This is a genomic window from Nocardioides euryhalodurans (assembly GCF_004564375.1).
GTDB lineage: Bacteria > Actinomycetota > Actinomycetes > Propionibacteriales > Nocardioidaceae > Nocardioides > Nocardioides euryhalodurans.
This window is the reverse complement of the sequence record NZ_CP038267.1, coordinates 932,501-1,159,756: the sequence shown is the minus strand read 5'-3', so window position 1 is coordinate 1,159,756 and position 227,256 is coordinate 932,501. Positions and strand designations below refer to the sequence as shown.

Genomic DNA, 227,256 nt, shown 5'->3' with positions numbered 1-227,256 from the left:
CGGGACCTCGTGGCGGAGAGCCGGTCCAGCCGGGGGGCCAGGTCGACGTCTGCGCCGGCGCCGAGCTCACGGCGGCGTACGCCGGGCTGGGTCCAGCTCTCGCCCTCGGGGTAGGAGCGGCCGGGGGTCACGTTGGCCATCGCGAACGCGGTGTAGGTGCCGGTGAAGGTCACGCCCCGGGGCAGTGCCCTCCGGACGGCGGCGACCGAGCCTGTGCCGGGTCTGGCGGCCGCCTCCCACACCCTGCGGACGTACGCGTTTCCGAAGCGCTGGCCGAGGTACTCGAAGAAGACCCAGTTGCCGTAGCCGGAGGCCTCGCGGTCGAGCGGGACGCCCGGTCGCCACAGCTGCCCGCCGGGGAGGTACTGCCGGTTGTCGTTGACGGCGTCGGCGTACCGCTCCTCGACCCAGGTCGCGGTCGACTCCAGCAGCCAGCGGTGCTCGAGGTGGTCGTAGGCGAACTGGACGGCGTGGAAGAACTCGTGGGCGGCGGTGACGCGCAACGTCCTGACCGGCTTGCGGCCGAACTGGGAGCGCGCGAAGTCGTCGTCGAGCACGCAGTAGCCCGAGGCGGCGCGCGCGCTGCCCAGCCGCGTCCCCTCGGGGGCGCAGTAGCCGTAGAGGCCCTGGCTGCCGAGCTCCTTGAGGTAGACGTCGAGCTTGCGGTTGCCGCCCTTGCGGCCGTCGGGGACGGGGCGCCGGTAGCCGAGCGCGCCGACCTCGGTCCGCCACACGCCCTGCATCACCTTCATGGTGGTGCGGACCCAGCGCCGGCTGGGCGGGGCGTCGCGGGTGGTCGGGACCCAGTGGACGCAGACGTTGGTGGAGCAGGAGCGGTTGGCGCGCGTGGTGTAGCCGTCGCCGTACGGGTCGGCGGCGCGGTCGGTGGGCCTCGCCAGCAGCGCCTCGGCCCGGTCGCGGTCCTCGCCGGTGAGTCGCGGCAGGGCCACCAGGAGGTCGCGCAGCGCGAGCGAGGCATCGGGCGCCGCCGGGGCCGTCACGGTCTGGGCGGCGAGCGGCGGGACCTCGCCGTCCAGCACGGCGGCCGCGGTCTCGAGGGCCTCGTCGGGGGCCTGCTCGGGGAGCGACGCCCCGGCCGGTCCCGGCACCCCACCGGGGGCGGCCGCGGTGGTGCCGACGGTCAGCGCCGTCGTGGCCAGGCCCAGGCAGGCCGCGGCGGCGGCGATCGTACGACGCATGGGGGCTCCTCGTGGTGCGGGTGTGTCGGCGTCAGCCGGTGGTCGAGATCTTCTCGATCAGTGCCGTGGTGGAGACCGCGGGGGTCCGGGGCAGGTAGACGACCTCGCAGACGTCACCGAGCTCGTCGAACTTGCCCTCCCAGTCGTCCCCCATGACGAGCACGTCCGCCCGGTGCTGGAGGACGTAGTCGCGCTTGAGCTCGAGGCTCTCCTCGACGAAGACCTCCGAGACCGGCTTGAGGGCGGCCACGATGGCCAGCCGCTCGGCCTGGCTGAAGATCGGCTCGCGACCCTTCTTCGCCAGGTTCAGCTCGTCGCCGGACACGCCCACCACGAGCCGGTCGCCCAGCGCGGCGGCGCGCTCGATCATGCGGAGGTGTCCGACGTGGAAGACGTCGAAGGTGCCGAAGGTGATCACCGTGCGTGCCATGACCGCACATTCTCACAGCACTGGACGTGTGGTGGAGAATCGGCCGCGATGAGTGCCACCGTCACGATGACCACCCCGAACCCCGCCGCCGACGACGTACGCCGGCGCGGGCTGCGCCGGATGCGCACCCTCGCCGTGGGGCTGCTGCTGTTCGCGGCGGTGGTCTACGCCCTCACCCTGGGCCAGGACGGTTTCCTCGGGTTCGTCAACGCCGGGGCCGAGGCGTCGATGGTCGGCGCGATCGCCGACTGGTTCGCCGTCACCGCGCTGTTCAAGCACCCGCTGGGCATCCCGATCCCGCACACCGCCCTGGTCCCGAAGCGCAAGGACGCGCTCGGCCAGGGCCTCCAGGAGTTCTTCGGCGAGAACTTCCTGCAGGAGTCGATCATCCGCGACCGGGTCGCCGCGGCCACGATCTCGCGGCGGCTGGGGGAGTGGCTCTCGGACCCGGGCAACGCCCGCCGCGTGGTCGACGAGGTCTCCGAGGTGGCCGGGGTGGCGCTCTCCAAGGTGCGCGACGAGCACATCTCCGACCTCGTGGAGTCGGTGCTCGTGCCGCGGTTCCGGGAGGAGCCGATCGCCCCGCTGCTGGGGACCTTCGTGGTCGAGGCGGTGCGCGACGACCTCCACCACGGCGTGGTCGACCTGGCGCTCGAGGAGCTGCACCGCTGGCTGGTCCACAACCCCGACACCTTCACCGAGGTCCTGAGCGAGCGGGCGCCCTGGTGGGCCCCGCCGCGGCTCAACGACGCCGTGACGACCCGGATCCACACCGAGGCGGTGCGCTGGATCGCCGACATCCGCGACGACCCCCGCCACCACGCCCGCGAGGCGCTGGACTCCATGCTCGGCCAGCTCGGCCAGGACCTGCTCTTCGACCCCGACACCCAGGCGCGTGCGGAGGCGATGAAGAACCGGCTGCTCGACCACCCGCAGTTCGCGGCGACCGGCATCTCGCTCTGGAACGCCCTGCGCAAGGCCTTGGTGGGCGCGCTCCGCGATCCGTCGGGGGAGCTGCGGACGCGGGCGGAGGCGGAGCTGGTCGGGTTCGCCGAGCGGCTGGTGGCCGAGGAGGAGCTGCGGCGCCGGTTCGACGGGCTCGCCGCCGATGCGGCCGTCTTCTTCGTGGAGCGCTACGGAGCCGAGCTCACCACCGTCATCACTCACACGATCGAGCGGTGGGACGGCCGGGAGGCGGCCGACCGGATCGAGCTGCACGTCGGACGCGACCTGCAGTTCATCCGGATCAACGGGACGATCGTGGGCGGCCTGGTGGGCGTCCTGATCCATGCAGTGACGGTGGTGGTGTGACGTGACGGTCGACGTACCGATCAGGGACGAGTCGATCCGGCTCGGCCAGTTCCTCAAGCTCGCCAACCTCGTCGAGAGTGGCGCCGAGGCCAAGCCCGTGATCCAGGCCGGCCAGGTGCTGGTCAACGGCGAGGTGGAGACCCGCCGGGGCCGCCAGCTCGTGCTCGGGGACGTGGTCGAGCTGGGCGGCCTCGCAGCGCGGGTGGCCGACGAGTCGGTGGGCGACGACCTGCCCTGGTGAGGGGGTCGTCCCGATAGTGCGTCACAGATCGGTCGTCATTCAGTGCGGACGGGGACCGATCCGTGACGCGCTATCTCGCTCACGCGGCCGACCCGCGCCGGGTCAGCGGACCTCGAGCAGGTCCACCACGAAGATCAGGGTCTCGCCGGGCTTGATGACGCCGCCGGCGCCACGGTCGCCGTAGCCGAGGTGGGGCGGGATGACGAGCTGGCGTCGGCCGCCGACCTTCATGCCCTGCACGCCCTGGTCCCAGCCAGAGATGACCTGGCCGATGCCGACGCGGAACTGCAGCGGGGTGCCGCGGTTGTAGGACGCGTCGAACTCCTCGCCGGTCGAGTGGGCCACCCCGACGTAGTGGACGGACACGGTCGACCCGGACGTCGCCTCGGCGCCGTCACCCTCGGTGATGTCGGTGACGACCAGCTCGGCCGGCGGCTCGGGGTCGAAGAACTCGATCTCAGGCTTCTCCATGCCGACCACGCTAGGCCATCGGCGGGCCCGGTCGGGATCCAGGTTCAGCCCCACCGGGAGATGGTGAACGCCAGCGCGAAGCCCACGGTGGCCAGCAGCCCGGCATAGACGTGGGTGCGCTCGAACGCCTCCGGGATCATCGTGTCGGCGACCATCGCGAGGATCGCGCCGGCGGCCACGGCGTTGATGGCCGCGATCGTCCCCGGTCCGGTGTCGGCCAGCAGCAGGGCGCCGAGCATCGCCGCCAGCCCGCTGGCGAGCGCGATGCCGCCCCAGACGCCGAAGACGTACGCCGCGCTGCGACCGCCCCGCTTCATCCCGGAGGCGCTCGAGAGGCCCTCGGGCAGGTTGGAGATCGCGATGGCGGCGAGCACGGGCACGCCGACGCCGCCGCCCCCGAGCAGCGACATCCCGAGCACCACCGACTCGGGGACGCCGTCGAGCAGGGCGCCGACGGCGATCGCCGCTCCGCTGCCCGGCTGCTCCGCCTCGCGGGCCTGCTGGTCGCCCGAGCGCTTGCGGTGCCGCGCGCCGAGCCGGTCGAGGACCAGGTTCGCGGCGACGTACGTCGTGGCGCCGGCCAGGAACCCGGCGACCGTGGGTGCGAGCCCGCCGGTCTGCTCGGCCTCGTCGACCAGGTCGAAGGCCAGCGCCGAGATCAGCACGCCCGCGCCGAAGGCCATCACCGAGGCGACGGCGAGCCGCGGCAGGTCGACCAGCCACGCGATGGCGGCGCCGACGACGAGGGTGCCGCCGGCCAGCAGGCCCCACAGTCCCGCCTCCAGCCACACCGTCACCGCGGCCGCCCCACCGGTCGACCGCGGGCGGGCTCAGGACTGGTGGACGTAGTGGTCGAGCTGGTCGCGCTCGAACTGCAGCTGGTCGATCCGGTGCTTGACGACGTCGCCGATCGAGACGATGCCGACCAGGCGCCCCTCGTCGACGACGGGGACGTGGCGGATCCGGCGGTCGGTCATGATCTTCATCAGGTCGTCGAGCAGCGTGGTGCGGTCGCAGGTCTCGACGTCCGCCGTCATGATCGCGCCCACGGTGTTGTTGACGACCGTGCCGTCGTGGTGCAGGTGGCGGACCACGTCGCGCTCGCTGACGATTCCGTCGACCGAGGTGCCGTCGGAGCTCACGATGAGCGCTCCCACGTTGTGCTCGGCGAGGAGCGCGAGCAGGTCACGCACCCCCGCGTCAGGCGTGATCGTGACGACGTCCTGGCTCGGCTTTGCTCCGAGCACATCGCCGATGCGCATGGTGACCTCCAGCTCTGTCGGGCCCCGTCGGGGACCCACGCTAGCCCCGGTCAGCCCCCCTGAACAGGTCCGCCACACGGTGAGACGTGGTCACTCCTCGCGTGGTCTGCGGTCCCGCAGCTCGGAGACCGATCCGTGCCCTCGCGGGCGTACGTCGGGGTCCGACTCGTCGTCGGGCAGCGAGCCCAGGAACGCCAGTGCGGCCTCGTGGAGATGGCCGTTGGAGGCCAGCGCGTTGCCCCCGAACGGGCCGTCGGTGCCGTCCAGGGACGAGAACCGGCCGCCGGCCTCGCGGACCACGACGTCGAGCGCAGCCATGTCGTAGAGCTCGAGGTCCGGCTCCGCGGCGAGGTCGACCGCGCCCTCGGCGAGCAGCATGTAGGACCAGAAGTCGCCGTAGGCCCTGGTGCGCCAGCAGCGCCGGGAGAGCGAGAGGAAGTCGTCGAGCCGCCCGCGCTCGTCCCAGCCCGACATCGACGAGTAGGAGAGCGAGGCGTCCTCGAGCCGGCGTACGTCGGAGACCTGGCAGCGGGTCGCCTTGAGCAGCGACCGGCCGGTCCAGGCGCCGTTGCCGACCGAGGCCCACCAGCGGCGCTGCAGCTGCGGTGCCGACACGACGCCGAGCACCGGCTCGTCGTCGATGACGAGCGCGATGAGCGTCGCCCAGACCGGGACGCCGCGGACGAAGTTCTTGGTGCCGTCGATCGGGTCGATCACCCACCGCCGCTGGCTGTGGCCCGAGGAGCCGCCCTCCTCGCCCAGCACCGCGTCCCGGGAGCGCACCCGGGAGAGCGTGCGGCGGATGCTCTCCTCGACCGCCTCGTCGGCGTCCGTGACCGGCGTCAGGTCCGGCTTGCTCATCACGTGGAGGTCGAGCGCCTTGAAGCGTCCGGTGGTGAGCGAGTCGGCGTCGTCGGCGAGCACGTGGGCCAGCCGGAGGTCATCGGTGTAGTCGGGCACGACGCTCACACTATGGGCAGTCGTGCCGCTACCGTCGTACCCATGGAGATCAGCGGGCTGCCGCTCCATCCGCTCGTGGTGCACGCCGCCGTCGTGTTCGGTCCGCTCGGCGCCCTCACGGCGTTGCTCTACGCGGTGCTCTCGCGGTGGCGCGACCGGCTCCGCTGGCCGATGCTGGTGCTGGCCCTGGTCGCCACGGGATCGGTCGTCGCCGCCTACCTGACCGGCAACAGCTTCCTCGAGAGCCGACCCGAGCTCGGCCAGAAGCCGCTGGTGCAGACTCACGAGGAGCGCGCCGAGCTGCTCCTGTGGCTGACGCTGGGGTTCGGCGTGGTCGCGGTCGTCGCAGGTTGGCTCCACGCCCGGGCGGGCGCGCTCGGCACCGTCGTCCGGGTGGTGCTGGGGCTGGGCGCGGCAGCCGTCCTGGTGCAGGTGGTCCGGACCGGTGACGCCGGTGCCCGCGCCGTGTGGGAGGCCGTCCTCGCCCGCGGCTGACGGGATTCGCCGAACCCGGGTCGGCGGGCGTCTGCTGGCGCTACCTTCTTTCGCATGGAGACCGGCGGCGTCGAGTGGCACGTCCTCGCGGCGTACGCCACGGTCGCGCTCGGCGTGCTGGGACCGCTCAGCGCCATCGCGTACGCCGTCCGCGTCGAGCAGCGTGACTGGTGGCGGCGACCGATGATGGTCGGCGCGGTGCTCGCCTTCGGGGCGGTGCTGCTGGCCGAGCTCAGCGGTCACCGCATGGTCGAGGCCGACCCCGGGCTGCTGGCTGATCCCTCGGTCTCGCCGCACCTGGCGTACGCCGACCGGCTGGTCCTGCCGGCGGCCGGCTACTTCGTGGTGGGCGTGCTGACCGGTCTGCTCAACCCGCGCACCGGCGCGCTCCGCGTGGCGCTCCCGCTGCTGCTCACCGGCTTCGCGGTCGTGGTGCTGGTGCTGACGGTGCTCAGCGGCGACGACGGCATGCGGTCGCTCTGGGACCGGGTCAGCGACCAGTTCTAGGCCCGGCCTAGTACGCCGGCTCGCTGCGCGCGGCGAGCAGCCGTCGGAACGACTCCACCCGCACCGGGTCGGCCTGTCCCTCCTCGACCGCGTCGTCGAGCCCGCACTCCGGCTCGTCGGCCCCGTGGGTGCAGCCACGGGGACAGTCCTCGGTCATCTCGTCGAGGTCGGGGAACGCCTCGATCAACGTCTCGGGCTGGACGTGGGCCAGGCCGAAGGAGCGGATGCCGGGGGTGTCGACGATCCAGCCGCCGTCGTCGGGGAGGGCGAGCATCCAGGCGGAGGTGGAGGTGTGCCGACCTCGACCGGTGACGGCGTTGACGTGGCCGATGGCCCGGTCGGCGTCGGGGACGAGCGCGTTGACCAGCGTGGACTTGCCGACCCCGCTGTGGCCGATGAGAACGCTGGTCCGACCCCGCAGCGCGGCCCGCAGCTCGGCCAGGTCGCCGCCCCGCTGCGTCACCAGCCACGGCACGCCGAGGGAGCGGTAGGTGACCAGGAGCGTCTCCGGGTCGGCCAGGTCCGCCTTGGTGAGGCAGAGCAGCGGCCGCATGCCGGCGTCGTACGCCGCCACCAGCGCGCGGTCGATCAGCCGCGGGCGCGGTTCCGGGTCGGCCAGCGCGGTCACGACGACCAGCTGGTCGGCGTTGGCGACGATCACCCGCTCGACGGGGTCGTCGTCGTCGGCCGTGCGGCGCAGCACGGTGGTGCGCTCGGCCACCTCGACGATCCGGGCCAGCGCCCCGTCGGCTCCCGAGGTGTCGCCCACCACCCGCACCCGGTCGCCGACGACCACGCCCTTGCGCCCCAGCGGCCGGGCCTTCATCGCGGTCACGGTGACGCCGTCGACGAGGAGCGTGTAGCGGCCGCGGTCGACGGTCACGACGGTGCCGGCCACGGCGTCGTCGTACGTCGGTCGCTCCTTGGTGCGCGGCCGCGTGCGGCGTCGCGGCCGTTCGTAGTGCTCGTGGTCGTGCTCGGTGTAGCGACCGCTCACAGCAGGCCCGCCCAGAAGCCGGCGAAGTCGGGGAAGGTCTTCGAGGTGGTGGCGACGTCCTCGACCTGCACGCCGTCGACGGCGGCGCCGACGATCACGCCCGCATGGGCCATCCGGTGGTCGGCGTAGGTGCGGAAGACGCCTTGGTGGAGCGGGGCCGGGCGGAAGGACAGGCCGTCGGCGTGCTCGGTGACGTCGGCGCCCAGCCGGGTCAGCTCGGTCGCCAGCGCGGCCAGGCGGTCGGTCTCGTGCCCGCGGATGTGACCGATCCCGCGCAGCTGGGAGGGGGACCCTGCCAGCGCGCAGAGGGCGGCCACGGCAGGCGTCAGCTCTCCCACGTCGTGCAGGTCGAGGTCGACGCCCTGCAGCATGCCCGCGCCGGCGACCCGGAGGCCGTCGTCGGTGAACCCGACCTCGCAGCCCATCGCGGCGAGGATCTCGCGCAGCGCGTCGCCTGCCTGGGTGGTGCTCCGCGGCCAGTCGCGGACCGTGACGCTGCCACCGGTGACGGCCGCCAGGGCGAGGAACGGCGCGGCGTTGGACAGGTCGGGCTCGATGGTGCGGTCGAGGGCACGCACCGGGCCGGGTGCGACCACCCAGCGGTCGGCGTCGGAGTCGTCGACCCCGACACCCTGCTCACGGAGCATGGCGACCGTCATCTCGATGTGGGGGAGCGAGGGAACCGGCTTGCCGTCGTGTCGTAGGTCGACGCCGTGGTCGAACCGCGCCCCCGCCAGCAGCAGCGCGGACACGAACTGCGAGGACGCGGACGCGTCGACCACGACCGTCCCGCCGGTGACCGAGCCGCTCCCGTGGACCGTGAAGGGGAGTCCGTCCCCCTCGACCTCGACGCCGAGCGACCGCAGGGCGGAAAGCACCTCGCCCACCGGGCGGAGCCGCATGTGGGGGTCACCGTCGAAGTCGACGGCACCCGACGCCAGCCCCGCGACGGGGGGCAGGAAGCGCATCACGGTGCCGGCGAGGCCGCAGTCGACGGTGGCCGGAGCCCGGAGCGGGCCGGGCGTCACGGTCCAGTCGCCGCGGTCGGTGTCGAGGTGGCAGCCGAGGGCGCGGAGACCGGCGACCATCAGGCTCGTGTCGCGCGAGACCAGGGGGCGCCGCAGCACCGACGGCCCGTCGGCCAGCGCGGCGAGGACGAGCGCTCGGTTGGTCTGGGACTTGCTTCCGGGCAGCGAGACGACGGCGTCGACCGGGCCGCGGGCGCGCGGAGCCGGCCAGGGGTCGGCGAGCCGGGTGCTGGTCACCCGGAGAGGGTATCGGCCCCGGGCGGGGTGCTCAGGAGACCTGGGCGGCGACGAGCCTGGCCTCGCGACGGGCGGTGCCCGCGAGGTGGCGTGCCTCTCGACGGGCGTCGCGTGCGGCCCGGCGGGCGCGCCAGGCGACCCCCGGCTTGCCCTCGGTGTCGACCGCGGCCAGCATCAGCCCGCCGAGCATCGAGACGTTCTTGAAGAAGTGGATCTTCTGGTTGGTCCGCTGCGCGGGGTCCTCCTCCTCCCAGAACCGGTGCCCGGCGGCGGTGGTGGGCACCAGCGAGGCCGCGAGCACGGTCGCGGAGAGGCGGGGGGCGCGGCCGGTCGCGAGCGTCAGGGCGGCTCCGATCTGGACGGCGGCGTTGATCCGGACCAGCGTCACCGGCTCGGAGGGGATCGGGGCCTGCGGCACGGCGCGCTCGGCGAGGGGGGTGAGCTTCTCGGTGATCGGGGCGGCCTTCTTCGCGTGGGCCTCCGCGTTGCGCAGGGCGCTCACCGCGCCGACCACGAACGTCGAGGCGAGCATCGGCCGGGCGAGCAGTCGCGAGATCGTCATGCCCCTTTCTTACACGATCGGCGCTGACCGACGGCTGCCCGTCCGCCTAGGCTGGCCGCATGTGTGGTCGCTACGCCTCCAGCCGCAAGCCGGAGGACCTCGTCGAGGAGTTCGAGGTCGTCGACAGCCGGATCCGGCAGCCCCTCGAGGCCGACTACAACGTGGCTCCCACCAAGGAGGTCTACGCGGTGATGGAGCGCAAGCCCTCCCGCGACTCCGAGGAGGAGCCGCAGCGCCAGCTCCGCTCGCTGCGGTGGGGCCTGGTCCCGTCCTGGGCCAAGGACCCCTCCATCGGCAACCGGATGATCAACGCCCGGATGGAGACCGTCGCCGAGAAGCCCGCCTTCAGGCGCGCCTTCGCCGCCCGGCGCTGCCTGCTCCCCGCCGACGGCTACTTCGAGTGGTACCCCACGTCGCAGAAGACCAAGGCCGGCAAGCCACGCAAGCAGCCCTTCTTCATCCGCCCCACCGACGGCAGGGTGCTCGCGATGGCCGGCCTCTACGAGATCTGGCGCGACCCCACGCGTGACGAGGAAGACCCCGAGCGCTTCCGCTGGACCTGCACGGTGCTCACCACCCAGGCGGAGGACGCCGTCGGCCACATCCACGACCGGATGCCGCTGATGGTCGAACGGGAGCGCTGGGCCGCCTGGCTCGACCCGTCGTCGGCGACCACGGACGACCTGCTCCCGCTGCTGGTCCCGGCCGCGCCCGGGCGGCTCGAGGCGTTCCCGGTGGCGCCGCTGGTCAGCAACGTCCGCAACAACGGACCCGAGCTGGTGGAGCCGATCCCCCTCGAGGAGGCCCTGGCATGAGCACCGAGTCGCGGGTGCCGACGCCCCACGGGGACGGCCGGTCGACGACCTACCGGGCCCGGCGCCCCATCGCCACGCTGCTGCTCAGCCATGGCGCCGGGGCGGGCGTCGGGAGCCGTGACCTGCAGGCGCTGGCAGCCGCGCTGCCCCGTCAGGGGATCACGGTCGTGCTCTTCGACCAGCCGTGGGTCCTGGCCGGACGCAAGGTCGCGAGCCCGCCCCCCACGCTCGACGACGGGCTGCGGGCGGCCGCGGGCCGGCTGCGGCGTACGACGCCCCTCGTGGTCGGTGGGCGCTCCGCGGGTGCCCGGTCGGCGGCACGCTGTGCGAGCGGCTTGGGGGCGGCCGGCTGCCTGGCGCTGGCGTTCCCGCTGCACCCACCGGGCAGACCGGAGAAGAGCCGTCTCGACGAGCTGCTCGGCGCCGGCGTCCCCACCCTCGTGGTCCAGGGGGAGCGCGACACCTTCGGCCGTCCCGACGAGTTCCCCGACGGCCTCGCGGGGGTGGACATGAGCGTCGTCCCCGGGGGCGACCACGGCTTCGCGGTGCCCAAGCGCGGGCCGGTCAGCCAGGACGAGGCGCTGGGGATCGTCGTCGAGGCGACGCTCGAGTGGATGGTCCGCGAGGTCATCGGGGAATCAGCCGCGGGGTGAGCGTGTTCTCTCCTCGTGCTCGCAACGCTGGAACGCCACACCACGCCGGTAGGCTGGGGGACGATGACTGACCACCCAGCCGACACCGTCGACCCTGCGGTCGAGGAGATCGACGTCGCGACCGAGACCCCGGAGCAGCGCGCAGCGCGCTTCGAGCGGGACGCGATGCCGTTCATCGACCAGCTCTACTCCGCCGCGATGCGGATGACGCGCAACCCCGCTGATGCCGAGGACCTGGTCCAGGAGACGTTCGCCAAGGCGTACTCCTCCTTCCACCAGTTCCGCCCCGGCACCAACCTCAAGGCGTGGCTCTACCGCATCCTCACCAACACCTTCATCAACACCTACCGCAAGAAGCAGCGGCAGCCGCAGCAGTCCATGGCCGAGGACGTCGAGGACTGGCAGCTGGCTCGGGCCGAGTCCCACACCTCCTCCGGGTTGAAGTCCGCCGAGACCGAGGCCCTCGAGCGGCTGCCGGACAGCCAGGTGAAGGACGCCCTGCAGCGGCTGCCGGAGGAGTTCCGGCTCGCCGTCTACCTCGCGGACGTGGAGGGTTTCGCCTACAAGGAGATCGCCGAGATCATGGACACCCCGATCGGCACGGTGATGTCCCGGCTCCACCGGGGACGTCGCCAGCTGCGCGACATGCTGTCGGACTACGTCCGCACCCACGACCTGCTCCCGATCGGTAGTGAGGGGAAGGACTCATGAGCGAGCACCACCACGAGTCCCCCTCCGAGTGCGTCGACTACCTCGAGCGGATCGTCTACTTCCTCGACAACGAGCTCGACGAGGCCGACTGCTCCGCCGTCCAGCTCCACCTCGACGAGTGCGGGCCCTGCCTCGAGAAGTACGACCTGCAACGGACCGTCAAGGCGGTCGTCGCGCGGTCCTGCTCCGAGGCTGCGCCGACCGAGCTCCGACGCCGGGTCATGGTCCAGATCCGCGAGGTCCAGGTGCAGATCACCGAGGGCTGATTGGCCCTGACCGGGGGTGATTTGAGAGACTGCCCCGACCTGACGATCTGGAGGACACCATGGGCAAGACCGGACGCAAGCGCCGCGCTCGCCGCAAGAAGGGCGCGAACCACGGCAAGCGCCCCAACGCCTGAGCGCTGCACCAACGTCGAGATGGGCCTCCGCACCCGTCGAGCTGGGCATCAGTCCCCTCGTCGTGGTGCGGGGGCCCATCTCACGTGGTGCGGGGGCCCACCTCAACGGCGGGCGCGAGCGAGGAAGCGCTCCGCGTCGACGACCACGCGGGTGACCTCGCCGGTGCCGACGACCTTGCCGCCGGCCGGGTGGCGGGCGGCGACGGTGAAGCGGTGGAGCCGCCCGTCGACGTACGCCGAGGTGGCGGTGACCTCCACCTCCGCGCCGACGGGGGACGCCCCGAGGTGCTCCAGCGAGACCCGGGTGCCGACCGACGTCCCGCCCTCGGGGAGCACGGGCTCGATCGCGACGCAGGTGGCGGCCTCGCACCACGCCAGCAGGCGTGGGGTGGCGAGCACCGGCAGCGAGCCGCTGCCGAGCGCCGCGGCCGTGTCGTCGTCGCCCACGGTGAAGGACAGGGTGGCGCTGAGGGCCTCGGTCACGACAGCTCCTTGGTGAAGGCGATCAGGTGGACGCCGGGGACGGGGCTCCAGTCGCGTTCGGGCAGGCGTACGTAGCCCAGCCGCCCGTAGACACGGTGCGCCGCCGCCATCTCGTCCAACGAGGAGAGCAGCATCCGCGTCGCTCCGTGGCTGCGGGCCCGCTCCTCGCAGAGGGCCGCGAGCGCCTCGCCGACGCCCCGACCCCGTGCGTCCGGGTGGACGGCCAGCATCCGGAACTCGCCCTCGTCGGCCGAGGTCGCCAGCTCGCGCCAGGGCGAGCCCGGTGGGCACGAGGTGACGCAGCCCAGCAGCTGCCCGCCGTCGGCGGCGACCCACAGCTCCGCCTCGCGGGCCCGGGAGGCGGTGTCACGCACGTGGACCCGGTAGGGGTCCGTGGGTCCGAGCATGAACTCCTCGTACGCCGCGACCGTGAGCTCGCCGAGGTCGTCGAGCTCCTCGACCTCGGCCCGCCTCAGCTCCATCAGATCCCGAAGGTGTTGCGCGGGTAGGCGGCTTCGACGTCGGTGATGACGTTGACGAGGTAGGGGACGTTCGCGGCGAACGCGCGGTCGATCGCGGGCCCGATTTCGCGGGGGTCGGTCACCGTCTCGCCGGCGCCGCCGAGCGCCTTCACGACCTCGTCGTAGCGGGTGCGCTGGGCCAGGTCGGCGGCCACGTCGTAGCCGTAGAGCATCTGCATCGGCCCCTTCTCCAACCCCCACGCGGAGTTGTTGCCGCAGACCATCACGACCGGCAGGTCGTGGCGGACCAGGGTGTCGACGTCCATGAGCGAGAAGCCGGCGGCGCCGTCGCCGAGCAGCAGCACCACCTGCGAGGAGGGTCGGGCCAGCCGGGCCGCGATGGCGGAGCCGAGCCCGGCGCCGAGGCAGCCGTAGGGGCCGGGGTCGAGCCAGCCGCCGGGGCGCTTCGGCTCGACGAACTTGCCCGCGAAGCTGACGAAGTCGCCACCGTCGCCGATGACGACGGCGTCCTCGGCCAGCCGGGGGACCAGCTCGCCGTAGATCCGCGCCGGGTGGATCGGGTCGGCCTCGGCCCCGAGCAGCGCGGCGTCGCGCTCGACCGCGGCGCGGACCGTGTCCTGGAGGCCGCTGACCCACGAGGACCAGTCGGGACGGCGTACGACCTGCTCGAGCGCCTGCTGCAGGCCCTCGAGGACCGTCGTCAGGTCACCCGAGACCGAGGCTGCGAGGTCGGCGTGGCCGGAGACCTGGCCGGGGGAGTCGGCCACGTGGACCACCTGTGCCGGGCTGGCTCCTTCCTTGCCGCCGAAGACGCCGTAGCCGAGCCGGAAGTCCAGGGGGGTGCCGACCACGACGACCAGGTCGGCGCCACCGAGCGCCTGTCCCCGCGCCTTGGTCACCAGCAGCGGGTGACCACCGGGGACGACGCCGCGTCCCATGCCGTTGGTGATGGCGGGGATGCCGGCGGCCTCGACCAGCCGGAGCGCCGCCTCCTCGGCGCCGTCGGCCCAGACGTCGGTGCCGAGCACCAGCACCGGCCGCGAGGCACGGGCGAGCAGCTCGGCGATCTCGCCGACCGCGTCGGGATCGGGGTCGGCGCCGCGGCCGGGGCCGGCGCCGGGGACGGTGCCGCTGGCGGAGTTGAAGAACTCGTCCATCGGGACGTCGACGAAGACCGGGCCGCGGTGCGAGGACCGCGCCGTGGTGAAGGCGTCGTGCATGCCGTCGAGGACCGCGTCGGCGGTGTGAAGGGTCCGGGCCGACTTCGCGACCGGCGCGATGATCGGTGGCTGGTCGAGCTCCTGCAGGCTGCCGCTGCCCCAGCGGTTCGCGGGGGCACGGCCGCCCACCACGACCATCGGCGACCCGGCGAACTGCGCCTGGGCGATCGCGCTGAGTCCGTTGGTGACCCCCGGTCCGGCGGTCAGGACGGCCAAGCCGGGCACCCGCGTGAGCTTGCCGGTGGCCTCGGCCGCGAAGGCGGCCGTCTGCTCGTGGCGTACGTCGAGGAGCCGCATCGGCGGGTCCGCCTTGACCGCCCCGTCGTACATCGGGAAGACGTGCGCACCCGACAGCGTGAACATCGTCTCGACGCCGTGGGCCCGCGCGACGGCCACCGCCAGCTCGCCGGCGTGGCCCTTCAGCTCGCCCTCGGGGGCCCCGTCCGCGGTGTCGTCGGTCTGCGCGGGCTCGTGCACGTCGGTCATGGAGGCAGGCTACTCAACGGTAGGTGCTGCCGGACAGCACCCTCAGCGCGCGAGCGTGAACGGGTTGGTCGACTTCAGCGCGTCGACCATGACCAGCACCAGGTCGGCCTTGTCGGCCGGGGGTTCGGGTGCGATCGCCAGCTGCAGGTAGAGCGAGCGGAGCAGCTGCTGGGCGTTGTGCGAGGGGTGGTACGGGTCGAGGTCCCCGCGCAGCACGAACGGGTTTCCGCGGGCCGCGAGCCGCGCCACCCACGGCTCGACCACCTTGAGCGGGACCAGGTCGCGGCGCAGCACGGCCAGCACGGCGTGGGCCAGCCGGTCGGGCTCCCCGGAGACGAGGGGGGCGTCGTCGAGCAACACCCGGTCGGCGAGGACGTCGAGCAGCACGGTGAGCTCGGTCGCGCCGAAGTGGCGAGAGGCGGCCAATGACGCCATCGCGTCGGCCCCGTGGGCCACGGCGTGGGCCCAGCCCTTGCCGGGGACGTAGCCCCGCAGGTCGCGCTCGCGGAGCAGCCAGGAGACCACCCGGTCGCCCCAGCGCAGCACCTGGTCGGCCGGCAGCAGGTGCTCGCTGCTGTCACGCTCCACGACCGTGGCCAGCACCAGCACGCTGAAGGCTCTCCGGAACACGGTGTCGGTGCCGGACTCGCCGAGGCCCACGGCCAGGCCGGCCGCCATCCCGTCGCCGAGCCCGACGAGCAGGTCGTCGTAGACGCCACGGTCGATCCAGGTGCCGAGCGCCGGATAGGCCGTCCCGTCGCGCAGCACGGGGTCGGGGGAGCCGAGCATGGTCGTCAGCTCGGCGGTCAGGTCGTCGAGCGGCCGGTCGGTGGGGACCTGCAGGCCCCTCTCGAGGACCTGCTTCCAGTACGACCGGGCCATGGGGCCATCCTGCCAGCCACGGTGACGGTCTCGCTCGACCGGGTGAGGGCACCCTCCTAGGCTCGGCCCATGCCGTCGCTGACCGAGCTCGTCCGGAGCCACACCGATCTCGACGAGGTCGACGTGGCCTGGCTGCAGCTGATCCAGGCCGACTGGCAGGTCATCGCCGACCTCTCCTTCGCCGACCTGGTGCTCTGGTTGCCGGACCGCGACGGCCGCGGCTTCTGGGCGGGCGCCCAGATGCGCCCGACGACCGGCCCCACGGCGTACGTCGACGACGTGGTCGGCGCCTTCGTGCCGACCGGACGTCGGCCGATGATCGACATGGCCTACGACCAGGGCCGGTTGGTGCGCGAGGGGGACCCGGAGTGGCGCGACCACGTGCCGGTCCGGGTCGAGACCATCCCCGTGCGTCGCGGCGGCCGGGTGATCGCGGTGATCGGACGCAACACCAACCTGCTCGGCGTCCGCACGCCGAGCCGGCTGGAGCTGTCCTACCTCCAGACCGCCGCCGACCTGACCCGGATGATCGCCCACGGCTCCTTCCCGGTGCCCGGGCAGCGCAGCGACCACGCCGACTCGCCCCGGGTGGGCGACGGCTTCGTGCGCGTCGACGCCGCCGGCCGGGTGGGCTACGCCAGCCCGAACGCGCTGTCGGTGTTCCGCCGGCTCGGGCTCTCCGGCGACCTCGACGGACTGGTCCTGGCCGACGTCACCCGCGAGCTGGTGGCGCCCCGGCAGCGACCCGACGAGGAGCGGCTCTCGGCGGTGCTCGCCGGTAGCGTCCACGGCGACACCGAGGTGGCCACCGACGAGGTCGCGGTGATCCTGCGCTCCATCCCGCTGCGGCCGGAGGGAGAGCTGATCGGCGCCCTGGTGCTGATGCGCGACGTCACCGACCTGCGGCGACGGGACCGGGAGCTGATCACCAAGGACGCGACGATCCGTGAGATCCACCACCGGGTGAAGAACAACCTGCAGACCGTCGCCGCCCTGCTGCGGATGCAGGCGCGGCGGATCGACTCCGACACCGCCCGGGCCGCCCTCGAGGAGGCCGTACGCCGGGTCGGGTCGATCGCCCTGGTCCACGAGACGCTCAGCACCGCCGACGAGGAGGCGGTCGCCTTCGACGACGTGGCCGACCGGCTGGGACGCATGGTGACCGAGGTGGGGGTCGCCGGCGACCGGGTGCGGGTGGTGCGCAGCGGGAGCTTCGGGATCGTCGGGTCCGAGGCGGCGACCGCGCTGGCGATGGTGCTGACCGAGGTGGTGCAGAACGCCGTCGAGCACGGCTACGGCGACCACGACTCCGCGCGCATGGGCAGGATCGACGTCGCGGCCGGCCGGCTGGTCGGACGGCTGCACGTCACCGTCGACGACGACGGCAGCGGGCTGCCCGAGGACTTCGACCTCGACTCGTCGACCAACCTCGGGCTCTCGATCGTGCGCACGCTGGTGGAGTCCGAGCTCGGCGGTCAGCTCGACATCGGGCCCCGCCCGCACGGGTCGGGGACGCGGGTCGCGATCGACGTACCGCTGGAGTGAGGGGAGCCCCTCAGCCTGGCGGCGCGCTCAGGCGGTCCGCACGCGGGCACGCGCGTTGCGGCGCTTGAGCGCCCGCCGCTCGTCCTCGCTGAGGCCGCCCCAGACACCGTGGTCCTGCCCAGCCTCCAGCGCCCACTGCAGGCACTGTTCGCGCACCTCGCAGCGTCGGCACACCTGCTTGGCCTCCTCGATCTGGAGGATGGCCGGACCGGTGTTGCCGATCGGGAAGAACAGCTCCGGGTCCTCGTCGAGGCATGCGGAACGGTCGCGCCAATCCATGGCTGGGGGTTCCCTCTTTCTGTCGGGGGTGCACCTTCTCGGGCCCGTTGTGGGGGCTCGCCGAGCGGAACGCTTTCACGAGCGATCCCCTAGCGTGTCAAGAGTTCGATCGTGAAACAACCCCTCGACACCGTCGATTCCGTCACAGGTGCCACCGCCTAGGGTTGCCCGCGTGACCAGCGTGCCCCAGAACCCCGCTCCGCTCACCGTCGCCGCTTCCCTGGTGGCCGTCGAGGGTGCGGTCCTCGGGTTGCTCGGGGTGCTGGAGCTGGCCAACCTGAGCTCGGCCCGGCTGACCATGGGCCTCACCACCGCCGTCTTCTTCCTCGCGTACGGCGGTGGCCTGCTGCTCTGCGCGTGGCTGCTCGTCCGCCGCAGCTCGTGGGCGCGCAGCCCGGTCGTCCTCGCCCAGCTGATCCAGCTCGGCCTGGCGTGGAGCTTCCGCGGCGGGTCGACCACCTGGGTGGCCGTCGCGCTGGCGGGTGTGGCGGTCCTCGTGCTCGCCGGGATCTTCCACCCCGCGAGCCTGGCCGCCCTCGCCGACGAGCCGGAGGCCTGATCTGCCCGGTCTAGGCCGGGGGATGCTCGGGCCCGAGGGTCAGCGTGACCGAGAGCCGCCCGTCGGCCACGGTCGCCGTGGCGGCCGCGGTGAGCGTCTCGAGGACCTGCCAGGCGAAGCTCTCGTAGTCGGGCGGTCCGAGGTCGGAGCCGGTCACGGCCACGGTCACGGTGAGGCCATGGCCGGTGAGGAAGAACTCCCCGGTCAGGCTGGTGCCCTCGTCGGCCTCGGGCAGCACGAGCGCGCACGCCTCGCCGACGGCGACCCGCAGGTCCTCGATGCCGTCGAGCGGGAAGTCGAGCCGGGACGCCACGCCGGCGGCGGTGGACCGCAGCACGGAGACGTACGCGCTGTCGGCCGGCAGCCGCAGCTCCACGTCGGCCCGCGGGCCTTCCGTGCCGGTGATCGCCATCCCGATGCCCCTCCCTCGACCGGTCTGGGACAGACACTAGTAGGGCTCGCGCCCGCCGGCCCGCAGCCGCCCCGGACCTGACGCAGGGCGGTGACCGGGTGGTCACCGCCCTGCGGCGTGCCGGGATCTCGAGCCTCGGCCGTGGCCGGCCTCGTACCTCGATCTCCGGCGACGCTTCTGCCCGGCGAAGGCCGGAGCCGCGCGGCTCGGCTGATGGTGCGTGGTGCGGAGCCACGGTCGCGACCTCGCTGCGCTCAGTCGCGCTTCTGACCGACGAAGGCCGGAGCCGCGCGGCTCCGCTGATGGTGCGTGGTGCGGAGCCACGGTCGCGACCTCGCTGCGCTCAGTCGCGCTTCTGACCGACGAAGGCCGGAGCCGCGCGGCTCCGCCGCGCCGGCTCAGGCCTTCTTGGTCTCCCAGAAGATCTCGGCGATCTCGTCGATCTTGGCGAGCAGCTCGTCGGCCTTGGCGGCGTCCATCTCACCCTTGGTGCCGGTGGCGCCGGCCAGCTTGGTGGCCTCGTTGACGAGGGTGTGCAGCTGCGGGTACTTCTCGAAGTGCGGGGGCTTGAAGTAGTCGGTCCACAGCACCCAGAGGTGGTGCTTGACCAGCTCGGAGCGCTGCTCCTTGATCAGCACCGCCCGGGTGCGGAAGTCGGGGTCGTCGTTGTCGGCCACCTTGGCGATGATCGCCTTGACGGACTCCGCCTCGATCCTCGCCTGGGCCGGGTCGTAGACGCCGCAGGGCAGGTCGCAGTGGGCCGAGACCTCGACGGTGGGGGCGAACAGCTTCGCGAACATCCTTGGTCCTGTCCTCTTCTCTCGGGATCGGTCGTCGACTGCGACACTACTCCGCGTGTCTTCACCCCAGAAGGTGACCCGGATCCCGCTCGGGTGGGCCGTCGTCCGCGGCGACTCCATGCGTCCGGCGCTGCGGCCCGGCGACCGCCTCCTCGTGCGGTACGGCGGTCGCGTGCGACCCGGACGCGTGGTGCTCGCCCGCTTCGCCGACGGCACCCTCGCCGTCAAGCGGGCCGACCGGCCGGCGGCGACCCGTACCGGCGACCCAGGCTGGTGGCTGCTCGGCGACAACCCGGCCGGCGTCGACTCACGCCACCGCGGGCCGGTGGCCGAGCCCGACGTGCTCGCGGTGGTGCTCGGCCGGGTGTGGCCGCGGCCGCGGTGGGGCTCGTCACGTTGAGACCGGGGAGCCGGTGGGCGGTCCCTGTGCCATCATCGATCGCCATGGCTGACTCTCTTCCGCACCCGCAGGCAGGCGACCCCGTCTTCGACCTGCACGTAGGCGGCAAGATGGAGACCCGGTCGACGGTGGCGCTCACCGGCCCTGAAGACCTGTCGCTCGCCTACACCCCCGGCGTCGCCCGTGTCTGCGAGGCGATCGCCGAGGACCCGGCCATGAGCCGTCACTACACCTGGGTGCCCAACACCGTGGCGATCGTCACCGACGGCACCGCGGTGCTCGGTCTCGGCGACATCGGCCCGTCGGCCGCGATGCCGGTGATGGAGGGCAAGTCGGTGCTCTTCAAGCAGTTCGGCGGCGTCGACGCCATCCCGCTCTGTCTCGACACGACCGACACCGAGGAGATCATCGAGACGGTCGTCCGGCTGGCCCCGAGCTTCGGCGGCATCAACCTCGAGGACATCTCGGCCCCGCGCTGCTTCGAGATCGAGGACCGCCTCAAGGAGCGGCTCGACATCCCTGTCTTCCACGACGACCAGCACGGCACGGCCGTGGTCGCCCTGGCCGCCCTCACCAACGCGCTGCGGCTGACCGGCCGCGAGGCGGGCTCGACGCGGGTGGTCGTCTCGGGCGCTGGTGCTGCCGGCGTGGCCGTGACGCGGATCCTGCTCGAGGCGGGGGTCACCGACCTCGCCGTCCTCGACCGGCGGGGCGTGCTCCACTCCGGCCGGTCCGACCTCACGCCGGTCAAGCAGGCGCTCGCCCGCGACACCGCCGACCACACCGGCCGCACCGGGACGCTCGCCGACGTGATGTCCGGCGCCGACGTCTACATCGGCGTCAGCGGCGGGACGGTCCCCGAGGAGATCGTCGCCTCGATGGCCGACGACGCCATCGTGTTCGGCCTCGCCAACCCCCACCCCGAGGTCCACCCGGAGGTGGCCCACCGTCACGCCCGGGTGGTGGCGACCGGACGGTCGGACTTCCCGAACCAGATCAACAACGTGCTCGCCTTCCCCGGGATCTTCCGAGGTGCGTTCGACGTCCACGCCACCGCGATCACCGAGGGCATGAAGCTCGCGGCCGCGGAGGCCCTGGCCGCGCTGGTGGGCGGGGACCTGCGCGAGGACCTCGTCATCCCCTCGCCGTTCGACGAGCGGGTCGGTCCGGCCGTGGCCGGGGCGGTCGCGGCGGCGGCACGCGCCGACGGGGTCGCCCGCGCCTGACGCGCGCCGCGAAATCCGTCACGCGGACGTCGATCCGGTGCCACAGTGGCCCGGTGGACCGGCACGTCCTCACCCGCCGTACGACCGACCTCGCCCACGGGATCGCCGAGGGCGCTCCTGTCGTGCCCGACCTGCTCGCCGTGCTCGACCGCTTCGTGGGGGCCGACACCATCACCTTCAGCGAGCTGGACATCGGCGGCCGGGCCCAGGAGGCGCTGGTCGAGACGCACGGCGCCCCGCCACTGTCCTCGGTCGAGGAGGACCGCTGGCGGCGGCTGCTGCCGACCCACCCGTACGCCCGGTGGCTCACCACGGCGCCGCCCGGCAGCTCGCGGCTCACCGACGTGGTCGACCTCTCCGACCTGGAGCGGAGCGAGGTCTACGAGGTCTGCCTCCAGCCGCGCGGGCACCGCTTCCAGGCGGCGCTGCTCTTCCCGTGCCGGACCGTCGACCTCAGGCTGCTCTCGCTGTGGCGTGAGGACCGGGACTTCGAGGACCGCGAGCTCGAGGCGCTCGAGCACGTACGTCGGGTGGTGGACGCCGGGTTCGCCCTCCGTGAGTCGGTCGACGTGCTGCGGCGGTGGTCCGGGGCGGCCGCCGGCCCGTCGCTGACCGCCCGGCAGCGCGAGGTCGCCGCCCTCGTCGCCCAGGGCCTGACCAACGAGCAGGCCGCCCGACGGCTCGGGATCTCCCCACGGACGGTCCGCAAGCACCTCGGTGACCTGTTCGAGGTCGCAGGGGTGCGCAGTCGCGCTGCCCTCGCCTCGTGGTGGCGTCAAGGTGGCCGAAGCGCCACCTAGCGAGCCGCTGACCGGCACCCGAGGATGACGGGGCAGGGTCTGTCGTCGCGGGGCGACCGGGCGGCCGGGGCCGCCGGCCTGACGACCCCTTCTGCCCGACCGGGGGGAGCCGGGCAGAAGGGGCGACCCGGACGGGCGGGGTGGTCGCCGTTCGCTAGCGTGGCCCGCATGTTCGCCGTCTACGCCGACAGCTTCTCCACCGACGACCCGCTGCAGGGCCTGGTGGTCGGGGAACGCCCCGACCCGCAGGTCCCGGACGGCTGGACCACGGTGACCGTGAAGGCCGCCTCGCTGAACCACCACGACGTCTGGTCGCTCAAGGGCGTCGGACTGAAGGAGGAGTCGCTGCCGATGATCCTCGGCTGCGACGCGGCAGGCCTCGACGAGGACGGCAACGAGGTGGTCGTCCACGCCGTCATCAGCGACCCCGCCTGGAGCGGCGACGAGACCATGGACCCCAAGCGGTCCTTGCTCTCCGAGCGCTACCAGGGCACCTTCGCCGACAAGGTCGTCGTCCCCCGCGGCAACGTCGTCCCCAAGCCCGCCTCGCTGTCGTTCGAGGAGGCGGCCTGCCTGCCGACCGCCTGGCTGACGGCCTACCGGATGCTCTTCGTGCAGGGTGGTCTCAAGGCCGGCGACACGGTGCTCGTCCAGGGCGCCGGTGGCGGGGTCGCCACCGCGCTGATCACGCTCGCCCGCGCCGGCGGCCTGCGGGTGCTGGCCACCAGCCGCGACGAGCTCAAGCGCAAGCGGGCGCTCGAGATCGGCGCCCACGAGGTCTTCGAGTCCGGGGCGCGGCTGCCGGTCAAGGTCGACGCGGTCATGGAGACCGTCGGCCGGGCCACCTGGTCCCACTCGATCAGGTCGCTGCGGGTGGGGGGCAAGATCGTCATCTCCGGCACCACGTCCGGCCCGCAGGTGGACGACGCCGGCCTCACGCGCATCTTCTTCCTCCAGCTGCAGGTCATCGGCTCCACGATGGGCACCCGCGGCGAGCTCGCGTCGCTGGTGACGATGCTCGACGCGACCGGCGCCCGGCCGCTGATCGACCGCATCCTGCCGATGGAGGACGCCCGCGAGGGCTTTGCCGCCATGGCCGGTGGTGAGCTCTTCGGCAAGGTCGTGTTCACCCGATGACCCACCTCGTCACGGGCGCCGGCTCGGGGATCGGTGCCGCCCTCACGCGGTTGCTGCACGAGCGGGGGGACGACCTGGTGCTCCTCGCCCGCAGCGATGACCGCGCCGCCGAGCTGGCGGGGGAGTACGCCGGGGCGCGCACCCTGGTCGCCGACCTGGCCGACTCGACGGCGCTCGAGCGGACCCTGGCCGCGGCCGACCTGCCGGAGCGGGTCGACTCGCTCACCCACGCGGCCGGGGTGGTCGACCTGGCCCCGGTCGGCGAGACCCGGCTGGCGGCCTGGCAGGAGCAGCTCGACGTCAACCTCACCGCGCCGATGCTGCTGACCAGGGCGTTGCTGCCGGCGCTGCGGGCGGCTCGCGGCACGGTGGTCTTCGTGAACTCCGGCTCCGGCATCCGGGCCAACCCGACGTGGGCGGGCTACGCGGCGTCGAAGTTCGGCCTGCGTGCGCTCGCCGACGCCCTGCGGCTCGAGGAGCAGGAGCACGGCGTCCGGGTCACCGGGGTGCACCCGGGCCGGGTGGCCACGCCGATGCAGGAGAAGGTCCATGCGACCGAGGGTAAGGAGTACGACCCCGCGGACTGGAGCGACCCCGCCACGGTCGCCGACGCGATCCGCCACGTGCTCGACCTGCCGCGCGACTCCACGATTCCCGAGCTGCTGCTGCGCCCCGCAGGCTAGACCGGGTCCAGCACGAAGACCCGGATCCGGCGACGGTCGCCGATCCGCTGCCGGTAGTGGCGGTAGCCGACGTAGAACCGGGCTGCGAGGTCGAAGATCTCCTCGGCCTCGGCCGCGGTGGCCGGTCGGGCGACCACCTCGCGGGTGGTGCCGCGGTAGCTCACCGTCGCCCGCGGCTCGGCCTCCAGGTTGAGCGCCCACGCGGGCGTGCCCTCCTGGCCGAAGTTCGTCCCGAGCAGCGCCAGCGTGCCGTCGTACGGCGTGGCGATCAGGTGGCTGGTCCGGCGCTGGCCGGACCTGCGGCCGGTGGTGGTCAGGTCGAGCACCGCCAGTCCGGTGAGCAGCCCCGGCGCGCTGTGGCGGCCGTCGCTGAGGCGGCCGACCAGGTCGTCGAGATGACGCAGGCTGCGGGAGAAGACCCAGCCGCCGGCGCGGGTCCCCCCGACCCAGCGACCGAGACGGTGCACCGGGTTGCCGGTGCGGTGGTCGTAGTCGAGGTCCGCGGCGAGTCCCATGGCGTGACCGTAGTGCGAGGTCAGCCGCGTGACTGCCAGTTGAGGGCGCCGATGAGCACCATCCGCAGCTGGGTGCGCGCCCGGGACACGATGCGCGCCTCGGCGTCGGGCCGGGCACTGATGATCTGCTCCGCGGTGGAGACCACCGAGGTGACGATCAGGTTGGCCAGGACGTGCAGGTCCTCCGAGGACCAGGCGTCCGTGCCGGGCAGCCGGGCGAGGTCGGTGGCGAGCTCGCGCTCGAAGAGCTCGATCTGGTGGCGGATCTCCTCGCGGACCACCGGGGGGCCGGCCGCCCGCTCGCGGGCGATGAACCCGAAGTGGGCGCGCTGGGCGTGGACGTGCTCGACCAGCACGTCGAGGGAGCGGTCGATCACCTTGTCGAAGGCCGGGTCGCCGCGGCGTACCTCCCGCATCATCGAGCGGAGCGAGACGAAGGACTCCTCGACCAGGGCCAGCCCGAGGTCGTCGAGGGAGGCGAAGTGGCGGTAGAAGGCGGTCGGCACGATCCCGACCTGGCGCGCCACCTGACGGAGGGAGAGCGCGGCCATCGTCTGCTCGTCGGAGAGCTCGAGCGCCGCGTCCAGGATGGCGCGGCGGGTCCGTTCCTTGCGCTCGCCCCGGGTCGCGGTCACCTCCCCATGCTAACGGTGGACATGTGTGCACAACCACAGTGCCGAGAGGTTGACGTCCGATCAGCAGGTGAGTCAAAGTTTGAGTGAACATGCGTTCACTCAAAGGAGCGCCATGGGACTCGCCGAGACCTTGCTCCGATCCCGCGCCGTGGCGGCGCTCGCCTCGCCGCAGGGCGTGGACCGCTACCTCGAGCAGGTCAACCCGATGTGGGCGGTCCACGAGGTCCGTGCGCGGATCGTCCGCGTGACCCGCGAGGTCGACGTCCCCGGCCACCCGCCGGTCGCCACGATCACCCTCCAGCCCACCAGCACCTGGCAGGGCCACCGGGCGGGCCAGCACGTGCAGCTCGGCGTGGAGATCCACGGCGCCCGGCGGACCACGCGGGTCTTCAGCGTCTCCAGCCCCGACTCCCGTCCCGGCGACCGATTCACGATCACGCTGCGGGCCAACCACGACCTGCCGCCCGGCCGGAGCGTCTCGCGCTTCCTCGTCGAGGAGGCACGACCCGGCCAGCTGGTGCACCTGTCCCAGGCGGAGGGCGGCTTCGTGCTCCCCGACGCGGTGCCCGAGCACGTCCTGATGATCTCCGGCGGCTCCGGCATCACGCCGGTGATGTCGATGCTGCGCAGCCTGCAGCGCCGCACCCACCGCGGCCGGGTCACCTTCGTGCACTACGCCCGGAGTCCCGAGCACCAGATCTTCGCCGAGGAGCTCGACACCATCCGTCGCTCCGGCTACGGCGTCGACGTGCACCTGCTCCACCCCGAGCAGGGCGACCCGGCCCTCACGCCGATGTGGCTGGATCGGCTGGTGCCCGGCTACCGCGAGGTGCCCACCTGGGCCTGCGGGCCGGCGCCGATGGTCGACGCGCTCCGCGCGGCGTACGACGGCTCCACCACGCTGCGGCTCGAGTACTTCAAGCCTCCGCGCACCTCGTCGGGCGACGCGGAGGGCGAGGTCGAGTTCTCACGCTCCGGCGCGGCGGCCGCCAACACCGGTGCCCCGCTGCTGGAGCAGGCCGAGGCGCTCGGGCTCCGCCCGGAGTTCGGCTGCCGGATGGGCATCTGCTTCTCGTGCGTCTCCACCAAGACCGAAGGGACCGTCCGCAACGTCCTCACGGGCGAGTCGTCCTCGCTGCCCGACGAGGACATCCGGATCTGTGTCTCCGCCCCCGTCGGCGACTGCGTCGTCGACCTCTAGGAGGGAATCACCCATGACGACGAACCCCACCACCCTGACCCCCGAGCAGCTCGAGGCCTTCGGCGCGGAGCTCGACGCCATCCGCCAGCGGATCGTCGCCGACCTGGGCGAGGCCGACGCCACGTACATCCGCAAGGTCGTGAAGCGGCAGCGCCAGCTCGAGGTCGCCGGCCGCGCGATGTTCTACCTGCCGCCGCTGTGGCCGCTGGCCGTCGCCTCGCTGTCGCTCTCCAAGATCCTCGACAACATGGAGATCGGCCACAACGTCATGCACGGCCAGTACGACTGGATGGGCGACCCCGGACTGAGCTCCCGGATGTACGAGTGGGACAACGTCTGCCCCAGCGAGCAGTGGAAGTACTCCCACAACTACATCCACCACACGTACACCAACATTCTCGGCAAGGACCGCGACATCGGCTACGGCATCCTCCGGATGGACGAGGACCAGCCGTGGCACCCCTACTACCTCGGCAACCCGCTCTACGCGTTCCTGCTGATGGTCTTCTTCGAGTGGGGTGTCGCGATGCACGACCTCGAGGTCGAGAACATCGTGAAGGGGACCCGCAGGATGGAGGAGAACCGGGCGCTGCACGCCGGGATCATGCGGAAGGTGAAGCGGCAGGCGCTCAAGGACTACCTGCTCTTCCCGGCGCTGACCGGTCCGCTGTTCCCGCTGACCCTCGCCGGCAACGCCACGGCCAACCTGGTGCGCAACGTGTGGGCGTTCAACATCATCTTCTGCGGCCACTTCCCGGCCGGTGTCGCGACCTTCAGCGAGGAGGAGTGCGAGGACGAGTCGCGCGGGCAGTGGTACTACCGCCAGCTGCTGGGCTCGGCCAACATCACCGGCGGCCGGCTCTTCCACGTGCTGACGGGCAACCTGTCGCACCAGATCGAGCACCACCTGTTCCCCGACCTGCCCGCCCGGCGGTACCCGGAGATCGCGCCGGAGATCCGAGACCTGTGCGAGCGCCACGACCTGCCCTACAACACCGGTCGGCTGGGCGGCCAGCTGCTGAGCGTCGCGAAGAAGATCTGCCGGCTCGCCCTGCCCGGCGGCGGGACCGCGTCCCGGCAGCCGGAGCAGGACGGCGACGAGGCCGTGGCCGCGTGATTTCGAGACGCCCGCTGCGTCGGCTCCCCGATCCGGGGAGGATGGCTCCATGAAGGACCGACTCTCGCGCTCGGAGATCCGCAAGGACGCCGTCCAGAGCACCGTCGAGGCAGCGGCCGGCACCGTCGGCCAGGTCACGGGCATCGTCACCGGCGCGGTGCGCGACGTGGCCGGCGCCCTCGGTGGGTTCGCGACCGAGGTGTTCGCGATCCGCGACTCCGTGCGCCGGGCGCGCGAGGAGCACGACCCGGACGACGTCTGAACCGGCTCAGCCGGCGTTCGAGGGGTCGAGCTCCGCGACCAGCGGGATGACGTCCTCGATCGAGTCGAGCACCTTGGTGGCCTGGTAGGGGAAGCTGTCGACCTGGTCGGGACGCGTCGACCCGCTGAGCACGAGGATCGTGCGCAGCCCGGCCTCGAGGCCCGACACGATGTCGGTGTCCATCCGGTCACCGATCATCATCGTGGTCTCCGAGTGCGCCTCGAGCCGGTTGAGCGCCGAGCGCATCATCAGCGAGTTGGGCTTCCCGACGTAGTAGGGGGTGCGCCCGGTCGCCGTCGAGATCAGCGCCGCCACCGACCCGGTCGCCGGCAGTGTGCCGTCGGGGCTGGGTCCGCTCGGGTCGGGGTTGGTCGCGATGAAGCGCGCGCCGCCCTCGATCAGCCGGATCGCCCGCGTGATCGCCTCGAACGAGTAGGTCCGGGTCTCGCCGAGCACGACATAGTCGGGGTCCCGGTCGCTCATCGTGTAGCCGATCTCGTGGAGCGCGGTCGTGAGGCCGGCCTCACCCACGACGTACGCCGAACCGCCCGGGCGCTGGTCGTCGAGGAACTGGGCGGTGGCGAGCGCCGAGGTCCAGATCGCCGACTCCGGCACGTCGATCGAGGCCCGCAGCAGCCGGGCCCGCAGGTCGCGGGGGGTGTAGATCGAGTTGTTGGTGAGCACGAGGAACGGCCGGTCGTGCTTCTTGAGGGTGTCGAGGAAGTCGGCAGCGCCCGGCAGCGGCGTCTCCTCGTGGACGAGGACGCCGTCCATGTCGGTGAACCAGCTCTCCACGGGCCTGGTGTTGGTCATGGCTCCACTGTGGCAGAGCGGCCGGGTGGGTGCCCGGCTACCGTGGTGGGAGCACCTCTTCGAGGGGAGCGCCATGAGCACCGCGTCGTCCCGACCGCCGAGGGTCCCACCCTCGTGGTTCGTCCGCGCTGCCTGGCGGGCGCATCGTGCGCTCCACCGGATCAGTGGCGGCCGCTTCCTGTGGACGCCCGCGAACCGGCGAGGCTGGGGAGCCCTGCACCTGACGACCACGGGCCGGAGGTCGGGGGAGCAGCGGAGCGTCATCCTCGGGTACGTCGAGGACGGCCCCGACCTGGTGGTGCTGGCCATGAACGGCTGGCAGGAGGGGCACCCCGCCTGGTGGCTCAACCTCGAGGCCGGGCCCGAGGCCGTCGTTCGCCTCGACGGCCAGGCCCCGCGCCCGGTGCGGGCGCGGGAGGCGACGGGGGAGGAGCGCCAGAGGCTGTGGGAGCGCTGGCGGGCCGTCGAACCCGACCTGGACGGCTACGCCGCGCTGAGGTCCACCGCGACGCCGGTGGTCGTGCTCGAGCCCCGGGAGTCGTGACGGACGCGGCTGCCCGCGTCAGGAGTCCTCGGCGGCGGCGCGCTCGACCTCGTGCCCGCTCGCGTGCCTCGGCACGGGTGCGCTGGAAGTCGGCGTCGCGGATGCCGTGGTGCACGGCCGTGCGCACCACCCATGAGAAGACGAACATCCTCAGGCCAGCCCGAGGAACCACTCCTCCGCAGCCTCCGGACGCTGCGCCGCGTCCTCGCGGCGATCGACGGGAGCGTGCCCGAGCCGTGCCGTGCGTCGGAGCGCTTCACGGCCCCTTGCCAGGGCGGCTACCGTGAAACGCACACGTCGTCCTGGACCCTGACGGCAATCACACCCGATGGCCCGAAGGCGTTCGATGACAGCGCAGCCCCTGACCCCCGCCGTCCCCGGCGCCCGGCGCCGACCCGCCTCGGCCGCGACGAGCACCTACACCGAGCTCGCCGCGACCATCCGGCAGAGCGGGCTCATGAGACGTCGCTACGCCTACTACTGGACCCGGATGGTCGGGGCGGTCCTCGGGTTCGGCGCCCTCGTGGCCGCGATGGTCCTGGTCGGGAACTCCTGGTGGCAGCTGCTGCTGGCCGCCCTGCTCGGGCTGCTGGTGACCCAGTTCGGGTTCCTGGGCCATGACGCCGCCCACCGGCAGATCTTCGTGAGCGCCGCCTGGAACGACTGGACCGCGCGCATCCTGTCCGGGGTCTTCGCCGGCCTGAGCTACGGCTGGTGGCGCGGGAAGCACAACCGCCACCACGCGACGCCCAACCAGGAGGGCCTCGACCCCGACATCGCCCCCGGGGTCCTCGCCTTCACGCGCGACATCGCCGCCGGCCGCACCGCAGGAGCCCGCGGGTGGTTCCTCCGCCGCCAGGGCTGGCTGTTCTTCCCGCTGCTGACCCTGGAGGGCCTCAACCTGCACTGGGCGGGCCTCGAGCGGCTGTTCCGGGACCGCGAGGTGCGTCACCGTCGGACGGAGGCCACCCTGGTCCTCCTGCGGCTCGGCCTCTACGTCACCGGGCTGCTGCTCCTGCTCCCGCCCGGCAAGGCGGTCGCGTTCCTCGCCGTCCAGATGGCGGTGTTCGGGGTGTGCCTGGGCGGTTCGTTCGCGCCCAACCACAAGGGGATGCCGATCGTGCCGAGGACGATGAAGCTCGACTTCCTGCAGCGCCAGGTCCTGACGTCGCGCAACGTCCGCGGCGGACCGGTCGTCGACGCGTTCATGGGTGGCCTCAACTACCAGGTCGAGCACCACCTCTTCCCGAGCATGCCGCGGCCCAACCTGAAGCGCGCCCGCCCGCTGGTGCGGGCCCACTGCTTCGCCCAGGGCGTGCCCTACCAGGAGGTCGGGCTCTGGACGTCGTACGCCATCGTCGTCGACTACCTCAACAACGTGGGACTGCGCGCGCGGGACCCGTTCGACTGCCCGCTGGCCGGCCAGCTCCGCGGCTGACCGGCTGCGTCAGTCCTCCGGGTCGTCGAGCCGGGCCAGCCAGGTGGCGAGGCGCTCCACGGCGGTCTCGAACTCCGGGTGCAGGTCGGTGAACTCCTGCAGCCGGTCGCCGACCCACGCCAGGGAGACCTCCTCGTCACCCCGGCGTGAGACCAGCTCCTCGATCCCGCGGTCGGTGAAGTACATCGCCGCGCTCAGTAGTCGTCGCCGAGGCCGTCGCTCGCCGGGGCGAACGCCCGGTCGAGCAGCGTCTTCTGCTCCTCGACGTGCCGCTTCACCGTGCCGACCGACGGGGACGACGACGCACCCCGGGTGACGGGCTCGACGTGGCGGCCGATCGCCGGCCACACGTTGAGCGCGTAGTGGGGCCACGGGCCCATGTTGCGCGGCTCGTCCTGCACCCAGCGGATCGCCTTGAGGTTCGGGAAGCTCTTGACGTACTCGTCGATCTCCTCGGTCGGGCGGGGGTAGAGCTGCTCGACCCGGGCGATCGCGAACCTGTCGCCGTGCTCGCGCTTGGCCCGGTCGACCATCAGGTCCCACGTGACGCGACCCGAGCAGAGGAGCAGCGTCTCGACCTTGTCGTGGTCGGCGTCGGCGTCGGTGATCAGCGGGCGGAAGCCACCGGTGGTGAAGTCCGCGGGCTGCGAGGCCGCCTCCTTGCGCTTGAGCATCGACTTCGGCGTGAAGACCACCAGCGGGCGGTGCTCCTCGCCGAGCGAGTGCTGCCGCAGCAGGTGGAAGTAGGACGCCGGGGTCGACGGCTGCGCCACCACGAAGGCGTCCTCGGCGGCCATCGTGAGGAACCGCTCGATCCGCGCCGAGGAGTGGTCGGGACCCTGGCCCTCGTAGCCGTGGGGGAGCAGCATGACGACGCCCGACTGCTGGCCCCACTTGGTCTCGCCGGCGGTGATGAACTCGTCGATGACGATCTGGGCGCCGTTGACGAAGTCGCCGAACTGGGCCTCCCACAGCACCAGCGCGTCGGGACGCGCGACGGAGTAGCCGTACTCGAAACCGAGGGCGGCGTACTCGGAGAGCAGCGAGTCGTAGATCAGGAACTTCGCCTGGTCCTCGGTGAGCGAGCCCAGCGGGGTCCACTCGTCGGCGTTGTGGCGGTCGATGATGGTCGCGAAGCGCTGCACGAACGTGCCGCGGCGCGAGTCCTGGCCGGCGAGCCGGACCGGACGGCCGGCCATCAGCAGCGAGCCGAACGCGATGATCTCGCCGGTGCCCCAGTCGATCGGGCCGTCGGTGATCGCCGCCGCCCGGCGCTGCAGCTGCGGCATCACCTTCGGGTGGACGGTGAAGCCCTCCGGCGGCGTGACGTAGGCGTCCGCGATCCGCTTGAGGACCTCGCTGCCGACCGCGGTGCTCGTGGTGCCGGCCGACTTCTCGGGGTAGTCGGGGACGGTGGTCCACTCGCTCGGCGGCTCGCTGCTCGCCTCGCGGACCTCGGTGAAGACCCGCTCCAGCTGCTGCTGGTAGTCCTTGAGGACCTGCTCGGCCTCCTCGATCGTGATGTCGCCACGACCGATCAGCGACTCGGTGTAGAGCTTGCGGACCGAGCGCTTCTGCTCGATCAGGTCGTACATCAGCGGCTGGGTGTACGACGGGTCGTCGCCCTCGTTGTGACCGCGGCGGCGGTAGCAGACGAGGTCGATGACGACGTCCTTCTTGAACTGCTGCCGGTAGTCGAACGCGAGGCGGGCAACCCGGATGCACGCCTCGGGGTCGTCGCCGTTGACGTGGAAGATCGGCGCCTGCACCATCCGCGCCACGTCCGTGCAGTAGAGCGAGGAGCGCGAGGAGCCGGGGGAGGTGGTGAAACCGACCTGGTTGTTGACCACCACGTGCACGGTGCCGCCGGTGCGGTAGCCGCGCAGCTGCGAGAGGTTCAGGGTCTCGGCCACCACGCCCTGGCCCGCGAAGGCGGCGTCGCCGTGGACCAGCAACGGCAGCACCGGGAACTCCTCGCCCCGGTCGAGCACGTCCTGCTTGGCCCGCGCGATGCCCTCGAGCACCGGGTTGACGGCCTCGAGGTGGGAGGGGTTCGCGGCCACGGAGACCTTGATCCGGTCGCCGGAGCCGGCGAGGAACTCGCCCTCGGCACCGAGGTGGTACTTGACGTCGCCCGAGCCCTGCACGGTCCGCGGGTCGATGTTGCCCTCGAACTCCCGGAAGATCTGGGAGTACTTCTTGCCGACGATGTTGGCCAGCACGTTGAGCCGGCCGCGGTGGGCCATGCCGATCGTGACCTCGTCGAGAGACTCCTCGGCGGCGGCCTCGCAGATCTCGTCGATGAGCGGGACCGTGGTCTCGCTGCCCTCGAGGGAGAAGCGCTTCTGCCCGACGAACTTGGTCTGCAGGAAGGTCTCGAAGGCCTCGGCCTGGTTGAGCTTGAGCAGGATCCGCAGCTGCTCCTCGCGGGGCGGCTTGGTGTGGGGCTGCTCGACCCGCTGCTGGATCCACCGGCGCTGCTCGGGATCCATGATGTGCATGTACTCGATGCCGGTGGTGCGGCAGTAGGAGTCACGCAGGATCCCGAGGATGTTGCGCAGCTTCATGAAGCGGCGACCCTCGCCCCCGAACGAGCCGGTGGCGAACTCGCGGTCGAGGTCCCACAGCGTCAGGCCGTGCGACTCGACCTCGAGGTCGGGGTGGCTGCGCTGGCGGTACTCGAGCGGGTCGGTGTCGGCCATCATGTGACCGCGCACGCGGTAGGCGTGGATCAGCTCGAGGATGCGGGCCTGCTTGACGATGTCGTCGTCGTGGCTGGCGACGATGTCCTGGGCCCAGCGGATCGGCTCGTAGGGGATCCGCAGCGAGCGGAAGATCTCGTCGTAGAACTCGTCCTCGCCCAGCAGCAGCTGGTGGACCCGGCGCAGGAACTCGCCCGACTGGGCGCCCTGGATCACCCGGTGGTCGTAGGTCGACGTGAGCGTCATGACCTTGCTGATGCCGTTGCGGGTGAGGGCCTCCTCCGAGGCGCCCTGCCACTCGGCGGGGTACTCCATCGCGCCGACGCCGACGATGACCGCCTGGCCGGGCATCAGCCGCGGCACCGGGTGGTTGGTGCCCAGGCCGCCCACGTTGGTGAGGCTCATCGTGGTGCCGGAGTAGTCGTCCATCGTGAGCTTGTTGTCGCGGGCCTTGCGGATGAGCTCCTCGTACGCCGTCCAGAACCCGGCGAAGTCCATCGTCTCGCAGCCCTTGATCGAGGGCACCACGAGCTGACGGGTGCCGTCGGGCTTCTGCTGGTCGATCGCGAGCCCGAGGTTGATGTGCGCCGGCGAGACCATGGTCGGCTTGCCGTCGCGCTCGGCGTAGGAGTTGTTCATCTCCGGCATCGAGCGCAGCGCCTTGACCAGCGCGTAGCCGATGAGGTGGGTGAAGGAGACCTTGCCGCCGCGGGCGCGGGCGAGGTGGTTGTTGATGACGGTGCGGTTGTCCCAGAGGAGCTTGACCGGCAGCGTCCGGACCGACGTCGCCGTGGGCACCGTCAGCGAGATGTCCATGTTCTTGGCGGTCGCCGCCGGGATGCCGCGCAGGACGGTGTAGGTGGGCTCGTCCTTGGCGTCGCTCTTCGGCGCCGGCGCGGGGTCCTTGGCCACCGGGCTGGCGGTGCCCTTGGCCGGCTCGTCCGCGGCGCCCGCGCGTCGCGGCTTGGCGACCGGCTTCGACTCCTGCTTGGCCTCGGGCTTCGACTCCTGCTTCGGGGCAGGGGCCGCATGCTTCGGCTCGGTCGGCTTCGTCTGCTTCGGCTCGGCGGCCGGGGCGGCCTGCTTCGCCGGGGCGGCGGGGGTGGCTCCGGAGCCGTTCGAGCCGGCCGTACCGTTGTCCTTGAAGTAGCGCACCCATTCCGGCGCCACGCTCTTCGGATCCCGCTGGTACTGCTCGAACATCTCCTCGACGAGCCACTCGTTGGCCCCGAAGTCTGCGGAGGTCTCGGGGGACTTGTTGCCTGGGGACTGCGGCACGATCGCTTTCGCCTCTTCCGGATATGCGCGCGGGGATGTCGTGTGCCGTCAAGGCTAGTCCCACACGCACACAAATGCGCAGCCGCGTCCGGGCTTTGGGGCAGGCTGTCGCCCGACACACCAGACAGGAAGTGACGACACCATGAGCACCGCCCCCCGACCGCGCCTGCGCGCCCGCCTCGCGGCGGTCGCGCTGACCACCGGCGTCACCCTCGCGGGTGCCGGATGCAGCGGTGGCGACGACGCCGCGTCTCCCTCCGAGGCCGAGGCGAGCCTCTCCGAGCCCACGGGGGCGCCGACGCTCGAGGTCGAGCCAGTGACCAGCGTCGGCCGCGTCACCGGACCACTCCGCAAGCAGGACCGTCGTCGCGTCGAGAAGCGGGTCTCGGCCGTGGCGGTCCGCTGGCTGACCGCCGCGTACGTCGGCGGCGACTACCCCCGCCGCGGGTTCAGCGACGCGCTGCCCGGCTTCACGCGCGGCGCCCGGGACGCAGCCCGCCGCGACCTCGGTGTGATGAGCAACGCACGCATCGGTCCGCGTGTCGACCAGGTCACCCCGACGCGGATCGAGGTGGAGGTCGACCTGCTGGCGGTGGACGGCAACGCGGTGGCCGCGACCGCCCACGTGCTGACCCGCTTCGAGGTCGAGGGCAGGGTCTCCGGCCGCTACCGCGTCGCGGGCCGGCTGACGATGACCCGCCACGACGGGGAGTGGAAGGTCTTCGGCTACGACGTCGCACGAGGAGGCAACCGATGACCGGCCGACGACTCACGAGGACGCTCCGCGCGGGGCTGCTGGCGCTGGTGCTCGGCGTGGTGGCCCTCGCCGTGCCCGACTCCGCCGTCCGACCCGCGGAGGTCAGCCTGGTCGACGTCAGCACCGCCGAGGGGGTCGACCTCGGCGACGACGTGATCTGGATCCTGGCGGTCGGCTCGGACGCCCGGCCCGGCCAGCTGATGACCCGCAGCCGGGGCGACGCGATCCAGATGGTCGGCATCAACACCCGGACCGGCGCGGCCTCGGCCATCGGCGTACCGCGGGACTCGTGGGTGCCGATCCCCGGCTACGGCTCCAACCGGGTCAACGCAGGCCTCTACTTCGGTGGGCCGTCGCTGATGGCGCGGACCGTCGGCAACCTGGTCGGCGTGCAGCCCGACTACGTGTTCGTGACCCGCTTCCCGTTCTTCGAGAACATGGTCAACTCGATCGGCGGCATCTACGTCGACAACCCGCGGCGCTTCAGCGACCCGTACCTCAAGCCCGAGGGCTTCAAGGCGGGTCGGATCAAGCTCGACGGGTACGGCGCGATGGCGTTCTCGCGGATCCGCAAGGGCCTCGCCGGCGGCGACTTCGACCGGTCGGCCAACCAGCAGCGAACGCTGCGGGGGATCCAGTCCCGGATCCGTGGCCGCGCCGACGAGCCGGGCTTCATCGAGCGCGGCGTGCTGACGGTGATGCGCAACACCCAGACCAACCTGTCCCCGGCACGCCTCTTCGAGCTCGCGCAGGCCGTCGCGCAGGTCAAGCCGTCGAAGATCCGGTCCTGCGTCGTCGACGGGCGGATCGGCACGGTCGGCGGGGCGAGCATCGTCTTCCCCGACGTCTCCCAGGCCCGGCGCTACGGCAACGCCGCCCGCAGCGACGCCACCCTCGGCCCCTGCTGACGCGACGGTGGGCGCGGGCCCTACCGAGGGTGCGGGGGTCTCGAGGCCCGGGCCTGGTGGCCCTCCCACCTCGACCTCCGGTGGTGGCGGCGGTCGTGCGCCGGCCTCCGGTGGTGCCGGTCGTGGGCAGGCGTGCGGTGGTGGGCGTCGTCGGTGGTCGAGGTGCGAGCGGAGCGAGCCTCGAGACCCCGGGAGCGGGGCTGGGCGGTGATGCGGGGTGGGCGCCTCCGGCAGGATTCGAACCTGCGGCACCTGGTACCGGAAACCAGTGCTCTATCCCCTGAGCTACGGAGGCCTGCGTCTGCGACGCGGTGCCGAACACTACCCGGCGTCACTGGTGAGGATGAAACCGGAGGGCGCCGATAGGCTTGGCGGGTGAATCCAGCCCAGCTCTCGACCGCCGTCGTCACCGCCCTCGGGTCCCTCGTGGACCGGGGCGAGCTCACCCTCCCTGACGGGGTGCCGGCCGAGGTGACGGTGGAGCGGCCGCGCGACAAGGGGCACGGCGACTACGCGACCAACGTCGCGATGCAGCTGGCGAAGAAGGCCGGCACCAACCCGCGGGCGCTCGGCGAGCTGCTCGCGACCGAGCTGCGGCAGGGCGAGGGGATCGCCGCGGTCGAGGTCGCCGGACCGGGGTTCCTCAACATCACCGTCGAGGCCGGCGCCCAGGGCCAGGTCGCGGCCGACATCGTCGCGGCCGGAGCGGCGTACGGCACCAACGACGCCCAGGCGGGGGAGACCGTCAACGTCGAGTTCATCTCCGCCAACCCCACCGGCCCCCTCCACCTCGGTCACACCCGGTGGGCGGTCGTCGGCGACGCGATCGCCCGCGTCCTCGAGGCCGCCGGCGCGCGGGTGACACGCGAGTTCTACATCAACGACCGCGGCAACCAGATGCAGCTCTTCGGGGCCTCGGTCGAGGCGCGCGCGTTCGGCGAGCCGGTGCCCGAGGACGGGTACCGGGGCGCGTACGTCTCCGACCTCGCCGAGACCGTGCTCGCCGAGCACCCCGAGCTGGCCGACCTGCCGGCAGGTCCCGACCGCACCGTCGCGTTCCGCGAGGCCGCGTACGCCGTGCAGCTGCGCGAGCAGCAGGAGTCGCTGGCCCGGTTCCACACCGTCTTCGACGTCTGGTTCTCCGAGCGGACCCTCCACGACGGTGACGTCGTCGCCGGCCTGGAGAAGCTGCGCGGGCAGGGCCACCTCTACGACGCCGACGGTGCGCTCTGGATGCGCACCACCGACTTCGGCGACGACCGCGACCGGGTGCTGCTCCGGACCAACGGCGAGCTGACGTACTTCGCCAGCGACACCGCCTACTACGTCAACAAGCGGGAGCGCGGCTTCGACCGCTGCCTCTACCTGCTCGGCGCCGACCACCACGGCTACGTCGGGCGCCTCAAGGCGATGGTGGCGTGCGCGGGCGACGACCCGGAGCACAACATCGAGGTGCTCATCGGGCAGCTGGTGAAGATCATGCGTGGCGGCGAGGAGGTGCGCCTCTCCAAGCGTGCCGGCGAGATCATCACCCTCGACGAGCTGATGGACGAGATCGGCGTCGACGCGCTGCGCTACTCGCTGGCCCGCTACCCGTCGGACTCCCCGCTGGTGCTCGACGTCGAGGAGATCACCCGCGCCTCGAGCGACAACCCCGTCTACTACGTCCAGTACGGCCACGCCCGCACCTGCCGGATGATGGAGAACGCCTCCGACCTCGGCATGTCGCTCCCCGAGGACTACGACCCGTCGCTGCTCACCCACCCGCGCGACGGCGAGCTGCTGCGGGCGCTGGCGGAGTTCCCCCGGGTCGTGGCCTCGGCCGCGGAGCTGCGCGAGCCGCACCGGGTCGCGCGCTACCTCGAGGACATGACCGCGGTGTTCAACAAGTGGTACGACACCAAGGAGTGCCGGATGCTGCCCCAGGGCGACGAGCCGGTCCGGCCGGTCAACGAGGCCCGGCTGATGCTGGTCGTCGCCGCCCGGACGGTGCTGGCCAACGGCCTCGGGCTGCTGGGCGTCACCGCCCCGGAGCGGATGTAGCGCCGTGCCCACCTCCCACCCCTCGGGCTGGGCCCACGCCGACGGCGCGCTGCGGGGACCTCACTGGTTGCGTGAGCCGGAGGACCCCGACGCCCTCGTCCCGCACCTGTGGTCGACGACGGCTGCCAAGGTCGACGGGGTCCTCCACGTCGGTGGCAGGGCCGTCCCCGACGTGGTCGCCGAGGTCAACACCCCGGCGTACCTCCTGGACGAGGAGGACTTCCGTGGTCGTGCCCGGGCCTTCCGCGAGGCCTTCGCCGACGACGCCGGCTGGGACGTCTTCTACGCCGCCAAGGCCTTCCTCTGCACCACGCTGGCGCAGTGGGTCGTCGAGGAGGGACTGCTGCTCGACGTCTGCTCGGGCGGCGAGCTGACCGTCGCGCTGCGCGCCGGCGTCGACCCCGCCCGGATCGGCTTCCACGGCAACAACAAGTCCTACGCCGAGCTCCGCCGGGCGGTGTCGGTCGGGGTCGGCCGGATCATCGTCGACTCCTTCCACGAGATCGAGCGGCTGGAGCAGATCACCGCCGACACCGGCCGCACCGTGGCGGTGATGGTGCGGGTGACCCCCGGCGTCGAGGCCCACACCCACGAGTACATCGCCACCGCGCACGAGGACCAGAAGTTCGGCTTCTCGATCACCGGGGGCGACGCGCTCGAGGCCGTACGACGGGTGGCGACCGACCCCGGCCTGGAGCTGCGCGGCCTGCACTCCCACATCGGCAGCCAGATCTTCGACTCCTCCGGCTTCGAGGTCGCGGCCCGCCGCGTCCTCGCGCTCCACGCCCGGGTGGCCGGCGAGCTCGGGGTGACGATGCCGGAGATGGACCTCGGCGGCGGCTTCGGCATCGCCTACACCACCCAGGACGACCCCTCCGAGCCGGCGGACCTCGCCCGCGAGATCACCGCCATCGTCGACCACGAGTGCCGGGCGCTCGGGATCGCGCGGCCACGGCTCTCCATCGAGCCGGGCCGCGCCATCGTCGGGCCGTCGATGTGCACCGTCTACACCGTCGGCACCGTCAAGGAGGTCGCGCTCGACGGCGGCGCCCGGCGGCGCTACGTCTCCGTCGACGGCGGCATGAGCGACAACATCCGGACTGCCCTGTACGACGCCGACTACTCCTGCACACTGGCCTCGCGCCGTTCCGGGGCGGCGCCGGTGCTCTCACGGGTGGTCGGCAAGCACTGCGAGGCCGGTGACATCGTGGTCAAGGACGAGTTCCTGCCCGGTGACGTCGTGCCGGGGGACCTGGTGGCGGTGCCGGGGACCGGTGCGTACTGCTGGTCGATGGCGTCGAACTACAACCACCTGCTGCGGCCGCCGGTCGTGGCCGTGCGGGACGGAGAGTTGAGGGTGCTGGTCCGCCGCGAGACAGAGGACGACCTGTTGGCAACCGACATGGGAGCAGCCAGTGAGTGACGCGGAGTCGGTGAGGCCCCTGAGGGTCGCGGTGCTGGGGTGCGGCTCGGTCGGCTCGCAGGTCGTACGGCTGCTCGACGAGCAGTCCGACGACCTGGCGGCGCGGATCGGTGCGCCGCTCGAGCTCGTCGGCGTCGCCGTTCGCCGTCTCGACGCGCCGCGCGAGGTGGAGGTGCCCGCGGGGCTGCTGACGACCGACGCGCAGGGCCTGGTCGCCCGCGACGACGTCGACCTGGTGGTCGAGGTCATCGGCGGCATCGAGCCCGCCCGCGGGCTGATCCTCTCCGCGCTCGAGCACGGTGCGGCCGTGGTCACGGCCAACAAGGCCCTGCTCGCGGCCGACGGCCCGACGCTGTTCGACGCCGCCGCCCAGGCCGGCCGCGACCTGTTCTACGAGGCCTCGGTGGCCGGGGCGATCCCGATCCTGCGGCCGCTGCGGGAGTCCCTCGCCGGTGACCGGGTCACCCGGGTGCTCGGCATCGTCAACGGCACCACCAACTTCATCCTCGACCGGATGGACACCTCCGGAGCGGGGTTCGCGGAGGCGCTCGAGGAGGCCCAGGACCTCGGCTACGCCGAGGCCGACCCGACCGCCGACGTCGAGGGCTTCGACGCCGCCGCCAAGGCCGCGATCCTGGCCAGTCTCGCCTTCCACTCGAGGGTGACCGCCGACGACGTCCACCGGGAGGGGATCTCGGAGGTGACCGCGGCCGACGTGCAGTCGGCACGCGAGATGGGCTCGGTCGTCAAGCTGCTCGCGATCGCCGAGCTGCGTCGCAACGCCGACGGTGACGAGGCGGTCGCGGTGCGCGTGCACCCGGCGATGATCCCCGCCAGCCACCCGCTGGCCTCGGTGCGCGAGGCCTACAACGCGGTGTTCGTGGAGTCCCGTGCCGCCGGCCAGCTGATGTTCTACGGACCCGGCGCCGGTGGCGCCCCCACCGCCTCCGCGGTGCTCGGGGACCTGGTCACGGTCGCCCGCAACCGGCTGTCGGGACGCAGCGGCCCCGGTGAGTCGGCGTACGCCGACCGGCCGGTGCTCCCGATGGGCGAGACCGTCACCCGCTACCACGTCGCGATCGACGTCGACGACCGCGCGGGCGTGCTGGCCGCGGTGGCGACCTCCTTCGCCGACCACGGCGTCTCGATCCAGACCGTGAAGCAGGAGGGGCGTGGCGCCGACGCCCAGCTCGTCGTGGTCTCCCACACCGCCACCGACGCCCAGCTCGCCGCGACCGTGGAGCAGCTCCGCACCATGGACGCGGTGCGCGAGGTGACCTCGGTGATGCGCGTCGAGGGGGACACCGAATGAACCACCAGTGGCACGGCGTCGTGGAGGAGTACCGCGACCTGCTCGACATCCCCGCCGGGGTCGAGGCCGTCACCCTCCGGGAGGGCGGGACGCCACTGGTGCACTCGGGCTGGCTGTCCCGGCTGACGGGCGCGGACGTGCACCTCAAGGTGGAGGGCGACAACCCCACCGGGTCCTTCAAGGACCGCGGCATGACCGCGGCGATCTCGGTGGCGCGCCACGAGGGTGCCGAGGCGGTCGTGTGCGCGTCGACGGGCAACACGTCGGCGTCGATGGCGGCGTACGCCGCGAAGGCAGGGCTGAAGCCCCTCGTGCTGGTCCCCGAGGGCAAGATCGCCGCGGGCAAGATGGCCCAGGCGATCGTCCACGGCGCCCGGATCATCATGGTCCGCGGCAACTTCGACCACTGCCTGCAGATGGCGCGCGGCCTCTCCGAGGACTACCCCGTGGCCCTGGTCAACTCCGTCAACCCGGTGCGGCTCGAGGGGCAGAAGACCGCGGCCTTCGAGATCGTCGACTTCCTCGGCGACGCCCCCGACGTGCACGTGCTGCCGGTCGGCAACGCCGGCAACATCTCGGCGTACTGGCTCGGCTACCGGCAGTACGCCGACCTCGGCCGCGCCACCCGTCGCCCCGTGATGCGTGGCTTCCAGGCCGAGGGCGCGGCGCCGCTCGTGACCGGTGAGCCGTTCCCGGACCCGGAGACGAAGGCCACCGCGATCCGGATCGGCAACCCGGCCTCGTGGCAGCTCGCCGTGGCGGCGCGCGACGAGTCCGGCGGGCGGTTCGCGGCGGTGAGCGACGACCAGATCCTGGCAGCGCAGCGCGACCTCGCGAGCCGCGACGGCGTCTTCGTCGAGCCGGCCTCGGCAGCCGGTGTCGCCGGGCTGCTGCAGGAGCTCGAGCAGGGTGAGTCGTACGCCGGCCTCACCGTCGTCGTGACCGTCACCGGACACGGGCTCAAGGACACCGCGACCGCGCTCGAGGGGCTCGGCGGGGTCGTCGACACCGTCGTGGACCCAAATGTCGACGAGGCGGCCCGCGCCGCCGGACTGGGCTAGGGCGTGACCACCTTCGTCCAGGGACCGGTGCAGGTCTCGGTGCCGGCGACCTCGGCCAACCTCGGCCCCGGCTACGACGCGCTCGGGCTGGCGCTCGACCTCCGCGACACGCTGACCGGCGAGGTCACCGGCGGCGGGCTGACGGTCGAGGTCACGGGGGAGGGGAGCGACGAGGTCCCCCGCGACGAGACGCACCTCGTGGTGCGCGCGATGAACCTGGCCTTCGACGAGATGGGCCAGCGGCCCCCGGGGCTGCGGCTGCGCTGCGACAACGCGGTCCCGCACGCCCGCGGCCTGGGCTCGTCGTCCGCGGCGATCGTGGGCGGCATCGCCCTCGCCCGCGCGCTGGTCGCCGGCGGCACGCTGCTGCTCGACGACGACGCGGCCTTCCGGCTCGCCGCGCGGCTCGAGGGTCATCCCGACAACGTCGCTCCCGCCTGGTACGGCGGCTTCGTCGTCAGCGGCCACGAGGGCGAGGACTTCTGGGCGGTGCCGGCCTCGGTCGACCCGCGGGTCTCGGCCGTGGTGTTCGTGCCTCCCACCCCGGTGTCGACCGAGGCTGCGCGGCAGCTCCTCCCGGACACCGTCCCGCACGCGGACGCCGCCGCCAACGCCGGCCGGGCCGCGCTGCTCGTGACCGCCCTCGCCGGACGTCCCGAGCACCTCCACCTGGCCACCCGCGACTGGCTGCACCAGACCTACCGGCGCCCCGCGATGCCGGAGAGCCTCGACCTCGTGGACGCGCTGCGGGCGGGTGGCGTCGCGGCCGTCGTCTCCGGGGCCGGGCCCACGGTGCTGGCGTTCTGCGCCGGGTGCGACGCCGCCGAGCTGCGGCGTGGCGCGCCGCACGGCTGGCGGTCGCTGTCCCTGGAGGTCAGCCGGGACGGGGTGCGGGTGGCGTGACGCGCCGATGAGCCGGATGTCACATCGCGGACTCGTGGTGCTACCCTGACGATGCGCCGTTGATCTCGGCGTACACCATCGCGCCGGCTGCTTCCCGGCCGGTCGCCCCGGTGTAACTCTTCCTCGTCCGGCACGGTCCGCCCGTGCCCGCCTCGACCGTGCGCCCCCGGGCAGCACCTCGAGCAGACGGGGAAGCCGTGACCGAAAGCCCGACCCGACGTTCCGGGTCGGCACTGATACGTGGGAAGGACCTCACGTGACCGAGACCATCGACTCCACCACGCCTGCCGCCGAGTCGGCTCCCAAGAAGCGCAGCGGTGGACTCAACTCGATGCTGATCGCCGACCTCAAGGCGATGGCCGGCGGCCTGGGCATCTCCGGCGCCGGCTCCATGAAGAAGGCCGACCTCGTGGCCGCCATCAAGTCCGCCCAGTCCGGCGGCGGCGCCCCCGCCCGCGAGAAGTCCGCACCGGCCACGCGTCCGGAGCAGGGCCAGGACCAGGACCGTCGCGACGGCCGGCGCCAGCGCGAGCAGCAGCAGGACCGCGGCGAGAAGCAGGACCGCGGCGAGAAGCACGACCGCAGCGAGAAGCACGACCGCAGCGAGAAGCAGGACCGCAGCGAGAAGCAGGACCGGGACCAGGGGCGCGAGAAGAGCCGCGACCAGGACCGCGGCGACCAGCGGCAGGACCGCGACCAGGGGCGCGAGAAGAACCGCGACCAGGACCGCGGCGACCAGCAGCAGGACCGTGACCAGCAGGACCGCGACAAGGGCCAGCACCAGGGCAGCCAGTCCGGTCGCTCCGACGACCGGCGCAACGACCCGAACGCCAGCCGCAGCAGCCGGCGTCGCCGCGGCCGCGACCGCAGCCGCACCGGCGGCGGTGGCGGCAGCACCGGCAGCCAGCGCAGCGAGCCCGACACCACGGTCCTCGAGGACGACGTGCTGCTCCCCGCGGCGGGCATCCTCGACGTGCTCGACAACTACGCCTTCGTCCGGACCAGCGGCTACCTCCCTGGCGCCGACGACGTCTACCTGTCGCTCTCGATGGTCCGGAAGTTCGGGCTGCGCCGCGGCGACGCCATCGTGGGCCAGGTGCGCCAACCCCGCGAGGGCGACCGCAAGGAGAAGTTCAACCCGATGGTGCGGGTCGACAGCGTCAACGGCGCCGACCCCGAGGCCGCGCGCAACCGGGTCGAGTTCTCCAAGCTGACGCCGCTCTACCCCAGTGAGCGGCTGCGGCTCGAGACCGAGCCCACCAACCTGATCGGCCGGGTCATCGACATCGCCGCGCCGATCGGCAAGGGCCAGCGCGGCCTCATCGTCTCGCCCGCCAAGGCCGGCAAGACGATGATCATGCAGTCGATCGCGAACTCGATCACCACCAACAACCCCGAGTGCCACCTGATGGTCGTCCTCGTCGACGAGCGTCCCGAGGAGGTCACCGACTTCGAGCGGTCGGTGAAGGGCGAGGTCATCTCCTCGACCTTCGACCGCCCGGCCAGCGACCACACGACGGTCGCCGAGCTCGCCATCGAGCGCGCCAAGCGCCTCGTCGAGCTCGGCCACGACGTGGTCGTGCTGCTCGACGGCATCACCCGGCTCGGCCGCGCCTACAACCTCGCCGCCCCGGCGAGCGGCCGGATCCTCTCCGGTGGTGTCGACTCGGCCGCGCTCTACCCGCCCAAGCGCTTCTTCGGCGCCGCCCGCAACATCGAGAACGGCGGCTCGCTGACGATCCTCGCCACCGCCCTCATCGAGAGCGGCTCCAAGATGGACGAGGTGATCTTCGAGGAGTTCAAGGGCACCGGCAACATGGAGATCCGGCTGCGCCGCGACTTCGCCGACAAGCGCCTCTACCCCGCGATCGACGCCGTTCAGTCGGGCACCCGCCGCGAGGAGCTGCTGATGTCGCGCGAGGAGCTGGCGATCGTGTGGAAGCTCCGCCGCGTGCTCTCGGGCCTCGACGGCCAGCAGGCCTTGGAGCTGCTGCTCGAGCGGCTCAAGAAGTCGCAGAGCAACATCGAGTTCCTGATGCAGGTCCAGAAGACGACGCCGAGCGTGGGCAAGGACGACTGACACCCTCGACACCGCGTGACCCAAGTGGCCGCGCGCCCGGCAGCAGCCCGCTAGGGTTGACGTCGACCCCCCAGGAGGAACACCCGTGGCCAGGATCCTTGTCGCCGACGACGACGTCGACATCCGTGAGCTCGTCGAGTTCAAGCTCTCGACCATGGGCCACGACATCGTGGCGGTCGGTGACGGCGCTGCCGCCATCGACGCCTGCATGGCGGAGAAGCCGGACCTCGCGGTCCTCGACGTGATGATGCCGGGTGTCTCCGGCCTCGACGCCATCCGTGCGATCCGCGCCGAGCCCGCGCTCGCCGACCTCCCGGTGATCCTGCTGACCGCGCGGGCCCAGGAGTCCGACGTCGAGACCGGCTTCGACTCCGGCGCCGACGACTACATCACCAAGCCGTTCAGCCCGCGCGAGCTCGCCTCGCGCGTGCAGGCGCTGCTCTCCCGCTCCAGATGACGATCGGTCACATCGGTTACTGGGCCGCTGTGACCATCGGTCTCGGGTGCCTCGTCGTCGTCATCTCGCTCATCGTGATCAGGCTGCACGCCGATCGCGAGGAGCGACTCACCCACGAGCTGCGGACACCGCTCTGGCGGGTCGTGCTGACCCTGAGCGCCGGCGAGCCCGACGAGGTCGAGGACGCCCACCGCCGGCTCCTCGGGCTCTCCGCCGACGAGCGCCGCGCCGTCGAGGACGACGCCTTCGCCCTGGTGCCCAAGCTCCGGGGGGAGGCCCGGCAGCGGGTGCGCGACGTGCTGCGCGCCTGGGGCTCGGTCGACCAGGCCCGCAACTCCACGACCAGTCCGTCGGCCGTACGACGGGCGCGTGGCTACTACCGGCTCGGGGTGCTGGCCCTCGACGAGCGGGCGGGCGACGTCCTCGCCGGGCTCGACGACCGCGACTTCACCGCCCGTCGCACGGCGATGCTCGCCCTGGCGAGCTTTCCGAGGCCCGAGGTGATCGAGCAGATGCTCTCGACCGCCGCCGCGGACCCGCGCCTGCGCCACGACTTCCTCGCGGCCGTCGACCAGATCGGCGAGCCGGCGGCCGCCGTGCTCGTGGCCCGGCTCGAGGAGCCGGTGACGACCGACCCCGTGCGCGAGCAGTGGCTGGCTGCGGAGGCGCTGGGTCTGGTGGGCAACTACACCGCGGTCCCGGCCCTCGAGGCGTGCCTCAAGGAGCCCGACGAGGAGCTGCGGATCGCCGCCCTCCAGGCGCTCGGCGAGCTCGGGGCGCCGGGCTCGATGACCGGGGTCGCCTCCCAGCTCGGCGACGCCTCGCCGGAGATCCGCCGCTCGGCCACGACGGCCGCCGGGATGATCGGCGGGCCGTCGGCGCTCCTCGTGCTGGAGATCGGGCTCGGTGACGAGGACGTCGAGGTGGCGCGTACGGCCGCCAACGCCCTGCGCCGCTCGGGCAGGGCGGGGCGCACCATCTTGGAGTCGACGAGCGTTCCCGTGGCTCGGGAGGCGCTCGCGCTCGCCGATCTGAGGGCCTCGTGAGCGACGCGCTCGAGGTCGCCGTCCTCGTCCTCACCATCGGCATCGCGGCCTACTCCGTGATGATCAACCTCAGCTTCCTGGTGCTGACCGGGTTCGCGATGGGCGACCTCGCCGGCTACCGCCGGCGTCTCGAGTACGCCGGCTACGACCAGTGGTTCCTCGACCCGAACTCGCGCGGTGTCTCGGTGCTGATGCCGGCCCACAACGAGTCGGCCACCATCGTGCAGTCGGTCCAGGCGATGATCTCGCTGCGCTACCCCGACTTCGAGGTCGTCGTCATCGACGACGGCTCCACCGACGACACCCGCGAGAAGCTGATCCGCGAGTTCGACATGGCCCCCGTGCCCCTGGTCCCGAGCGGGGACATCGAGCTCGAGGGAGTGGTCGAGCAGACGTACGTCAGCCGTCGCGGCGCCCACAACCTCGCCCTGGTCGCCAAGACCAACGGCGGCAAGGCCGACGCGCTCAACGCGGGGATCAACTACTCCCGCAAGGAGCTGGTCTGCATGGTCGACGCGGACTCGCTGCTCGACCCCCAGGCGTTGCTCAACGTGGCGCGACCCTTCGCCGACAACCCCGGACGGGTGGTCGCCGCCGGCGGCGTGGTCCGGGTGGCCAACGGCTCGCGCGTCGAGCGGGGCCGCGTGACGTCGTTGCGGATGCCGGGGCGGCTGCTCGCCAGGATCGCGGTGGTCGAGTACCTCCGCGCCTTCCTCATCGGCCGGGCCGGCTGGTCGCGCCTCGGTGGGCTGCTCATCATCTCCGGGGCCTTCGGCATCTTCCGCAAGGACGTGCTCCAGGCAGTCGGAGGGATGTCGGTCAACAGCATCGGCGAGGACGCCGAGCTGGTGGTGCGGATCCACCGGATGCTGGGCGACCTCGAGCAGGAGGGCGACGTGGTGTTCGTGCCCGAGCCCGTCGCGTGGACCGAGGTGCCCGAGACGCGTGCCGTGCTGCGCAAGCAGCGCCGCCGCTGGCACCGCGGGCTGGCCGAGATCTTCCTGCGCCACCGGTCGATGCTGTTCCGTCCCCGCTATGGCGTGATCGGGATGGTCACGATGCCCTGGTTCCTCTTCTTCGAGCTGCTCGCGCCCGCCGTCGAGGTCTTCGGTCTGCTGTGGTTCCTCTTCCTGCTGCTCCTGCTGCTGACCGAGAACTGGTACCCCCAGCTCGACCTGGTCAACCCCGAGGTCGTGGTGCTGCTGCTCGCGGCGTCGGTGCTGTTCGCCGTCTTCGTCACGCTCGTGGCGCTGCTGGCCGAGGAGCTGTCCTTCCGCCGCTACCGCGGCCTGCGCGACCTGTTCCGCGCGGTCTGGGCCGCCGTGGAGGAGAACCTCGGCTACCGGCAGCTCAACGCCTTCTGGCGTCTCGGCGGCCTGGTCGAGGCGCTGCGGGGGACCCGCCACGACTGGGGCGAGATGACCCGCAAGGGCTTCGACGAGTAGATCCCCTGCGGGGAATGCCTCGATTCCCCGCATCGTTGAGGGGAGTGGCACACTGTGCCGAGGTTCCGGTTCACGCTGCCCGCGTCCGCGGGTGCGACCCGGCGACTCGAGAGAGGACACCATGCAGAAGGACATCCACCCCGACTACGTCGCGACCACGGTCACCTGCACCTGTGGGGCGACGTTCACCACGCGCAGCACCTCGACGAGCGGCTCCATCCACGCCGACGTGTGCTCGCAGTGCCACCCGTTCTACACCGGCAAGCAGAAGATCCTCGACACCGGCGGCCGCGTCGCCCGCTTCGAGGCCCGCTACGCCAAGGCAGGCAAGAAGTAGCCACGCCGCCCGCACCGGCCATCCGACTGGGTGGCCGGTGCTTGCATTTCCGCGTCCGTCCGTCGCCGAGCGAGGAGTCACCGTGTTCGAGGCCGTGAGCGGGCTGGTCGACGAGCGCGCCGTGCTCGAGCAGCAGCTGGCCGACCCGGCCACGCACGCCGACCAGGGACTCGCCAAGCGCCTCAACCAGCGCTACGCCGAGGTCTCCTCGATCGTGCGGGCCTGGGAGGAGTGGCGGGCGCTGGGCGAGGACCTCGTGGCAGCCCGTGAGCTGGCGGCCGACGACCCGGACTTCGCGGACGAGGCCGATGCGCTGGAGGCGCGGCTGGTTGTCGCCGCCGAGCGGCTCCAGCACCTGCTCGTGCCTCGGGACGCCGCCGACTCCAAGGACGCGATCCTCGAGGTGAAGTCGGGGGAGGGTGGCGAGGAGTCCGCCCTGTTCGCCGGCGACCTGCTGCGGATGTACACCCGTCATGCGGAGACGCGTGGCTGGACGACGGAGGTCCTCGACGCCACCGAGTCCGACCTCGGCGGCTACAAGTCGGTCACCGTCGCGGTCAAGGCCCGGGGGACCTCCGAGCCGGGGCAGGCGCCGTACGCGCTGCTGAAGTTCGAGGGCGGCGTGCACCGCGTCCAACGGGTGCCGGTCACCGAGTCCCAGGGCCGGGTGCACACCAGCGCAGCCGGGGTGCTCGTGATGCCCGAGGCCGAGCAGGTCGACGTGACGATCGACGAGAACGACCTGCGCATCGACGTCTTCCGCAGCAGCGGTCCGGGCGGGCAGAGCGTCAACACCACCGACTCGGCCGTCCGGATCACCCACGTGCCGTCGGGGATCGTCGTCAGCTGCCAGAACGAGAAGAGTCAGCTCCAGAACCGCGAGCAGGCGATGCGGATCCTGCGCGCCCGGTTGCTCGCGGCCGCGCAGGAGGAGGCCGACGCCGCCGCGGGCGAGGCCCGTCGCAGCCAGGTCCGGACGGTCGACCGCTCCGAGCGGATCCGCACCTACAACTTCCCCGAGAACCGGATCTCAGACCACCGCACCGGCTACAAGGCCTACAACCTCGACCAGGTGCTCGACGGCGACCTCGGCCCGGTGCTCGAGTCCTGCGTCCGGGCCGACCTCGAGGCCCGGCTGGCCGCCCTGGAGCAGTGACGGTGCGGTCGCTCCGCAGGGCCGCCGCCGACCGGCTCCGCGAGGCGGGGGTCGCCTCGCCGGAGCGCGACGCCGACGAGCTCCTCGCGCACGTGCTGGGCCTCGGGCTCGGACGCCTCCCGCTGGTGGAGTCGGTCACCCCCGAGCAGCAGCAGGCCTACGACGCGCTGCTGGCCCGGCGGGCGGCGCGGGAGCCCCTGCAGCACCTGCTCGGGACCGCCGCGTTCCGCCACGTCGAGCTCGCGGTGGGCCCGGGCGTCTTCGTGCCGCGGCCGGAGACCGAGCTGCTGGCGGGCTGGGCGGTCGAGCGTGCCCGGGAGGTCGCCGACCCCGTGGTGGTCGACCTCTGCACCGGGTCCGGTGCGATCGCCCGCGCCGTTGCCGACGAGGTGCCCCACGCCCGGGTGCACGCCGTCGAGCTCGATCCCGACGCCCACCGCTGGGCCGAGCGCAACCTCGCCGGCACCGGGGTCGACCTCCGGCTCGGCGACATGGCCGAAGCCTTCGACGACCTGGCCGGGTCGGTCGACGTGATCACCTGCAACCCGCCGTACATCCCGCTCACCGCCTGGGAGTCAGTGGCGCCGGAGGCCCGGGACCACGACCCGCACCTCGCCCTCTTCTCGGGCGAGGACGGCCTCGACGCGCTCCGCGTGCTCGAGGCGCGGGCGGCGCGACTGCTGCGCCCCGGCGGCTGGGTCGGGGCGGAGCACGCCGACGCCCAGGGGGAATCGGCACCCGCGCTCTTCGTGGCCGCCGGACGGTGGGAGCGGGTCCGCGACCACCGGGACCTGGCCGGGCGTCCGCGCCACGTCACGGCGCGGCTGGCACCATAAGGCCCGTGACGCACGCGCAGCGCCTTCCGACCGGCACCGACGACGAGCGCGAGGCAGCCATCGCGGCTGCGACGCAGGCCGTCCAGCAGGGCGACCTGGTCGTCATCCCGACCGACACCGTCTACGGCATCGGGGCGGACGCCTTCGACGCCGACGCGGTCGCCGACCTGCTCGACGCCAAGGGCCGGGGTCGGGAGATGCCGCCGCCGGTCCTCGTGAGCGCCGCGACGACCGTCGACGCCCTCGCGACCGGGCTGCCGGGCTACGCCCGCGCCCTGATCGAGGAGTTCTGGCCCGGCCCGCTGACCCTGGTGTGCCGACAGCAGCCCTCGCTGCAGTGGGACCTGGGCGAGACCCGCGGCACGGTCGCGATCCGGATGCCCGACCACGACGTCGCCCTGGCCGTCCTCGAGCGCACCGGCCCGCTCGCGGTCAGCTCGGCCAACCTCACCGGTCGGCCAGCGGCGCTGGACGCCGAGGCCGCCGAGGAGATGCTGGGGGAGGAGGTCGCCGTCATCGTCGACGCCGGCCCGGCCCCCGGGGGCGAGGCGTCCACGATCGTGGACGTCACGGGGGACCAGGGGCGGGTCCTGCGCCGGGGCGCCCTCAGCCTCGAGGACCTCAACGCCGTGCTCGAGCCGCTCGGGGCCACCCTGACCGACGAGGGCTGAGGCCCGTGCGCGAGTACCTGCTGGTCTTCCTCGTCTCGGCGGCGGTCACCTACCTGCTGACCGTCTTCGCGCGCGAGATCGCCATCCGCACGGGCGCCGTGGCCGAGGTCCGTGACCGGGACGTCCACGCCGAGCCGATCCCGTACCTCGGCGGGCTGGCGATGTTCGGCGGGCTCGTCGCGGCGTACGCCGTGGCGCGCGAGCTGCCCTTCCTCTCCACCGCCGGGCCGTTCGTGTTCGAGGACGCGGGAGCGGTGCTGCTGGCGGGTGGGCTGGTCTGCGGGGTCGGGGTGCTCGACGACCTCTTCGAGCTCGACGCCCTGACCAAGCTCGGCGGCCAGGTGATCGCGGTGGCCTTCCTCATCTACTCCCAGATCCAGTTCGTCTTCATTCCGCTCCCCAACGGGGAGCAGTTCTCGCTCGACCCGGCGCAGGGGGCGCTCCTGACCGCCGTGATCGTGGTGGCGACCATCAACGCGGTGAACTTCGTCGACGGCCTCGACGGCCTCGCCGCGGGCGTGGTCGGCATCGGGGCGGCGGCGTTCTTCGTCTTCAGCTATCAGCTCGCCGACATCAACCGGGTCACGCTGGCGACCACGGGCGCGCTGCTGTCGGCGGCGCTCGCCGGCGCCTGCGCGGGCTTCCTGCCGCACAACTTCCACCGGGCCCGGCTCTTCATGGGCGACAGCGGCTCGATGCTGCTCGGGCTCGTGCTCTCGGCCAGCGCCCTGACCCTCACGACCCAGTTCCAGGGCACGGAGATCAGCCGCGGGGGAGCGGGCTCGGACGTGAACCCCATCGCGTTCTTCCTGCCGCTGCTGCTGCCGATCTCGATCCTGATCGTCCCCATCGCGGACTTGGCGCTGGCCGTCGTACGGCGGACCCGCGCGGGCCGGTCCCCGTTCGCGCCCGACAAGCAGCACCTGCACCACCGGCTGCTGGAGATCGGCCACAGCCAGCGCCGGGCCGTGGTGATCATGTGGCTCTGGGCGGCCCTGATCGCCTTCGGGACGGTCCTCGCGAGCCTCTACACCGGGATGCTGATGTGGGCCGCGCTGATGGCCGGGACCGCCATCACGATCACGCTGACCTTCCTGGTGCCGGTCGTGCAGCCGCCGCACCTGGCCGTCCACGACGAGGAGTGAGGGGGGGCGGTTTCGGCCGCTCCGGGACTTTGTGATAGTTTTCACGAACTCCGACAACCGACCGGACAGGCCGCCCGACATGACGACCTCGAACCACCTCCACCCCCTCGCAGCCGCGGCTGCCGCGGGCGTGGCGGCCGGGGTCCTCGTCGTGGTCGCCGGCGCCGCGGTCGACGGCTCCGCGGGTGCCGCGGGCGCTGCCGTCGGGGCTGCGGTCACGCTGACGGTGTTCGCCTTCGGTGCCGTGTCGGTCGACCTGGCCACCCGGATCCAGCCCCGCTCGGGACTGCTCGTCGCGCTGGTCACCTACGCGCTCCAGGTCGTCGTCCTGGTCCTCTTCTTCGCCCGGTTGCGGCAGTCGACGCTGCTCGAGGACACCCTCGACCCGCGCTGGCTCGCCGCCTCCGTCGTGGTCGTCACGCTCACCTGGACGGCCCTCCAGATCGTCACCTGGCACCGTGGCGGGACGCCTGTCCGGACCGTGGCCACCGGGGGTGAACGATGACCCGGAGCGGCTGCTATTGTCCGGGGCGCGATGGCTTCCCCCGCATCCCCCACACCACCCGCAGAGGGCCCGCCGAAGGGCGATCCCTGGCAGGCGTTCAGCTACCTCGTCACGGGTGTCCTGTTCTACGGTCTTGTCGGGTGGGCGCTCGATCGCTGGCTCGAGACGAGCTTCCTCGTGATCATCGGGATCTTCGTGGGGGCAGGACTCGGGATCTACATGACCTTCGGCCGCTTCGGCGGCTTGCGCGGCAGGAAGGACGAGCAGCAGTGAGGCAGGAGACCAGGTGACCGTCACGACCGGTTTCGACGTCAGGGCCAGCGAGGGTGGAGGCTTCCACGCTCCCGGGCCGGGGAGCTTCGAGCTCCCGCCCGTCTTCTACGTCGGCGAGTTCGGCGTCACCAAGCCGATGCTGCTCCTCATCCTCTCGGCCGTCCTGGTCGTCGGCTTCACCTGGATGAGCGCCCGCAAGGCCGCGATGGTGCCGAGCCGCCTCCAGTTCGCCGGCGAGACCGTCTACGGCTTCGTCCGCAACAGCCTCGCCCGCGACAACATCGGCGGCGAGCACTTCATGAAGTTCGTGCCGTACCTCTTCGCGCTCTTCATGTTCATCCTCGTGAACAACTACTACGGGATCTTCCCGTTCCTGCAGTTCCCGAGCTTCTCGCGGATCGGCTTCGTGCTGCCGCTCGCGCTGATCTCCTGGGCCGTCTACATCGGCGCCGGCGTGTGGAAGCACGGCCCGTTCGGCTACCTCAAGCACCAGACGATGCCCGGGGGGATCGGGGGACCGGTGCTCCTGCTGCTGGTGCCCCTGGAGTTCTTCTCCAACATCATCGTCCGGCCGATCACGCTCACGCTCCGTCTGTTCGGCAACATGTTCGCCGGCCACCTGCTGCTGATCCTGTTCGCCACCGGCGGCGCCGCGCTGCTCACCAGCGGCAACGTCCTCTATGCCGGGGTCGGCGTCCTCTCGTTCGCCCTGGGCATCGCCGTCAGCTTCCTCGAGATGCTGGTGATGTTCCTGCAGGCGTACGTCTTCACGCTCCTCTCCGCGATGTACATCGGCGAAGCGATCGCCGAGGAACACTGATCCACCGCCACACCTGAACAACCCCGCAGTTCTCAACACAAGAGAGACGACGTCATCGTCGTCAACGACGAAAGGAACAGCCGTGGAAGGCTCCATCAACATGGTCGGTCTCGGCCTCGCCGCCATCGGTCCGGGCGTGGGCATCGGCCTGATCTTCGCCGCGCTCGTCAGCGGTGTCGCCCGTCAGCCGGAGGCCGAGAGCCGCCTCCGCAGCATCGCCATCCTGGGCTTCGTGCTCGCCGAGGCGCTGTTCATCATCTCGGTCGCGCTCGCGTTCGTCCTGCCCATCTGACGTAGTCCCAAGGAGTCCCAGTGATGGACACGGCAATCCGGGCGGCAGAAGAGGCTCACAACCCGCTGCTCCCGATCGTCTCGGAGATCATCCTCGCGCTGATCGTCTTCGGCATCGTGGTCGTGGCGGTCAAGAAGTTCGTCGTGCCGAACTTCGAGAAGACCTACGCCGAGCGCACCACGGCGATCGAGGGCGGCCTGGCCGCGGCCGAGACCAAGCAGGCCGAGGCCGACGCCAAGCTCGCCGAGCTCGAGCAGCAGCTCGGCGAGGCGCGCCACGAGGCGGCCCGGATCCGCGAGGAGGCTCGCGAGCAGGGCGCGCAGATCGTTGCCGAGATGCGCGACCAGGCCCAGACCGAGTCGGCTCGGATCGTCGAGCACGGCAAGGCCCAGATCGAGGCCGAGCGGCAGCAGGCCGTGGCCTCGCTGCGGGCCGAGGTCGGCGCCCTGGCGACGCAGCTCGCCGGTCGCATCGTGGGTGAGAGCCTGGAGGACGACGACCGTTCCGCACGTGTCGTCGACCGCTTCCTGGCCGACCTCGAGGCCGCCGAGGGCGCGGGGAACGAGGCCCGATGACCATGCGTGGTGCGTCGGCCGAGGCGCTCGCCGACCTGCTCGAGGCACTCGGGCAGGCGTCGGGCTCCGACCTTGCGAGGGTGGGTGAGGACCTGTTCGCGGTCGCCGAGGTGCTCCGCGCCGAGGCGGGCCTGCGCCGGGTCGCCACCGACGTGTCGACCGACCGGGACGCCAAGTCCGGGCTGGTGCGCAGCCTCTTCGAGGGCAAGGTCGAGCCGACTTCGCTCGACCTGGTCGCCGACGCCGTACGCCGCCGCTGGACCGCCACGCGGGACCTCGCCGACGCCCTCGAGCACCTCGGTGTCGTGGCCGTCGTCCGGTCCGCCGGCTCGTCGGACGCCGACCGGCTCGCCGACGAGCTCTTCGGGGTCCACCGGGCCATCGAGGAGAACCACGACCTGCGGGGGCGCTCGCCGACCCCACCAGGTCGCGCGAGGACAAGCGGGCCCTGGTCCGCGGCCTCCTCGAGGGCAAGGCGCTGCCGGCGACGGTGACACTGTCCGAGCAGGCCCTGTCCGGCTCCTACCGCACGGTGGGGGTCGCGCTGGAGGAGTACCAGAAGGTCGCCGCCTCGGTGAACGACGAGCGGGTGGCGGAGGTCCGGGTCGCACAGCCCCTGGCCGAGGCCGACCGCGTACGCCTCGAGCAGGCGCTGAGCCGCCAGTACGACCGCGAGGTGCACCTCAACGTCGTGGTCGACCCGACGCTGCTCGGCGGCATGCGGGTCGCCATCGGTGACGACGTCATCGACGGCACGGTGGTCGCCCGGCTGGACCACGCCCGACGCAAGCTGGCCGGCTGACCGGCCCACCCAACCCGAATCAACCAGTACCGCGAGAGCCAGGAAAGAGGCAGAGATGACGGAGCTTTCGATCCGTCCGGAGGAGATCCGGGACGCGCTGCAGCGCTTCGTGTCCGAGTACCAGCCCGACGCTGCGAGCAAGGAAGAGGTCGGCACGGTCGCCCAGACCGCTGACGGCATCGCCCGTGTCTCCGGGCTGCCGTCGGCCATGGCCAACGAGCTGCTGGAGTTCGAGGACGGCACCCTCGGCATCGCCCTGAACCTCGACACCCGCGAGATCGGCGTCGTCGTCCTGGGTGACTTCGACAAGATCGAGGAGGGCCAGGCGGTCCGCCGCACCGGCGAGATCCTCTCCGTGCCCGTCGGCGACGCCTTCATGGGCCGGGTCATCGACCCGCTCGGCACCCCCATCGACGGCCTCGGCGACATCGAGTCCTCCGAGCGCCGCGCGCTGGAGCTCCAGGCCCCGGGCGTGATGGCGCGCAAGTCGGTGCACGAGCCGCTCGCGACCGGCATCAAGGCGATCGACGCCATGACGCCGATCGGCCGTGGCCAGCGCCAACTGATCATCGGTGACCGGTCGACCGGCAAGACGACGATCGCGATCGACACGATCATCAACCAGAAGCAGAACTGGGACTCCGGTGACCCCGACAAGCAGGTGCGTTGCATCTACGTCGCGGTCGGCCAGAAGGGCTCCACGATCGCTGCGGTCCGCGGCGCCCTCGAGGAGGCCGGCGCGCTCGAGTACACCACCATCGTCGCCTCCCCGGCGTCGGACAGCGCGGGCTTCAAGTACCTCGCCCCCTACACCGGCTCGGCCATCGGCCAGCACTGGATGTACGACGGCAAGCACGTCCTGATCGTCTTCGACGACCTGACCAAGCAGGCCGAGGCCTACCGCGCGGTGTCGCTGCTGCTGCGCCGCCCGCCGGGCCGCGAGGCGTACCCCGGTGACGTCTTCTACCTCCACAGCCGCCTGCTGGAGCGTTGCGCCAAGCTCTCCGACGAGATGGGCGCCGGCTCGATGACCGGGCTCCCGATCATCGAGACCAAGGCCAACGACGTCTCGGCCTACATCCCGACCAACGTCATCTCCATCACCGACGGCCAGATCTTCCTGCAGTCGGACCTGTTCGCCGCCAACCAGCGCCCCGCGATCGACGTGGGTGTGTCGGTGTCGCGCGTGGGTGGTGCCGCCATGACCAAGGCGATGAAGGCCGTCACCGGCTCGCTCAAGGTCGACCTGGCACAGTTCCGCGCCATGGAGGCGTTCGCGATGTTCGCCTCCGACCTCGACGCGGCGTCCCGGCAGCAGCTCGACCGTGGCTCGCGCCTGATGGCGCTGCTGCGGCAGCCGGCGTACTCCCCGTACCCGCTGGAGGAGATGGTCGTGTCGCTGTGGATCGGCACCACCGGCCGCCTCGACAAGGTCCCCACCGAGGACGTGCTCCGGTTCGAGAGCGAGTTCCTGGACTACCTGCGCCGCTCCCACAGCGGGATCCTCTCCGCCGTCCGTGAGTCCCAGAAGTTCGAGGACGACACCGCGACGTCGCTGGAGGACGCCTACAACTCCTTCCTCGACCAGTTCGAGACCTCCGAGGGCGGGGCGATCAAGGTCGGCAACGAGCCCGAGGCCGAGGCGCTGGAGGACGAGGACCAGGAGCAGATCGTCAAGCAGAAGCGGGGCTGACCGATGGCCTTGTCAGTGCGTGAGTACCGGGCACGGATCAAGTCGACGGAGTCGATGAAGAAGATCACCCGTGCCATGGAGCTCATTGCTGCGTCGCGGATCATCAAGGCGCAGCAGCGGGCCCAGTCCGCGGCGCCGTACGCCCGCGAGCTCACCCGGGCGGTGTCGGCGGTGGCGACGTACTCCAACGTCGAGCACCCGATGACGCGCGAGCCGGAGAACCCCACGCGGGCCGCCGTGCTCGTGGTCACCAGTGACCGGGGTCTGGCCGGGGCGTACTCCTCGAGCGTTCTGAAGGAGTCCGAGCGGCTCGCCCAGACGCTCCGCGAGGAGGGCAAGGAGGTCGACACCTACATCTGCGGCCGGAAGGGCGAGGCGTACTTCAAGTTCCGCCAGCGTCCCGTCGTCCAGTCGTGGACCGGGTTCTCCGACCAGCCCTCCTACGAGGTGGCCCAGGAGGTGGGTCAGGCCCTCATCGACGCCTTCATGGACGGCGAGGGCGACGAGGAGCCGACCGAGCGGGCCGTCGACGAGGTGCACGTGGTCTACACGCGCTTCCGGTCGATGATCACGCAGGAGCCGACCGCCGTACGCCTGCTGCCGCTCGAGGTCGTCGAGGGGGAGGACAAGCCGTCCTCCGAGGACGTGCTCCCGCTCTACGAGTTCGAGCCGTCGCCGGAGCAGGTCTTCGACAGCCTGCTGCCGAAGTACGTCCAGAGCCGGATCTTCTTCGCGCTGCTGCAGGCGGCGGCCTCGGAGCTCGCCGCCCGACAGAAGGCGATGAAGGCCGCGACCGACAACGCCGACGAGCTGATCAAGAAGTACACCCGGATCGCGAACCAGGCCCGTCAGGCCGGCATCACCCAGGAAATCAGCGAGATCGTCGGTGGCGTCAACGCGCTCGCCGATGCCAACGCCGCCGCAGGCGAATGACCGCCATCAACGCTAGTGAGTGAGAGAGACGAACATGTCTGCCACTGTTTCTGAGACCACCGAGAAGAAGGCCGAGCCCGGCGTGGGCCGGATCGCCCGCGTCATCGGCCCGGTCGTCGACGTCGAGTTCCCCGTCGACGCCATGCCCGAGATGTACAACAAGCTCGAGTCCAAGCTCGAGCTGGGCGGCGAGACCCGGACCCTGTCCCTGGAGGTCGCGCAGCACATCGGTGACGGCATGGTCCGCGCCATCTCGCTGCAGCCGACCGACGGCCTGGTCCGCGGTGCCCAGGTGACCGACACCGGCGGGCCGATCTCGGTCCCCGTCGGCGACGCGACCAAGGGCCACGTCTTCAACGCCCTCGGCGAGTGCCTCAACCTCGCGGAGGGCGAGACGCTCGACGTGCAGGAGCGCTGGGGCATCCACCGCAAGGCGCCGGCCTTCGACCAGCTCGAGTCGAAGACCCAGATGTTCGAGACCGGCATCAAGGTCATCGACCTGCTGACGCCGTACGTGCTGGGCGGCAAGATCGGCCTGTTCGGCGGTGCCGGCGTCGGCAAGACCGTGCTCATCCAGGAGATGATCGCGCGCGTCGCCAAGGACCACGGTGGTGTGTCGGTGTTCGCCGGCGTCGGTGAGCGCACCCGTGAGGGCAACGACCTGATCGCGGAGATGGAGGAGGCCGGCGTCATCGGCCAGACCGCCCTCGTCTTCGGCCAGATGGACGAGCCGCCGGGCACCCGGCTGCGGGTCGCGCTGTCCGCGCTGACGATGGCCGAGTACTTCCGCGACGTGCAGAAGCAGGACGTGCTCCTCTTCATCGACAACATCTTCCGCTTCACCCAGGCCGGTTCGGAGGTGTCGACCCTGCTGGGCCGGATGCCGTCCGCGGTGGGCTACCAGCCCAACCTGGCCGACGAGATGGGCGTGCTGCAGGAGCGGATCACCTCGACCCGCGGTCACTCGATCACCTCGATGCAGGCGATCTACGTGCCGGCGGACGACTACACCGACCCGGCTCCTGCGACCACCTTCGCCCACCTCGACGCCACGACGGAGCTCTCCCGCGAGATCGCCTCGCTCGGCATCTACCCGGCCGTGGACCCGCTGACCTCGACGTCGCGGATCCTCGACGCCCAGTACATCGGTGACGAGCACTACCGCTGCGCGATCCGGATCAAGCAGATCCTGCAGCGCAACAAGGAGCTCCAGGACATCATCGCGATCCTCGGTGTCGACGAGCTGTCCGAGGAGGACAAGATCATCGTGTCCCGGGCCCGCCGGATCCAGCGGTTCCTCTCGCAGAACACCTACGTCGCCAAGCAGTTCACCGGTATCGAGGGCTCCACGGTCCCCGTGGGCGACACGATCGAGGCGTTCAACAAGATCGCCGACGGCGAGTACGACCACGTGGCCGAGCAGGCCTTCTTCATGTGCGGCGGTCTGGACGACGTCGAGAAGAAGTGGTCCGAGATCCAGAAGAGCCTCTGATCGTCATGGCAGACACCAACCTGCAGGTCGAGCTGGTCGCCGCCGACCGCCTCGTGTGGTCGGGCGAGGCCACCATGGTCATCGCCCGCACCACCGAGGGGGACATCGGCGTCCTGCCCGGCCACGCACCGAACCTCTCGCTGCTCGTCGACGGAGTGGTGGACATCCGCACCGTCGACGGGGAGACCTGGGTCGCGGCCGTGAGCGCGGGCTTCCTGTCCGTCGCCCACGACCGGGTGTCGGTCCTCGCCGAGTACGCCGAGCTCTCCCGCGACATCGACCTCGAGAAGGCGCGCAACGACCTCGAGCGGGCCCAGGCGGCCGGCGAGGACGAGGACGACGCCCTCGCACGGGTGCGCAACGCGGAGGCCAGGATCCGGGCGGCCGAGCGAGCCTCCTGACCGGGATGGATGACCGACGGTCGTGGGCCGCGGATCGCCCGATATGGTGACGCCACGCCCATCGGCCGACCGGGTGGACAGTCAGGAGGACGGATGCCGCTCTGGCAGCTGCTGCTCGACGCAGCCGGTGCCGTGCTGGTGCTCGTCCTGCTCTACGGCCTCGCCCTGGTCATCCGTCGCCGGGTGCTCTCCCGCCACGGCGGCACCTTCGAGCTCAGCTACCGCGTCCGGTCCGAGAGGGCCGGGCGCGGTTGGCTTCTCGGGCTCGGTCGCTACAGCGGCGACTCGCTGGAGTGGTTCCGCATCTTCTCCCTCGCGCCGCGTCCCAAGCGGGTGTGGCTGCGCGACGGGCTCTCCTACACCAGCCACCGCGACCCCGAGGGGCCCGAGCGGGTCTCCCTCTATCCCGACCACGTCGTGGTGCGCTGCAGCTCGCCGAAGGGCGACCTCGAGCTCGCCATGTCCACCAGCTCCCTGACCGGGCTGCAGGCCTGGCTGGAGGCGGCCCCGCCCGGGACGGCCACGACGGTGTGACCGACGTACTCCCCGCGCGGAACGCGGTCGCCGTCGTCTTCGTCCTCAACGGCTTCTGCTTCGCCTCCCTCTTCTCCCGGGTGCCCGACATCCGCAGCGGGCTGGACCTCGGCAACAGCGCTCTCGGCCTGTTGCTGCTGGCGGGGGCGGCCGGCTCGGTGCTGGCCCTGCCCGCGGCCGGCGCGCTGATCCGTCGGTCGAGCGCAGCCGCGGTGGTCCGTGCCGGCGGTCTGGCGGTGGCGCTCGGGCTGCCCGTCGCGGCCGCGGGTGCGAGCGTCGCGGGTTCGGTGGGGCTCACCGCCGTCGGGCTGTTCGTCTACGGCGCCGGCACGGGCGTCTGGGACGTCGCGATGAACGTCGAGGGTGCCGCGGTCGAGCAGCGGCTCGGCCGGGCGATCATGCCGCGCTTCCACGCGGCGTTCAGCCTGGGCACCGTCACAGGCGCCGGGGTCGGGGTGCTGATGACGGCGGTGGGCGTCCCGATGGTCGGGCACCTGGTCCTCGCGGCGGCGGCTGCGCTGCTCGTGCTCGGGACCACCCGGGCCTTCCTGCCGGCCGCGCCCGAGGCCCACGGCGCGCCGGCCGCCAGTGCCTGGCTGGAGCCGCGGACCCTCGCGGTGGGCCTGATGGTGCTCGCCTTCGCGCTGACCGAGGGCTCCGCCAACGACTGGCTGGCGCTCGCCCTGATCGACGGGTACGACACCCCGCAGTGGGTCGGTGTGGCCGGCTTCGCGGCCTTCGTCACCGCGATGACGGCCGGGCGGATGCTCGGGACGAGCGTGCTCGACAGGTTCGGGCGGGTGCCGGTGCTGCGGACGACGGCGCTGCTCGCCCTGGCCGGCCTGCTGCTGCTCGTGCTCGGCCCCCACCCCGTGCTCGTGGGGCTCGGGGTCGTGCTGTGGGGCCTCGGGGCCTCGCTCGGGTTCCCGGTGGGGATGAGCGCGGCCGCCGACGACCCCGCCCGCGCGGCGGCGCGGGTGAGCGTGGTGTCGACGATCGGCTACGTCGCCTTCCTCGCAGGCCCACCGGTCCTCGGTTTCGTCGGTGACCGGGTCGGGACGCTGGAGTCGCTGCTCGTCGTGGCGGCGCTGCTGGTGCCGGCGACGCTGCTGGTGTCCGTCGCGCGGGAGCCGGCCTGGGCCGACGAGCCCGCCTGAGCCGACGACGAGCCGGCCCCGCGCGCGGTGCGCAGGGCGTGACCCTCGTGGGGGCCTGGCGTGGTGGCTAGGAGCGTTCCCCGCCGGGCACCCAGAGGACGTCGCCCAGCTCGCGGTTCGCGTGGCGGGCGAGGATGAACAGCAGGTCCGAGAGGCGGTTGAGGTAGGTGATGGCGAGCTGGTTCATGGAGTCGGCGTGGTCCGCCCATGCCGCCCAGGCCGAGCGCTCGGCCCGGCGTACCACGGTGCGGGCGACGTGCAGGTGGGCCGCGCCCGCGGTGCCGCCGTTGAGGATGAAGGAGCGCAGCGCCGGCAGGTCCTCGTTGAACTCGTCGCACCAGCCCTCGAGCCGGTCCACGTAGGCCTGCTCGATCCGCAGCGGCGGGTGCTCGGGGTCGGCCACCACCGGCGTGCACAGGTCGGCCCCCACGTCGAAGAGGTCGTTCTGGACCCGCGTCAGGACCCCGACGACCTCCTCGGCCAGGTCCCCGGTCGCCAGTGCCACGCCGATGTGGGCGTTGGCCTCGTCGACGTCGGCGTACGCCGCCAGCCGGGTGTCGGTCTTGGCGGTCTCGGAGAAGTCGCCGAGCCGGGTCGTGCCGCCGTCTCCGGTGCGCGTGTAGATGCGGGTGAGGTTGACCATGGCTGCACTGTAGGACTCCGCCGGAGCGCGTCCGCTCACGGGAGCCTCGCTAGGTTCGGGGGCATGGACCGGCGGAGCACCACCACCGCGCTCGCCGCGGCTCCGGCGCTGGCGCTGGCCGTCGCCGGGCTCGTCCATCCCCACTCGCTCACCACGGAGTCCGCCGACACCTGGCTGTGGCTGCACCTCGTCGGGATGTTCGTCTTCCCGCTCGTCGGCGCGGGCCTGGTCGTGCCGCTGCGGGGGCGGCGTGACCCGCTCGCCTGGGGCGTGAGGGCGGCCGCCTTCGTCTACGCCGTCGCCTACACCGCTCTCGACGTGATCAGCGGCGTCACCGCCGGGTACGTCACCGGCCGGCTGCCGGCGGGGGCGTCCCGGCCGGAAGAGGTCTCGTGGATCTTCCGGATCGGCACCCCGGTCGGTGAGGTGGGCTCCTGGGCGCTCCTGCTCGCGACCACGCTGCTGCTCGTCGACGGCGTCCACCGGCTGCGCGTGCGCGCCCTCTCGCTGGTGACCCTGCCGCTGGGTGCGTGGGGCGTCCACGTCGACCACATCTTCTCCCCGACGGGTGTGGCGGGGATGCTCCTGATCGCCGTCGGCACCGCAGCCGCCGTCTGGTGGTCCGATCCTCCGCCACCTGCGCGACACGCGGCCTGATCGGGCGGCCTTGGCAACCGATCCGGGGTGACGGGCGTCATAGTGGGTGACAGGGGGAGCCGCCCCGGACGGGTGGCGACTTTCGGAGGGGTCGGGCCGACGCGGGGCGGACCGGCAGAACGGGGCAGACGATGGACATCCTCACCGACGGTCCGACGCTGGTGCTCTGCGGCGACTTCGACGCGCGGAGCACCTCCCGGGTGCGCTCCGCGCTCCACGAGCGCCTCGAGGAGAGCGAGCACGAGGTCGTCGTCGACCTCACCCACGTCGAGTCCGTCGACCTGCCGGCGCTGCGGGTGCTCGCCTACGCCAGCCACGCCGCCCCGCGCACCGGCCACCACGTGACGCTGCGCGGCTGCGGTCCCCAGGTGCTCCGGATGCTCCACCTCTCGCGCCTGATCCGCTTCGTCGAGGTCGACCGCGACGCCGCCTGAGCGCCTCCTGCGGACCGAGATCGTGTGCAGAACCCCACACGGCCAAGCGGTTACCAGCGCGTAGCCCACGGGCCTACCCTTCGAGCCATGAGCGAGAAGGACCGCCCCTGGGTGATGCGGACGTACGCCGGCCACTCGACCGCCGCGGCGTCCAACGCCCTCTACCGCACCAACCTGGCCAAGGGGCAGACCGGGCTCTCGGTCGCCTTCGACCTGCCCACCCAGACCGGCTACGACCCGGACTCTCCGCTCGCCCGGGGCGAGGTCGGCAAGGTCGGCGTGCCCGTGCCCCACCTGGGCGAGATGCGGCGGCTCTTCGACGACATCCCGCTGACGGAGATGAACACGTCGATGACCATCAACGCGGTCGCGATGTGGCTGCTGGCGATGTACCAGGTGGTCGCGGAGGAGCAGAACCCCGACCTCTCCCCGGAGGAGGTCGCCGCCCAGCTCGCCGGCACCACCCAGAACGACATCATCAAGGAGTACCTCTCGCGGGGGACGTACGCGTTCCCGCCCGAGGCGTCCATGCGGCTGATCGCCGACATGATCGCGTACACGGTCCACCAGGTCCCGAAGTGGAACCCGATCAACATCTGCAGCTACCACCTGCAGGAGGCCGGCGCGACGCCGACGCAGGAGCTGGCCTACGCGCTGTGCACCGCGATCGCGGTGCTCGACCAGGTGAGGTCGTCCGGCCAGGTCTCCGAGGAGGACTTCGGCCGGGTGGTCGGCCGGATCTCCTTCTTCGTCAACGCCGGCGTCCGCTTCGTCGAGGAGACCTGCAAGATGCGGGCCTTCGTCGAGCTGTGGGACCAGATCACCCGGGAGCGGTACGGCGTCACCGACCCCAAGATGCGCCGCTTCCGCTACGGCGTGCAGGTCAACTCGCTCGGCCTCACCGAGGCGCAGCCGGAGAACAACGTGCAGCGGATCGTCCTGGAGATGCTGGGCGTCACGCTCAGCAAGAACGCCCGCGCCCGGGCCGTCCAGCTCCCCGCCTGGAACGAGGCCCTCGGGCTGCCGCGCCCCTGGGACCAGCAGTGGTCGTTGCGGCTGCAGCAGGTGCTGGCCTACGAGTCCGACCTTCTCGAGTACGACGACATCTTCGACGGCTCGCACGTCATCGAGGCGAAGGTCGCCGAGCTGGTCGAGGGCGCGCGGGCCGAGATCGACCGGGTGCAGGCGATGGGCGGCGCGATCGAGGCCGTGGAGTACATGAAGCAGGAGCTGGTCTCCTCCCACGCCACCCGCCGGGCGCGGATCGAGTCGGGGGAGGAGACGATCGTCGGCGTCAACAGGTACGAGACCACCGAGCCCTCCCCGCTGACCGCCGACCTCGACGGGGCGATCATGGCGGCGGACCCGGAGGCCGAGCAGACCGCCCTGGCGGGGCTGGCGGCCTGGAAGGCGCAGCGCGACGAGACCGAGGTCACCGACGCGCTGGCCGCGCTGGCCGCAGCCGCCAAGACCGACGCCAACCTGATGGCGCCGACCCTGGTCGCGGCGCGCGCCGGTGCGACGACGGGGGAGTGGGCGGCCACGCTGCGCGAGGTGTTCGGGGAGTACCGCGGACCCACCGGCGTCTCCGGCGCGGTCGGGGTCGTGGAGGCGGGCGAGGAGCTGACCGCCGTGCGCGCCCGGGTGCGGGAGACCGGTGAGGAGCTCGGCGGCCGGCTCCGGCTGCTGGTCGGCAAGCCCGGCCTCGACGGCCACTCCAACGGCGCCGAGCAGGTCGCGGTCCGGGCCCGGGACGCCGGCTTCGAGGTGATCTACCAGGGCATCCGGCTCACGCCCGAGCAGATCGTCGCGGCCGCGGTCGCGGAGGACGTCCACTGCGTCGGGCTCTCCATCCTCTCCGGCTCCCACATGGAGCTGGTGCCGACGGTGCTCGACGGGCTGCGCGAGGCCGGCCTCGACGACGTGCCCGTGATCGTCGGCGGGATCATCCCCGACTCCGACGGCCGCCGGCTGCGGGAGGCCGGGGTTGCGGCCGTCTTCACGCCGAAGGACTTCGGCCTCACCGAGATCATGGGTGGCATCGTCGACGAGATCCGCCGGGCCCACGGGCTGGACTGACGGACGGCCCGGGGCTCACCAGCCCCAGGAACCGGGCCCGCCCTTGAAGGGACCGACCACGCGCGAGGTCACCCAGCCGCCGTAGAAGCCGCCCTCCTGGGGACGCACCGCCTCACCGTCGACCGTGCACGCGTCGACCGCGCCGGGCATCACGGCGAGGTGGTCGCCGATCACCTCGAACCCGTGGGCGGGGCGGGGATAGGTCCACGCGGCGCGCGGTGCCCGACGGCCACCGGCCGACAGGTCGAAGTACGCGGCCTCGCCCTTCCACTCGCAGTGGGTCGTGCCGTCGACCGGCAGCAGCACGCCCTCGGCGAAGGCCGAGCGCGGCAGGTAGTACGTCGGCGGGTGGCTGGTCTCCAGGACGCGGTAGGTCTTCGTCGACCGGGCGACGAGCTCGCCACCGAGGCGCACCTCGACCGTCTCGCTGCTCGGCTCGACCCGCGGTGGCCGGGGGTAGTCCCAGACCGACTCCTGGCCCGGCCCGACCGGATCGGGGATGACGCGAGGCATGCCGACAGCCTAGGCATAGCCTCGAACCATGAGCGACCTGCAGTGCCCGGCCCGGATCCTGCTGGTGCGGGAGCGCCCGGCGGTCGGCGCCGGAGGCATCCGGACGGCCGCGGAGTACGACGCCCCGGTGGACCTCGCCGAGCTCGCCGACCGTCATCGGGGCGAGACGGTGGTGGTCGTGGGGGAGCACCCGCACGGGCCGGGGGACGTGCTGGTCGAGATCGACGCCGACGGCTGGCGCGTCACTCCGTGGGACGGCGACGACGTTGAGGCAAGGCTTACCTAAGCAGGCTGCTACAGTGCCGCCGTGGGCAAGGACAAGAAGAAGGGGAAGAAGGGCGAGGCAGGCCTCGCGAAGCTCCCCAAGAAGAAGTGCTGCGAGTCGAAGTCGCGGTGCAACCGCTGCCCCCTGCGCATGCTCAAGGAGGGCAGCCTTCCTGCCGGCTACACCGTCCACAAGCGCAAGCTGGTGACGGTCGAGAAGGCCATCAGCATCAAGGCCGCCAAGCAGGCGAAGAAGGCCGGGACGGCAGCCTGAGGACAGGCAAACCTTCGATGCACCCGGACAGCGCACCTGCGATGCTCGGCACCGGACGTCGTACTCGCGAACCCCAGGAGTGAGAAGTGCCCGCACCACGCTTCGTCGATCAGCTCAACACCCAGATCGGCAACGAGCTGGCCGCCCACAACCAGTACCTCGCCTGCGCGGTCTACTACGACGCGCTGACGATGCCGCAGATGGCGGCCCTCTTCTACGGCCAGGCGCTCGAGGAGCGCGGGCACGCGATGATGATGGTCCAGTACCTCCTCGACACCGACGCGGAGGTCGTGATCCCGGGCGTCGACGCCCCGCGGGCCACCTTCGAGGACGTCGTCGCACCGGTGCAGCTCGCGCTCGAGCAGGAGCGCCGCGTCACCGAGCAGATCAACAGCCTGCTGCGGATCGCCCGCGAGGAGTCCGACTTCGCTTCCGAGCAGTTCATGCAGTGGTTCATCAAGGAGCAGGTCGAGGAGGTCGCCACCATGACCGACCTGCTCGCGGTCGTCTCGCGCAACCGCGACGACATCGAGGACATCGAGGAGTACGTCGCCCGCGAGCAGTCCTCCGAGGCCGACGACCCGACCGCCCCGCGCGAGGCGGGCGCCTGACAGCAGCGCCGCTCCACGGCAGGATCGTCCCGTGCGTGTGATCGTGGTCGGTGCCGGGGTCGTGGGGCTGAGCTGTGCCCTGCGGCTGCTCGAGGACGGCCACGACGTGGCGGTCCTCGCGCGCGACCTGCCGCTCGAGACGACCTCGGCGGTGGCCGCTGCCCTCTGGTACCCCTACCGCGCCCTGCCGCAGGACCGGGTCACGGCCTGGGCGAGCCGCTCGCGCGAGGTCTTCACCGAGCTCGCCGGCGACGACGCCACCGGGGTCCGGCTCCGGGAGGGGATCGAGGTCTTCACCGAGGCCCAGCCGGACCCGTGGTGGGCCGCCGCGGTGCCCGACCTGCGTCGGAGGCCGAGGCTGCCCGACGGGTACGTCGACGGCTGGTCGTTCCTCGCCCCGGTCGTCGAGATGCCCGTCTACCTGACCTGGCTGCGCGACCGGGTCCTCGCAGGCGGTGGCTCGGTGACCCGCCTCGCGCTGGCGGCCCTGCCCTCCGGGGGAGACCTGGTCGTCAACTGCTCCGGGCTGGGGGCGCGCCACCTCGCCGGCGACCCGACCGTGCTCCCGGTGCGCGGCCAGGTCGCGATCGTGGAGCAGCCGGGGATCGACCGCTGGATGCTCGACGGTGCGGGACCGACGTACGTCGTGCCGCGCGCGGACGACGTCGTGGTCGGTGGCACCGACGACGAGGGCGAGTGGGACCGTGCCCCGGTCGCCGAGGTGACGCGGGAGATCCTCGCGCGGGCGACCAGGCTGGTGCCGGAGCTCGCCGGCGCCCGCGTGCTCCGGACCCGGGTGGGGCTCCGGCCGACCCGTCCGGTGGTGCGGCTCGAGCGCGTGGGGCACGTCGTGCACGCCTACGGGCTCGGCGGCGCCGGGGTGACGCTGAGCTGGGGCGTCGCCGACGAGGTGGCCTCCCTCGCAGGTGCCGACGGCACCTCGGCCACGGCCGGGTAACGCACCTCCCACGCGTCGGTGACGATGTGACAGAAGTGTGCGGTGGGGGAGAAATGCGTTCCTAGGATGCAGCGGTGCCCACGCTCTCCCAGCCCACGCCTGAGGTCCTCTCGGGGATCGTGGACGCCTCGCCCGACGCGCTCGTCGTCGTCGCGCGGGACGGGGCGGTCCGCTTCGCGAACACTGCGGCGGAGTCCCTCTTCGGGCGCCCCCGGGACGAGCTCGTCGGCGCCCGTGTCGCCGACCTGGTCCCCGACCTCGGGCTGGTCGTCAGCAGCGAGCGCCTGGAGCTGGTCGCGGTGGGTCCCGCAGGCGAGCTGCCGGTCGAGGTGTGGGCCAGTCCCGTGTCGGACGCGGGCGAGCCGCTGCTCGCCGTCACGGTCCGCGACCTGCGCGGTCGTCCCTCCCTGGCGGAGGCCTCCGCGAGAATGCGAGACGACCTGATCGCGAGCGTCTCCCACGAGCTGCGGACCCCGCTGACCTCGATCATCGGCTACACCGAGATCCTCGTCGACATGGGGGAGCAGGCCGTCTCCCAGCAGGCGGCCGAGCTGCTCTCGGTGATCGAGCGGAACGCCGCGCGCGAGCTGCGGCTCGTCGAGGACCTGCTGACGCTCGCGTCGCTCAAGACCTCCGGGCTGGCGTTCTGCGCGTCCCCGACGGACCTCGTCGCCGTCGTCGCCGACGTCGTGGGTGACCATGCGTCAACCGCGACCGAGGCCGGCGTCCAGCTCCACCACTCGGGTCCCTCGCAGCTGTGGGTCGCCGGCGACGTCGCCCGGCTCGGCCAGGTCGTGCGCAACCTCGTCGGCAACGCCCTCAAGTTCACCCCGGCCGGGGGGCGGGTCGTCGTCGAGCTCTCGGCCCAGGCCACCCATGGCGTCCTCGTGATCACCGACCAGGGGGTCGGCGTCGCCGCCGAGGAGCTGCCCCGCGTCTTCGAGCGGCTCTACCGCGGTGCCCACGCGGTCGCCGCCCACCTCCCCGGTGCCGGGCTCGGACTGCCGATCGTCAAGGGGATCGTGGACGCGCACGGCGGCGACATCGACGTGGAGAGCGAGCAGGGTCGCGGAACCCGCTTCGTGGTGCGGATCCCCCTCGCCACCGGCTAGGACGTGACGGTCGGGTCCCCGTCGCCCCCGTGCGGGGACCCGACCGTCACGCCGTGGCCGGAGGTCAGGCCGGGGCGGGCAGCGGCACGACGGCCACGACCGCGTCCGGGTCGATCGGCCCGAGCACGTGGGGGAAGGTCTCCTCGCCCACGGGCTCCTCCACGACGGGGGCTCGGAGCAGGTCGGTGTCGATCTCCAGCAGCACGAGCGGCTCTCCGACGTCGGCGTACCAGCGCCGCAGGACCTCGCGCCACTGGTCCTCGCGGCTGGCGTGGATGAAGCCCTCCTCCGCCAGGGTCCGGCCGCGGGTGGAGGTGGTGTAGCTGCCGGAGGCCCGTGCCTCCTCCCAGTCGGCGACCGTGGCGACGTGGAAGATCCGCATCAGAAGAGCCGATGCTCGGAGTCGTCGATGCCGCGCAGCGCGTCGTAGTCGACGACGGCGCAGGCGATGCCGCGGTCGGTCGCCAGCACCCGGGCCTGCGGCTTGATCTCCTGGGCGGCGAAGATGCCGCGGACCGCGCCCTTGCGGGTGAGGGCGGGGTCGCGGTTGAGCAGCTCGAGGTAGCGGGTCAGCTGCTCGACGCCGTCGATCTCGCCCCGACGCTTGATCTCGACCGCGACGCTGAGCCCCTCGGCGTCGCGGCACATCAGGTCGACCGGACCGATCGCCGTCGGGAACTCCCGGCGTACGAGCGAGAGGCCGGCGGCGAGGCTGGCGGGGTGCTCGGCGAGCAGCTCCTGGAGGTGCTTCTCGACGCCGTCCTTCTGCAGGCCGGGGTCGACGCCGAGGTCGTGGCTGGAGTCGTGGTGGACCTCCTCGAGGAGGATCCGCAGGGTGTCGTCGCTCTTGGCGCCGGTGACCGTCCACTCGACGATGCCGTCCTCGGTCACGCCCTCGCGGACCGTGCACGGCGGCGACATCCAGTTCAGCGGCTTGTAGGAGCCGCCGTCGGAGTGCACGAGGACCGAACCGTCGGCCTTCACCATGAGCACACGGGTCGCCATCGGGAGGTGCGCGGTCAGTCTTCCCGCGTAGTCGACCTGACATCGGGCCACGACGAGTCTCACGGACCGGAATCTATCGCGGGCCAGGGCAACGGTCTCAGGCGGGCAAGATCCACAGGACGGTAACCGGACGCCTACAAAGGTTGCCGCTGTCTACTTTCTTCAGGACGAACGTGTTCAACTCGAGCCGTTCCGATCGTGGGGGTCGGACTTTTCACGTTTGTCGGGGGATAACGTGCTTCTGCGCATTTCGCGTCTCTTCATTTCTGTTCTCGTCGGTATGGGTCTGGTCCTCGTGACCGTGCCACCGGTCCAGGCGGCCAACCAGCGGCCCGTCATCCGGGCGATCGCCGACCGCACCGTGTCGGGCCAGGACACCGTCCGCATCGCGCCCAGGGTGCGCGACGACGGACCGGCCAGGAGGCTCCGGTTCGCCGCGAGCGGCCGGCCGCTGTGGCTCAAGCTCGACCGCCGGACCGGGCTGCTGCGCGGCACCGTGCCGCCGGCCGCCATGGGGCGGAGCTTCCGCCTCGTGCTGCGGGTGAGCGACGGGCGGCGGACCGACAGCGAGGTCTTCCGGATCAGGGTCCGCCGCAACCAGGCGCCGACGCTGGGCGAGATCGCGCCGCAGACCGTCGAGGCCGGCCAGCCGTACAGCTACGCGATCGAGGGCGAGGACAGCGACGGGCCGAAGGCGCTGCGCTACTCCGTCAGCGGTCAGCCGGCCTGGCTCACGCTCGACCGCACCACCGGTGTCCTGAGCGGGACGGCCGAGGGTTCCGGCGTCCGGGAGATCACGGTCTGGGCGAGCGACGGCCGCAAGAGCTCCCCGGAGCGCGTCCTGCGCCTGACGGTCACGGAGCCCGCCGTCGACAACACCGAGCCGTTGGTCGACGACCAGACGATGACGGTGGACGAAGGCCCCGCCGGTGCCGAGGTCGGCACGCTGGTCGGTGACGACGCCGACGGCGACGAGCTCACCTGGAGCCTGTCCGGCGACGGCCACCAGGACTTCTCCGTCGACCCCGAGTCCGGGACCGTCACCTCCGAGGTGACGCTGGACCACGAAGCCCGCCGCCGCTACGACCTCACGGCCACGGCCTCCGACGGCACCACCAGCACCACCGCCGACCTGGTCGTCACGGTGTCCGACGTCGACGAGGCGCCGGTCGTGACCGCGATCGACGACCGCACCGTCACCGAGGACCAGCTGGTCGTCCCGGCCATCGCCGTCGAGGCGACCGACCCCGAGGGCGCACCGGTCGAGATCTCCGTGACCGGGCTCCCGCAGGGCCTGGCCTACGACGCCGCCACCGACACCGTCACCGGCTCCCCGAGCCTCCCGGGCACCTACGCCGTGCAGGTCTCTGCCAGCGACGGCACGCTCGTCGGCGGCACCGGCTTCGAGCTGGCCGTGGAGCCCACCAACGACGCCCCGGAGCTGGCCAACCAGGACCTGTCCGTGGCCGAGGGCACCGAGGACGAGACCGTCATCGGAACCCTTGCCGCGAGTGACGAGGAGGGCGACGAGCTCACCTTCGCCGGTGGCACGGCCGTGTTCGGCGTCTCACCGGCCGGCGAGGTGCGCGTGATCGACGGTGACGCCCTGACCGACGGCAGCGGACCCTTCTCGGTGCCGGTCTCGGTCACGGACGGCGACGCCACCACCAACGCGGTGCTGACGGTGACGGTCACCGACGTCGACAGCCCGCCCGTGGCCGAGGACGACACCTTCGAGGTCGCCGAGGACGCCCCGACCGGCACCAGCGTCGGGACCGCCACGGCCTCCGACGCCGACGGCGACACCGTCTCGTGGGCCATCACCGGCGGCAACGCCGAGGGTGCCTTCGCGATCGACGCGGCGACCGGCGAGATCACCGTCGCCGGCCTGCTCGACCACGAGGACGTCGACACCTACGCCCTCGAGGTCGAGGCCACCTCGACCACGCTGAGCGACAGCGCCACCGTGACGATCGACGTCACCGACGTCGACGAGGCGCCGTCCGTCGAACCGATCGACGACGTGACGACCGCCGAGGACGAGGCGATGGCGCCGGTCCAGGTCGTCACGAGCGACCCCGAGGGCGACGACGTCACGGTCACCGTGACCGGGCTGCCCGCGGGCGTCGACTACGCCCCCGGCCCCGGCACCATCGCGGGGACGCCCACCGACTCCGGCACGTTCGAGGTCGACGTCACCGCCGACGACGGCGCGCTGACGCGGACCGAGTCGTTCGTCCTCGAGGTGACGCCGGCCAACGACGCACCCGTGCTGGTGCCGGTCGACGACGTGACGTTGGAGGAGGGCTCTGCGCTGGAGCCGATCCAGCTGTCGGCGACCGACGCCGACGACGACGACCTGGTCTTCGAGGTCGGGACGCTGCCGACCGGGCTGTCCTTCGACGCCGAGCAGGCGCGGATCACGGGCACTCCCACGGTGGGCGGCAGCTACGTCGTCTCCGTGACGGTGCGGGACGGCAACGGCGGCACCGACGGGGACGACTTCGTCCTGACGGTCACCGACGTCAACGACGCGCCGGTCCTCGGCGCGCCTGACCCGGCCCTGGTCGAGCTCGTCCAGGACGAGCCGGTCGACGTCGACGTCACGGTGCCGGCCGTCGACGAGGAGGGTGACGCCGTCACCTTCGCCGCCACCGGGCTGCCCGAGGGGGTCACCGCCGAGGGGACGGGCACCGGGGTCAGCCTTGGAGGCGCCGCCGAGGAGACGGGCGACTTCCCGGTCACCGTCACCGCGGAGGACGCCCGGGGTGCCACCAGCACCACCACGTTCGACGTCGTCGTGACCGAGCCGCCCGCCGTGTCGTGCTCGCCGATCTCGACGCTGGAGTGCGCCGACGTGCCTGTCACGCTGCCCTACGAGCTCGACTTCGACGGCACCGAGGGTGGCCTCGACGACACCGGCTTCACCATGGTGGACCCGCCGTCCCTGCGCGGCGGCGTCGACCAGGCGCCCGCGCCCTCGACGCCGACGTACGCCGACGTGCCGGGCTTCGAGCCCGGGCAGGTGGGTGTCGCCGGCGGCGCGCTGACCATCACGGCCACCAAGGGCATCCAGTTCCGCGCCCCCGGCCAGTCACCCGCGGCCACGGCACCGAACGCGCTCCTCAACGGGCTCGGCGTGGGTGTCAGCGGGTCGACGACCGGCTACGACCTGTCGACGACCGTGGTCGCCCCGACCTTCCCGGGTCCCGACAACGGCGCCCAGCAGGGCGGCCTGTGGTTCGGCCTCGACGAGGACGACTACGTGAAGGCGGTCGTCTCCCGGGTCACCGCCACCACCAACAAGGTGCAGCTGCTCACCGAGGTGGGCGGGGTCGCGACCCCTGGCACCACGTACGAGATGAACAGCGCGCCCTTCGCGACGGGCACCGACGTCGAGCTCGAGCTGGAGGTCGTCGACGGCCCCGGCACGGGGACCACCGGCGGCACCGCGCAGCTCTACTACACCGTCGGGAGCGGCCAGCGCACCCTGCTGGCCGACGTGACCACGCCGAGCCGGACCTCGATGAGCGTCCCGCAGGCCTGGTTCGACGGGGCGGCGCTCGAGGGACAGGACGCCCAGTCGTTCGCCGGCCTCTTCGCCACCAAGCGCAACGCGCAGGCGGCCCAGCAGCAGCTGGTGACCTTCGGTGACTTCGCGGTCACCGAGCACGTCGTGCCCAACACGGCGCCCGTCGTGGTGCCTGTCGACGACCAGACGGCGACCGAGGAGGAGGCCTTCGGCCCGCTCACGGTGACCGCGACCGACGCCGACGGCGACGAGCTCACGGTCGAGTCCGACCTCGACGTGGAGGGGCTCTCCTTCACCGACGAGGGCGATGGCACCGCCACCCTCAAGGGCACGCCCGCTGCCGGCACCGCCGGCAGCTATGACGTCACCGTCTCGGCGAGCGACGGGGAGGACACCGACGAGGAGTCCTTCACGCTGACCGTCGAGGAGCCGGCGGCTCCCGAGCCGGCCTGCGCGCCGCTCACCACCGAGGGCTGCAGCACCGTCCCGGTGACCACGCCGTTCTCGCTGGACTTCGAGGCGGACCAGGGTGGCCTCGACGGCACCGGCTTCACGATGGTCGACCCGCCGTCCTCGCGCGGCAACGTCGACCAGGCGCCGGCGCCGGCCACCCCGTCCTTCCCGACCGTGCCCGGCTTCGAGCCCGGCCAGGTCGGTCTCACCGGCGGCAACCTCGTGATCGACGCGACCAAGGGCATCGCCTACCGCAAGCCCGTCGACAGCGCCGGCACCAACTCCCAGCTCAACGCGCTGGGGGTCGGGCTCGCGGGCGGCGGCGAGGGCTACGAGCTCCGCACCACCGTGGACGCCCCGACCTTCCCGAGCAGCGCTGCTGCGACCGGGACGCAGAGCCAGCAGGGCGGGCTCTGGTACGGCCTCGGCGAGGACGACTTCGTCAAGCTCGCCGTGGTCCGGACCACCAGCGGGCTCAACAAGGTCCAGCTGGTCAAGGAGGTCGGTTCGATCGCGCAGCCGGCGACGACGTACGAGCTCAACTCGTCGACCTTCGCGTCCGGCCAGGACGTCGAGCTGGTGCTGACGATCGACGCCTCCGGTGCCACGCCGGTGGTCCGTGCCGCCTACCGCGTCGCGGGCGGCCAGCTCACGACGCTCACCGACGCCGCCAACCCGGCCAGCCCGGCGCTGCCGCTGCCGGAGGCGTTCGTCGCGGGCGAGGCGCTGCCGGCGGGCGACGCCGGTCCGGTCGCCTTCGGTGGCCTGTACGCGACCAAGCGCGGGGCTGCCGCCACCGACAACATCGCCGTGCGGTTCGAGCAGTTCGCGGTGGAGTCGCTGGGCGGCCAGACCGGTCCGTTCGTGCCGGTCGACGTCCGGGTCAACTTCCAGTCCGAGACGGCTCCGGTCCCGGCCGGCTTCCTGCGTGACTTCGGCCAGGCCTACGACCAGCGCACCGCGGCCGACCAGGGCGACGGTGACCACACCTACGGCTGGGTCCGCGCCAACAGCGCCGAGGGCCTGTCGCTGGTCACCAACGGTCGCGACCGCAACCGTGCCGACATCGCCCAGGAGCTCGACACCGTGATGCACATGCAGTACGGCGACGTGCCGGACGGCAACTGCACCGCCAACGTGTGCCAGGACGGCGACTGGCAGCTCGCCGTCGAGGACGGCACGTACGACGTGACCGTCGCCGTGGGCGACCAGATGGGCGCGACGGCGTACGACTCGCAGCACGCGGTCAACGTCGAGAACCAGGTGCTGATCGAGCAGTTCCAGGGAACCGCCGCCGAGGAGTTCCGCGTCGCGACCACTCGCGTGGGTGTCGTCGACGGGGAGCTCACGGTCTCGGCCCAGGGCGGCACCAACACCAAGATCGCCTGGGTGCGGGTCCGCTCGGCGAGCGCGTCCGAGGCCGACCCGTGGCCGTTCGTCGTGGACGTCCGGCCGGGCAACCGTTCGACCGGCGCCGTGCTCGACGAGGGCATCGCGACCGACCTGCACCTGGTCGGCACCAACGCCGACCCGGGCCCGGTCGACGAGGCCACGGTCACCACCGACACGGTCAAGCTGTTCGAGGTGCTGCCGGGCGGGGCCGCGGTCGCCGTGCCGGGCAACGCCAACACCTCGGGCGGCGGTGACACGATCAACTTCCAGCAGTCGGGTCCGCTCGACGCCAACACGACCTACCGCTTCGTGGTCGACGGCGTCGAGGACGAGCTCGGCAACGAGTTCGTGCCCTTCACCTCGGTCTTCACCACCGGCACCACGAGCGGTGGCGGCGACGGCGGGGAGTTCAGCCCCGTCACGGGCGTCAACTTCGAGAAGGTCGACACCGGCAAGAACGGCAAGTACTTCGCCTCCCTGGTCGTGCACGACGGCTTCCTCTGGGCGACGACCATCGGGCAGGGCATGTTCCGCTACCCGATCAACGCCGACGGAACCCTCGGGGCGGAGCAGGCGATCAATGCCTTCGCCGGCCGCGCCGCCATCGGCCTGGTCTTCGACCGCGAGGACCCCGACGTCGCCTGGGTGACCAACGCGACCGCCAACCTCGGCAACGAGTCGGCGACCTTCGGGTCCAAGCTGACCCGGGTCGACTTCGGCAGCAGCGTGGCCAACCCGACGCTCACCGACGTGTTCGTCAACCTGCCCCGCTCGGCCAAGGACCACCTGTCCAACTCGCTGTCCTACGGACCCGGGGGAGACCTCTACTTCCTGCAGGGCTCCAACCAGGCCGCGGGCGACCCGGACGGCGCCTGGGGCAACCGGGGCGAGACGCTGCTCAGCGCGGCGCTGCTCACCTTCGACCCGGACGAGGTCTGGGCGCAGGTGCAGGCCAGCGGCGCGATCAACGTGCAGACGGTCGACAAGGGCGGGCCCTACAACCCGTTCGTGGCCAACGCCCCGCTGAAGATCTACGCCAGCGGCATCCGCAACGCCTACGACCTGGTGCACACCGCCGAGGGGCGGCTCTACGTGCCGACCAACGGAACGGCCAGCGGCGGCAACAGCCCCGGCGTCAACGCCAGCGGCGGCACGCTCACCCGGACCGGCCAGGTGCCCGGCCAGGACGTCACCGAGGTGTGCAACACCCGGCGCGTCGACGGGTCGCCCTACACGGCCCCGTCGGTGCCGGCGGTGACCAACCACTCCACGCAGCGCGACTTCCTCTTCGACGTCGAGCAGGGCGGCTACTACGGTCACCCGAACCCGAGCCGCTGCGAGTGGGTGCTCAACAACGGCGGGCTGCCCGAGGGTGCCGGCTCCAACGGCTCGCAGTACGCGCCGACCGTGCAGCCGGACCGCAACTACCGCGGCTGGGCCTACGACTTCGAGTTCAACAAGTCGCCCAACGGCGTCGTCCAGTACCGCTCGTCCACCTTCGGCGGGAAGCTGAAGGGTCGGCTGATGGTCGTCCGCTTCTCGAACTTCGACGACGTCATCACGCTGCAGCCCGGTTCGGACGGCGACATCCTCGGCGGCCAGGCCGGCAGCACCATCGGCGGCCTGTCCGGGTTCGACGACCCGCTGGACATCGTCGAGGACACCGACACCGGCAACCTGTACGTCAACTCCTACGACCAGTCGGGCGGGCAGCCCAAGCTCTACCTGCTGCGCGTCCCGTCCGGTGAGCAGGCTGCCTCCCTCGAGCCGAGCACCGAGCGACTCGTCGCCAACCAGCCCACCGGCTCCGGCGCGTTGTCGATGGGCACCGTCCGGTTCACCAATACCGGGCAGCAGGCCGCGACGGTCACCGGCGCGACGATCGGCGGCTCCGGGGCGGCGGCGTACTCCCGCACGCTCAGCCGGGCGCTGCCCGCGACGGTCCCGGCCGGTGAGTCGATCGACGTCACCGTCTCCTTCGACCCCTCGGCCGAGGGCGTCGCGCCCGGGTCGCTGACCCTGACGACGAGCACGGGCAGCGTCCCGGCCGTCCCGCTCCGCGGTCTCGGGACCGACGGCGAGGGCGGTTCGGCGGAGCCGTCGCTGCAGTACGTCTTCGACACGCTGCAGCTCGGCATCGACACCGGCGACGACAACGACGCGACGCCCGACATGCACAGCAGCACCACCGAGCGGGTCTCGCCGACCCTCGGCGACTCGCTGGACGTCGAGTCCTTCGAGCGGTTCACCGACGGGCCGGTGACGGTCGAGCCGCTGGCCGTGTTCGGGCCGGGCGCCAACAACCCCGTGACGCAGGTGTCGTGGTACGCCACCGACGCCCCGGGCTCGCCGTCGTCGCTGTTCTCCGTGGGCAACAGCCCGTCGCGCAACGCCCAGGCGCTGCTGCCGACCAGCTCCGGCACCTACCAGTTCGACCCGGGAGCGGCGAGCTTCGGCTTCGTCTCGCGCTGGCCCTTCTTCGCGAACCGGATGGTCTACAGCCAGGACTCGCTCAACACCTTCGCCGGCGCGATCGGCAACCACGTCCGCGTCTACCGGCTGGTCGAGGGCGGCTCCGTCGTCCCGCACGCCTTCGTGGTCGCCACCGAGGAGCACACCTCCGGCTGGGACTACAACGACGTGGTCTTCATCGTCCGCAACGTCTCTCCCGTCGGTGACGGCGAGGAGGAGCCGCCGCCGCCGGGCGACGCGGTGAAGGTCAACTTCCAGAGCGAGACCGCGCCGGTGCCCTCGGGCTACGTCCGTGACTTCGGCCAGGCGTACGGCGCCCGGAACGACGCCGGCCAGGGGAGCGGGCTCACCTACGGCTGGGTCAACGCGCAGACCGGGGCTGCCGAGGCCCGGGTCGGGACCGGTCGCGACCGCGACCTCAACCCCGACCAGCGCCTCGACACCCTGATGCACATGCAGTACCAGCAGCAGGGCAGCCCGAACTGCACCACCAACAGCTGCACGACCGGTGCCTGGGAGATGTCGGTGCCCGACGGCAGCTACCAGGTCACCGTCGGCGTCGGGGACCCTGCGACCAACCAGGACCCGGAGGCCCACCAGGTCCGGGCCGAGGGCGTGCCCGTGCTGGCGCAGCCGCACGTGCCCACCGGCGCTGCGGGCACGGCCGGTCACCACGCGCAGGCCAGCCAGGTCGTGAGCGTGACCGACGGCCGGATCACGATCGACCCGACCGGCGGCACCAACACCAAGATCAACTACGTCGAGGTGCTCCCGGTCGACGGGGGTGGCGGCGAGACCGTCGCGCAGGTCAACTTCCAGCCGGCGGCCGCGACCACCCCCGCCGGGTGGTCCGCCGACACGGGTGCGCTGTTCAGCACCGCGCGCGGCTACGGCTGGGTCCGGACCGAGGGCGGTGCGGCCAAGACGGCCGACACCCGCCAGCGGACCTCGGGCAGTGCCGTGGACAGCACCCTGATCCTCGTCGACGACGCCGAGGTCGCGGCCGTCAACGACGGCGAGTGGGAGCACGTGCTGCCCAACGGCACGTACACCGTGACGGCGTCGGTCGGTGACCCCGACTACGCCGACTCCACCCACGGCCTGGCCGCCGAGGGCGTCCCGCTCGTCACGGGCTTCGTGCCCTCGGGCCCGGGGGACTACGGCATCGGCTCGGCGACCGTGGAGGTCACCGACGGCCGGCTCACGGTCGCCTCGACCGGCACCAACACCAAGCTGCAGTGGCTCACCGTCGCGGCCGGCTCGGGGGTCGACGCGATCGCGCCGACCGTGTCGTTCGACGTCACCGGCGTCTCGGCTCCGGAGGGCTTCGTCAACCAGGCCACGGTCTCCGCGGAGATCAGCGACGCGGGCGGCTCGGGGATCGAGTTCGTCGACTGGACGCTCGACGGCGAGGAGATCGAGCGGCCCCAGGGCGACTCGCTCGTGGTCGACGAGATCGGCAGCCACACGGTCGAGGTGACGGCGACGGACGCCGCCGGCAACGCGACGACCGAGGAGACGACCTTCGAGGTCGTCGAGGGCTCGGTCTCCGAGATCGCCGTCACCAACCAGGACGCCCAGCGTGTGGGCGACCAGGCGATCCCGGGGATGGCCGAGGACTTCCTCGTCATGCACCACCTGAACAACGTCAACACCGGGGGGACCCACCCCAGCGCCGTCACCCACGACGTCGCGACGCTGCGGATCCGCAACACCGATCCGACCGAGGACCTCGTGGTCTCCGGACTGGAGCTCGGCGCACCGCTGAACCCGACGCAGGGGGTCCGGGCCAGCACGACCAACTTCACGTTCCCCGGCGTCGACCTGCCCCTGACGATCGCGCCGGGTGGTTCCTACGACCTGGCCGTCGACTTCGGCGGGACGGGCTCCCGCGGGATCTACGGGGCGACGCTCATCATCGAGAGCAACGGTGCCAACGACCCGGCGCTGCCGGTCCAGCTCCGGGGCTTCTGGCAGCCGCAGCCCGAGGGTGGCACCGAGCCGACGATGACGCAGATCGCGCGGACGTTCGGCTACACCACCGAGATCGGCGAGCCTCTCGAGGACGAGTTCTCGGGCCCGCTCCAGGGCGACGAGGTGCGCTCGCTGCAGTGGAGGCGGCTCGACCCGAGCCGGCCGGTCACGGCACGACAGCTGACCGCCCTGCACGGGTGCTGCGGGTCCGAGGACTCGATGGCGAGCCCGGTGGCCGGTGCGCACGACGGGGCGTGGGGCCAGTCGTTCTACCCGCGGGCCGCGCAGACCGGCAACGCGACGGCGACCGCACCGTTCCGGCAGGGCACCGCCAACCCGACGGGCAGCTTCGCCCTCACGATCGCGGGCTACACCTCCAACAAGGCGCCGACCCAGACCGACCCGGCCAACCTCGGGATCCGGGTCTGGCCGGTCGAGGTCGACGGAACGGTCGTCCCCGGCGCGTACCTCGTCGGGCAGGACTTCGTCCAGAACGGTTGCGGCGGCGGCAGCGCCAACTGCGACTACCAGGACAACGTCTACCTCGTGACCAACATCGCCCCGGTGGCGTCGCAGGACACCACCGCGCCGACGGCCTCGCCCACCGGGGTCGCCGCACAGGTCCAGGGGTCCGACGTGAGGGTGTCCTGGAACGCAGCGGACGTCGCCGACCTCGGCGGCTACGTCGTCGAGCGCCAGGCGGCCGGGGCCACCACCTGGACCACGGTCAACACGACGCCGGTGGCCGGAACCTCGCTGGTGGACACCACGGCGCCGGGAAGCACCCAGGTGAGCTACCGGGTGCTGGCCGTCGACACCTCCGGCAACCGGGGGGCCCCGTCCAGCACCGCGCAGGTGACGACGCCGGCCCGGCCGCAGTCGGCCATCCGCATCAACGCGGGTGGACCGGGGGTCTCGACAGGCGGGGTCGCGTGGGGTGCCCAGCAGTACGGCACCGGCGGCAAGACCTACACCAACAACACCGCCATCGCCGGCACGACCGACGACGTCCTCTACCAGACCGAGTACTCCACGAGCACGGGCAGCATCGCCTACGACGTGCCGGTCCAGAACGGCCGCTACACGGTCAGGCTGCACTTCGCCGAGATCTACTTCGGCGCCCCGGGTGGAGGTCCGGCCGGCAACGGCAGGCGGGTCTTCGACGTCTCGGTCGAGGGCGTGCAGCGGATCAACGACTTCGACATCTTCCGCGAGGTCGGCGCCGCGACGGCCACCGTCAGGAGCTACACCGTGGACGTGACCGACGGCAAGGTCGACGTCGACCTGGCCAGCGTCGTCAACGAGGCCAAGATCTCCGCGATCGAGGTGGTCCCGGCGGGCGCGTAGCGAGCCGTCGTACGCACGGAGCGCAGACGCGGGGAGTGACCGGACCCACACTCCCCGCGCCTCGCTGCCGTGGCAGGATGCCCGCCATGACGAGCACCCCGGCAGCGCGAGAGTTCAGCACCATCGGCGTGATCGGCCTCGGCACCATGGGGGCGGGCATCGCGGAGGTCTTCGCGCGCAACGGCTACACGGTCGTGGGTGCCGAGCAGAACGACGAGGGCGTGGCCCGCGGGCGACAGCACCTCGAGCACTCGACCGGCCGTGCGGTCAAGCGCGGCAAGATGACCGAGTCGGAGCAGGCCGAGCTGCTCGGCCGGATCACCCTGACGACCGAGATGAAGGACCTCGCCGACGCCGACCTCGTCGTCGAGGCGGTCGTGGAGTCGCTGGAGACCAAGAAGGCGATCTTCCGGGCCCTCGACGACATCGTCTCGCCCGACGCGATCCTGGCTACCAACACCTCCTCGCTCAGCGTCACCGAGATCTCGACCGCCAACGCGCGGCCGGGCCGGGTCGTGGGCGTGCACTTCTTCAACCCCGCCCCCGTCCAGAACCTCGTCGAGATCGTCCGCACCGTCGTCACCGAGCCCGCCGTGCTCGCCGAGGTCCAGGCTCTGCTCCAGCGGCTCGGCAAGAACCCCGTGGTGTGCGGCGACAAGGCCGGCTTCATCGCCAACACGCTGCTCTTCGGCTACCTCAACCACGCGGTGTCGATGTACGAGCACAAGTACGCCTCCCGCGAGGACATCGACGCCGCGATGCGGTTCGGGTGCGGCTACCCGATGGGGCCGCTGGCGCTGCTCGACCTGATCGGGCTCGACACGGCGTACGAGATCCTCGACACGATGTACAAGCAGGGCCGCGACCGGCTGCACGCCCCGGCGCCGATCCTCAAGCAGTACGTCACCGCGGGCCTGCTGGGCCGCAAGTCCGGTCGGGGCTTCTACACCTACGAGGCCCCGGACAGCCCGATCGTCGTGCCGGACGTGCACACCCCGTCCGTCGACGACGAGCCCCGGCTGCGCCACGACATCCGCACCGTCGGTGTCGTCGGCACCGGCACCATGGCCGCGGGCATCGTCGAGGTGTTCGCCAAGGGCGGCCACCAGGTGCTCTTCGTCGGCCGCAGCCAGGACAAGGTCGACGGCGTCGTCGCGACGATCACGCGCAGCTTCGACAAGCAGGTCCAGCGTGGCAAGGCCACCGAGGAGCAGAAGGCCGAGGCGCTCGCGCGGCTGACCGGGACGACCTCGCTCGACGACCTCGCCGGTGTCGACCTCGTGGTCGAGGCGATCGCTGAGGACCTCGCGGTCAAGACCACGCTCTTCGAGAACCTCGACGAGATCTGCAAGCCGGGGGCGATCCTGGCCACGACCACCTCGAGCCTGCCGATCATCGCGATGGCCGGGGCGACCAGCCGGCCGCAGGACGTGATCGGCATGCACTTCTTCAACCCGGCCGCGATCATGAAGCTCGTGGAGGTGGTCTCGACGGTCGCCACGAGCGACGAGGTCGCCGAGACGGTCCGGGCGCTGTGCGCCAGCGTCGGCAAGGTGGCCGTCTCGTGCGGGGACCGCGCCGGGTTCATCGTCAACGCGCTGCTCTTCCCCTACCTCAACGACGCGGTGAAGATGCTGGAGGCTCACTACGCCACCGCAGACGACATCGACGTGGCGATGAAGCAGGGCTGCGCGCTGCCGATGGGGCCCTTCGAGCTCCTCGACGTGGTGGGCAACGACGTCTCGCTGGCCATCCAGCGCGAGCTCTACCTCGAGTTCCGTGAGCCCGGCTTCCACCCGGCGCCGCTGCTCGAGCACCTGGTCACCGCCGGCTACCTCGGCCGCAAGACCGGCAAGGGCTTCCGCGACTACAGCCGGGTGTAGAGCTCCTAGCGCAGATCCACGACCATCGCGGCCAGCCGGCTGCGGGAGTTGATGCCGAGCTTGCGGTAGATGTGGGAGAGGTGCGCGTCGACGGTGCGCGGCGACACGAAGAGCTCCTCGGCGATCTGGCGGCTGGTCAGGCCGTCGGTCACCCGCTCCGCGACCTGGCGCTCGGCCGAGGTCAGGGCGTCGAAGGCCGTGGGCGGCTCGGTGCGGGTGCCGGTGAAGACCGCCGCCACGGCCTGTCGCCCTGCGACCGTCAGGTCACCGTCGACGACCCAGTCCGCCGGCGCGGTCCGCGCCGGTTCCACGGCGTACTGCGCGGCGAAGCCCCAGCTCACGGCGCGGCGGGGCGACCGCAGCGCCGCGGCCGCCGCCGCGATCTGACGCGCCTCCCGCCTCCCGTGGCGGTGCGCGACTGAGGCGAGCCCGTCGAGGGCGTCGGCCGCGCGCAGCGGCATCGGCATCGCGGCGGCGTCCTGCAGCGCGTTGAGGAACGTGGTCGCTGCCTGGTCCTCGTCGTCGTCGGCCAGCAGCGCCCGACCCAGGAGCAGCCGGGCCTCGACGGCGTCGCGGCCGAGCCGGGCGCTGTCGGCGAGGGCCACCACGTCGGCGGCCAGGCCCGCGGCCTTGCGCACGTCACCGGCCGTGAAGAGGTCGCGCGCGTCCTGGGCGAGCACCGGCAGCCGTACGGCCCAGGGAAGGGACTCGCGCTGCACGTCGGTGGCCTGCCAGCCCGGGTCGAGGGCCCGCAGCAGGGTCTCGGCCAGCAGGCCCACCCGGTCCTCGGCGAGTGCCCTGGCCTCGCGCACCACGGCGCGGGCGCCGGCCGCTGCCTCCGCGAGGCGACCCTGTTCGAGGGCCACGCGGGCCAGGAGGGTCCGGGCCGACAGGTTGATCCAACGCTCGTCGTTGGCGTCGCTGCCCGGGACGGCGTCCGTCGCGGCCCGGGTCGCCTCGGCGAGCCGGCCGCTGGAGACGAAGACGTCGGCCAGGGTGCGGGTGGCCTGGCGGACGATGGACCCGTCGGGCTCGAGCTCCAGCGCGCGACGCGCCTCCTGCTCGGCCCGGGTGAGGTCACCGGCGTCGAGGTGCATCTCGGCCCGGATCGAGGCGTTCTTGGCGAGCTGCTCCTGGGGGCGGCTGGCGGCCGAGGCGTGCTCGTCGGCCCGGTCGAGCAGCCACAGGCCCTCGTAGGTCCCCCGCACCTCCGAGGCCGCGATCCCGGCCCTGCGGGCGACCTGGGCGCCGATCGCCGCCGGCCCGTCGCCGCTGGTCAGGACCGACTCGAGGATCTCGACGGCGTCGCGGGCTCGCATGGAGGTGTAGAGCGAGGAGAAGATGCGGTTGGCCAGCGAGTAGCCGAGGTCGCGGGTGGCGGCGTCCTCGCAGGCGGTCAGCACGGCGTGGCGCATCGCCGGGAGGTCGACCAGCCACGGCTCGTCGGCGGCGCCGTAGTTCTCGTGGTCGGGTGCGACGCGGTCCGCCCAGGCGAGCAGCCCCTGCCGGACGCTCGCGAGGTCGTCGTCTCCCCCGGGGAGCGTGCGTGCGTGGGCGCGGATCGGCGAGAGCATGTCGAAGCGGCCGTCCCGCAGCACCTCGACCAGGCTGCGACCCACGAGCGCCATGGCGAGCCGGCGCGCCTCGGCGGGGCTGGCACCGACCACGGCCGCCATCGCGTCGATGCCGACGGGGCAGGGGACGTGGGCCAGCCGCCGGAAGCAGCGCTGCTGGTCGGGACGGAGCAGGTCGTACGACGCGCCGACCGCCTCGGCCAGGGATCCCGCCGGGGCCGCGTTGGCGAGCCCGAGGAGCGCCGCCTGCACGGCCGACTGCTCCACGAGCAGCGGCAGGCCGCCGGTCGCCACCAGCAGCCGGCGTACGTCCCGTTCGTGCACGGACAGGTCCACGGGATGGCCCCCAGCGGCCTCGAGCCGCGTCAGGAACAGCTCCACGACCGGCCCGCTCAGGGCGCCCCTGGCCGAGGGGACCGGCAGCGGTCCGACGCGCACGACGCGCTCGGCCGCGTGCCCGGCCATCGCCAGGGACGTGATCACGACCCGAGCCTCGGTGGTGGCCTCCAGCAGCGCGGGCAGCAGGGCGGCCGCTCCTGTGGCGTCGTAGTCGAGCCCGTCGAGCACCAGGGTGGTGGACGCGCCGTCGAGCGCGCGCGTGAGTGAGCCCTCGTGGCTGTCTCCGGGCGCAGGATGGACCCGGAGCGCGTCGAGGCAGGCGGTCAGCACGTCGTCCACCGCGCGCAGCCGGCGGGCGTCGACCCAGGTGGCGCCGTCCTCGCGCTCCACGGCGTGCTGCGCGAGGAGGGACTTCCCGCACCCCGGCGGACCGACGACCGTGACCCAGCGGGACCGGGTGAGGGCAGCCCAGATCTGCTCCAGGACCTCGTCCCGCCCGAGGCACGGTTTCAGCACACGTCAATCTAACGGAACAGAGGGGTGAAATAGGTAGACCTACGGATGCGCGACCACCCCGCGGTCGGGGAGGCTCTACCCCAGGACACGGACCGGCTGGACTCATCGGGGGAGGGCCCAGCCGGTCCTATCCATGTCCGGGGCAGGATCGTCCGCGATTTCGCACGGCGCTCACATCGCCGCAACGCAGCCGAAACCGTGGCCACGCAGGATCTCTGCCATGGAGGATGCACTGCACCAGATGACCGAGCCGTACGACGCCGTCCGGGCCGCGCGCGAGGGCCGCAACCTCGCGCTGCAGAGCCGGCGCACGATGGGACTCAACGACCTGCTGACCCGCCGCCCCGAGCTGCGTGGTGTGAGCACCTGGTCGGAGGAGATCGCCGAGTCCGTGCTCTGGTCGGCCTGACCCGGACCCCTCCCGTGGGGCGGCGACGTATTCTCGTCGCATGGCGGAACTGCTGGGACTGCTGGTCCTCGTCGCACTCATCGTCGGCGTGGTGACCATCACCGGACGCACGCGCAGGGCCAAGGAGCTCGCGCGCAAGGAGTCCGAGCTCGAACCGGTGCGCAAGCTGGTCTTCGAGGACATCACCGCCCTCGGCGAACAGCTGCAGGAGCTCGACCTCGAGCTCGCCGGCCACGAGCTCGACGCCGGGATGAACGCTGACTACCAGCGGGCGCTCGACGCCTACGAGGCAGCGAAGACCGCCGGCGACCGGATCAGTGAGCCGGACCACGTCAAGCACGTGACCGAGATCCTCGAGGACGGTCGCTACGCGATCGCCTGCGTCCAGGCGAGGGTGGCGGGCGAGCCGCTGCCGACCCGCCGCCCGCCGTGCTTCTTCGACCCGCGCCACGGCCTGTCCGTGGCCGACGTCCCCTACGTCCCGCCCGGCGGAACCCAGCGCGACGTGCCGGCGTGCGCCCTCGACGCCGAGCGGGTGCGCGCCGGTGCCGAGCCGGACGTGCGCCAGGTGATGGTCGGCTCGCGCCGGGTGCCCTACTACCAGGGCGGCCGTGCCTACCAGCCGTACGCCATGGGCTACTTCGGTGCCTTCGGCCCGATGGAGTGGATGTTCATGGGCATGCTCTTCAGCGGCGGCTTCGACGCCCTGGGTGGTCTCGCGGAGGGGCTCGGCGAGGGCATCGGCGAGATCGGCGGCGGCATCGGCGACATGTTCGACGGTTTCGACTTCTGACCCACGACGTCGCCTCGTGCGGCACCATCGCCCCATGCGCGCCCTGGTCCTGCTGCTGCTCCTGCCTGTCCTGGTGGCGACCCCTGCGGTGGCGGGGACGACCGAGCCGGTCCCGCCGCCCGCCGGCGTGCCGTGGGACTACCAGATCGGCGGCGTGCGCGCGGTGCCGGACGAGGTCGGGATCGTCGTCCGCGACCGCCGGGCGGAGCCCGTCCCGGACCGCTACAACGTCTGCTACGTCAACGGTTTCCAGACCCAGCCCGACGAGCGCCGCTTCTGGCGCGGACACTGGCGGCTGGTGCTGAAGAAGCACGGTGAGCCGGTCGTCGACGGCGCGTGGGGGGAGTGGCTGCTCGACATCGGCAGCCCGGCGAAGCGTCGGGCCCTGGCCCGCATCGTGGGGCGGTGGACCGACCGGTGCGCCGCGGACGGCTACGACGCCGTCGAGCTCGACAACCTCGACTCGTTCTCCCGCAGCCGCGGCCTGCTCACCCGCGGGGACACCCGCCGCTTCGCGTCGCGACTGGTCGAGCGCGCCCACGACGCCGGGCTTGCGGTGGCGCAGAAGAACCGCGCGCAGTGGAACGGCACCGCGGTCGGCTTCGACTTCGCGGTCGCCGAGCAGTGCGGCCGCTACCGCGAGTGCGGCGACTACGTGGCGACGTACGGCGGCCTGGTCCTGGCCGTCGAGTACGGCCGGCGCCCGTTCCGTCTGGCCTGCCGCGGTTGGGGCGACCGGATCAGCGTGGTTCGGCGCGACCTGGCCGTCTCCGACGACGGAATCCGTCGTTGGTGCGCCTCCTGACCGTGGGACCGGTTCACCACAAGGGGTGAAGCGGGCAGCCGCCGACTTCCCTAACGTCGGGGGTTGCCCGAACACCCGCCGGCGAAGACATCGCCCCGGCCCGGGCTGGAGGAGGACTCGTGGCCTCAGGCGTTGAGACCGGCCGGATCACCACCGACATCCCGGCCAGGATGGACCGGCTTCCCTGGTCCCGCTGGCACTGGATGGTGGTGGTCGGCCTCGGGACGGTGTGGATCCTCGACGGCCTCGAGGTCACCATCGTGGGCTCGATGTCGGCAGCCCTGCAGCCGGAGGACACCGGCCTGGGGCTGAGCAGCTTCGACGTCGGCCTCGCCGGCGCCGTCTACGTCGCCGGAGCCTGCATCGGCGCGCTGTTCTTCGGCCAGCTCACCGACCGCTTCGGCCGCAAGAAGCTCTTCCTCATCACCTTGGGCGTCTACACGGTGGCCACCGTGCTGACGGCGTTCTCGATGAACCCCACGTGGTACTTCGCCTGCCGCTTCCTGACCGGCGCCGGCATCGGCGGCGAGTACGCCGCCATCAACTCCGCCATCGACGAGCTGATCCCGAAGAAGTACCGCGGTCGCGTCGACGTCGCCATCAACGGCTCGTTCTGGGTCGGTGCCGCAGGCGGTGCCCTGCTCACGATCCCGCTGCTCGACCCGACCGTGATCGACCAGGCGTGGGGCTGGCGGCTGGCGTTCGGGCTGGGCGCCGTGCTCGCGATCGGCATCCTCGTCGTCCGGCGGCACGTGCCCGAGTCGCCGCGCTGGCTCTTCATCCACGGCCGCGAGGACGAGGGCGAGCAGATCGTCCGCGACATCGAGGGTCAGGTGTCGGAGGACACCGGCGCCCCGCTGCACGACGTGGACGAGACGATCACGATCCGGCAGCGCAAGACGATCAGCCTCGCCCTGATCGCCCGGACGGTGTTCACCCAGTACCCGAAGCGCACGGTGCTGTGCCTGTCCCTCTTCATCGGCCAGGCGTTCCTCTACAACGCATTCTTCTTCACCTACGGCGACACCCTCGGCGAGTTCATGGGGGTCACCCAGGTCGGCTACTACATCGCTGTGTTCGCGCTCAGCAACTTCGTCGGCGCGCTGGTCCTCGGGCCGCTCTTCGACACCATCGGCCGGGTGCGGATGCTGACGGGGACCTACGTCATCTCCGGCGTCCTGCTCGCGATCACCGGGCTGACCCTGGACTCCTACACCGCCGTGACGCTGACCCTGATGGGCTGCATCATCTTCTTCTTCGCCTCTGCCGGGGCCAGCGCCGCCTACCTCACGGCCAGCGAGGTCTTCCCGATGGAGACGCGGGCCCTGTGCATCGCCTTCTTCTACGCGATCGGCACCGCGGCCGGCGGCATCGCCGGCCCGCTGTTGTTCGGCAAGCTCATCGAGGACGCGACCACCGGTGGCGAGGGAATCTCCGCGATCGCCCTCGGCTACTACATCGGGGCGGCGCTGATGGTGGCAGGCGGGCTCGTCGCCGCGTTCCTCGGCGTCAAGGCCGAGGGCCGGTCGCTGGAGAGCATCGCGCAGCCGCTGACCGCGGAGGACGACGCTCCGCCCGCTGCGGGCGAGGACGACCGGTCCGCGCAGCCCGTGCACTGACCCCCGAGCCGAGCAGAGAGGAGTCCCCATGCCCATGCCGCCGCCGAAGGCCTCCACCGAGGGGCCACGCGACCGACAGGTCTTCCACGAGATGGGGCAGATCGTCCGGGCGCTCGAGGCCAGGGGTCCGCAGCCCGTGGACGAGCTGCGCAGCCTGGTCGGTGCCGACTTCTGGGAGGGTGACCGGTTCGAGAGCGCCCTCGCCTTCGCCATCGCGGACGGCCTCGTGCACCGCGGTCCGGGCGGTGTGATCAGCCCCTCCGGCTAGCCGGGCCCTCACCCGTACCGGGCGAGGCGGCAGCTGCCTTCCGGGCACGACGATGTCCTCATCCCGGCGGACGGTGCCCGGGTACGAGAGGGGTGTGCCATGTCGGACGGTGCCGCTGAGAAGTCGCGTACGTGGTGGGACTGGGTTCTCGGTGGACTGCTGCTCGTCGGTGGGGTGGTCGTGATCGGCCACGCGGTCGTCGCCACGGCGGTCTCGGTGATCTTCCTCGGTTGGCTGATCTTCGCCGCCGGGCTCATGGTGCTCGTGATGAGCCTGTTCCGGATCGGCAAGGACGGCTTCTGGATCGGCCTGCTCGAGGGTGGGCTGCTCGCCGTGCTGGGCTTCGTCTTCCTGCGCAACCCCGAGGCCGCGGCGCTGACCCTCACGCTGATCGCGGGTGCCCTGTTCCTCAGCACGGGCATCGCCCGGCTCGCTGCGGCGGTCCAGGTCGAGGAGGCGCGGGGAGCGCTCATCTTCAGCGGCGCGGTGTCGTCGCTGCTCGGGCTGCTGGTGATCTTCAACCTCGTGACCGCGACGTTCACGCTGCTCGGGATCCTGCTGGGCGTGCAGATGCTCACCGAGGGGCTGGCGGTGCTGATCTCGGGACGCCAGGCGCTGAGCACCCGGCGGGCCGGAGTGGGTCAGCCGGCGGTCAGCTGAACGGGTGCAGGTCTCCGAGGCGGTGACCATGACCGGACAGCCGCGGAGCGCGGTCTCGGCCGACGGCCGTACGTTCGAGCTGGTCAGCGGCCGCGCGACCGCGGCCGGTGACGTGCTGGTCGTCGCCACGGCCGGGGCCGGCTCGGTGTTGGTGCAGGCGACCGAGCCGACCGGGGGAGTCGTGCTCGGGCTGGTGCCCGAGCAGGCCGGCTCGCGACTGGTCACCGAGGTCGAGCCGTTCGACGAGTCCCCGGCCCTCGATGCCACCGAGGACGACCTGGCCGTGCTCCAGCGCGTGACGGGGGCGGACCTCCCGATCGGCGCCTGGGCCTCCGGGAACGGCGGTGCGGCCGCGCTGCTGCGCTCCTCGGGCTTCAACCGTCACACCTTCCTCTGCGGCCAGAGCGGGTCGGGCAAGACCTACGCGCTCGGCGTCGTGCTGGAGCAGATCCTGCTCGGCACCGGCCTGCGGATGGCGATCCTGGATCCCAACGCCGACTTCGTCCGGCTGCGCGAGCCGCTGCCGGGTGCCGACCCTGCGGCAGCGGCGGCGATCGCGGCCGCAGACATCCGGGTGCTGGGGTCGGTCCCTCCGGAGGAGCCGCTGCGGATGCGGTTCGCGACGATGCCGCGCCAGGCGCAGGCCGCGGTCCTGCAGCTCGACCCGCTGGCCGACCGCGACGAGTACAACCTCTTCCTCCACACCTTCGTGCCCGAGCCCGGCTCGCAGTCGGGAGACGTCGACGGCCTGGTGACCGGGCTGCTGCGCGGGGGAGAGGACGAGCGGGCCCTCGCCCAGCGGATCGAGAACCTGGGGCTGCCCGAGTGGGACGTGTGGGCCATGGAGCTGCCGTCGGCGTCGGAGATCGTGAGCTCGGGTGCCCGGGTCACCGTGCTGGACCTGGCCGGGTTCCACGACCCGCGTGAGTCCTCGGCGGTCTGCCTCGACCTCGTGGAGTCGCTGTGGGCCGAGCGGCACCAGCGCACCCCGACCCTGATCGTCATCGACGAGGCGCACAACCTCTGCCCGGCTGAGCCGTCCGGCTCGATCCAGGAGCGTCTGGTGGAGCGGCTCGTCCAGATCGCCGCCGAGGGACGCAAGTACGGCCTGTGGCTGCTGCTGTCGACGCAGCGGCCCTCGAAGGTGCACCCCCAGGTGCTGTCGCAGTGCGACAACCTGATGCTCATGCGGATGAACTCCCCGGCCGATGTCGCCGAGGTGGCAGGGATCTTCGGCTTCGCCCCGCCCGCGATGGTCGCGGCCGCGCCGTACTTCCGGCAGGGGGAGGCCGTGATGGCCGGCCGATTCGTGCCGTGCCCGATGCGGGTGCGGATGGGGACACGGCTCACCGTCGAGGGCGGGAGCGACGTCGCAGTGCCCGGCGCCGGTGCCGTGTCGTAGGGGCGGCCTCCGCCGGCCGCCCCCGGGGAGGGCGCGATGCCGTCACCGGTGACGTCGCTGTTCTGGATCTCGCTGTGCGCGGTGGTGGCGCCGTTGCTGGCAGGACTCGTGCCTCGCCGTCTGGTGTCCGAGGTCGTGCTGCTCCTGGTGCTCGGGGTGCTGGTCGGCCCGTACGGTGCCGGCCTGGCCGCGACCGGCGACGCGATCGGGCTGCTGCGGGAGCTCGGGCTCGCGATGCTGTTCCTCCTGGCCGGCTTCGAGATCGACCGGTCCGAGCTCACCGGGAGCCCCGGTCGTCTCGCGCTCCTGACCTGGCTCGTCAGCCTGCTGACGGCGTTCGGACTCACGACCCTGCTGGACGTCACCGAGATCATCGACAGCGAGGTGGCGCTCACGATCGCCCTGACGTCGACCGCGCTGGGGACGCTGCTGCCGATCCTCAAGGACTCAGGACTGCTGCGGGGGCGGGTCGGGATGAGCGTGCTGCGCCACGGCGCGTACGGCGAGCTCGGACCGATCGTGGCCATCGCCGTCCTGCTCGGGACCAGCGGTCCCGCGGAGTCGGTGCTCCTGCTCGCGGCGTTCGGCGTCGTGGCGCTGCTCCTGGCCGTGCCCTCGGCCCGGCTGCGCCACCGCTCCCCGCGGCTGCTCGACCTGATCGCGGCCGGGGCCGAGACGACCGGCCAGACCCCGGTCCGGCTGACGATGCTCCTGCTCACGACCCTCGTCGCCGTCGCGGCGGCGCTGCGGCTCGACGTGGTGCTGGCGGCCTTCGCGGCCGGCTTCATCCTCCGGCTGGCGCTGCCGGACGGTGACGAACGGCTGGAGACCCGGATCGAGGGCATCGCCTTCGGCCTCCTCGTCCCCATCTTCTTCGTGACCTCGGGCATGGCGCTGGACCCGGCGGCGATCGCCGAGCGCCCGCTGGCGTTCCTCGCCCTCGTCGGCCTGATCCTGCTCTCGCGAGGCGTGCCGGTGCTGGCCTCGACGCGGTTCGAGCCCGCTCCGGTCGGACGGGGGCTGCCGGGACGCGAGGGACTGGCCGTCGCGCTGTTCGCCTCGACCGGGCTGCCGATCATCGTCGCCGTCACCTCGGTGGCGGTGACGGCGGGGGAGATGTCCTCGGCCAACGCCTCGCTGCTGGTCGGTGCCGGTGCCGCGACGGTGCTCGTCTGCCCGCTCGCCGCGTCGCTGGTCCTCGGCCGAGGCCCCGCGGCCGACGTACGGGCGGCGCGCTAGCCTCGGCGCGTGCCCGATCCCACCGCCCCCCTCCACACCACGGCGTACGGCGACGACGGACCGCTCGTGGTCTTCTGCCACGGGCTCTTCGGCCAGGGGCGCAACTGGACGCAGGTCGCCAAGCGGCTCGCCGGGGAGCACCGCACGCTCCTCGTCGACATGCCCGACCACGGCCGCTCGCCCTGGAGCGAGCGCTTCGACTACCTCGCAGCCGCCGACCAGGTCGCGGCGCTGCTCTCCGCCGACGACCCGGCCGCCCTGGTCGGGCACTCCATGGGCGGCAAGATCGCGATGCTGGTGGCGCTGCGCCATCCCGAGCTCGTCTCGCGACTGGCCGTCGTCGACGTCTCACCTGTGGCCTACGCGCACACCGACGAGTTCCGGGGCTACATCGCGGCGATGCGGGGCCTCGACCTCGGCACGCTGGAACGACGTGGCCAGGCCGACGAGGCGATCGCGGAGGCGGTCCCGAACTCCACGGTCCGGGCCTTCCTGCTGCAGAACCTCCGGCACGACCACGGCCGCTGGTCGTGGCAGCCCAACCTCGAGCTGATCGACCGCGACCTGCCCGAGATCGGCGGCTGGCCCGAGGAGCGGTTGGCCGGAGTGGCGCCGTACGACGGTCCGGTGCTGTGGGTCGCAGGCGCCAGGTCCCGCTACGTCAGCGAGGAGTACGCCGAGCCGATGGACCGCTGGTTCCCGGGGAACCGGCGCGTGACCGTCAAGGAAGCCGGCCACTGGGTGCACTCGGAGCAGCCCGCGGTGTTCCTCGAGGTGCTGCGCCGCTTCCTGCGGGCGTGAGGCTCCCGGTCGCTCACTCCGCGCGTCGCGCCCGGTAGGCGGCCACGGCGTTGCGGTTGCCGCAGGTCGTCGAGCAGTAGCGCCGGGACCGGTTGCGCGAGAGGTCCAGGACCACCCCGTCGCAGGTGTCGTCCGCGCAGACCGAGAGCCTGGAGAGCTCGTCGGCGCGGACCACGTCGATCATCGCCATCACCGTCTCGACCCGGATCCGGTCGGCCAGCGGGTCCTCGGGGTCCACCGCGTGGAGGTGCCAGTCGTAGTCGTCGTGCCGCACGAGCACCGGTCGCAGGGTCACCTGGGAGAGCAGGTGGTTGAGCAGGACCACCACACCGTCACGGTCGGCGGTCAGCAGCTCCCGGAGCTGTGGCCGCAGCGCTCGGACGGCCTCCAGCTCGGCCGGGGTGCGGTCGTGGCGGCCGGTGTAGCCGAAGCGGGCCCAGAGGTCGTCGAGGTCGGCGACGGAGCCGAGGGTGTCGGGCTCCTCCGCGGTGTTGACCAGCTCCACCGCCGCCCGGAGCGCCATCTCGCTGTCATAGGCGAAGACCATGTTGACACCTTACTTCATCTGTCCGTAGTGTCATGTCCCATGACGACAGTGACTCATGACGCTCCGGTCGCGCCGCCCGCGTCCCGGTTCGGCACGGGTCTGGCCTTCGCGCTCGTCTCCGCGATGTCGTTCGGGCTCTCGGGCACCCTCGCCAAGGGGCTGCTGGTCGAGGGCTGGAGCCCCGCGGCGGCCGTCACGGCCCGGATCGTGGTCGCGGCCGCGGTGCTGGTGGTCCCGGCGCTGGTGGCCCTGCGCGGCCGGTGGCACCTGCTGCGGCGCAACGCGCGCCTGGTGGTGGCCTACGGGGTCGTCTCCGTCGCCGGCTGCCAGTTCGCCTACTTCAGCGCGGTCGAGCACCTGCAGGTCGGTGTCGCGCTGCTCATCGAGTACACCGCTCCGGTGGCGGTCATCGGCTGGCTGTGGCTGCGCTACGGCCAACGGCCGGGCGTGCTGACCACGCTGGGCTGCCTGGTCGCGGGCGGGGGACTGGTGCTGGTCCTCGACGTCGTGTCCGGCGGTGGCCTGGACCCGGTCGGCGTGATGTGGGGACTGCTGGCGATGATCGGCGTGGCGACGTACTTCATCCTCTCCGCGCAGGAGGGCAACGGACTGCCGCCGCTCGTGCTGGCCGCCGCCGGCATGGTCGTCGGCGGGGCGGCGCTGCTCGGCCTCGGTGCGGTCGGGCTGCTGGACATGGCGTGGTCGACCGCGCCGGCGTCGTACGACGGCACGGAGGTGCCGTGGTGGGCAGCGGCGCTCGCCCTCGGGGTGGTGACTGCCGCGGTGTCCTACACGACCGGCATCGCGGCCTCGCGCCGGCTCGGTTCACGGCTGGCGTCGTTCGTGGCGCTGGTCGAGGTCCTCTTCGCCCTGGTCTTCGCGTGGCTCCTGCTCGGCGAGCTGCCGCGGTCGGTCCAGGTCCTCGGTGGCGCGCTGGTGCTCGCCGGCGTGGTGCTGGTCAAGCTGGGGGAGCGGCCTACCGCGCGTCCTGCCGCGTGAGGAACACCTCGCGGTGCAGCAGCAGCAGTGCCGCCGCGGTCGGGACGGCGAGCACCGCCCCGATGACGCCCATCAGCCCGCCGCCCACGAGCGCGGCGATCACCGTCACGGCGCCCGGCACCTCGACCGAGCGCGCCATGATCCGCGGGTAGATGACGTACGCCTCGAGCTGCTGGTACGCGAGGTAGTAGGCCAGGCAGATGATCGCGATGGTGGGCGAGACCGTGAGCCCGAGGGCGGTGATCAGGACCGCCGAGATCACGGAGCCGACCACCGGGATCAGGCTCAGCAGTCCGACGATGAAGGCCAGCGCGAAGGAGTAGTCGCCGAGGCCGACGAAGAACGTGAAGACCAGGGTGGTCAGGCCCGCGCAGACCGCGACGACGAAGGCGCCGGCGACGTAGGCGCCGGTCGAGCGGATGATCTTGTCGCCGAGCTCGCTGACCCGCGGACGGCGCGAGGCGGGGGCGAGGCTGTAGCCCGCGTGCTTGATGCTGGGCAACGAGGACAGGAAGTAGATCATCAGCACCAGCACGATGACGCTGTTGGCGAGCGCGGAGAGCACCGCCAGGCCGACGCCGACGGCCCCGCCGAAGGCCTGCTCACCGAAGTCGCCGTTGCTGACGTACTCCTCGACCTTGGTGAAGACGTCGAAGCGCTCGTCGATGCGCTGCACCAGCGAGTTGGCCTGCAGCTCCCGGATCCAGCGCGGGGCGTTCTCGGTGATCAGCGCGACCTGGTCGCTGATCACGGGAACCACCGCGACGACGAACAGCGCGAACAGCGTCAGCACCATGGTCAGCACCACGAAGACCGCGACGCCGCGGCGTGCCCCGCGCCTCATGAACCACTCGACGAGCGGATTCAGCCCGATCGCGAGGAAGAGGGAGAGCACCAGCAGCGTCAGGATCGAGGAGATCGAGAGCAGCTGCTGGCTGAGGAAGAGGGCGACCAGCGCGCCGAGGGCGCCGGTGAAACCGATCGAGAACGCCGAGTGCCGCAACAGGCTGGGCGGGCGGAAGCCCCGGCCGGTGGTCGCAGGCGGGACCGGGCTCTCGGCGACCAGGTCGGTCGCGTTGTCGACGCGCTCGGCCGACTCCGCCGAGGACTCGGCCGCCTGCTCCGCCTGCTCGGCCGCGACCGTCGCCTGCTCGGCGGAGGAGTCGGCCTGCTCGGCGGCCTGCTGCGCGACGTCGGCCGCCCGCTCGGCGCGGGCGGCCTGACGAACCTCGGAGGAGCTGCGGAACCGGTCCAGCCAGCCCATGCGGGCTACTTGTCGTCGTCGCCGAAGCCGGCGACCACGTCACGCAGCGAGGTGAGCTGGGCGGCGATGGCGTCGCGGCGCTTCTGCATCCGGTCGACCTCGGCCTTGACCGCTGCCAGCTCGCGGTCGGCCTCGGCGTTGCCGCTGGCAGTGATCGAGTCGGCCTGGCTACGCGCGGACGCCACGATCTGCTCGGCCTCGCGGCGCGCGCGGGTGAGGGTCGCCTCGGCCTCGGACTGGGCCTGCTGGCGGTGCTCGGTGGCCTGCTTGATCGCCTCGCGGGCGCGCTGCTCGGCGGCGGAGGCGCGCTCCTCGGACTCCGTCACCAGCCGCTGGGTCTCGGCCGTGGCGTTGCTGTGGTGCTCGGCGGCCTCCTTGGCCAGCCGTTCCTTCTCCACGGCGAGCGCCCTGCGGGCCTCCTGCACCTCGCGGTCGGCGGCGGCGCGCGCGGCCTCGGCCTCCCGCTTGGCGCTGGTCTTCATGTCGTTGGTCTCCTGCTGGGAGGCCAGGCGCAGCTGATCGGCCTCGCGCCGCGCCGAGGCCAGGGTGTCCTCCGCCTCGGTGCGGGCCAGCTCGCGCTCGCGCTCGGCGTCCTCGACCAGGCGGGTCCGCGACTCCTCGATCTCCTTGAGCTGCACCAGCCGCACGTCCTCGGCCTCGCGGTTGGCGTCGGCGCGCATGGCGTCGGCGTCGCGGGCGGCCTGCTCCCGGATCTCCGCGGCGTCCCGCTGCGCGGCCGTGCGTACGTCGGCCGCCTCCTCCTCGGCCAGTCGCAGCATCGCGGAGGCCCGGCCGCCGAGGCCGGCATAGGAGGGGTTGAGGTTCTCCTCGAGCTGCCGGCGGGTGTCCTCCAGCTGGGACTCCAGCTCGAGCACCCGCTTCTCGGACTCGGTGAGGCTGCTCGACAGCCCGGACTTCTCGCCCGCGAGCTGCTTGAACCGGGCGTCGACCGCGTCCTTGTCGTAGCCGCCGCGCCGCACGGTCGGGAACGCCGCTGCCGCAGCGGGCGCCGGGGCGGCGCGTCCGGGCGTGGTGGGGCTCGCCGGCTGGCGCACCTGCGGGGCGGGTCGGGGGGCCGCCGCCGGCGGCACGACCGGGACCTTCTGGGTCCGCTCCGAGGCGTCGTCCGCAGGCTGCGGCGCGGGCTTCTTGTCGCTGACCGCCGGCATCACCTGCGTGGCGTCGCTGTCGGGTCGGCCCTTGCGCTCGCCGGCGTCGGATCCGGTGTCCGGCTCGTCGTCGTCGAAGATGGACAGACCGCTGTCACTCATGGACGCACTTCCTCTTCCCGGGGGTGAAATGGGTGTGTGATGGCCAGTGTCGCTGATCCGGGCCCGGCATCCCACCCCGGCCCGCTGGTCGACACGGGGAAATTCTGCTCACACGCCGCGGAACCGGTTGATCGCCTCGAGATGGGTGGCGCGCATCTCCTCGTCGCGCACCCCGAGGCCCTCCTCGGGAGCCAGGCAGAGCACCCCCACCTTGCCCTGGTGGGCGTTGTGGTGGACGTCGAGCGCGGCCTGGCCGACCTCGGCGAGCGGGTAGGTGCGCGAGAGGGTCGGGTGGATCTTGCCCTTGGCGATCAGCCGGTTCGCCTCCCACGACTCACGGTAGTTGGCGAAGTGGGAGGAGATGATCCGCTTGAGGTTCATCCACAGGTAGCGGTTGTCGTACTCGTGCATGTAGCCGCTGGTCGAGGCGCAGGTGGTGATGGTGCCGCCCTTGCGGGTGACGAAGACGCTGGCGCCGAAGGTCTCGCGGCCGGGGTGCTCGAAGACGATGTCGATGTCCTCGCCGCCGGTGAGCTCGCGGATCCTCGCGCCGAGCCGCTTCCACTCCTTCGGGTCCTGCTGGGTTCCCTCCTCGTTCCAGAACCGGTAGTCCTCGGCGGAGCGGTTGATGATCAGCTCGGCGCCCATCGAGCGCGCGATCTTCTCCTTCTCCTCGTTCGAGACCACGCACACGGGCGTCGCGCCACCGTTGAGGGCGTACTGCGTGGCGAAGCCGCCGAGGCCGCCGGAGGCGCCCCAGATCAGGACGTTGTCTCCCTGCTTCATGTCGCCGCCGTTCTTGCTGACCAGCTGGCGGTAGGCCGTGCAGTTGACGAGGCCGGGGGAGGCGGCCTCCTCCCAGGTGAGGTGCTCGGGCTTGGGCATCAGCTGGTTGGCCTTGACCAGCGCCACGTCGGCCAGGCCGCCGAAGTTGGTCTCGAAGCCCCAGATCCGCTGCTCGGTGTCGAGCATCGTGTCGTTGTGCCCGTCGGGACCCTCGAGCTCCACCGACAGGCAGTGGGCCACCACCCGGTCGCCCGGCTTCCACTTGGTCACGCCGGGCCCGGTGCGGAGCACGACGCCCGCCAGGTCGGAGCCCACCACGTGGTAGGGCAGGTCGTGACGCCTGGTCAGCTCCGAGAGCCGCCCGTACCGCTCGAGGAAGCCGAAGGTGGAGACCGGCTCGAAGATCGAGGTCCACACGGTGTTGTAGTTGATGGCCGAGGCCATCACGGCCACGACCGCCTCGCCCGGGCCGAGCTCGGGCATCGCGACCTCGTCGACGTGGAGGCTCTGGCGCGGGTCCTTGTCACGGCTGGAGAGGCCCTCGAACATGTCGACCTCGTCCTTCGACACGAAGGCGGCGCGGTAGGACTCGGGGAGCTCGAGGGCGGCGACGTCGCCCGCGCTGGCCTCGTCGGACTGGATGGCTTCCAGGATCTTGTGCACGTCTCGCTCCTCGGCAGGTGGGGGTGGTGGGCTGAACATACCGACGGGTAATGCCGGGCGCAGCCAGGTGTGACGGACCCCATTCCGGCCCGCGCCGGATCCCGTCCGGAGCGTCAGTGGCTGCCTGCCTCCCCGGCCGGTTCGACCAGCTCCACCAGCACGCCGCCGGCGTCCTTGGGGTGGACGAAGTTGACCCGGCTGCCGGCCGTCCCGCCCCGCGGGGCGTCGTAGAGCAGGCGCAGCCCACGGTCGCGGAGGATCGCGGCGACCTGCTCGACGTCGGTCACGCGGAGGGCGAGCTGCTGCAGGCCGGGGCCAGAGCGGTCGAGGAACTTCGCGATCGTCGACTCGGGGGTGAGGGGGGCGAGCAGCTGCAGGCAGGAGTCGGTGTCGCCGACGGCGACCATCGCCTCGCGGACCCCCTGCGCCTCGTTGGTCTCCTCGTGGACGACCCGCATGCCGTAGGTGTCGCGGTAGAAGGCGATCGCCTCGTCCAGGTCCGCCACGGCGATGCCGACGTGGTCGATCGCGGTGAAGAGGTGGTTGGGGATCTCGAGGGGTGCGCTGCTCATGCGGACATGGTGAGGGGTCCCGGGCCGCGGGCGCGAGGGGGTGTGAGGTGTTCCTCACGACGGGGGCCCTGCCGGGTGCTCCGCGCGGTGGGTATCGTCGGCCGGAGCAGGCATCCGCCGTGACGAAAGGCACCACCATGTCCGACTCCGCTCGATCCACCAGCGTCATCGTCGCCGGAGCGCGTACGCCCATCGGTCGGCTGCTGGGCGGCCTGAAGGACCTCTCCGCCGCGGAGCTCGGCGGCGTCGCGATCAAGGGTGCCCTCGAGAAGGCGGGCGTCCAGCCCGACCAGGTCGACTACCTGATCATGGGCCAGGTGATCCTGGCCGGTGCCGGCCAGAACCCCGCCCGGACCGCCGGCATCGCGGCCGGGCTGCCGATGAGCATGCCCTCGATCACGATCAACAAGGTGTGCCTCTCGGGCATCAACGCGATCGCGATGGCCGACCAGATGATCCGCGCCGGCGAGCACGACATCGTCGTGGCGGGCGGCATGGAGTCGATGACCCGCGCTCCCCACCTGCTGCCCAGGTCCCGCGAGGGCTTCAAGTACGGCAACACCGCGCTGGTGGACTCGATGGCCTACGACGCCCTCCACGACCAGGCGACCGACCAGGCCATGATCAACCTGACCGAGAGCTGCAACAGCGCGGGCGCCGGCCTGTCCCGCGAGGAGCAGGACTCGTTCGCCGCGCAGTCCCACCAGCGGGCGTCGCTGGCCTGGAAGAACGGTCTCTTCGACGACGAGGTCGTCCCGGTGACCATCAGCACGCGCAAGGGCGACGTGGTCGTCGCCGAGGACGAGGGCGTCCGCGGCGACACGACCGTGGAGTCGCTCGCCGGGCTCCGGCCGGTCGCCAAGGACGGCACGATCACCGCCGGTTCCGCCTCGCAGATCTCCGACGGCGCCTGCGCCGTCGTCGTGATGAGCAAGGCCAGGGCCGAGGAGCTGGGCCTGACCTGGCTCGCCGAGATCGGGGCCCACGGCCAGGTGGCCGGCCCCGACTCGACGCTGCAGCTGCAGCCTGCCCGGGCGATCGAGAAGGCCGCCGGCAAGGACGGCATCGCGGTCTCCGACATCGACCTGTTCGAGCTCAACGAGGCCTTCGCCGCGGTCGGTATCGAGTCCGCCCGCCAGCTCGGCGTCGACCAGGACCGCGTCAACGTCAACGGAGGCGCCATCGCCCTCGGCCACCCGGTCGGCATGTCGGGCGCCCGGATCGTCCTGCACCTCGCCCTGGAGCTGCAGCGGCGCGGTGGTGGCACCGGCGCCGCGGCGCTCTGCGGCGGCGGCGGCCAGGGCGACGCCCTCATCATCCGCGTCCCCGCCTGAGGTGGGTCGGAGGTCCACCGGCAACGTCCCGGAGCTGGTCGAGAGGGCGCGCGCGGGTGACCCGCGCGCCGTGGCGCGGCTGATCTCGCTCGTCGAGGACGAGTCGCCGCTGCTGCGCGAGGTGATGGCGGGCCTGGTGGCGTACGCCGGCGACGCGCAGGTCGTCGGCATCACGGGCCCGCCCGGCGTCGGCAAGTCCACCTCGACCAGCGCGCTGGTCGGCGAGCTGCGCCGCGCCGGCAAGCGGGTCGGGGTCCTGGCCGTCGACCCCTCCTCCCCGTTCTCGGGCGGCGCCCTGCTGGGCGACCGGGTGCGGATGCAGGACCACGCGCTGGACCCCGAGGTCTACATCCGCTCGATGGCCTCGCGAGGACACCTCGGGGGCCTGTCGTGGACCACGCCGCAGGCGTTGCGGGTGCTCGACGCCGCCGGGTGCGACGTGATCCTCGTCGAGACGGTGGGGGTCGGGCAGAGCGAGGTCGAGATCGCCGGCCTGGCCGACACGACCCTGGTGCTCATGGCGCCGGGCATGGGTGACGGGATCCAGGCCGCAAAGGCGGGCATCCTCGAGATCGGCGACGTCTACGTCATCAACAAGGCCGACCGCGACGGCGCCGACCAGGTCCGTCGCGAGCTGCGCTCCATGCTCGCGCTGGCCGAGCGCCAGGAGGGCGCCTGGGCGCCGCCCATCGTCAAGACCGTCGCCTCCCGGGCGGAGGGTCTCGACGAGGTGGTGGCCGAGATCGACCGGCACCACGCGTGGCTGGCCGAGTCCGGGGAGCTGGCCGCCCGACGCGCGAGCCGCGCGCGCGACGAGATCGAGGCGATCGCGGTGACGGCGCTGCGGGCGCGCTGGGGCGACGTCCACGGCCGGGGCGAGCTCGACGAGCTGGCTGCCGCCGTCGTGGCGGGGGACTGCGACCCCTACGCCGCCGCCGACGTGCTGCTGGAGTCCTTCGCCGACTGAACCACGGGGGTTGGCAGGACACGCCCCCGCACGTCACCTGCCGGACATGTCGGCGCTGGACGGTGCAGGCATGCGTGTCGCGATCGTCACCGAGTCGTTCCTGCCGCAGGTCAACGGCGTCGCCAACTCTGTACGGCACGTCGCCGAGCAGCTGGTCCGCCAGGGTCACCAGCCGCTCGTCGTCGCGCCGGGCCACGGGCCCGACCACTACCTCGGCATCCCGGTGACCCGGGTGCGGTCGGTGGGGCTACCGGGCTACCGGGCCTTCCCGCTCGGGCTCCCCGACGCGGCGCTGGAGCGGGCGCTGGCCGACTTCGGGCCGGACGTGGTGCACCTCGCCTCGCCGATCGTGGTCGGTGCGGCCGGGCTGCGGGCCGCACGCCGGCTGGGGGTGCCGACGGTCGCGGTCTACCAGACCGACATCGCCGGCTTCGCCCGGCAGTACGGCGTCCGCGCCGAGGTGCTGCTTGACCGCTGGGTCGGCCGGCTGCACCGCAAGGCCGACCGCACCCTGGTCCCGTCCCACTCCTCCTACCGCCAGCTCGCCGCGCTCGGGGTGCCCGACCTCCACCTCTGGCGCCGCGGCGTCTCCCTCGACCTCTTCGACCCCTCGCGCCGCGACCAGGAGCGCCACGCGACGCTCTCCCACGACGGGCGGGACGTGCTCGTGGGCTACGTCGGGCGGCTGGCCGCCGAGAAGCAGGTCCGCCGGCTCGCCGAGATCGCCGGGATCCCCGGCACCCGCCTGGTCGTCGTCGGTGAGGGCCCGGAGCGCTCGTGGCTCGGTCGTCACCTGCCGGGCGCCCACTTCTCGGGCCAGCTCGGCGGCACCCACCTCGCCACGGCCTTCGCGTCCCTCGACGTCTTCGTCCACCCGGGGACGTCCGAGACGTTCTGCCAGACGGTGCAGGAGGCGCAGGCCAGCGGCGTGCCGGTCGTCGCGGCCGCCGCCGGTGGGCCGCTGGACCTCGTCGAGCACGGGCGTACGGGCCTGCTGTTCGACCCCGAGGACCGGTTCTCCCTGTGGCGGACCGTCACCGCAGCCGTGCGGGACGCCGACCTGCGGTCCCGGATGGCGGCGGCAGCCCACGCAAAGGTGCAGGACCGGACCTGGCCGATCGTGGTGGAGGACTTGGTCGAGCGGCACTACCGCGCGGTCCTCGACCAGCGCCGGCTGGCGATCGCCTGACGTGCGCGTCGCACAGCTGGCCAACTTCGTCGGGCCGGCCTCGGGCGGCATGAAGACCGCGATCGAACGACTCGGACAGGGCTACGTCGAGGCCGGCGCGGCCCGGCTGCTGGTCGTCCCCGGACGGCGCGACGAGCGCACCTCGGGTGACCACGGCGACGTCGTGCAGCTGCGCGCCCCGCAGGTCGGGGGCGGCTACCGGCTGATCGTCGAGCCGTGGCGGGTCGCCGAGGTGCTCGAGGCGTTCGCCCCGACCTCGCTGGAGGTCTCCGACAAGTCGACGATGCTGCCGGTGGCGCGCTGGGCGCGGCGGCGCGGAGTCCTGACCATCCTGTTCTCCCACGAGCGGCTCGACGCCATGCTGTCGTTGCGCACGGGCTGGGACCGCGGGGTCGCCACCCCGGTCGGGGTGCTGAACCGGGTGCTGGTGCGGCAGTTCGACCGGGTCGTGGTCACCTCGCGATTCGCGGAGCGGGAGTTCCGCGCGGTCGCCGAGGCGGCCGGGACCAGCGTCCACCGGGTGCCGCTCGGCGTGGACCTCGAGACCTTCAGACCGCCCCCGGCGCGCGGTCCGCGGGGCGAGGGGAGTCGCCTGGTCCACGTGGGACGGCTGTCGCGGGAGAAGAGTCCGCACCTGGCCGTGGCCACCGCGGTGGAGCTCCACCGTCGCGGGGTCCCGGTCCGACTGGACGTCTACGGGACAGGTCCCCACCGGGGGGAGCTCGAGGAGCTCGCCGCCGGGGCGCCGGTCACCTTCCACGGCCACGTGGAGGGTCGCGAGGAGCTCGCGGCCCTCGTCGGAGCGGCCGACGTGTCCCTGTCGGTCTGCCCGGGGGAGACCTTCGGGCTGGCCGTCCTCGAGGCGCTGGCCTGCGGGACCCCGGTCGTGACGGCGTCGTACGGCGGGGCGCGCGAGCTGGTCGACCACGAGTCCGGCGCGTGGGCGGATCCCGCGCCGGGTCCGCTCGCCGACGCGGTGCTCGCGGTCCTGGGCCGTCCGGAGCCGGTCGCCCGGTCAGCGGCTCGCCGTCGCGCGGAGCAGTTCTGCTGGAGCGTCACGGTGCGCGAGATGCTCGCCCTCCACACCCGGGCGCTCGGCGTCCGACCCCGCGGCGCGGCGGGGGAGCTCAGCGCCTGAGGCGACGCCCCGTCATAATCCTCCCCATGACGACGCAGGCCGCCCCCGCGCGCCAGCGGTCCACCACCGGCGTGCTCGGGCTCCCTCAGGTCCTGCGTCTCGCCGGGTTCGCGCTCGCCACCTACCTCGCCGGCGACATCGGGCGGCTGACCTTCGACGAGCAGCTCCAGATCAGCCTGGTCTGGCCGTTGTACGGCGTCGCCGTGCTCTGGCTGGCTTCCGGCACGCCCCGGACGTGGCCGTGGGACGTCGCGGGCCTGGTGGCGGCCACGGCCGCCTCGGTCCTGCTCAACGACGGGACCGCCGCGCAGGCCGTCCTGGGAGCCGTCCTGGCGCTGGTCGCCGCCGGAGCGTGGGTGGCGGTGATGCGGGCGCTGGCACCGGACCTGTGGGGCGCGGGCGGTGCGCGTCCGATGGGCACCCTGCGCGACCTCGCGGTCTTCCTCGCCGCCAGCGCCGTCGCCGCGGGCGTCGCCGCCCTCGGGCGGGGCACCGGCCTGGGGCTGGTGCCGGTGTCGTCACCGGAGGACATCTGGCTCACGGCCATCCGCAACCTCAGCTGGATCCTGGGCATCGGTGCCCTCGGCATGCTGGTCCTGCCGCGTCGGGACCTGTCTCCGGCGCGGTGGTGGTCGCGAGCCGGCCGCGACGAGCACCTGCCGCTGCGCGTCCTCGAGACGCTCGCGGTGGTCGCCGCGACCGTCGGCCTGGCCACGGCCGCGTTCGGCTCCGACCCGACCCCGTTCTCGTTCTCGCTGGTGCTGTGCACCGTCTGGGCGGCCTTCCGGCTGCCCTCGGTGGGAGCGCTCGCCTTCGCGCTGGTGCTGGGCGCCGTGGGCGTGCTGGCCACGCTGCAGGGCATCGGCGTCTTCGCCGGCGCGACGGACCCCTTCACCGGGGCCGCGATCGCCCAGGGCTTCCTCATCACCCAGGTGGTGGCCGCGCTCGCGATCTCCTTCGCCACCGAGGAGCGGCGCGCGGCCGTCGCCCGGGCCGGTGCGGCCGAACGTGAGGCTGACTCGCGGGCGGCGCTCTTCTCGGCGGTCATCGAGCACCTCGCCGAGGGCGTCAGCGTGATCACCGCCGACGAGACGTACGCCGTCCGCAACCCCGCGGTGCGCCGGATGACCGGTGCGGGAGGGTTCCTGCGGCCCTCCCTCGGCGGGGCCGACCAGCCGGTGATGGTCTCCTCGGACGGGGAGCCGTTGGCCGTCGCCGACATGCCGCACGCCCGCGCCCGGAACGGCGAGAGCGTGATCCGGGAGCTGGTGCGGATCCGGACGGCTGACGGGACCGAGCGCTTCCTCGAGGTCACCTCCATCCCGGTGCACGGCCTCGACGGAGACCCGCGGCCGGTCGTCGTCAACACGCTGCGCGACGTCACGACCGAGCAGGAGGAGCGCGACCAGCTGGTCGCCTTCGCCGGCGTGGTCGCCCACGACCTCAAGAACCCGCTCACGGTCGTGCGCGGCTGGACCGAGAGCCTGCGCGAGGAGCTGGAGGCCGCGGAGGAGCCGGACGTCGCCACGCTGCGCTCCATGCTCTCCCGGGTCCAGGGCGCCTCGGACCAGATGCACCACTTCATCGACGACCTGCTGGACTTCGCGGTGGCCCGCGACCGCCCGCTCCACGTCGTCGAGCTGGACCTCTCCGCACTCGGCGAGGAGGTCGCCGAGCTGCGACGCGAGGGTGGGACGCGACCGCGGATCTCGGTACAGCCGGGCATGATCGTCCGAGGCGACCGGGCGCTGCTGCGGCAGCTGCTCGACAACCTGGTCGGCAACGCGGTCAAGTACGTCGCGCCCGGCGTACGCCCGTCGGTGGCGGTGACGGCCAGCGAGGTCGACGGCACCCTCGAGGTCTCGGTGACCGACAACGGGGTCGGCATCCCTGCCGGCATGCGCCGCAAGGTCTTCGACAGCTTCGCCCGGGCGCACGCGCCGGACTACACCGGCACTGGCCTGGGTCTCGCGATCTGCGAGCGGGTCGTGTCTCGTCACGGGGGTCGGATCTGGGTCGACGAGGAGCAGGTGGACGGGACCCGGATCCGCTTCACGCTGCCGGTCCGCTGACCGGCGCGCCTCTCCCGGTGACCCGGGAGAGGCGGACATGATGGCGCAGTCCTGTGCCCGACCTGGACGGAGCAATCCGATGAATGGCAAGAAGGCCTTCCTGGCCGTGGTCGTGGTCTTCCTCGGCTTCTGGATGTTCACCGACCCCAGCGGTCTCGCCGACGCCGCCAAGGCCGGCGCCAGCCAGACCTGGGCGATCGCCGAGGACCTCTTCAACGCGGTGATCCGCTTCTTCGGCGCACTGGTCTGAGCCGGGCGCTCCTGTGGGCCTGCTGGCGTCGGTGACCGAGCCCGACATCCGTCGCCACCTCCTCCGGGACGAGGGGGAGGTGATCGTCGACGAGGTGCGCAAGCACTGGGTCGCCTACGTCCGGGCCGTGCTCGAGCTCGTGCTGGGGCTCGCGATCCTGGTCTCCGTCCCGTTCCTCGACCCCGACCTGGCCTGGCTCCCCCTGCTGCTGGGATTCGGTGTCCTCGCCCACGCGGGCTGGAAGGCGCTCCACGCGCGGATGGACCGGTTCGTCATCACCAACATGAGGGTGTTCCGCCTCCACGGGGTGCTCGCCCAGCAGCTCGCCACCATGCCGCTCTCGCGGATCCTCGACATCACGGTCGCCAAGCCGCTCACCGGCCGGGTCCTCGGCTACGGCCACTTCATCTTCGAGTCCGCGGCCCAGGAGCAGGGGCTGCGGGACATCCGCTTCGTCGGCCGACCCGACGACCGCGACCTCGCGATCCAGCGCGTCGTGCAGCGCTCCGGGCTGCGCGGCCCCCGGGTGGTCAACTAGCCCCATGGCGCCGCTGCCGTTCGACCCCATCGACGAGGCCGCCCGGCAGTGGGCCGACCACTGGTCCGGAGTGCCGGCGATGCATGCCGTCACCTCGCTGATGCGGGTCCAGCAGCTCGTCCTCAACAGGCTCGACGGCGTGCTGCGGCCCCACGGGCTGACCTTCGCGCGCTACGAGGCGCTGGTGCTGCTCACGTTCTCCTCCCGGGGCTCGCTGCCACTGGGCAAGATGGGGGAGCGGCTGCAGGTGCACCCCACGTCGGTCACCTCGATCGTCCGCAAGCTCGAGGCGGACGGCCACGTCGTACGACGGCGGCACCCGGACGACGGGCGGGCCGTCCTGGCGGAGATCACCCCGGCCGGGCGCCAGGTCGTCGAGGCCGCCACCGCGGACCTCGTCGGCGCCGACTTCGGGTTGGGGGTCCTCGACGACGGCGACCTGCGTCAGCTCTCGGAGCTGTTGCGCCCGGTGCGCCGGGCGGCCGGCGACTTCTGATCCCGCGCCGACTCGCCGGATTTAGTTGGACGTCCTACTATTCGACCATGGTCGACGACACCGCACGGTCCCGCTGGCAGGCACGCTACGAGCAGTCCCGGGTCCGTGACGCGGACTTCACCACGCTGTCCGGCATGGCCGTGGAGCCGGCGTACGGCACCGACGAGTCGGAGTGGCCCGGCCAGTTCCCGTTCACCCGGGGTCTCTACCCGACCGGCTACCGGGGCCGGACCTGGACGATCCGGCAGTTCGCCGGCTTCGGCAACGCCGAGCAGACCAACGAGCGCTACCACATGATCCTGGGGCGCGGCGGTGGCGGGCTCTCGGTCGCCTTCGACATGCCCACCCTGATGGGACGCGACTCCGACGACCCCAAGTCGCTCGGCGAGGTCGGCCACTGCGGGGTGGCGATCGACTCGGTCGCCGACATGGAGACGCTCTTCCGCGGCATCGACCTCGGGGCCGTCACCACCTCGATGACGATCAGCGGCCCGGCCGTCCCCGTCTTCTGCATGATGATCGTGGCCGCCGAGCGGGCCGGGGTCGACACCTCCACGCTCAACGGCACGCTGCAGACCGACATCTTCAAGGAGTACATCGCCCAGAAGGAGTGGCTCTTCACCCCGGAGCCGCACCTGCGCCTGATCGGCGACCTGATGGAGTACTGCGCCGAGCAGATCCCGGACTACAAGCCGCTCTCCGTCTCCGGCTACCACATCCGCGAGGCCGGCTCGACGGCCGCGCAGGAGCTCGCCTTCACGCTGGCCGACGGCTTCGGCTACGTCGAGCTCGGGCTCTCGCGGGGCCTCGACATCGAGAAGTTCGCCCCCGGCCTGTCGTTCTTCTTCGACGCCCACGTCGACTTCTTCGAGGAGATCGCGAAGTTCCGGGCGGCGCGCCGGATCTGGGCGCGCTGGCTCCGTGACGTCTACGGCGCGCAGACCGAGAAGGCGCAGTGGCTGCGCTTCCACACCCAGACCGCCGGGGTCTCGCTGACCGCCCAGCAGCCGTACAACAACGTCGTCCGCACCGGCATCGAGGCGCTCTCCGCGGTGCTCGGCGGCACCAACAGCCTCCACACCAACGCCCTCGACGAGACGCTGGCACTCCCGAGCGAGCAGGCCGCCGAGATCGCGCTGCGCACCCAGCAGGTGATCATGGAGGAGACCGGTGTCGTCAACGTCGCGGACCCGCTGGGCGGCTCCTGGTACGTCGAGGCGCTCACCGACCAGATCGAGGCCGAGGCCAACGCGATCTTCGACCGGATCCTCGCGATGGGCGGGTCGCCGCTGACGCACGCCGACACCGAGGCGCTGGCGGAGGCCACCCGCGCCGGCGAGAACCCCGTGACCCGCGGTCTGCTGCGCGGCATCGAGGACGGCTGGTTCATGTCCGAGATCGCCGAGGCCGCCTTCCAGTACCAGAAGGCCCTCGAGAAGGGTGACAAGCGGATCGTCGGCGTCAACTGCCACGAGCACTCCGTCACCCACGACCTCGAGATCATGCGGGTCAGCCACGAGGTCGAGGTCGAGCAGGTCCGGCTGCTCGCCGAGCGCAGGGCCGGTCGTGACGAGGCCGCCGTCTCCGCCGCGATCGAGCGGATGGTCGCCGTCGGCCGTACCGACGACAACATGATGGAGGCGATGCTCGACGCCTGCCGGGCCGAGGCCACGCTGGGCGAGATCTGCGACGCCCTGCGCGCCGAGTGGGGCGAGTACCGGGAGCCCGCGCGGTTCTGAGCCTCCCTAGGATGGGCGCATGACGCAGCAGCCGTTCAGCCGCCCGGGAGCCATCGACCTGTCCGCGCTCAAGCAGCCGGCCGCCGCACCTGCCCCGCCGGCCGGAGCGGGCGGCCAGGCGGCAGCGGGCGGGGCCACCTCCGCCTACGCGGTCACGGTCAGCGAGGAGAACTTCCAGGCCACCATCGAGGCGTCGATGACCGCGCCGTTGCTGCTGGTGTTCTTCTCGCGGACCCGGATGCCCGAGAGCGCCCAGCTCGCCGCGGACCTCGAGACGCTGGCGGGGGAGTTCGAGGGACGCTTCCTGGCGGGCATGGTCGACATCGACGCCGCTCCCCAGATCGCGCAGGCGATGCAGATCCCGTCCGTGCCGCTCGTCGTGGCGGTCCTCGACGGCCGGCCGATGCCGCTGCTCCAGGACGTGGTCCCGCTCGAGGAGCTGCGGACCGCCCTGACGCAGGTGATGCAGCAGCTGACGGCACAGGGCGTGACCGGGCGCCACCAGCCCCGCACGCCGCAGGCCGAGGTGGAGCAGGAGGGTGACGCCGAGCCCGCCGTCGACCCGCGCTACGCCGCTGCCCAGGCCGCCCTCGAGGCCGACGACGTCGATGGTGCTGTCGCCGAGTACCAGAAGCTCGTCGACGCCAACCCCGCCGACGCCGAGGCGGCCGCCGGGCTGGCGATGGCCAAGGTGCTGCAGCGCACCCGTGGCGTCGACCTCCAGCAGGCCCGCGAGGCCGCCGCGGCCGCGCCCGACGACGTCGACGCCCAGACGATGGTGGCGGACCTCGACCTGCTCGGCGGCCACGTCGACGACGCGTTCAACCGGCTCGTCGACCTGGTCCGGCGCACGGCGGGGGACGAGCGTGACGCCGCCCGCGAGCACCTGCTCGCGCTGTTCGGTGCCGTCGGCAACGACGACCCGCGGGTGCTGCGCGGCCGGCAGAACCTCGCCTCCGCGCTGTTCTAGGAAACGGCGGCGCTGCGCAAGGCTGCGACGACCGCCTCGACGGCGGGGGAGCGGGCCATCGAGGCCCGGCGCACCACGATCACGTCGCGGGTGGGGACCGGCCGGTGCGCCGGCACGGCGACCACGTCGGGAGTGAGCGGCCGGCGGCCGAGTCGCGGCACCAGGGCGATCCCGAGGCCGGCGCCGACCAGCGCCAGGTGGCTGTCGAACTCCATGGCCACGTGCGCGATCCGGGGTGACCGACCGGTGCCGACGTACATCCGGACGAGCCACTCACGACAGATCGTGCCCTCGGGGGTGGCCACCCACGGCTCGTCCACGAGGTCGAGCGGGCTGAGCCGCTCGCGGGAGCCCAGCGGGTGCCCCGCGGGGAGCACCACGTCGGCCACGTCGTGACCGATCGAGGTCGCCACCAGGTGCTCGGGGATGCTGAGCGGGACGTCGCCCCAGCGGTGGACGATGCCGATCTCCTGCTGGCCGGTGGCGACCAGCTCGACGGTGTCCCACGGCTCGGTCTCGGTCAGCGTCAGCCGCAGGTCGGGGTGGGCGTCCAGGAGGGTGCGGACGACCGGCGCGACCAGGCCGCGGGTCGCGGTCGAGAAGGCGGCGATCCGCAGCTGGCCGGCCACGCGGCCGGCCTCGTGCTGGAGCTCGGCCTCCAGCGACTCCAGCTCGCCGAGCAGCCGGGAGCCGTCGGCCACCAGCCGACGGCCGTGCCCGGTGAGCATCACCCCGCGACCGACCCGCTCGAGCAGCGGTACGCCGGCCTGACGCTCGAGTCGCTTGACCTGCTGCGAGACGGCGCTGGGGGTGAAGCCGAGAGACGCTGCGGCGGCGACCACCGAGCCATGGGTGTCCACCGCCCGCAGGGAGCGCAGGGCTGACAGCTCGATCATGAAGCAACGCTACATCGAACTGTGCACATACGGTCGCTGGTGCTGCATGGTCCTCGGTCGGCAGACTGGGGCACGTGAACCTCCGCGACTCGCTGCTGGCCGTCCTCGTCGCCGTGGTGTGGGGGCTCAACTTCGTGGTCATCGACTGGGGGATGCAGGACGTGCCCCCGTTGCTGTTCGTCGCCGTCCGGTTCCTCGTGGTGGTCTTCCCCGCCGTCCTGCTCGTACGGCGGCCGCAGGTGCCGCTCCGCACCCTGCTCGCCGTCGGCGGGTTCATGTCGCTCGGCCAGTTCGGGCTGCTCTACGCCTCCATCGCGGCGGGAATGCCGCCCGGGCTGGCGTCCCTGGTGCTGCAGGCGCAGGTGGTGCTCACGATCGTGATCGCCGCTGGCGCGCTCCGGGAGTGGCCGACCGGCGCCCAGGTGGTCGGTGTCGCCCTCGGCACGGTCGGGCTGCTCGTCGTCGGTGCCGGTCGGGGTGGCGACGTCCCGCTCCTCGCGCTCCTGCTCTGCGTGGCCGCCGCCCTGTCGTGGGCGGTCGGCAACGTGGTCGTCCGCTCGGCCGGGGTGGTCGCGGGCCTGTCGCTGACCGTGTGGTCGGCGGTCGTCGTACCGCTGCCGGCCCTGGCCCTCGCCGTCCTCGTCCACGGGGGAGACGCGGTCGTGGCCGGCCTCGCCGGCTGGTCGTGGCAGGCGTCGGTGTCGACCCTCTACACGGCAGGGCTGGCCTCCCTGGTCGGCTACGGCATCTTCAACGGGCTGCTCGCGCGGTGGCCCTCGAGCGCGGTCGTCCCGTGGATCCTGCTGGTGCCCGTGGTCGGGATGGGCTCGGCGTGGCTGCTCGTCGACGAGGTGCCCAACGCCGCCGAGGCGGGTGGCGGCGCGATCCTGCTGGCCGGGGTGCTCGTGGCACTGCGGCCGCGCCGCCGGCCCCGGCGCCTCGCAGAGGACGAGGTCGCGCTGACGGCTGGCCTGCCCTGAGTCGATAGCTGACCGCGGAAATCATCCATCCGGCCCGGAAGACGATGACCTTCGCGGTCAGCTATCCACCCGTACGGCTCGCTCCGCGCTGCGCGAGCACCGAGCGCCCGGCCTCGAGGCGCGCCACCGGCACGCGGAAGGGGGAGCACGACACGTAGTCGAGCCCGACGTCGTCGAAGAAGTGGATGGACCGCGGGTCGCCGCCGTGCTCGCCGCAGACCCCGACCTTCAGGTTGGGCTTGGTCGCACGACCCTTGGTGGTCCCCATCTCGACCATGCCGCCGACGCCGAGCTGGTCGAGGGACTCGAAGGGCGAGACGTCGAAGATCCCGTGGTCGAAGTAGCGGGAGAAGAAGGCGGCCTCGACGTCGTCGCGCGAGAAGCCCCACGCCATCTGCGTCAGGTCGTTGGTGCCGAACGAGAAGAAGTCGGCCGAGCCGGCGATCCGGTCGGCGAGGAAGGCGGCGCGGGGGAGCTCGATCATGGTGCCGACCGAGAAGTCGAGGCGTACGCCGCGGTCGGCCTGGACCTCCTCGGCGACCCCCAGGATGGTGCCCTTGACCACGTCGAGCTCGCGGACGCTCGCCACCAGCGGGATCATGATCTCGGGCAGCGGCCGGCCCCCGGCAGCGGTGTAGTCGGCCGCGGCCTCGAGGATCGCGCGGGCCTGCATCTCGAAGAGCCCGGGGATCTGGATGCCGAGCCGCACGCCGCGCAGACCGAGCATGGGGTTCTGCTCGTGCAGCCGCCGGACGTGCTGCAGCAGCACGCGGTCGCGCTCGGACCCCTCACCACGCTCCTCCTCGAGCGCGACCTTCACCGACAGCTCGGTCAGGTCGGGCAGGAACTCGTGGAGCGGCGGGTCGATGAGGCGGATCGTCACCGGGAGGCCGTCCATCGCCTCGAAGATCTCGGCGAAGTCCTGCCGCTGCAACGGCAGCAGCGCGGCGAGGGCCTGTTCCTGCGTGGCCTCGTCCTCGGCGACGATCAGCCGCTCCACCAGCTCGCGGCGGTCGCCGAGGAACATGTGCTCGGTGCGGCACAGTCCGATGCCCTGGGCCCCGAAGCGTCGGGCCCGGGCCGAGTCCTCGGGGGTGTCGGAGTTGGCACGCACCCGCAGCCGCCGCGCGCCGTCGGCGTGGGCCATGATGCGCGAGACGGCCGAGACGAGGTCGTCGTCGATCTTCTCGCCCTCGAAGTGGCGCACGATGAGCGAGGCCGAGACGGGCACGGCCCCGGCGAAGACCTCGCCGGTGGTGCCGTCGATCGAGATCACGTCGCCCTCACGCACCGTCTCGCCGTCGCGGACCCGGAACTCCTTCGCGCGGGCGTCGACGTCGAGCGACTCGGCGCCGCAGACGCACGTACGGCCCATGCCGCGGGCGACGACCGCGGCGTGCGAGGTCTTGCCGCCACGGCTGGTGAGGATGCCCTGGGCGGCCACCATGCCGCGCAGGTCATCGGGGTTGGTCTCCTTGCGGACCAGCACCACGTCCTCGCCGCGCTCGGCCCAGGCGACCGCGGTGTCGGAGTCGAAGACCGCCTTGCCGACCGCGGCGCCGGGGGAGGCGTTCATGCCCTTGGCAAGCAGCGTCCGCTCGGCCGACTCGTCGAAGCGGGGGAACATCAGCTGGGCGAGCTGGGCGCCGCTGACGCGCAGCACCGCCTCGTCCAGGCCGATCAGCCCCTCGTCGACCATGTGCACCGCGATCCGGAAGGCGGCCTCGGGGGTCCGCTTGCCCACCCGGGTCTGCAGCATCCAGAGCTTGCCCCGCTCCACCGTGAACTCGATGTCGCACATGTCGCGGTAGTGCCGCTCGAGCCGGGTCATGATCGCCATGAGGTCGTCGTGGGACTTCCGGTCGACGTCACCGAAGTCGGCCAGGGAGACCGTGTTGCGGATACCGGCGACGACGTCCTCGCCCTGTGCGTTCTGGAGGTAGTCGCCGTACTCGCCCTGGTTGCCGCTGGCCGGGTCGCGGGTGAAGGCGACGCCCGATCCCGAGTCCATCCCGAAGTTGCCGAAGACCATCGCCTGGATGTTGACCGCGGTGCCGAGGTCCTCGGGGATCCGCTCCTGGCGACGGTAGAGCCGGGCGCGGTCGGTGTTCCAGGAGTCGAAGACGGCGCGCACGGCGAGGTCGAGCTGCTCGCGCGGGTCCTGCGGGAAGGGCCGGCCGGTGTGCTCCTCGACGATCTTCTTGAAGGTCGCGACCAGGCCGCGCAGGTCCTCGGCGTCGAGGTCGAGGTCGTTGTCGGTGCCGCGACTGCGCTTGGCGTCGTCGAGCGCCTCGGCGAAGTGCTCGCCGTCGATGCCCAGCACGGTGGCGCCGAACATCTGCAGCAGCCGGCGGTAGGAGTCCTGCGCGAACCGCTCGTCGTCGCTCTGGGCGGCCAGACCTGCCACCGACTCGTCGTTGAGCCCGATGTTGAGGACCGTCTCCATCATCCCCGGCATCGAGAACTTGGCCCCGGAGCGGACGCTGACGAGCAGCGGGTCCGCGGCCTCGCCGAGCCGCCGGCCCATCTTCTCCTCGAGCGCACCGAGGTGGGCGCTGACCTCCTCGGCCAGGCCGTCGGGGTCACCGCCGTCCTGCAGGTAGGCGCGGCAGGCCTCGGTGGTGATCGTGAATCCCGGGGGCACCGGCAGGCCGAGGTTGGTCATCTCGGCGAGGTTGGCACCCTTGCCGCCGAGGAGGTCACGCTGGTCCTTGTTGCCTGCCGAGAAGTCGAAGACGAAGCCCATCTGCTGATCTTGGCGCGTCCCGGCCGGAATGGCGAGGTCCCCCGCCTCAGCGGTCGTCGTCGCGGCGACCGCTCTCGACGTAGGCCGGTGCGGTGCCGTGCACGTTGTCCAGCGCGGCCGCGATCCGGCGGGCCGTGAAGTCGGCGCAGCGCGCAGCCACCTCCGAGGGGGTGCAGAAGGCCACGCTGCGGATCTCGCGCACCTGCTTGACCACGTCGTCGAGGATCGCCGGGTCGTGGACGCCGCCGTCGAAGACCAGGCACAGGGCGTCGTCCCAGCCGCCCCACGGAGGCAGCCAGTCGGTCAGCAGCAGCGGGCCGGGAGGGACCACCAGGCCGAGCTCCTCCTCGACCTCCCGGCCGACCGCGAGGTGCGGGGACTCACCGACCTCGACCACCCCGCCGGGGAGGTCCCAGTCCTGCTTGTAGGTCAGCTGGCACAGCAGCACCCGGTCGTCCGGGTCGCGCAGCAGCAGCTGGCTGATCGCACGCTTGCGCGGCAGGAAGGAGTTGAGCAGAGCCCGGAAGCCGCCGGGCTCGCTGACGGGCGTGTCGCTGGCGAGCCGGGCGTAGAGGATCCGGTCGGCGACCTCGCCGTCGACGACCAGGCCGCGCAGCACGCCCTCCCGGCGCATGCCGGACCAGGTCGCGATCCGCTGTCCCTCGGCGTCGTCGGGGCTGACCAGGGCCTCGACCCGGGTGTGCGCCTCCAGCGCGGCCTCGACCTCGGGGGCGACCCGCTGCACGGCCTCGTGGAACCCGGCGCGGGTCACCTCCACCGCCCAGCTGATCCGCGCCACGCCCTCCGCGACCGTCTCCACGGTCGGTTGGCGGAGGGCTGGGTCGGTCACTGCTTCACCCTAGCCCGGGGGTGGCTCGCACCTGACGAGGGAGCATTTCCCATGAGTTGTTGGAGGGTGCTCACTCCTCACGGTTGATCAGTCATGAGAAGGAACCAAGCGCCAACATCTCATGGGAAATGCGGTGGGTGGTCTCGCCCATCAACTCGCGATGCCCAAACCGCGGTGCAGTCGAGCGACGGTGAGCCGGGGCCGGTCGTAGTCTCCCCAGGTCAGCCTGATCATCCCGTAGCCCGTGATCTCGCGCAGCTCGTCCTCGCGGATCTTCTCGGCGAAGACGACATCCCCCGCATGCTGGCCGGGCCTGAGCAGCCGGCCGTACTTGACCCTGCCGTCGAACTCCCCGAGCTGCCGATGGTCGGGCCAGCCCCAGTCGCACGTCCCCCGAAGGACGCCGTCGGCGTCGTAGACCTCGAACTGGGGAACGGGTGCGGGGATGCGGTACCGCCTGAAGAACCAGTTCCCCCTTGACTCCCCGACGCTCTCGCTGCGCGGATCGGCCATACGAATGGGGATGTGGAGCCGCTGGGTACGAGGCCAGTGAGCCATCGCCTCGAAGCGGACGGACAACTGATCGATGGTCGCCATCTCGGCGTGGAGCACCTGGTTGAAGAGGCAGAGCGCGGCTTCACTGTCTCCTTGGGTTGCCGCCTCGATGGTGGAGCGATCGACGGAAGTCATGGCGAGTCCGTCGTGGACCACCACGTCCTCGGTAGGTATCCGCGCGGCGTGGTGCACGATGTCGCCCTCAACACGGCCCGCACCGTTGTCGAGTCGTGTGACGTGCACGCGGCTCAGGTCGTACCCCCAGGGGTCCACTCCTCGCATCACGATGCTCGAGATGTGACTGAGAGCGACCCGGGGCCCCAGTGCATGCATCACCGCACGGCAGCGGATGCGGTGGCGGCCGGCCTCGTCGAGGGGCTCCCAGAGGTCGGGGAACGTGTAGTAGCCGTGACGGAACCGCAGCCACGTCCGCTGCCGGTGCATCGCGTCGATCTCGCGGTTGCTGTAGCCGCAGTCGCGCGCCATGGCACGCGTGAAGTAGCCGTCGGTCTCGGCAATCAGGCGGAGCGGGTCCATGCCCGGACGGTCTCGTGCCGAGCGGCTCCTCTGCGGTCGTCCTGGGCGCGGTTGTGGACGAACGCGCCGGGTGCGTAGGTTGTGGATTGTTGATGGTCTGGAAGGCCGGTGGCGTGCCCTGGGCATTTCCCATGAGATGTGGGCAGAGGCACGCTTCCCACGGTCGATCAGCCATGAGAGGCGAGCAAGCGCCTACATCTCATGGGAAATGCGCAGTCGCGCCGCCCCGCTCAGTCGCGCTTCCGGAACCACACGGTCGCCAGCGGCGGCACGACGATGTCGGCGTACGCCGGGCGGCCGGCGTGGTCGCCCTCGACGGCGGTGACGGTGCCGAGGTTGCCGACGCCGGAGCCGGTGTAGGACTCGGCGTCGGTGTTGAGCACCTCCTCCCAGGCGCCGGCGGTGGGCAGGCCGAGCCGGTAGCCGTGGTGCGGCTGGTCCGCGAAGTTGGCGACGCAGACGAGGTCCGGCGAGCCGGCGGAGCGGCGCAGGAACGAGAAGGTGTTGCGGTGGGCGTCGTTGGCGTCGATCCACTCGTACGTCGCCGGGTCGGCGTCGCTGGCCCACAGCGCCGGTGTCTCGCGGTAGACCCGGTTGAGGTCGCGCACCAGCGACTGCACCCCGCGGTGCTCGGGGTGGTCGAGCAGCCACCAGTCGAGCTCGCGGGCCTCGGCCCACTCCGACTCCTGGCCGAGCTCGGCGCCCATGAAGAGCAGCTGCTTGCCGGGGTGGGCCCACATGTAGCCGAGGTAGGCCCGCAGGTTGGCCAGCTGCTGCCACCGGTCACCGGGCATCTTGCGCAGCAGCGACCCCTTGCCGTGGACGACCTCGTCGTGGCTGATCGGGAGGACGTAGTGCTCCGACCACGCGTAGACGATCGAGAAGGTCATCTCGCCGTGGTGCCAGGAGCGGTGCACCGGCTGGTGCTGCACGTAGCCGAGCGAGTCGTGCATCCACCCCATGTTCCACTTGAAGCCGAAGCCGAGGCCGCCCTCCGAGGTCGGCCGGGTGACGCCGGGCCATGAGGTCGACTCCTCGGCGATGGTCATCGCGCCGGGCACCCGCTTGCCGACGGTGCCGTTCATCTCCTGCAGGAACTGCATCGCCTCGAGGTTCTCCCGGCCGCCGTGCACGTTGGGCGACCACTGGCCCGGCTCGCGGGAGTAGTCGAGGTAGAGCATCGAGGCGACGGCGTCGACCCGGAGCCCGTCGACGTGGAACTCCTCCAGCCAGTAGAGCGCGTTGGCGACGAGGAAGTTGCGGACCTCGCGCCGGCCGAAGTTGAAGACGTAGGTGCCCCAGTCGGGGTGCTCGCCGCGCGAGGGGTTGGGGTCCTCGTAGAGCGGGGTCCCGTCGAAGCGGGCGAGCGCGAACTCGTCCTTCGGGAAGTGGGCCGGCACCCAGTCGACGATCACGCCGATGCCGGCCTGGTGCAGGCGGTCGACGAGGTGGCGGAAGCCGTCGGGGTCGCCGAACCTCGCGGTGGGTGCGAAGTACGACGTCACCTGGTAGCCCCACGAGCCACCGAACGGGTGCTCCATGACCGGCAGGAACTCGACGTGGGTGAAGCCCAGGTCGGTGAGGTAGGGGACCAGCTCGTCGGCGAGCTCGGCGTAGGTCATCACCTGGCCGTCGCGCTTGCGCCACGACCCCAGGTGCATCTCGTAGGTCGACATGGCGTGCTCGACCGGCGGCTCGCCGGAGGCCCGCGCCGCCATCCACTCGTCGTCGCCCCAGGTGTAGGTCGACTCGAAGACCACCGAGGACGTCATCGGCGGCACCTCCGTGTGGAAGGCCATCGGGTCCGCCTTCTCGCGCCACTGGCCGTCGGCGCCGAGGATCGCGAACTTGTAGCCGGTGCCGGAGCCGGTGTCGGGCACGAACAGCTCCCAGACGCCCGACTGGCCGAGCTGGCGCATCGGGTGCTCGCGACCGTCCCAGCTGTTGAAGGAGCCCTTCACCCGCACGCCCCGGGCGGAGGGCGCCCACACGGCGAACGCGGTGCCGGAGACGGTGTCACCCAGCGGGCCGTCGTAGTGGTGGACCCGCGCACCGAGCACGTCCCAGAGGTTCTCGTGGCGGCCCTCGTTGATGAGGTGGAGGTCCATCTCGCCCAGCGTGGGGAGGAACCGGTACGGGTCGTCGAGCGTGGTCGGACCACCGTCGTAGGAGACCTCGAGCCGGTAGCCGGGCACCTCCGTGGTCGGCAGCACCCCCACCCAGACCCCCTCGTGCTCGTGGTCGAGGGACACGCGCTCCTCGCCCCAGGCCACGACGACCGAGGAGGCCAGCGGCTTGAGCACCCGGACCGTGACGGCGCCGTCGTGCGGGTGCGGTCCGAGGACCGCGTGGGGGTGGCCGTGCTCACCCCGGACCAGCAGGTCGAGCTCTTCGTGGGAGACGGGCAGGACAGCACTCATGAGGGCCTCACTCGGGAGATCGCGTCGAGGGGGATGGACACCCAGGTCGGGCGGTTTCGTGCCTCGTACACCGTCTCGTAGACGGCCTTGTCCGCGACGTACGCCGCGAGCAGGAGGTTCTCCTGCGGGGTCAGGTCGCGGCCGGCATAGGCAGCGAGGAACGCGGTCCGGTTGCGCTTGGACCACTCGGCGGAGCGGTAGGCGCGCTGCTCGGTGGCGGACGGATCGGAGTCGTCGTAGGTGCGCTCGACGACGCGCGGGGCGTAGTCGAAGGAGCGGAGCATGCCGGCGACGTCACGCCACGGGGTGTCGGGCAGCTGCCGCTCCGCGAGCGGCTTGGCGGGCTCACCCTCGAAGTCGACGATCTTCCAGCCCTTGACGGTCCGCAGCGTCTGGCCGAGGTGGAGGTCGGCGTGGATCTGCTGCACCGCGACGTCGGTGAGGCCGGCCGCGGCGTCGAAGACCCGGCGCACGGCGGGCACCCGCTCGACGAGCTGGGGCACGATCGCGGCGGCCGCGTCGAGCCGGGCGTTCATGGCCGCGGCGACCGCGGCCTGCTCGTCGGTGGAGCGGGTCCGGGTCGGGAAGTGCTGCGCGAGGGTCTCGTGGGTCTCCCGCAGCGCGACGCCCAGCCGGCGCGCCTCGCCCGCGAAGTCGCCGCCGACCTCGTTGGCGTGGAGGTCGGCCTCCGCGAACAGGTTGCGCACGCTGGAGAGCGCCAGCTCCCACCCGTCGCTGGCGGTGCGGAGGAACTGCTGCAGCATCGCGAGCTGCAGCACCTCGCCCTCGAGCAGGGAGTCCGACTCGAGCCAGCCGAAGAGCGCCGCGACGTGGTCGGAGCCGGCGCGGGTCAGCACCTCGTGGACCGTGATGTCGGGGTTGCGGCCCGGCGTGATCTTGCGGAACACCTTGAGCAGGGAGTCCTCCCCGAAGGCGACCGAGGAGTTCGACTGCTCCCCGGAGAAGAGCGTCGAGTGGGTGCCGAGGTCGAGGTCGTGCCCGGGGAGCCGCTCGAATCGCAGCGGCCCGCCGGTCGGCTGCCGGTCGAAGGCCTCGAGCAGGTGGGCCATGGCCTGGCGGTCGTGGACCGCGTCGTAGACGTGGACGAACCCCAGGTCGGGGTCCTCGGTGCTGCCGACGGCGGCGTGCTCGAGGGAGGCCTGCGGCTCGGAGTAGCACGACAGCGGGAGCTGGTAGTACTCCGTGCCGCCCTCGGCGTCGGAGTAGTCGACCGTCACGAGGTCCAGCGCCAGCGCCGGGCTGCCGGTGCCCCGGCGCTCGTCACCGAGCAGCCCGAGCCGGCGGACACCGGTCACGGCCAGCGGCCGGCCCTTGCCCCCGAACCAGCGGGCGCCGGTCAGGAAGTCCTCCAGCGGCAGCGTCACGAGGTCACCTCGCCGGTGGCCGGCCGGGTGAGCCGGAACCAGTAGAAGCCGTAGCCGCCGATCGTCAGGAGGTACGGCAGCTCGCCGATCGGCGGGAACGGCACCCCGCCCAGCAGCTCCACCGGCACCATGCCCTCCCAGTGGCGCAGGTCGAGCTGCACCGGCTGGGGGAAGCGGGAGAGGTTGTTGACGCAGACGACGACGTCCTCGCGGCCGTCCTCCTCGACGTGCTCCCGGACGTAGGACAGAACGCTCGGGTTGGAGCCCCCGAGGTCGGTGAAGGTGCCGAGCCCGAAGGCGTGGTGGTTGCGCCGGGCGTGGATCATCCGGCGCGTCCAGTGCAGCAGCGAGGACGTGTTCTCCAGCTGCGCCTCCACGTTGACGCTCTGGTAGCCGTTGACGGGGTCCTGGATCAGCGGCAGGTGCAGCCGCCCCGGCGTCGCGGAGGAGAAGCCTGCGTTGCGGTCGGGCGTCCACTGCATCGGGGTGCGGACGCCGTCGCGGTCACCGAGCCAGATGTTGTCGCCCATCCCGATCTCGTCGCCGTAGTAGAGGACCGGGGAGCCCGGCAGCGAGAGCAGCAGGGCGGTGAACAGCTCCATCCGGTTCACGTCGTTGTCGAGCAGCGGGGCCAACCGCCGGCGGATGCCGATGTTGGCCTTCATGCGGGGGTCCTTGGCGTACTCCTCCCACATGTAGTCGCGGTCCTCGTCGGTCACCATCTCGAGCGTCAGCTCGTCGTGGTTGCGGAGGAACACACCCCACTGGCAGCCGTCGGGGATGTCAGGCGTCTGCTCCATGATCTCGCTGATGGGGTAGCGCGACTCGCGTCGCACCGCCATGAAGATGCGGGGCATCACGGGGAAGTGGAAGGCCATGTGGCACTCGTCGCCGCCGACCGAGGGGTCGCCGAAGTACTCGACGACGTCGGCCGGCCACTGGTTGGCCTCGCACAGCAGGACGGTGCCGGGGTACTTCTGGTCGACGAACCGCCGGACCTTCTTGAGCATCTCGTGGGTCTCGGGGAGGTTCTCGCCGTTGGTGCCCGGCCGCTCGTACAGGTAGGGGACGGCGTCGAGGCGGAAGCCGTCCAGGCCCATCGCGAGCCAGAAGTCCATCGCCTCCAGCATCGCCTCGTGGACGGCCGGGTTGTCGAAGTTGAGGTCCGGCTGGTGGTGGAAGAACCGGTGCCAGTAGTACTGACCGCGGACCGGGTCCCAGGTCCAGTTCGACGGCTCGGTGTCGACGAAGATGATCCGGGCGTCGGCGTACAGCTCGTCGGTGTCGGACCACACGTAGAAGTCGCCGTACGGGCCGTCGGGGTCGCGTCGCGACTCCTGGAACCACGGGTGGGCGTCACTGGTGTGGTTCATGACGAAGTCGATGATCACCCGGATGCCGCGCTTGTGGGCCTCGTCGAGGAACAGCTGGAAGTCCTCGACCGTCCCGCACTCCGGCAGGATGTCGGTGAAGTCGGCCACGTCGTAGCCGCCGTCGCGCAGCGGCGAGGTGAAGAACGGCGGGACCCACAGGCAGTCCACCCCGAGCCACTGCAGGTAGTCGAGCTTCTCCACCAAGCCCCGGAAGTCACCGGTCCCGTCGGCGTTGGCGTCGCGGAAGGAGCGGACCAGCACCTCGTAGAAGACGGCGGTCTTGAACCACTCGGGGGTCTGGTCGGCCGGCTCCTCCACTCCGTGGTGGTCGGCGATCACCTCGGTCAACGCGTCCTCCTGACGGCCAGCACGTGGGCTGGTTCGATGAACGGGTCGAGGCGGACGTAGTTGTGCTCGCCCCAGGCCCAGGTCTGGTCGGTGAGCTCGTCGTGCACGGCGAAGGACTCGTTCCAGTCCAGGCCGAGTGCGGGGAGGTCCAGGTGGACCGTGGTCTCGCGGGTGCTGTGCGGGTCCAGGTTGATCACCACGACCACCACGTCGTCGCCCTCGCGCTTGCTGAAGGCCAGCACGTGCTCGTCGTCGGTGCGGTGGACGGTGAGGTTGCGGAGCCGCTGCAGCGCCGGGTGCGCGCGGCGGACCTCGTTGAGCCGGGTGAGGTACGGCGCCAGCGAGCGGACCCCCTCGAAGGCGGTGGCCTCGGGGTCACCCCAGTCGCGGACACGGACCTGGTACTTCTCCGAGTCGAGGTACTCCTCGCTCCCGGGCTTGACCGCGACGTGCTCGAAGAGCTCGTAGCCGGCGTACACGCCCCAGCTGGGGGACGAGGTCGCCGCGAGGGCGGCCCGGATCTTGAACGCCGGCGGGCCGCCGTACTGGAGGAAGGCGTGCAGGATGTCGGGGGTGTTGACGAAGAAGTTGGGCCGCATCAGGTGGTCGGTCTCGGTCGCGAGCTCGACGAGGTAGTCCTCGATCTCGGTCTTGGCCGTGCGCCACGTGAAGTAGGTGTAGGACTGCTGGAAGCCGATCGCACCGAGGCCGCGCATCATGGCCGGCTTCGTGAACGCCTCGGCGAGGAAGAGCACGTCGGGGTCGGTGGTGCGGACCTCGCGCAGCAGCCACTCCCAGAACGCCACCGGCTTGGTGTGGGGGTTGTCGACCCGGAAGATGCGAACGCCGTGGGACACCCACAGTCGGACGATCCGCAGCACCTCGTCGGCGATCCCTGCGGGGTCGTTGTCGAAGTTGAGCGGGTAGATGTCCTGGTACTTCTTGGGCGGGTTCTCGGCGTAGGCGATGGTGCCGTCGGCACGCGTGGTGAACCACTCCGGGTGGGAGGTCACCCACGGGTGGTCGGGCGCGGCCTGCAGGGCGAGGTCCAGCGCCACCTCGAGGCCCACCGAGCGGGCCCGCTCGACGAAGGCGTCGAAGTCGTCGAAGGTGCCGAGGTCGGGGTGGATCGCGTCGTGACCGCCGTCCCTGGACCCGATCGCCCACGGCGACCCGGTGTCCTCGGGGCCGGGGGTCAGGGTGTTGTTGGGGCCCTTGCGGTTGACCTCGCCGATCGGGTGGATCGGCGGCAGGTAGATGACGTCGAAGCCCATGGCCGCCACGGCGTCCAGCCGCTTCGCGGCCGTGCGGAGGTTGCCGCTCGTGACCGTGCCGGTCCGCGGGTCCTTCCGCGCGCCCTCCGAGCGCGGGAAGAACTCGTACCAGCTGCCGTAGAGAGCGCGCTCCCGGTCGGCGTACGCCGGGAACGGTCCCTCGACCGTGACCAGCTCGCGCAGCGGGTGCTCGCGCAGCACGGCTGCGAGCTCGGGGGCCTCCAGGGCGGCCAGCCTGGCCGGCACCGGCCGGTCGGTGTCGCCGGCAGCGTCGATGCCGGCGGTGACCAGGTCGCGCGCCCGGGCCTCGCTCGGAGACAGGTCGGCCAGGACCCGCTCGAGGATCAGCCGGCCCTCGGTGAACATCAGCTCGACGTCCACGTCGGCCCGGATCTTGATCCCGGCGTCGTGCTGCCAGGTGGCGATCGGGTCGGACCAGGCCTGCACCTCGAAGGTCCAGGCGCCGGGGGAGTCGGGGGTGACCCACGCGACGTAGTGGTCGGGCTCGTCGCCCTGGGGCACCATGCGCACGGGGTCTCGGCGAGTGCCGTGGGGGTCCACGAGGACCACCTCGGCGCTGAGCTTGTCGTGTCCCTCTCTGAACACGGTCGCGGTCACGGGGAACGGCTCGCCCACCGTGGCCTTCGCAGGCTGTCGACCGAGGTCGACCAGGGGCTCGACGTCCATGACGGGGATGCGTCCGACCATGCTGCAACACTTCCGGTCCGGGCAGGGTCGGCGCAAGCCGGGTCTTGCGTCGGGTCCCTCACGCGGCCGGTTCCCGGGACCCCTCGGGAGCGTGGCGGGAGGTGGGGGCTGGACCACGGGTTGGATCGTTCACATTTTGGCGCTACCGTCCTGCCGTGCGTGCCATCCGTCGTTTCACCGTCCGTCCCGTCCTTCCCGAGGCGCTCGCCTCGCTGGGTGTCCTCGCCGGGAACCTCCGGTGGTCCTGGCACCCGCCCACCCAGGACGTCTTCGAGGCCGTCGACCCGGCCCTGTGGGAGTCGACCGGGCGTGACCCGGTCCGGCTGCTCGGTGCGGTCGAGGCCCGACGCCTCGAGGAGCTCGCCGGTGACGGCGCGTTCGTCGAGCGGCTCGAGGCCGCCCGCCGCGACCTCGACACCTACCTGGCCGGAGACCACTGGTACCAGCGCCGCAGCGGCGCCGACGCGCCGCGCAGCGTCGCGTACTTCTCGCCCGAGTACGGCATCACCGCCGTCCTGCCGCAGTACTCCGGCGGCCTCGGCATCCTCGCCGGCGACCACCTCAAGGCCGCCTCGGACCTCGGGGTCCCGCTGGTCGGCGTGGGCCTGCTCTACCGCCACGGCTACTTCAAGCAGTCGCTCTCCCAGGAGGGCTGGCAGCAGGAGACCTACCCCGTCCTCGACCCCGACGAGCTGCCGCTCTCGCTCCTCCACGAGGCCGACGGCTCCCGGGCCATGGTCCGGATCACCATCGACAACGACGCCGAGCTCGCCGCGCGGATCTGGGTGGCCCAGGTCGGGCGCGTGCCGCTGCTGCTGCTCGACACCGACGTCGAGGAGAACCCCGACCACTTCCGCGCCGTGACCGACCGCCTCTACGGCGGCACCACCGAGCACCGGCTGCGCCAGGAGCTGCTGCTGGGCGTCGGCGGCGTGCGTGCGCTGCGGGCGTACTCCCGGATCACGGGCGCCCCGGACCCCGAGGTCTTCCACACCAACGAGGGCCACGCCGGCTTCCTCGGCCTCGAGCGGATCCGCGAGCTGTCGGTCGCCGAGAAGGGCCCGAAGCTCGACTTCGACACCGCTCTCGAGGTCAGCCGCGCCTCCACCGTCTTCACGACCCACACCCCGGTGCCCGCCGGCATCGACCGCTTCCCGCGCGAGCTGGTGGAGCAGTACTTCGGCGGTGCCTCGCCGGTGCCCGGTGTCCCGGTCGACCGCATCCTGGCGCTCGGCGCCGAGGACTACGACGGCGGCGACCGCGGCGTCTTCAACATGGCGGTGATGGGCTTCCGGCTCGCGCAGCGTGCCAACGGCGTGTCCCAGCTCCACGGCCACGTGTCGCGGGAGATGTTCAACGGGCTGTGGCCCGCCTTCGACGAGGCCGAGGTCCCGATCGGTTCGATCACCAACGGCGTCCACGCGCCGACCTGGGTCGGCCGCGAGGTCTTCGAGCTGGCCTCCGGGCACGGCGCCGACGCCGACCACACCGACGCGGACGCCTTCTGGGGCGTCGTCGACAAGGTGCCCGGCCAGGAGGTCTGGGCCACCAAGCGCAAGCTCCGCGAGCGGCTGGTCGTCGACGCCCGCAAGCGCCTGGCACGTTCGTGGGCCAAGCGCGGCAGCGCCCCCGCCGAGCTGTCCTGGATCGACTCCGCGCTCGACCCCGACGTGCTGACCATCGGTTTCGCACGCCGGGTGCCGTCCTACAAGCGGCTCACGCTGATGCTGTCCGACCCCGAGCGGCTCAAGCGGATGCTGCTCCACCCCGAGCGGCCGATCCAGCTGATCATCGCCGGCAAGGCCCACCCGGCCGACGAGGGCGGCAAGCGGCTGATCCAGGAGATGGTGCGCTTCGCCGACGACCCCGAGGTCCGGCACCGCATCGCGTTCCTGCCCAACTACGACATCGCCATGGCGCTGCCGCTCTACCCGGGCTGCGACGTGTGGCTGAACAACCCGCTGCGCCCCTACGAGGCGTGCGGCACCTCCGGCATGAAGGCGGCCCTCAACGGCGGCCTCAACCTCTCGATCCTCGACGGCTGGTGGGACGAGTGGTACGACGGCTCCAACGGCTGGGCGATCCCGTCCGCCGACGGCGTCGAGGACCCCGACCGCCGTGACGACCTCGAGGCGACCGCGCTCTACGACCTGATCGAGAACGAGGTCGCGCCCCGCTTCTACGACGTCGGCCCCGACGGGGTGCCCGCGCGCTGGCTGGAGATGGTCCGCCACACGCTGAAGTCGCTCGGCCCGAAGGTGCTGGCGACCCGGATGGTGCGCGACTACGTGCGACAGCTCTACACGCCGGCCGCGGTGACCGGTCGCAGCCTCAACTCCGACTACACCGGTGCGGCCGACCTGGCTGCCTGGAAGAAGCGGGTGCGGGGTGGCTGGCCCGAGGTGCGGGTGGAGCACGTCGAGAGCAGCGGCGTCGGCGACGCCCCCGAGATCGGCACCGTGCTGAGCGTGCGCGCCTTCGTCTCGCTGGGCGCGCTCTCCCCGGAGGACGTCGACGTCCAGCTGGTCCACGGCGTGATCGACAGCGAGGACCAGCTGGTCAACGCCGCCACCGAGTCGCTGGCCGTCTCCGAGACCTACCAGGGCGGTCGCCACCGGTTCGACGGCACGGTCAGCCTGGCCCGCAGCGGCGCCTTCGGCTACACCGTCCGCGTGATCCCGAAGAACGCCCTGCTCGCCTCGCCCGCCGAGCTCGGTGTGATCGCCCTGCCCAGCTGACCGAGGCGCCTTCAGCCGGCCGGTCTCGGAGGTCGGGGGGTGTGAGGCGCTCCGACGCCGAGGCGCGGGACCCGGTTGCCGCCCTGCGTGGGTGCGGGGGTTTCGAGGCTCGGGCCTGGGCGGCCTTCGCACCTCAACCACCGGTGCGGGCACCTCGTACGGCTGACCCCTCCCGGAGGTCGAGGTGTGAGGCGCCCCGGCGCCGAGCCTCGAGACCCGGTGGGGGTGGGCAGCGCCCGGCGTACGTCAGGTCTGGCGGAGCACCACGACGGTGAGGCCGCCGAGGGTGAGCGGCTCGCCGGCGAGGACCGCGGTGCCGTGGGGGAGGTCCGGGTCGGTGGAGAGGACCACCTCGCCGGTCCGGACCCACGCGTTGTCGGGGAGCGCGACCTCGACCGGCTGCTCGCCGGAGTTGAACCACAGCATGAACGAGGCGTCCCGCTGCTGCTCGCCGCGCGGGCCGGGGGAGCGGAGCGGGTCGCCGGAGACGAACATCCCGATCACCTCGAGGGTGCCGTCGTGCCAGTCCAGCGGCGACATCTCGCGCCCCTCGGGGTGCAGCCAGGCCAGGTCCTTCGGCCCGCCCTCGATGGTCGGGGAGCCTGCGAAGTGGTGCCGCTGCCGCAGCGCCGGGTGCTCGCGCCGCAGCCGCAGCGCGGCCTTGGTGACCTCGTACACGTCGAGCCAGGCGTCGTCGGGGCGCCAGTCGAGCCACGACACCTCGTTGTCCTGGACGTAGGCGTTGTTGTTGCCGCGCTGGGTGCGGCCACGCTCGTCGCCGGCGGTGATCATCGGTGACCCGTTGGACAGGCACAGCGTGGCGATCATGTTCGACGCGATCCGGCGCCGGAGAGCGATCACCCCCGGATCGTCCGTCTCGCCCTCGTGGCCGAAGTTGTACGACCGGTTGCCGTCGGTGCCGTCCCGGTTGTCCTCGCCGTTGGCCTCGTTGTGCTTGTGCTCGTAGGTCGTCCAGTCGCGCAGCGTGAAGCCGTCGTGGGCCGTCACGAAGTTGACCGAGGCGTACGGCGACCGCCCGTCGTCGGCGTAGAGGTCCGAGCTCCCGGCCAGCCGTGAGGCGGCCTCGCGGACCGATCCCGCGCCCGGCCGCCAGAAGTCGCGCATCGTGTCGCGGTAGCGGTCGTTCCACTCCACCCACGGCGGCGGGAAGGAGCCGACCCGGTAGCCGTCCATCGAGGCGTCCCACGGCTCCGCGATCAGCTTCACGTAGCGCAGCACGGGGTCCTGCCCGATGGTCGTCAGGAACGCGCCGTGCATGTCGATGTCGTGGCCGGTCCGCGCCAGTGCCGAGGCGAGGTCGAACCGGAACCCGTCGACGTGCATCTCGGTGACCCAGTAGCGCAGCGAGTCCAGGATCAGCCGCAGCGCGCCGGGGTTGGTGGTGTCGACGGTGTTGCCGCAGCCCGTGACGTCCCAGTAGGCGTCGTCGCCGGTGCCGGACCGCTTGTAGAAGCCGGCGTCGTCCAGCCCCCGGAACGAGTACGACGGCCCGGTCGGGCCGCCCTCGGCGGTGTGGTTGTAGACCACGTCGAGGAACACCTCGATCCCGGCTCGGTGGAAGTTCTTCACCATCTGCTTGAACTCGGTGACCTGCTGACCGCGGTCGCCCGTGGAGGAGTACGCCGCGTGCGGCGCGAGGTAGCCGATCGTGTTGTAGCCCCAGTAGTTGGTCATCCCGCGCTCGGCGACCGAGGGCTCGGTCAGGAAGTGCTGCACCGGCAGCAGCTCCACCGCGGTCACGCCCAGGTCGTTGAGATAGTCGGTCACGGCCTCGCTGCCGAGGCCGGCGTACGTCCCGCGCAGCTCCTCGGGCACCCGGTCGTGCAGCTGCGTGAAGCCCTTGACGTGCAGCTCGTAGATGACCGTGTCGCGCCAGCGCGTCCGGAGCCGGGTGTCGCCCTCCCAGTCGAACTCGTCGTGCACGACCACCGACCGCGGGACCGCGGGCGCCGAGTCGCGGGGGTCGCGGGAGCGCCCGTCGCCGGTGTGGGGGAGTGCGAGGTCGCCCGGCGCGACCTCGCCCGAGATCGCGCGGGCGTACGGGTCGAGGAGCAGCTTGGCCGGGTTGAAGCGCAGGCCGTGCCCGGGGTCCCAGGGACCGTCGGTGCGGAAGCCGTAGCGCTGGCCGACCCGGACACCTGGCAGCTTGCCGTGCCAGACCCCGAGCGTGTGCTCGGTCAGCCGGTGGCTGGTCTCGGTGCCCTCCTCGTCGAAGACGCAGACCCAGGCCGCGGTCGCCTGCGGCGCCCAGACCGCGAAGTTGGTGGCCTCGGGCGCCCACGTCGCGCCGAGCTGCTGGTGGAACCCCGGCCAGAGGGGCGTCGTCTCGTCGTGGTGCTGCCACCGCCAGGTGTTGAGGCTCACCCGGCCCATTCAATCCCATGGCCGTCGCTACCCTCGTCGGGACCTGTGAAGCGAGGAAGAGGAGCGGCAGATGCCTGAGGGTTCGGAGTTCGTACGTCTCGAGGTCGACGGGGGCGTCGGCACCATCCGGCTCGACCGTCCCAAGATGAACGCCCTCAACGCGCAGGTCCAGGAGGAGATCCGGGCCGCTGCAGCCGAGGCGAGCGAGCGTGAGGACGTCAGGGCCGTCGTCGTCTACGGCGGCGAGCGGGTCTTCGCGGCCGGTGCGGACATCAAGGAGATGGCCGAGATGTCCTACACCGACATGGTGGGGCGCTCTGGCAAGCTGCAGTCCGCCTTCAGCGCCGTCGCGCGCATCCCGAAGCCCGTCGTGGCCGCGGTGACCGGCTACGCGCTCGGCGGGGGCTGCGAGCTCGCGCTGTGCGCCGACGTGCGGTTCGCGGCCGAGGACGCCGTGCTGGGGCAGCCCGAGATCCTGCTCGGCATCATCCCCGGCGCCGGCGGCACCCAGCGGCTGACCCGCCTGGTGGGACCCAGCACAGCCAAGGAGCTCATCTTCACCGGCCGTTTCGTCAAGGCCGACGAGGCGCTCTCGATCGGGCTGGTCGACAAGGTGTTCCCGGCCGACACGGTCTACGAGGAGGCGCTCGCCTGGGCGAAGCAGTTCGCCGGGGCGGCGTCGTACGCCCTGCGCGCGGCGAAGGAGGCCGTCGACCGTGGCTCCGAGGTCGACCTCGACACCGGGCTGGAGATCGAGCGCCAGCAGTTCGCCGCGCTGTTCGCCACCGAGGACCGCAGCATCGGGATGGACTCCTTCGTGGCCAACGGTCCGGGCAAGGCGGAGTTCCGGGGCCGCTGAGCCCTTCGTCACAGCGAGGGGCCGGGCGGACGTCGCTGGGCCTATGATCCGGCCCATGTCCAAGCGCAGGGCCACCCCCGACGACCCGTCCGGAGACACCACCACGAAGGCGCCCCCCGGCGGTCGCCGGGCGCTCGACGTCGTACGCCTCCGGCTCGCGCAGCTGGTGTGGCTGGTCTGCGTGGTGTGCGCCCTGCTGCTCGCGATCGGCGCGCTGCTGGTCGCGCTGGGGGCCAACCAGGACAACGCGCTCGTCGACGCGGTGCTCCGTGGCGCGGACGCCGTCGACCTGGGGGTCTTCTCCCGCGAGAACGGCATCAAGGAGTTCCGCGGCCCGGACGCCGACGTCAAGAACGCCCTGCTCAACTGGGGCCTCGGCGCGGTGGCCTACCTCGTGGTCGGACGGATCCTCGACCGCGTGATCCGGCCCTGAGCCGGGCCGAACCGCTGTGAGCCACCCCACCGACGGGGCCGGTTCCCTGACAAGTTTCCCGCTAGTAACCTCGAACCCACCCGAGAGCACAGGAGGGGCCTGACCGGCCACGCACCCTATGAACATTGTCGTCTGTGTGAAGTACGTACCCGACGCCACCGCCGACCGGCAGTTCGAGCAGGACAAGACCGTGGACCGCGACGGTGTCGACGGTCTGCTGTCCGAGCTCGACGAGTACGCCGTCGAGCAGGCCCTGCAGCTGAAGGAGAAGGCGGAGAGCCCCGAGGACGTGAAGGTCATCGCCCTCACCGTGGCGCCCGAGGCCGGCGTCGACGCCGTCCGCAAGGCGCTGCAGATGGGCGCTGACTCCGGCGTCCACGTGGCCGACGAGGCCATCGCCGGCTCCGACGCGATCGCCACCTCGCTGGTGCTGGCCAAGGCCATCGAGAAGATCGGCGACGTCGACCTGGTGATGTGCGGGATGGCGTCGACCGACGGCTCGATGAGCGTCGTGCCCGCGATGCTGGCCGAGCGCCTCGACCTGCCCCAGGTGACCCTGGCGTCGGTGATCGAGACCCAGGGCGACCAGGTCCGGGTCAAGCGCGACGGTGACGTCGCCACCGAGGTGATCGGTGCGACCATGCCGCTGGTGATGTCGGTGACCGACCAGACCGGTGAGGCCCGGTACCCGTCGTTCAAGGGGATCATGGCGGCGAAGAAGAAGCCGCTCGAGACCTACACGCTCAGCGACCTGGGCGTGGACGCCGGTGACGTCGGCCTCTCCGTGGCCTGGACCGAGGTCCAGGACACCACCGCGCGCCCGCCGCGCAGCGCGGGCGAGATCGTGACCGACGAGGACGGCTCGGGCGCCAGCGCGCTCGTGGACTTCCTCGCCTCCAAGAAGTTCATCTGAGGAGCTCCCTGACATGACCGAAGTCCTGGTACTCATCGACCACGCCGACGGCGAGGTCAAGAAGCCGACGTACGAGCTGCTGACGCTGGCGCGTCGCCTCGGTGAGCCCTCCGCCGTGTTCATCGGTGCGGGCAGCCAGGGTGCCGCCGCCGCCGAGAAGGTCGCGAAGTACGGCGCCGAGAAGGTGTACGTCGTCGACGACGCCGACATCAAGGGCTACCTCGTGGCCCCGAAGGCCGAGGCCCTCCAGCAGCTGGTGGAGAAGAGCTCGCCCGCCGCGGTCCTCATCCCGTCCACGTTCGAGGGCAAGGAGGTCGCCGGCCGGCTGGCGATCAAGATCGGCTCCGGCCTGATCACCGACGCCGTCGACGTCCAGGCAGACGACGGGGGCGACGGGACCCCGGTCACCACTCAGTCGGTCTTCGCCGGCAACTACACGGTGACCGCCAAGGTCACCACGGGCACGCCGATCATCACGGTCAAGCCCAACTCCGCAACCCCGGAGGAGGCTGCCGGGGCCGGCACCGTGGAGGAGTTCGCCGCGACCGTGTCCGACTCGGCCAAGAAGGCCCAGATCGTGGCCTCGCAGCCGCGCAAGGCCAGCGGCCGTCCCGAGCTGACCGAGGCCGCCATCGTGGTGGCGGGCGGACGTGGGACCGGTGGCAAGTTCGAGCCGGTCGAGGGCCTGGCCGACGCGCTCGGCGGCGCCGTGGGCGCCTCCCGTGCCGCCGTCGACTCGGGCTGGATCCCTCACAGCTTCCAGATCGGCCAGACCGGCAAGACCGTCTCGCCGCAGCTCTACGTCGCGGGCGGCATCTCGGGTGCGATCCAGCACCGGGCCGGCATGCAGACCTCGAAGACCATCGTCGCGGTCAACAAGGACGACGAGGCCCCGATCTTCGAGCTGGTCGACTTCGGCGTGGTGGGCGACCTCCACACCGTCTTCCCGGCCGCCGCCGAGAAGGTCAACGAGCGCAAGGGCTGAGCTCCCGAGCCCCCAGCACCACGAGAGGGCCCCACCACCGAACCGGTGGTGGGGCCCTTCGTGCGTGCCGCGGGGTCCGGTCAGTTCCGGAGGAAGCCGTCGAAGCTCCACTCCTCGATCACGCCGACCTGCGCGGCCCGCACCTTGCGCACGCCCCGCTTGGTCGTGAAGATCTCGACCTTCCGGAACGAGTCGTTGTTGGAGTAGTCGAGCTCCTGCAGGTTGCGCCCCTCGTTGACGCCGCCCGGCTCGTCGGCCGGGTTGGCCTCGACACCGATGTAGTAGGTGCCGTCCGGGACGTTGCCGATCCGGAAGGCCTGGCCGGCCCGGAACTGGTGGTAGGTGTCACCGTGGCCGTTGGCCAGCACCTGGCGCAGCGACTGTGCACCCCGGCCGCCGCACTGGCTGCCGAGGTCGGTGTACTCGGGCCGCATGTCGGCGTTGGGGACGGTGAGGTCCACCGCGTCGGTCGCCACCAGGCAGAACGACGCCTTCGTCGACTTCACGACCACGTCCTCGAGCCGGTCGCCGTTGGCGTCGGCGCCGTAGAGGTTGTAGCGCGCGAAGTCCTCGAAGTGCCAGTGGTTGTGGTTGGCCGCGTGGTAGGCGAACTCGCCGACCGCCTCGTAGCCGGTCTGGTTGCCGTCACCGTCGAAGTAGTACTGGTAGGCGGTCATGTGGTCCTCGTGGTCGCCGGGACCGCTGCGCGCCGCGTGGTCGTGGTCCTCGCGGAAGCCCTCGATCACCATCGGGCCCGCGCCCCCGTTCCACACGGTCGCGCCGAAGCGCATCGCGGTGCCCTTCTCGTTGAGGCTGATGTCGAAGGCCGGCAGTGACCGCAGGTCGGGCGCGAACTCGTCGGCCAGCGCGCCGGCGGACTCCGCGGTCGGGGCGTCGGTGGTCTCCTCGAGGCCGTCGTCGGTGGTGTCGGCGGTCGCGGCCCGCTGGGCGGCTGCGGCGGCGGTCCGGGCGGTCGGGCGCCAGTTCTCACGACCCTTGCGGACGACGAGCGTGGACTCGGCGCGGCCGTCGGCCTCGCTGATGCCGAAGAACTCACGCCACTCCGGCGTGATGAAGGCGACCATCTCGTAGGTGCCGGGCTTGAGGCGCAGTGCGGAGCCCCACTCGGGGAACATGGAGGCGGAGTAGTCCTGGGCCACGCCCATCACCGAGCCGAGGGTGTAGGGGTTCCACGGGCAGCCCCAGGGGTACGGGTTGCTGATCGGCCCGGTCGGGCCGACCTTCGTCGCCTCGCCGTTGAAGCAGCCCGGGGTCCGGATCACGCGAGGGCGTCGGCCCTCACGCAGGATCCTGACGGTCGCGAAGTGGTCGAGGCCCTGCCAGGAGCTCATGGAGCCCTCGGGAAGCGCCACGTCGTCCTCGGCGCCCGCGCCGCGCTGCCACACGGCCGCGATCGGGCCGTCGTAGGCCTCGGGACGGGTGGCCCGGATCTCGAACGGTGCGCCCTTGGCGGTCATGCGGAAGCCGAGGCCGGAGTAGACGTACCCGTCGTAGCTGCGTGCCACGACCCGGTTGGGAGCGTCCAGGACGAGCGGGGACACGACGTCCTCCGCCTGGGCGCTGGTGGTCGTGAGGGCGCTGAGTGCGCCGGAGAGCGCGAGTGCGACTCCCGTGGCTGCTGCGGTGAGGGCACGCCGTTGCATCTGATTCCTCTCGGGACAGGGGAGCCCGATGCCCCCGCTGCTTGGTTGACGCACAGGATCACCGATCGGTTGCCTGCATGCCGGTACATCGGCCGAAAATCTTTCGGGCGCGGCTAGCCTGCGGCCATGGACGAGTCGGTGACCGACGAGGTGCGCGCCCTGGCCGTGCGCGCACGCGCGGCCGCACGCCACCTCGCCCTCGAGCCCCGGGCGCGCAAGGACGCCGCCCTGGAGGCGATGGCCGGGGCCCTGCTCGGTGCGCGCGAGGAGGTGCTGCGGGCCAACGGGGAGGACCTGGCCCGGGCCGAGCAGGCCGGGACGCCGGCCAACATCCTGGACCGGCTGCGGCTCACCGACGAGCGGCTGGCGCAGATGGCCCAGGGCCTGCGCGACGTCGCCGGGCTGCCCGACCCGGTGGGCGAGGTGGTCCGCGGCAGCACGCTCGCCAACGGCCTGGAGCTGCGGCAGGTGCGGGTGCCGTTCGGCGTCGTCGGGATGATCTACGAGGCCCGCCCCAACGTCACCGCCGACGCGGCCGGCATCTGCCTGAAGTCGGGCAACGCGGTGCTGCTGCGCGGCTCCTCGAGCGCCCGGTCGTCCAACGCCGCCGTGGTCCGCGTGCTGCGGGAGGCCGCGGCCGACTCGGGGCTGCCCGCCGACGTGGTGCAGCTCGTGCCGGCGGAGAGCCGGGACTCGGTCACGGCGCTGATGCGGGCCCGCGGCCTGGTCGACGTGTTGGTGCCGCGCGGTGGTGCGGGGCTGATCCGGTCGGTGGTCGAGGGCTCGACGGTGCCCGTCATCGAGACCGGGGTCGGCAACTGCCACGTCTACGTCGACGCCGGGGCCGACCTGGACCGCGCCCTCGCGATCGTCCTCAACGCCAAGACCCACCGGACCAGCGTCTGCAACGCGGCGGAGTCGCTGCTGGTGCACGAGGCGGTCGCCGAGGTGTTCGTGCCGCGGGTGGTCGAGGCGCTGCAGTCGGCCGGCGTGACCGTCCACGGCGACGGCCGCTTCCTCGCCCAGGACGGCGTGGTCGCCGCCACCGACGACGACTGGGGCACCGAGTACCTCTCGCTCGACATCTCCGCCCGGGTGGTGGCCGGGCTCGACGAGGCGGTCGACCACATCCACCGCCACGGCACGGGTCACTCCGACGCGATCGTCACCGAGGACCAGTCGGCGGCCCGTCGCTTCGTGGCGGCCGTCGACTCCGCCGCGGTGCTGGTCAACGCCTCGACCCGCTTCACCGACGGGGGCGAGTTCGGATTCGGCGCGGAGATCGGCATCAGCACCCAGAAGCTCCACGCGCGGGGACCGATGGGGCTTCCCGAGATGACCACGACCAAGTACGTCGTGACCGGTGACGGCCACGTTCGCTGACGTCTGGTCGGTCCGGGCCGGACCACCGGTAGGCTGACCCCCATGTCGTTGAGCGTCATGGCCACCGAGGCCCACCACGAGGTCAGCACGTCCCTGAGCTGGGGTATCGGGATCGGAACCCTCGCGCTCCTCCTGCTGCTGCTGGGCGCCCTCGTCGCGTTCGGCGGGGGACGCGAGCACAGCTGAACGCCCAGCACCGCCCCGGAGCGCACGCCGCCGCAGCCCCGTCCCCTCGCCGGGTCGGGGTGATGGGCGGCACCTTCGACCCGATCCACCACGGTCACCTCGTCGCCGCCTCCGAGGTGCAGGCGTGGTTCGACCTCGACGAGGTCGTCTTCGTGCCGACCGGCGACCCGTGGCAGAAGTCGGACCGCACGGTCTCCCCGGCGGAGCACCGCTACCTGATGACCGTCATCGCGACCGCGGCCAACCCGCGGTTCCGGGTGTCACGGGTCGACATCGACCGCGACGGACCGACGTACACCATCGACACGCTGCGCGACCTGCGCGCCGAGCTCCCGCAGGCCGAGCTCTACTTCATCACCGGCGCGGACGCGCTGGCCGACATCTTCACCTGGCGCGACGCCGGTCGGCTCTTCGAGCTCGCCCACTTCGTGGGCTGCACCCGACCCGGCTACGACATGGACGCCTCCATGCTGCGCAACATCCCCGAGGACCGGGTCACGCTCGTCGAGATCCCGGCCCTCGCCATCTCCTCCTCCGACTGCCGTGCGCGAGCGACGCGCGGTGAGCCGGTCTGGTACCTCGTCCCCGACGGCGTCGTCCAGTACGTCGCCAAGCACGCCCTCTACCGTGATCCCTCCCAGCCCTCCGGAGTCGCATGACCGCCACCGACCGTGCCGTCGAGCTCGTCCACACCGCCGCCCGCGCGGCGGCCGACAAGCTCGCCACCGACATCCTCGCCTTCGACGTCAGCGAGCAGCTCGTCATCACCGACGCGTTCCTCATCGCCTCCGGGAGCAACGACCGGCAGGTCCGCGCGATCGTGGACGCCGTCGAGGACGGCCTCCGCGAGGTCGGCGCCAAGCCGGTCCAGCGCGAGGGGGAGCGTGACGGGCGGTGGGTGCTCATCGACTACGGCGAGATCGTGGTCCACGTCCAGCACGCCGAGGAGCGCGAGTTCTACGCCCTCGAGCGGCTGTGGCGCGACTGCCCGACGATCCCGCTCCCGGCCGACGTCACCAGCAGTGACCGCTGACGCGCGGCGGCTGGTGCTGCTGCGCCACGGGCGGACCGCCTGGAACGCCACCGGCCGCGCGCAGGGCCACGCCGACGTCGAGCTCGACGACCTCGGTCACGCCCAGGCCGAGCTGGCGGCGCCCTGGGTCGCGGCGATGCGACCGGCCGCGCTCTGGTCCTCCGACCTCGCCCGGGCGCGCCAGACCGCGGCGTACGTCGAGAAGGAGACGGGCCTCACCGCACGGCTGGACGCCCGGCTGCGCGAGTACGACGTGGGGGAGCGGACCGGCCTGACGATGGCCGAGTTCGCGAACCGGCACCCCGAGGAGCACGCCGCCTGGCTGCGCGACCGGCGCTCCGAGGTCGCCGGCGCCGAGGAGACGATCGAGGTCCTCGCCCGCATCCTGCCGGCCTACGACGACGTCCTCGCCGGGCTCGGCCCCGGGGAGTCCGCGGTCGTGGTCACCCACGGTGCCGCGCTCAAGGTCAGCGTGCTGGCGCTCCTCGGCTGGCCGCAGGAGCAGAACCGCTCGCTGGAGGGCCTCGACAACGCCCGCACCGCCGTGCTGGAGGAGCAGGCGGGGTCCTGGCGCCTGGTGGCCTGGAACGCCGGACCCGATTTCGCGTCGGTGGAGACCGCCCGCTAGTATTCCTGCTCGTTGCCGCAAGGCGACTGGCCCGGGGCTGTGGCGCAGCTGGTAGCGCATCTGCATGGCATGCAGAGGGTCAGGGGTTCGAGTCCCCTCAGCTCCACCGACACCGAGAGGCTCCGCGCAAGCGGGGCCTCTCGTCATTTCCACGGTGGTCGCCCCGTAGCCTTCTCGTCGTGACGACGCTCGCCTGGGTGGCTGCCGCGACGCTGGTCGCCCTCGCCGTGCTCGCGGTGGTCGCGAGCAGGGTCCCCGCCCTCGACCGTCCGGTCCGGACGGCCGTCCTCGTGGCCGAGCTCGCGCTCGTCGTCCTCGTCGTGGCCGAGCTCGTCCGGGTGCTGGCGGCCGACCCCGCCGACCGCCCGGACAGCATGCTCACGCACGTCGGGTACGCCGTGGCCACGGTCGGCCTGGTGCCGACGCTCGTGCTGCGCCGGCCCGACCCCGAGGACCCGGACGGCCCCGTCGAGCCGGCGTCGATGTGGGTGGTCGCGATCGCGCTGCTGGCCGTGGCGGTCTGTGTCGTCCGCCTGGTGCAGACCCGGTGAGCGGGCGCGGCTCGACCGGCCGCCAGGTGCTCGTGGCCCTCTACGCCGTGTTCGCGGTCGCCGCCGGTGCCCGGTCGCTGGTGCAGATCACGACCCGGTTCTCCGAGGCGCCGCTGGCGTACTCGCTCTCGCTCGTGGCCGCCGTGGTCTACGGCGTGGCCACGGTCGCCCTGCGGCGTCCGACCGTCCGGGCCCACCGGGTCGCCACCGTCGCCCTCGGCATCGAGGCGGCAGGAGTGCTCGTGGTCGGCACGCTGTCCTACGTCCGCGCCGACTGGTTCCCCGACCAGACGGTGTGGTCCCACTTCGGCGCGGGGTACGGCTTCGTGCCGCTGCTGCTGCCGTTCGTCGGCCTGTGGTGGCTGCGCCGCCACCCGCCCGCCCGGGTCAGCTGATCGTCATCCCGCCGTCCACGGGCAGTGTCTGGCCGGTGATGTAGCCGGCGGCGTCGGAGGCGAGGAACACCACGGTCGCCGCGAGCTCCGCCGGGTCGCCCTTGCGGCCGACCGGGATCCGCGTCTGCTGCTGCTCGAGGTAGCCGTCGGGGTACTGGTCGGTCATCTCCGAGGTGAAGAACCCGGGTGCCACGGCGTTCACGCGGATGCCCTTGCGGCCGGTCCACTGCTGGGCGAGGTCGCGGGTCAGGCCGATCAGCCCGGCCTTCGACGCCGCGTACGCCGCCTGCGGGAGCCCGGCCGTGGTGAGGCCCAGGACGCTGGAGATGTTGACGATGCTGGAGCCGGGCTGCATCACCCGGCCGCACGCCTGGGCCATCCAGTAGCAGCCGTTGAGGTTGACGTCGATGACCTGCCGGAACTCCTCGGGCGTCTCCCGGGTGGCCGGGACGGCGGTGCCGATGCCGGCGTTGTTGACCAGGACGTCGACCCGGCCGAGCTCGGCCATCGCGGTGTCGACCAGCGCCTGGCACTGGTCGGGGTCGGCGACGTCGGTGGCGAGGGTGACGACGCGGCGACCGGCGTCACGGACCAGCCGGGCGGTCTCCTCCAGCCGGTCGACCCGGCGGGCGCCGAGGACGAGATCGGCGCCGGCCTCGGCGAGGCCCTGGGCGAAGGCGACGCCGAGCCCGCTGGAGGCCCCGGTCACGATCGCGACCCGGCCGTCGAGGCGGAACATGTCAGGCACGTTGCTCATGCCGGCGACCCTATGGGGGGCGCACCGCACACGCACGGTGGGCACGGCCGCCCGGTTCGCTACCATGGGTGCATGCGCAGGATCCTGCTCCTTACCCAGCCGCGTCGGTGACGCACCACCCCGACGCGGCTGCCCCTCGTGACCGAGGGGCTTTTTTGTGCCCGAGGACGCCGGAGCAGGACGAGACGAGAGAGACTGATGAGCGAGCAGCAGACGGAGCAGACGTCGTACGACGTGCACGCGGTCGAGGCGAAGTGGCGCCCGGTCTGGGAGGAGCTGCAGCCCTTCGCGGCCGACGACGCGGCGGTGCTGTCGGGGGAGCGGGAGAAGCGCTACGCGCTCACGATGTTCCCCTACCCGAGCGGTGACCTGCACATGGGCCACGCCGAGGTGACCGCGCTGCACGACGTCATCGCGCGCTACTGGTGGCAGCAGGGCTTCGAGGTCCTCAACCCCATGGGCTGGGACTCCTTCGGCCTGCCCGCCGAGAACGCCGCGATCCGCAACGACGCGCACCCCGCCGACTACACCTACGGCAACATCGACACCCAGCACGACTCCTTCCGCAGGTACGCCGTGAGCTTCGACTGGTCGCGCCGGTTCAACACCTCCGACCCGGCCTACTACCGCTGGACCCAGTGGCTGTTCCTGAAGCTGCGGGAGCAGGGGCTGGCCTACCGCAAGAACTCCCCGGTCAACTGGTGCCCGAACGACCAGACCGTGCTGGCCAACGAGCAGGTCGTCGACGGCGCCTGCGAGCGCTGCGGCGCCGAGGTGACCAAGCGCGAGCTGACCCAGTGGTACTTCCGCACCACGGCGTACGCCCAGGAGCTGCTGGACTGCCTGGACGAGCTGCAGCCGACCTGGTCGGACAAGGTCGTCAACTCCCAGCGCAACTGGATCGGCCGCTCCGAGGGTGCGCACGTCGACTTCGTCGTCGAGGGTCGCGAGGAGCCGCTGACGGTCTACACGACCCGTCCGGACACCCTGTTCGGCGCGACCTTCATGGTGGTGGCCGCTGATGCGGCGCTGGCCGGTGAGCTGGTGACCGCGGAGCAGCGGGGTGCCCTGGACGACTACCTGGTCGAGGTCCGCAAGGAGACCGAGATCAACCGGCTGTCCACGGACCGGCCCAAGACCGGTGTCTTCCTGGGCGTGCACGCCACCAACCCGCTGACCGGCACCCGGATCCCGGTGTACGCCGCCGACTACGTGCTGGCCGACTACGGCACCGGCGCGATCATGGCGGTGCCCGGCCAGGACCAGCGTGACTGGGAGTTCGCGAAGGCCTTCGACCTGCCGATCGTGCGGACCGTCGAGCCGCCGGCCGACTGGGAGGGCGACGCCTTCACGGGCGAGGGCCCGGCGATCAACTCCGCCAACGACGAGATCGACCTGTCCGGGATGGGGGTCGACGAGGCCAAGGCCACGACCATCGCCTTCCTGGAGCGCCAGGGGCTGGGACGCGGCACGGTCAACTTCCGGCTGCGCGACTGGTTGCTGTCGCGCCAGCGCTACTGGGGCGCCCCGATCCCGATCATCCACTGCCCGGTCGACGGTGAGGTCGCCGTACCGGAGGACCAGCTGCCGGTCGAGCTGCCCGAGCTGCGCGGCGCCGACCTCAAGCCCAAGGGCACCTCGCCGCTGGGTGCGGCGACCGAGTGGGTCGAGGTCACCTGCCCGACCTGCGGCGGTCCGGCGAAGCGCGACACCGACACCATGGACACCTTCGTGGACTCGTCCTGGTACTTCTTCCGCTACGTCTCGCCCCAGGACGAGACCCAGGCGTTCGACACGACGCTGGCCAACGCGTGGGGTCCGATCGACCTGTACGTCGGCGGTGACGAGCACGCCGTCCTGCACCTGCTCTACGCCCGCTTCTTCACCAAGGCGCTGCGCGACCTGGGCCTGGTCGACTGGGACGAGCCGTTCTCGTCGTACCTGAGCCAGGGCAAGGTGATCAACCACGGCCGCAAGATGAGCAAGTCGCTGGGCAACGGCGTCAACCTGGGCGAGCAGCTGGAGGAGTTCGGGGTCGACGCGGTCCGGCTGACGCTGGTCTTCGCGAGCCCGCCCGAGGACAACATCGACTGGGCCGACATGTCACCCGGCGGATCACTGAAGTTCCTGCAGCGTGCCTGGCGGCTGTCCGGCGACGTGGCCTCCGACGCCGGTACGCCGGCCGAGGGCGGCGACGTCGCGCTGCGGCGGGTCACCCACCGCACCGTCCACGACGCGGCCGGCCTGGTCGAGAGCCACCGCTTCAACGTGATGGTGGCGCGGGTCATGGAGCTGGTGAACGCGACCCGCAAGGCGATCGACTCCGGCTGCGGCCCCGCCGACCCGGCGGTGCGGGAGGCGGTGGAGGCGGTCGCGGTCCTGCTGTCGCTGGTGGCGCCCTACACGGCCGAGGAGATGTGGGAGCGGCTCGGCCACCGGCCGACCGTCGCCCGTGCGGGGTGGCCCCAGGTCGACGAGGCCCTCCTGGTCGAGGACCACGTCACCTGCGTCGTCCAGGTGAAGGGCAAGGTCCGGGCCCGCCTGGAGGTGGCCCCCGACATCGCCGACGCCGACCTGGAGGCCGCGGCGCTGGCCGACCCCGCCGTGCAGCGTGCGATCGACGGCGCGCCGGTCCGCAAGGTCATCGTCCGCGCGCCCAAGCTGGTCAACGTCGTCGTCTGAGCGCGGGTCGCCCCGGATAGGGTCTGGCCCATGTCTCGGACCGTCGTCGTCACCGACTCCACGGCCTCGCTGCCGGCCGAGGTCGTCGACGCGCACGGCATCGTCGTCGTGCCCCTGCAGGTGGTGGTGGGCGCGACGTCGTACGAGGAGGGCAGCGAGGGGGCCACGCCCGAGATGGTGGCCGAGGCCCTGCGCGACTTCCGGCCGGTCAGCACGTCGCGCCCCGCGCCGGCGGCGATGCTGGAGGTCTACGAGCGCGCCGCAGCCGCGGGGGCGGAGGCCGTCGTGTCGGTCCACCTCTCCGGGGAGATGAGCGGCACCTTCGAGTCCGCCCAGCTCGCTGCCCGCGAGGCGTCGATCCCGGTCGTCCCCGTCGACAGCCGCCAGGTCGGCATCGCCACGGGCTTCGCGGTGCTCGCCGCCGCCGAGGTCCTCGAGCGCGGTGGCGACGCGGAGCAGGCCGCGACCGCAGCGCGCGAGCGTGCCGCCGCGACCACGTCGCTCTTCTACGTCGACACCCTGGAGTACCTCCGACGCGGGGGACGGGTCGGGGCCGCAGCGGCCCTGCTCGGCGGAGCGCTGGCGGTGAAGCCGCTGCTGGCGATCGAGGACGGTCGCGTGGTCAACCGCGAGAAGGTCCGGACGGCGACCCGCGCCCTCGCACGGCTCGAGGAGCTCGCTGTCGAGGCCGCCGGCGACGGGCCGGTCGACATCGGGGTCGCCCACCTCGCCAGCGAGGAGCGGGGGGCAGAGCTCGCGGGAAGGCTCGCCGGGCGACTGGCGGACAACCTGGAGGGTCGCGAGGTCCGCTGCGGAGAGGTCGGCGCGGTGCTCGGGGCGCACGTCGGGCCCGGCATGCTGGCTGTCTGCGTCGCGCCGCGAGTCGCGCACAGCTGATTCCCTCGCCGGGGTTCTCCACAGGCCCCGTCGACCACCTACCGCCCGGACCGCCCGGTTCCTAGCCTCGCGGTCATGGCCAGTCGACTCTCACGCGCCGAGCACGAGGCCGCCCTCGCCCGGCGCCTCGAGCAGCTGAGCGCCGAGCTCGCCGGGGCCCGGGTCCCTGCCGCGGACGATGGCGGCGAGGACCCTCCTCCCGACCCCGTGCTCGTGCCGCAGCCCGGTCGCCACGCCTCCCGCCGGGCCGGGGGACCGCCGCGGCTCCTCCCCGAGGCCGTGCGCGGCCGGGTCGCGCTCGGTCCGGCCCAGCTCGCTGTCGTGGCCGTGCTGGTGGCGCTGGGCCTCGGCGTCACCGCGTGGTGGGTCGTGCGGGGCGACCCCGCCCCGGTCACGCCCGTGGTCCCGGTCGGGGGTGCGCCGCCGGCGGGGCTCGCCACGCCCTCGGAGGGGCCGGCGGTGGCGCCGTCCGGAGAGGCTGCCCCGAGCGCCACCGTCACCGTGGACGTGGCCGGCAGGGTGCGCCGCCCGGGCATCGCGGTGCTCGTCGACGGCGCCCGGGTGGTCGACGCGCTGGAGGCCGCGGGCGGGGCGCGGCCCGGGGTCGACCTCAGTGGCCTCAACCTCGCGCGGCTGCTCGTCGACGGCGAGCAGGTGCTGGTCGGGGTGCCGGCGGCGGCCGCCCCGGCGCCGACCGTGCCCGGCGAGCCGGCGGGAGCCCTGGTCAACATCAACACTGCCGGCCCGGAGGAGCTCGAGACGCTCCCCGAGGTCGGCCCGGTGACGGCGGCGGCGATCGTGACCTGGCGCGAGGACAACGGCGGCTTCACCGCCGTCGACGAGCTGCTCGAGGTCGACGGGATCGGGGAGGCGACGCTCGACGCGATGGCTCCCTTCGTGACGGTGTGAGGGGGTGGAGCGTGCCGACCTGAGGATGCCGGCCCTCGCCCTGGCCGCCTGGGCGGGCGGACTGCTCGCCGCCCTGCTGCCGTGGTGGGCGACCGGCGTGGTCGCGCTGGCCGGGACGGTGACGGCGGTGCTGCGCCGCAGCGGAGCGCTGCTGGCCGCGGTCCTCGTCCTGGCTGCCGTGGGGGCGGCCGGGCTGTTGCGTGACGCCCAGCTGCAGCGGGCCCCGGTGGCGGAGCTCGCGTCGGCGCGCGCCGTCGTGACGGCTGAGGGGGTGGTCACCTCCGACCCGCGGCCCACCACCGGCTTCGAGGACGGGGTGGCCGTGCGCGTCACGCTGCGCGAGGTGACCGGCCGCGGCACGACGTACGCCCTCCGGTCGCCGGTCCTCGTCTTCGCCGATGCCGGCTGGGAGGACGTCGAGCTCGGGTCACGCCTCCGGCTCGACGGACGACTGGCGCCCGCCGAGGGCGACGACCTCGCCGCCACGCTCGCGGTGGGCGGGTCGCCCGTGGTGGTCGCTCCCCCCGACGTCTGGTGGCGCGGCGCCGCAGCCGTTCGCGCCTCCCTGCGCGAGGCGGTCGCCCACCAGCCGGAGCACCAGCGGGCGCTGGTCCCCGCTCTGGTGGTCGGTGACGACGCCGGTCTCGACCCGCAGCTCGCCGAGGACTTCCGCGCGACCGGCATGACCCACCTGCTCGCCGTGTCGGGGACCAACCTGACGCTCGTCGTCGGCTTCCTGCTGGTCCTCGGCCGGTGGTGTGGCGTGCGGGGCCGGGGGCACTACGTCGTGGGCCTGGTGGGGATCGTGGGGTTCGTGCTCCTGGCACGCACCGAGCCGAGCGTCGTGCGCGCCGCCGCCATGGGCACCGTCGCGCTCGTGGGCATGGGGGTCGACGGCCGTCAACGGGGTCCCCGGGCACTGGGCGTGGCCGTGGTGGTGCTGCTCCTGCTCGACCCCGGCCTGGCCACCTCGGTCGGGTTCGCGCTGTCCGCGGTCGCGACCGGTGGCATCCTGCTGGTCGCCCCGGGTCTGCGTGACGCGATGGCGCGCTGGCTGCCGCGCTGGGTGGCCGAGGCGGTCGCGGTGCCGCTGGCGGCCCAGCTGGCATGCACGCCGATTGTGGCCGGCATCTCCGGCCAGGTGAGCCTGGTGGCCGTGGCCGCCAACCTCGTCGCAGCTCCCGCGGTGGGGCCGGCGACCGTCCTGGGGCTCGCCGGTGGGCTGCTGGGACTGATCGCCGCCCCGCTCGGCAGGGTGCCGGGCACGCCGGCCGGGTGGTGCGCCGCGTGGCTGGTCGAGGTCGCGCAGCGCGGGGCTGCGCTGCCGGTGCCCGCCGTGGGGTGGGGGACCGGTGCGGTTTCGCTGGGGCTGCTGACGGCGCTCGTGGTCGCCCTCACCGTGGTGCTGCCGCGGTTGCTCGCCCGGCCGGCGACCGGCATCGGGTGCTGCTGCCTGGTCGCGGTGCTCGTGCTGGTCCGGCTCCCGACCCCGGGCTGGCCGCCCGCGGGCTGGGTCATGGTGGCGTGCGACGTCGGGCAGGGGGACGCGCTCGTGGTGCGGGCCGGGAAGGCCAGCGGCGTGGTCGTCGACGCCGGTCCCGACCCGGCGTTGGTCGACCGGTGCCTCGACCGGCTCGGGATCGAGCGGGTGCCGCTGCTGGTGCTGACCCACCCCCACGCCGACCACGTCGACGGGGTGGCCGGGGTGCTCGAGGGACGGGAGGTGGCCGAGGTCGAGACCCATGCGGACGCGGCGTACGGCAGCACCCGCGTGGTCGGCGACGCGACCCTCCAGGTGCTCTGGCCGCCGCCCGGCCACACCGTCGAGAACCCCAACGACGCCAGCGTGGTGCTCCTCGCCGAGGTGTCCGGCAGCCGCCTGCTGCTCACCGGTGACGTCGAGCCGCCCACCCAGCTCGCCCTCGCCCGGAGCTGGCCCGGGCTGCAGGTCGACGTGGTGAAGGTGCCCCACCACGGCAGCCGCTTCCAGGACACCGGGTGGCTGCTCGGACTCGGTGCGGAGGTCGCCCTGGTCTCCGCCGGCGCCGACAACGACTACGGCCACCCGGCACCCGAGACCCTCGCCGCGCTCTCCGCGACGGGAGCGCAGGTGCTGCGCACCGACCGGCAGGGCGACCTGGCGGTCGTGGTCGAGGACGGTGCGCTCGGTGTCCTCACCACTCGGTAGGGTCCGGGCATGGCTGGACCCCGCGCGGCTGACGTCCTGGGCCGGGTCACCCTGGTGACCGGCAAGGAGGAGTACCTCAACGAGCGCACGGTCGTCGCCGTCCGCGCCGCCGTCCGCGGCCATGACGCGGAGGCCGAGGTCTCCGACACCCGCGGGGCCGACCTCACGCTCGCCTCGCTCGGGGAGCTCACCGCCCCCTCGCTCTTCTCCAGCACCCGCTGCATCGTCGTGCGCTCCCTCGAGGACCTGCCCGAGGAGTCGGTGGCGGGTCTCCTCGACTACGTCGCCTCACCCGTCGACGACGTCGCGCTGGTCCTCGTCCACGGTGGCGGCCAGAAGGGGAGCGGTGTGCTGACCAAGCTGCGCAAGCAGCCGGCGGTGACCGAGGCGAAGTCCGGTGAGCTCCGCCCCAGCGACTACCCCGGCTTCGTGGCCGCCGAGGTGCGCGCGGCGGGTGGGAGGATCGAGCCGGCGGCCGCGACCGCCCTGATCCAGGCGGTCGGCCAGGACCTCCGCTCTCTCGCCGCCGCAGCCAGCCAGCTGGTCAGCGACTTCCCGGACGTGACGCTGGGGGAGGAGCAGGTCAAGCAGTACTTCGGTGGCCGCGCCGAGGCGAAGTCGTTCGCCGTCGCCGACGCGGCCTTCGGGGGTCAGCGGGCCCAGGCCCTCGAGGAGCTCCGCTGGGCGCTCGACGCGGGGACGGCGGCCGTCCTGGTCACCTCGGCCTTCGCGGGCAGCGCCCGCGGCCTCGCCCGCTACCTCGGCGCGCCACGCGGGATGCGCGAGGCCGATCTCGCCCGTGAGCTCGGCGTCCCGCCGTGGAAGGTCCGCACCGTCCGCGACCAGTCGCGGTCGTGGTCGGAGACGGCCATCGCTGGCGCGATCCGGGCTGTCGCGCAGGCCGATGCCGACATCAAGGGCGCGGCCAGCGACCCCTCCTACACCCTGGAGCGGCTGGTGCTCACCGTGACCGCGCTCCGCGACCGCTAGACAGTCGTTCCTCCTGGCACGCCCCTCGCGGGCTCGGGCAGGGGCTCCCGGGTCTCGTGACGCCTCGCTCGTCCCCTCGCTCCGCTCGGGTGCGAGCCGGGCTCCTCGACCTCCTCGCCTTCCCTGTCCCTCGCAGGCTCGGGACAGGGGCTCGGAAATGCAGAAGGACCCGCCGGAGCGGGTCCTTGCAGCGTCAGGCGCGGGTCAGAGAGACGCGGCCTTCTTGGCGATCGCCGACTTGCGGTTGGCGGCCTGGTTCTTGTGGATGACGCCCTTGGAGACCGCCTTGTCGAGCTTGCGGGAGGCGTCGCGACCGGCAGCGACGGCGGCGTCCTTGTCGCCGGCCTCGGCGGCCTCGCGGAACTTGCGCACGGCGCTCTTCAGGCCCGTCTTGACGGACTTGTTGCGCTCGTGACGCTTCTCGTTCTGCTTGTTCCGCTTGATCTGGGACTTGATGTTCGCCACTGATGAAGCCTTCGGACTAGAGGAATGTGCTGGTCGGGTGGTGCTGAGACGGAGAGCCGCGCCGCTGCGCGCGCGACGTGAAAGGCTAGCAGCGCGCAGCGCTGCCGCCCAAATTGCGAGGACGGGCAGCCGGAGCCGGTGACCTCACGCTACCCGACGTCCCGCTCACCAGCCCCGTCGCTCTCCCAGCCACGCCCAGCAGACCTCGCCCTGCCAGCGCTGGTGGTCGCGGATGTGCGGTGACGTGGGGGGTACCGGGTCCTGCGCCGAGGCCAGGAAGTAGCCGGTCACCAACGCCAGCACGATGTCGACGGACTCGGCCGGCACGTCCCGGAGCAGCGGGCGCCGCCTGATGACCTCCTCCACGTCCAGCCCGTCGCCGCGCGGGCCGATCAGCATCAGCAGCGAGTCGATCCAGTCCGCCCCCGCGACCGGGAAGTTCCAGTCGCAGAACCAGGCCCGCCCGTCCGGGTCGAGCAGCACGTTGTCGTCGCGCAGGTCGGAGTGGACGACCGTCTGGCCGGCCGTCACCTCCCCGAACCTGGCGGCCAGCGCGGCGGCCTCCTCCACGCGGGCGAGGCCACCCGGGAGGGTGTGCAGCCGCTCCCAGTACGCGGGGAAGCCTGCGAGCTCGTCCGCGAAGCCGTCGAGCGCCAGCGCCTCGGGAACCGGGGTGAGCGCGGCCGCGACCGTCTCCAGGGAGTCGAGGCAGGCGTCGAGGTCCGGCACGGTCCACGGCCGGGCCGGCTGGCGGGAGGCGACGTGCTCGATCCCGAGCACCACCCAGTCCTCCTCGAGCGTCCACAGCAACCGTGGCGCGGGCACCCCCTCCGGGAGCGCTGCGAGCTTGCGCGCCTCGACGCGGTAGGCCTCGGCGAACATCCGCTGCGCCTTCACCGAGGCAGCCTTCACGAAGTGGCGCGACCCGTCCTCGCACACCAGGACCGAGGCGAAGCCCGGGGTGAACCCGGATCTTTGGGTGTGCGCGTCCACGACCGGCGAGCCGCAGCGGCGTTCGATGGCAGCGCGCAGGTCGGGCGGCAGGAAGGGCCACTCCAGGCGGCGGGCCGTACGGCCGTGCGGGATGGCCGTGGGGAGACGGACGGTGGAGCTCATGGCGATCATCCTCCACCACCGGCATCAGTAGGCTGCCGTCCGTGGCTGCACGCGAGCACCGCCGCCGCGGGCACGAGCGGTTCATCACCTTCATCGACGCGATCGTCGCGATCGCGATCACCCTGCTGGTGCTGCCGCTCGTGGAGCTGACCGCGCAGATCGACGATTACGACTCGGTGGGCGCGCTGCTGCGCGAGAACCAGGCGGAGGTCTGGGCCTTCCTGCTCAGCTTCGTGGTGATCGCCCGGCTGTGGGTCGTCCAGCACGACTCGGTCCGGCACGTGGCCGTCCAGGACGGCCGGGTGATGCGGCTGCTGCTCCTCTGGGCCCTGACCATCGTGTTCCTGCCCTTCCCGACGGCGCTGGTCGCCGCAGCCGCCGACGACGGGGTGACGAAGCTGCTCTACATCGGGACGATGGTCCTGTCGACGACCTGCCTGACGCTCGTCGAGGTGGTGCTGGTCCGCCATCCCGAGCTCACCGACGGGGACGACGAGGCCGACCCTGTCTACGGCGCCGCCAACGTGGCCATGCTGCTGCTCGCGTTGGTGATCACCCTGGCCGTGCCGGCGACGAGCTACTTCCCGTTGCTGCTGCTCCTGGCAGCAGACCCGGCCGCTCGGACCTGGCACCGGCTCCGCGGGGGCGACTCCCGCCGCCGCGCCTCGACGGACTGAGGCCGCCCCGGATCGTCACCGTGCTGCTCGCTCACTGGGCGGTGCGGGCGAGCCGACTCACGTCGTGAGCACTTCTCCGGGTGGTCGGCTCCGGGTCGCGGCGGCCACGCCCACGACGGCCACCACGAGCCCCGCGAGCTCGCGGGCGCCGAGTGCCTCGTCCAGCACCAGCCAGGCGAGCACCGCGGTCACCGGAGGTGAGAGGAAGAACAGGCTGGACGCGGCGCCGGAGCCCCCACGCAGCACCAGCATCGCGAGCAGCGCCAGCCCGACCAGGGAGTAGACGACCACCAGGTAGGACACCGACACGACGGCGGCCGTGGGGTCCGTCACGGGCCAGGCCCCCTCGGTGAGCAGGCCGGCCAGCAGCATCGGTGGAGCGGAGACCGCGAACTGCACGGTCGTCGACCACAGCAGGTCGGGACTGGCCCCGATCCAGCGCTGCCCGAGGGTGCCGATGCTGAGCATCAGCATGCTGGCGGCTCCGAGCGCGACGGCGGGCAGCCCGCCTGCCGCCTCGAGGTCGGGGCCGAGGACGAGCAGCACACCGACGACGCCCAGCACGAAGCCGACCACCTGCAGCGCCGCCACGCGTTCGTGCAGCAGCAGCGCCGCGAGGAGCATGGTCAGCACCGGGCTGAGGGCGTGGAAGAGCGAGCTGACGGTGGCCCCGAGGCCGAGGTCGAACGCGACGTACATCAGGCCGAACTGGCAGGCGTTCATCAGCAGCCCCACGACCGCCACGCGGAGCAGCACCCCGCGCGGCATCCGGAACGGCCGTCGCAGGGCCAGGGCGACCGCACCGCCGAGGAGGGCGGCCAGCGTGAACCGCCAGCCCAGCACGGAGAACGGCGCGGCGGCGTCCACCGCCGCCGGCCCGGCGATGTAGCCGGAGGACCAGACCAGGACGAACGCGGCTGCCGGGAGGACGGGGAGGTGCCTGGTCGGCGCGACGGGGGCCGACGTCAGGGACACCCGCGGCACGCTACCCGGGCGCACCGCGAGTTCTGGTCGCCGACCGCTGCCGTGGAACAATGACCGTTCCCGCCTGTCGCCCACGGAAGTCCGACGTGCCCTCGATCCCTGCGCCCCCGAAGCCCGGTCACACCGACCCGGCGATCATCCGCAACTTCTGCATCATCGCCCACATCGACCACGGCAAGTCGACGCTCGCGGACCGGATGCTGCAGCTGACCGGCGTGGTCGACGAGCGCGCGGCGCGGGCGCAGTACCTGGACCGGATGGACATCGAGCGCGAGCGCGGCATCACGATCAAGAGCCAGGCCGTGCGGATGCCCTGGACCGTCCCCGACGGCAACGACGAGGGCGCCGAGCCCGGCACGTACGTGCTCAACATGATCGACACCCCGGGCCACGTCGACTTCACCTACGAGGTGTCGCGCTCCCTCGAGGCGTGCGAGGCGGCGATCCTGCTCGTCGACGCTGCGCAGGGGATCGAGGCCCAGACGCTGGCCAACCTCTACCTCGCCATGGGTGCGGACCTCCACATCATCCCGGTGCTCAACAAGATCGACCTGCCCAGCGCCAACGTCGAGAAGTACGCCGCCGAGCTGGCCGGCCTGGTCGGCTGCGACGTGTCGGACGTGCTGCTCACCTCGGCCAAGACCGGCCTGGGCGTCGAGGCGCTGCTCAACGAGATCGTCAAGCAGACCCCGCCGCCGGTCGGCCGCGCCGACCGGCCGCCGCGGGCGCTGATCTTCGACTCGGTCTACGACACCTACCGCGGCGTCGTCACCTACGTCCGCGTCGTCGACGGCAGGCTCTCCCACCGCGACCGGATCAAGATGATGTCGACGGGTGCCGTGCACGAGATGCTCGAGGTCGGCGTCATCAGCCCGGAGCCGGTCAAGGCGGGGGAGATCGGCGTCGGCGAGGTCGGGTACCTCATCACCGGGGTGAAGGACGTACGGCAGTCGCGGGTGGGTGACACCGTCACCAGCCAGCACCACGGCGCCGACGAGGCGCTGGGCGGCTACAAGCACCCCAACCCGATGGTCTACTCCGGTCTCTACCCGATCGACGGCGACGACTACCCGACGCTGCGCGACGCGCTCGAGCGGCTGCAGCTCAACGACGCCGCGCTCACCTTCGAGCCCGAGACCTCCGGGGCGCTCGGCTTCGGGTTCCGCTGCGGCTTCCTGGGCCTCCTCCACATGGAGATCACCCGCGACCGGCTGGAGCGGGAGTTCAACCTCGACCTGATCTCGACCGCTCCCAACGTGGTCTACGAGGTCTCCATGGAGGACGGCACCGTCCACACCGTGACCAACCCCAGCGAGTACCCCGAGGGCAAGATCGCCGAGGTGCGCGAGCCGGTGGTGCGGGCCACGATCCTGAGCCCGTCCGACTTCATCGGCACGATCATGGAGCTGTGCCAGACCAAGCGCGGCTCGCTGCTCGGCATGGACTACCTCTCCGAGGACCGCGTCGAGATGCGCTACACGCTGCCGATGGGTGAGATCGTCTTCGACTTCTTCGACCAGCTGAAGTCGCGGACCAAGGGCTACGCCTCGCTCGACTACGAGCGCTCGGGCGAGCAGGTCGCCGACCTGGTCAAGGTCGACATCCTGCTGCAGGGCGAGCCGGTCGACGCGTTCTCCGCGATCGTCCACCGCGACGCGGCGTACTCCTACGGCGTCATGCTCGCCGGCAAGCTCAAGGACCTGATCCCGCGCCAGCAGTTCGAGGTGCCGATCCAGGCCGCGATCGGTGCCCGCGTGATCGCGCGGGAGAACATCCGCGCGATCCGCAAGGACGTGCTCGCCAAGTGCTACGGCGGCGACATCACGCGCAAGCGCAAGCTGCTGGAGAAGCAGAAGGAGGGCAAGAAGCGGATGAAGATGGTCGGCCGCGTCGAGGTCCCCAGGAGGCCTTCATCGCCGCGCTCTCCAACGCCCCCACCGCCGAGAAGTCCAAGAAGTAGCGACCGTTCCCATCGTGGTCCCACTGGTGCGGGGGTCTCGAGGCTCGCTGCGCTCGCACCTCGACCTCCGGTTGTGCACGGCCGGCGAGGCACCGGAACGCCGCGGGGACCCACGGAGGTCGAGGTGCGAAGGCCGGCAGGGCCTGAGGCTCGAGACCCGGTGAGGGGCAACGCACGCCCCAGGAAGGGCTCAGGCCGGAGTCCAGGACGGGTCCCGCCCGAGCCTGGCCAGCAGCCGGTCCTGCGCCGGTGTGTCGTCGGGAACGGTGACCGCCGGGGCGCAGATGCCCTCGCCGTAGAGGGCGTCGCCCCACTCCGAGGCCGTGGCGCCGAGCGAGGCGGCCTCCTCGTCGCTGATCGACCACGACTGGCCGGTGGCCCGGGCGACGTCCCAGCCGTGGATGACGAGGTCCCAGCCGTAGAAGTCGGCCATCGTCGCCGCGATGGTGGTACGCCCGAAGTAGCCGTCGTACTCCCGCTCGGCCACGCCGTCGCGAGCGAGCGCCGCGACCACGTCGGCGGCATGGGTACGCCACGCCGCGGCCGGGTCCGACAGGTCGGGGGCGTCCGTGGCGAGGAGGTCGTGCCGGAGCAGGAAGTCGCGCTCGGCCTCGATCGCGTGCGCCGCCACGTCCCGGACCGTCCACCCCTCGCACGGGGTGGGGGCGTCCCAGCGGTCCCCGACCGCGTCGAGGAGCTCGCCGAAGGTGCCGGCACGGGCCGCGAAACGTCCTGCCGTCTGGTGGGTCGTGGTGGTCATGGGGGAGACGGTAGGCAGCAGGATCCGCGCCGATCTTGTGATAATCCGACACGTGACTGACACCGGGCCGCGTCCGGTCGACCCGATCGACCGCGCCCACCTCACCGGCACCAGCCGACCGTCCCCGCCGATCTACCGCTACGCGCCGGGCGGGGGCCTCGAGCCGCTCGTGCAGCGCTACTGGATCCCGGTGTGGTCGGTCGAGGAGCCGCAGCGGCAGAGCACGCTCCAGCACCCCGCCTGCCTGGTGGTGGTGAGCAACACATACGCCCGCTTCTACGGCGTGGTCCGTGGCCTGTCCTCGGTCACCCTCGAGGGCACCGGCTGGGCGGTCGGGACGATGCTCACGCCGGCGGCCGGCTCGCTGCTCCTCGACGGTCCGGTGACCCCGGTGACCGACACGTACGTCGACCTCGACGCTGTCCCGGCTCTCGACGCACCCACCCTCGTGGCGCGGGTGCGGGCCGCGATGGAGCCGGACCCCACGGATCCCGGGGCGCACGGGGTCGCGATCGCGGAGGTCGAGCGGCAGCTCGCGCCGCTGCTGCCCCTCGACCCGCAGGGCCTGCTCGTCAACGACGTCGTCACCTGGTTGCGCGACCACCCGGAGGTCAGCCGGGTCGGTGAGGTCGCCGAGGCCTTCGCGACCTCCGAGCGCACCCTCCAGCGACTCGTGCTGCAGCGCGTGGGCATGACGCCGAAGTGGCTGGTGCAGCGGCGCCGGCTCCACGACGCAGTCGAGCGGCTGAAGGCCGGCACGACCTCGCTCGCCGCGATGGCCGCCGAGCTCGGGTACGCCGACCAGGCGCACTTCACCCAGGACTTCCGTACCGTCACCGGCATGACCCCCGGCCGCTACCTCGACGACCAGCCCCGGTGACCATCCCGGCCGGCCTGGAGGCGCAGCGCAGCCTCGGGGAGGAGTGGGCGGACTGGCTGGACCGGTTGCCGCGGCTGCGCGCCGAGCTCCTCGAGGAGTGGGGGCTGGCGCCGGACGGTGAGCCGATGCACGGGTTCTGCTCGCTGGTCCTCCCGGTCGTCGACGCGGACGGGGTCGCGGCGGCGCTCAAGCTGGCGCTCCCCGACGACGAGTCCGAGCACGAGGCCCTCGCCCTGCAGCACTGGCAGGGCGACGGCACCGTACGACTGCTGCGCGCCGACCCGCACCGCCGCGCGATGCTGCTCGAGCGGTTGCACCCCCGGGACCTCTCCGACCTGTGGGACGTGGCGGCCTGCGAGGTCGTCGCCGGCTTCTACCCGCGGCTGCACCGCCCGGCGCCCCCGCAGCTGCGCCCCCTCACCTCGTACGTCAGTCGCTGGCTGGACGACCTCGAGGGACTCGGACGCGAGCTGCCCGTGCCGCCGCGCATGGTCGAGCAGGCGCTCCACCTCGGCCGGGCGCTGGTGTCGGACGCCGCCAGCACCGGGGTGATGATCCACGGCGACCTCCACTACGCCAACGTGCTCGCGGCCGACCGGGAGCCGTGGCTGGTGATCGACCCGAAGCCGATGAGCGGCGACCCGCACTACGAGCCGGCGCCGCTGCTCCACAACCGCTGGGAGGAGGTGCAGGGCGACGTCCGCGCCTCGCTCCGCCGTCGCTTCCACACCGTGGTCGACGCAGCCGGCCTCGACGAGGCCCGCGCCCGCGACTGGACCGTGGTCCGGATGGTGGTGGACGCCTCGTGGGCCGTCCAGGACGCCCGCCGGGCGGGCCGCGCGCTCGACGCGGACGAGCGGGACCACGTCACCCGCTGCGTCGCGATCGTCAAAGCAGTACAGGAGTGACCCCGGGCCGTGGTGGGATGAGCCCGTGAGGTTCACGATCCGCTCCGTCAACGTCGGCCGCCCGCGCGAGCGCGCCTGGGCCGACATCGGCCGTACGTCGATCGAGAAGCTCCCCGTGCCGGGTCCGGTGGAGGTGCGCACCCTGGGCATCGACGGCGACCAGGTCTCCGACACCAAGCACCACGGCGGCGTCGACCAGGCGGTCTACGCGTTCGCCCGGGAGGACCTCGACCGCTGGGCCACCGAGTTCGGCGCCGACCTCCGCGACGGCATCTTCGGCGAGAACCTGACCACGAGCGGCTACGACGTCAACGAGGCCGAGGTCGGCGAGCACTGGCGGGTCGGCTCCGCACTGCTCGAGGTCGCGTCCGTGAGGATCCCGTGCAACGACTTCAAGGGCTGGATGGGGGAGTCAGGGCTCGACACCACCGCCTGGGTCAAGCGGTTCACCGCCGACGGCCGGCCCGGCCCCTATCTCCGTGTCCTCGAGGAGGGGGAGGTCTTCCCGGGCGATCGGGCCGAGGTGGTCCACCGGCCGGGGCACGGCGTCACGGTCTCGACGATGTTCCGGGCCCTCACGACCGAGCGCGGGCTGCTGCCGCGGCTGCTCGTCGTGGACGGCCTGGTCGACGAGGCGCGCGAGAGTGCCGAGGCGTACGTCGCGGCCCGTTCCTGAGGGCTGGACCAGCCTGATCGCGGGTTGTGCTACCGCTGCGTAACCCAGTGATCTAGGTTACGCAGCAACCGAGTCAGCCCGAGCCGTCCCAGGAGTGCCCGTGCCCATCCATCACGACACCAGCTTCCTCGACACCATGCCGGCGAACGTCGCCGTCCAGTTCCTCGACCGTGTCGGTGAGTCTGCGGACCACGAGGCGTTCCGCTACCCCGTCGGGGAGTCCTGGGAGTCGGTGACCTGGCGCCAGGCGGGGGAGCGGGTCCAGGCGCTGGCCGCGGGCCTCCTCTCCCTCGGGATCCAGCCCGAGCAGCGCGTCGGCATCGCCTCGGGCACCCGCTACGAGTGGATCCTCGCCGACCTCGCCATCATGTGCGCCGGTGGCGCGACCACCACCGTCTACCCGACGACCAACAGCCGCGACACCGCCTACATCCTGGGCGACTCGGAGTGCCGCGTGGTGTTCGCCGAGGACGACGAGCAGCTGGCCAAGGTGCGCGAGCACAAGAGCGAGCTGCCGCACCTGTCGAAGGTCGTCACCTTCGACGGTGAGAGCGACGGCGACTGGGTGATCTCCCTCGACGACCTCGCCGACCTCGGCGCCGCCCACCTCGCCGAGCACGCCGACGCCGTGGAGGAGGTCGCCCGTGCGATCGACCCGGAGCAGCTCGCGACCCTGATCTACACCTCCGGCACCACCGGCCGTCCCAAGGGCGTCCGACTCAAGCACCGCTCGTGGGTCTACGAGGGCGAGGCGATCAAGGCGCAGGACATCCTCACCGAGGACGACCTGCAGTTCCTGTGGCTGCCGATGGCGCACTCCTTCGGCAAGGTGCTGCTCTCGACCCAGATGGCGATCGGGTTCGCGACCGCCATCGACGGCCGGGTCGACAGGATCGTCGACAACCTCGGCGTGGTGAAGCCGACCTTCATGGGTGCGGCGCCCCGCATCTTCGAGAAGGCCCACGGCCGGATCGTCACGATGACCGCCTCGGAGGGCGGCGCCAAGGAGAAGATCTTCACGCAGGCCTTCAAGGTCGGCCTCGAGGTCGACCGGCTCAAGCGGGAGGGCAAGTCCGTCCCGCTGCCGCTGAAGCTCCAGCACGGGCTCTTCGACAAGCTCGTCTTCAGCAAGGTCCGCGACCGCTTCGGCGGCCGGGTGCGCTTCTTCATCTCCGGCGCCGCCGCGCTCAACCAGGACATCGCGGAGTGGTTCCACGCCGCGGGCATCCTGATCCTCGAGGGCTACGGCCTCACCGAGACCTCGGCGGGCTCCTTCGTCAACCACCCCGACGACTACCGCTTCGGCACCGTCGGGCCCGCGGTCCCCGGCACCGAGGTCAAGCTGGGGGAGGGCGACGAGATCATGATCAAGGGCCCCGGCGTCATGGACGGCTACCACAACCTGCCGGAGGAGACCGCCGGCACCCTCACCGAGGACGGCTGGCTCCACACCGGCGACAAGGGCTCGCTCGACGCCGACGGCTACCTCCGGATCACCGGGCGCATCAAGGAGCTCTTCAAGACTTCCGGCGGCAAGTACATCGCCCCGCCGGCGATCGAGTCGAAGTTCAAGGCGATCTGCCCGTACGCCAGCCAGTTCATGGTCTTCGGCGACGAGCGCAACTTCTGCGTGGCCCTGGTCACCCTCGACCCCGACGCGATCGCCGGCTGGGCCGCCGAGAACGACGTCACCGGCGACTACAGCGCGATCGTGGGCTCGGAGAAGTGCCACGCGATGGTCCAGGGCTACGTCGACGAGCTCAACAGCAACCTCAACCGCTGGGAGACGATCAAGAAGTGGGAGCTGCTCGACCACGACCTGACCGTCGAGTCCGGTGAGCTGACCCCCTCGATGAAGGTCAAGCGCAACGTCGTCCAGAGCAACTACCAGGACAAGATCGACGCCTTCTACGCCTGAGCACCGGTGCCGCACAGGCGGCGCACAGGCGGGCGGGCTCTGATGGGTGCCGGTGGGAGACCACCGGCACCCATCGACGTCCTCCAGGAGCCCCCATGAGCCACGACCACCACCCCGACGAGGTCCACGAGCACGACCTCGGCCTCCAGCACGACGTCGACGTCCTGCAGCAGCGCGGGCTGGGTCGGCGTGGCCTGCTGGGGATCCTCGGCGGGATCGGCGCGGCCGGGGCCCTGGCCGCCTGCTCGTCCGGGACCACGCCGGGCGGTTCGGGGAGTGGTCCGGCGGGCGGGCCGCCCCCGGGCGGCCCGGACGGTGGCCCGGGTGCGGAGTCCGACGTCACGGTGGCTGAGGGGGAGATCCCGGAGGAGACCGCCGGCCCCTACCCCGGTGACGGCTCCAACGGCCCCAACGTGCTGACGGAGTCCGGCATCGTGCGCAAGGACATCACCTCCAGCTTCGGGTCGGCCGGCGGCGTTGCCGAGGGAGTGCCGCTGACGCTGCGCTTCCGCGTCCACGACCTCTCCGGCGAGGACGTCTCCCCGCTGGCCGGTGCGGCGCTCTACGCGTGGCACTGCGACCGCGCCGGCAGCTACTCGATGTACGACGGTGACGCCGTCGACGAGAACTACCTGCGGGGCGTGCAGGAGGCCGACGACGACGGTTGGCTGTCCTTCACCACGATCTTCCCGGGCTGCTACGCCGGGCGCTGGCCGCACGTGCACGTCGAGGTGTACGAGTCGGTCGCCAGCGCCACCCGTGCCTCCAGCAAGCTGCGTACCTCCCAGCTCGCGTTCCCCCAGGACGTGTGCGAGCAGGTCTACGCCGAGGAGGGCTACGAGGAGTCGGTCGACAACCTCGCGGGCGTCAGCCTGGACAGCGACGGCATCTTCAGCGACGGCTACTCGCTGCAGATGGCCCGGGTCACCGGCTCGGTGGCGGAGGGCCTCACGGCCACCCTCAACGTGCCGATCTGAGGTCCCGGGGAGCGTGGTTGGATGGCGAGGTGCCGTCCGCCCCGCCCCCAGGTGTCCCCGCCCCGGCCGACGGGCACCTCCCCCGGTCGGCGCTGGCGACGCTCGGCCGGCAGCCTTTCGGCCTCTACGTGCACGTGCCGTACTGCACCGTCCGGTGCGGCTACTGCGACTTCAACACCTACACCGCCGAGGAGCTCGGCCCCGGCGCCTCGCGGGCGACGTACGCCGAGTCCGCGATCGCCGAGATCAGGCTGGCCCGGCGGGTGCTGGGTGACGTCGACCTCCCGGTCTCGACGGTGTTCCTCGGTGGCGGCACCCCCACCCTGCTGCCGCCCGCCGACCTGGCCTCGGTGCTGGCGGCGACCGCGGCGGAGTTCGGCCTCGCCAGGGACGCCGAGGTCACGACCGAGTCCAACCCCGACTCCGTCACCCGGTGGGACCTCGAGGAGCTCCGCTCGGCAGGCTTCACCCGGATCTCCTTCGGCATGCAGTCGGCCGTCCCGCGGGTGCTGGCGACCCTCGACCGGACGCACGACCCGCTGCGGGTGCCCGCGGTCGTCGCGTGGGCGCGGTCGGCCGGCTTCGAGCACGTCAGCCTCGACCTGATCTACGGCACCCCCGGGGAGACGGTGGCGGACTGGGAGACCTCGCTGGACGCAGCGCTCGCCTGCCGGCCCGACCACGTGTCGGCGTACGCCCTCATCGTCGAGGACGGCACGGCCCTGGCGCGCCGGGTGCGGCGCGGCGAGCTGCCCGCCCCCGACGACGACGACCTGGCCGACAAGTACGTCCTCGCCGACGACCGGCTCGTGGCCGCCGGCCTCGACTGGTACGAGGTCTCCAACTGGGCCCAGGACGAGGGGGCGCGCTGCCGGCACAACGTGCACTACTGGACCGGCGCCGACTGGTGGGGCATCGGGCCGGGCGCCCACTCCCACGTCGGTGGGGTGCGCTGGTGGAACGTCCGCCACCCTGCGGCGTACGCCGACCGGCTGGCCGCCGCGGCCAGCCCGGCCCAGGCGCGCGAGGTGCTCACCGACGAGGAGCGGCGCGTCGAGCGGGTGCTGCTGGAGATCCGGTTGGCGAGCGGCCTCGACGCTGCCGTGCTCGACGACGCCGGCCGAGCCGCGGTCGGACCGCTGGTCGACCGCGAGCTCGTCGTGCGGCAGGACGGACGGCTGCTGCTCACCCGACGCGGGCGGCTGCTGGCCGACGCGGTCGTCCGCGACCTGCTGCCCTGAGGGAGAGGTCTAGCTGACGAGCCGGATCGTGAGCGGGTAGCGGTAGTCCTCGCCGTTGGCGGCCTTGACGGTCGCCACGATGATGAACACCAGCGCCAGCACCGCGACCACGATCACGATCGGGATGATCACCAGCAGGCCCACGCCGAAGGTCAGCAGGGCCACGATGATGCCCACGACGGTGCCGACGACGGTGTAGATCAGCAGCGAGATCTGGAAGTTGAGCGACTCCACCGCGTGGCGGCGGACGAACGGCGACTCGCTCTTGACCAGCATGATGACCAGCGGCGCGAGGAAGCCCAGCGCGAAGTAGGCGGAGACCAGCGTGCCGATGTGGGACGCCAGCGCCCAGGTCTTGTCCTCCTGGGTCAGCGCCGGCGGGCCGCCCTGCGGCTGCTCGGGGACCTCCGGCGGCGGGCCGTAGGGGTCGTTCATGGCCCCAGCGTAACGAAGTCGATGAGCTCCTCGACGCGACCGAGGAGGGCGGGATCGAGGTCCTGGAAGCCCCGGACGCCGCCGAGGACGTGCTTCCACGCGCGAGCGATGTCGGCCTGGTCCCGGTGGGGCCAGCCGAGCCGCTGGCAGGTGCCGTGCTTCCAGTCCTCGCGGCGGGGCACGTCGGGCCACTTCTCGAAGCCGAGCCGCTCGGGCTTCACTGCCTGCCAGATGTCGATGAAGGGGTGCCCGACGACGAGGACGTGCGGGCCGACGGGGGAGCGGCGGATGCCGTCGGCGATCCGGCTCTCCTTCGACCCGGGGACCAGGTGGTCCACCAGCACGCCGACCCGGCGCTCGGGGCCGGGTCGGAAGTCGCGCAGGTGCTCGGCGAGGTCGTCGACGCCGCCGAGGTACTCGACGACGACTCCCTCGATGCGGAGGTCGTCGCCCCAGACCTTCTCGACCAGCTCGGCGTCGTGCCGGCCCTCGACGTAGATCCGGCTCTGTCGCGCCACCCGCGCCTTCGCGCCGTGGACCGCCACCGATCCCGAGGCGGTCCGGGTCGGTCGGGCGGGGGCGGTGGAACGCGGGGGCGCGACCAGGATCACCGGCTTGCCGTCGAGCAGGAAGCCGGGGCCGAGCGGGAACGTACGCCGCCGGGCGCGCCGGTCCTCGAGGGTGACCGTGTGGAGGTCGCGGTCGACCTCGACGATCTCGCCGCAGAAGTCGGCCGTCACCTCCTCCACGACGTCGCCCTTGCGGGCGGGCGCCTCGGTCGCGCGTCCGCGCCGGGGGGCGCGCCAATCGGTGGAGAGGACGTCGGCGCCGTAGCGGTCGCCGCTGCGTGAGGTGGGGGAGGGCACCGCCCAACGCTAGGAGCACAGGGGCTGCCGGGCGGGGAGGGCACGCCGGGAGGGCTACTCCCGGCTGTCGCCCTCGTCGTCCTCGTCCGCGACCTCGTCGGACTCCTCGGCCGCCTTGCCGCCGTCCATGTCCAGGTCGTCGGGGTCGACCTCGTCGGTGTCCAGCGGCTCGGCGAGCGGGTTGTCCTCGCCGGGCTGGAGGTCGTCGGGCAGGTCCTCGTCGCTGATGCCGCCGGGCTCGCTCTCGGATGTGCTCATGCCGTCGAACGTAGCCCGGGACCGGCGGCCGGTCATCACCCCGAAGGACCGCGCTCAGGCGAGCGGGAGCCGCTTCTGGCCGCGGGGCAGGTGCTCGTAGCCCCGGAGGACCGCCTGCTCCAGGAGGTCGGGGTCGAAGGGCCAGTCGGCTGCCGCCAGGGCCTCGGACGCCGGCACGCCCCGGGCGGCCAGGTCCAGCACGTTCTGGGCCACCAGGCCGATCTCGTTGCGCTGCTGCTCGACGAAGGCGCGGTCGACGGGCGCGCCGTGACCGGGGACGACCACCGAGCCCGACGTGAGCAGCCCGAGGACGGTGTCGAGGCTGTGCGGCCACGCCAGCGGGAAGCAGTCCGAGCCGTAGGCCGGCGGCGCCGACTCCTCGACCTGGTCGCCGGCGAGCACGACGTCGACGTCGGGGACCCGGACCACCAGGTCGCCGGCGGTGTGGCCGCGGCCCGGGTGGACCAGCTCGACGGCGCGGTCGCCGAGGTCGAGCACCTTGGCAGAGGAGAACGTGTCGTCGGGGACCACGACCGTGGTGGCGAGGACGTCGTCGCGGTGGGGATCGTCGGGGGAGTCGGCGTACCGCTGCCGGACCTCCTCGCCGCGCCGCGCCAGCTCGTCGGCCGCGTCCTCGTGGGCCGTGACCGGCACCGGCCCGTACGCCCCGCGGACGGCCTCGTTGCCGAAGGTGTGGTCGAAGTGCCAGTGGGTGTTGACTACGCCCACCACCTCGCCCGCGCCCAGCCGGCGCACGTCGGCCACCACCTCGCGCGCCGCCGCCGCGGACCCGTGGGTGTCCACCAGCAGCAGGCCGCGCTCCCCGCCGACGAGCGTCACGTTCACGTCGAACCACGGGTAGCGGGCCACCCAGACCCGCGCTGCCACCTCGGTGAAGTCAGCCATGCTGACCGACCCTAGTAGCATTGGCACTCAGCCCGAACGAGTGCCAAGAGCGGAGGAGGTCCCAGCATGCCCGACGAGCGCAGGCTCGAGGTCCTCCGTGCCATCGTGGAGGACTACGTCTCCACCGAGGAGCCGGTCGGCTCCAAGGCCCTCGTCGAGCGTCACCGGCTCGGCGTCTCCCCGGCGACCGTGCGCAACGACATGGCCGTGCTCGAGGAGGAGGGCTTCATCACCCAGCCGCACACCAGTGCGGGCCGGGTGCCGACCGACAAGGGCTACCGGCTGTTCGTCGACCGGCTCACCACCGTCAAGCCGATGACCGTCGCGGAGCGCCGGGCGATCGCGACCCTGCTCGACGGGGCGATCGACCTCGACGACGTCGTCCACCGCTCCGTGCGGTTGCTGTCGCAGCTGACGCGGCAGGTCGCTGTCGTCCAGTACCCCACGCTGAGCCGCAGCACGGTCCGTCACGTCGAGCTGGTGGCGCTGATGCCCACGCGGCTGCTGACGGTCCTGATCCTCAGCACCGGCCGGGTCGAGCAGCGGCTGGTCGAGATGGCCGAGCCGCTCACCGACGACGCGCTCGTCGACCTGCGCGGCCAGGTCAACCGGGCCGCGACGGGTCAGACGATCGCCGACGCGGTCACCGCCCTGCGGGCGCTGGCGAGCGAGCTGCCGGACACTGCCGTGGTCGCCGAGACGCTCGCCGAGGCGATGAGCGACCACCGGTCCGACGAGCGGATCGTGGTCGGCGGCGCGGCCAACCTGGCCCGCTACGGCGACAGCTTCGACTCCGCCGTACGGCCGCTGCTCGAGGCGCTGGAGGAGCACGTCGTGCTGCTCAAGCTCCTCGGCGAGGCCACCACCGGCGACACCGTCACCGTCCGGATCGGCCACGAGGGGCCCTACCAGGAGCTGGCCTCGACCAGCGTCGTCGCGACCGGCTACGGCCCGGGCGACGAGGCGCTGGCGACGCTCGGCATCGTGGGACCGACCCGCATGGACTACCCCGGCACGATGGCCGCCGTCCGGGCCGTGGCCCGCTACGTCTCCCGGATCCTCGACGAGGCGTGACCCACCCGACCACCCATCCACTCCCCACGACGAAGGACCAGTGTTGAGCCAGGACCTCTACGACCTCCTGGGTGTCAGCCGCGACGCGGACGCCGATGCCATCAAGAAGGCCTACCGACGGCTGGCGCGCCAGTACCACCCCGACGTCAACCCCGAGCCCGCCTCCAAGGAGAAGTTCGCGGAGGTCTCCCGCGCCTACGAGGTGCTGTCGGACCCGCAGAAGCGTGCCGCGTACGACCGCGGCGGCGACCCGTTCGGCGGCATGGGCGCCGGCTTCGGCGGCCAGGGCGCCGGGTTCTCCTTCACCGACATCATGGACGCCTTCTTCGGCGGCGGCGCCGCCGCTCCCGGGCAGGGCCGTGGCCCCCGCTCGCGGGTCCGCCGCGGTCAGGACGCCCTGATCCGGATCGAGGTGGCGCTCGCGGAGGCAGCCTTCGGGATCACCCGCGAGATCAAGGTCGACACGGCCGTGGTCTGCACCACCTGCGGGGGCGAGGGCGCGGCGCCGGGCAGCCACCCGGTGCCGTGCGAGACCTGCCGCGGCGCGGGCGAGGTCGCCCACGTCCAGCGCTCGTTCCTCGGCGAGGTACGGACCCTGCGCCCCTGCGCGGCGTGCCGAGGCTTCGGCACGATCATCCCCGACCCCTGCCGGGAGTGCTCGGGCGACGGCCGCGTCCGCTCGCGGCGCACCCTCACCGTCAAGATCCCCGCCGGGGTGGACACGGGCACCCGCGTCCAGCTCAGCGAGCAGGGCGAGGTCGGTCCCGGGGGCGGTCCGGCCGGCGACCTCTACGTCGAGATCAACGTCGCGGCCCACGACACCTTCACCCGCCAGGGCGACGACCTCCACTGCACCGTGACGGTCCCGATGACGGCCGCGGCGCTCGGCACCACGCTCACGCTGCCGACGCTCGAGGCCGACCTCGAGTCCGGCGCCGGGTCCGGCGTGGAGACGTCCTTCGAGCTGGAGGTCAAGGCCGGCACCCAGTCGGGGGCCGAGCAGGTGCTGCGTGGCCGGGGCGTCCCCGGGCTCCGCGGCGGCCGCGGCGACCTGGTCGTCCACACGGTCGTCGAGACTCCGAACCGGCTGGACCCCCGCCAGGAGGAGCTCCTCCACGAGCTGGCGGCGATGCGGGGCGAGGAGCAGCCGACCGGCCAGGTCCGGCCTGCCTCGAAGTCGATGTTCGGACGGCTGCGCGACGCCTTCAACACCCACTGAGCCGATGTCGCTGCCCGTCCACCTCGCCCCGTCGCTGACCGGGGTCGCGCCCGGCGAGACCGTCGAGGTGACCGGCGACGAGGCCCACCACGCGGTCGCCGTCCGCCGGTTGCGGGTCGGCGAGACGGTCGTGCTGACCGACGGCGCCGGCACCTCGGTGACCGGTCCGGTCGGGTCGACCGGCAAGCGGGTCTTCACGGTCCGCGTCGACGACGTACGCCGGGAGCCGCGCCCCCAGCCCGAGCTGGTCGTCGTGCAGGCGCTCCCCAAGGGCGACCGCGGCGAGCTGGCCGTGGAGGTGCTGACGGAGGTCGGGGTCGCCCTGGTGGTGCCGTGGGCCGCCGCGCGGAGCGTCGCCGTCTGGAAGGGCGAGCGGGCCGAGCGCTCCCGGGCGAAGTGGCAGGCGACGGCGCGGGAGGCCGCCAAGCAGGCACGCCGCAGCTGGCTGCCCGAAGTGGCTGCGCTCGCCCGGACCGCCGAGGTCGTGGACCTGGTGGCCGGCGCCGACCTCGCGCTGGTGCTCCACGAGGGTGCCGACGACGCGCTCGTCCACGTCGACGTACCGAGCGCGGGGAGGATCGTGCTGGTGGTCGGCCCCGAGGGCGGGCTGTCCGAGGCGGAGGTGGCGGCATTGGTCGGGGCCGGCGCCCGCTCCGTCAGGCTCGGCGACGAGGTGCTCCGCACCTCCACCGCCGGGGTCGTCGCGGCGGCGGCCGTCCTCGCCCGCACCCCCCGCTGGGGCTAGCTCCCCGGGCCCCGGCTCAGGCTCGCGAGGCGAACCAAGGCTGGTGCAGGTCGTGGAACTGCAGGTCGTGGACCATCCGGTCCCACGCCGCCATCGCCTCGTGCACCGGGCCGGACTCCGGCATCGTCCGCCGCTCGGCCTCCCGCGCGGTCTTCTCGTCGGTGAAGGCCACGGTCTCGGTGAAGGTGCCGTCGGGCTCGATCGCGATCGTCGCCCCCAGGATCTCGGGCCGCGCCTCGTGCAGCATCGTCTCCATCTCGCGCATGCCCGCCTCCAGGGCGTCGGGGTCGTCCATCCTGCCCCGGATCACCTGGACGAACCCGGCCTCGTCCGAGCCGCCGCCCAGCATCATCACCACCCGGTCGCAGTCGTGGAACTCCACGGGACCGTCGAAGAGCGCCTCCATCCGGCCCCACCACTCCTGCTGCTCGGGCCGCTCGGAGCTGGCTGTCGCGGCCTCCCGCGACTCGAAGCGTACGACGGCGAGCAGCTCGCCCTCGTCGGTGAACCCGTAGGTCCCGCCCAGCCAGCCGGCGGCTCCGGGCGAGACGTCGGCGAGCCACTGGTCCATGAGGTCGCGTGCCTCGTCCTGGCGGTGGCACGTTCCCTGGATGATCTGGATGAACATCGGCGTCCCCTCACTGCTCCGGGGACGCCCGAGGGCGGGCGCCGTGCCTCGTCCCCCGTCGTGCGACGTTACGACCGTCGCCGGGGGCGGTCAAGGGTCCCGGGACACGGGCTCGGCAGCCGTCTCAGCGGACGGTGAAGTCCTTGTCGTCGGTCATCGCCCCGACGCCCTCGGTACCGCCGGTGGGGTCGTCGGTGGTGACCCAGAACGTGTAGTCACCGGGGGCCAGCCCCGAGACGTCGACGGACAGCTCGAACGGGAAGAGCTTGTCCTCCATCCAGCCGGCCATGGTCGCGAACCCGTCGTCGACGACCTCGTCGCCGCGACGGATCTCCCAGCCGAGGTTCGCCTCGAAGCTGTTGCCGACCCCCGAGACCGCGAGGCGGTCACCGGCAGCGGAGGCCTGCTCGGGCGAGGTCACGCTGACGTGGTTGAGGACCTGGAGCATGGAGCCGTTGCGGACGGGCTTGCCGGTGGGGACGCCGAGCACCTGGCCGAGCCGCTCGTCGCCGGCGACGAAGACGACCGGGAGCCGGGTCTGGGTGGCAGCCTGGAGGGAGTAGACGACCTGCTGCACGGCCGCCTTCGCCTCCGCGCCCGACATGCCCGAGGGGCGCGCCTGGACCCCGGGGTCGACCTCGACCTCGATCAGGTCCCCGCCGGTCACCACGCCCCGGAGCTGGCCGGGCCGCCAGGCGGTCCGGTAGTCCGGGTCGAGTGGCGCGGTGGACAGCAGCTCCAGCGTGGCCGGGACCGCCTCGCCGCTCGCACGCCGGAACTCGCGGAACAGCCGGGGCCCGGCCCGCTCGGTGTCGCCGAGGTAGTAGACGGCGGCCGTCACCTCGCCCGCGGGGTCCTCGGAGGCGCTCGGGCTCCCCGTGGCCTCGGGTGAGGACGTCTCCTCCTCCGGTTCGGCCGGAGCGGAGGTCGGCTCCTCGACGGCCCGGGTGGGCTCGGGGGAGTCGGCGACCTGCTCGGGCTCGGCGCAGCCGCCCAGCGCGAGGAGCGCGGCGACGGCGACGGAGGTGGTGCGGACGAGCATGGGGGGCTCCTGTCACTCGATGACGACGGTTCGGCTGTCGGAGAACGGTCCGGTGCCTTCGGCGCCCCCGGAGGGGTCGCTGGTCTCCACGATGAGGGAGTAGGTGCCCGGAGCGAGCGACGACACGTCGATCGAGCCCTGGAAGGAGAAGAGGGTGGTGCCCATCGAGCCCTCGGCCGTGAAGAAGCCGTCGTCGACGGGCTCGCCGGAGGCCGCCAGGATCGTCCACGGCACGGTGCCCTCGAAGGAGTTGGCCGCGCCGGAGACCTGCAGCCGGCCCGCGACCGTCTCGCCCTCCGCGGGAGCCTCGATGCTGACGAGCGCGAGCGTGTCGAGCACGGGCCCGGCCGCCACCGGGCCCGTCGTCTCGATGCCGAGCACCTGGACTGCGGGCTCGCCCTCGACGAGGAACTCCACCGGGAGCTCCTGCTGGGCGTAGGCCTGCATCGTGGAGACGACCTGTTGCAGGGAGGCGGCCGCCTCGTCCTCGGTCATCCCAGCGGGTTGGTCGACGAGGGACTGCTGGGCCAGCTCGACGGTGATCCGGTCGTCCTCGACGCTGCCCCCGGCGAAGGCGCCGGCGGGCCAGAGGGTGCGGTAGTCGGGGTCGGCCGGAGCGCTGGTGAGGAGCTCCAGCTGGGCGGCGGGACCGTCGTCGGGCATCTCGGTCGCGACGTCCTCGCGGTAGAGGCGGACGCCGGCAGGGGTCTCGCCGAGGTAGTAGACCGCGACCTGCCGCACCGCGACCGGCGGCGCGCCGGCGCTCGGCGACGGGGTGTCGGGCTCCGCCGTCGGCGCGGGGGAGGTGGCGGAGGGCGTGCCGGCCGGCCCGGGTTGCTCGCGGGGGAAGAAGCCGTCGCCGGCGATGGCCACGCCGGTCACCACGGCGGCGGTGACCAGGACGGCGCCGCCGAGCGCGAGCAGCGCCGGACGCCGGCGCGCCGGGGCGGAGGTACGCGCCCGCAGCTCGCCGAGCCGGTCGGAGGGCTCCACCCCCGCGACCGCGTCGCGCAGCAGCGCAGCGAGCTGCGGGTCGTGCTCGTCGCGGCGGCTCATGACCGGTCCTCCAAGTAGTCGGAGAGCGTGACCCGCAGCGCCGCAGCCCCGCGTGAGGCGTGGCTCTTGACGGCGCCGCGGCTGATGCCGAGGGCGTCGGCGATCTCGGCCTCGGACAGCTCGGAGTAGTAGCGCAGCGCGAGCACCTCCCGCTGGCGTCCGGGGAGCGCCCGGAGCGCGTCGAGGACCCGCTCGCGACGGTCGTCGGCCATCACCTCGTGGTCGGCGCCCGGGGCGACGGTGACCGGCTTCTCGCGCGCGGCGTGGCGCTCCACGACGCCCTGGTGGCGCAGGGCCGAGCGGGACCGGTTGACGACCGTCTGCCGGAGGTAGGCGAGGGCCCGCTCGGGGTCGCGGAGCCGGCGCCACCGGCCGTGGACGGCCACGAAGGAGTCCTGGACGATCTCCTCGGCGAGCGACACGTCGTGGACCAGGAGCACGCCGAGGCGGACCAGCGCGCGCCAGTGGGCAGCGTAGAGCTGGTCGAGCGCCTGGTCGGCGTCCCAGGCCGTCGGGCCACTCACGAAGAGGGGCCCGACGTAGACGGTCGCATGCATCTGCACGCTAGTAGCACGCGCCGCCCCGGGCAGTGGTTGACACGTCATCCACCCCGGATTGCTCGACGGGTCACCCGGCGGGCGTCTCCTACAGTGGCCCCATGACGAGTGCTCCAGACTCCGCGGACTGCCTGTTCTGCCGGATCGTGGCCGGGGAGGTCCCCGCCGACCTGGTCGTCTCGACCGATGAGGTGGTCGCCTTCCGCGACATCAGTCCGGTGGCGCCCATCCACGTGCTGGTCGTGCCCCGGGAGCACCGGCCCGACGCCGCGGCCACCGCGGCGGACGACCCTGCTGCGATCGGCCGGTTGGTCGCCGCCGCAGCGGAGGTCGCCTCTCACGAGGGGTTGGACGACTACCGGATGGTCTTCAACACCGGCCCCGGCGCCGGGCAGAGCGTCTTCCACACCCACCTCCACGTCCTTGGCGGCAGGGACCTCGCCTGGCCCCCGGGCTGAGCGCGCGGGAATCCGGGTGGGCCGCGCCCACCCCACGTGCGTAGCATGGAACCTCCATGACTGACACGCCTCACTCGACCGACCGCGGGGCCACCCGGACCCGCCACACCGTCGTCGTCCCCACCAGCATCGACCTCGTCAGCCTCCTCGGACCGGGCGACGAGCACCTCGCCCTGCTCGAGAAGGCCTTCGACGCCGACATCCACGTACGCGGCAACCGGATCACGCTGCACGGCGATCCCGGCGAGATCGCGCTCGCCGAGCGGCTGCTCGACGAGCTCGTGACCATCCTGCGCACCGGCCAGGGGCTCTCGACCGAGACCGTCGAGCGGGTGCTCGCGATGCTCCGGGCCGAGACGAGCGAGCGCCCGGCCGAGGTGCTCTCGCTCAACATCCTCTCCAACCGCGGTCGCTCCATCCGGCCCAAGACGCTGAACCAGAAGCGCTACGTCGACTCCATCGACAAGCACACGATCACCTTCGGGATCGGCCCCGCCGGCACCGGCAAGACCTACCTCGCCATGGCCAAGGCGGTCCAGGCGCTGCAGGGCAAGGACGTCAACCGGATCATCCTCACCCGACCGGCCGTGGAGGCAGGGGAGCGGCTCGGCTTCCTGCCCGGCACGCTCAGCGAGAAGATCGACCCCTACCTCCGGCCGCTCTACGACGCTCTCCACGACATGATCGACCCCGAGTCGATCCCCAAGCTGCTGGCCGCCGGCACCATCGAGGTCGCCCCGCTGGCCTACATGCGGGGTCGCACCCTGAACGACGCCTTCGTCATCCTCGACGAGGCCCAGAACACCACACCCGAGCAGATGAAGATGTTCCTCACTCGGCTCGGGTTCGGCTCCCGGATCGTCGTCACCGGCGACGTCACCCAGATCGACCTGCCCGGCGGGACCCGCTCCGGCCTCAAGGTCGTCGAGGAGATCCTGACCGGCGTCGAGGACGTCGTCTTCAACCGGCTCACCAGCCACGACGTGGTGCGCCACAAGCTGGTCGGCAGGATCGTCGCGGCCTACGACGACTGGGACGCCCGTCCCCAGCCCGGCCCGGGGCGGGGGAGCACCCCGTGAGCATCGAGGTCATCGACGAGTCCGGCCACGGGCTCGACGTCCACCACCTCGCCTCGTTGTCCCGCTTCGTGATGGACCGGATGCACGTCCACCCGCAGGCCGAGCTCTGCATCAAGGCGGTCGACGAGGACACCATCGCCCAGCTCAACGAGCAGTGGATGGACAAGCAGGGCCCCACCGACGTGCTGGCCTTCCCCATGGACGAGCTGCGACCCGGGCTGGTCGACGAGGAGCCCGAGGAGGGGGTCCTCGGCGACCTGGTCCTGTGCCCGGACGTCGCCGTACGCCAGGGCGAGACGGCCGGTCACGGCACCGTGGCCGAGATCGAGCTGCTCACGACGCACGGCATCCTCCACCTGCTCGGCTACGACCACGCCGAGCCGGAGGAGCACCGCGAGATGTTCGGTCTCCAGGACCAGCTGCTCGCCGACTGGCGCCGTCGGTGACCTCGAGCGACGTGTGGCTGCTGACGGCAGCCGCGAGCCTGGTGATCCTCGCCGGCGTGTTCTCGGCCGCCGACGCGGCCCTCTCGTCCTTCTCGCGCGCCCGGGCGGAGGAGCTGGCCGGCGAGGGACGGACCGGTGCCCGGCCGCTGGTGCGGCTGCTCGACGACCCCGCCCGATTCCTCAACACCGCGTTGCTGCTGCGCCTCGCGTGCGAGATCTCGGCGATCGTGATCGTCACCCAGCTGGTCCGTGACGCCTTCGACGGCGCGTTCTGGTCCGCGGCGATCACCTCGATCGCGGTGATGCTGGTGGTGTCCTTCGTCGTCATCGGCGTCGCCCCCCGGACGCTCGGCCGGCAGCACGACGAGCGCGTCGCCCTGCTCTCCGCCGCCCCGCTCGGCGCCGTCACCACGATCCTCGGGCCGGTCCCGCGAGTGCTGATCCTGGTCGGCAACGCGATCACGCCCGGCCGCGGCTTCCGCGAGGGTCCGTTCTCGACCGAGACCGAGCTGCGCGAGCTGGTGGACATGGCCGAGGCCTCCGCGGTCATCGAGTCCGGTGAGCGCCGGATGATCCACTCGGTCTTCGACCTCGGCGACACGACGGCCCGCGAGGTCATGGTCCCGCGCAACGACGTCGTCTACATCGAGCGGCACAAGAACCTGCGCCAGACGATGTCGCTGTTCCTGCGCAGCGGCTTCTCCCGGGTGCCCGTGATCGGTGAGAACCTCGACGACATCCTCGGGTTCGCCTACTTCAAGGACCTCGTCCGACGCGACTTCGAGGCCCCCGACGTGGAGTTCACCCAGCAGGTCGAGGAGGTGATGCGCCCCGCGTCGTACGTCCCCGACTCCAAGCCGGTCGACGCCCTCCTCTCCGAGATGCAGGCCAAGCGCCAGCACATCGCCGTGGTCGTGGACGAGTACGGCGGCACCGCCGGCCTGATCACGATCGAGGACCTGCTGGAGGAGATCGTCGGCGAGATCACCGACGAGTACGACGAGGAGGAGATCGAGGTCGAGCAGCTCGACGACGGCTCGACCCGGGTCTCCTCGCGCTACCCCATCGACGACCTCGACGAGCTCTTCGGCTTCGACGTCGAGGAGGAGGACGTCGACAGCGTCGGCGGGCTGATGGCCAAGCACCTCGGCAGGGTCCCGATCCCCGGCTCCACCGTCGAGGCCCACGGCCTGCGCTTCGTGGCCGAGGACGCCGCCGGTCGCCGGAACAAGATCGGCACGGTCCTGATCTGCCCGGTCGGGCACGAACCCGGCGACGAGTCCCACGAGGAGGACGACGATGAGTGACCTCTCGGCCGAGGACCGCAAGCTCGTGACGCTCGCCCGTGCGACGCGCGCCCGTACCGGCGCCGCGGAGGGTGCTGCGGTGCGTGACGCCGACGGTCGGACCTACGCCGCCGCCACCGTCGACCTGCCGTCGTTGCAGGTCTCCGCGGTCGGTGTCTGCGTGGCGATGGCGGTCGCCTCGGGGTCACGCGGTCTCGAGGCCGTGGTGGTCCTCACCGACGGCGACTCGGTCGCCGACGCGGACCTCGCGGTGGTGCGCGACTTCGCCGGTGGGGGAGTCGTGGTGCACCGGGGCGACGCTCGCGGCACGCTCGCGGGGTCCCTCGTCTCCTGAGACCCTCGCACGGGCAGGTCCGTCGCGAGTACCGTCCGGCCATGACCCTGCGGCGCCTCCCGACGGCCCTCGCGGCCGCGTCCCTGGTGGTCCTCCTCGTGGTGAGCAGTGCGCCCTCGTCGGCCGCGCCCCGACCGGGGGACGGGCCCCGGGCGATGTGGGTGTGGGACCGGCCGGGCGTCGCCGGTCTGGTCGACTTCGCCCGCAAGCAGGGGGTCCGCGACCTCTTCGTCTCCACCCCGGGCCACCTCGCGTCCTCGACCGACCTCGGCTGGTTCACGACGCTCCGCACCCGGACCGCGAGCGCCGGGATCCGGGTGCACGCGCTCGGGGCGGAGGTCTGGTGGTTGGACGACCACGGGGCAGCCCTGGCCTGGCAGCAGCAGGCGCTGGCGACCGGCCTCTTCGACGGGGTGCACCTCGACGTCGAACCCTGGCTGCACCCTGCCTGGCCGGCGGAGTCGGCCACGCTGCTCGCCTTGTGGGCCGACATGGTCGGCCTGCTCGCCGACGACGCCGTCCCGCCCGTCGAGGCGGACGTCCCGTTCTGGCTGCACGAGCACACCGTCGCCGGGGCTCCCGCCGACGAGGTCCTCATGGCGGCGGCCGACGCGGTGACCGTGATGAGCTACCGGGACACGGCCACCGGTCCCGACAGCATCACGGGGGTCGCCGCGACGGCGCTGGCGACCGCGCGACGGCTCGGCGTACGGATCCGGTTGGCGGTCGAGACCCGGGACCTCGGGGACGGACCGGTCGCGGACAAGCAGACCTTCTTCGGGGAGTCACGCCGGCTGCTGGAGCGGACCCTGCGCGAGGTGGACACCGCGACGGCGGGCCACCCGACGTACGCCGGCATCTCGGTCCACGACCACCACGGGTGGGTCGCTCTGCCGCGCTGACCTTGTCGCGAGGCCGCTACCGGATCAGTCGTCACGGACGGCTCCGGCGACCGATCCGATGGGCAGCATCGGCAAAGACCCCCGAAAACACGTCACGCGCGTGTCCGTCGACACACGCGTGACGCCCAACCCCCGGGCGAGGGAAGACTATGGGCGATCGGGCTCCGGGACCATGGATGCAACGAGTTGCCCGAATACTTGCCCAGATTGTGCCGGCGTCAGTCACAATCGGTGTCATGGACGTCAGTGACGCGAAGCTGCTGCAGGACATCCGGCCCTCCGAGCTGGGGGAGCGACTGCGTGCTGCCCGCCTTGCCCGCGGGTGGACCCAGACCGAGCTCGCCGGCGACCTGGTCTCGGTGGGCTACGTGTCGCGCCTGGAGTCCGGGCAGCGCCGCCCCAACGCCGAGGTGCTCGAGTCCCTCGCCCAGCGCCTGGACCTCCCGGTCGACCACCTGCTGCGCGGCACCACGGCGCGGGAGCAGGACGAGATCCGGCTGGCCCTCGACTTCGCCGAGCTCTCCCTCGAGAACGGCGACCACGTCGAGGCAGAGGTCGGTGCCCGCTCCGCCCGCGACCGCGCCCGCGCCGTCTCGCGCGCCGACCTGGTCGACCGCGCCCAGTACCTCGTCGCCCGGGCGCTGGAGGCGCAGGGCAGCGTCGACGACGCCATCCTCGAGCTCGAGCCGCTGGTCGGCCCGGTGTCCGCGATCCCGTGCGGCAAGCCCGGCAACGTCGGCCCCCGCGACACCTCGGGGGAGGCGGCGGGGCGCGGCATCGCGATCCCGCGGGTCCGCGCCGCCATCGCGCTGAGCCGCTGCTACCGCATCTCCGGCGACCTGAACCTGGCGGTCACGCGGGGCGAGAGCGTGCTGGACGACCTCGCGGGCACGCCGCTCGAGAGCGCGGACGAGGCGGTCCAGCTGGCCGTGACGGTGGCCGCCGCCTACTACGAGCGCGGCGACACCGGCCAGGCCGTCCGCACCTGCCGCAAGGCGATCGCCCAGGCCGAGCAGCTCGGGACGCCGAAGGCCCGCGCCTCGGCGTACTGGAACGCCAGCATCATGGAGTCCGAGCGCGGCTCGGTGGCCGAGGCGATCCCGCTCGCCGAGCGTGCGCTGGCCCTGCTGGCCGAGGGAAGCGACGGGCGCAACCTCGCCCGGCTGCGCACGGTGCTCGCCGACATGCAGCTCCAGCTCGACCCGCCGGAGGTGGCCGAGGCCCAGCGCCAGCTGGAGCAGGCGGCCGAGGAGCTGCGCGACTCCAGCGCCGGGGCGGCAGACCTGGCTCGCAACGACCTCGGTCTCGCCCGGGTCAAGCTCCTCGCGGGCGACGTCGAGGGCGCGCTCGTCCTCAGCACCAGCGTGCACCAGGCCATGCTCGAGCTCTCGCCCATCGCGGCAGCGGACGCCAAGGCCCTCCAGGGGCAGGCGGCAGCGGCGTACGGACGCAGCGAGGAGGCCGGACAGGCCTACCGCGAGGCGGTCATGCTGCTGACCGGCGTGGGTGCGGACCGCGATGCCGCCTCGTTGTGGTTCGAGCTCGCCGGACTGCTGGAGAGCGTCGGGGACCTCGACTCCGCCCGGGTGGCCTATCGCAGCGCTGCTGCGTCGACCGGCCTGCGCGGGCGGCCCGTGGCGATCCCGTCGCGAGTGTCCTGACAGCGACTGGCGGGGGTCTCGGGGCCCCGCCAGCAGTGGTTCAGGAAGACGTGAGGGTGCGCTGAGGGATCAGCAGCACCAGCCGCGGTCCTTCATCATGACCGCGCCGCCGCCCTTGTTGACCGGGGCAGCGGTGGAGGCGGTCGTACCGACGACGCCGAAGGTGGCGACCAGGGCGGTGGCGATGGTGGCGATGGTGAGCTTGGCGTTGCGGGTCATGGCGGGTCTCCCTCTTGGTTGAGCGCGGGGTGCGTCGGGCCAAGCATGGAGCATGAGCAGGCAAATTCGGTAGTGCACAAATGTGCCATTTTCATGACGATGCCCCGTCTGCTGTGCTGTCAGGCCGCTGAACACGGCCTCCGAGGAGAAATCGCAGACTTCTCGCGAATTGCTCCCATGTGACCGCGACGGGTGTAAAGTCTGGTCACAGGTCGGTGGCAAGTCCCCCCTTCGCCGCCCACCTGACTCGCGGATCGTCCAACCCCCGGACTCCGACGAGGACGTGCACCCCACGGGCACGGACAGGCTCCCCGCACCAGTGCGGGGAGCCTCGTGCGTTCTGTACCGTGGAGCCGTGCGTCCGGGGAGGGAACCCCACGAGGCAGCCGTCCAGCGGCTGCAGTCCTCGTACGCCGCCATCCCCGCCGGCGAGCCCGTCCGCCTCGCGAAGACGACCACCAACCTGTTCCGCAGCCGCTCCGCCACCACGCGTCCCGGCCTGGACGTGGCTGGCCTCACCGGCGTCCTGGACGTCGACCCGGTCGGCCTCACCGCCGAGGTGCAGGGCATGTGCACCTACGAGGACCTGGTCGCGGCGACGCTGCCGTGGGGGGTGATGCCGTGCGTCGTCCCGCAGCTGCGCACCATCACGCTCGGCGGGGCCGTCACCGGACTCGGCATCGAGTCGACCAGCTTCCGCCGTGGGCTCCCGCACGACTCGGTGCTCGAGATGGACGTCCTGACCGGGGCGGGCGACGTCGTCACCGTCCGCCCCGGCGACGACCTCTTCGACGCCTTCCCCAACAGCTTCGGCTCGCTCGGCTACGCCGTCCGGCTCCGGATCGAGCTCGAGCCGGTGCCGGCCTACGTCGGCCTGCGCCACCTCCGGTTCGACGACGCGACGCTGCTGGGCAAGACCGTCGAGCAGGTCGTGTCGACCCGCGAGCACGACGGGACCCGGGTCGACGGCCTCGACGGCGTGGCTCTCACGCCCGACGAGCTCGTGCTGACGCTCGCGACGTGGACCGACGAGCCCGGCCCCACGAGCGACTACACCGGCCAGCAGGTCTACTGGCGCTCGCTGGACCAGCGGGAGACCGACCGGCTGACCGTCCACGACTACCTCTGGCGCTGGGACACCGACTGGTTCTGGTGCTCGCGGGCCTTCGGTGCCCAGCACCCCGTCGTCCGGCGCCTGTGGCCCCGGCGCTGGCGCCGCTCCGACGTCTACATGAGGCTGCTCGGGCTGGACCGTCGCCTCGGCATCGCCGACCGGCTCGACCGCCGCGCCGGTCGGCCGCAGCGCGAGCGGGTCGTCCAGGACGTCGAGGTGCCGGTCGAGCGGCTCGGGGACTTCCTCACCTGGTTCGACGAGGAGGTGGGGATGCGCCCGGTCTGGCTGTGCCCCGTGGTCACGAGCCGGCACTGGCCGACCTACCCGCTGGAGCCCGGGCACACCTACGTCAACCTCGGCTTCTGGGGCACCGTCCACGTGGGTCCGGAGGCGGCACAGTCACCCCGCAACCGGGCGATCGAGGCGAAGGTGCACGAGCTCGGTGGCCACAAGAGCCTCTACTCCGAGGCGTTCTACGACCGGGCGACCTTCGACACGCTCTACGACGGCGACAACCTCGCCCGCGTGAAGCGGCTGCACGATCCCGACGACCGGCTCACGAGCCTCTACGACAAGGTGGTGCGACGACAGTGACGACAGCGGAGATGACGATCGCCGAGGCCGTGGACACCCTGATGCGCGACGGGATGCCGCTGCGCTTCACCGCGTACGACGGCAGCTCGGTCGGTCCGCCCGACTCGCCGCTCGGGCTCGAGCTGACCACCCCGCGGGGGCTGGCGTACCTGATGACCGCTCCCGGCGACCTCGGGATGGCGCGTGCCTACGTGACGGGCGACCTGCTGCTCCACGGTGTCCATCCGGGCGACCCCTACGACGCGCTGGTCTCGCTCCAGAACAACCTGCGCTTCCGTGCCCCCAACGCCCCCGAGGCGCTGGCCGTGGTCCGGGCCCTCGGGCTCGGAAACCTGCGGCCCCCGCCGCCGCCCCCGCAGGAGGCAGCACCCCGGTGGCGTCGCGCCGTCGAGGGGCTGCGCCACTCCAAGGGCCGCGACGCCGGCATGATCTCGCACCACTACGACGTCTCCAACCGGTTCTACGAGCTGGTGCTCGGACCGTCGATGACCTACACCTGCGCCGTCTACCGCACCCCGGAGGACACCCTCGAGCAGGCGCAGGCCGAGAAGTACGACCTGGTCTGCCGCAAGCTCGACCTGCAGCCCGGCCAGCGGCTGCTCGACGTCGGGTGCGGTTGGGGCGGCATGGTCCGCCACGCCGCCCGCGAGTACGGCGTCCACGCCCTCGGGGTGACGCTGTCGCGCCAGCAGGCGTCCTGGGCCAAGGAGGCGATCGACCGTGAGGGGCTCGGCGACCTCGCCGAGGTCCGGCACCTCGACTACCGCGACGTGGTCGAGTCGGGCTTCGACGCCGTCAGCTCGATCGGGCTCACCGAGCACATCGGCGTCCGCAACTACCCGGCCTACTTCGCGCACCTGCGGGACCGGCTGCGCCCCGAGGGGCGGCTGCTCAACCACTGCATCACCCGGACCCACAACCGCCGGCAGGACATCGGCGCCTTCCTCGACCGCTACGTCTTCCCCGACGGTGAGCTGACGGGCTCGGGGCGCATCATCACCGAGGCGCAGGACGCGGGCCTCGAGGTGATGCACGAGGAGAACCTGCGTCGCCACTACGCCCTGACGCTGACCGGCTGGGGCCGCAACCTCCGCGACCACTGGGACGAGGCGGTCGCCGAGGTGGGCGAGGGCACCGCCCGGGTGTGGGGCCTGTACATGGCGGGCTCGCGGCTGGCCTTCGAGCGCAACGAGATCCAGCTGCACCAGGTGCTCGCCACCCGCACCACCGCGGACGGCCGGGACGGATTCCCCCTGCGTCCCGCCTGGTGACTAGCCTTGCCGGGTGAGCACGAGAGCCCGGCAGTACGCCGCCACCGTCACCGGTCGCGAGCAGCTCTCGTCCCACCTGGTCCGGCTCACGCTGACCGGTCTCGACGGCTTCGCCTCGACCGGCGTGCCCGACGAGTGGGTCGGCCTCGTCGTGCCGGGCCAGTACCAGTCGCGCTACTACACGGTGCGCAGCTGGGACGGCTCCGAGCTGGTCCTCGACGTGGTCGTGCACGAGGTCGGCCTGGTCACCGAGTGGGCCTCGCGCGACTGCGTCGGCGACACCGTGACCCTCACCGAGCCCCGTGGCTCCTTCACGCTCCCCGACGACCCTGCCTGGCTGCTGCTGGTGGGTGACCTCACGGCCATGCCCGCCATGGCGCGGATCGCCGGGACCGTCACCGGGGTGCCCACGCGGATCTGGGCCGAGGTGCCCGACGACCTCACGGGCTACCTCCCCGCCGGTGCCGACGTCACGTGGCTGCCCTCACCCGCCGAGGGGAGCAGTCGCCTGGCCGAGGTCGTGGAGGCGATCGACTGGCCCGAGGGCGAGGGCTACTTCTGGATGGCGGGGGAGTCGGCGCAGATGCGAGCGATCCGGAAGTTCCTGATGCGGGAGCGGCAGCTGCCCGCGTCGGCGTACGACGTGATGGGCTACTGGCGCGGCGTCCGGGAGCGACAGCCGCGCGCCGTCGACCCCGGCCCCATCTGGCGGGCCGGGAAGGCGGCGGGCAAGACCGACGAACAGATCTGGGCCGACTACGACAGGGCGCGCGATGAACGATGACTTCCGCAGCGGGTTCGCCTGCTTCGTCGGCCGGCCCAACGCCGGGAAGTCGACCCTGACCAACGCGCTGGTCGGGCAGAAGGTGGTCATCACCTCCGACAAGCCGCAGACGACCCGCACCGTGGTCCGCGGCATCGTGACGCGTCCCGACGCCCAGCTGATCCTGGTCGACACCCCCGGCCTGCACCGGCCGCGGACGTTGCTGGGGGAGCGGCTCAACGACCTGGTGCGGACGACCTGGTCCGAGGTCGACGTGGTCGGCGTGTGCTTCCCCGCCGACGAGAAGGTCGGGCCCGGCGACCGCTTCCTCGTCAGCGAGCTCGCGAAGGCCACCCGGTCCACCAGGTTCGCGATCGTGACCAAGACCGACCTGGTCGCGCCCGAGCGGATCGCCGAGCACCTCCTCGACGTCGCCGAGCTCGGCCGCCAGACCGGCGTCGAGTGGGCCGAGATCGTCCCCGTGTCGGCGGTGGCCGGCGACCAGGTCGCGCTGCTGGCGGACCTGCTCGTCGCGCAGCTGCCCGTGGGGCCGCAGCTCTACCCCGACGACGAGCTCTCCGACGAGCCCGAGGAGCACCTCGCGGCCGAGCTGATCCGCGAGGCGGCTCTCGACGGCGTGCGCGACGAGCTTCCGCACTCCATCGCGGTGGTCGTCGAGGAGATGCGGATGCGGGAGGGGCGTCCCGAGGACAAGCCGCTGCTCGACATCCACGCCAACCTCTACGTGGAGCGGTCCTCCCAGAAGGGGATCGTGATCGGCCACCGCGGGCAGCGGCTCAAGGACGTCGGGCGCCGGGCGCGCACGCAGATCGAGGCCCTGCTGGGAGTCCCGGTCTACCTCGACCTGCACGTCAAGATCGCCAAGGACTGGCAGCGCGACCCGCGCCAGCTCCGCAAGCTCGGCTTCTGAGACCGTCAGGCCGGGTCCGGCACCCAGCACAGGCCGTACGTCTGCCCGTCGCTCCACTGCCGGGCGGTCGGCCACTCGTAGCCCCACCGGAAGTCCAGCTGGTCCGCGGAGGCGGCCCGGCCGGCGGCCCGGCAGGGCGCCTCGCCGGCCGTCCGGACCGCGGCCTCACCCGGGTAGTCCGGCCCGGCGAGGGTGACCGTCCGGATCGCCCGCCAGCTGTGCTCCTCCGCGCAGATCACCCGGCTGAACCCGGCGGTGCCGGGCTCGGCGGTGCCGCACAGGCCGTAGCGCGCCTGACCCGCCGGGGTGCCGAGCGCCCCCGCCGCCCTCCCGTCGAGGGGCGCCAGCTGGCGGTCGCGCGCCACGGCGATGACGTCGCAGCGGAACCAGGTGGCGCCCGCGTCGGACTCCTCGAGGGTGGGCGTGAACCAGACCGGGCGCAGCACGCTGAGCCGCCGCTGCTCCTCGGTGCCGCCCACGTGCTCGGCGAACCGGTCCGGGCACGCCGACGAGACCTGGCCGCGGACCTCCTCGGAGTCCACCGCGACCAGGTGGCCGTCGACGACGGTGTCGAGCTCGCCGACGAGGTACGTCGCCGAGGTGTGCTCGCGGTCGCAGGCGACCGGGCTCCGGGTGGAGGTCGGCGCGACCGCCTCGCCGTAGGTGAGCCGGTAGCACGCACCCCCGTCGGGACCCGGTGGGGGCGTGGCCCGGACCGGGGTCGGGGACGAGGACGGCTCGCCGGTCGGGGACGCGGAGGGACGGGGTGGCTCCGGGGCGACGCCCGGGTCGTCGGTGACCTGCCAGCCCACGACGACGGCCACCATGGTGACCACCAGCGCCGCGAGCAGGGCCACGCGGCGGCTCATCGGTCCGTCTTCGCCCAGCAGATCGAGCGGCGGTTGCCGACCTCCCACTCCGCCTCGTGGAACCAGGTGTAGGCGAAGTCGTACTTCACGGGGTAGCCGAGGGTCGCGCCGACCGAGGTGTCGCAGAAGTCGCGGGTCTGCACCTCGACCAGACGGTCGCCGGGGTAGTCGTCCTCGGGCTCCCCGAGCTTGATCGTCGTGACGGCCCGCCAGGTGTGGGGCTGCGAGCAGGGGACCCGGACCCCGGCGGCCACCGTGGGGCCCTCCGCGCAGATCATCCAGGCGTCGTCGACCCGGCCCTGCAGGAGCCCCTTGGCGTCCTGGGGGAGCCGGACGTACTCCTCGCTCTGGTCGCCGCCGCCCACCACGTCGCAGCGGTACCAGCGCGCGCCCTCGTCCCAGGCGGCCTCGGACGGCCGGAACCACGCCCAGCTGACGACCGTGCGCATCACGAGGCTCTCGTCGGCGCCGAGGAACCTCTCGAACCGGTCGGAGCACTCGCGGTAGGCGAACTCGCCGAGTGCCTCGTCGTCGTACGCCGCGTCGTCGAACTCCTCGGGGAGCGGTCCCACGGCGTACGTCTGGGCGGTGTGGGCCTCGCTGCAGTCGACCGTGCGGGTGGCGTTGCTCGCCTGGGCGACGTCCTCGGGGGTCAGCGAGCGACAGGCGCCGAGCTCGGGGGCCTCGACGGCATCGACCTGTTCGGGGTCGACGTCCGTGCCCTGCCCGGCGGCCGTGCACCCGACGAGGAGCAGCGTCGCCAGCAGGGCCCCGAGTCCCAGCAGCCCTCGCCGCACACGTCCTCCTCGCTCGCCCCAGCAGTGCGGTGATGCTACCTCCCGGCCGTCCGGGGCAGCAGGGCGCCCGAACCCGTCAGGGCGAGGTCGGCACCCAGGCTGCCGGCCACGGCAGCAGCGCGTGCCGGACCACGGTCGGGGCGCCGTCGCGCGTGCCCCGCGGGTCGGTCCTGGCGACGCTCACCGGCCGGTCGAGCGCGGCTGCGAGAGCCGGTGCTGCGACGTCCTCGCCGTCGGTCGACCCGTCGAGCAGCACGACCTCCCGCACGACGTCGTCGGCTCCGAGCCGGGCGAGCGCCACCGGACCGGACCCGATCCGCCACCACCCGTCGTCCTCGGCCCACGTGCCGGCCACGGCCTCGGGGCTGGCCTCGCCGGACGTCACGGCGAGGTAGCGGCGCAGGCCCGGGTCGGAGGCGTCGAGGGGCGCGGCCGGGAGTGCACCGTCTGCGGGGGCGGTGGCGAGCAGCCGGATCGGCTGGTCGGGGGTGGCGCCCTCCCCGCCCTCGGGTCGCCGGAGCCTCGCCGCCACCCGGTCGCGGACGGCGGGGACGACGCGGCGGGCCTGCTGCCGCGCCGGGAGCGCCACCCCCGCGACCGCGCTCCGGCGGACGGCGTCGACCTCGAGCAGCACGGGCCGGTCCGGCGTGAGCCGGTCCTTCTGCGGCGATCCGCCCGGCAGGTAGTCGAGGACGCCCGGCGGCTGCTCGGCGAAGAGCCGCTCCTGCGCCAGCCACTGCACCATCGTCCCGGGGCTGAGCGCGTCGAAGCCCTGGTCGTGGGCGGTGGAGAGCCAGGTGGCGACCGGGCCCAGCCGGAACCACACGTGCCCCGCGACCGGGACCCCCGCGACACGCAGGATGAAGATCCGCACCCAGCCGAGCTGCTCCGCCCGCAACGCCAGCTCGCGCCGGCGGATCATCGTCATGGGATCGTACGGGCCCTTCCAGCTGCGCGCCTGGAGCTCGGCGTAGACCCGGAAGCCCTCCGCGGCGGGCAGCTCCGGCGAGGTCCCGTAGGTGTCCATCGTGAGGTCCCACAGCGGAGTGACCCGGTTGCAGAAGCGGCGGACGTACTTGGCGAAGCTCTTGTAGTCGCGCGAGTGGGCGGCCCAGTCGCCGGTCGGGTGGGCGAGCCGGTCCTCGGAGCGCTCGCGCCGGGCCACCTCGTAGCCCGCCTCGCGCAGCGCCCCGAGGAACGCCTCGGTCACGGGGTCGCGGCTCGGCAGCCGGTGCAGGGCCAGGGAGCGGGCGCCGGCACCCGCCAGCGACTCGGCGAGCTGCCCGAGTGCCTCCGGGTCGGGACCTTCCCCGCGGGTCACGATGCGGCTGCGGGGCCGGATGTCCATCCCCACGCTGCGCCAGCACCCGGACCGGTCGACGGTCACGGGGAGCAGCGCGACCGGCTGCTCGCCCTCGAGCACCGCGGGGATCCTGACCGCCCGGGCCAGGGCCGGGTCGGCGCGCAGCGAGGCGGCGTGCCAGGCCCAGCTGTCGTAGACGTCGGCCTGGTCGCCGCGACCGGCCGGGAGCGCGTCCCACCGGGCGCCCAGGTCGTCGTCGACCTCCGCCGCGCGCAGGATCGTGCTGCGATAGCCCATGCTTCTCCGCCCCCGATGCACCAGTGCCGTGCGCGAACTCTACGCGCGGGGGCGGCCGCGGGCGCTAGGGTCGGGACGTCTCGGTCGACCCATCTGGGGAGGAACCCAATGAAGATCCGCACCATCGGCGCCGTGGCGGCGCTCGCGCTGTCCCTGACCGCTTGCGGTGGTGGCGACGACGAGCAGGCCAGCAAGGCGCTGTCCGACTCCATCATGGAGAGCAACGACCAGACCTTCGAGGTGACCCGCGAGCAGGCCGACTGCCTGGGTGACGGCATGGTGGAGGAGATCGGGACCGACCAGCTCGTCGAGTACGGCATCATCACCGAGGAGCTCGAGGCCGCCGACGGCATCGAGGGCGTCGAGATGTCGCAGGCCGACGCGGAGTCCGCCGCCGACGTGATGTCCGGCTGCGCCGACATCAAGGAGCTGTTCACCGGCGCGATGGGGGACAACATCCCTGCCGAGGCACAGGCGTGCATCGACGAGAACCTCACCGACGAGGTGCTCAACAAGTTCCTGGTCGCCGTCTTCCAGAACGACATGGAGAGCGGCCAGCAGGAGATGATCACCGCGCTCGGGGAGTGCATCCAGCCGGGTTCCTGATCCCGACTGTCCCACCACGTGGTCCGACGGAGGCTGCGGCTCGAGACAGGCCCGAGGTGCGTTACGCTCGACGGGTCATGACGAGCCGCAGCCTCCTTCTTCGCTGCCGCCGCGAGGGCTGACCCAGCCGGACCCTCGCCGCGGAGAGTTCGTGTCGCCGGCACCCGGACCCAGCGAAGGCCACCCCATGACCCACCACGACGTACCCCGCCTGCACCGTTCCGCCCATGCCCAGCGTGACTCGGGCATGCCGATCGGTCGCTACCACCCCTTCGAGCCCGTCGACCTCCCCGACCGGACCTGGCCCGGGCAGCAGGTCACCCGCGCTCCGCGCTGGCTCTCGACGGACCTGCGCGACGGCAACCAGGCGCTGATCGACCCGATGACGCCCGCACGCAAGATGACGATGTTCGACCTGCTCGTCTCGATGGGCTACAAGGAGATCGAGGTCGGCTTCCCGAGCGCCAGCCAGACCGACTTCGACTTCGTCCGGCAGCTCATCGAGCAGGACCGGGTCCCCGAGGACGTCACCATCTCGGTCCTCACCCAGGCCCGCGAGGACCTCATCGAGCGGACGGTCCACAGCCTGGTCGGCGTCCACCACGCCAACATCCACCTCTACAACGCCCTCGCGCCGCTCTTCCGGCGCGTGGTCTTCCACGCCGGCCGCGACGAGGTGAAGGACATCGCCGTCCGCGGCACCGAGCTCGTCATGAAGCACAGCGAGAACGTGCTCGGCTCGACCCTGATCGGCTACGAGTACAGCCCCGAGATCTTCACCGGCACCGAGCTGCCCTTCAGCGTCGAGGTGTGCGAGGCGGTCTCCGACGTCTGGCAGCCCGACGACGACCGCGAGATCATCCTCAACCTCCCCGCCACGGTCGAGATGTCGACGCCCAACGTCTACGCCGACCAGATCGAGTGGTTCTGCCGGCAGCTGACCCGCCGCGAGCAGACCACCGTGTCGCTGCACCCCCACAACGACCGCGGTACGGCGGTCGCCGCGACCGAGCTGGCGATGATGGCCGGCGCCGACCGGGTCGAGGGCTGCCTCTTCGGGCACGGCGAGCGCACCGGCAACGTCTGCCTGGTCACGCTCGGCATGAACCTCTTCAGCCAGGGCATCGACCCGCAGGTCGACTTCTCCGACATCGACGAGATCCGCCGGACGGTCGAGTACTGCACGCAGCTGCCCGTCCACCCGCGGCACCCCTACGCGGGAGACCTCGTCTACACCGCGTTCTCCGGGTCGCACCAGGACGCCATCAAGAAGGGGCTGGAGGACCTCGACAAGCGGGCCCGCGACGCCGGTGTCCCTGTCGAGCAGGTCGACTGGGAGGCGCCGTACCTCCCGATCGACCCGAAGGACGTGGGCCGCTCCTACGAGGCGGTGATCCGCGTCAACAGCCAGTCGGGCAAGGGCGGCGTCGCCTACATCCTCAAGGCCGAGCACAAGCTGGACCTGCCCCGCCGGGCGCAGATCGAGTTCAGCCGCGTCGTGCAGGAGCGCACCGACGCCGACGGCGGCGAGATGACCTCGGACCAGATCTGGGAGGTCTTCCGCTCCGAGTACCTGGCGCGCGAGGAGCCGCTCCGGCTCGACTCGGTCCACACCTCCAGCGCCGCGGGGGAGAAGGACGCGCTCACCGTCAACGTCCACGTGGAGGGCGAGCTGCGGACCCTCGAGGGCGTCGGCAACGGCCCGATCGCGGCCTTCGTCGACGCACTCAACGGTCTCCCCCAGGGCTACGACGTCCGCGTCCTCGACTACGCCGAGCACGCCCTCTCCTCGGGCGGCGACGCGGTCGCCGCGGCGTACGTCGAGTGCGCGATCACCACCGCGGAGGGCGAGACCGAGGTGCTGTGGGGCGTCGGGATCGACGCCAACATCGTCACCGCGTCGCTGCAGGCCGTGATCGGCGCCGTCAACCGGAGCGCCGGCCGCGGCTGACCGGGCCCGGGTCAGCCGTCCTGCAACGGCAGGCGGACGGTGAAGGTCGTCCCCTCGCCGGGGGCCGACTCGACGCCGATCCGGCCGCCGTGCACGGCGAGGATCCCCGCCACGATCGACAGGCCGAGGCCTGTGCCCTGGATGGCGAGGTCCTGGGCGGTGGAGGCGCGGAAGAACTTCTGGAACAGCCCTTCCTGCTCCTCGTGGGGGATGCCGATCCCCGTGTCGACGACGAGCAGCCACGCCTCCCCGTCGCGCACCTCCAGCGAGGTCGTCACGAGCCCGCCGTCAGGGGTGAACTTCAGGGCGTTGCTGAGCAGGTTGAGCAGGACCCGCTCGAGCTGGATCGCGTCGCCGACCACGACGACCGGCTGCTCCGGCACGACGAACGAGAGCTTGAGGTGACGGTCGCGCACCATCGGCCGCAGCGAGTCCTCGGCCTGGGTGACGAGGTCGCGGACGTCGATCGGGGCACGGTTCCAGGCGGGGCCGTCGGAGTCGAGCCCGGCGAGCGTGAGCAGGTCGTTGCACAGCGAGATCAGCCGGTGGCCGTTGCGGGCGATCGTGTCGAGCAGCGGGACCTGCTGCGGATCGGGCTCGACGGGGGAGCCGTCGGCGAGCAGCTCGGTGTAGCCGACGATGCTCGTCACCGGCGTGCGCAGCTCGTGGCTGACGGTCGAGACGAACTCGTTCTTGGCGGCGTCGAGCTGTCGTAGCCGCTCGGAGGCGGTCCGCTCCTTCTCGAGGGCCGCCATCAGCATCATCTGGCTGTGCCGCTGCTCGGTCACGTCGCGGCCGACCACGAGGTAGCCGGCCTGCGGCCCGAACTCGCTGCCACCGCCGCTGAGCGTCATCGAGACCGTACGCCGTGACCCGCCGGCCGTCAGCCAGGTCCAGTCGTCGACCTGCGACTCCCGCTCCTCGCCGATGGTCGAGGTGAGGGCGCTCCAGCCGCTGCCGTGCGCGTCGGCGGTCCGCTCGGCCATCTCGGTGGGATCGAGCAGGTCGGTGAACTGGCGGCCTCGCACCTGCTCGGTGGTCCAGCCCAGCAGGGCCTGCGCGCCGGAGTTGAAGAGGGTGATCCGGCCGCGGCCGTCCATGCCGATGATCGCCGTCGACATGCCGGCCTGGAAGAGGGTGTTCATCAGCCCGGCCGTGGTCCGCTCGGTGGTGACGTCGATGCCGGTCATCACGGCGTAGCGGGGAGTGCCGTCCTCGTCGCGGACCAGGTCGGTGTTCCACACGATTCGCAGCACGTCGCCGGCCGCGGTCTGGACGTCGGCCTCGCGGGACCCCGGGATCGCCGACCCGTCGGGGGAGCTGAACATGCTGCGCACGATCGGCACCCGGTGGGGCGGGATGATCGACTCCCAGACCGGTCGGCCCAGCACCTCGTCCTCGTGGAACCCCGTCAGGGTGCTCGTCGCCCGGTTGGCGCGGACCACCGTCCCGTCCATGTCGCAGACCAGGATGATGCAGTGCGTGGTGTCCAAGGTGGCGCTGGTGAGCCGCTCGGCGGCCGCGGTGCGGGCGAGGGCGGCGTACTCGGCGCTGACGTCGAGCAGCTGGGCGGAGAAGGTCGCGTCCGCACCGCGGGTGAGCGGCGAGATCGCGATCTTGACGTGGCTGGTCGGCCGGTGCGGTACCGACACCTGCCCGCGCCATCCGTCGAGGTCGCCGCCGACCATCTCGCGGACCACGCTGCGCAGGGTGGAGGGACCGCTGAGGACCCGGTCGAGGTAGCGCCCCACCACGCGGGTCCGGCCGTCGTCGAGGAGCTGCAGGGCGGTCTCGTTGGCGTCCACGATCTCCAGCCGGTCGCCGCGCAGGCTCAGCAGGAGCATGCCGGTCATCGACTCGGTGAAGTTGCGGCGGAACAGCCGTTCGCGCTCGGTGAGCACCTCGAGGGCGAGCCGGCGCTGGGTGACGGCCATCGTGAGGGGAAGCACCACCAGCGCCCCGGCGAGGATGAAGCCCTGGACCAGGGGTGCGGCGAGCTCCAGCGAGATCGCGCCCGCGGGCCCCGTGTCGCCGAAAGGACCGCGGCCCTGACCGGTGAGCAGGATCGCCACCAGGCAGGTGACGAGCAGCTCGATCGTCACCGCGCGCGGGGAGAGCCGCAGCCCCGCCCACACCAGGATCGGCAGCAGCGCGAAGGACAGCGGGTAGGAGTGGACCGGGATGAACAGGGCACAGGTGACGGCCGCGAGCCACAGCACCTGGATCGCGAACTCCAGCCGCGGCGCCTCCGAGGTGCGCTGCCGCCAGGTCATCGCCACCGGGACGATCACCATGGTGGCGGCCATGTGGGAGGTGAAGATGTTGCGCAGCGTCGTGGGCAGCGAGCCGTCGTCGAGGGCGTACGCCGCCAGCGCCCCCAGCACGCCGACGACCAGGGCGCCGACCACTGCCGCGACGACGAGGCGGACGAAGTCGGAGAGGTGGCCCAGCGTGACCAGCCGGCCGTCGGGACCCTTGAGCAGCATCCCGGCCACGAGGGCCTCGGCGGCGTTGGCGATGCTGTAGGCGAGCGAGAGGTCCGCGGTCTGGCCACCGCTCAGGTTGGCGGCCAGGGAGACCGCGAAGATCCCGAGCACGACCGGCAGCACGTGCCGACGGGGGACCAGCGCGACCAGTGCGACCGAGATGCCGGCGGCCGGCCACCAGAAGGCGACGTCGCTGCCCTCGGGACGGAACAGCACGGCGCTGGTGCCGGCGACGTACACGCCCAGCAGCGCCACTGCCACGGCTGCCGGCCCGGCCCAGCGCCGGCCGTTCTCGCTCATGGACACAGTCTTGTGCATGCGGGCGGGGTTTGCCCCGTTTCCCGTGCCACGGAGTGCGGGGGACGGCCTACGCTGCGGGCATGTTGGTGTCCGAACGGATCGGCCAGTTCTTCCTCGACAGCGATGCGGGGCGCGACCGGCTGGAGTACACCGAGTACGGCTCCGGCGACCGGTGGGTGGTGCTGCTCCATGGGCAGCTGATGCCGCGCCGGATGTGCCAGCCGCTCGCGCGCACGCTCGCCTCCCAGGGCCTCCACGTCGTCACCCTGGACCTGCTCGGCCACGGACGCTCCGACCGGCCGGAGGACCCGCTCGTCTACTCGATGACCGCGTTCGGCGGGCAGGTGCTCGCCCTGCTCGACCACCTCGGCGCCGACCAGGCCGTCGTGGGCGGGACCTCGCTCGGGGCCAACGTCTCCCTCGAGGTCGCCAGCCTCGCGCCGGACCGGGTCCGTGGCCTGCTGCTCGAGATGCCGGTCCTCGACAACGCGGTGGAGGCGGGGATCATGGCCTTCGCACCCCTGATGTTCGCCGCGCGGTTCCTGCCGGTGACGGTCACGGCGCTGCGGCTCCTGACGCGTCCGGTGCCGCGGGGCCTGGTGCCGTTCTGGGTCGGGATCGGGCTCGACACCTGCGACCAGCGGCCGGGGTCGGTCGCGGCCGTGGTGCACGGCATCTTCTTCGGTCGCGTGGCCCCGTCCTCGCGGGAGCGTCGGGCCATCACGGCGCCCGCGCTTGTGGTCGGCCACCCGTCCGACCCGATCCACCCGGCCGCGGACGCGGCCATGCTGGCCGAGGAGATGCCGTACGCCGAGTTCGTCCGCGCGACCAGCATCCTGGAGTGGCGTCGGCGGCCCGAGCGCCTCGACCGCCGCGCCGTCGAGTTCGCCCTCGCCTGCTGGGAGCCCGCCCAGGAGGACGACCTGACACGGCCCCGGCAGCGGCGCCCGCAGGGCTGAGCGCGGCACAATGGTGCTGTGCCCCTCTACCGAGACGAGGCGGTCGTCCTCCGGACCCACAAGCTGGGGGAGGCCGACCGGATCATCACCCTGCTGACCCGTCAGCACGGGCTGGTCCGCGCGGTCGCCAAGGGGGTCCGGCGCACGACCTCCCGCTGGGGCTCCCGGCTGGAGCCGTTCACCCACGTCGACCTGCAGCTGGCCGAGGGCCGAAGCCTCGACACCATCACGCAGGCCGAGACGCTGACGCCGTTCCCCTCACGGCTGGGGCACGACTACGACCGCTACACCGCCGGCACCGTCATGCTCGAGACCGCCGAGCGCCTGGTCACCGAGGAGAAGCAGCCCTCGGTCCAGCAGTTCCTGCTGCTCGTGGGCGGGCTCCGCGCGATGGGCGGTGGCGAGCACCCCGCGGGTCAGGTGCTCGACTCCTACCTCCTGCGGTCCCTGGCCGTCGCGGGCTACGCCCCCTCCTTCGACCACTGCGCACGCTGTGGGGACCCGGGTCCGCACCGCTGGTTCAGCCCCGCGTCGGGCGGGGTGCTGTGCGGTGACTGCCGGGTGCCCGGCTCGGCAGGGCCCGCCGCCGAGACGCTGTCGCTGCTCGGCGCGCTGCTCGCCGGTGACTGGCCGGCCGTGCACGCCGCCGACCCGCGCCACCTTCGCGAGGCCAGCGGCCTCGTCGCCGCCTACCTCGCCTGGCACCTCGAGCGCGGCCTGCGGTCGTGGGAGTACGTCGAGCGGTGACCTCGGTCGGTCTCCCCGCCTGAGCGGGCCAACCGACGCCCCCCTCACGCCCCGCCGTACCTCCGGTCCCGCCGGGCGTACGTCTCGATCGCGTCCCACAGGTGGCGCCGGTCGACGTCGGGCCAGAGCACGTTGCTGAACACCATCTCCGAGTACGCCGCCTGCCAGAGCATGAAGTTGCTCAGCCGTTGCTCACCGGAGGTCCGCCAGACCAGGTCGGCGTCGGCCAGCTCGGGGACGTAGAGGTGGCGGGCGAAGGTCTGCTCGGTGATCCGCTCGGGGTCCAGCCGACCGGCCGCGACCTCGCGCCCGAGGCCGCGGGCCGCGTCGACGAGCTCCTTGCGGCCGCCGTAGTTGACGCACATCGTCAGGGTGAGGACGTCGTTGTCCCGCGTCAGCTCCTCGGCGACCTGCAGCTCCTTGATCACCGACCTCCACAGCCGCGGCGCCCGACCGGCCCACCGGACCCGCACGCCGAGCTCGTGCATCTCGTCGCGACGACGCCGGATCACGTCGCGGTTGAAGCCCATCAGGAAGCGGACCTCGTCGGGCGAGCGGGACCAGTTCTCGGTCGAGAAGGCGTACGCCGAGATCGCGCCGACCCCGATCTCGATCGCCCCCTCGACCACGTCGAAGAGGGAGTGCTCGCCCTGCTCGTGGCCGGCCGTCCGCGGCAGGCCGCGCTCCTTGGCCCAGCGGCCGTTCCCGTCCATGACGATGGCGACGTGGCGCGGGACGAGGTCGCGCGGCACGGCCGGTGGCCGGGCGCCGGACGGGTGCGACATGGGTGGTCGGACAGGGCGTCTCACATGCGCAGGATGTCAGAGCCGGGGCGCCGGCCGCGCGCAGCGGACCGCCGGAGACAGCATCTCCCCAAAACGCTGCCGCTCTGGGAAGATCTCGCCCGGGGGAGTGGAGCGTGTCACGGAGAGGGGGGCCGTCGTGACCGAGCACGAACGTGAGCGCGCAACCGCTGCCGTCGGCTGGCGCGCGCGGCTGGACGGCTCGGACCCGGTCGCCCTGCAGGTCGTCTTCACGGCTCTGATCGCCTTCGACCTGGCCGTCCGGGTGCTCGCCGGGCGGATCGACTCGTTCGCCTCCTGGCCGGTCGCAGCCCTGCTGGTCGCACTGGCCGCCCTGGTGCTGTCCGTGGCCGCCCCGTGGGACCGACTCCCGGCGGGCGCGGTCGCCGTGGTCCCGGTCATCGACATCGCGGTCGTCGGGGTGTCGCGGCTCGCGTCGCTCGGGGCCGGAGCCGGGCTGCTGGTGCTGATCCCGGCGTACTGGCTGGGGCGTGCGTTCGGCCGGCGCGGCATCCTGGTCACGCTCGTGGCCGGCGTGCTGACGATCACGATCCCGGGACTGCTCGTCCTCGAGCCGACCGGCGACAACATCTCGCGTTCGGTGCTCGTCCCCGCGCTCGGCACCTGGGCGGCCTGGGCGGCACAGGCGCTCTCGTCGACGCTCGGGCAGCTTCGCCGCGAGCGCGAGGTGGCCGAGCTCGACCGCGACCGGCTCTCCGTCGCCCTCGACACCATCGAGCACCAGCGCCGGGTCTCCGACGCGATCCTCGACACCGTCGACGTCGGCCTGCTGCTCCTCGATGACGAGGGGCGCTACCAGTCGATGAACCGGCGGCACCGCGACTTCATGGCCCTGTCGTTCCCGGACGGGCACCGGGGCCGGGCAGGTCAGATGGGGCTGATCTACGACGAGAGCGGCACCTCGTTGCTGACAGGCGAGCAGATGCCCACGACCCGCGCCGCGGCGGGCGAGGAGTTCGACGACTTCCGCATCTGGGTCGGTGACGACCCGTTGACCTCCCGCGCCCTGTCGGTCTCGGCGCGCTCGGTGCGCGACCCCGAGGGACGGTTCGTCGGCGCGGCCCTCGCCTACAAGGACGTCACGGAGTTCATGCGCGCGCTGCGGGTCAAGGACGAGTTCGTCGCCTCGGTCTCCCACGAGCTGCGGACCCCGCTCACCTCGATCCGCGGCTACGTCGACCTGCTGATGGAGGAGGACGGCATGCCCGAGGAGGCCGTACGCCAGCTCGCCGTGGTGGCGCGCAACGCCGAGCGGCTGGGCCGGCTGGTGGCCGACCTGCTCCAGTCCGCCCAGATCGACCTGGGTCCGATGCGCGTCGTCCGGACCCGCGGCGACCTCGCCGCCACGGTCCGGGAGACGGTCGCGGCCGCCGCCCCGGCAGCGGCCTCGGTCGGCGTCACGCTCGACGCCGACCTCCCGGACGCCCTGGTGATGATGATGGATCGCGACCGGATGCGGCAGGTCGCGGACAACCTGGTCTCCAACGCCATCAAGTACACCCCGCGCGGCGGCAAGGTCCACGTCCGGCTCGGTGTGGACGGCGAGCGTGTCGAGCTCTCCGTGGAGGACACCGGCATCGGGATCGGCGCGCGCGACCGCGACCAGCTGTTCACCCGCTTCTTCCGGTCACGCCAGGCGGAGGAGCAGAGCATCCAGGGCATCGGCCTCGGCCTGTCGATCACCAAGTCGATCGTCGAGAGCCACGGGGGCCGGATCGAGGTGGACAGCGAGGTGGGGCGTGGCAGCACCTTCCGCGTCCGGCTGCCCCTCGGTGTCGAGGCAGCTGCCGACCGCTGACCTCAGCGGCAGCGGGGGCAGTCGCCGAAGATCTCCAGCGTGTGGCTGACGTCGGCGTACCCGTGCTCCTCGGCGACCGCCTGCGCCCACTGCTCGACCGCCGGGCCCTCGATCTCCACGGTGGCGCCGCACGAGCGGCAGACCAGGTGGTGGTGGTGGGTCCCGGAGCAGCGTCGGTAGCTGGCCTCGCCGTCATCGGTCCGCAGCACGTCGACCTGGTCGTGCTCGGCGAGCAGCTGCAGGGTGCGGTAGACGGTGGCGAGGCCGACGCCGTGACCCTGCGAGGCGAGCACCGCGTGGATCTCCTGGGCGGACCGGAAGTCGTCGATCGTGGCCAGGGCGTCGGCGACGGCCTGGCGCTGGCGGGTGAGGCGCAGTGGCTGGTCAGGCACGGGCGACCTCCCGGGCGCGGGACTGCCGGCTGCGCAGCCACACCCCGGCCGGCCAGGCGAGCGCGAAGCCGGTCAAGGACAGCAGCACGATCGTGGGGCCGGGCGCGACGGTCAGCGGCACCGTGGAGAGGTACGCCGCGAGCACGAGCCCGCCGAGCGAGGCACCGAGGCCGAGCACCATCGCGACGCCCAGCGTCGAGCGGAAGGACCGCGTCAGCTGCTGGGCGGTCGCCACCGGCACCACCATCAGGGCCGAGACCAGCAGCAGCCCGACGGTCCGCATCGCCACGGTCACCGTCACCGCGGCAAGCACCGCCACGAGCAGGTTGTAGAAGCGGATCGGGACGCCGGCCACGCGCGCGAAGTCCTGGTCCTGCGAGACGGCGAACAGCTGGGGCTGCAGTCCCAGGCAGACGGCGATGACCACGACCGCCAGCACGACGGTGGCGAGCAGGTCGGCGACCGACACGCTCGTGACGGAGCCGAAGAGGAACTCCTGCAGCCGCGAGGCCGTCTGGCCGGCGAGTCCGGTGATGAGGACGCCGCCCGCGAGGCCGCCGTAGAAGAGCAGGGCGAGGGCGACGTCGCCACTGGTGTGGCCGCGCTCGCGGATCACCTCGATCGCGACCGCGCCGACCACCGCGACGAACACCGCGAACCACGTGGGGGAGGTGCCGGTGAGCAGGCCGAGGGCGACGCCGGTGACGGCGACGTGGCCGAGCCCGTCGCCGAGCAGCGCCAGCCGGCGCTGCACGAGGTAGGTGCCGATCGCGGGCGCTGCCAGGCCGGTCACGGCCGCCGCGATGAGCGCGCGGACCATGAACGGGTACGTCAACAGGTCGATCATCGCTCCTCCAGGGAGTCCAGCGGCGAGCCGACGTGGGGCGTGTGGTCGTGCCGCTCGATCCGGGGGTGGTGGTGGGGCTCGTGCACCGCCTGCTCGTCGAGCGGGTCACCGTCGTAGGACACCCGGCCGTGGGACATCACGACGGCGCGGTCCACGAGGGGAGCGAGCGGGCCGAGCTCGTGGGCCACGAGCACGATCGTCGCGCCGCGGTCGCCGAGCACGGCCAGGGAGCGTGCGAGCGCCTCCTGGTTGGGCAGGTCGACGCCCGCGGTGGGCTCGTCGAGGAAGAACAGCTCCGGCTCGCCGGCGAGCGCACGCGCGATGAGCACCCGCTGCTGCTGGCCGCCGGACAGGGTCGCGACGCTCTCCGCCGCCCGGTCCTCGAGACCGACCACCTCGAGGGCGTCGTCGACCGCCCGGCGGTCGGCACGCGACAGGGGGCGGAACAGGCGGCGCCGCCCGAGCCTGCCGGAGGCGACCACCTCCCGGACCGAGGCGGGTACGCCGGACGCGGCACCCGCGCGCTGCGGCACGTAGCCGATCCGGTGCCACTCGTCGAAGCGAGCCAACGGGGTGCCGAACAGCTCCACGGACCCGTCGGCCACCGGTCGGAGCCTGGTCACCGCGCGGACCAGCGTCGACTTGCCCGAGCCGTTGGCGCCCATCAGGGCGACGAACTGGCCGTCCTGCACGGTCAGGTCGACGCCCTGGAGGACCGTCCGGCCGGCGATGGAGACGTCGAGGTCACGGACCTCGATGACGGTGCTCAACAGCCGTTCGCCTCCTCCAGGGCGGCCAGGTTGGCGCGCATGAGCGAAAGGTAGTCCTCCTCGGCCGTCTCGTCGGCCAGACCCTCCACCGGGTCGAGCACCCCGGTCGTGACCCCGAGGTCCGAGGCCAGCGTCTCGGCCATGGCCGGGCTCGCCAGCCGCTCGGAGAACACGGTGGTGAGCCCCTCCTCGCGGATCAGGTCGGACAGGTCGGCGAGGACCGCGGGAGAGGGCTCGGCGTCGGGGGTGAGCCCGGCGATCGGCTCGAGGTGGAGGCCGTACCCGGCGAGGTAGCCGAAGGCGTCGTGGCTGACGACCACCACGTCGCGCTCGCAGTCGGCGAGCCCGTCGGCGTACTCCCGGTCGAGCGCCTCGAGCTCGACGGCCAGCTCCTCCGCGTTGGCGCGGTAGGTGTCGGCACCGGCCTGGTCGAGGGCGGCCAGCTCGTCGGCCACCGCCCGGGCCAGGACGGCCATCCGTGCCGGGTCCTGCCAGAAGTGGGGGTCCAGGTCGCCGTGGTCGTGCGACTCCTCGTCCTCGGCGTGCTCCTCCTCGTGGGCGTGGCCCTCCTCGGAGTGGTCGGCCACCGGCTGCAGGTCGACCACGCCGCCGGCCTCCAGGGTCGCGCCCTCGACGTTGGTGTCGACGGCGTCGTCGACGGCCGGCTGGAACTGCTCGAGGTAGACCACCAGGTCGGCCTCGGTCAGCGAGGCGGTGGCGTCGATGGAGAGCTCCAGGTCGTGCGGCTCGCCGCCGGGGGAGGTGAGGTTGGTGACCGTCCAGCCGTCACCCGCCACCCGCTCGGTCACCCACGCGAGGGGGTAGAAGGACGCGACGACCTCCCGTCCCCCACCCCCCTGGTCACCGGTGATCGCGCCGCACCCGGCCAGGAGGGCGGAGGCGGCGGCGACGGCGACGGGGACGCGGAGACGGGTGGCGAGCGACGACATGAGAACGATTCTCAGCCGAGTTGAGAATGATTGTCAAACCGGGTCGCGCCATACTGGCCGGGTGCTGGTCGTCAACAGGTTCGTGGTCCCCGAGGAGCAGGCCGTCACCTTCCGTGACGACCTCGAGCGCGCCCGGCAGGCGCTTGCCGAGCGCCCCGGCCACCTGACCAGCCACGTCGGCCGCAACGTCGACGACCCCACGCTGTGGACCCTGGTCAGCACGTGGGAGCACGTGGGCGCCTACCGGCGGGCGCTGTCGGCGTACGACGTCAAGCTGTACGCCGTCCCGGTGCTCAGCCGGGCGATCGAGGAGCCGAGCGCCTACGAGCCGGTCGAGCCCGGGGCCGACCTGAACGTGGCGGACACCCGCTCGTTAGGCTGAGCGCTCGCCCAGCTCACGACGTCAGCCCGGCAGCCAGCCGGCCGACACCAGGAAGCGAGTCACTCCCGTGGCCAAGCCGCCAGCAACGACCCTCGACCACGTCGTCTCCCTCTGCAAGCGCCGGGGCTTCGTCTACCCGTGCGGCGAGATCTACGGCGGCACCCGCTCCGCCTGGGACTACGGGCCGCTGGGCGTGGAGCTCAAGGAGAACATCAAGCGCCAGTGGTGGAAGGCGATGGTCACTGCCCGCGAGGACGTCGTCGGGCTGGACTCCAGCGTCATCCTGCCGACCCGCACCTGGGAGGCCAGCGGGCACCTGAGCACCTTCAGCGACCCACTGACCGAGTGCCAGTCCTGCCACAAGCGGTTCCGTGAGGACCACCTGCAGGAGGAGTACGCCGGCCGCAAGAGCCTCAAGGGCGACCCGGTCGATCCTGATTCCGTCGACATCAACGAGTCGGTGCCGTGCCCCAACTGCGGCACCCGGGGCGCCTGGACCCCGCCGCGCGCCTTCAACATGATGCTCAAGACCTACCTCGGCGTGATCGAGGACGAGTCGGGCCTCCACTACCTCCGCCCCGAGACCGCGCAGGGCATCTTCCTCAACTTCGCCAACGTGGTGACCTCGAGCCGCAAGAAGCCGCCGTTCGGCATCGCCCAGATGGGCAAGAGCTTCCGCAACGAGATCACCCCCGGCAACTTCATCTTCCGCACGCGCGAGTTCGAGCAGATGGAGATGGAGTACTTCGTGAAGCCGGGGGAGGACGAGGAGCTCCACCAGTACTGGATCGACACCCGGACCGCCTGGTACACCGGCCTGGGCATCGACCCCGCGAACCTGCGCCACTACGAGCACCCGGCCGAGAAGCTGTCGCACTACTCCAAGCGGACCGTCGACATCGAGTACCGCTTCGGGTTCTCCGGGCGTGACTTCGAGGAGCTCGAGGGCATCGCCAACCGCACGGACTTCGACCTGACCCAGCACAGCACGTTCTCCGGGCACGACCTGTCGTACTTCGACCAGGCCGCCAACGAGCGCTACGTCCCGTACGTCATCGAGCCGGCAGCGGGCCTGACCCGGAGCCTGATGGCGTTCCTCATCGACGCCTACACCGAGGACGAGGCCCCCAACACCAAGGGCGGAGTCGACAAGCGCACCGTGCTGCGCCTCGACCCGCGCCTCGCGCCGGTGAAGGTCGCGGTGCTGCCGCTCTCGCGCAACGCCGACCTCTCGCCCAAGGCGCGGGACCTGGCCGCGGAGCTGCGCCAGAACTGGAACGTCGAGTTCGACGACTCCGGCGCCATCGGCCGCCGCTACCGTCGGCAGGACGAGATCGGTACGCCCTACTGCGTGACCGTCGACTTCGAGACCCTCGACGACCATGCCGTGACCGTCCGCGAGCGCGACACCATGCAGCAGGAGCGGGTCGGCCTCGACTCGATCACCTCGTGGTTCGCGCAGCGGTTCGTGGGGTGCTGACGTGCTCGTGCACAATGGCGGCATGCGCCGCTCCGCCCGCCTGATCGCTCTCGGACTCGCCGCCACCCTGGCCCTGTCCGCCTGCTCGGACGACGGGGAGACCCCCGCCTCGGGGAGCAGCGGGGAGAGCCCGTCCGCCTCCGAGACCCCGTACCTCGAGGTGCCCGAAGGGGTCGAGCTGACGACCCAGGGCTCGGAGCTCGAGATCGGTCAGACCGCCACGGTCGCCTACGAGCCGCGCCAGGGACAGATCGGCGCGCTCGACATCAAGGTCACGGCCACCGAGAAGGCCTCCTTCTCGATGTTCGAGGGCTGGGAGCTGACCAAGGAGACGCGCAGCACCTCCCCCTACTTCGTCCGCGCGAGGATCACCAACGTCGGCGAGTCCGACCTCGGGGGCAACCGGGTGCCGCTCTACATCGTCGACGGCGAGAACCGCCTCATCGAGTCCTCCGTGTTCACCGGGACCTTCGAGCCGTGCGAGGGGTCGGAGTTCCCCAAGAAGTTCCGCAACGGCGACCGGGTCAACGCCTGCATGGTCTACCTCGCTCCCGACAAGGGTGAGCTGACCGCCGTGAGCTTCCGGCCCACCCAGGAGTTCGACCCGATCACCTGGACCGGCGAGCTGGAGAAGGCCGGGGCCGGCCAGGGCGGCGGCAAGAACAAGAACAAGAAGCAGGGCGGCGGTCAGCAGCAGGGCAACGGCAACGGCTGAGTTGGGCCAACCGCGCCCTTCCCGCGACAATGGGGACCATGTCCCTGACCCTCGGCAGCCTGACGGTGCCCACCCCCGTGGTGCTGGCGCCGATGGCCGGCATCACCAACGCCGCCTACCGCCGCCTGTGCGCGGAGCAGGGGGCCGGTCTCTACGTCTGCGAGATGATCACCTCGCGCGGGCTGGTCGAGGGTGACGAGACGACCCGGCGGATGCTGGTCTTCGACGAGGCCGAGCAGGTCCGCTCGGTGCAGCTCTACGGCACCGACCCCGTCTACGTCGGCAAGGCGGCCGAGATCCTCTGCGCCGAGTACGGCGTCGCCCACATCGACCTGAACTTCGGCTGCCCCGTCCCCAAGGTGACCCGCAAGGGTGGCGGCGGGGCGCTGCCGTGGAAGCGAGGCCTGCTGGGCGCCATCCTCGAGCACGCGGTCGCGGCCGCCGCCCCGTACGACGTCCCGGTGACGATGAAGACCCGCAAGGGGCTCGACGACGACCACCTGACCTTCCTCGACGCCGGCCGGATCGCCGAGGAGGCCGGCTGCGCCGCGATCGCCCTCCACGGCCGCACCGTCGCGCAGGCCTACTCCGGCGAGGCCGACTGGGACGCGATCGGTGAGCTGGTCGACCACGTGGACATCCCGGTGCTGGGCAACGGAGACATCTGGGAGGCCGCCGACGCGTTGCGGATGGTCGAGCACACCGGCGTCGCCGGGGTGGTCGTCGGGCGGGGCTGCCTCGGGCGGCCGTGGCTGTTCCGCGACCTCGCGGACGCCTTCGCGGGTCGGGAGACCCGGACGCTCCCCACGCTCGGTGAGGTCGTCGTGATGATGCGACGCCACGCCGAGCTGCTGGTCGAGCACATGGGGGAGGAGCGTGGGTGCAAGGAGTTCCGCAAGCACGTCTCCTGGTACCTCAAGGGATTCTCCGCCGGCGGCCGGTTGCGCCACTCGCTGGCGCTCGTCGACTCCCTGGCGGCGCTCGACGCCCTGCTCGCCGAGCTGGACCCCACCGAGCCGTTCCCGGTGGCCGAGCTGGGCTCCCCGCGGGGGCGGCAGGGGTCGCCCCGGGCACGGGTCGCGCTGCCCGAGGGCTGGCTCGACGACACCGACGGGCTCGACTCCTGCGTCCGCGAGGAGTCTGTGGAGATCACGGGCGGATAACGCTCCGGTGACGGTAGGGTGACGGGAATTACCCCCTGAGGTGGCCCCCCGGATTGGAGCCCACCCCTAGGGGTGTGCTTGACTCCTTCACTCTCGGTGCGTCCGGCCACAAGCCGGGCGGTGAAGCACAGACCCCCGTCAGCAACAGCAAAGGATCAGCGCTGTGGCCATCAGCCACAAGCGGGACACCGATGCCCGCCGTTTTCCCCTCACCAAGCCCAAGGCGGCATTCGTCGCCGCCCCTCTCGCCCTCGTGGCCACCCTCTCCACCGTCGGGATGGGGGTGTGGGCAGCCGACTCCGACACCGGGGACATGCTGCTCTCCTCCAACCAGGCGGCGATCTCGCAGGCAGGCGAGACCACCGACAGCGACGCCGTGGACGTGTCCGAGCGTCCTCAGGTCGTCTCGCGCTCCGCGGAGCGCATCGTCCCCGAGGAGCCTTGGGAGGACCTGCTCGAGAAGCCGGCCGTCGCCAAGGCGATCAAGCAGGCCGACACCAAGCTCTGGACCACGGCTCCCCTCAACCTGTGGGTGACGCCGGGTGAGGACGCAGCCAAGAAGGGCGTGCTCGAGGAGTCCAAGAAGGTCCTCGTGACCGGCCGCGAGGCCGCCGGCCGCGTGGAGGTCGTCCTGGACGGCGAGGCCCGCTGGGTCACCTCCGGCTACCTCACCGACGAGAACCCCAACGCGGTCTCCGCCGACGGCAGCAGCGAGGGCGGGGCCCCGGCGCTCGGCGGGTCCTGCACCAACGGCACCGCCGTGGACGGCCAGCCCAACATCATCGCCGTCCACGAGGCCGTCTGCGCCGCGTTCCCGGAGATCACGACCTACGGCACCTACCGCAGCGACGGCGAGCACTCGCAGGGCCTGGCCATCGACATCATGGTCAGCGGGTCGCGCGGCTGGGAGGTCGCGGAGTTCGTCCGCGCCAACTACTCGGCGCTGGGCGTCAACTACGTCATGTACTCGCAGAAGATCTGGTCGGTCGACCGGTCGGCCGAGGGCTGGCGCTACGTGGAGGACCGTGGCTCGGTCACGGCGAACCACTACGACCACGTCCACGTCACGACGTACTGAGCCGGACGTCCGTCAGGACCATCGGTGGTGACCACTAGGGTCACCACCGATGGAGTCCCTCGAGCTGTACGACGACGCCTCGCGCGCCCGCCTGGTCGCGGAGCCGCCGAAGCGGGTGGCCGCCCCCGAGCGGACCCCGTTCGAGCGTGACCGCGCCCGGGTGGTGCACGCGGCGTCGTCGCGCCGGCTCGCGGCCAAGACCCAGGTGATGGGGCCGCAGAGCGACGACTTCGTCCGCAACCGGCTCACCCACAGCCTCGAGGTCGCCCAGGTCGCCCGCGACCTGGCCCGCGCCCTCGGCTGCCACCCCGACGTGGCCGAGACCGCCGCGCTCGCCCACGACCTCGGCCACCCACCCTTCGGGCACAACGGCGAGCGGTTGCTCGCCGAGTGGGCGGCGGAGTGGGGCGGCTTCGAGGGGAACGCCCAGACGCTGCGGATCCTCACCCGGCTCGAGGCCAAGACCTTCGACGAGGCGGGCGAGCCCGTGGGGCTCAACCTCACCCGGGCGACGCTGGACGCCTGCACCAAGTACCCGTGGTCGCGTGCCGACGCCGCGCCGCCGTCCGGCGTCCACGGCGACGGCACCCCGGTCGCCGTGGTGAAGTTCGGGGTCTACGAGGACGACCTGCCGGTCTTCCGGTGGCTGCGGCTGGACCAGCCCGGCACCCGGCGCTGCTTCGAGGCGCAGGTCATGGACCTCGCCGACGACGTCGCCTACTCCGTCCACGACGTCGAGGACGGTGTGGCGGCCGGCCGGATCGACCTCAGCCGCCTCGACCGGCCGGCGCTCTTCGCGACCGCCCGGGCCTGGTACCTCCCCGACGCCGACGACGCCGTGCTGGACGCGGTGCTCGACGGCCTGGTCGCCGTCGACGGCTGGCCGAGCACGACGTACGACGGGAGCCGCCGCGCCCTCGCCACGCTCAAGAACCTCACCAGCGACCTGATCGGCAGGTTCTGCGGCTCGGTCCAGTCGGCGACGTTCGCCTCGGCGGAGGGTCCGTTCGTCCGGCACGCTGCCGACCTGGTCGTGCCCGAGCAGGTCCGGCTCGAGATGGGCCTGCTCAAGGGGATCGCCGCCCACTACGTGATGCAGGCCGAGGACCGGGTGGCCGCACGCTCACGTGAGCGTGAGCTGCTCTCCTCGCTCGTGGAGGTGCTCGCCGACCGGGCCCCCGGCGTGCTGGAACGCCCGTACGCCGACGACTGGCACCGGGCCGGTGACGACGCGGCCCGCCGGCGGGTCGTGCTCGACCAGGTCGCGTCCCTCACCGACGCGAGCGCGGTGGCGTGGCACCACCGTCTCGTCGATCAGGGAAGGTCACCCTGGGGGTAGGGGTTGTCCTGGCGCGCGGTGCTGTCGGGGTGCAGCTGCTCCTCGAGCCCGTCGTCGCCACCGCCCTTGACCTTGGCGGCCGCGGCGTCGGCGGCACCGGCCACCTTGTCCTTGACGACCGGGGCCTTCTCCTTCGCCAGGTCGGTGGCCTGCTGGGCCTTCTCCTGGACCCGCGGGTCGTCCTTGACCTTGGTCGCCAGGCCCTTGATCTGCTCGTAGCGTTCGCGGCCGGCGCGGCTGCCGAGCACGTATCCCACGCCACCGGCGATCAGGATGGTCAGCTTCTTCATGGGGTTCCTCTCGGTTGTCGGTCGGGGTCGTCAGCGGGTGCGCCGCCACCACACGAGCGCGATCGCCATGGCGATCAGCGAGCCCGCGGCGGCGAGGACCTCGGGTCGTGGTGACCCGGTGCCGGTGGTGGCGCGGTCCTTGAGGTCGGCGGCCTTGCGCTGGGCGTTGGCCTTGACGTCGAGCTTGGCGGTCAGCTGGTCCACCGTGGCGGCCAGCTCCTCGCGCTGTGCAGCGATCTCGGCCTCGATCTCCTCGGGCGACTTGCCGCTCATCGGTGCTGTCCCTTCACGGTCGCGATGTCCTCCTTGACGCCCTCCACGGCCCGCTGCGGCGCCGCGGGGGTGGCTTCGCCGACCTTCGTGCGGCCGCCGAGCGCGAGACCACCGGCGCCCAGGAGCAGGACGACCGCGACGACCAGGGCGGCCAGCCAGGCCGCGACGGCCAGGCTGAGGGCGAGGATCGCGGTGGCGACCAGGGTCGCCAGCCCGAGGAACGCGAGCAGCCCGGCGGCGCTGAAGAGGCCGAGGCCGAGGCCGGCCTGCTTGCCCTTCTGGGCCATCTCGGCCTGGGCGAGGCGGATCTCGGACCTGATCAGCTCCGGGACCTGGGTCGTGAGGTCGTGGACGACGGCCCCGAGGGTCGGGTCGGAGCCCTGGCTCGTCGACGTGCTGTCGGAGTGGCTCATGACCTCCACCCTTGCCGGTCGCTGGTGACGGTGCCAACCCCCGGGAGGGTGAGTCCACCCGCTGGACGGCGGCCATGTGGAGGCGGGGAGCCCGGGCGGGGACCGCTGCGTAGACTCCGCAACGTGGTAGGCCGGATCCGTGACGAGGACATCGCCGAGGTGCGCGAGAAGGCTCGTATCGACGAGATCGTGATGTCCTACGTCACGCTCCGCAACGCCGGCGGCGGCTCGCTCAAGGGGCTGTGCCCCTTCCACGACGAGAAGTCGCCGTCCTTCCACGTCACGCCGAGCCGGGGCTTCTACCACTGCTTCGGCTGCGGCGAGGGCGGCGACGTCATCACGTTCCTGATGAAGCTCGACGGGCTGGGCTTCACCGAGGCGGTGGAGCGGCTCGCCGAGAAGTACGGCGTCCAGCTGCGGCGCGAGGACGGCGACGGACCGCGCGAGGACCGGCCCCGGGGTCCGCAGCGCAGCCGGCTCGTCGAGGCGAACCGGGTCGCCCAGGAGTTCTACGCCGACCAGCTGCGCAGCCCCGAGGCGCAGCATGCCCGCCAGTTCCTCACCGAGCGCGGCTTCGACGCCGAGTCGGCCGAGCGCTTCGGCAACGGCTTCGCGCCCCGTGACGGCGAGGCGCTGCTGAAGGTGCTCCGCCAGAAGGGGTTCCGCGACGAGGAGAGCGTGGCGGCCGGTCTGGTCGCGATCGGGCGGTCGGCGTACGACCGGTTCCGCGGGCGGCTGCTGTGGCCGATCCGCGACGCCTCCGGCGACACCATCGGCTTCGGGGCCCGCCGGATCTTCGACGACGACAAGATCGAGGCGAAGTACCTCAACACCCCCGAGACGACGCTCTACAAGAAGAGCCACGTCCTCTACGGGCTCGACCTCGCCCGGCGGGAGATGGGACGCACCTCCCAGGCGGTCGTCGTGGAGGGCTACACCGACGTCATGGCCTGCCACCTGGCCGGGGTCGGCACCGCCGTCGCAACCTGCGGCACCGCCTTCGGTGACGACCACGCCCGGGTGCTGCGCCGCTTCCTCCACGACCACGAGGAGTTCCGCGGCGAGGTCATCTTCACCTTCGACGGCGACGCGGCCGGCCAGAAGGCCGCGCTGCGGGCCTTCGACGGCGACCAGAACTTCGTCTCGCAGACCTACGTCGCCGTCGAGCCGTCCGGCCTCGACCCGTGCGACCTGCGGCTCAAGGAGGGGGACGCCGCGGTGCGCGAGCTGGTCGCCCGTCGCGTGCCCCTCTACCGCTTCGTGCTCGGCAACGTCGTCGGCAAGTACGACCTCGACCGCGCCGACGGCCGCGTCGACGCCGTACGCGAGGGAGCCCGGCTGGTGTCGAGCATCCGCGACAAGTCCAAGGTCGACGCCTTCGCCCGCGAGCTGGCCGGGATGGTCGGCGTCGACGTCGAGCAGGCCCGGGGCGAGGTCCGTCGGGCGCAGAACCGCGGCACTCGTCCGCAGCAGCCGCACCAGCCCCCGCAGGCCGCGCCGGTGGCGAGCGGCGAGCCGCCGCGGCGACAGCTGCCGGACCTGCGCGACCCCCGCTTCTCCATCGAGCGCGAGACCCTCAAGCTCGTGATCCAGCACCCCGCGGCGGTCGGCCACGCGGCCCGGGGCGTCGACGGCAACGACTTCACGCACCCGACGTACCGCGACGTCTGGGCGCTGGTGGCGGCTGTCGGCGGCCCCGCGGCCGCCGTCCAGGACCCGGGGTGGGCCGGCAAGCTGCGCGACGGCGCGACCGACCCGGCGGTGTCGTCGGCGATCAGCGCGCTCGGGGTGGAGCCCCTGAAGACCGCGAAGGAGCCCGACGCCGCCTACGTCGCGGCCCACGTCTACCGCCTGCAGGAGCTGACCGCGATGCGGCGCATCGCCGACCTGAAGTCCAAGCTGCAGCGCACCAACCCGGTCGAGCACCCGACCGACTACAACCGGATGTTCGGCGAGCTCGTCGCGCTCGAGCAGCACCGCCGCCAGCTGCGCGACCGGGCGGTGGGCGGCCGGTGAGGCTGCGTCGGGAGGCCCGGCCCGCGGTCGAGGTCGGGCGGGGAGAGTCGGTGCTCGCCTGGGCGACGACGAGCGCTGGCGAGGTGCTGGCCGGCACCCGCGACGCGGTCTACCTCGCCGGCGACCGGATCCCGTGGGAGCAGGTCGAGGCCGCCGACTGGGACCGCGACGCCGAGGTCTTCCGGCTCAGCGAGGTCGGCCGGTGGGGCGAGGAGCGTCGCGAGCACGTCCACGCGCTGGCGGAGCCGGGCCGGTTCCTCGAGCTCGTCCGCGAACGGGTCACCGCCAGCGTGGTCCTGCAGCGGCACGTGGCGGTCAGCGGGCGACGTGGGCTCCGCGTCATCGCCCGCCGGGCCCCCCGCGGCAACGGCCCCGTCGACTGGTTCTTCGAGTACGACGCGGGCGTCGACCCGGACGACGCGGAGGTCCGGGCCGTGGCGGATGCGGCCCTCCAGGCAGCCCGTGACGACGTCGGCGCGGGGTGACGGCCCGATTTCCGTCACCTCCGCAACGGTTGCTAACCTGTGCGGCGCAACCCGGCACGATCCCCTGTAGCTCAACTGGCAGAGCATTCGGCTGTTAACCGGAGGGTTGTTGGTTCGAGTCCAACCGGGGGAGCCACCCAGACGAGCACGTCCGCCACGGACGTGCTCGTCTTGCATTTCCGGGCGTTCCCGCCGCTCTGGCAGGCTGGCGCCATGGAGCAGCCCGTGACCCGCGAGCCGGCCGGTCTCGGGCCCTGGGCGGCGGGAGCGCTCGTCTTCGGCTCCTCGGGTGCCGTGCTGGTCGTGGAGCTCGCCTCGCTGCGGCTGCTGGCGCCGTACCTCGGGCTGACGCTCGAGACCAACACCCTCGTCATCGGGCTGGCGCTGGCCGCGATCGCGGCGGGCGCCTGGCTGGGTGGGCGCGCAGCGGACCGGTTCCCGCCCCGGGTCACCCTCGCGCCGCTGCTGGGCATGGCTGGGGGAGCGGTGGCGCTGATGCCGGGGCTCGTGCGGTGGGCGGGCGCGACCGGCGATCCGAGCCTGCTGTTCTGGATGTCCGCGGCCGCCATCGTCGTGCCGGCGGCGCTGCTGTCGGCCGTGACGCCCATGGTCACCAAGCTGCGCCTCACCAGCCTCGACGAGACCGGCACCGTCGTCGGCCGGCTCTCCGGGATCGGCACCGTCGGGGCGATCGCCGGCACGGTGCTGACCGGCTTCGTGCTGATCACGCTGGTGCCCGTCAGCACCATCCTGGTCGGGCTCGGCGTGCTGCTGCTGGTGAGCTCGGTCGTCGTCGACCTGCGCGTGCGGGGCTGGCGCGGCCGGGCGGTGGCGGCCGCGGTCGTGGCGGCGGGCGGGCTCGCGGCGGTCACGGCCCCGGGCGGGTGCGACGTCGAGACGACGTACCACTGCGCCGTGGTCGAGACCGATCCCGCCAACGCGTCCGGCCGGCTGCTGATCATGGACGGCGTCAACCACTCCTACGTCGACCTCGACGACCCGACCCACCTCGACTTCGAGTACGTCAGGGCGATCGCCTCGCTGACCGACACGGCGTACGCCGACGGCGAGCCGCTGCGTGCCCACCACCTCGGCGGCGGGGGACTGACCGTCCCGCGCTACCTCGACGAGGTCCGCCCCGGGACCGACAGCATGGTCTCCGAGATCGACGCCGGTGTCGTCGAGCTCGACGTCGACCGGCTCGGGCTCGAGCTCGGAGGCGGGATCGAGGTGCGCGTCGAGGACGGCCGCACCGGCCTGCGGCGGGTCGCCGACGGCAGCCAGGACCTCGTGGTGGGCGACGCGTTCGGTGGGGTGAGCATCCCCTTCCACCTGACCACGACCGAGGCGATGGAGGAGGTGGGACGGGTGCTGGCCGACGACGGGCTCTACGTCGCCAACCTCATCGACCACGGGCCGCTGGACTTCGCCCGCGCAGAGCTGGCGACGCTGCTCGCGCGCTTCGACCACGTCGCCCTCGCCGCGCGTCCCGAGGTGCTGGCGGGCCAGGGCGGCGGCAACCTGGTCGCGGTCGCGGGGGACCGGCCGGTCGACCTGGCCGCCTGGGAGGACCGGATGGCCGAGCGCGACAACCCCTGGGCCACGATCAGCGGCGAGCAGCTGGCCGCCTTCGTGGGCGACGCGATGGTGCTGAGCGACGACCACGCGCCGGTCGACCAGCTGCTCACGCCGTACGAGTGAGGCTCAGCCCAGTCGGCAACGGTTGACCGCGTCGACCTCCGCGGCCGGTCGGTCCAGCGTCGCGTTCGCGGGCGGCCGCCTGCCGTCCTCGACCCACGCGTCCAGTCGGACGAACGCCCGGCGGGCGCAGGGGAGGAGCGGTCGCACCCGGTCGCCGTGGACGCCGTGCAGGCTGTCGACGTGGGTGCCGCCCCGGATCCGGTAGTAGCGGTGCAGGTCGGCGCGCCCGCGGCCCTGGATCATCGGGCGGTAGACGTCCGAGTCGGTGCGGATGGGCAGCAGCGCGTCGAGCGTGCCGTGGAGGGTGAGCATCGGGCGCCGGACGTCGCCGGTCAGCGCCACCTTCGCCATCGCCCGTCGGGCGCCGGGGCGCTCGGCGTACTCGTAGTCCGCGTCGCACGCGGGCGTGCCGTTCCGGCAGAAGGGGACGCCCGCGACGAGGTCCCCGTCGTACGACGGGTCGAACTCCTCGCGGTAGAGCCGCTGCGTGAGGTCCCAGTAGTAGCTGTAGTGGAAGTCCCAGGTGAACTCCGAGCGGGGGTGGAAGCCCGCGTCGACCATCGCGTCGAAGGCCGCCCGGTCGCCGGTGGCGGCGTACTCCGGGTAGTGCGTCAGGGCGTCCGGCAGGTAGGTCAGCAGGTTGGGCGGCGCGCCGCGGTAGAGCGTGCCCTCCCAGTCGACGCCACCGTCGTAGAGGCCGGGCCGGTTCTCGAGCTGCCAGCGGACCAGGTAGCCGCCGTTGGAGATCCCCATGGCGTACGTCCGTCGCGCCGCCCGGCCGTACTTCTGCTCGACGACGGCCCGGGTCGCCCGGGTGAGCTGGGTGACCCGGCGGTTCCACTCGGCGACCGCGTCGCCGGGCTCCTCGCCGTCGGCGTGGAAGGAGGCACCGTTGTTGCCCTTGTCGGTCATCGCGTAGGCGTAGCCGCGCGCGACCAGCCAGTCGCTGAAGACGAAGTCCCCGGCGTACTGCGTCCGGGTCCCGGGAGCACCGCTGACGACGACCTTGCCGTTCCACCGGTCAGGGAGGCGGATCACGAACTGCGAGTCGTGGTTCCAGCCGTGGTGGGTGTTGCTGGTGGAGGTGTCCGGGAAGTAGCCGTCGACCTGCACGCCCGGGACGCCCGTGGGGTTCCGGGTCCCGGGAGCGTGGAGGCCGTTCCAGTCGGCGGGGTCGGTGTGCCCGCTGACAGTGGTCCCCGCGGTCGTCAGGTCGTCCAGGCAGGCGACCTGCTGCTGCTCGGCACGCGGCACGTCGACGTGCGCCTGCCGGGCGCAGTGCCCCGGCGCCTCGGCGGAGGCCGGCGCGGTCAGGAGCGGCGTGCTCGTGGGGGCGGTGAGCAGAAGGGCGCAGAGCCCGAGAACGGCTCCCGCTGCTGTGGTCCGGGTCATGGCGCCCATCGTGGTCAGGCGACGCGTGCCGGGACCATGTGCCGGGATCACACATCGGGGGCACCCGGCTGTGGTTCACTTCACACGGAGGTGCGCCATGTGGTTGTTCGTCCTCGTGGGCCTGCTGGCCGGCGTCGTGTGGATGGGCGTCTGGACCGGCCGTCGCCAGACCCGGATGTCGTTGTCGTCCGAGCTCGGCAACGACCGGCTCGGGATCCGCGACCCGCGCGACACTCCCTGGGGCCCGCCGACCGGCCTCTGACGCCTGGCGACTACTCGCCCCACCCCATCGGGAACACCTCGAACGGCGCGGCCATCGCCACGCCGAGGCGCTGCCCGGTCGGGCGTGCCATCCCCTCCAGGAACTCCCGGGGGTCGAAGTGCTCCCACCCCAGCCCGTCGATGTAGGCGCGGTGCGCCTCGAGCGAGGTCACCCCGGCGTCGAAGGTGTCGGTGGTGTCGACGGCATGGCCCGCCCGCGGTGAGCCGAACGCCCACACCTCACGGACGCCGCCCCACGGCTCGAGGTCGCCCTCGAGCTGCTCCGGGAAGACCCAGCGGTTGCCCGCGTCCCGCACCGCGTCGAGGACCGCCATGCCGACGGCGATGTGGTCGGCCTGGTTGAGGTTGCGACCTCCCCAGGTGTCGCGGAAGTTCCCGGTGATGACGATGTCGGGCCGGTGGCTGCGCACGGTCTCGGCGATCACCCGCCGCAACGGGACGCCGTACTCCAGGATCCCGTCGGGCTGGCCGAGGAACTCCACGACGTCCACCCCGACGACCCGCGCGGACTCGACCTGCTCGGCCTCGCGGACGGTCCGGCACTCGTTGGGGTGCATCCCGTCGATGCCGGCCTCGCCGCTGGTGACCATGCAGTACGTGACGTGCTTGCCCTGTCCGGTCCACCGGGCGACGGCGGCCGCGGCCCCGAACTCCATGTCGTCGGGGTGCGCGACCACGCACAGCGCGCGCTCCCAGTCCTCGGGCAGGGCCTCCAGCGGTTCGTTGTCCATGCTCAGAGCATGCCCTCGATCCGCGCTGCGCGCAGCCGCCTGTCCGTCAGCCCAGGGCCTCCGCGAGGTCGAGGATGGCCTGCTTGAGCTCGCCCTGGTCGCCCTCGTCGCTCAACCGCTTGGCTGCCTGCTTCAGCTGCGCGACGGCCGACTTGCCGCGACCGTCCAGCTTCTCGGCCCGGGTCAGGTGGCTCTCGACCTTCTTGAGCGTCTTGCCGGAGAGCTCGCCGGACCGGACGGCCTGGTCGAAGTAGGCGCCGACCACGTTGAAGCTCGGCTCCCACGTCGTCATCAGCTGGTGCTGGGCGTTGAACTCCTCGACCTGGACCTCCCGGGCAGCGTCGAGCTCGTTCTCGCTCAGCATGTCGCTCGTCAGCAGGCCGAAGGTGTCGAAGCCCCGGGCGAGCTCGCTGCCGTAGACCTGGCCGTTGTACCAGTACGTCGACCAGAGCCCACCGAGGTTGATCCGGTTCGGGTTCGTCGGGTCGGGGATCGGGAACGGCGAGTTGACCGGGCCGCGGTCGAAGTAGGCGATCTCGACGGGGTTCGCGGTGTCGCTGAAGTCGATGACCGACAGGCCGCCCTGGTACCAGGCCTGGACGAGGATGTCGCGTCCGGGCACGGGGACCAGCGAGGAGTTGTGGGCCACGCAGTTCTCGTTGACGGTCTGGACGGCCGGCATCTTGTAGTAGCTGGCGAAGTCCATCTGGTCACCGGAGATGTCGAACAGCGCGTCGGCGCCCCACTCGGGTGCATCGGTCGCCCGGCACCGGGCCGAGGTCCCGCCGCCCCACTCGTCGGTGAAGATCACCTTGGTGCCGTCGTTGTTGAACGTCGCCGAGTGCCAGTAGGAGAAGTTCGGGTCCGACACGGCGTCGAGGCGCACCGGGTTGACCGGGTCCGAGGTGTCGAGCAGGATCCCGTTGCCCTGGCAGGCACCCGCGACCAGCTCCTTGGCCGGGAACGACGTCACGTCGTGGCAGGTGTTGGTGTTCGGGAGCGGCGAGTAGGCCGTGCCGGCGGGGTGCAGCGTGCCGGGGAGCGTGTTCTGCAGCCCGTTGAAGGCGCCGGTGTCCGGGTCGGTGAAGATCCGGGGCTGGCTGACGACGGCGGCCGTCTCGGGAGCCGCCAGCGGCACCTTGATGACGTCGATCCGCCACTGCGTCGGGTTGCCGGTCGTCACCGGGTCCTGGGTGTTGACGTTGGCGTTCTCGCACCCGGCCAGCTCGTCGGGCGACCGGACCGAGGACGTCCCGGAGTTGTAGAGGTAGATGTTGTCCGGGTCGTCGGGGTCGGTGACGATCGTGTGGGTGTGCGACCCGCGACAGGTCTGGACACCCGGGAGCTGCACCGGGTTGCTGACATCGCTGATGTCGAAGATCCGGATGCCGCGGAAGCGCTCGAGGTTGACCGCACCTGGCGCGCCCTGCGAACCGCAGTCGATGCGGCCGCGGGTCTCCTCGACCGACATGAAGAGCAGGTCGCCGTACACGGAGAGGTCGCCCTGGCCGCCCGGGCACACGAACGAGGTCTCGAGCACCGGGTTGGTCGCGTCGGAGAGGTCGTAGACCTGGAAGCCGTTGAAGCTGCCGACGAAGGCCCGGTCACCCGAGAAGGCGAGGTCGGAGTTGACGAAGCCGAAGTTGCCCGGAGGGGCGTCGAACGGCGCCACCCGGGGGTCGTTGTCGAGCAGGTCGATGTTGCTGCTCGCCTCGCTCCAGGGGAAGTAGCCGGGTGGCAGGTCGACCCGTGGGTCCTCCGCGGCGGCTGCGCCGAGTGGGACCATGGCAACGACGAGCGCTGCCACCCCCGTCAGGCCTGCGACTCGTCGGAACGTCGTGCTGACTCGCTCGTGCATCGTGCCCTCCCCAGGGGGGCCACCACAGGAAACGGGGTTTCGACCTGCAGCGGCGTACCCTCACCTGCTGGTCAAGATAGTCTCGTGCTCATCCCGTCCGCCAGCCCCAAAATGGCGGGCAGAGTTCCACGACCGGAGGCGCCATGGTGTCGGTGCGAGTGTCCGCGTCGGTGCTGCTCTGCGCGGTGGTGCTCGCCGGCTGTACGTCGACACCGGATGCCGAGCCCGAGGCCGAGTCGGGTGCGCCGGTGGTCCAGCTGGGTGCCCCGGGCGAGGAGAACCGCACCCTGTCGCCGGACCAGATGGAGTCGGCTGCGCCCGCCCACACCGACGCGGACGTCGGCTTCATGCAGGCGATGATCCCCCACCACCAGCAGGCGCTCCAGATGACGGCGATGGTGGAGAAGCGCGCGGCAGACCCCAAGATCGCGTTGCTCGCCGAGCGGCTCGAGGTCTCACAGCTCGACGAGATCGCCCAGATGGAGGACTGGCTGGTGCAGCGCGGCGAGGACGTCCCGGCCGACGGCGCCCACAGCCACCACCACGGCGGCCACGCCGAGCTGATGCCGGGGATGCTCACCCGTGCCGAGCTGGCCCGCCTCGAGCGGTCCCGGGGGGAGCAGTTCGACCGGCTGTTCCTCGCCTACATGATCCGCCACCACCAGGGCGCCGTGACCATGGTCGACGACCTGCTGAGCAGCGGCGCCGGTGGCCAGGAGCCGCAGGCCTTCCAGGTCGCCCAGCACGTCGACTCCGACCAGCGGGTCGAGATATCCCGCATGCAGCAGATGCTGGCCACGCGGTCGCGCTGAGGCCGACCGGCCCCGTTAGGCTCGGCGCCCGCGGGGCGGTAGCTCAGTCGGTCAGAGCAGAGGACTCATAATCCTTGGGTCGTGGGTTCGAGCCCCACCCGCCCCACCCGTACCGGTGCGTCACGGCAGCGGTCGAGAGCACCGCCGGCTCACGCCCTCCGGACGATGCGCGAAGAGCCCGGGTGCCGTCGCATGGGGGGATGACCGACCAGCCTGGCCACCACAGCCTCCCCGTCCCGGACCGCGCGTACGACGGGGTCCTGCCCTTCGACGCGCGGGATCCCGACGCGAGCTTTCCCCCGATCCAGCCGACGCGGCCGCCGTCCGGCGCACCCAACGTGCTGATCGTCCTGCTGGACGACGTCGGCTTCGGGGCCTCGAGCGCCTTCGGGGGACCGTGCCGCACACCCACCGCGGAGCGGCTCGCGGCGGGTGGGCTGAAGTACAACCGGTTCCACACCACGGCCCTGTGCGCTCCGACCCGAGCGGCGCTGCTGACCGGCCGCAACCACCACTCGGTCGGGATGGGGGTCATCACCGAGCTGGCGACCTCGGCGCCCGGCTACAGCTCGGTACGGCCCAACACCTGCGCCCCGCTGGCGCAGACCCTGCGGCTCAACGGCTACTCGACGGCTCAGTTCGGCAAGTGCCACGAGGTCCCGGTCTGGCAGACCAGCCCGATGGGGCCCTTCGACGCCTGGCCGACCGGCGGCGGTGGCTTCGAGCACTTCTACGGGTTCATCGGCGGCGAGACCAATCAGTACTACCCGGGGATCTACGAGGGGACCTCGGCGGTCGAGCCGGAGAAGACGCCGGAGGAGGGCTACCACTTCACCGAGGACATGACCGACCGCGCGATCGGCTGGGTCCGCCAGCAGAAGTCGCTGATGCCCGACAAGCCCTTCTTCGTCTACTACGCCCCCGGTGCCACGCACGCACCGCACCACGTCCCGACCGAGTGGTCGGAGCGGTACCGCGGCCGGTTCGACGCAGGCTGGGACGTCTTGCGCGAGGAGATCCTCGCCCGGCAGAAGGAGCTCGGGGTCGTCCCCTCCGACACGGTGCTGACGGCACGCCATGAGGAGATCCCCGCCTGGGAGGACATGCCCGACGAGCTGAAGCCGGTGCTCGCCCGGCAGATGGAGGTGTACGCCGGCTTCCTCGAGCACACCGACCACCACATCGGTCGCCTGGTCGAGGCGATCGAGGAGCTCGGAGTTCTCGACGACACGCTCGTCTACTACATCGTGGGCGACAACGGCGCCTCGGCCGAGGGGACCGTCAACGGCTCGTTCAACGAGACCTTCATCTTCAACGGCGCCGACGCCCTGGAGACCCCCGAGCTGGTGGCGTCGCGGATCGACGAGTTCGGGACCCCGACGGCCTACAACCACTACGCGGTCGGCTGGGCGCACGCGATGGGCACCCCGTACCAGTGGACCAAGCAGGTCGCCTCGCACTGGGGCGGCACCCGCAACGGCACCATCGTGCACTGGCCGCGCGGTTTCAGCGCGCGGGGCGAGGTCCGGGCGCAGTTCCACCACGTCATCGACGTCGCCCCCACCGTCCTCGAGGCAGCCGGCCTGGTCGAGCCGACAGCCGTCAACGGCGTGACGCAGCGCCCCCTGGAGGGCGTCAGCATGGCGTACTCGTTCCACGACGCACAGGTGGCCGACCGCCACGAGACGCAGTACTTCGAGATGTTCTGCAACCGCGGCATCTACCACCAGGGCTGGACCGCCGTCACCCGCCACAGCACCCCGTGGGTGAACGCTCCGCTGCCCCCGCTGGACGAGGACGTCTGGGAGCTCTACGACACGAGGACCGACTGGAGCCAGTCCCGCGACCTCGCCGCAGAGCTGCCCGAGAAGCTGACGGAGCTGAAGGAGCTGTGGCTGGCGGAGGCGCGGAAGTACGACGTCCTCCCGCTCGACGACCGTCGCATCGAGCGGTTCAACTCCGACCTGGCCGGCCGTCCGGTGCTCGTCAGCGGCCAGTCCCAGACGCTGTTCGGAGGGATGGGCCGGCTCACCGAGGCCTCCGTCCTCAACGTCAAGAACAAGTCGCACGCCGTCACCGCCGAGGTGGAGGTGCCGGCCTCGGGTGCGGAGGGTGTGATCATCGCCCAAGGGGGAGCCTTTGCCGGCTGGAGCCTCTACGCCAAGGACGGCCGGCCACGCTACTGCTACAACCTGCTCGGGGTGCAGCGGTTCGTGGTCGAGGGGGAGACACCGATCCCGGCCGGCAACCACCAGGTGAGGATGGAGTTCACCTACGACGGCGGCGGGCTGGGGAAGGGCGGGCACGTGGCGCTCTACCTCGACGGCACCAAGGTCGGCGAGGGGCGGGTCGACGCCACGGTGCCGATGGTCTTCTCGGCGGACGAGACGGCCGACATCGGTCGCGACAGCGCGTCCCCCGTGAGCACCGACTACGCGGGCGAGAGCAGCATCTTCACCGGCAAGGTGCGCTGGGTGCAGATCGACCTGGGCGACGACGCCGAGGACGCCGACCACCTGATCACGCCCGAGGAACGGCTGCGCGTCGCCATGGCGCGCCAGTAGCTGGCCCGCACGCGGCCGGACCGGCCTCATGCCCTCCGGGTGATGCGTCCGCCGCGGCGATGCCGTGCCATGGGGGCATGACCCCTTCCGTCACCCACGAGCCGCCCACGAGGGAGCAGCGCAAGGCCCGGGGCAGGGAGGCCCGCTCCCGCGTTCCGCGCTCGGTGCACCGCGGATGGGAGCAGGCGGGGGAGCGACCCGACCCGGTCGAGCTCCTCGAGGGGCAGGCCCTCAGCCGGGTGCCCGAGCTCGTCCCCCTCCGCTACGCACGGATGCTCGCGTCGCCCTTCACGTTCTTCCGTGGTGCGGCGCTGCTGATGGCCTCGGACCTGGCGGCGACGCCGCGCAGCGGGCTGACCGTGCAGCTGTGCGGTGACGCCCACCTGTCGAACTTCGGCACCTTCGCCGCTCCCGACCGGCGGCTGGTCTTCAGCCTCAACGACTTCGACGAGACCCTGCCGGGCCCCTTCGAGTGGGACGTGAAGCGGCTGGTCGCCAGCTTCGCGGTGGCCGGCAGGGACCGTGGCTTCGACGTCACCCAGCGGCAGGGCATCAACCTCGCCGTGGTCCGTTCCTACCGAGAGTCGATCCGGGAGCTCGCGACGATGCGCAGGCTCGACGTCTGGTACGCCCGGCTCGACGTCGAGGAGATCGAGGCGCAGGCCGAGGGCCAGCTCGACCCGGCCGAGCTCAAGCGCTTCCGCAAGAACGTCCGCAAGGCCAGGGGCAAGGACAGCCTCAAGGCCTACGGCAAGCTGGTGCGCACCGTGGACGGCCGTCCGCAGCTGATCCGTGACCCGCCGATGATCGTGCCGCTGGAGGAGCTGCTGCCCGACGTCGAGGCGGACCGGGTCGCGGGGGCGCTGCGCGACCTGTTCCGCTCCTACCGTCGGAGCCTGGGCGGCGACCACCGCCACCTGATCGAGGGCTTCCGCTACGCCGGTGCCGCGCGCAAGGTGGTCGGGGTGGGCAGCGTCGGCACCCGGGCCTGGATCGTGCTGATGCTCGGCGACGACGACGCCGACCCGTTGCTGCTGCAGGCCAAGGAGGCCCAGCCCTCGGTGCTCGAGTCCTTCCTCGGGGCCAGCCGGTTCGCGAACCACGGCCAACGGGTGGTCGAGGGCCAGCGGCTGATGCAGTCGGCAAGCGACGTGCTGCTCGGCTGGGTGAGGTCCGGCGGGGTCGACGGTGTCGGGCGGGACTTCTACGTTCGCCAGCTCTGGGACGGCAAGGGCTCGGCGATCATCGAGGCGATGACGCCCTCCACCATGGCGTCGTACGCCCGGCTGTGCGGCTGGACGCTCGCCCGGGCCCACGCACGGTCGGGTGACGCGGTGGCCGTCGCCTCCTACCTCGGCTCCGGTGATCGGTTCGACCGGTCCCTGGCGACCTTCGCCGAGGCCTACGCCGACCAGAACGAGCGTGACCACGCCGCGCTGCGGGAAGCGGCTGCCTCGGGTCGGGTGGCAGTCTTCGAGGACCAACCGAGCTAGGAGGCACCCATGGACCTGGTCGAGATCGCCGACACGGCGGAGATGAGTCGCGAGGAGGCAGCCCGACGCCTGCACACGTTGGCAGACGCGCTGGCCCGCCACAACGAGGTCGAGTTCGCGCGCGGGGGAGCGCGCGTCAAGGTCCGGATCCCGGACGTGGTGCAGCTCAAGATCGAGGTCGAGATCGGGGACGACGAGGGAGAGCTCGAGGTCGAGCTCACCTGGTGAGGGTCTGGCCCGCCTGACGCGCGGCCTTCTTGGCGGCGGCCTCCTCGCGCCGCTCGACGAAACGGGTGGCCTCCGTGTCGAGCGCGGCCACGGCAGCAGCGAGCTCGTCCCGGGCCTGCTCACCCTCGGCGTCGAGCCCCTCGAGCTCGAAGACGCGCCACTGGCGCAGCAGGGGGCCGACGATGTCGTCGTGGTGGATCCGCAGGTCGTAGATCCCGGCCTTGGCCATCTGCACGGCCTTGCGGCTGAAGCCGGGGATGATGCTTCCCGGCATCTGGAAGTCGATCACCTCGTCGGTGATCGCCCGCAGCGTCTGGCTGGGCGCCAGCTCGAGGGCGGCCTGCACGATGTTGCGGTAGAAGATCATGTGCAGGTTCTCGTCCTTGGCGACCCGGGTGAGCAGCTTCTCGGCGATCGGCTCACCGGTGAACCGGCCGGTGTTGCGGTGGGAGACGCGGGTCGCGAGCTCCTGGAACGACACGTACGCACAGACGTTGAGCAGCGGCTTGTCCTCGGTGGCGTAGCCGACCTCCATCGTCTCCATCCGGGCCCGCTCGAGCTCGTCGGGGTCGACCCCGCGGGTCACGAGCAGGTAGTCACGGATGCAGAAGGCGTGGCGGCCCTCCTCGGCCGTCCACCGGTTCACCCACGTGCCCCAGGCGCTGTCGCGTCCGAAGGCCCGGTCGACCTCGCGGTGGTAGCTCGGCAGGTTGTCCTCGGTGAGCAGGTTGACCTCGAGCGCCGTCCGCGCGATGGGGGAGAGGCTCGACTGGGCGGACTGCCACGGCTCCCCGCCCAGGTCGGCGAAGTCGCGCCCCAGGCTCCAGGGGACGTACTCGTGCGGCATCCAGTCGTCCGCGGTGCCGAGATGGCGGTCGAGGTTCTCCGCCACGGTGGGTTCCAGCTCGGCCAGCAGCTGTGCGCTCTCGAGAACGGTCATGCGGCTCTCCCTCGGTCCGACGCGGCCGGGTACGCCGAGGACTCGGCGCCGGCCGTCGCGTCCCCTCGTCGTACCACCTGGAGCGACCCGTGCGGAAGAGCCGGGAGGGGTGACGCTCGGGCCGCGCCCGGTGACCGGGCGCGGCCCGCCGGGCTCAGAGAACCAGGAACAGCAGGACGATGACAGCGATCACGAGGGCCGCGATGGCGATCGTGCGAGTGTTCATGTGTGGTCACTCCTTCTCGGCCGGGTGGCCGTCCGGGGCAGTCTGGCAGAGCGGTGCCGACTCCCGGTTCACCCGATCGCGCTAGCGCGCCGCGGGTTCCGCCTGCGGCTCGGCGGCAGTGTCCGCGCCGCGTCGCAGCGACTCGCCCTCCAGGTCGACGTCCGGCAGCAGCCGGTCCAGCCAGCGGGGGAGCCACCATGCCCGGTCGTCGAGGAAGGACATCACCGCCGGGACGAGCGAGAGCCGGACCACGAAGGCGTCGACGAGGACGCCGAAGGCCAGCGCGAAGCCCATCGACTTGATGATCGGGTCGTCGACGAGCATGAAGCCCGCGAAGACCGACACCATGATCAGCGCCGCGGCGACCACGACCCGGGCGCCGTGGCCCACGCCGGAGACGATCGCCTCGCGGGCCGTCTCGCCGTGGACGAAGTCCTCGCGCATCCGCGACACCAGGAAGACCTCGTAGTCCATGGCGAGCCCGAAGAGGATGCCGATGAGCAGGATCGGCAGGAAGCTGACCAGCGGCCCGCCCGTGTCGAGGCCGACCAGCCCGGAGAGCCAGCCCCACTGGAAGATCGCGACCGTCGCACCGAAGGTGGCGCCGACCGTGAGGAGGAAGCCGAGCGTCGCCTTGAGGGGTACGAGGACCGAGCGGAAGACGATCATGAGCAGCACGAAGCTCAGCCCGACGACGACCAGGAGATAGACGGGGAGCGCGGCCGCGAGCTTCTCGGAGACGTCCACGCCGACGGCGGTGACGCCGGTGAGCGAGACCTCGGACCCGGTCCGGTCCGCGACCGCGGACAGCTCCCCACGGACGTCGCGCACCAGGTCGAAGGTCGCCTCCTGCGAGGGGCCCGACTCCGGGACGACGCCCAGCAGGACCGTACGGCCGTCGGGGCTGGCGCCGCCCGGGGCCACCGCGAGCACGCCCTCGACGCCTGCCGCCGCCTCGCCGGCCTCGGTCGCCGCCTGCTGCACCCCCGCCTGCTGCACCCCCGCCTGGTCCGAGCCGTGGACGACCATGAGCAGCCGACCGTTGAACCCCTCGCCGAAGCCCTCGGCCACCAGGTCGTACGCCTCGCGCTTGCTCGTGCCCTCGGGCGCGGTGCCGTCGTCCGGCAGGGCGAGCTGCATGCTCGCGGTCGGGATCGCGAGCACGCCCAGCGCCGCGATGCCCGCCAGCAGCACCGGGACCCGGCGGCGGACCATGAGCCGTCCCCAGCGGAAGCCACCGTTGTCGTCGGCGTCCTCGAGGTCACCGGACCTGCCGTCTGCCCGGCGCTGCCGCCGCGAGAGCACCCGGTCACCGGCGAAGCCGAGCACGGCAGGGAGCAGCGTCACCGCCACGAGCACGGCGACCGCCACGGTGCCGGCCGCGGCGAGGCCCATCGAGGTCAGGAACGGGATGCCCACCACGGCCAGCCCGGCCAGCGCGATGATCACCGTCAGGCCGGCGAAGACGACGGCCGAGCCGGCGGTGCCGACCGCCTGGCCGGCGGCCTCCTCGCGGTCCAGGCCGATCGCGATGTTGTGCCGGTAGCGGGAGGTGATGAAGAGCGAGTAGTCGATGCCGACCGCCAGGCCCAGCATCAGCGCGAGCACGGGCGTGACGCTCGTCAGGTCGGCGACGTGCCCGACGAGCAGCAGTCCGAGCATGCCGGCGCCGACGCCGACGAGCGCGTTGAGCATGGTCATGCCGGCGGCGACCATCGAGCCGAAGGTGATGACGAGGACGAGCAGCGCGACCGCGACGCCGATCGCCTCGGTGGAGCCGATCTCGGGCTCGGTCATGAGCGGCTCGCCACCGGCGGCCACGGCCCACCCGTCAGGCGCGTCCGCGCCCACCTCCTCGTACGCCGACCGCTCCTCCTCGGTGAGGGCGTCGGCGGCGTCGGCGTACTGGACGCTCACCAGCGCGTAGCGACCGTCCTCGCTGACCGCCTGCGTGTCGAAGGGGCTGGTCGCGCCGACCACTCCCGGCAGCTCGTTGGCCCGCTGCACGACCGTGAGCACCGTCTCCCGGTTGGCGGCGTCGGTCACCGTCTCGCCCTCGGGAGCGCGGAGCACCACCGTGCCGGAGGCCCCGCTCGCCTGGGGGAACTCCTCGGCGAGCGCGTCGAGGGCCTGCTGCGACTCCGTCCCGGGGATGGTGATGGTGCTGGTCGGGGCCGTGCCGGCGAGGGCGAGCGAGCCGCCGAGCGCGGTCAGCAGCACCAGCCAGGTCGCGGCGACCAGGCCGCGGCGACGGAACCCGAAGCGCCCGAGACGGTGAAGGAGAGAGGCCATGACCTGAAGTTAGACGAGCGGCTAGGCTCAGACAAGCCGAACGGCTAACTCCGGCTGCTAGCGTGAACGACATCACGTCGCGACGACCACGAAGGGGTGACGATGGCGAGACCGCAGGCCCCGCGCGGCCAGGGACGGGCGCGGGTCATCGCCGCCGCGATGGAGCTCTTCGCCGAGCACGGCGTCAGCGGCACCTCGCTGCAGATGATCGCCGAGCACCTCGGGGTCACCAAGGCGGCTGTCTACTACCAGTTCCACGCGAAGGAGGAGATCGTCCTCGCGGTGCTCGAGGAGGCGCTGGAGGAGATGGCGCGCTTCCTCGACGAGGCAGAGGCGGCCAAGACGCCGGCAGCGCGCAGCGACGCCGCGCTCGTCGGGCTGGTGGACCTGATGATGCGCCACCGGCAGGCGATGGCCACGATGCTGCGCGACCCCGAGGCCGGCCGGGTCGTCGAGTCGCACGAGGCCTTCAACACCCTGGCCGAGCGGCTGGTGGCCCTGCTGCTGGGACCTCACCCCGACACCCGTCGCCGGGTCGCGGTGTCGCTGGTCGGCTCGGGCCTCGCGCAGTCGGGCATCGACCCTCGGTTGGCCGACCTCGACGACGACCGGTTGCGCGAGGAGATGCTGGCCCTCGCGCGGACCGTCCTGGCGCGCTAGGTCACCTCACAGGCCGCCGCCGTCGCCCCCGCCGCCGTCGAAGCCGCCCCCGTCGAAACCTCCGGAGTCGTGGCCCCCGCCGTAGTCGCCCCCGTGGTGGCCGATCCCCGGGTCCGCCGGCATCTCCCACACCCAGGCGACCCCGGCGGCGCCCATCGTGAAGCTGGTCGGCGAGAAGTAGCCGACGGTGTACGGCATGTAGGCCGCGCCCGCCTCCCAGTAGGGAACGGTGCGCGAGCCGATCTTCACCGTCCTCACCTCGGGCTTCTCGCGCGATGCGATCCGGGCGGCGCACTGGCCGCAGGCGGGGACGCGGCGGGTGCCGTGGCGGGCCGAGGTCCACAGCACGTCGTGGACCGACGGGCCGTGCTGCGGGTTGAAGAAGCAGGGGACGCGCAGCTCGGGGACCTCGCGCCCGGCGACACGGGCCTGCACGCACGCGAGGGCGTAGCGCCCGGAGGAGAGGGTGTCGATGAGGACGCTGATCTCGTCGGGCTCGCGCAGCCTCGGTGCCTTCCACTTCGCCGACTCGTAGGCATCGAGCGCCGTCTGGTAGTCCTGCTGCGTCGCGGCGTCGAGCTCCCGGTCGGCGACCTCGTCGCCGAGGCGCTGCAGCTGCTCGCCGAGTGCCGTCACGTCCTCCTCGGCCAGCCGACGGACGCTCTCGACCTCCTCGACGTGCTCGCGCTGGACCGCACGCCGCGCCGAGAGCTTCCGCGCGGCGACGGCACCTCCCCCGGCGAGGAGGGCGATCAGCAACCACTCCATGCTTCTGGTGTACCACAGCCCAGCCTGCCCGGGGGATGACAGATCGGCCCGCCCGGGAGCATCGTGGGGACGTGGACCTCGACTTCAGCAACCTCCGCGCCATGTTCCTCAACTGCACGCTCAAGCGTTCCCCGGAGCCCAGCCACACACAGGGCCTCGTCGACGTCAGCGCTGCCATCATGCGCAAGCACGGCGTCGAGGTCGAGGTGGTGCGCGCGGTCGACCACGACATCGCGACGGGCGTCTACCTCGACATGACCGAGCACGGCTGGGCGAGCGACGCCTGGCCGGCGATCCACGAGCGGGTGATGGCGAGCGACATCCTCGTGATCGCCGGTCCGATCTGGCTCGGAGACAACTCCAGCATCACCAAGCAGGTGATCGAGCGCCTGTACGGCGGCTCGGGCGAGCTCAACGACCAGGGGCAGTACGCCTACTACGGCCGGGTCGGAGGCTGCTTGATCACCGGCAACGAGGACGGCATCAAGCACTGCGCCCAGAACGTCCTCTACTCCCTGCAGCACATCGGGTACACGATCCCGCCGCAGGCCGACGCGGGCTGGATCGGGGAGGCTGGACCGGGGCCGTCGTACCTCGACGAGGGCAGCGGGGGGCCTGAGAACGACTTCACGAACCGCAACACGACCTTCATGACGTGGAACCTGCTGCACCTGGCCCGGATGCTGCGTGAGGCCGGCGGCATCCCGGCGCACGGCAACCAGCGCACTGCCTGGGACGCGGGGACCCGCTTCGACTTCGAGAACCCGGAGTACCGGTGACGGTCAGCGCCGACGGCGCGCGGCCCGCGGGCGACGGGTGACCCAGAGCCCGAGGCCGAAGATCCCCAGCAGGATGCACGTCATCAGTCGTGCCTGGTTGCTCCACGGCCACAGGTGGCTGCCGTAGTCGGTGCTGCCGGCCCGCAGGGAGTCGGCGGCGACGGCCAAGGTGGCGCTGCCGGTCCAGTTCTCACCCTCGGACGGGAGGGTGGTGATGTCGACGGGGGAGCCTCCGTCGAGGGGGATGTCGACCACCCGCTCGACCGCCCCCGACTCGAGGAAGTAGGCGCTGACGGCCAGCGTCCGGTCGCCGCTGAAGCCGAGCAGCTGCTGCAGCGAGACCCCCGGCACCCGGGTCTCCACGGGCTCGCCGACCTGCTCGCCCTCGGGCGACGCCGACAGCAGGCGCACCACGCCGTCGACCTCCTGCAGGCCCACCAGCTGCTCGCCCGTGGGCGACCAGGCGAGCGTCGTGTCGTCGCGGAACGTGGTGGGAGCGGTGGTGGTGGTCCCGTCGGGCACTGCGAGGGTCACCAGCTGCTGTCCCTCGACGTAGTCGACGGCCGAGCCGTCGGGTCGCCAGGCGGCGTGCTGCGCCACCTCCTCCGCGGTGCCGTCGACACCGGTGACGACTTCGCCGTCGGAGACCCGCAGCACCCGCAGCCCGTCGGCGTGCACGAGCAGCAGCTCGGAGTCGGCGGAGAAGCGCCCGACCGCGGTGGCACCCTCGAGCGCGACCTCGCGGGTCTCGTCGGTCACCGGGTCGTAGAGGGCGACGGCGTCGCCGGTCGCCCAGGCGAGCAGGTCCCCGGCCGCGGTGACCGACACGCTCCCCTCTGCGGGATCGGGGAGCCCGGGGGCACTGATCGCGCGGTAGTCGCCCGTACGGTCCGAGATGGCCAGCCAGGGGTTCTCGACCGATCCGAAGAGCCCCTCGCTGACGTCGGTGCCGGCGTAGACCATGGACACGGTGCCGAGGGGACCGTAGGCGTCGGTGGTGGCGACCGAGGGCGGAGCGTTGTCGACCGCCGTCGGCAGCGCTGGGGCGCCCGCGGTCGGCACCGACTGGGAGCGGTGCCAGGCCGAGAGGCCCCAGGTGGCCAGGACGTAGCCCACCGCGACAGCGACGAGGGTGACACCGAGAGCGAGCCACACCTGGCGGCCGGAGGCGATACGCACGCCGGGAAGGTTAACCCCTGGGTCTGTCAGGCCTCGTCTGCGATGAGGTACTCGCCGTCGCGGTACTCGAGCTGCAGGGTGACGTTGTCGGAGACCTGGCTGCCGTCCTGTCGCACGTAGTCGACGTCGTACTGGATGACGAGGGTCTCCGGGTCGGCCTTCGCGTCGACCAGCGTCGCGCTCGAGATGGTGGACCAGTAGCCCGTGTAGCCATCCAGCCCGCCACTGGCCTGCTGGAAGCCCGGCGTCAGCATCTCGAAGGTGCTCTCCGGGGAGGAGGGAGCCGTGGAGAGGTAGGTGCCGATGAAGGACTCCATGCCCTCGGCGGTGGCCGGCTCGGCCGACGGGGACGGCGACTGGTCACCCCCACCGCCGCCGGTCCCGGCGGAGTCGCTGGCCCTGGGGCGGTCGATCGTCGGCGTGGTCCCGTCGTCCCCGGTGAGGGCCAGCCAGGCGATCACGCCGAGCAGGGCGACGACCGCAGCCGCCGCCAGCAGCGGCCCGAGGAGACGTCGCCGGCGGGCAGGAGCAGCGGGGGCGGTGGAGGAGGTGGCGGTGGAGCCGGACGGCACGGGCGTCGACACGGGCGTCGCCGGAGGCGGCGGTGCGGCCGGCGCCAGCACCTGGGTCGAGTCCTGGGGTGCGGAGGCGGCGGTCGGGCCGGCGAGCAGGAAGTCGCGGACCTGCTCCATGGACCAGCGCTGCTCCGGGTCCTTGGTCATGGTGGCGGCCAGGAGCGGTGCCAGCCACCCGGCGTCGGCCAGTCGCGGCGGGTCCTCGTGGACGATCTTGAACAGCGCACCCATCAGGTTCTCGCCGACCTCGTAGGGCGGACGGCCCGACAGCGCGTGGTGGAGGGTCGCCCCCAGCGACCACACGTCGCTCGCGGAGGTCGCCATGTGACCGGACGCCACCTCCGGGGAGAGGTACGCCGGCGAGCCGGTGACCAGGCCGGTCTGGGTCAACGAGGGATCGGCCTCGGCCCGGGCGATGCCGAAGTCGGACAGCTTCACCTCGCCGTCCGGGCCCACCAGGATGTTGGACGGCTTGACGTCGCGGTGGACGATCCCCTCCGCGTGGGCGGCCGCCAGGGCCGAGGCCACCTGGCCGATCAGCTCCGCGGCCCGCCCGTGCGACAGCGCCCCCTCCTCGCGGATCGTCGCGGCGAGGGTCCGACCCTCGACGTACTCCATCACGAGCCACTGGCCCTCGTCGTCGACCACGAGGTCGAAGACGTGCACCACGTGCGGGTGGTTGAGCCGCGCCGCGAGCCGGGCCTCGCGCTCGGCCCGCTCCAGGTCGGGCGTGGTGCCGCCGGGCGCGGCGCCCCCGGGCATCATGCCGATCCGCTTGACGGCCACCTCACGACCGAGCACCCGGTCCTGGGCCAGCCACACGGCGCCCATGCCGCCACGGCCGATCTCGTGGGAGAGCTCGTACCTGCCTGCGATCACCGGGGCATGGTAGCGAGGACGACCGAGCCACCCGACCGGGTGAAGGCTCCCGCGGGAACCGGTGTGCGCCCGCACGGGCCATGCGGCAGGCTGGACCCCGACGACGACCCAGGAAGGTGACCGCGTGTCCCTCGACCCCACCCTTCTCGACGACCTCGAGTGGCGCGGCCTGATCGCGCACTCGACGGACCTCGACGCCCTGCGCGAGGCGCTGGCCCAGGGGAGCGTGCGGTTCTACGTCGGCTTCGACCCGACCGCGCCGAGCCTCCACATGGGCCACCTCGTCCAGGTGCTCACGGCCCGCCGGCTGCAGCGGGCCGGACACCGCCCGTACGCGCTCGTGGGCGGGGCGACGGGGATGATCGGTGACCCTCGCGACAGCGGCGAGCGGACGCTCAACTCCCTCGACGTGGTCAAGGACTGGGTCGGGCGCGTGCGCGGCCAGATCGAGCCGTTCCTCGACTTCGACGGCCCGGCCGCGGCGACCATGGTCAACAACTACGACTGGACCGCCAGCCTGTCGACCATCGACTTCCTCCGCGACATCGGCAAGCACTTCCCGGTCAACCGGATGCTCGCCCGCGACGTCGTCAGCCGCCGGCTCGAGCAGGGCATCAGCTACACCGAGTTCAGCTACGTGCTGCTGCAGTCGCTGGACTTCCTCAACCTCTACCGCGACCACGGCGTGACGCTGCAGTTCGGCGGTTCCGACCAGTGGGGCAACCTGACGGCCGGCGTCGAGCTGATCCGCCGCGCGGCCGGCGGGCGCGCCCATGCCTTCGCGACGCCGCTGCTGACCAAGTCCGACGGGACCAAGTACGGCAAGACCGAGGGCGGGGCGCTCTGGCTCGACCCCGAGATGCTCTCTCCCTACGCCTTCCACCAGTTCTGGCTGAACACCGAGGACGAGAAGCTCGGCGAGCTGCTGCGCGTCTTCACCTTCCTCCCGCGGGAGGAGATCGAGGCGCTCGAGGCGCAGACCCGGGAGAAGCCGTGGCTGCGGGCCGGCCAGAAGACGCTGGCCGACGAGGTGACCACGTTCGTCCACGGGGCCCAGGAGACCGAGCAGGCCAAGGCCGCCGCCGCTGCCCTCTTCGGGGGTGGGGACCTGACCGAGCTGCGCGGGGCGACCCTCGGGGCCGCGCTCCGCGAGGCCGGCACGACCACCGTCAGCGGTGAGCTGCCCGGGATCCTGGACCTGCTCGTGGAGAGTGGGCTGGCCAAGAGCAAGGGCGAGGCGAGGCGGACCGTCTCCGAGGGCGGCGTCTACCTCAACAACGAGCGCGTCGAGGACCCCGAGCTGGTGCCGACCGAGGCCCACCTGGTCGCCGGCTCGTGGTTGGTGCTGCGGCGGGGCAAGAAGAGCTTCGCGGGCGTCGAGGTCCTGCCCCGATGACCTGGCAGGCGGACCTGGCCGAACGCGCCCGGGCCGCCATGCCGGAGCCGATGTGGGACTACACCCGGACCGGCGCGCTCGAGGGCGTCACCGCCGCGGAGGCCGAGGCCGCCTGGGCCGACGTACGCTTCGCGCCTCGGGTGCTGCGCGACGTGACCGACGTCGAGGTGTCGACCTCCCTGCTCGGCGCCGACCTCGCCACTCCCGTGGGGGTCGCGCCGACGGCGATGCAGCGCGTGGCCCATCCCGACGGTGAGCGGGCGATGGCGCGGGGGGCAGCGGCGGCGGGGGCGCTGCACGTGGTCTCCTCCAACGCCGGGTACCCCTTCGCCGCCATCGACGTGGGGTCGCCCTGGTGGGTGCAGGCCTACCTCCCGCCTCGACGGGCCGAGCTGGTCCCCATGCTCGAGGCGGCGGTGCGCGCGGGCGCGCGTGCGGCGGTGCTGACCGTCGACACGCCCGTGCCGGGGGACAAGCGCGTCCCGCGCGAGGAGGACTGGCGGGGGATCGACCTCAGCTGGTTCCGCTGCAACGTGGACGCGCCTGCCGGCGTGCGGTGGGCCGCCGACGTCACGCCTGACGACATCGGCTGGCTGCGCGAGGCCACGGGGCTGCCGGTGGTGGTGAAGGGAGTGCTGCGCGCGGACGACGCGCGCACGTGCGTCGAGGCAGGTGCCGCGGCGGTCTGGGTGTCCAACCACGGTGGCCGCCAGCTCGACCGCGCGGTCAGCACCCGGTACGCGCTGCCGCACGTCGCCGCCGAGGTGGGCGACGACGTGGAGGTGTACGTCGACGGCGGGATCAGGTCGGGTCTCGACGTGCTGGCGGGGCTCGCGCTCGGCGCCGACGCGGTCTTCTGCGGGCGGCTCCCGGTGCACGCCCTGGCGGCCGGGGGAGCGCCCGAGGTCGCAGGGCTGCTGACCAGGCTGACGCAGGAGCTGGTCGACGCGATGCGGCTCGCGGGCTGCCCGCGGCCCTCCGACACGCGCGGAATCGTCGCGCAGTCGCCGCCACAGGGCCTCTGACCTGCGCAAACGCGGGTGTGCCCCAGACCACACCGACTCGATTTGTGGTCGCGGCAGGTGTCCCCTAATGTTCTCCGGGTCGCCAGGGAGCGGCGGGCAGCAAGATCCGGAACGGGTCGGGCGGCCGGCCCCGGGAGACCACCTCCAACACACACCTTTCCGGGTGGAGGACGAGCGCGCCGAGAGGCCTGCAGTCCGAAGTCCGGGCACGTCGTGTGCGCCGGGGTGAGCGAGAGAAGAAGCCGATTTGCGTCAGCCGAATTCCTCCCGCTAAGTTTCACCAGTCGCCGTAGCGAGGCCGAGAGGCCGAGCGCGATGTATGTCTGATGTTTGAGAACTCAACAGTGTGTCATTGATAGTCGATGAATTGGTTTGTGTGCCCTGTCAATGGCGATCTTGTGGCCTTTTGGTTGTGGGGTTGTTGTTGGTTTGGGTTTTTGATGATGATTCTGGCTTTTTGCTGGGGTTTGTTGTCAGGTTTGAGTTTTTTGTAGGTTTTCTACGGAGAGTTTGATCCTGGCTCAGGACGAACGCTGGCGGCGTGCTTAACACATGCAAGTCGAGCGGAAAGGCCACTTCGGTGGTACTCGAGCGGCGAACGGGTGAGTAACACGTGAGTAATCTGCCCTTCACTCTGGGATAGCCCTCCGAAAGGGGGATTAATACCGGATATGACATGTCCCTGCATGGGGGTGTGTGGAAACTTTTTTGGGTGGGGGATGTGCTCGCGGCCTATCAGCTTGTTGGTGGGGTAATGGCCTACCAAGGCTTTGACGGGTAGCCGGCCTGAGAGGGTGACCGGCCACACTGGGA

The 227,256-nt window shown here is 72.2% G+C and carries 217 protein-coding genes, 4 tRNA genes, 1 rRNA gene and 1 pseudogene (2 of these 223 only partly in view); 147 read left to right on the top strand and 76 right to left on the bottom strand.

The window, feature by feature from the left end; all coding sequences use genetic code 11:
- Both EXE57_RS05460 and EXE57_RS05455 read right to left on the bottom strand, forming a co-directional pair.
- Positions 1-1,199: the 5' portion of an MXAN_6640 family putative metalloprotease gene (locus EXE57_RS05460; RefSeq protein WP_135074734.1), read on the bottom strand. It extends 277 nt beyond the left edge of the window; the window shows 1,199 of its 1,476 coding nt (coding positions 1-1,199); its start codon is at positions 1,197-1,199; the stop codon falls past the left edge of the window.
- A gap of 31 nt (positions 1,200-1,230) precedes the next feature.
- Positions 1,231-1,629, bottom strand: coding sequence for an FAD synthase family protein (locus EXE57_RS05455; RefSeq protein ID WP_135074732.1), 399 nt, complete (start codon positions 1,627-1,629; stop codon positions 1,231-1,233).
- Between the two features lie 48 nt (positions 1,630-1,677).
- Here EXE57_RS05455 and EXE57_RS05450 point away from each other — a divergent pair, with 48 nt between their 5' ends.
- Both EXE57_RS05450 and EXE57_RS05445 read left to right on the top strand, forming a co-directional pair.
- The gene (locus EXE57_RS05450) at positions 1,678-2,940 is read left to right on the top strand and encodes a DUF445 domain-containing protein (RefSeq protein ID WP_135074729.1); all 1,263 of its coding nucleotides are present in this window, start codon (positions 1,678-1,680) and stop codon (positions 2,938-2,940) included.
- Position 2,941: 1 nt separating this feature from the next.
- Entirely contained in the window at positions 2,942-3,181 is a 240-nt protein-coding gene (locus tag EXE57_RS05445) for an RNA-binding S4 domain-containing protein (RefSeq protein WP_135074726.1), read from the top strand.
- 102 nt (positions 3,182-3,283) lie between these two features.
- Here EXE57_RS05445 and EXE57_RS05440 read toward each other — a convergent pair whose 3' ends face one another.
- The 4 genes from EXE57_RS05440 to EXE57_RS05425 form a co-directional block, all read right to left on the bottom strand.
- Entirely contained in the window at positions 3,284-3,652 is a 369-nt protein-coding gene (locus EXE57_RS05440; protein WP_208542980.1) for an FKBP-type peptidyl-prolyl cis-trans isomerase, read from the bottom strand.
- A gap of 44 nt (positions 3,653-3,696) precedes the next feature.
- Positions 3,697-4,449, bottom strand: coding sequence for a ZIP family metal transporter (locus tag EXE57_RS05435; protein WP_135074723.1), 753 nt, complete (start codon positions 4,447-4,449; stop codon positions 3,697-3,699).
- A 33-nt stretch (positions 4,450-4,482) separates the two neighbouring features.
- The gene (locus EXE57_RS05430; protein WP_135074720.1) at positions 4,483-4,914 is read right to left on the bottom strand and encodes a CBS domain-containing protein; all 432 of its coding nucleotides are present in this window, start codon (positions 4,912-4,914) and stop codon (positions 4,483-4,485) included.
- A 90-nt stretch (positions 4,915-5,004) separates the two neighbouring features.
- Positions 5,005-5,874 (bottom strand): inositol monophosphatase family protein, encoded by an 870-nt coding sequence (locus tag EXE57_RS05425; protein WP_208542979.1) that lies wholly within the window; start codon positions 5,872-5,874, stop codon positions 5,005-5,007.
- A 42-nt stretch (positions 5,875-5,916) separates the two neighbouring features.
- On the opposite strand from EXE57_RS05425, the gene EXE57_RS05420 reads away from it, so the two are divergent.
- Complete coding sequence (locus EXE57_RS05420; RefSeq protein WP_135074716.1) at positions 5,917-6,369, top strand: DUF2231 domain-containing protein; 453 nt, start codon at positions 5,917-5,919, stop codon at positions 6,367-6,369.
- Between the two features lie 54 nt (positions 6,370-6,423).
- Positions 6,424-6,876 (top strand): hypothetical protein, encoded by a 453-nt coding sequence (locus EXE57_RS05415; RefSeq protein WP_135074714.1) that lies wholly within the window; start codon positions 6,424-6,426, stop codon positions 6,874-6,876.
- A 7-nt stretch (positions 6,877-6,883) separates the two neighbouring features.
- Here the strand turns inward: EXE57_RS05415 and rsgA are convergent, their stop codons facing one another.
- The 3 genes from rsgA to EXE57_RS05400 are packed head-to-tail and all read right to left on the bottom strand — an operon-like array spanning position 6,884 to position 9,700.
- On the bottom strand, positions 6,884-7,873 hold the full coding sequence (gene rsgA, locus EXE57_RS05410) for a ribosome small subunit-dependent GTPase A (RefSeq protein WP_135074712.1): 990 nt from the start codon (positions 7,871-7,873) through the stop codon (positions 6,884-6,886).
- Positions 7,870-9,138: a 3-phosphoshikimate 1-carboxyvinyltransferase gene (aroA, locus tag EXE57_RS05405; protein WP_135074710.1), complete on the bottom strand. Its 1,269-nt coding sequence runs from the start codon at positions 9,136-9,138 to the stop codon at positions 7,870-7,872. Before aroA ends, rsgA begins: the two co-directional genes overlap by 4 nt.
- Positions 9,139-9,169: 31 nt before the next feature.
- A complete protein-coding gene (locus EXE57_RS05400) occupies positions 9,170-9,700 on the bottom strand; it encodes a DoxX family membrane protein (protein ID WP_135074708.1) in 531 nt (176 codons plus the stop codon).
- A gap of 59 nt (positions 9,701-9,759) precedes the next feature.
- Here EXE57_RS05400 and EXE57_RS05395 point away from each other — a divergent pair, with 59 nt between their 5' ends.
- The 5 genes from EXE57_RS05395 to EXE57_RS20440 all read left to right on the top strand — a co-directional run bounded on the left by EXE57_RS05395 (position 9,760) and on the right by EXE57_RS20440 (position 12,279).
- A complete protein-coding gene (locus EXE57_RS05395; RefSeq protein WP_135074706.1) occupies positions 9,760-10,515 on the top strand; it encodes an SOS response-associated peptidase in 756 nt (251 codons plus the stop codon).
- Positions 10,512-11,168 carry an alpha/beta hydrolase family protein gene (locus EXE57_RS05390; protein WP_135074704.1) on the top strand — a complete coding sequence of 219 codons (657 nt, stop codon included), beginning with the start codon at positions 10,512-10,514 and terminating at the stop codon, positions 11,166-11,168. Before EXE57_RS05395 ends, EXE57_RS05390 begins: the two co-directional genes overlap by 4 nt.
- Before the next feature lie 63 nt (positions 11,169-11,231).
- The gene (locus EXE57_RS05385; protein WP_135074702.1) at positions 11,232-11,879 is read left to right on the top strand and encodes a sigma-70 family RNA polymerase sigma factor; all 648 of its coding nucleotides are present in this window, start codon (positions 11,232-11,234) and stop codon (positions 11,877-11,879) included.
- A complete protein-coding gene (rsrA, locus tag EXE57_RS05380) occupies positions 11,876-12,145 on the top strand; it encodes a mycothiol system anti-sigma-R factor (RefSeq protein ID WP_135074700.1) in 270 nt (89 codons plus the stop codon). Before EXE57_RS05385 ends, rsrA begins: the two co-directional genes overlap by 4 nt.
- Positions 12,146-12,204: 59 nt before the next feature.
- Entirely contained in the window at positions 12,205-12,279 is a 75-nt protein-coding gene (locus EXE57_RS20440; protein ID WP_369797015.1) for a 50S ribosomal protein bL37, read from the top strand.
- Positions 12,280-12,381: 102 nt separating this feature from the next.
- Here the strand turns inward: EXE57_RS20440 and EXE57_RS05375 are convergent, their stop codons facing one another.
- From EXE57_RS05375 to EXE57_RS05360, 4 genes are read right to left on the bottom strand one after another with little or no spacing between them, the layout of a single operon-like run.
- The gene (locus EXE57_RS05375) at positions 12,382-12,762 is read right to left on the bottom strand and encodes a thioesterase family protein (protein ID WP_135074698.1); all 381 of its coding nucleotides are present in this window, start codon (positions 12,760-12,762) and stop codon (positions 12,382-12,384) included.
- Entirely contained in the window at positions 12,759-13,244 is a 486-nt protein-coding gene (locus EXE57_RS05370; RefSeq protein WP_135074696.1) for a GNAT family N-acetyltransferase, read from the bottom strand. The genes EXE57_RS05375 and EXE57_RS05370 overlap by 4 nt, the downstream gene beginning before the upstream one ends.
- Positions 13,244-14,950, bottom strand: coding sequence for an acetolactate synthase (locus EXE57_RS05365; RefSeq protein ID WP_135074694.1), 1,707 nt, complete (start codon positions 14,948-14,950; stop codon positions 13,244-13,246). Before EXE57_RS05365 ends, EXE57_RS05370 begins: the two co-directional genes overlap by 1 nt.
- Before the next feature lie 42 nt (positions 14,951-14,992).
- The gene (locus EXE57_RS05360; protein ID WP_135074692.1) at positions 14,993-15,832 is read right to left on the bottom strand and encodes a DUF2785 domain-containing protein; all 840 of its coding nucleotides are present in this window, start codon (positions 15,830-15,832) and stop codon (positions 14,993-14,995) included.
- A 69-nt stretch (positions 15,833-15,901) separates the two neighbouring features.
- Between EXE57_RS05360 and EXE57_RS05355 the strand changes: the two genes are divergently transcribed.
- Entirely contained in the window at positions 15,902-17,377 is a 1,476-nt protein-coding gene (locus EXE57_RS05355; protein ID WP_135074690.1) for a sensor histidine kinase, read from the top strand.
- Between the two features lie 27 nt (positions 17,378-17,404).
- Here the strand turns inward: EXE57_RS05355 and EXE57_RS05350 are convergent, their stop codons facing one another.
- Complete coding sequence (locus EXE57_RS05350) at positions 17,405-17,656, bottom strand: WhiB family transcriptional regulator (protein ID WP_135074688.1); 252 nt, start codon at positions 17,654-17,656, stop codon at positions 17,405-17,407.
- 172 nt (positions 17,657-17,828) lie between these two features.
- On the opposite strand from EXE57_RS05350, the gene EXE57_RS05345 reads away from it, so the two are divergent.
- Entirely contained in the window at positions 17,829-18,215 is a 387-nt protein-coding gene (locus EXE57_RS05345) for a hypothetical protein (protein WP_135074686.1), read from the top strand.
- 10 nt (positions 18,216-18,225) lie between these two features.
- Here the strand turns inward: EXE57_RS05345 and EXE57_RS05340 are convergent, their stop codons facing one another.
- Entirely contained in the window at positions 18,226-18,627 is a 402-nt protein-coding gene (locus EXE57_RS05340) for an ATP-binding protein (RefSeq protein ID WP_135074684.1), read from the bottom strand.
- A gap of 398 nt (positions 18,628-19,025) precedes the next feature.
- Positions 19,026-19,427, bottom strand: a complete 402-nt coding sequence (gene sodN, locus EXE57_RS05335) for a superoxide dismutase, Ni (protein WP_135074682.1) — start codon at positions 19,425-19,427, stop codon at positions 19,026-19,028.
- A 55-nt stretch (positions 19,428-19,482) separates the two neighbouring features.
- On the opposite strand from sodN, the gene EXE57_RS05330 reads away from it, so the two are divergent.
- From EXE57_RS05330 to EXE57_RS05310, 5 genes are all read left to right on the top strand, one after another.
- The gene (locus EXE57_RS05330; protein ID WP_244247002.1) at positions 19,483-19,827 is read left to right on the top strand and encodes a S24/S26 family peptidase; all 345 of its coding nucleotides are present in this window, start codon (positions 19,483-19,485) and stop codon (positions 19,825-19,827) included.
- Positions 19,828-19,871: 44 nt separating this feature from the next.
- Complete coding sequence (locus EXE57_RS05325; RefSeq protein WP_135074680.1) at positions 19,872-21,053, top strand: NAD(P)-dependent malic enzyme; 1,182 nt, start codon at positions 19,872-19,874, stop codon at positions 21,051-21,053.
- Between the two features lie 53 nt (positions 21,054-21,106).
- Positions 21,107-21,853, top strand: coding sequence for a helix-turn-helix transcriptional regulator (locus EXE57_RS05320; RefSeq protein WP_244247001.1), 747 nt, complete (start codon positions 21,107-21,109; stop codon positions 21,851-21,853).
- A 168-nt stretch (positions 21,854-22,021) separates the two neighbouring features.
- Entirely contained in the window at positions 22,022-22,990 is a 969-nt protein-coding gene (locus EXE57_RS05315) for a zinc-binding dehydrogenase (protein WP_135074676.1), read from the top strand.
- Complete coding sequence (locus tag EXE57_RS05310; protein WP_135074674.1) at positions 22,987-23,673, top strand: SDR family oxidoreductase; 687 nt, start codon at positions 22,987-22,989, stop codon at positions 23,671-23,673. Before EXE57_RS05315 ends, EXE57_RS05310 begins: the two co-directional genes overlap by 4 nt.
- Here EXE57_RS05310 and EXE57_RS05305 read toward each other — a convergent pair.
- Complete coding sequence (locus EXE57_RS05305) at positions 23,670-24,188, bottom strand: nitroreductase family deazaflavin-dependent oxidoreductase (RefSeq protein WP_135074672.1); 519 nt, start codon at positions 24,186-24,188, stop codon at positions 23,670-23,672. The genes EXE57_RS05310 and EXE57_RS05305 overlap by 4 nt on opposite strands.
- 20 nt (positions 24,189-24,208) lie before the next feature.
- Positions 24,209-24,823 (bottom strand): TetR family transcriptional regulator, encoded by a 615-nt coding sequence (locus EXE57_RS05300; protein ID WP_135074670.1) that lies wholly within the window; start codon positions 24,821-24,823, stop codon positions 24,209-24,211.
- A gap of 112 nt (positions 24,824-24,935) precedes the next feature.
- Between EXE57_RS05300 and EXE57_RS05295 the strand changes: the two genes are divergently transcribed.
- From EXE57_RS05295 to EXE57_RS05285, 3 genes are read left to right on the top strand one after another with little or no spacing between them, the layout of a single operon-like run.
- Positions 24,936-26,024: a ferredoxin reductase gene (locus tag EXE57_RS05295; protein ID WP_135074668.1), complete on the top strand. Its 1,089-nt coding sequence runs from the start codon at positions 24,936-24,938 to the stop codon at positions 26,022-26,024.
- A 13-nt stretch (positions 26,025-26,037) separates the two neighbouring features.
- On the top strand, positions 26,038-27,141 hold the full coding sequence (locus EXE57_RS05290) for a fatty acid desaturase family protein (RefSeq protein WP_135074666.1): 1,104 nt from the start codon (positions 26,038-26,040) through the stop codon (positions 27,139-27,141).
- A gap of 49 nt (positions 27,142-27,190) precedes the next feature.
- Positions 27,191-27,403: a hypothetical protein gene (locus tag EXE57_RS05285; RefSeq protein ID WP_135074664.1), complete on the top strand. Its 213-nt coding sequence runs from the start codon at positions 27,191-27,193 to the stop codon at positions 27,401-27,403.
- 6 nt (positions 27,404-27,409) lie between these two features.
- Here EXE57_RS05285 and EXE57_RS05280 read toward each other — a convergent pair whose 3' ends face one another.
- Positions 27,410-28,216 carry an HAD-IIA family hydrolase gene (locus EXE57_RS05280; RefSeq protein ID WP_135074662.1) on the bottom strand — a complete coding sequence of 269 codons (807 nt, stop codon included), beginning with the start codon at positions 28,214-28,216 and terminating at the stop codon, positions 27,410-27,412.
- 73 nt (positions 28,217-28,289) lie between these two features.
- Here EXE57_RS05280 and EXE57_RS05275 point away from each other — a divergent pair, with 73 nt between their 5' ends.
- Both EXE57_RS05275 and EXE57_RS05270 read left to right on the top strand, forming a co-directional pair.
- Positions 28,290-28,760: a nitroreductase/quinone reductase family protein gene (locus tag EXE57_RS05275; protein WP_135074660.1), complete on the top strand. Its 471-nt coding sequence runs from the start codon at positions 28,290-28,292 to the stop codon at positions 28,758-28,760.
- Positions 28,761-29,106: 346 nt separating this feature from the next.
- Complete coding sequence (locus EXE57_RS05270) at positions 29,107-30,198, top strand: fatty acid desaturase family protein (RefSeq protein ID WP_135074658.1); 1,092 nt, start codon at positions 29,107-29,109, stop codon at positions 30,196-30,198.
- A 9-nt stretch (positions 30,199-30,207) separates the two neighbouring features.
- Here the strand turns inward: EXE57_RS05270 and EXE57_RS19635 are convergent, their stop codons facing one another.
- Together EXE57_RS19635 and EXE57_RS05265 are read right to left on the bottom strand one after the other, a co-directional pair.
- Positions 30,208-30,384: a DUF6104 family protein gene (locus tag EXE57_RS19635; RefSeq protein ID WP_167305823.1), complete on the bottom strand. Its 177-nt coding sequence runs from the start codon at positions 30,382-30,384 to the stop codon at positions 30,208-30,210.
- A gap of 8 nt (positions 30,385-30,392) precedes the next feature.
- Positions 30,393-34,178 (bottom strand): multifunctional oxoglutarate decarboxylase/oxoglutarate dehydrogenase thiamine pyrophosphate-binding subunit/dihydrolipoyllysine-residue succinyltransferase subunit, encoded by a 3,786-nt coding sequence (locus EXE57_RS05265; protein WP_135074656.1) that lies wholly within the window; start codon positions 34,176-34,178, stop codon positions 30,393-30,395.
- A 142-nt stretch (positions 34,179-34,320) separates the two neighbouring features.
- Here EXE57_RS05265 and EXE57_RS05260 point away from each other — a divergent pair, with 142 nt between their 5' ends.
- Both EXE57_RS05260 and EXE57_RS05255 read left to right on the top strand, forming a co-directional pair.
- Positions 34,321-34,935 (top strand): hypothetical protein, encoded by a 615-nt coding sequence (locus EXE57_RS05260; RefSeq protein ID WP_135074654.1) that lies wholly within the window; start codon positions 34,321-34,323, stop codon positions 34,933-34,935.
- Positions 34,932-35,843 (top strand): LCP family protein, encoded by a 912-nt coding sequence (locus tag EXE57_RS05255; RefSeq protein ID WP_135074652.1) that lies wholly within the window; start codon positions 34,932-34,934, stop codon positions 35,841-35,843. The genes EXE57_RS05260 and EXE57_RS05255 overlap by 4 nt, the downstream gene beginning before the upstream one ends.
- Before the next feature lie 222 nt (positions 35,844-36,065).
- Here the strand turns inward: EXE57_RS05255 and EXE57_RS05250 are convergent.
- Positions 36,066-36,138, bottom strand: a tRNA-Arg gene (locus EXE57_RS05250).
- 80 nt (positions 36,139-36,218) lie between these two features.
- Between EXE57_RS05250 and argS the strand changes: the two genes are divergently transcribed.
- The 27 genes from argS to EXE57_RS05120 all read left to right on the top strand — a co-directional run bounded on the left by argS (position 36,219) and on the right by EXE57_RS05120 (position 61,235).
- Positions 36,219-37,886 carry an arginine--tRNA ligase gene (argS, locus tag EXE57_RS05245; protein WP_135074650.1) on the top strand — a complete coding sequence of 556 codons (1,668 nt, stop codon included), beginning with the start codon at positions 36,219-36,221 and terminating at the stop codon, positions 37,884-37,886.
- Between the two features lie 4 nt (positions 37,887-37,890).
- Positions 37,891-39,309, top strand: coding sequence for a diaminopimelate decarboxylase (lysA, locus tag EXE57_RS05240; RefSeq protein ID WP_135074648.1), 1,419 nt, complete (start codon positions 37,891-37,893; stop codon positions 39,307-39,309).
- Positions 39,302-40,621, top strand: coding sequence for a homoserine dehydrogenase (locus EXE57_RS05235; RefSeq protein WP_135074646.1), 1,320 nt, complete (start codon positions 39,302-39,304; stop codon positions 40,619-40,621). The genes lysA and EXE57_RS05235 overlap by 8 nt, the downstream gene beginning before the upstream one ends.
- Positions 40,618-41,682 carry a threonine synthase gene (gene thrC, locus EXE57_RS05230; protein ID WP_135074644.1) on the top strand — a complete coding sequence of 355 codons (1,065 nt, stop codon included), beginning with the start codon at positions 40,618-40,620 and terminating at the stop codon, positions 41,680-41,682. Before EXE57_RS05235 ends, thrC begins: the two co-directional genes overlap by 4 nt.
- Before the next feature lie 3 nt (positions 41,683-41,685).
- Positions 41,686-42,585 (top strand): homoserine kinase, encoded by a 900-nt coding sequence (gene thrB / locus EXE57_RS05225; protein WP_135074642.1) that lies wholly within the window; start codon positions 41,686-41,688, stop codon positions 42,583-42,585.
- 256 nt (positions 42,586-42,841) lie between these two features.
- Positions 42,842-44,665: a transcription termination factor Rho gene (gene rho, locus EXE57_RS05220; RefSeq protein ID WP_208542978.1), complete on the top strand. Its 1,824-nt coding sequence runs from the start codon at positions 42,842-42,844 to the stop codon at positions 44,663-44,665.
- Between the two features lie 85 nt (positions 44,666-44,750).
- Positions 44,751-45,122 carry a response regulator transcription factor gene (locus EXE57_RS05215; protein WP_135074640.1) on the top strand — a complete coding sequence of 124 codons (372 nt, stop codon included), beginning with the start codon at positions 44,751-44,753 and terminating at the stop codon, positions 45,120-45,122.
- Positions 45,119-46,168, top strand: coding sequence for a HEAT repeat domain-containing protein (locus tag EXE57_RS05210; RefSeq protein WP_135074638.1), 1,050 nt, complete (start codon positions 45,119-45,121; stop codon positions 46,166-46,168). Before EXE57_RS05215 ends, EXE57_RS05210 begins: the two co-directional genes overlap by 4 nt.
- The gene (locus EXE57_RS05205; protein WP_208542977.1) at positions 46,165-47,613 is read left to right on the top strand and encodes a glycosyltransferase family 2 protein; all 1,449 of its coding nucleotides are present in this window, start codon (positions 46,165-46,167) and stop codon (positions 47,611-47,613) included. The genes EXE57_RS05210 and EXE57_RS05205 overlap by 4 nt, the downstream gene beginning before the upstream one ends.
- A 121-nt stretch (positions 47,614-47,734) precedes the next feature.
- Complete coding sequence (gene rpmE / locus EXE57_RS05200; protein WP_135074636.1) at positions 47,735-47,950, top strand: 50S ribosomal protein L31; 216 nt, start codon at positions 47,735-47,737, stop codon at positions 47,948-47,950.
- Positions 47,951-48,032: 82 nt separating this feature from the next.
- Positions 48,033-49,106, top strand: coding sequence for a peptide chain release factor 1 (gene prfA / locus EXE57_RS05195; RefSeq protein ID WP_135074634.1), 1,074 nt, complete (start codon positions 48,033-48,035; stop codon positions 49,104-49,106).
- The gene (gene prmC / locus EXE57_RS05190) at positions 49,103-49,942 is read left to right on the top strand and encodes a peptide chain release factor N(5)-glutamine methyltransferase (RefSeq protein ID WP_135074632.1); all 840 of its coding nucleotides are present in this window, start codon (positions 49,103-49,105) and stop codon (positions 49,940-49,942) included. The genes prfA and prmC overlap by 4 nt, the downstream gene beginning before the upstream one ends.
- Positions 49,943-49,947: 5 nt before the next feature.
- Positions 49,948-50,613, top strand: a complete 666-nt coding sequence (locus EXE57_RS05185; RefSeq protein ID WP_135074630.1) for an L-threonylcarbamoyladenylate synthase — start codon at positions 49,948-49,950, stop codon at positions 50,611-50,613.
- A 5-nt stretch (positions 50,614-50,618) separates the two neighbouring features.
- Positions 50,619-51,758 (top strand): glycosyltransferase family 4 protein, encoded by a 1,140-nt coding sequence (locus tag EXE57_RS05180; protein ID WP_135074628.1) that lies wholly within the window; start codon positions 50,619-50,621, stop codon positions 51,756-51,758.
- Positions 51,759-51,837: 79 nt separating this feature from the next.
- Positions 51,838-52,263: a Cg1360 family ATP-synthase-associated protein gene (locus tag EXE57_RS05175; protein WP_135074626.1), complete on the top strand. Its 426-nt coding sequence runs from the start codon at positions 51,838-51,840 to the stop codon at positions 52,261-52,263.
- Between the two features lie 30 nt (positions 52,264-52,293).
- Positions 52,294-52,536 (top strand): AtpZ/AtpI family protein, encoded by a 243-nt coding sequence (locus tag EXE57_RS05170; RefSeq protein WP_135074624.1) that lies wholly within the window; start codon positions 52,294-52,296, stop codon positions 52,534-52,536.
- A gap of 13 nt (positions 52,537-52,549) precedes the next feature.
- Positions 52,550-53,356 carry a F0F1 ATP synthase subunit A gene (gene atpB, locus EXE57_RS05165; protein ID WP_135074622.1) on the top strand — a complete coding sequence of 269 codons (807 nt, stop codon included), beginning with the start codon at positions 52,550-52,552 and terminating at the stop codon, positions 53,354-53,356.
- An 82-nt stretch (positions 53,357-53,438) separates the two neighbouring features.
- Positions 53,439-53,648, top strand: coding sequence for an ATP synthase F0 subunit C (gene atpE / locus EXE57_RS05160; RefSeq protein ID WP_279633190.1), 210 nt, complete (start codon positions 53,439-53,441; stop codon positions 53,646-53,648).
- Positions 53,649-53,683: 35 nt separating this feature from the next.
- On the top strand, positions 53,684-54,223 hold the full coding sequence (locus EXE57_RS05155) for a F0F1 ATP synthase subunit B (RefSeq protein WP_425271710.1): 540 nt from the start codon (positions 53,684-53,686) through the stop codon (positions 54,221-54,223).
- Positions 54,220-54,717, top strand: a complete 498-nt coding sequence (locus EXE57_RS20130; RefSeq protein ID WP_244247000.1) for a F0F1 ATP synthase subunit delta — start codon at positions 54,220-54,222, stop codon at positions 54,715-54,717. The genes EXE57_RS05155 and EXE57_RS20130 overlap by 4 nt, the downstream gene beginning before the upstream one ends.
- Complete coding sequence (locus tag EXE57_RS20125) at positions 54,672-55,025, top strand: F0F1 ATP synthase subunit delta (RefSeq protein ID WP_244247074.1); 354 nt, start codon at positions 54,672-54,674, stop codon at positions 55,023-55,025. Before EXE57_RS20130 ends, EXE57_RS20125 begins: the two co-directional genes overlap by 46 nt.
- A 55-nt stretch (positions 55,026-55,080) precedes the next feature.
- Positions 55,081-56,718: a F0F1 ATP synthase subunit alpha gene (gene atpA, locus EXE57_RS05145; RefSeq protein WP_135074618.1), complete on the top strand. Its 1,638-nt coding sequence runs from the start codon at positions 55,081-55,083 to the stop codon at positions 56,716-56,718.
- Between the two features lie 3 nt (positions 56,719-56,721).
- Positions 56,722-57,651, top strand: a complete 930-nt coding sequence (locus tag EXE57_RS05140; protein ID WP_135074616.1) for a F0F1 ATP synthase subunit gamma — start codon at positions 56,722-56,724, stop codon at positions 57,649-57,651.
- Between the two features lie 19 nt (positions 57,652-57,670).
- Complete coding sequence (gene atpD, locus EXE57_RS05135; RefSeq protein WP_425271702.1) at positions 57,671-59,143, top strand: F0F1 ATP synthase subunit beta; 1,473 nt, start codon at positions 57,671-57,673, stop codon at positions 59,141-59,143.
- A gap of 5 nt (positions 59,144-59,148) precedes the next feature.
- Complete coding sequence (locus tag EXE57_RS05130) at positions 59,149-59,544, top strand: F0F1 ATP synthase subunit epsilon (RefSeq protein ID WP_135074612.1); 396 nt, start codon at positions 59,149-59,151, stop codon at positions 59,542-59,544.
- Positions 59,545-59,637: 93 nt separating this feature from the next.
- On the top strand, positions 59,638-60,078 hold the full coding sequence (locus EXE57_RS05125) for a DUF2550 domain-containing protein (protein WP_135074610.1): 441 nt from the start codon (positions 59,638-59,640) through the stop codon (positions 60,076-60,078).
- Positions 60,075-61,235 carry an MFS transporter gene (locus EXE57_RS05120; protein WP_135074608.1) on the top strand — a complete coding sequence of 387 codons (1,161 nt, stop codon included), beginning with the start codon at positions 60,075-60,077 and terminating at the stop codon, positions 61,233-61,235. Before EXE57_RS05125 ends, EXE57_RS05120 begins: the two co-directional genes overlap by 4 nt.
- A gap of 67 nt (positions 61,236-61,302) precedes the next feature.
- Here EXE57_RS05120 and EXE57_RS05115 read toward each other — a convergent pair whose 3' ends face one another.
- A complete protein-coding gene (locus EXE57_RS05115) occupies positions 61,303-61,878 on the bottom strand; it encodes a cob(I)yrinic acid a,c-diamide adenosyltransferase (protein ID WP_135074606.1) in 576 nt (191 codons plus the stop codon).
- Positions 61,879-61,941: 63 nt separating this feature from the next.
- Here EXE57_RS05115 and EXE57_RS05110 point away from each other — a divergent pair, with 63 nt between their 5' ends.
- From EXE57_RS05110 to EXE57_RS05100, 3 genes are all read left to right on the top strand, one after another.
- Positions 61,942-62,535: a hypothetical protein gene (locus EXE57_RS05110; RefSeq protein ID WP_135074604.1), complete on the top strand. Its 594-nt coding sequence runs from the start codon at positions 61,942-61,944 to the stop codon at positions 62,533-62,535.
- Between the two features lie 131 nt (positions 62,536-62,666).
- On the top strand, positions 62,667-62,969 hold the full coding sequence (locus EXE57_RS05105) for an STAS domain-containing protein (RefSeq protein ID WP_135074602.1): 303 nt from the start codon (positions 62,667-62,669) through the stop codon (positions 62,967-62,969).
- 87 nt (positions 62,970-63,056) lie between these two features.
- The gene (locus EXE57_RS05100; protein ID WP_208542976.1) at positions 63,057-65,048 is read left to right on the top strand and encodes a protein meaA; all 1,992 of its coding nucleotides are present in this window, start codon (positions 63,057-63,059) and stop codon (positions 65,046-65,048) included.
- A gap of 15 nt (positions 65,049-65,063) precedes the next feature.
- Here EXE57_RS05100 and EXE57_RS05095 read toward each other — a convergent pair whose 3' ends face one another.
- Positions 65,064-65,561, bottom strand: coding sequence for a DUF427 domain-containing protein (locus tag EXE57_RS05095; protein WP_135074598.1), 498 nt, complete (start codon positions 65,559-65,561; stop codon positions 65,064-65,066).
- A 28-nt stretch (positions 65,562-65,589) separates the two neighbouring features.
- Here EXE57_RS05095 and EXE57_RS05090 point away from each other — a divergent pair, with 28 nt between their 5' ends.
- The 5 genes from EXE57_RS05090 (at position 65,590) to EXE57_RS05070 (ending at position 68,780) form a co-directional block, all read left to right on the top strand.
- Positions 65,590-65,847, top strand: a complete 258-nt coding sequence (locus EXE57_RS05090) for a hypothetical protein (protein ID WP_135074596.1) — start codon at positions 65,590-65,592, stop codon at positions 65,845-65,847.
- A 21-nt stretch (positions 65,848-65,868) separates the two neighbouring features.
- Positions 65,869-66,099 (top strand): hypothetical protein, encoded by a 231-nt coding sequence (locus tag EXE57_RS05085; RefSeq protein WP_135074594.1) that lies wholly within the window; start codon positions 65,869-65,871, stop codon positions 66,097-66,099.
- 86 nt (positions 66,100-66,185) lie between these two features.
- Positions 66,186-66,710 carry a ferritin gene (locus EXE57_RS05080; RefSeq protein WP_135074592.1) on the top strand — a complete coding sequence of 175 codons (525 nt, stop codon included), beginning with the start codon at positions 66,186-66,188 and terminating at the stop codon, positions 66,708-66,710.
- A gap of 31 nt (positions 66,711-66,741) precedes the next feature.
- Positions 66,742-67,668 carry an FAD-dependent oxidoreductase gene (locus EXE57_RS05075; protein ID WP_135074590.1) on the top strand — a complete coding sequence of 309 codons (927 nt, stop codon included), beginning with the start codon at positions 66,742-66,744 and terminating at the stop codon, positions 67,666-67,668.
- Positions 67,669-67,742: 74 nt separating this feature from the next.
- Complete coding sequence (locus tag EXE57_RS05070; protein WP_135074587.1) at positions 67,743-68,780, top strand: ATP-binding protein; 1,038 nt, start codon at positions 67,743-67,745, stop codon at positions 68,778-68,780.
- Positions 68,781-68,844: 64 nt separating this feature from the next.
- Here EXE57_RS05070 and EXE57_RS05065 read toward each other — a convergent pair whose 3' ends face one another.
- Both EXE57_RS05065 and nucS read right to left on the bottom strand, forming a co-directional pair.
- The gene (locus EXE57_RS05065) at positions 68,845-69,162 is read right to left on the bottom strand and encodes a DUF952 domain-containing protein (protein WP_135074585.1); all 318 of its coding nucleotides are present in this window, start codon (positions 69,160-69,162) and stop codon (positions 68,845-68,847) included.
- On the bottom strand, positions 69,162-69,848 hold the full coding sequence (gene nucS, locus EXE57_RS05060) for an endonuclease NucS (protein ID WP_135074583.1): 687 nt from the start codon (positions 69,846-69,848) through the stop codon (positions 69,162-69,164). Before nucS ends, EXE57_RS05065 begins: the two co-directional genes overlap by 1 nt.
- Positions 69,849-70,065: 217 nt before the next feature.
- Between nucS and EXE57_RS05055 the strand changes: the two genes are divergently transcribed.
- Together EXE57_RS05055 and EXE57_RS05050 are read left to right on the top strand one after the other, a co-directional pair.
- Positions 70,066-80,955 carry a putative Ig domain-containing protein gene (locus EXE57_RS05055; protein WP_135074581.1) on the top strand — a complete coding sequence of 3,630 codons (10,890 nt, stop codon included), beginning with the start codon at positions 70,066-70,068 and terminating at the stop codon, positions 80,953-80,955.
- Between the two features lie 86 nt (positions 80,956-81,041).
- Positions 81,042-82,838, top strand: coding sequence for a 3-hydroxyacyl-CoA dehydrogenase family protein (locus EXE57_RS05050; RefSeq protein WP_244246999.1), 1,797 nt, complete (start codon positions 81,042-81,044; stop codon positions 82,836-82,838).
- A 5-nt stretch (positions 82,839-82,843) separates the two neighbouring features.
- On the opposite strand, the gene EXE57_RS05045 is transcribed toward EXE57_RS05050, so the two are convergent.
- Positions 82,844-85,267, bottom strand: a complete 2,424-nt coding sequence (locus EXE57_RS05045) for a LuxR C-terminal-related transcriptional regulator (protein ID WP_135074577.1) — start codon at positions 85,265-85,267, stop codon at positions 82,844-82,846.
- Positions 85,268-85,487: 220 nt separating this feature from the next.
- On the opposite strand from EXE57_RS05045, the gene EXE57_RS05040 reads away from it, so the two are divergent.
- The 9 genes from EXE57_RS05040 to EXE57_RS05000 all read left to right on the top strand — a co-directional run bounded on the left by EXE57_RS05040 (position 85,488) and on the right by EXE57_RS05000 (position 93,263).
- On the top strand, positions 85,488-85,676 hold the full coding sequence (locus EXE57_RS05040) for a hypothetical protein (protein ID WP_135074575.1): 189 nt from the start codon (positions 85,488-85,490) through the stop codon (positions 85,674-85,676).
- Between the two features lie 40 nt (positions 85,677-85,716).
- Complete coding sequence (locus EXE57_RS05035; protein WP_135074573.1) at positions 85,717-86,469, top strand: hypothetical protein; 753 nt, start codon at positions 85,717-85,719, stop codon at positions 86,467-86,469.
- A 34-nt stretch (positions 86,470-86,503) separates the two neighbouring features.
- Positions 86,504-87,274: an endo alpha-1,4 polygalactosaminidase gene (locus tag EXE57_RS05030; RefSeq protein ID WP_135074571.1), complete on the top strand. Its 771-nt coding sequence runs from the start codon at positions 86,504-86,506 to the stop codon at positions 87,272-87,274.
- Between the two features lie 119 nt (positions 87,275-87,393).
- Positions 87,394-88,893, top strand: coding sequence for an MFS transporter (locus tag EXE57_RS05025; RefSeq protein WP_425271701.1), 1,500 nt, complete (start codon positions 87,394-87,396; stop codon positions 88,891-88,893).
- A gap of 28 nt (positions 88,894-88,921) precedes the next feature.
- Positions 88,922-89,161, top strand: a complete 240-nt coding sequence (locus tag EXE57_RS05020; RefSeq protein ID WP_135074569.1) for a hypothetical protein — start codon at positions 88,922-88,924, stop codon at positions 89,159-89,161.
- A 99-nt stretch (positions 89,162-89,260) separates the two neighbouring features.
- Complete coding sequence (locus tag EXE57_RS05015; RefSeq protein WP_135074567.1) at positions 89,261-89,821, top strand: HdeD family acid-resistance protein; 561 nt, start codon at positions 89,261-89,263, stop codon at positions 89,819-89,821.
- 28 nt (positions 89,822-89,849) lie between these two features.
- The gene (locus EXE57_RS05010) at positions 89,850-91,223 is read left to right on the top strand and encodes an ATP-binding protein (RefSeq protein ID WP_208542975.1); all 1,374 of its coding nucleotides are present in this window, start codon (positions 89,850-89,852) and stop codon (positions 91,221-91,223) included.
- A 36-nt stretch (positions 91,224-91,259) separates the two neighbouring features.
- Positions 91,260-92,462 (top strand): cation:proton antiporter, encoded by a 1,203-nt coding sequence (locus EXE57_RS05005; protein ID WP_135074565.1) that lies wholly within the window; start codon positions 91,260-91,262, stop codon positions 92,460-92,462.
- Between the two features lie 9 nt (positions 92,463-92,471).
- A complete protein-coding gene (locus tag EXE57_RS05000) occupies positions 92,472-93,263 on the top strand; it encodes an alpha/beta fold hydrolase (protein WP_135074563.1) in 792 nt (263 codons plus the stop codon).
- Positions 93,264-93,276: 13 nt separating this feature from the next.
- Here EXE57_RS05000 and EXE57_RS04995 read toward each other — a convergent pair whose 3' ends face one another.
- On the bottom strand, positions 93,277-93,810 hold the full coding sequence (locus EXE57_RS04995) for a CGNR zinc finger domain-containing protein (protein ID WP_135074561.1): 534 nt from the start codon (positions 93,808-93,810) through the stop codon (positions 93,277-93,279).
- 39 nt (positions 93,811-93,849) lie between these two features.
- Here EXE57_RS04995 and EXE57_RS04990 point away from each other — a divergent pair, with 39 nt between their 5' ends.
- Positions 93,850-94,809, top strand: coding sequence for an EamA family transporter (locus EXE57_RS04990; protein ID WP_135074559.1), 960 nt, complete (start codon positions 93,850-93,852; stop codon positions 94,807-94,809).
- Here the strand turns inward: EXE57_RS04990 and EXE57_RS04985 are convergent.
- The 4 genes from EXE57_RS04985 to mce form a co-directional block, all read right to left on the bottom strand.
- On the bottom strand, positions 94,787-96,073 hold the full coding sequence (locus EXE57_RS04985; protein ID WP_135074557.1) for an AI-2E family transporter: 1,287 nt from the start codon (positions 96,071-96,073) through the stop codon (positions 94,787-94,789). The two genes, EXE57_RS04990 and EXE57_RS04985, sit on opposite strands and share 23 nt — an antisense overlap.
- A gap of 5 nt (positions 96,074-96,078) precedes the next feature.
- Entirely contained in the window at positions 96,079-97,344 is a 1,266-nt protein-coding gene (locus EXE57_RS04980) for a coiled-coil domain-containing protein (protein ID WP_135074555.1), read from the bottom strand.
- Positions 97,345-97,452: 108 nt separating this feature from the next.
- Positions 97,453-98,793, bottom strand: coding sequence for a crotonyl-CoA carboxylase/reductase (ccrA, locus tag EXE57_RS04975; RefSeq protein WP_208542974.1), 1,341 nt, complete (start codon positions 98,791-98,793; stop codon positions 97,453-97,455).
- Between the two features lie 113 nt (positions 98,794-98,906).
- The gene (gene mce / locus EXE57_RS04970; protein WP_135074551.1) at positions 98,907-99,365 is read right to left on the bottom strand and encodes a methylmalonyl-CoA epimerase; all 459 of its coding nucleotides are present in this window, start codon (positions 99,363-99,365) and stop codon (positions 98,907-98,909) included.
- Between the two features lie 137 nt (positions 99,366-99,502).
- Here mce and EXE57_RS04965 point away from each other — a divergent pair, with 137 nt between their 5' ends.
- The 10 genes from EXE57_RS04965 (at position 99,503) to EXE57_RS04925 (ending at position 110,058) form a co-directional block, all read left to right on the top strand.
- A complete protein-coding gene (locus EXE57_RS04965; RefSeq protein WP_135080626.1) occupies positions 99,503-100,699 on the top strand; it encodes an acetyl-CoA C-acetyltransferase in 1,197 nt (398 codons plus the stop codon).
- 1 nt (position 100,700) lies between these two features.
- The gene (gene meaB / locus EXE57_RS04960) at positions 100,701-101,666 is read left to right on the top strand and encodes a methylmalonyl Co-A mutase-associated GTPase MeaB (protein WP_135074549.1); all 966 of its coding nucleotides are present in this window, start codon (positions 100,701-100,703) and stop codon (positions 101,664-101,666) included.
- Positions 101,667-101,736: 70 nt separating this feature from the next.
- Positions 101,737-102,855, top strand: a complete 1,119-nt coding sequence (locus tag EXE57_RS04955; RefSeq protein WP_135074547.1) for a glycosyltransferase family 4 protein — start codon at positions 101,737-101,739, stop codon at positions 102,853-102,855.
- A 1-nt stretch (position 102,856) separates the two neighbouring features.
- Complete coding sequence (locus EXE57_RS04950) at positions 102,857-103,993, top strand: glycosyltransferase (RefSeq protein ID WP_135074545.1); 1,137 nt, start codon at positions 102,857-102,859, stop codon at positions 103,991-103,993.
- Positions 103,994-104,019: 26 nt separating this feature from the next.
- Positions 104,020-106,065 (top strand): ATP-binding protein, encoded by a 2,046-nt coding sequence (locus EXE57_RS04945; RefSeq protein ID WP_135074543.1) that lies wholly within the window; start codon positions 104,020-104,022, stop codon positions 106,063-106,065.
- A 79-nt stretch (positions 106,066-106,144) separates the two neighbouring features.
- Positions 106,145-106,315: a hypothetical protein gene (locus EXE57_RS19630; RefSeq protein ID WP_167305822.1), complete on the top strand. Its 171-nt coding sequence runs from the start codon at positions 106,145-106,147 to the stop codon at positions 106,313-106,315.
- A gap of 13 nt (positions 106,316-106,328) precedes the next feature.
- Positions 106,329-106,853, top strand: coding sequence for a PH domain-containing protein (locus EXE57_RS04940; protein ID WP_135074541.1), 525 nt, complete (start codon positions 106,329-106,331; stop codon positions 106,851-106,853).
- Positions 106,854-106,857: 4 nt separating this feature from the next.
- Positions 106,858-107,349, top strand: a complete 492-nt coding sequence (locus tag EXE57_RS04935; protein ID WP_135074539.1) for a MarR family winged helix-turn-helix transcriptional regulator — start codon at positions 106,858-106,860, stop codon at positions 107,347-107,349.
- Positions 107,350-107,396: 47 nt separating this feature from the next.
- Positions 107,397-109,088: a coenzyme B12-dependent isobutyryl-CoA mutase large subunit gene (icmA, locus tag EXE57_RS04930; RefSeq protein WP_135074537.1), complete on the top strand. Its 1,692-nt coding sequence runs from the start codon at positions 107,397-107,399 to the stop codon at positions 109,086-109,088.
- Between the two features lie 19 nt (positions 109,089-109,107).
- Positions 109,108-110,058: a co-chaperone YbbN gene (locus EXE57_RS04925; RefSeq protein ID WP_135074535.1), complete on the top strand. Its 951-nt coding sequence runs from the start codon at positions 109,108-109,110 to the stop codon at positions 110,056-110,058.
- On the opposite strand, the gene EXE57_RS04920 is transcribed toward EXE57_RS04925, so the two are convergent.
- Positions 110,055-110,954, bottom strand: coding sequence for a LysR family transcriptional regulator (locus tag EXE57_RS04920; protein WP_135074533.1), 900 nt, complete (start codon positions 110,952-110,954; stop codon positions 110,055-110,057). The genes EXE57_RS04925 and EXE57_RS04920 overlap by 4 nt on opposite strands.
- 74 nt (positions 110,955-111,028) lie before the next feature.
- On the opposite strand from EXE57_RS04920, the gene EXE57_RS04915 reads away from it, so the two are divergent.
- Complete coding sequence (locus tag EXE57_RS04915; RefSeq protein ID WP_135074531.1) at positions 111,029-111,934, top strand: EamA family transporter; 906 nt, start codon at positions 111,029-111,031, stop codon at positions 111,932-111,934.
- A gap of 61 nt (positions 111,935-111,995) precedes the next feature.
- On the opposite strand, the gene ppdK is transcribed toward EXE57_RS04915, so the two are convergent.
- From ppdK to EXE57_RS04880, 7 genes are all read right to left on the bottom strand, one after another.
- Entirely contained in the window at positions 111,996-114,680 is a 2,685-nt protein-coding gene (ppdK, locus tag EXE57_RS04910) for a pyruvate, phosphate dikinase (RefSeq protein WP_135074529.1), read from the bottom strand.
- A 46-nt stretch (positions 114,681-114,726) separates the two neighbouring features.
- Complete coding sequence (locus tag EXE57_RS04905) at positions 114,727-115,530, bottom strand: NUDIX hydrolase (protein WP_135074527.1); 804 nt, start codon at positions 115,528-115,530, stop codon at positions 114,727-114,729.
- 150 nt (positions 115,531-115,680) lie between these two features.
- Positions 115,681-116,622: a type IV toxin-antitoxin system AbiEi family antitoxin domain-containing protein gene (locus EXE57_RS04900; RefSeq protein ID WP_135074525.1), complete on the bottom strand. Its 942-nt coding sequence runs from the start codon at positions 116,620-116,622 to the stop codon at positions 115,681-115,683.
- 230 nt (positions 116,623-116,852) lie between these two features.
- Positions 116,853-119,042 carry a 1,4-alpha-glucan branching protein GlgB gene (gene glgB / locus EXE57_RS04895; RefSeq protein WP_135074523.1) on the bottom strand — a complete coding sequence of 730 codons (2,190 nt, stop codon included), beginning with the start codon at positions 119,040-119,042 and terminating at the stop codon, positions 116,853-116,855.
- The gene (locus EXE57_RS04890) at positions 119,039-120,427 is read right to left on the bottom strand and encodes a maltokinase N-terminal cap-like domain-containing protein (RefSeq protein ID WP_135074521.1); all 1,389 of its coding nucleotides are present in this window, start codon (positions 120,425-120,427) and stop codon (positions 119,039-119,041) included. Before EXE57_RS04890 ends, glgB begins: the two co-directional genes overlap by 4 nt.
- Entirely contained in the window at positions 120,424-122,148 is a 1,725-nt protein-coding gene (gene treS, locus EXE57_RS04885) for a maltose alpha-D-glucosyltransferase (protein WP_208542973.1), read from the bottom strand. The genes EXE57_RS04890 and treS overlap by 4 nt, the downstream gene beginning before the upstream one ends.
- On the bottom strand, positions 122,145-124,130 hold the full coding sequence (locus tag EXE57_RS04880) for an alpha-1,4-glucan--maltose-1-phosphate maltosyltransferase (protein ID WP_135074517.1): 1,986 nt from the start codon (positions 124,128-124,130) through the stop codon (positions 122,145-122,147). Before EXE57_RS04880 ends, treS begins: the two co-directional genes overlap by 4 nt.
- A gap of 155 nt (positions 124,131-124,285) precedes the next feature.
- Here EXE57_RS04880 and glgP point away from each other — a divergent pair, with 155 nt between their 5' ends.
- Positions 124,286-126,868, top strand: coding sequence for an alpha-glucan family phosphorylase (gene glgP / locus EXE57_RS04875; RefSeq protein WP_135074515.1), 2,583 nt, complete (start codon positions 124,286-124,288; stop codon positions 126,866-126,868).
- Positions 126,869-127,114: 246 nt separating this feature from the next.
- Here glgP and glgX read toward each other — a convergent pair whose 3' ends face one another.
- A complete protein-coding gene (gene glgX, locus EXE57_RS04870) occupies positions 127,115-129,253 on the bottom strand; it encodes a glycogen debranching protein GlgX (protein ID WP_244246997.1) in 2,139 nt (712 codons plus the stop codon).
- Between the two features lie 70 nt (positions 129,254-129,323).
- On the opposite strand from glgX, the gene EXE57_RS04865 reads away from it, so the two are divergent.
- From EXE57_RS04865 to EXE57_RS04850, 4 genes are all read left to right on the top strand, one after another.
- Entirely contained in the window at positions 129,324-130,112 is a 789-nt protein-coding gene (locus tag EXE57_RS04865; protein WP_135074511.1) for an enoyl-CoA hydratase/isomerase family protein, read from the top strand.
- A 55-nt stretch (positions 130,113-130,167) separates the two neighbouring features.
- Positions 130,168-130,545: a hypothetical protein gene (locus EXE57_RS04860; RefSeq protein ID WP_135074509.1), complete on the top strand. Its 378-nt coding sequence runs from the start codon at positions 130,168-130,170 to the stop codon at positions 130,543-130,545.
- Between the two features lie 136 nt (positions 130,546-130,681).
- A complete protein-coding gene (locus tag EXE57_RS04855; RefSeq protein WP_244246996.1) occupies positions 130,682-131,458 on the top strand; it encodes an electron transfer flavoprotein subunit beta/FixA family protein in 777 nt (258 codons plus the stop codon).
- A gap of 13 nt (positions 131,459-131,471) precedes the next feature.
- Positions 131,472-132,443, top strand: coding sequence for an electron transfer flavoprotein subunit alpha/FixB family protein (locus tag EXE57_RS04850; RefSeq protein ID WP_135074505.1), 972 nt, complete (start codon positions 131,472-131,474; stop codon positions 132,441-132,443).
- An 80-nt stretch (positions 132,444-132,523) separates the two neighbouring features.
- On the opposite strand, the gene EXE57_RS04845 is transcribed toward EXE57_RS04850, so the two are convergent.
- A complete protein-coding gene (locus EXE57_RS04845; RefSeq protein WP_135074503.1) occupies positions 132,524-134,107 on the bottom strand; it encodes a lysyl oxidase family protein in 1,584 nt (527 codons plus the stop codon).
- A 126-nt stretch (positions 134,108-134,233) separates the two neighbouring features.
- Here EXE57_RS04845 and EXE57_RS04840 point away from each other — a divergent pair, with 126 nt between their 5' ends.
- From EXE57_RS04840 to EXE57_RS04810, 8 genes are all read left to right on the top strand, one after another.
- Positions 134,234-135,490, top strand: coding sequence for a glutamate-5-semialdehyde dehydrogenase (locus tag EXE57_RS04840; RefSeq protein ID WP_135074502.1), 1,257 nt, complete (start codon positions 134,234-134,236; stop codon positions 135,488-135,490).
- 42 nt (positions 135,491-135,532) lie between these two features.
- Positions 135,533-135,676 (top strand): hypothetical protein, encoded by a 144-nt coding sequence (locus EXE57_RS19920; RefSeq protein WP_208542972.1) that lies wholly within the window; start codon positions 135,533-135,535, stop codon positions 135,674-135,676.
- Positions 135,677-135,738: 62 nt separating this feature from the next.
- Entirely contained in the window at positions 135,739-136,335 is a 597-nt protein-coding gene (gene nadD, locus EXE57_RS04835) for a nicotinate-nucleotide adenylyltransferase (RefSeq protein WP_208542971.1), read from the top strand.
- Positions 136,332-136,709: a ribosome silencing factor gene (gene rsfS, locus EXE57_RS04830; RefSeq protein WP_135074500.1), complete on the top strand. Its 378-nt coding sequence runs from the start codon at positions 136,332-136,334 to the stop codon at positions 136,707-136,709. The genes nadD and rsfS overlap by 4 nt, the downstream gene beginning before the upstream one ends.
- Positions 136,699-137,337 (top strand): histidine phosphatase family protein, encoded by a 639-nt coding sequence (locus EXE57_RS04825; protein ID WP_135074498.1) that lies wholly within the window; start codon positions 136,699-136,701, stop codon positions 137,335-137,337. The genes rsfS and EXE57_RS04825 overlap by 11 nt, the downstream gene beginning before the upstream one ends.
- A 33-nt stretch (positions 137,338-137,370) precedes the next feature.
- A tRNA-Ala gene (locus EXE57_RS04820) sits at positions 137,371-137,443 on the top strand.
- Between the two features lie 73 nt (positions 137,444-137,516).
- Complete coding sequence (locus EXE57_RS04815; RefSeq protein ID WP_135074496.1) at positions 137,517-137,888, top strand: hypothetical protein; 372 nt, start codon at positions 137,517-137,519, stop codon at positions 137,886-137,888.
- Positions 137,885-138,283 carry a hypothetical protein gene (locus tag EXE57_RS04810; protein ID WP_208542970.1) on the top strand — a complete coding sequence of 133 codons (399 nt, stop codon included), beginning with the start codon at positions 137,885-137,887 and terminating at the stop codon, positions 138,281-138,283. Before EXE57_RS04815 ends, EXE57_RS04810 begins: the two co-directional genes overlap by 4 nt.
- Here the strand turns inward: EXE57_RS04810 and EXE57_RS04805 are convergent.
- Complete coding sequence (locus EXE57_RS04805) at positions 138,276-139,040, bottom strand: SDR family NAD(P)-dependent oxidoreductase (RefSeq protein WP_135074494.1); 765 nt, start codon at positions 139,038-139,040, stop codon at positions 138,276-138,278. The genes EXE57_RS04810 and EXE57_RS04805 overlap by 8 nt on opposite strands.
- A 198-nt stretch (positions 139,041-139,238) precedes the next feature.
- Here EXE57_RS04805 and leuS point away from each other — a divergent pair, with 198 nt between their 5' ends.
- The 5 genes from leuS to holA all read left to right on the top strand — a co-directional run bounded on the left by leuS (position 139,239) and on the right by holA (position 146,706).
- Positions 139,239-141,722, top strand: coding sequence for a leucine--tRNA ligase (gene leuS, locus EXE57_RS04800; protein WP_135074491.1), 2,484 nt, complete (start codon positions 139,239-139,241; stop codon positions 141,720-141,722).
- Positions 141,723-141,752: 30 nt separating this feature from the next.
- A complete protein-coding gene (locus tag EXE57_RS04795; protein WP_135074489.1) occupies positions 141,753-142,619 on the top strand; it encodes a DegV family protein in 867 nt (288 codons plus the stop codon).
- A gap of 75 nt (positions 142,620-142,694) precedes the next feature.
- Positions 142,695-143,528: a ComEA family DNA-binding protein gene (locus EXE57_RS04790; RefSeq protein ID WP_135074488.1), complete on the top strand. Its 834-nt coding sequence runs from the start codon at positions 142,695-142,697 to the stop codon at positions 143,526-143,528.
- 4 nt (positions 143,529-143,532) lie between these two features.
- Complete coding sequence (locus EXE57_RS04785; RefSeq protein ID WP_244246995.1) at positions 143,533-145,716, top strand: ComEC/Rec2 family competence protein; 2,184 nt, start codon at positions 143,533-143,535, stop codon at positions 145,714-145,716.
- A 9-nt stretch (positions 145,717-145,725) separates the two neighbouring features.
- Complete coding sequence (gene holA / locus EXE57_RS04780) at positions 145,726-146,706, top strand: DNA polymerase III subunit delta (RefSeq protein ID WP_135074486.1); 981 nt, start codon at positions 145,726-145,728, stop codon at positions 146,704-146,706.
- Positions 146,707-146,910: 204 nt separating this feature from the next.
- Here holA and rpsT read toward each other — a convergent pair whose 3' ends face one another.
- Both rpsT and EXE57_RS04770 read right to left on the bottom strand, forming a co-directional pair.
- On the bottom strand, positions 146,911-147,171 hold the full coding sequence (gene rpsT / locus EXE57_RS04775) for a 30S ribosomal protein S20 (protein ID WP_135074484.1): 261 nt from the start codon (positions 147,169-147,171) through the stop codon (positions 146,911-146,913).
- Positions 147,172-147,336: 165 nt separating this feature from the next.
- Positions 147,337-148,287 (bottom strand): phosphotransferase, encoded by a 951-nt coding sequence (locus tag EXE57_RS04770; protein WP_135074482.1) that lies wholly within the window; start codon positions 148,285-148,287, stop codon positions 147,337-147,339.
- Positions 148,288-148,328: 41 nt separating this feature from the next.
- On the opposite strand from EXE57_RS04770, the gene EXE57_RS04765 reads away from it, so the two are divergent.
- Entirely contained in the window at positions 148,329-148,964 is a 636-nt protein-coding gene (locus tag EXE57_RS04765; protein ID WP_135074480.1) for a TMEM175 family protein, read from the top strand.
- 57 nt (positions 148,965-149,021) lie between these two features.
- On the opposite strand, the gene EXE57_RS04760 is transcribed toward EXE57_RS04765, so the two are convergent.
- Positions 149,022-149,939: a DMT family transporter gene (locus EXE57_RS04760; protein ID WP_167305821.1), complete on the bottom strand. Its 918-nt coding sequence runs from the start codon at positions 149,937-149,939 to the stop codon at positions 149,022-149,024.
- A gap of 59 nt (positions 149,940-149,998) precedes the next feature.
- On the opposite strand from EXE57_RS04760, the pseudogene lepA reads away from it, so the two are divergent.
- Positions 149,999-151,908: pseudogene (gene lepA / locus EXE57_RS04755) on the top strand (translation elongation factor 4).
- A 190-nt stretch (positions 151,909-152,098) separates the two neighbouring features.
- Here lepA and EXE57_RS04750 read toward each other — a convergent pair.
- A complete protein-coding gene (locus EXE57_RS04750) occupies positions 152,099-152,668 on the bottom strand; it encodes a TIGR03086 family metal-binding protein (protein ID WP_135074476.1) in 570 nt (189 codons plus the stop codon).
- Between the two features lie 52 nt (positions 152,669-152,720).
- Between EXE57_RS04750 and EXE57_RS04745 the strand changes: the two genes are divergently transcribed.
- From EXE57_RS04745 to hemW, 6 genes are all read left to right on the top strand, one after another.
- Positions 152,721-153,548 (top strand): helix-turn-helix domain-containing protein, encoded by an 828-nt coding sequence (locus EXE57_RS04745; protein WP_208542969.1) that lies wholly within the window; start codon positions 152,721-152,723, stop codon positions 153,546-153,548.
- Positions 153,545-154,456, top strand: coding sequence for an aminoglycoside phosphotransferase family protein (locus EXE57_RS04740; protein WP_135074474.1), 912 nt, complete (start codon positions 153,545-153,547; stop codon positions 154,454-154,456). Before EXE57_RS04745 ends, EXE57_RS04740 begins: the two co-directional genes overlap by 4 nt.
- Positions 154,457-154,481: 25 nt before the next feature.
- Complete coding sequence (locus EXE57_RS04735; protein ID WP_208542968.1) at positions 154,482-155,132, top strand: MOSC domain-containing protein; 651 nt, start codon at positions 154,482-154,484, stop codon at positions 155,130-155,132.
- Positions 155,133-155,232: 100 nt separating this feature from the next.
- Positions 155,233-157,050 carry an AMP-dependent synthetase/ligase gene (locus EXE57_RS04730; protein WP_341869443.1) on the top strand — a complete coding sequence of 606 codons (1,818 nt, stop codon included), beginning with the start codon at positions 155,233-155,235 and terminating at the stop codon, positions 157,048-157,050.
- 95 nt (positions 157,051-157,145) lie between these two features.
- Positions 157,146-158,027, top strand: a complete 882-nt coding sequence (locus tag EXE57_RS04725) for an intradiol ring-cleavage dioxygenase (RefSeq protein ID WP_135074472.1) — start codon at positions 157,146-157,148, stop codon at positions 158,025-158,027.
- 29 nt (positions 158,028-158,056) lie between these two features.
- Complete coding sequence (gene hemW, locus EXE57_RS04720; RefSeq protein WP_135074470.1) at positions 158,057-159,268, top strand: radical SAM family heme chaperone HemW; 1,212 nt, start codon at positions 158,057-158,059, stop codon at positions 159,266-159,268.
- A 9-nt stretch (positions 159,269-159,277) separates the two neighbouring features.
- Here the strand turns inward: hemW and EXE57_RS04715 are convergent, their stop codons facing one another.
- Genes EXE57_RS04715 through EXE57_RS04700 form a run of 4 tightly spaced genes read right to left on the bottom strand, consistent with a single transcriptional unit; the run spans position 159,278 to position 161,733 of the window.
- Positions 159,278-159,703, bottom strand: coding sequence for a DUF4870 domain-containing protein (locus EXE57_RS04715; RefSeq protein ID WP_135074468.1), 426 nt, complete (start codon positions 159,701-159,703; stop codon positions 159,278-159,280).
- Entirely contained in the window at positions 159,700-160,569 is an 870-nt protein-coding gene (locus tag EXE57_RS04710) for a DUF3097 domain-containing protein (protein ID WP_135074466.1), read from the bottom strand. Before EXE57_RS04710 ends, EXE57_RS04715 begins: the two co-directional genes overlap by 4 nt.
- Positions 160,570-160,623: 54 nt before the next feature.
- Complete coding sequence (locus EXE57_RS04705) at positions 160,624-160,827, bottom strand: hypothetical protein (protein WP_135074464.1); 204 nt, start codon at positions 160,825-160,827, stop codon at positions 160,624-160,626.
- 54 nt (positions 160,828-160,881) lie between these two features.
- On the bottom strand, positions 160,882-161,733 hold the full coding sequence (locus EXE57_RS04700) for an MBL fold metallo-hydrolase (protein ID WP_135074462.1): 852 nt from the start codon (positions 161,731-161,733) through the stop codon (positions 160,882-160,884).
- 66 nt (positions 161,734-161,799) lie between these two features.
- On the opposite strand from EXE57_RS04700, the gene hrcA reads away from it, so the two are divergent.
- Genes hrcA through EXE57_RS04685 form a run of 3 tightly spaced genes read left to right on the top strand, consistent with a single transcriptional unit; the run spans position 161,800 to position 164,771 of the window.
- A complete protein-coding gene (gene hrcA / locus EXE57_RS04695; RefSeq protein ID WP_135074460.1) occupies positions 161,800-162,807 on the top strand; it encodes a heat-inducible transcriptional repressor HrcA in 1,008 nt (335 codons plus the stop codon).
- A gap of 43 nt (positions 162,808-162,850) precedes the next feature.
- On the top strand, positions 162,851-164,026 hold the full coding sequence (gene dnaJ, locus EXE57_RS04690; protein ID WP_135080614.1) for a molecular chaperone DnaJ: 1,176 nt from the start codon (positions 162,851-162,853) through the stop codon (positions 164,024-164,026).
- A gap of 4 nt (positions 164,027-164,030) precedes the next feature.
- Entirely contained in the window at positions 164,031-164,771 is a 741-nt protein-coding gene (locus EXE57_RS04685) for a 16S rRNA (uracil(1498)-N(3))-methyltransferase (protein ID WP_135074459.1), read from the top strand.
- Positions 164,772-164,787: 16 nt separating this feature from the next.
- Here the strand turns inward: EXE57_RS04685 and EXE57_RS04680 are convergent, their stop codons facing one another.
- The 4 genes from EXE57_RS04680 to EXE57_RS04665 form a co-directional block, all read right to left on the bottom strand.
- On the bottom strand, positions 164,788-165,399 hold the full coding sequence (locus EXE57_RS04680; protein WP_135074457.1) for a hypothetical protein: 612 nt from the start codon (positions 165,397-165,399) through the stop codon (positions 164,788-164,790).
- A 124-nt stretch (positions 165,400-165,523) separates the two neighbouring features.
- Positions 165,524-166,441 carry a Gmad2 immunoglobulin-like domain-containing protein gene (locus tag EXE57_RS04675; protein ID WP_135074455.1) on the bottom strand — a complete coding sequence of 306 codons (918 nt, stop codon included), beginning with the start codon at positions 166,439-166,441 and terminating at the stop codon, positions 165,524-165,526.
- A 12-nt stretch (positions 166,442-166,453) separates the two neighbouring features.
- Positions 166,454-167,497, bottom strand: coding sequence for a Gmad2 immunoglobulin-like domain-containing protein (locus tag EXE57_RS04670; protein WP_135074453.1), 1,044 nt, complete (start codon positions 167,495-167,497; stop codon positions 166,454-166,456).
- A complete protein-coding gene (locus EXE57_RS04665; RefSeq protein WP_135074451.1) occupies positions 167,494-168,054 on the bottom strand; it encodes a SigE family RNA polymerase sigma factor in 561 nt (186 codons plus the stop codon). The genes EXE57_RS04670 and EXE57_RS04665 overlap by 4 nt, the downstream gene beginning before the upstream one ends.
- Positions 168,055-168,155: 101 nt before the next feature.
- On the opposite strand from EXE57_RS04665, the gene EXE57_RS04660 reads away from it, so the two are divergent.
- The 7 genes from EXE57_RS04660 (at position 168,156) to EXE57_RS04630 (ending at position 174,241) form a co-directional block, all read left to right on the top strand.
- Complete coding sequence (locus EXE57_RS04660) at positions 168,156-168,512, top strand: histidine triad nucleotide-binding protein (RefSeq protein ID WP_135074449.1); 357 nt, start codon at positions 168,156-168,158, stop codon at positions 168,510-168,512.
- Positions 168,513-168,568: 56 nt separating this feature from the next.
- Positions 168,569-169,591 carry a PhoH family protein gene (locus EXE57_RS04655; protein WP_135074447.1) on the top strand — a complete coding sequence of 341 codons (1,023 nt, stop codon included), beginning with the start codon at positions 168,569-168,571 and terminating at the stop codon, positions 169,589-169,591.
- Positions 169,588-170,037 carry an rRNA maturation RNase YbeY gene (gene ybeY, locus EXE57_RS04650; protein ID WP_135074445.1) on the top strand — a complete coding sequence of 150 codons (450 nt, stop codon included), beginning with the start codon at positions 169,588-169,590 and terminating at the stop codon, positions 170,035-170,037. Before EXE57_RS04655 ends, ybeY begins: the two co-directional genes overlap by 4 nt.
- Positions 170,034-171,344, top strand: a complete 1,311-nt coding sequence (locus EXE57_RS04645; RefSeq protein WP_135074443.1) for a hemolysin family protein — start codon at positions 170,034-170,036, stop codon at positions 171,342-171,344. The genes ybeY and EXE57_RS04645 overlap by 4 nt, the downstream gene beginning before the upstream one ends.
- Complete coding sequence (locus EXE57_RS04640; protein WP_135074441.1) at positions 171,337-171,678, top strand: cytidine/deoxycytidylate deaminase family protein; 342 nt, start codon at positions 171,337-171,339, stop codon at positions 171,676-171,678. The genes EXE57_RS04645 and EXE57_RS04640 overlap by 8 nt, the downstream gene beginning before the upstream one ends.
- A gap of 41 nt (positions 171,679-171,719) precedes the next feature.
- A complete protein-coding gene (locus EXE57_RS04635; protein ID WP_135074439.1) occupies positions 171,720-172,580 on the top strand; it encodes a hypothetical protein in 861 nt (286 codons plus the stop codon).
- A 236-nt stretch (positions 172,581-172,816) separates the two neighbouring features.
- The gene (locus EXE57_RS04630) at positions 172,817-174,241 is read left to right on the top strand and encodes a helix-turn-helix domain-containing protein (RefSeq protein WP_167305820.1); all 1,425 of its coding nucleotides are present in this window, start codon (positions 172,817-172,819) and stop codon (positions 174,239-174,241) included.
- Positions 174,242-174,310: 69 nt separating this feature from the next.
- On the opposite strand, the gene EXE57_RS19625 is transcribed toward EXE57_RS04630, so the two are convergent.
- Positions 174,311-174,460: a hypothetical protein gene (locus EXE57_RS19625; RefSeq protein ID WP_167305819.1), complete on the bottom strand. Its 150-nt coding sequence runs from the start codon at positions 174,458-174,460 to the stop codon at positions 174,311-174,313.
- A gap of 355 nt (positions 174,461-174,815) precedes the next feature.
- On the opposite strand from EXE57_RS19625, the gene EXE57_RS04625 reads away from it, so the two are divergent.
- Genes EXE57_RS04625 through era form a run of 4 tightly spaced genes read left to right on the top strand, consistent with a single transcriptional unit; the run spans position 174,816 to position 179,133 of the window.
- Positions 174,816-176,168: an FAD-binding oxidoreductase gene (locus EXE57_RS04625; protein ID WP_135074436.1), complete on the top strand. Its 1,353-nt coding sequence runs from the start codon at positions 174,816-174,818 to the stop codon at positions 176,166-176,168.
- 11 nt (positions 176,169-176,179) lie between these two features.
- Positions 176,180-177,439: a class I SAM-dependent methyltransferase gene (locus tag EXE57_RS04620; RefSeq protein WP_135074434.1), complete on the top strand. Its 1,260-nt coding sequence runs from the start codon at positions 176,180-176,182 to the stop codon at positions 177,437-177,439.
- 13 nt (positions 177,440-177,452) lie between these two features.
- A complete protein-coding gene (locus EXE57_RS04615; RefSeq protein ID WP_135074432.1) occupies positions 177,453-178,223 on the top strand; it encodes a siderophore-interacting protein in 771 nt (256 codons plus the stop codon).
- Positions 178,213-179,133, top strand: coding sequence for a GTPase Era (era, locus tag EXE57_RS04610; protein ID WP_135074430.1), 921 nt, complete (start codon positions 178,213-178,215; stop codon positions 179,131-179,133). Before EXE57_RS04615 ends, era begins: the two co-directional genes overlap by 11 nt.
- Before the next feature lie 5 nt (positions 179,134-179,138).
- On the opposite strand, the gene EXE57_RS04605 is transcribed toward era, so the two are convergent.
- The 3 genes from EXE57_RS04605 to EXE57_RS04595 form a co-directional block, all read right to left on the bottom strand.
- On the bottom strand, positions 179,139-180,002 hold the full coding sequence (locus EXE57_RS04605; RefSeq protein WP_135074428.1) for a septum formation family protein: 864 nt from the start codon (positions 180,000-180,002) through the stop codon (positions 179,139-179,141).
- Positions 179,999-180,799, bottom strand: a complete 801-nt coding sequence (locus tag EXE57_RS04600) for a septum formation family protein (protein WP_135074426.1) — start codon at positions 180,797-180,799, stop codon at positions 179,999-180,001. Before EXE57_RS04600 ends, EXE57_RS04605 begins: the two co-directional genes overlap by 4 nt.
- A gap of 76 nt (positions 180,800-180,875) precedes the next feature.
- Positions 180,876-182,399 (bottom strand): GNAT family N-acetyltransferase, encoded by a 1,524-nt coding sequence (locus EXE57_RS04595; RefSeq protein ID WP_135074424.1) that lies wholly within the window; start codon positions 182,397-182,399, stop codon positions 180,876-180,878.
- A gap of 108 nt (positions 182,400-182,507) precedes the next feature.
- On the opposite strand from EXE57_RS04595, the gene EXE57_RS04590 reads away from it, so the two are divergent.
- Both EXE57_RS04590 and leuA read left to right on the top strand, forming a co-directional pair.
- Complete coding sequence (locus tag EXE57_RS04590) at positions 182,508-183,005, top strand: hypothetical protein (RefSeq protein WP_135074422.1); 498 nt, start codon at positions 182,508-182,510, stop codon at positions 183,003-183,005.
- A 187-nt stretch (positions 183,006-183,192) separates the two neighbouring features.
- Positions 183,193-184,956, top strand: a complete 1,764-nt coding sequence (gene leuA, locus EXE57_RS04585; protein ID WP_135074420.1) for a 2-isopropylmalate synthase — start codon at positions 183,193-183,195, stop codon at positions 184,954-184,956.
- 11 nt (positions 184,957-184,967) lie between these two features.
- Here the strand turns inward: leuA and EXE57_RS04580 are convergent, their stop codons facing one another.
- Complete coding sequence (locus EXE57_RS04580) at positions 184,968-187,742, bottom strand: ATP-binding protein (RefSeq protein ID WP_167305818.1); 2,775 nt, start codon at positions 187,740-187,742, stop codon at positions 184,968-184,970.
- Between the two features lie 80 nt (positions 187,743-187,822).
- Here EXE57_RS04580 and EXE57_RS04575 point away from each other — a divergent pair, with 80 nt between their 5' ends.
- Together EXE57_RS04575 and recO are read left to right on the top strand one after the other, a co-directional pair.
- Positions 187,823-188,701, top strand: coding sequence for an alpha/beta fold hydrolase (locus EXE57_RS04575; RefSeq protein ID WP_135074416.1), 879 nt, complete (start codon positions 187,823-187,825; stop codon positions 188,699-188,701).
- An 18-nt stretch (positions 188,702-188,719) separates the two neighbouring features.
- Complete coding sequence (gene recO, locus EXE57_RS04570) at positions 188,720-189,448, top strand: DNA repair protein RecO (protein ID WP_135074414.1); 729 nt, start codon at positions 188,720-188,722, stop codon at positions 189,446-189,448.
- A gap of 44 nt (positions 189,449-189,492) precedes the next feature.
- Here the strand turns inward: recO and EXE57_RS04565 are convergent, their stop codons facing one another.
- Positions 189,493-190,233: an isoprenyl transferase gene (locus EXE57_RS04565; protein WP_135074412.1), complete on the bottom strand. Its 741-nt coding sequence runs from the start codon at positions 190,231-190,233 to the stop codon at positions 189,493-189,495.
- A 157-nt stretch (positions 190,234-190,390) separates the two neighbouring features.
- Here EXE57_RS04565 and EXE57_RS04560 point away from each other — a divergent pair, with 157 nt between their 5' ends.
- Entirely contained in the window at positions 190,391-192,070 is a 1,680-nt protein-coding gene (locus EXE57_RS04560) for a sensor histidine kinase (protein WP_135074410.1), read from the top strand.
- Between the two features lie 2 nt (positions 192,071-192,072).
- Here EXE57_RS04560 and EXE57_RS04555 read toward each other — a convergent pair whose 3' ends face one another.
- From EXE57_RS04555 to EXE57_RS04540, 4 genes are read right to left on the bottom strand one after another with little or no spacing between them, the layout of a single operon-like run.
- Positions 192,073-192,462 carry a Fur family transcriptional regulator gene (locus EXE57_RS04555; RefSeq protein ID WP_135074408.1) on the bottom strand — a complete coding sequence of 130 codons (390 nt, stop codon included), beginning with the start codon at positions 192,460-192,462 and terminating at the stop codon, positions 192,073-192,075.
- Complete coding sequence (locus EXE57_RS04550) at positions 192,455-193,309, bottom strand: metal ABC transporter permease (protein WP_135074406.1); 855 nt, start codon at positions 193,307-193,309, stop codon at positions 192,455-192,457. The genes EXE57_RS04555 and EXE57_RS04550 overlap by 8 nt, the downstream gene beginning before the upstream one ends.
- Positions 193,306-194,079, bottom strand: a complete 774-nt coding sequence (locus tag EXE57_RS04545) for a metal ABC transporter ATP-binding protein (RefSeq protein WP_244246994.1) — start codon at positions 194,077-194,079, stop codon at positions 193,306-193,308. The genes EXE57_RS04550 and EXE57_RS04545 overlap by 4 nt, the downstream gene beginning before the upstream one ends.
- Positions 194,076-195,029 carry a metal ABC transporter substrate-binding protein gene (locus EXE57_RS04540; protein WP_135074402.1) on the bottom strand — a complete coding sequence of 318 codons (954 nt, stop codon included), beginning with the start codon at positions 195,027-195,029 and terminating at the stop codon, positions 194,076-194,078. Before EXE57_RS04540 ends, EXE57_RS04545 begins: the two co-directional genes overlap by 4 nt.
- Positions 195,030-195,090: 61 nt before the next feature.
- On the opposite strand from EXE57_RS04540, the gene EXE57_RS04535 reads away from it, so the two are divergent.
- From EXE57_RS04535 to EXE57_RS04510, 6 genes are all read left to right on the top strand, one after another.
- A complete protein-coding gene (locus EXE57_RS04535) occupies positions 195,091-195,411 on the top strand; it encodes an antibiotic biosynthesis monooxygenase family protein (protein ID WP_208542967.1) in 321 nt (106 codons plus the stop codon).
- 67 nt (positions 195,412-195,478) lie between these two features.
- Positions 195,479-196,891 (top strand): glycine--tRNA ligase, encoded by a 1,413-nt coding sequence (locus EXE57_RS04530; protein WP_135074400.1) that lies wholly within the window; start codon positions 195,479-195,481, stop codon positions 196,889-196,891.
- Positions 196,892-196,913: 22 nt separating this feature from the next.
- A complete protein-coding gene (locus tag EXE57_RS04525; protein ID WP_135074398.1) occupies positions 196,914-197,606 on the top strand; it encodes a hypothetical protein in 693 nt (230 codons plus the stop codon).
- 38 nt (positions 197,607-197,644) lie between these two features.
- Entirely contained in the window at positions 197,645-198,769 is a 1,125-nt protein-coding gene (gene dusB / locus EXE57_RS04520; RefSeq protein ID WP_135074396.1) for a tRNA dihydrouridine synthase DusB, read from the top strand.
- 163 nt (positions 198,770-198,932) lie between these two features.
- The gene (locus tag EXE57_RS04515; RefSeq protein WP_135074394.1) at positions 198,933-199,847 is read left to right on the top strand and encodes a VldE C-terminal domain-containing protein; all 915 of its coding nucleotides are present in this window, start codon (positions 198,933-198,935) and stop codon (positions 199,845-199,847) included.
- Between the two features lie 49 nt (positions 199,848-199,896).
- A complete protein-coding gene (locus EXE57_RS04510) occupies positions 199,897-201,186 on the top strand; it encodes a deoxyguanosinetriphosphate triphosphohydrolase (protein ID WP_135074392.1) in 1,290 nt (429 codons plus the stop codon).
- Here the strand turns inward: EXE57_RS04510 and EXE57_RS04505 are convergent.
- Genes EXE57_RS04505 through EXE57_RS04495 form a run of 3 tightly spaced genes read right to left on the bottom strand, consistent with a single transcriptional unit; the run spans position 201,162 to position 202,162 of the window.
- Positions 201,162-201,476, bottom strand: a complete 315-nt coding sequence (locus EXE57_RS04505; protein WP_135074390.1) for a YtxH domain-containing protein — start codon at positions 201,474-201,476, stop codon at positions 201,162-201,164. The genes EXE57_RS04510 and EXE57_RS04505 overlap by 25 nt on opposite strands.
- 30 nt (positions 201,477-201,506) lie before the next feature.
- Positions 201,507-201,749, bottom strand: a complete 243-nt coding sequence (locus tag EXE57_RS04500) for a DUF3618 domain-containing protein (protein WP_135074388.1) — start codon at positions 201,747-201,749, stop codon at positions 201,507-201,509.
- A complete protein-coding gene (locus tag EXE57_RS04495) occupies positions 201,746-202,162 on the bottom strand; it encodes a phage holin family protein (RefSeq protein ID WP_135074386.1) in 417 nt (138 codons plus the stop codon). Before EXE57_RS04495 ends, EXE57_RS04500 begins: the two co-directional genes overlap by 4 nt.
- A gap of 123 nt (positions 202,163-202,285) precedes the next feature.
- Here EXE57_RS04495 and dnaG point away from each other — a divergent pair, with 123 nt between their 5' ends.
- The 4 genes from dnaG to EXE57_RS04475 all read left to right on the top strand — a co-directional run bounded on the left by dnaG (position 202,286) and on the right by EXE57_RS04475 (position 206,364).
- The gene (gene dnaG / locus EXE57_RS04490) at positions 202,286-204,178 is read left to right on the top strand and encodes a DNA primase (protein WP_135074384.1); all 1,893 of its coding nucleotides are present in this window, start codon (positions 202,286-202,288) and stop codon (positions 204,176-204,178) included.
- Entirely contained in the window at positions 204,175-204,663 is a 489-nt protein-coding gene (locus tag EXE57_RS04485) for a hypothetical protein (protein WP_135074382.1), read from the top strand. The genes dnaG and EXE57_RS04485 overlap by 4 nt, the downstream gene beginning before the upstream one ends.
- Positions 204,664-204,723: 60 nt before the next feature.
- Positions 204,724-204,799 (top strand) — tRNA-Asn (locus EXE57_RS04480).
- A gap of 77 nt (positions 204,800-204,876) precedes the next feature.
- Complete coding sequence (locus EXE57_RS04475; protein WP_135074380.1) at positions 204,877-206,364, top strand: fused MFS/spermidine synthase; 1,488 nt, start codon at positions 204,877-204,879, stop codon at positions 206,362-206,364.
- A gap of 3 nt (positions 206,365-206,367) precedes the next feature.
- On the opposite strand, the gene EXE57_RS04470 is transcribed toward EXE57_RS04475, so the two are convergent.
- Positions 206,368-207,756: a tannase/feruloyl esterase family alpha/beta hydrolase gene (locus EXE57_RS04470; protein WP_208542966.1), complete on the bottom strand. Its 1,389-nt coding sequence runs from the start codon at positions 207,754-207,756 to the stop codon at positions 206,368-206,370.
- Positions 207,757-207,853: 97 nt separating this feature from the next.
- On the opposite strand from EXE57_RS04470, the gene EXE57_RS19620 reads away from it, so the two are divergent.
- Positions 207,854-208,018, top strand: a complete 165-nt coding sequence (locus tag EXE57_RS19620) for a hypothetical protein (protein WP_167305817.1) — start codon at positions 207,854-207,856, stop codon at positions 208,016-208,018.
- Between the two features lie 10 nt (positions 208,019-208,028).
- On the opposite strand, the gene EXE57_RS04465 is transcribed toward EXE57_RS19620, so the two are convergent.
- Both EXE57_RS04465 and EXE57_RS04460 read right to left on the bottom strand, forming a co-directional pair.
- Complete coding sequence (locus tag EXE57_RS04465; RefSeq protein WP_135074376.1) at positions 208,029-208,769, bottom strand: PIG-L deacetylase family protein; 741 nt, start codon at positions 208,767-208,769, stop codon at positions 208,029-208,031.
- 46 nt (positions 208,770-208,815) lie between these two features.
- Complete coding sequence (locus tag EXE57_RS04460) at positions 208,816-210,627, bottom strand: LVIVD repeat-containing protein (RefSeq protein WP_208542965.1); 1,812 nt, start codon at positions 210,625-210,627, stop codon at positions 208,816-208,818.
- Positions 210,628-210,770: 143 nt separating this feature from the next.
- On the opposite strand from EXE57_RS04460, the gene EXE57_RS04455 reads away from it, so the two are divergent.
- From EXE57_RS04455 to EXE57_RS04435, 5 genes are all read left to right on the top strand, one after another.
- Positions 210,771-211,439: a DUF305 domain-containing protein gene (locus EXE57_RS04455; protein WP_135074374.1), complete on the top strand. Its 669-nt coding sequence runs from the start codon at positions 210,771-210,773 to the stop codon at positions 211,437-211,439.
- A gap of 32 nt (positions 211,440-211,471) precedes the next feature.
- Positions 211,472-211,545: transfer RNA gene (locus EXE57_RS04450), tRNA-Ile, on the top strand.
- A 94-nt stretch (positions 211,546-211,639) separates the two neighbouring features.
- Positions 211,640-214,003: an arylsulfatase gene (locus EXE57_RS04445; RefSeq protein WP_135074372.1), complete on the top strand. Its 2,364-nt coding sequence runs from the start codon at positions 211,640-211,642 to the stop codon at positions 214,001-214,003.
- Positions 214,004-214,080: 77 nt separating this feature from the next.
- Positions 214,081-215,496, top strand: coding sequence for a DUF2252 domain-containing protein (locus EXE57_RS04440; protein ID WP_135074370.1), 1,416 nt, complete (start codon positions 214,081-214,083; stop codon positions 215,494-215,496).
- A gap of 9 nt (positions 215,497-215,505) precedes the next feature.
- A complete protein-coding gene (locus EXE57_RS04435; protein WP_135074368.1) occupies positions 215,506-215,724 on the top strand; it encodes an amphi-Trp domain-containing protein in 219 nt (72 codons plus the stop codon).
- Here the strand turns inward: EXE57_RS04435 and EXE57_RS04430 are convergent.
- Together EXE57_RS04430 and EXE57_RS04425 are read right to left on the bottom strand one after the other, a co-directional pair.
- Complete coding sequence (locus EXE57_RS04430) at positions 215,714-216,664, bottom strand: acyl-ACP desaturase (RefSeq protein ID WP_135074366.1); 951 nt, start codon at positions 216,662-216,664, stop codon at positions 215,714-215,716. The genes EXE57_RS04435 and EXE57_RS04430 overlap by 11 nt on opposite strands.
- A 307-nt stretch (positions 216,665-216,971) precedes the next feature.
- Positions 216,972-219,182 (bottom strand): MMPL family transporter, encoded by a 2,211-nt coding sequence (locus EXE57_RS04425; protein WP_135074364.1) that lies wholly within the window; start codon positions 219,180-219,182, stop codon positions 216,972-216,974.
- Between the two features lie 102 nt (positions 219,183-219,284).
- Between EXE57_RS04425 and EXE57_RS04420 the strand changes: the two genes are divergently transcribed.
- A complete protein-coding gene (locus EXE57_RS04420; RefSeq protein WP_135074362.1) occupies positions 219,285-219,842 on the top strand; it encodes a TetR/AcrR family transcriptional regulator in 558 nt (185 codons plus the stop codon).
- Positions 219,843-219,848: 6 nt separating this feature from the next.
- Here the strand turns inward: EXE57_RS04420 and EXE57_RS19615 are convergent, their stop codons facing one another.
- Positions 219,849-220,610: a hypothetical protein gene (locus tag EXE57_RS19615; RefSeq protein ID WP_167305816.1), complete on the bottom strand. Its 762-nt coding sequence runs from the start codon at positions 220,608-220,610 to the stop codon at positions 219,849-219,851.
- A gap of 71 nt (positions 220,611-220,681) precedes the next feature.
- Between EXE57_RS19615 and EXE57_RS04410 the strand changes: the two genes are divergently transcribed.
- Positions 220,682-221,389 carry a flavodoxin family protein gene (locus EXE57_RS04410; RefSeq protein ID WP_244246993.1) on the top strand — a complete coding sequence of 236 codons (708 nt, stop codon included), beginning with the start codon at positions 220,682-220,684 and terminating at the stop codon, positions 221,387-221,389.
- A gap of 3 nt (positions 221,390-221,392) precedes the next feature.
- On the opposite strand, the gene EXE57_RS04405 is transcribed toward EXE57_RS04410, so the two are convergent.
- Positions 221,393-222,568 carry a hypothetical protein gene (locus EXE57_RS04405; protein ID WP_135074358.1) on the bottom strand — a complete coding sequence of 392 codons (1,176 nt, stop codon included), beginning with the start codon at positions 222,566-222,568 and terminating at the stop codon, positions 221,393-221,395.
- Positions 222,569-222,594: 26 nt separating this feature from the next.
- On the bottom strand, positions 222,595-224,022 hold the full coding sequence (locus EXE57_RS04400) for a serine/threonine-protein kinase (protein WP_135074356.1): 1,428 nt from the start codon (positions 224,020-224,022) through the stop codon (positions 222,595-222,597).
- Positions 224,023-224,146: 124 nt separating this feature from the next.
- On the opposite strand from EXE57_RS04400, the gene tyrS reads away from it, so the two are divergent.
- The 3 genes from tyrS to EXE57_RS04385 form a co-directional block, all read left to right on the top strand.
- On the top strand, positions 224,147-225,418 hold the full coding sequence (tyrS, locus tag EXE57_RS04395) for a tyrosine--tRNA ligase (protein ID WP_135074354.1): 1,272 nt from the start codon (positions 224,147-224,149) through the stop codon (positions 225,416-225,418).
- The gene (locus EXE57_RS04390; RefSeq protein ID WP_135074352.1) at positions 225,415-226,443 is read left to right on the top strand and encodes an alpha-hydroxy acid oxidase; all 1,029 of its coding nucleotides are present in this window, start codon (positions 225,415-225,417) and stop codon (positions 226,441-226,443) included. Before tyrS ends, EXE57_RS04390 begins: the two co-directional genes overlap by 4 nt.
- Before the next feature lie 498 nt (positions 226,444-226,941).
- Positions 226,942-227,256, top strand: a 16S ribosomal RNA gene (locus EXE57_RS04385) (it continues 1,209 nt past the right edge of the window).

Coding starts and splice junctions, on each gene's coding strand:
- EXE57_RS04685 (WP_135074459.1), top strand. CDS start 164,031: ATGTCGCTGCCCGTCCACCTCGCCCCGTCGCTGACCGGGGTCGCGCCC.
- rsfS (WP_135074500.1), top strand. CDS start 136,332: ATGACCGCCACCGACCGTGCCGTCGAGCTCGTCCACACCGCCGCCCGC.
- EXE57_RS05340 (WP_135074684.1), bottom strand. CDS start 18,627: ATGGCGATCACCGGCACGGAAGGCCCGCGGGCCGACGTGGAGCTGCGG.
- EXE57_RS05430 (WP_135074720.1), bottom strand. CDS start 4,914: ATGCGCATCGGCGATGTGCTCGGAGCAAAGCCGAGCCAGGACGTCGTC.
- EXE57_RS04575 (WP_135074416.1), top strand. CDS start 187,823: ATGTTGGTGTCCGAACGGATCGGCCAGTTCTTCCTCGACAGCGATGCG.
- leuS (WP_135074491.1), top strand. CDS start 139,239: ATGAGCGAGCAGCAGACGGAGCAGACGTCGTACGACGTGCACGCGGTC.
- thrC (WP_135074644.1), top strand. CDS start 40,618: ATGAACCACCAGTGGCACGGCGTCGTGGAGGAGTACCGCGACCTGCTC.
- EXE57_RS04580 (WP_167305818.1), bottom strand. CDS start 187,742: ATGAGCGAGAACGGCCGGCGCTGGGCCGGGCCGGCAGCCGTGGCAGTG.
- EXE57_RS05440 (WP_208542980.1), bottom strand. CDS start 3,652: ATGGAGAAGCCTGAGATCGAGTTCTTCGACCCCGAGCCGCCGGCCGAG.
- EXE57_RS04605 (WP_135074428.1), bottom strand. CDS start 180,002: ATGAGCCGCCGCGTGGCCCTGCTCGCGGCGCTGGTGGTCACCATGGTG.
- EXE57_RS04500 (WP_135074388.1), bottom strand. CDS start 201,749: ATGAGCGGCAAGTCGCCCGAGGAGATCGAGGCCGAGATCGCTGCACAG.
- EXE57_RS05110 (WP_135074604.1), top strand. CDS start 61,942: ATGGACCGGCGGAGCACCACCACCGCGCTCGCCGCGGCTCCGGCGCTG.
- EXE57_RS05105 (WP_135074602.1), top strand. CDS start 62,667: ATGGACATCCTCACCGACGGTCCGACGCTGGTGCTCTGCGGCGACTTC.
- rpmE (WP_135074636.1), top strand. CDS start 47,735: ATGCAGAAGGACATCCACCCCGACTACGTCGCGACCACGGTCACCTGC.
- EXE57_RS05395 (WP_135074706.1), top strand. CDS start 9,760: ATGTGTGGTCGCTACGCCTCCAGCCGCAAGCCGGAGGACCTCGTCGAG.
- EXE57_RS05325 (WP_135074680.1), top strand. CDS start 19,872: ATGGCTGACTCTCTTCCGCACCCGCAGGCAGGCGACCCCGTCTTCGAC.
- EXE57_RS04675 (WP_135074455.1), bottom strand. CDS start 166,441: ATGCTCGTCCGCACCACCTCCGTCGCCGTCGCCGCGCTCCTCGCGCTG.
- EXE57_RS05030 (WP_135074571.1), top strand. CDS start 86,504: ATGCGCGCCCTGGTCCTGCTGCTGCTCCTGCCTGTCCTGGTGGCGACC.
- EXE57_RS04865 (WP_135074511.1), top strand. CDS start 129,324: ATGCCTGAGGGTTCGGAGTTCGTACGTCTCGAGGTCGACGGGGGCGTC.
- EXE57_RS04525 (WP_135074398.1), top strand. CDS start 196,914: ATGCGCCGCTCCGCCCGCCTGATCGCTCTCGGACTCGCCGCCACCCTG.
- EXE57_RS04655 (WP_135074447.1), top strand. CDS start 168,569: ATGACTGACACGCCTCACTCGACCGACCGCGGGGCCACCCGGACCCGC.
- EXE57_RS05090 (WP_135074596.1), top strand. CDS start 65,590: ATGAGCGACCTGCAGTGCCCGGCCCGGATCCTGCTGGTGCGGGAGCGC.
- EXE57_RS05100 (WP_208542976.1), top strand. CDS start 63,057: ATGAGCGAGAAGGACCGCCCCTGGGTGATGCGGACGTACGCCGGCCAC.
- EXE57_RS05290 (WP_135074666.1), top strand. CDS start 26,038: ATGACGACGAACCCCACCACCCTGACCCCCGAGCAGCTCGAGGCCTTC.
- EXE57_RS04715 (WP_135074468.1), bottom strand. CDS start 159,703: ATGAACGACCCCTACGGCCCGCCGCCGGAGGTCCCCGAGCAGCCGCAG.
- EXE57_RS05065 (WP_135074585.1), bottom strand. CDS start 69,162: ATGCGGATCTTCCACGTCGCCACGGTCGCCGACTGGGAGGAGGCACGG.
- EXE57_RS04805 (WP_135074494.1), bottom strand. CDS start 139,040: ATGAGCAACGTGCCTGACATGTTCCGCCTCGACGGCCGGGTCGCGATC.
- EXE57_RS05295 (WP_135074668.1), top strand. CDS start 24,936: ATGGGACTCGCCGAGACCTTGCTCCGATCCCGCGCCGTGGCGGCGCTC.
- EXE57_RS05315 (WP_135074676.1), top strand. CDS start 22,022: ATGTTCGCCGTCTACGCCGACAGCTTCTCCACCGACGACCCGCTGCAG.
- EXE57_RS05355 (WP_135074690.1), top strand. CDS start 15,902: ATGCCGTCGCTGACCGAGCTCGTCCGGAGCCACACCGATCTCGACGAG.
- glgB (WP_135074523.1), bottom strand. CDS start 119,042: ATGAGTGCTGTCCTGCCCGTCTCCCACGAAGAGCTCGACCTGCTGGTC.
- EXE57_RS05040 (WP_135074575.1), top strand. CDS start 85,488: ATGGAGGATGCACTGCACCAGATGACCGAGCCGTACGACGCCGTCCGG.
- EXE57_RS04420 (WP_135074362.1), top strand. CDS start 219,285: ATGGCGAGACCGCAGGCCCCGCGCGGCCAGGGACGGGCGCGGGTCATC.
- EXE57_RS05275 (WP_135074660.1), top strand. CDS start 28,290: ATGAGCACCGCGTCGTCCCGACCGCCGAGGGTCCCACCCTCGTGGTTC.
- EXE57_RS04540 (WP_135074402.1), bottom strand. CDS start 195,029: ATGTCGTCGCTCGCCACCCGTCTCCGCGTCCCCGTCGCCGTCGCCGCC.
- EXE57_RS05210 (WP_135074638.1), top strand. CDS start 45,119: ATGACGATCGGTCACATCGGTTACTGGGCCGCTGTGACCATCGGTCTC.
- EXE57_RS04840 (WP_135074502.1), top strand. CDS start 134,234: ATGGACGAGTCGGTGACCGACGAGGTGCGCGCCCTGGCCGTGCGCGCA.
- EXE57_RS04590 (WP_135074422.1), top strand. CDS start 182,508: ATGAAGATCCGCACCATCGGCGCCGTGGCGGCGCTCGCGCTGTCCCTG.
- EXE57_RS04470 (WP_208542966.1), bottom strand. CDS start 207,756: ATGACCCGGACCACAGCAGCGGGAGCCGTTCTCGGGCTCTGCGCCCTT.
- ppdK (WP_135074529.1), bottom strand. CDS start 114,680: ATGGGCTTCGTCTTCGACTTCTCGGCAGGCAACAAGGACCAGCGTGAC.
- EXE57_RS05390 (WP_135074704.1), top strand. CDS start 10,512: ATGAGCACCGAGTCGCGGGTGCCGACGCCCCACGGGGACGGCCGGTCG.
- EXE57_RS05305 (WP_135074672.1), bottom strand. CDS start 24,188: ATGGGACTCGCCGCGGACCTCGACTACGACCACCGCACCGGCAACCCG.
- EXE57_RS04680 (WP_135074457.1), bottom strand. CDS start 165,399: ATGTTCATCCAGATCATCCAGGGAACGTGCCACCGCCAGGACGAGGCA.
- EXE57_RS04445 (WP_135074372.1), top strand. CDS start 211,640: ATGACCGACCAGCCTGGCCACCACAGCCTCCCCGTCCCGGACCGCGCG.
- EXE57_RS05255 (WP_135074652.1), top strand. CDS start 34,932: ATGACCGGCCGACGACTCACGAGGACGCTCCGCGCGGGGCTGCTGGCG.
- EXE57_RS05400 (WP_135074708.1), bottom strand. CDS start 9,700: ATGACGATCTCGCGACTGCTCGCCCGGCCGATGCTCGCCTCGACGTTC.
- EXE57_RS04630 (WP_167305820.1), top strand. CDS start 172,817: ATGGACGTCAGTGACGCGAAGCTGCTGCAGGACATCCGGCCCTCCGAG.
- EXE57_RS04435 (WP_135074368.1), top strand. CDS start 215,506: ATGGACCTGGTCGAGATCGCCGACACGGCGGAGATGAGTCGCGAGGAG.
- EXE57_RS05365 (WP_135074694.1), bottom strand. CDS start 14,950: ATGACCGACGTGCACGAGCCCGCGCAGACCGACGACACCGCGGACGGG.
- EXE57_RS04980 (WP_135074555.1), bottom strand. CDS start 97,344: ATGAGTGACAGCGGTCTGTCCATCTTCGACGACGACGAGCCGGACACC.
- era (WP_135074430.1), top strand. CDS start 178,213: ATGAACGATGACTTCCGCAGCGGGTTCGCCTGCTTCGTCGGCCGGCCC.
- EXE57_RS04920 (WP_135074533.1), bottom strand. CDS start 110,954: ATGATCGAGCTGTCAGCCCTGCGCTCCCTGCGGGCGGTGGACACCCAT.
- EXE57_RS04860 (WP_135074509.1), top strand. CDS start 130,168: ATGTCCAAGCGCAGGGCCACCCCCGACGACCCGTCCGGAGACACCACC.
- EXE57_RS05310 (WP_135074674.1), top strand. CDS start 22,987: ATGACCCACCTCGTCACGGGCGCCGGCTCGGGGATCGGTGCCGCCCTC.
- EXE57_RS05280 (WP_135074662.1), bottom strand. CDS start 28,216: ATGACCAACACCAGGCCCGTGGAGAGCTGGTTCACCGACATGGACGGC.
- EXE57_RS04790 (WP_135074488.1), top strand. CDS start 142,695: ATGGCCAGTCGACTCTCACGCGCCGAGCACGAGGCCGCCCTCGCCCGG.
- EXE57_RS05385 (WP_135074702.1), top strand. CDS start 11,232: ATGACTGACCACCCAGCCGACACCGTCGACCCTGCGGTCGAGGAGATC.
- EXE57_RS05260 (WP_135074654.1), top strand. CDS start 34,321: ATGAGCACCGCCCCCCGACCGCGCCTGCGCGCCCGCCTCGCGGCGGTC.
- EXE57_RS04850 (WP_135074505.1), top strand. CDS start 131,472: ATGACCGAAGTCCTGGTACTCATCGACCACGCCGACGGCGAGGTCAAG.
- EXE57_RS05020 (WP_135074569.1), top strand. CDS start 88,922: ATGCCCATGCCGCCGCCGAAGGCCTCCACCGAGGGGCCACGCGACCGA.
- EXE57_RS04430 (WP_135074366.1), bottom strand. CDS start 216,664: ATGACCGTTCTCGAGAGCGCACAGCTGCTGGCCGAGCTGGAACCCACC.
- EXE57_RS04965 (WP_135080626.1), top strand. CDS start 99,503: ATGTCCGACTCCGCTCGATCCACCAGCGTCATCGTCGCCGGAGCGCGT.
- EXE57_RS04990 (WP_135074559.1), top strand. CDS start 93,850: ATGACGACAGTGACTCATGACGCTCCGGTCGCGCCGCCCGCGTCCCGG.
- EXE57_RS05115 (WP_135074606.1), bottom strand. CDS start 61,878: ATGGTCAACCTCACCCGCATCTACACGCGCACCGGAGACGGCGGCACG.
- EXE57_RS04700 (WP_135074462.1), bottom strand. CDS start 161,733: ATGGCTGACTTCACCGAGGTGGCAGCGCGGGTCTGGGTGGCCCGCTAC.
- EXE57_RS05035 (WP_135074573.1), top strand. CDS start 85,717: ATGGCGGAACTGCTGGGACTGCTGGTCCTCGTCGCACTCATCGTCGGC.
- sodN (WP_135074682.1), bottom strand. CDS start 19,427: ATGTTCGCGAAGCTGTTCGCCCCCACCGTCGAGGTCTCGGCCCACTGC.
- EXE57_RS04640 (WP_135074441.1), top strand. CDS start 171,337: ATGAGTGACCTCTCGGCCGAGGACCGCAAGCTCGTGACGCTCGCCCGT.
- dusB (WP_135074396.1), top strand. CDS start 197,645: ATGTCCCTGACCCTCGGCAGCCTGACGGTGCCCACCCCCGTGGTGCTG.
- EXE57_RS05350 (WP_135074688.1), bottom strand. CDS start 17,656: ATGGATTGGCGCGACCGTTCCGCATGCCTCGACGAGGACCCGGAGCTG.
- EXE57_RS05005 (WP_135074565.1), top strand. CDS start 91,260: ATGCCGTCACCGGTGACGTCGCTGTTCTGGATCTCGCTGTGCGCGGTG.
- EXE57_RS04390 (WP_135074352.1), top strand. CDS start 225,415: ATGACCTGGCAGGCGGACCTGGCCGAACGCGCCCGGGCCGCCATGCCG.
- EXE57_RS04475 (WP_135074380.1), top strand. CDS start 204,877: ATGGAGCAGCCCGTGACCCGCGAGCCGGCCGGTCTCGGGCCCTGGGCG.
- EXE57_RS05125 (WP_135074610.1), top strand. CDS start 59,638: ATGCCGCTCTGGCAGCTGCTGCTCGACGCAGCCGGTGCCGTGCTGGTG.
- hrcA (WP_135074460.1), top strand. CDS start 161,800: ATGCCCGACGAGCGCAGGCTCGAGGTCCTCCGTGCCATCGTGGAGGAC.
- EXE57_RS04505 (WP_135074390.1), bottom strand. CDS start 201,476: ATGAAGAAGCTGACCATCCTGATCGCCGGTGGCGTGGGATACGTGCTC.
- EXE57_RS05170 (WP_135074624.1), top strand. CDS start 52,294: ATGGCTTCCCCCGCATCCCCCACACCACCCGCAGAGGGCCCGCCGAAG.
- EXE57_RS04945 (WP_135074543.1), top strand. CDS start 104,020: ATGACGACGCAGGCCGCCCCCGCGCGCCAGCGGTCCACCACCGGCGTG.
- EXE57_RS19630 (WP_167305822.1), top strand. CDS start 106,145: ATGAATGGCAAGAAGGCCTTCCTGGCCGTGGTCGTGGTCTTCCTCGGC.
- EXE57_RS05055 (WP_135074581.1), top strand. CDS start 70,066: ATGGGTCTGGTCCTCGTGACCGTGCCACCGGTCCAGGCGGCCAACCAG.
- EXE57_RS04660 (WP_135074449.1), top strand. CDS start 168,156: ATGACGAGTGCTCCAGACTCCGCGGACTGCCTGTTCTGCCGGATCGTG.
- EXE57_RS05130 (WP_135074612.1), top strand. CDS start 59,149: ATGGCAGACACCAACCTGCAGGTCGAGCTGGTCGCCGCCGACCGCCTC.
- holA (WP_135074486.1), top strand. CDS start 145,726: ATGGCTGGACCCCGCGCGGCTGACGTCCTGGGCCGGGTCACCCTGGTG.
- EXE57_RS04425 (WP_135074364.1), bottom strand. CDS start 219,182: ATGGCCTCTCTCCTTCACCGTCTCGGGCGCTTCGGGTTCCGTCGCCGC.
- EXE57_RS04935 (WP_135074539.1), top strand. CDS start 106,858: ATGGCGCCGCTGCCGTTCGACCCCATCGACGAGGCCGCCCGGCAGTGG.
- EXE57_RS04880 (WP_135074517.1), bottom strand. CDS start 124,130: ATGGTCGGACGCATCCCCGTCATGGACGTCGAGCCCCTGGTCGACCTC.
- EXE57_RS04770 (WP_135074482.1), bottom strand. CDS start 148,287: ATGAGCTCCACCGTCCGTCTCCCCACGGCCATCCCGCACGGCCGTACG.
- EXE57_RS05140 (WP_135074616.1), top strand. CDS start 56,722: ATGGCCTTGTCAGTGCGTGAGTACCGGGCACGGATCAAGTCGACGGAG.
- EXE57_RS04665 (WP_135074451.1), bottom strand. CDS start 168,054: ATGCATGCGACCGTCTACGTCGGGCCCCTCTTCGTGAGTGGCCCGACG.
- EXE57_RS05420 (WP_135074716.1), top strand. CDS start 5,917: ATGGAGATCAGCGGGCTGCCGCTCCATCCGCTCGTGGTGCACGCCGCC.
- EXE57_RS05360 (WP_135074692.1), bottom strand. CDS start 15,832: ATGGCCCGGTCGTACTGGAAGCAGGTCCTCGAGAGGGGCCTGCAGGTC.
- icmA (WP_135074537.1), top strand. CDS start 107,397: ATGGTCGACGACACCGCACGGTCCCGCTGGCAGGCACGCTACGAGCAG.
- EXE57_RS05050 (WP_244246999.1), top strand. CDS start 81,042: ATGACGAGCACCCCGGCAGCGCGAGAGTTCAGCACCATCGGCGTGATC.
- EXE57_RS04565 (WP_135074412.1), bottom strand. CDS start 190,233: ATGTCGCACCCGTCCGGCGCCCGGCCACCGGCCGTGCCGCGCGACCTC.
- EXE57_RS04955 (WP_135074547.1), top strand. CDS start 101,737: ATGCGTGTCGCGATCGTCACCGAGTCGTTCCTGCCGCAGGTCAACGGC.
- EXE57_RS04595 (WP_135074424.1), bottom strand. CDS start 182,399: ATGGGCTATCGCAGCACGATCCTGCGCGCGGCGGAGGTCGACGACGAC.
- EXE57_RS04995 (WP_135074561.1), bottom strand. CDS start 93,810: ATGGTCTTCGCCTATGACAGCGAGATGGCGCTCCGGGCGGCGGTGGAG.
- EXE57_RS05370 (WP_135074696.1), bottom strand. CDS start 13,244: ATGGAGCTGAGGCGGGCCGAGGTCGAGGAGCTCGACGACCTCGGCGAG.
- EXE57_RS05455 (WP_135074732.1), bottom strand. CDS start 1,629: ATGGCACGCACGGTGATCACCTTCGGCACCTTCGACGTCTTCCACGTC.
- EXE57_RS04900 (WP_135074525.1), bottom strand. CDS start 116,622: ATGGACCCGCTCCGCCTGATTGCCGAGACCGACGGCTACTTCACGCGT.
- EXE57_RS04510 (WP_135074392.1), top strand. CDS start 199,897: ATGGAGTCCCTCGAGCTGTACGACGACGCCTCGCGCGCCCGCCTGGTC.
- EXE57_RS04495 (WP_135074386.1), bottom strand. CDS start 202,162: ATGAGCCACTCCGACAGCACGTCGACGAGCCAGGGCTCCGACCCGACC.
- leuA (WP_135074420.1), top strand. CDS start 183,193: ATGACCCACCACGACGTACCCCGCCTGCACCGTTCCGCCCATGCCCAG.
- mce (WP_135074551.1), bottom strand. CDS start 99,365: ATGAGCAGCGCACCCCTCGAGATCCCCAACCACCTCTTCACCGCGATC.
- rsrA (WP_135074700.1), top strand. CDS start 11,876: ATGAGCGAGCACCACCACGAGTCCCCCTCCGAGTGCGTCGACTACCTC.
- EXE57_RS04705 (WP_135074464.1), bottom strand. CDS start 160,827: ATGAGCACATCCGAGAGCGAGCCCGGCGGCATCAGCGACGAGGACCTG.
- EXE57_RS19625 (WP_167305819.1), bottom strand. CDS start 174,460: ATGACCCGCAACGCCAAGCTCACCATCGCCACCATCGCCACCGCCCTG.
- EXE57_RS05285 (WP_135074664.1), top strand. CDS start 27,191: ATGAAGGACCGACTCTCGCGCTCGGAGATCCGCAAGGACGCCGTCCAG.
- EXE57_RS04620 (WP_135074434.1), top strand. CDS start 176,180: ATGACGATCGCCGAGGCCGTGGACACCCTGATGCGCGACGGGATGCCG.
- EXE57_RS05450 (WP_135074729.1), top strand. CDS start 1,678: ATGAGTGCCACCGTCACGATGACCACCCCGAACCCCGCCGCCGACGAC.
- EXE57_RS04670 (WP_135074453.1), bottom strand. CDS start 167,497: ATGAGCCGCCGCGACGAGCACGACCCGCAGCTCGCTGCGCTGCTGCGC.
- EXE57_RS04440 (WP_135074370.1), top strand. CDS start 214,081: ATGACCCCTTCCGTCACCCACGAGCCGCCCACGAGGGAGCAGCGCAAG.
- EXE57_RS05270 (WP_135074658.1), top strand. CDS start 29,107: ATGACAGCGCAGCCCCTGACCCCCGCCGTCCCCGGCGCCCGGCGCCGA.
- EXE57_RS20130 (WP_244247000.1), top strand. CDS start 54,220: ATGACCATGCGTGGTGCGTCGGCCGAGGCGCTCGCCGACCTGCTCGAG.
- EXE57_RS05175 (WP_135074626.1), top strand. CDS start 51,838: ATGACGACCTCGAACCACCTCCACCCCCTCGCAGCCGCGGCTGCCGCG.
- EXE57_RS04725 (WP_135074472.1), top strand. CDS start 157,146: ATGAGCCACGACCACCACCCCGACGAGGTCCACGAGCACGACCTCGGC.
- EXE57_RS04455 (WP_135074374.1), top strand. CDS start 210,771: ATGGTGTCGGTGCGAGTGTCCGCGTCGGTGCTGCTCTGCGCGGTGGTG.
- EXE57_RS05095 (WP_135074598.1), bottom strand. CDS start 65,561: ATGCCTCGCGTCATCCCCGATCCGGTCGGGCCGGGCCAGGAGTCGGTC.
- EXE57_RS04985 (WP_135074557.1), bottom strand. CDS start 96,073: ATGGGCTGGCTGGACCGGTTCCGCAGCTCCTCCGAGGTTCGTCAGGCC.
- EXE57_RS19615 (WP_167305816.1), bottom strand. CDS start 220,610: ATGGAGTGGTTGCTGATCGCCCTCCTCGCCGGGGGAGGTGCCGTCGCC.
- EXE57_RS04465 (WP_135074376.1), bottom strand. CDS start 208,769: ATGGACAACGAACCGCTGGAGGCCCTGCCCGAGGACTGGGAGCGCGCG.
- EXE57_RS19635 (WP_167305823.1), bottom strand. CDS start 30,384: ATGTACTTCACCGACCGCGGGATCGAGGAGCTGGTCTCACGCCGGGGT.
- EXE57_RS05015 (WP_135074567.1), top strand. CDS start 89,261: ATGTCGGACGGTGCCGCTGAGAAGTCGCGTACGTGGTGGGACTGGGTT.
- EXE57_RS19620 (WP_167305817.1), top strand. CDS start 207,854: ATGTGGTTGTTCGTCCTCGTGGGCCTGCTGGCCGGCGTCGTGTGGATG.
- EXE57_RS05010 (WP_208542975.1), top strand. CDS start 89,850: ATGACCGGACAGCCGCGGAGCGCGGTCTCGGCCGACGGCCGTACGTTC.
- atpA (WP_135074618.1), top strand. CDS start 55,081: ATGACGGAGCTTTCGATCCGTCCGGAGGAGATCCGGGACGCGCTGCAG.
- EXE57_RS04750 (WP_135074476.1), bottom strand. CDS start 152,668: ATGACCACCACGACCCACCAGACGGCAGGACGTTTCGCGGCCCGTGCC.
- EXE57_RS19920 (WP_208542972.1), top strand. CDS start 135,533: ATGTCGTTGAGCGTCATGGCCACCGAGGCCCACCACGAGGTCAGCACG.
- EXE57_RS04460 (WP_208542965.1), bottom strand. CDS start 210,627: ATGCACGAGCGAGTCAGCACGACGTTCCGACGAGTCGCAGGCCTGACG.
- EXE57_RS04795 (WP_135074489.1), top strand. CDS start 141,753: ATGTCTCGGACCGTCGTCGTCACCGACTCCACGGCCTCGCTGCCGGCC.
- EXE57_RS05415 (WP_135074714.1), top strand. CDS start 6,424: ATGGAGACCGGCGGCGTCGAGTGGCACGTCCTCGCGGCGTACGCCACG.
- EXE57_RS04550 (WP_135074406.1), bottom strand. CDS start 193,309: ATGATCGACCTGTTGACGTACCCGTTCATGGTCCGCGCGCTCATCGCG.
- EXE57_RS04845 (WP_135074503.1), bottom strand. CDS start 134,107: ATGCAACGGCGTGCCCTCACCGCAGCAGCCACGGGAGTCGCACTCGCG.
- nadD (WP_208542971.1), top strand. CDS start 135,739: ATGGGCGGCACCTTCGACCCGATCCACCACGGTCACCTCGTCGCCGCC.
- EXE57_RS04925 (WP_135074535.1), top strand. CDS start 109,108: ATGACGCAGCAGCCGTTCAGCCGCCCGGGAGCCATCGACCTGTCCGCG.
- EXE57_RS04635 (WP_135074439.1), top strand. CDS start 171,720: ATGACCCTGCGGCGCCTCCCGACGGCCCTCGCGGCCGCGTCCCTGGTG.